Raw genomic sequence first — 225,954 nt, forward strand, 5'->3', positions numbered from 1 at the left:
GGGAGAGCAGGACCCACCTGGGCAGTGAAGAGATGGAGTTCAGTGAGAGTGACTTTGCCGAGGAGCCGATCCATGGGCGCTAACGTGCTGATCATGGCGGGCGGCACCGGTGGCCACGTGTTCCCGGCGCTGGCTTGTGCCCGCGAGTTCCAGGCCCGTGGCTACAGCGTGCACTGGCTGGGTACTCCCCGCGGGATCGAGAACGAATTGGTACCGGCGGCTGGCCTGCCGCTGCATTTGATCAACGTCACCGGGCTGCGGGGCAAGGGCAAGCTGTCCCTGCTCAAGGCGCCGTTCGTCCTGATCAAGGCGGTGCTCCAGGCCCGGCGGATCATTCGGCAACTCAAGCCGGTGTGTGTGCTCGGTTTTGGTGGTTATGTGACCGGCCCTGGTGGTGTTGCCGCCAAGTTGTCGGGGGTGCCGGTGATCGTTCACGAGCAGAATGCTGTGGCCGGTACCGCCAATCGGCTGCTGGTGCCGTTGGCCGCCCGAGTCTGCGAAGCTTTCCCGGACACCTTCGGAGCCTCCGACAGCCGCCGCACCACGGGCAATCCGGTGCGCACCGAACTGTTCCTCGACACACCGCGCGAGGCCCTGGCCGGACGCAAGGCGCGTTTACTGATCCTGGGCGGAAGCCTGGGGGCAGAGCCGTTGAACAAGTTATTGCCGGAAGCCCTGGCACAGGTCGCCCCCGAGCTGCGTCCGGAGGTGTTCCATCAGGCTGGTAAAAACCACGATGAAGTCACTGCAGAGCGCTATCGCGCCGCCGGCGTCGAGGCGCAGGTGCAGCCCTTTATCAAAGACATGGCTCAAGCCTATGGCTGGGCCGACCTGGTGGTCTGTCGCGCAGGCGCGTTGACCGTCAGCGAACTGGCTGCTGCCGGTCTGCCTTCGATGCTGGTGCCTTTGCCCCATGCGATCGACGATCACCAGACCCGCAATGCCGAATATTTGGCTCGTGAAGGTGCTGCCTTCCTGATGCCGCAAAGAACGACTGGTGCAGCGGACCTTGCCGCTCGCCTGACAGAGGTTTTGATGCAACCAGAACGACTCGACAACATGGCCCAGGCTGCGCGCCGCCTGGCCAAACCCGATGCCACCCGCGATGTGGTGAATATCTGCCTGGAGGTGGCCCATGGTTGAGAATCAAAAAGCCATGCCGCAACCGGAAATGCGCCGTATCCGTCGTATCCATTTCGTTGGTATTGGCGGCGTGGGCATGTGCGGGATTGCCGAGGTGCTGCTGAACCTGGGTTACCAGGTCTCCGGTTCCGATCTCAAGGCGTCGCCGGTCACCGAGCGCCTGGAGTCGTTCGGTGCACAGATTTTTATCGGCCACCGCGCCGAGAACGCTGCGAACGCCGATGTACTGGTGGTTTCCAGCGCCGTGAACACCTCCAACCCGGAAGTCGCCACTGCACTGGAACGGCGCATTCCGGTGGTGCCGCGGGCGGAAATGCTCGCCGAGCTGATGCGCTACCGTCACGGCGTTGCCGTGGCTGGTACGCACGGCAAGACCACCACTACCAGCCTGCTGGCTTCGGTGTTCGCCGCGGGCGGTCTGGACCCGACCTTTGTCATCGGTGGTCGGCTCAATGCAGCGGGCACCAATGCCCAGCTGGGCACCAGCCGTTACCTGATTGCTGAAGCCGACGAAAGCGACGCCAGCTTCCTGCATCTGCAGCCGCTGGTGGCCGTGGTCACCAACATCGACGCCGACCATATGGCGACCTACGACGGTGACTTCAACAAACTGAAGAAAACCTTCGTCGACTTCCTGCATAACCTGCCGTTCTACGGGCTGGCGGTGATGTGCCTGGACGATCCGGTGGTGCGCGATATCCTGCCGCAGGTCAAGCGTCCGACCGTGACCTACGGCTTCAGCGAAGAAGCCGACGTGCGTGCCATCAATGTACGCCAGCAAGGCATGCAGACCTTCTTCACCGTACTGCGTCGTGACCGCGAGCCGCTGGACGTGTCGGTGAACATGCCGGGCAACCACAACGTGCTGAACTCCCTGGCGACCATCTGCATCGCCACCGACGAAGGCATCAGCGACGAAGCCATTGTCCAGGGGCTGTCGGGCTTCCAGGGTGTGGGCCGGCGCTTCCAGGTCTACGGCGAACTGCCGGTGGAAGGCGGCAACGTCATGCTGGTGGACGACTACGGGCACCACCCGACCGAGGTCGCGGCAGTGATCAAGGCCGTGCGTGGCGGTTGGCCGGAGCGCCGCCTGGTGATGGTCTACCAGCCGCACCGTTTCAGCCGTACCCGCGATCTGTACGACGACTTCGTGCAGGTGCTGGCCGATGCCAACGTGCTGCTGTTGATGGAGGTCTACCCGGCCGGTGAAGAGCCGATTCCGGGCGCTGACAGCCGCCAGTTGTGCCACAGCATTCGGCAGCGGGGCCAGTTGGACCCGATCTACATCGAGCGAGGCGTCGACCTGGCACCGCTGGTCAAGCCACTGCTGCGTGCCGGTGACATCCTGTTGTGCCAAGGCGCCGGTGATATCGGTGGCCTGGCGCCAAAACTGCTCAACAGCCCGCTGTTCGCCGGTGCTGTGGCCGCTGGCAAGGGGGCGAAATGACGGCTGCCTACGCCAACCTGTTCTCCACCGTAAAGCCGAGCGATTTCGGTCGCGTTGCCGTGCTCTACGGCGGCAAGAGCGCCGAGCGCGAAGTGTCGCTGAAGTCCGGCAAGGCCGTGCTTGAAGCCTTGCAGAGTGGCGGTGTGAACGCCTTCGGCATTGATGTCGGTGACGACCTGCTGCAGCGCCTCTTGAGCGAGAAGATCGATCGCGCCTTCATCATTCTCCACGGCCGTGGCGGTGAAGACGGCAGCATGCAAGGCCTGCTGGAATGCCTGGGGATTCCCTACACCGGTAGCGGCATCCTCGCTTCGGCCTTGGCCATGGACAAGCTGCGCACCAAGCAGGTCTGGCACAGCCTGGGTATTCCGACGCCGCGTCACGCGGTCCTGAGTTCGGAAGCCGACTGTATTTCCGCGGTGGCGGAACTGGGCCTGCCTTTGATCGTCAAACCGGCTCATGAAGGCTCCAGTATCGGTATGGCCAAGGTGACTTCCGCGCCCGAATTGATCGAGGCATGGAAGGCGGCCAGTACCTACGATTCGCAAGTGTTGGTCGAGCAATGGATCCAGGGTCCGGAGTTCACCATCGCAACCCTGCGTGGTCAGGTGCTGCCACCGATCGCGTTGGGCACTCCCCACACGTTTTACGACTACGACGCCAAGTACCTGGCTTCCGATACCCAGTACCGGATTCCATGCGGCCTCGATAGCGCCAAGGAACAGGAACTCATGGATCTCACGGCGAAAGCCTGTGAGGCGCTCGGTATCGCCGGTTGGGCGCGTGCCGATGTGATGCAGGATGCCCAGGGGCAGTTCTGGTTCCTGGAAGTGAACACCGCTCCCGGGATGACCGACCACAGCCTGGTGCCGATGGCCGCTCGTGCGGCCGGTCTGGATTTCCAGCAGTTGGTCCTGGCCATCCTGGCAGCCAGTCTTGAGGCGAGAGGTTAAGTCCATGCAAGGCGCGTCGCTTCGTCATCAGCAACCTGCACCCGGCCGCAAGCCGGTGCCGCGGGGTGCCAGCCGTATGGTGGCCAAAGAGCCGATGTCGGTGCGCCTGCCGAAAGCCAACTTTGGTTTTCTGAAAAGCCTGTTCTGGCCGGTGCTGCTGGTGGCGTTGGGCTTTGGCACCTATGAAGGTGCCCAGCGCTTGCTGCCATACGCCGACCGTCCGATCACCAAGATCGCGGTGCAGGGGGACTTGAGCTACATCAGCCAGCAGGCGGTGCAGCAGCGGATCGCGCCATATGTCGCGGCGAGCTTCTTCACCATCGACCTGGCGAGCATGCGCACCGAGCTGGAAAAGATGCCCTGGATCGCCCACGCCGAAGTTCGTCGGGTGTGGCCGGACCAAGTGGTGATTCGCCTGGAAGAACAACTGCCAGTGGCCCGCTGGGGCGACGAGGCACTGTTGAACAACCAGGGCCAGGCCTTCACTCCGCGTGAACTGGCGAACTATGAACACTTGCCGCAGTTGTTCGGGCCGCAGCGGGCCCAGCAGCAAGTGATGCAGCAGTATCAGGTGTTGAGCCAGATGCTGCGGCCGCTGGGCTTTTCGATAGCCCGTCTGGAGCTGCGTGAGCGCGGCAGCTGGTTCCTGACCACCGGTGCCGGCAGTGCCGGTCCCGGTATCGAGTTGCTCCTGGGTCGCGATCATCTGGTGGAGAAGATGCGCCGCTTCATTGCCATTTATGAAAAAACGCTGAAAGAACAGATCACGAATATCGCGCGCATCGATCTGCGCTACGCCAACGGCCTGGCCGTGGGCTGGCGCGATCCGGCGGCACCCACGACGGCGCAACCTGCCGTCGCGAAGAATTAAGAAGAGGCAGGACCATGGCAAATGTGCAAAGCGGCAAAATGATCGTCGGCCTGGATATCGGCACCTCCAAGGTGGTGGCGCTGGTGGGCGAAGTCGCGGCCGATGGCTCGCTGGAAATCGTCGGCATCGGCACCCATCCTTCCCGCGGCCTGAAGAAGGGCGTGGTGGTGAACATCGAGTCCACCGTGCAGTCGATCCAGCGCGCGGTGGAAGAGGCGCAACTGATGGCGGGTTGCCGTATTCACTCGGCCTTCGTCGGTGTGGCGGGCAATCACATCCGCAGCCTGAACTCCCACGGCATCGTGGCGATCCGCGACCGTGAAGTCAGCTCGGCGGACCTGGAGCGGGTATTGGATGCGGCCCAGGCAGTGGCAATCCCGGCTGACCAGCGGGTCCTGCACACCCTGCCACAGGATTACGTGATCGATAACCAGGAAGGCGTGCGTGAGCCTTTGGGCATGTCGGGCGTGCGTCTGGAAGCCAAGGTGCACGTAGTGACCTGTGCGGTGAATGCCGCTCAGAACATCGAGAAGTGCGTGCGTCGCTGCGGCCTGGAAATCGACGACATCATCCTCGAGCAACTGGCCTCGGCCTATTCGGTACTCACCGACGACGAGAAAGAGCTGGGCGTGTGCCTGGTGGACATCGGCGGCGGCACCACCGACATGGCGATCTTCACCGAAGGCGCGATCCGTCACACCGCGGTGATCCCGATTGCCGGCGATCAGGTGACCAACGACATCGCCATGGCCCTGCGCACGCCGACCCAGTACGCCGAAGAGATCAAGATCCGTTACGCCTGCGCCCTGGCCAAGCTGGCCGGTGCCGGCGAGACCATCAAGGTGCCGAGCGTCGGCGATCGTCCGCCGCGCGAGCTGTCGCGTCAGGCCCTGGCCGAAGTGGTCGAACCGCGTTACGACGAACTGTTCACCCTGATCCAGGCCGAGCTGCGTCGCAGCGGCTACGAAGACTTGATCCCGGCCGGCATCGTGCTCACCGGTGGTACTTCGAAGATGGAAGGCGCGGTGGAACTGGCCGAGGAGATTTTCCACATGCCGGTTCGCCTGGGCGTGCCCCACAGTGTCAAGGGCCTGTCCGACGTGGTGCGCAACCCGATCTATTCCACCGGCGTCGGCCTGCTGCTGTACGGACTGCAGAAACAGTCCGATGGCATCTCGTTCTCCGGCATCGGCAGCCGCGACAGCTACAGCAGCGACGAGCCCAAGGCCGCGTTGCTGGACCGCATCAAGAGCTGGGTCCAGGGCAACTTCTAAAGATTTACCGCAACACCGTTTCAAAGCAGTAGGCAGTAGGCGAAAAACTAGAGAAATGAAAGGAGAGGGAAAATGTTCGAACTCGTAGACAACATCCCGCAGAGTCCGGTAATCAAGGTTATCGGTGTTGGCGGTGGCGGCGGCAACGCGGTCAATCACATGGTCAAGAGCAACATCGAAGGCGTCGAGTTCATCTGCGCCAACACTGATGCTCAAGCGCTGAAAAACATCGGCGCGCGGACCATCCTGCAACTGGGTACCGGCGTGACCAAGGGCCTGGGTGCTGGCGCCAATCCGGAAGTCGGCCGTCAAGCCGCTCTGGAAGACCGCGAGCGTATCGCCGAAGTACTGGCGGGCACCAACATGGTGTTCATCACCACCGGCATGGGCGGCGGTACCGGTACCGGTGCGGCGCCGATCATCGCTGAAGTGGCCAAGGAAATGGGCATCCTCACCGTTGCGGTGGTGACCCGTCCGTTCCCGTTCGAAGGCCGCAAGCGCATGCAGATCGCCGATGAGGGCATCCGCGCGCTGAGCGAAAGCGTCGACTCGTTGATCACCATCCCCAACGAGAAGCTGCTGACCATCCTCGGCAAGGACGCCAGCCTGCTGTCGGCTTTCGCCAAGGCTGACGACGTGCTGGCCGGTGCCGTTCGCGGTATCTCCGACATCATCAAGCGTCCGGGCATGATTAACGTCGACTTTGCCGACGTACGTACCGTGATGAGCGAAATGGGCATGGCGATGATGGGCACTGGCTGCGCCAGCGGTCCGAACCGTGCGCGTGAGGCCACTGAAGCGGCGATCCGCAACCCGCTGCTGGAAGACGTGAACCTGGAGGGTGCACGCGGCATCCTGGTGAACATCACCGCAGGTCCCGACCTGTCCCTGGGTGAGTACTCCGACGTGGGTAGCATCATCGAAGCCTTTGCTTCCGAACACGCCATGGTCAAGGTCGGTACTGTTATCGATCCGGACATGCGTGACGAGCTGCATGTAACCGTAGTGGCCACCGGTCTGGGCGCGAAAATCGAGAAACCTGTAAAGGTCATCGACAACACCGTTCAGACTTCCATGTCCGCGCAGTCGCAAGCGCCAGCCCCTGCTCGTCAGGAACTGCCGTCGGTGAACTACCGTGACCTGGACCGTCCGACCGTCATGCGCAATCAGGCGCAGTCGAACGCGGCGACCGCGGCGAAGCTGAATCCGCAAGATGATCTGGATTACCTGGACATCCCGGCATTCCTGCGTCGTCAGGCCGATTGATGGAATGTATCAGGGGTATTAGGGTGATTGGTGTTCAGCAAAGGCATGGTCTGCTATTATCGCCAGCCTTTGTTGATACCAGTTCGCAATTTGCGCTGAAGCGGCCCAAGCCATGATTAAACAACGCACCCTGAAGAATATTATCCGTGCCACAGGTGTAGGCCTGCATTCCGGGGAGAAGGTTTACCTGACCCTCAAGCCTGCGCCTGTCGACACCGGCATTGTGTTTTGTCGTGCCGACCTGGACCCTGTGGTGCAGATTCCTGCTCGCGCGGAAAATGTTGGCGAAACCACGATGTCGACCACGTTGGTCAACGGTGACGTCAAAGTGGACACGGTGGAGCACTTGCTCTCGGCCATGGCTGGCCTGGGCATCGATAACGCCTACGTCGAGCTCTCCGCGTCCGAAGTCCCGATCATGGATGGTAGCGCCGGACCCTTCGTATTCCTGATTCAATCTGCTGGCCTCGAAGAACAGGACGCAGCTAAAAAGTTCATCCGCATCCTTCGTGAAGTGACCGTGGAAGACGGCGACAAGCGCGCCACTTTCGTGCCTTTCGATGGTTTTAAAGTGAGCTTCGAGATCGATTTCGATCACCCGGTTTTCCGTGACCGCACCCAGAGTGCAAGCGTGGACTTCTCCAGCACTTCGTTTGTAAAAGAAGTCAGCCGCGCCCGTACCTTTGGTTTCATGAGTGATATCGAGTACCTGCGCAAGCACAACCTCGCACTCGGCGGCAGCGTGGAAAACGCCATTGTGGTCGATTCGGATGGCGTACTGAACGAAGACGGTCTTCGCTACGAAGACGAATTCGTCAAGCACAAGATCCTGGATGCAATTGGTGACCTCTACCTGCTAGGCAATAGCCTGATAGGCGAGTTCAAGGGCTTCAAATCGGGCCACGCACTGAACAACCAGCTACTGCGCAAGTTGATTGAGCAGAAAGATGCCTGGGAAGTCGTGACCTTCGAAGATGCCAGCACTGCACCGATCTCTTACATGCGTCCGGTCGCGGCCGTGTAATTACTCTCTCTTTCCTTTTGTTTTTGAAGGCCATCCCCCCGGATGGCCTTTTTTTATGCCCGAAGGTTCAGCTGCTGCGCCGTGACATGTTGGAAACCACTCGGTTGCGGCCGCTGTACTTGGCTTGATACAGGGCCTTGTCGGCGTCACTCGCCCATTGCTCGAGGCTGATATCGGGATTGCCCGACCAGGTGTTGATGCCGATGCTCACCGTCAAGGGGGTGGCCTGCTCGCTGACAGGCGGCAAGGCGGCGATGCTGGCGCGGATTCGCTCGGCGAGTACGGCGGCGCCGGCGCTGTCGGTCTCCGGCAGTACTACCGCGAACTCTTCGCCTCCGTAGCGCGCCGCCAGATCTGCCGGGCGTCCCGCGCAAGTGCCAATGTTCTGCGCCACTGCACGCAATGCCTGGTCCCCCAGTGGATGGCCAAAGCGGTCGTTGAACGACTTGAAGTGGTCGACATCGATCATCAGCAGCGACAGGGGCTGGTTGGCGCGCCGGGCCCGGGCCCACTCATTGTTCATCACCTGATCCAGGGTACGACGGTTGGCCAGGCCGGTGAGGGCATCGACAGCTGCCAGGCGCGCCAGCTCCTGCTCGGCCTCCTGCCGGCGCCGCAGTTCACGACACAGTTGCCAGGTCAACCAGAACAGGGCGATGCACAGCGCCCCGGTGGCACCGCTGATCAGCAGTGCCGTGCGTTGCCAGGCAGCGAAGACTTCGTCGATGGACAGCGCCACAACCACGATCAGCGGCAGGTCGCCTACCTGGGAAAAGGTGTACAGCCGGTGCATCCGATCCACGCTGGACACGCTGCTGAAGCTGCCATTGCCTTCGCCCAGGATGCGCACGAAGTTGGGGCGGTTACTGAAACTCTTGCCAATCAGGTCGTCCGCCAGGGGCGGTTGTTGGGCCAGCAGAACCCCGTCGCGGCTGATCAGGTTGATCGAGCCGTTGCGCCCGATATCCAGATTCTTGAACAGCTCATTGAAGTAGCTCAGGCGCATGGCCGCTTCGGCGACACCGATGAACTCGCCATTCTCGTTGCTGAGCCGACGACTGAAGCTGATCCGCCAGTCATGCTCGGCGGTGCGGGCACGGAACGGGGGGCTGATCATCATCCCTGGATCTGGATTGTCGATATGGGCGAGGAAGTACTCGCGGTCGGCGTAGTTGCCCGTGCGCGGCACGACCGAAGCCGAGTCGGCAAGTACCTCGCCGTGCTTGTCCAGCAACAGAATATCGCCCTTGTAGGGCGCTGCGGTGGCCCGATCGAACAGCGCCAGGTGGCGGATGGGCGCCGATACGTCCTTCAGGTCGTCGCGTTGCGCCGCACTGATCAGCCCCTTGAGGGACAGGTCGTAGAGTTCGACGTTGCGCAACACATCCGCTTCGATCAACTGCACGATGTTGTTCGCGGCACGGGTGGCAGCCTGTTCGGCAGCAGCGTGTTCACGGATCAACAGGTAGGTGACGATACTGAGAATGGCCACGACGATCAGCGAGCTGGCCAGGACCAACAGACGTTCCGGATTTGACGCGATTTTCCCTGTGCGGGGTGTCGCACGACTCACGCTCATGATTTTGATTTCTGCTACGTCGACATAGTTAAGTCTAGTGTGGACGTGGGCTACAGAAATCGGTCACGCCTTCGCGCCTGTATAAATCCCGAATAAAAAAAAGGCCAGCAAAACATGCTGGCCTTTTGCTCATATCGGCTTAGAACACGTTGATCGGATAGTCGACGATCACCCGGTACTCATCGGTGTCGTTGTCCAGTGCGCCGTAGCCGTTGCCACCACGGTTGGTGGCCCATTGCAAGCGCACGGCCAGGTCCTTGGCGGTGCCGCCTTGCACCACGTACTTGAGGTCGAGGTCGCGCTCCCAGTGCTTGGCGTGCTTGCCGTCGGCGCTGTACCAGTTGGCATAGCCGCGGCTGGCCGGATCGACCTGGGTCAGGTCCAGCTCGCCCCGGGAGTAAGACAGTGCCGAGGTCAGGCCCGGCAGGCCGACGCCGGCGAAATCGTAGGCGTACTTGAGCTTCCAGGAGCGCTCGTTGGGACCGTTGAAGTCCGAGTACTGCTGGGAGTTGTCCAGGTAGATGCTGTCACCCTGGGCGATGTAGTCGAACGGCGTGTTGCCGTTGACTCGCTGGTAGGCCGCAGTGACGCTGTGGCTGCCTACGCCCACGGTGAAGTGCAGGCTGTAGGTGTTGTTGTCGATGTTGCCCAGCAGCGCCTGGCCGGTGTCCTGGGTGTGATAGAAGTGCAGGCCCGGATTGAGGCTGACCAGATCGTTGAGCGCGTAGGTGTAGTCCAGGTCGTAGTAGTACTGGTTCCAGATGTCCTTGAGTTCAGAGGCGTAGAGGCTGCTGGTCAGCCCCGGAATGCCACTCCAGGCGACCCCGGCCCAATCCAGGTGCAGGCTTTCGTCACCTTTTTGCAAGGTGCCGTAGGAGGTGCCGATGCGCTTGTGGCCACTCTGGTTGTAAGGCTTGGTGAAACTGGCTTGGCCGCCTTCGATCAGCCAGCCGTCGAAACTGTGGTTGGTCAGGCTGACGCCGCGAAAGGTCTGCGGCAGCATGCGGCTCATGCCCCCGGCGATCACCGGGTTGTTGAGAAACAGATCGCCGGCCTTGAGCTCGGTGTCGAAGGCTCGCATCTTCAAGGTGGCGCCAGCGGTGGAGAACGCTGTGGGCGCTTTTCCGTTGCCATCGCTGATGGGCAGGATGCTCGAACTGTCGGTGCCGCCACCGCCATCGAGCTTGAGGCCGAGCATGGCATTGGCATCCAGGCCGAAACCCACGGTGCCCTGGGTGTAGCCGGACTCGAAGACCCCCAGGAACCCCTGGCCCCATTCGATGTTGTCATCGGCTTGCTGATGCCGGTTGCGATTCATGTAGTAGTTGCGGGCGTTGAGCTTGAGGCTCGAGCCGGCGACGAAGCCCTGTTTGTCGCGCTCTTCGGCAGCTTGGCCCAAGGCGGGAATAGTTGCAGCGATTGCAATGAATAGTGGGCTTATTCTCAGCGTGGTCCTGAACAACGTGTAGCTCCTTTGGTGAATGAACATGATTTTTTATTGTGAATTCGGTTGTTTCTTGTTCTGTGCATGACGAATGTGCAGAGGGTTTCTCTACAGCAAAAAAAAGCCGCTGAAGTCAGCGGCTTTAAGACAACTTACTCCAGGGTTGAAAGCAGAGAAGTTGTCGAGGGAAACGAGTGGCTATCGCCGATCAACTGTCTTTGTGAGCGTCGGTCTTGCTGTGCTCAGCGGTGATCTTCTGGGCTTGCTGACTGTGTTGCTGCTGGGCGGCCTGCGCAATCTGTGCTTGTTCGAATGCGGCGGCGCGTGCGGCATTTCTCGCCACGAATCCCTGGGATTCTTCGGCCATGGCCATTGGCACCACGAACAGGGAAGACAAAACAAAGACGCTGGCCAAACCCATACTGTTGGACATTTCTGAAGACCTTCTTGCAGAGCAAGTTCAATTCGGTGCGACAAAAATATAACCATGGGGCTGCTGGAAAAAGAGCCGAACAGGATAAGGACTGTTACCAAAAACACAACAGTAGAGACTGGCCAGCAGGCGCCGGGTTGCCAGCGAAAGTGCCCCATAGTCCGCGCCGGATATGTTGAGGCGTGCGTCGGCCAGTCGGCGTCTGCAGAATCCGAGAATCCCGAGTCACAGAGGCAGATAAAGGCCGAAGGTGTTGATTCCCCGATCGCTGCGCACAAAGACGTCGCCGCCATGCATCAGGGCGATGGCCTTGACGATGGCCAGCCCCAGGCCGTGGTTGGCGCCGCTGTTGCTGCGCGAGGCATCGACCCGGTAGAAACGCTCGAACAAACGCGGCAAGTGTTCGCTGGCGATGTTTTGCCCCGGGTTGCTGACGGCGATCGCCACCTGCTGCGCCTGCACATCAATCCGCACCCGGATCACTTCCCCGGCCGCCGTGTGCTGCACGGCATTGCTCAGCAGGTTGATCAGGGCCCGGCGCAGGTGGGCAATCTCGATCCGTACCTGGGCATCGCCCTGGACCTCGACCCTGACCTGGGCGTCTTCGAGGATGAAGTCCAGGTAGTCCAGGGTGGCGGCCACTTCCGTCGCCAGGGAGGTGCTGGTGAGCTTGGTGGCCTTGTTGCCCTGGTCGGCACTGGCCAGGAACAGCATGTCGTTGACGATGGAGCGCAGCCGTTCCAGTTCTTCAAGATTGGATTGCAGTACTTCGAAGTAATGCTCCGCCGAGCGGCCCCGGGTCAGGGCCACCTGGGTCTGGCCGATCAGGTTGGTCAGGGGCGAGCGTAGTTCATGGGCGACGTCGGCGTTGAACGACTCCAGGCGCGAATAGGCCTGTTCGACCCGTTCCAGCGTGGAGTTGAAGGAGCTGACGAACTGGCTCAGCTCCGGCGGCAGGGGTGAGAGCTGCAGGCGCCCGGAGAGCCGCGGTGGTGCCAGGCGCTGGGCCTCCTGGGACAGCTTGATCAGCGGCTTGAGGCCGATCCGCGCCACCCAGTAACCCAGGGCCGAGGCCAGCAGTACACCGACGATGGCCAGGCCGATCAGGGCTATCAGCAACTGCTGCTGGGTCTGGTGAAAAGTATCGGTGTCGATGGCAATCAGGAAGCGCAGGGCCGGGCGCTGTTCCTTGGCCGGTAGTTGGCTGACCAGTACCTTCAGTGGATAGGGATGAGCGCTCAGGATCAGGTCGCGCATGCCCAGCGGACCTTGGGCGAATGCGCGGATCTGTGGGTCCGGGTTGCCGTACTCATAAGCGGGATCGCCGCTCACTGCCCAGAAACGGATGCGCTTGTCCTCCTCGCTGAGCAGCTTGAGCTTGGCGTTGATCTTGGCCCAGTGTTCAGGCGTGCCGTAACGGTTCAAGGCCGACTCCAGCACGCTGTAACGCGCGTCCAGCTCGGCTTCCGGCAGCAGGCCCAGGCCTTTGTCCACCTGTTGATAAAGGGCGCCACCAATCAGCAGGAAGATCAGCAGGGCCACCAGGGTGAACAGCCCGCTCAGGCGCAGGGCAATGGAGTTACTCGGCACTGCGGCTCTCCAGCACATAACCCATGCCACGGATGGTGTGCAGCAGCTTGTGTTCGAAAGGGCCGTCGAGTTTGGCCCGCAGGCGCTTGATTGCCACTTCGACGACATTGGCGTCGCTGTCGAAGTTAATGTCCCAGACCATCTCGGCAATCGAGGTCTTGGACAGGATTTCGCCCTGGCGCCGGGCCAGCACGCTGAGCAGGGAAAACTCCTTGGCGGTCAGGTCCAGGCGCGTGCCGGCGCGGCTGGCCTTGCGGCTGATGAGATCGATCCACAGGTCGGCGATGCTGATCTGCACCGGTTCGTGACCACCGCTGCGGCGGGTCAGGGCCTGCAGGCGGGCCACCAGTTCAAGGAAGGAAAAGGGCTTGCCCAGGTAGTCGTCGGCGCCATCGCGCAGGCCGCGAATCCGGTCCTCCACGCGCTCCCGGGCGGTGAGCATGATCACCGGGGTCTGCTTGCGTGCCCGCAGGGCCCGCAGCACGCCAAAGCCGTCCAGGCCGGGGAGCATCACATCCAGCACGATCACGGCGTAGTCGCTTTCCAGAGCCAGGTGCAGACCCTCGACGCCATCCCGGGCCAGGTCGACGGTATAGCCCTGTTCGGTCAGTCCGCGATGCAGGTAGTCCGCAGTTTTTTCTTCGTCTTCGATAATCAGAACGCGCATGACCCGCCTCAGGTGTTGGTGGCCGGCGAAAGGGCCGGCTGGGGCCGGTGGAACAGCCGCTCGAGCCACAAGTATATGACCGGCGTGGTGAACAGCGTCAGGGCCTGGCTCACCAGCAAACCGCCGACCACGGCGATGCCCAGAGGCTGGCGCAGTTCGGCACCGGGGCCATAGCCGAGCATCAGCGGCAGGGCGCCGAGCAAGGCGGCGAGGGTGGTCATGATGATCGGCCGGAAGCGGGTGATACAGGCCTGGTAGATCGCTTCTTCAGGAGCCAGGCCACGGTTGCGCTGGGCCTCCAGGGCGAAGTCGATCATCAGGATGCCGTTTTTCTTGACGATGCCGATCAGCAGCACCAGGCCGATCAACGCCATGATGGAAAAGTCCTGGCCGCAGAGCCAGAGCATCAACAAGGCGCCGAGGCCCGCTGAAGGCAGGGTGGAAATGATGGTCAGCGGATGCACGAAGCTTTCGTACAGCACCCCGAGAATGATGTACACGGCCACCAGCGCGGCGAGGATCAGGTACGGCTGGCTGGCCAAGGAGCTTTGGAAGGCCTGGGCCGCGCCCTGGAAGTTGCCGCTGATGGCCGCCGGCATGCCGATCTCGCTCTTGGCCTGGTCAAGCAGGATCACCGCATCCCCCAGGGCCACGCCGGGGGCCAGGTTGAACGACAGATTGGCCGCCGGAAACATGCCGTCGTGGGCGATCGACAGCGGCCCGATGCTGGGCGCGTCGAAGCGGGCCAGGGCCGACAGCGGGACCATCTCTCCGGTCAGCGGCGAGCGCAGGTAGAAGTAGTTCAGGCTTTCGGCCTTGCCCCGTTGCTGAGTGTCGAGTTCGAGGATCACGTTGTACTGGTTGATCTCGGTCTGGAACTCGTTGATCTGACGCTGGCCGAAGGCGTCGTACAGCGCTTCGTCGACATCGCTGGCGGTGAGGCCGAAGCGCGCGGCGGCGGTGCGATCGATGTTGATGTGGGTGATGCTGCCGCCCAGTTGCAGGTCGTTGGAAACATCGCGGAACGCCGGGTTGCCGCGCAGTTTTTCAGTCAGGCGTTGGGTCCAGGTACTCAGGGTCGGGCCGTCGTTGCTTTTGAGCACATATTGATACTGGGCGCGGCTGGGGCCGGAACTGAGGTTGATGTCCTGGCCGGCCCGCAGGTAGAGAACGATGCCGGGCACCTGCATCAGTTGTGGGCGGATGCGGTCGATAAAGGCGCTGGCGGAGACATCCCGGTCGCCACGTTTTTTCAGCGAGATCCAGAAGCGGCCATTGGCGATGGTCTGGTTGCTGCCGGAGACGCCCACCGAATGGGAGAAGGCTTGCACCGCCGGGTCGGCAGCGACGATTTCTGCCAGGGCCTGATGTTTTTTCACCATGTCCGGGTAGGAGATGTCCGCCGCCGCCTCGGTAGTACCCAGCACGAAGCCGGTGTCCTGCACCGGGAAGAAGCCCTTGGGAATCAGAATGTAACCGGCGATGGCCATGCTCAAGGTCAGGCCGAAAATCCCCAGCATCAGTTGCTGATGGGCCAGGGCCTTGCGCAGGCCGCGTTCGTAGAAGGCCAGCAGGCGCTCGCCGAAACCCGGCTGGGCATGGGCCGGGTGCACCGGGGCACGCATGAACAGGGCGGCCAGGGTCGGGGCCAGGGTCAGCGAGACCACCACCGAAATCATGATGGTGGAGGTGGCGGTCAGGGCGAACTCCTTGAACAGCCGGCCCACCACGCCGCCCATGAACAGCAGGGGAATGAACGCCGCCACCAGGGAAAAGCTGATGGAGACCACGGTAAAGCCGATCTCTGCAGCGCCCTTGATCGCCGCCTCGCGCATGCCGTCGCCGGCCTCCAGGTGACGGTGGATGTTCTCCACCACCACGATGGCATCGTCCACCACAAAGCCCACGGCGATGACGATGGCCACCAGGGTCAGGTTGTTCAGGCTGAAGCCCATCACATACATGAGGGCGAAACTGGCGGTCAGCGATACCCCCAGCACTGCGGAGACGATCAGGGTCGCCGACCACTGGCGCAGGAACAGCGCCATCACCGCCACCACCAGCAGCACGGCGATCAGCAGCGTGATCTCCACTTCATGCAGCGAGGCGCGGATGGTCTGGGTGCGATCCACCAGCACCTTGACCTGCACCGACGCCGGCAGCATGGCCTCAAGGCCCGGCAGCGCAGCCTGGATGCGGTCCACGGTGTCGACGATATTGGCCCCCGGTTGGCGCGAGATCACCAGGTTGACCCCCGGCTGGTCGCCGGACCAGGCCTGGACGTAGGCGTTCTCCGAGCCGTTGACCACTCGCGCCACGTCCTGCAGGTGCACCGGTGCGCCGTCCTTGTAGGAAACGATCAACTGGCCGTATTCCTCGGGATGGAACAGCTGGTCGTTGGTGGACAGGGTGGAGATGCTCGATTCGCCATACAGCGCGCCCTTGGCCAGGTTGAGGCTGGTTTGCTGGATCGCCAGGCGAATGTCGGCCAGGGTCAGGCCGATGGCCGCCAGCTTGTCTGCTGAAGCCTGGACCCGGATCGCCGGGCGCTGCTGGCCGGTGATGTTGATCTGGCCAACACCGTCGATCTGGCTGATCTGCCGGGCCAGCAGGGTTTCCGCGTAGTCGCTGAGCTCGGTGCCGGGCATCTGCGTCGAGCTGATGCTGAGGATCAGCACCGGGCTGTCGGCGGGGTTGACCTTCCTCCAGGTGGGCAGGGTGGGCATGTCCTTGGGCAGTTTGCCGGCGGCGGTGTTGATGGCCGCCTGTACTTCCTGAGCGGCGGTGTCGATGCTCTTGTTCAAGGTGAATTGCAGGGTCAGCAGGGAGGAGCCCAGGGCGCTGCTGGAGGTCATCTGGGTCACGCCGGGGATGGCGCTGAACTGCACCTCAAGCGGCGTGGCTACCGAGGAGGCCATGGTGTCCGGGCTGGCCCCGGGCAGGGCGGCGGAAACCTGGATGGTGGGAAACTCGGCCTCCGGCAGCGGCGCCACCGGCAGGCGCGCAAAGGCGATCAGCCCCAGCAGCACCAGCGCGAACGTCAGCAACACGGTGGCGACCGGATGGTCGATGCACCAGGCGGATACCGAGCCACGGCCCTTCATGGCTTGGGCTCCGAGGCCTGCACCAGGGGCGGCGGGTCGCTCAGTACCTGGACCCTGGAGCCGGGTTTGAGCCGCGACTGGCCGTCACTGACCAGCACGTCCCCGGCCTGGACGCCGGAGATGATGTTCAGGCCACTGTCCTGATACAGCACCTGCACCGTCACGCTTTCCACGTGCTGGTCTTTGACCCTGAACACGAAGTGCTGATCCAGGCCGCGTTGGACCACGTTAGGCGGCACGGTGAGCGCGGCCTGGTCCAGCGCCGTCTGGATTTTCACCGTCACCAATTGTCCGGGCCAGAGCTTTTGCTGAGCGTTGTCGAACTCGGCCTTGACGCGAATGGTGCCGGTACCGGCATTGATCTGGTTGTCGATCAGCGTCAGGTGCCCGGTGCCCAGCAGGGCATCGGGGCTGTTGCTGTCGGCGCCCAGGTAGGCCTGGACCGCCGCCGGCTTCGGGGCGCGGATCAACTGCTGCAAGGTCGGCAGCATTTGCTGGGGCAGGGAAAACTCCACGGCGATGGGGTCGATCTGGGTCACCGAAAACAGTCCCTGGGTGTCGGTCACGCGTAGGAAGTTACCTTCATCCACGGTACGAATACCCACCCGGCCAGTGACGGGAGAGCGGATCTGGGTGTAGGAGAGTTGTACCTGGGTGGCGTCGATGGCGGCCTGGTTGCCCTGGGCCGTGGCATTGAGCTGATTGACCAGGGCCACTTGCTGGTCGTACGTCTGCTTCGAGACGCCGTCATCCACCGACAGCAGCTTGTAGCGCTTGAGATTGATCTGCGCCACCTGCAGCTGGGCCTGATTCTGTGCCAGCTGGGCCCGGGCCTGATCCAGGTTGGCGCGGATCGAGCGGTCATCGAGAGTGGCCAGCAGGTCGCCAGCTTTCACCCATTGCCCTTCCTTGACCCGCAATCGGGTGAGGATGCCGTCCACCTGGGGACGGATGGTCACACTGTGCAGCGACTGCACTGAGCCTATGCCGCTGGTGTAGCGCGCTACGTCCTGCTGGACCACCTGCACCACCCGCACCGGTATCGCCGAGGGCGCGCTCAGCCTGGGGCTTGTGGGTTGGTTGAGAAACCAGATCGCAGCGGCGGCGATGGCCAGGAGAAGCGTTGCGGTCACGACGGTTTTCTTGGCAATGGGCATGGGGGGAGGGCGCCGGGCAGTGATGTCGGAAGGATGGCCATGATCTGTGCACAGTTATAGTCCGCTAACCCGGTCAGCAGGGTGACGGCCAGCTGTCAGCCCTGTCAGAAAAGTACCTGCCAGCCCTTGCGACGCAGGTCAAAGATCGCAGGCACACAGGTATACTGCCGATCCCTGTGGTCCGTCCCTCGGCCCGGCTTTTCTTTCTCTCCTGGAGCTTCCATGACTTCCCCTGCACAACCCGCTGCGGATGACGCCCTGAGCGTTGATCCTGCGGCCGAGCCGGCCACCCCTGAAACCGAGGGCAAGGCTGAGATACCGGCGTTCAAGTTTCCCTTCAAACCGTCCGAATTCGCCGCGGCCAAAAACGTTCAGCAGCCCTGGTACAAGAACGGCGCCAGCAATGGCCACACCAAGACCCCCGGCGCAGCGCCTCCCGGTACCCGGCGCTCCATGGGCAAACGTTGATATCGCCGACAATCGAAGACATTGCCTCTATTTGCGCTTTTTAATCGCAATGATGGCTAATTGCTTTAAACCTGAGCTGGATCAGTATTTGTGGCATCAGTGCGCTTAGAGTCAGCAGCCCTGCCGACTCCTCCTAACAATTACGAGCGCGCTTCCCATGAAGATCAACCTTCCGGTTACTGGGCGAAACGTGGACTTTGCCCCTGATGCGAACATCCTCTCGACCACCGATCTGACCAGCGCGATCACCTATGCCAATCCTGACTTCATCGAGATCAGCGGCTACAGCCGCGAGGAGTTGCTGGGCTCGCCGCATAACCTGCTGCGTCACCCGGACATGCCCTCCGCGGCCTTCGGCCATATGTGGCGCACTCTCAAGAGCGGCCGCTCGTGGATGGGCATGGTCAAGAACCGCTGCAAGAACGGCGACCACTACTGGGTCAGCGCCTACGTCACGCCGGTGACCCGCGACGGTCAGGCGGTGGAGTACCAATCGGTGCGCACCAAGCCCAGCGCGCAACAGATTGACGCCGCGGAGCGGGCTTATGCCCGGCTCAGGGAGGGCGGGCGTTCAGGCTGGAGCCTGCTGCCGGTGGTGAGCTTGCGCTTGCGCCTGTGGGCCGCCATCAGCGCCGGTTTTATCGGCAGTTTCGGGGTTTCAGCCTGGCTGCTGCCCGAGTCCTGGATGCTCCAGGGCACGGTGATGGCCATGGGCTGGTGCCTGAGTCTGGTGGCGGTCGGTATGCAAATGCGCCCGCTGGATCGCCTCGCCGAGCGTGCCCGGCAGATCGGCGACAACCCACTGAGCCAGGGCATCTACACCGGTCGTGCCGACGAGTTCGGGCGTATCGAGTTCGCCTTGCAGATGCTCGAGGCCCAAGTGGGTGCGGTGGTGGGGCGGATCGGCGATGCGTCCCAGCGCCTGGCCGGGCATGCCGCAGAGCTGGTGGAACACCTGCACAGCAGCCACAACAGCACCCTGGAGCAGCAGGCGGAAACCGATCAGGTGGCGGCCGCCATTCACCAGATGGCCGCCAGCGTGGCCGAGGTCGCCACCCATGCCCAGCAAGCATCGGTGGCGGCGGATCAGGCGGAAAGCGAAACCCGTGAAGGTCATCAACTGGTGGGCGAAAGCCGCAGCGCGGTGCTGCGCCTGGCCAGCGAGCTGGAGCGGGCCACCGAAGTCATTCATCAGCTGGAAGGCCACAGCACGGATATTTCCGGGGTGCTGGAGGTGATCCGCAGCATCGCCGAGCAAACCAACCTGCTGGCCCTGAACGCCGCCATCGAGGCGGCGCGGGCCGGGGAGCAGGGGCGTGGCTTTGCCGTGGTGGCCGATGAGGTCCGTGGGCTGGCCCAGCGGACCCAGGATTCCACCAACGAAATCCAGCGCATGATCAGCACCCTGCAAAATGCGGCGCGCCATGCCGTGGAGGCCATGCAGCACAGCAGTGCGCATGTGGAAAGCAGCGTCGACCAGGCCCAGCGCGCCGCGGTGGCCCTGGACGGCATCAGCCAGCGGGTCAATCAGATCACCGAAATGAGCCTGCAGATTGCCGCGGCGGTGGAGGAGCAGAGCGCGGTGAGCGAGGACATCAACCGCAACATCATGGGTATTCGCAATGCCTGTGAAGTGACGGTCAGTGCCGGCCAGCTCAGTCATGTCAATTCAGGCGACGTGGCCGGGCTGGCGGGGGATTTGCGGCAACTGGCCCAGGAGTTCTGGCATAAGCGCGGATAGGCCGGTTCGCCGGCCAGCCTGATCCTGCGGGGTCAGGCGGCGCGCAGCGAGATGAAGGCATAGTCCAGGGCCGCTTCGCTGACCACCTGGGCGCCGGCAGCCTGGACCTGGCCGGCGATGTCGTTTCCGGACAGGTGAAAGCGCCAGGGCTGGCTGGATGCCACGGGGGGCGCTGCCTGAACTTGATCGATGGCCTTGGCCAGGGCATTCATGTCGGGCAAGTAGGCGGTGAAGCCGTCGCCCTTGAGGGCCGTGGTGCGAATGCCGAGCAGGGCGCAAATGGCTTCCTTGGTGTGGATATCGTCGCGGTCGGCCTGGCGTGAGCGGCTGATCAGCTCGGCCAGTTCCCTATCCACCAGTGCTCCCCCCAGAATCAGTTGCGGCCCCTGTTCCCAGGATTCCGGCGGGCACTCCTTGGCCTGCGGGTTGAGGGGGATATGGGGATTGATCTCCATGGGGTAGATACGGCACACCAGGGGGCGACGCTCATAGATGCGGCAGAGCTGGTCTTCGTCAAGATTCCGGCAGGGGCCGACGTTGTAGGCGGCAAAGGTGATCGCCACGTAGGCCTCGGTACTGCCACTTTTGACCCGGCAGGAACGGCGCTCGGCGTGCTCGCGCTGTTGCGCCGGCAGCCCCAGGCCATTGCCGAGGAAAGCCTCCACCAGGACGATCACCTGACCGCCGTCGGCGGCCCAGGCCCGGGCTTCGGTGAGGGTCAGGGGCACATGGTGATCGTTGCAGCACTTGCCGCAACCAACGCAGGAAAACTGAGTATTCATGGAGCGAGTAAACCGTTCTGGGTCGACAGGGATAGCGCCATAAATGCTGTTATTGACGCGGCCAGGAGCCGTGTCGAAGCAAGTTGCACGCCAGCTGTCGGGTCTTGATGGCTGTCGCCTAGGGCAGGACTTCGCGACGCACGATATGCATGCCGGTGCTTTCATACAAGCGCCGCGCCCGCAGGTTGTCCTCCAGCACCCTGAGATCGACAAAGCCTTCCCGGCGTTCGGCGAACATCATGAAGGCTTGTAGCAGCAGGGCGCGGCCCAGTCCTTGACCACGGGCCCGAGGGTGCACCACCAGATCCTTGATATAGGCGCTGGTCCAGCACTGGGCCACCGCCACCACGCCCTGCGCATCCCGCACCACCAGGCACAGTTGAGGGTCGTACTCGGCATCGGTTTCGAAGGCCCGGCGCCAGTTTTCCAGGGGCGGCACCTGGCCACCGCCGTCCTGGTAGCCCTGGTGCAGCAGTTGATGCACGGCTTCGGCCAGTTCCGGGCTGTAGTGCTGCAGGGTGATGCCCGCCGGCCACTGTGGCGTGGCCTGGGGGACACTGAGGTCACGACGCAGCAGCAGGCAGTGGACCTCGCTCATGGCTCAGGCTGCCTGGCTGGCGATGGTCTTGGCAGCGTCGATCAGGCAGCGGGTCAGTTCCGGCGAGGAGAATTTGGTGAGTACCGCATTGGCTCCGGCCTGGCGTGCTTTTTCGCTGTTCATGGCACTGTCCAGCGAGGTGTGCAGCAACACATACAGATGGGCGAAGTCCGGGGTTTCCCGCAGGGTCCGGGTCAGGGCGTAGCCATCCATTTCCGACATCTCGATGTCCGAAACGATCAGGTTGATCTCGTTGGCCGTGCCTTGCAGTTCCAGCAGGCAGTCGATGGCCTCTTTGGCGCTGCGGGCGGTGTGACATTGCAGGCCGAGGTTGCGCAGGGTGTGCACCGATTGCTGCAGCGCTACCTGGCTGTCGTCCACCACCAGGATGCGCGCATTGCCCAGGGCATCGGCGTCTTCCATGCTCAGTTCGGTGGGCGCCATCTCGATCTGCGCCGGGGCGATGCCGTGGATCACTTTCTCGATATCCAGCACTTGCACCAGCGTGCCGTCCACCTGGGTCACGCCGGTGATGTAGGACTTGATACCGCCGGAACCAAAGGGCGGTGGGCGGATATCGGTGGTCAGGCAGTGGACGATCTTGCTCACCGCCTGCACGTGCAGGCCCTGTTTGGAGCGGCTGACGTCGGTGACGATCAGGCAACCGCTGTCCGGGTCGGCCAGGGGGCGCTCGCCGATGGCCCGGCTGAGGTCGATCACCGACAGCGAGTTGCCGCGCAAGGTGGCGATGCCTTTCACATGGGGGTGGGATTCCGGCAGCTTGGTCAGCGGCGGGCAGGGAATGATTTCACTGACTTTAAGCAGGTTGATTGCCATCAGCTTGCCGCTGCGCAAGGTAAACAGCAGAAGCGAAAGCGAGTCTGCGCGGGCTTTGTTGGAGGACATAAAAACCTTCTCTGGAAAAAATTGGCTTGTGGCTCGACCCACGGACAACCCTTGATAACGGGTTATCGACGTATTCAGGACGGGCTTTAGCGGCGAGGCTGCTTTCCGTCGGCCGCTGCGCGGGTCCCTGGATTTACGCCGTGCCCTTTGCTGGCACGCCCGCTCCAGCGAGCAGGCCCTTGGCCTCTACCGCAGGCCCAGGCGCTTGGCCAGGCGGCTGAGGTTGGCCCTGTCCAAGCCTAGCTCACGGGCGGCACTGGCCCAGTTGTGCTGGTGCCGTTCAAGGCAGGCGTTGATCAGTTGGCGTTGATAGTGCTCGGTGGCCTGGCGCAGATCGCCGTTGGTGAGGGCCAGAGGCGCGCTTTCAAGGGCTTGCTCGGGCACGGCAGGCGCCTTTTCGCTGACCCGCGGCAGGTCCAGGTCCGTTGCATCCAGGCTGAGGATCTTCGGCCGTTCACGGCAGTTGCCCAAGGCCTTGAGGGCGCTGCGGCCGATCAAGTGCTCCAGTTCGCGGACGTTGCCCGGCCAGTTGTAGGCCAGCAGCGCCTGTTGCGCATCGGCGCTCAGGCGCAGGCTGCCCAGGCCCATGCGCGAGCGGTTCTGTTCCAGGAAGTAGCCGCTGAGCAGCAGCACGTCCCGGCCCCGGTCCCGCAGGGCCGGCACCCGCAGTGGATAAACGCTGAGGCGGTGGTAGAAGTCGGCGCGATAGCGACCGTTGCGCACCTCTTCTGCAAGGTCACGGTTGGTGGCGGCGATCAGGCGTACGTCCACCTGATGTTCCTTGTCCGAGCCCAGGCGTTGCAATTGGCCACTTTGCAGCACCCGCAGCAGCTTGGCTTGTACCGTCAGCGACAGTTCACCGACTTCATCGAGAAACAGGGTGCCGCCATTGGCCAGCTCGAATTTCCCCCGACGATCCTGGGTGGCCCCGGTAAAGGCGCCGCGCACATGGCCGAACAGCTCGCTTTCCACCAGGGTTTCGGGCAGGGCCGCGCAGTTGAGGCTGATGATCGGTTGCTCCGCCCGGGGCGAAGCCGCGTGAATGGCTTGGGCCACCAGTTCCTTGCCAACGCCGGTTTCCCCGGTGATCAGCACGGTCAGGTCGCTGCCGCCAACCAGATTGATCTCTTCCAGCAAGCGCTTATGGGCCTTGCTCTGGCCGATCATCTCGCGGTTCTGCCCGCTGGCCTGGCGGAAGACTTCGGCCCGTTGGTGCTCGTTTTCGGCGCGCAGTGCCAGGCGCTCGATGCGTTCGGCAGCGCTGACCGTGGCGGCAGCGAGGCTGGCGAAGGCTTGCAGGGCGTCCAGCTCGATAGGCTCGAAGCGTTGCGGATCAAGGGCATCGAGGGTCAGCAGGCCCCAGGGGCGTTCATCGACGAACAGCGGACAGCCCATGCAGTCATGGACTTCCAGGTGATCGTCGAGACCTTCCACCAGGCCGTCATAGGGATCGGGCAGTTCACTGTCGCTGGCAAAACGGGTCGGTCCCGGGCTGCTGAGCAGGGCGGCAAAGCGCGGGTGCTCGCTGACCTTGAAGCGCCGGCCCAGGGTATCGGTACTCAGGCCGTTGACCGCCAGCGGCACCAGCCATTCGCCATCCAGGCGCAGCAACGCGGCGGCATCGCAGGGCAGCAGGGCTCGCAGGGCCTCCAGCAGGCGGCGATATCGTTCGCCCTCAGGCAGTTCCCGAGACAGGTCGGTCACCAGTGGCAGTAGGGTCGTGAGTAGGGATTTTGCAGTCATAAGGACTCCGCGTTGTCTTAATGACTATAAAGGTCGGCGTGTCTTTATGACTATTTATATTTTAAGTTATTGATTTATAACGATTTAAATTCTGGCATGGAAACTGATTAGTTAAGGGCAACCTGCAAGCAGTCAAAAAGTCCAGGAGTTGTCCCTATGCTAAGCGTTCAAGATCGCGCCATCATCAAATCCACTGTGCCCCTGTTGGAAAGCGGTGGCGAAGCCCTGATTACCCATTTCTACCGGATGATGCTGTCCGAGTACCCCCAGGTGCGTCCGCTGTTCAACCAGGCCCACCAGGCCAGCGGTGATCAGCCCCGGGCCCTGGCCAATGGCGTACTGATGTATGCCCGGCATATCGACCAGTTGGACCAACTGGGGGACCTGGTGGCCAAGATCATTAACAAGCATGTGGCCCTGCAGATCCTGCCGGAGCATTACCCCATAGTTGGCGCCTGCCTGTTGCGGGCCATTTCCGAGGTGCTGGGCAGCGAGATCGCCACTCCTGAAGTGATCAATGCCTGGGGCGCGGCCTACAACCAGTTGGCGGATATCCTGATCGGCGCCGAGGCGGCCATCTACGACGAGAAGGCCCAGGCACCCGGCGGCTGGCGGGGCGCGCGGGAATTCACATTGGTGGATAAGGTCCAGGAGAGCGCGGAAATCACCTCCTTCTATTTCGAGCCATTGGACCGGGGGCCGATCCTCGCCGCCGAGCCTGGGCAGTACATTGGCTTGCAGCTCTTCATCGAAGGCCAGGAAGTGCGGCGCAATTATTCCCTGTCGGCGCTTACCAGCCAGGGCCAGTACCGCATCAGCGTCAAGCGCGAGGCCGGAGGTGTGGCGTCCAACTACCTGCATGACCAGTGCCCGGTGGGCGCGCGCATCATGCTGTTTCCGCCGGCGGGTGAGTTCACCCTGGAGGCCAGCGACAAGCCCCTGGTGCTGATCAGTGGCGGGGTTGGTATCACCCCGACCCTGCCGATGCTGGAGGCCGCGTTGGCGACCGAGCGCCCGGTGCATTTCATCCACTGTGCACGCAATGGCCAGGTGCATGCGTTTCGCCACTGGGTCGACGAGTTGGCGCAACGTTATCCACAGCTCAAGCGTTTCTACTGCTACGCCGAAGACGACGGCATCAGCCCAGCAGCAGACAAACTGGGGTTGCTGACCCGGGAGCAGTTGGCCGACTGGTTGCCGGAGCAGCGTGATCTGGATGCCTATTTCCTCGGGCCCAAGGGCTTCATGGCGGCCATCAAGCGCCATCTCAAGGCCCTGGGCATTCCCGAGCAACAAAGTCGCTACGAGTTCTTCGGCCCGGCGGCGGCCCTGGAATAACCCTCGCGACTCCTGCACAAGCCAGCCCTGCAATGGGGCTGGCTTGTTAATCCTTGCTTAACCTGCCTGTCGTTAATTCCCCACCATGCTGGGATGGCGCTGCCATGCCGGCCCTTTCATTGTGCGTCCCCCAGGCCCGTAAACCTTGGGTATTGCCTTCGATGCAATGCATTCAAAGGTCATGATCAGCGTGTAGACTTCCGGGCACCCGATGGCAATCAGATCAACTTCGCAATTCAACCGTGGGCTGCCGTGAGCAGCACAGGTGGCCCGGTTGGACAGACAACAGAAAAAAGGAAAAGGGATGAGTGACGACAGACTGCGTTTGGGACGTGAACGGCGCTTCCTGGTGCTGCTGGGGGTTATCTGCCTGGCGTTGATCGGCGGTGCCCTGTACATGCAGGTGGTATTGGGCGAGGCGCCTTGCCCTCTGTGCATCCTGCAGCGCTACGCCTTGCTGCTGATTGCACTGTTCGCCTTCATGGGCGCGGCCCTGAGTTCGCGGCGTGGTATCACCATCATGGAGACGTTGGTGGTGATCAGTGCCATCGCCGGCGCGGGAGTGGCCGGGCACCATGTGTACACCCAGTTCTATCCAGCAGTGAGCTGTGGCATTGACGTGCTGCAGCCGATTGTCGACAGCCTGCCCTTGGCGACGATCTTTCCCCTGGGCTTTCAGGTAGACGGCTTCTGCTCCACGCCGTATCCGCCGATCCTTGGGCTGTCCCTGGCCCAGTGGGCACTGTTGGCGTTCGTGCTGACGGTGATTCTGGTGCCCCTGGGCGTGGTGCGCAATCGCAAGAAAACCTACTGATTCACCCGGAAAAGCCCCGGTCCCTCAACAGGGGCCGGGGCTTTTTCATGTCGTTCATCCAGCCGTTGAAAAGTCCGTGATTTGCGGCAAGTGAGGGTGCGGCAAAAGTGCGACATGTTGTCACACTGTTGCGGCCGCAGGCGGGCGGCCGGGGGCTGCCAACAGACTGCATTCCGGGCAACTGGTTCCATACAAGTCTGTCAGTTTATGTAAGCCGCGTTGTTGGGGAAAACCCATAGCCTGCTATCTATACAATTCTTCACAGACCCCGTTTTACAAGGGGTGAAGCCATATGAAAGGCGGCTTTCAGGGGTGGGTAGAGGTCCGGTGGCGGGGCTTTTTAAAGTCCTTTTTGGGGGTTTTTGTTGATAATGAAAATCGTTATGATTGCGATCCTTTGCAACAATCGTGAGCGATTGTTGCGACCAGCGATAAAAATTATTTCGGGATAAGACATGGTTTATAAAACGCGACATATCTACAATCGCCCGCACTGAATTTCCGACGCTGCTCATCCCTGAGCACACGAGGACGGTCGAGGGGCGGATTGAGCGCTCCATGCGACTGCGGGTGTCGGCGCCTTCCAAACTTCCGCACCAAATGGAATTGGTCTGTAACAAGGCCTTTGACCACGAGATCGAATAAGAACCACTGCTAGCCCGGGATGTGTCGTTGAGCGTTTAACGCAACGGGCAGGCCCTTATTCCATTGAAGAAAAATGCCAACCCTTGGCAGGGTGAAGTGTTGGCGATCAAAACCCAACTGCATTGCGCAAGCTGCTTTAGAGGTCGTGAGATGAGTAAAAACAGGTACCCCAGATTACTAGGCTTATTGCCGCTGCTCGGCATGTTGATGCTGGGAGGCTGCAAATGGACCTTGCTCGATCCTAAGGGTCAGGTCGGTCTGGATGAACGAAACCTGATCATCACGGCAACCATCCTGATGCTGCTGGTGGTTGTGCCGGTCATCATCATGACCTTCGCCTTCGCCTGGAAATACCGCGCCTCGAACACGGACGCGACCTACGCGCCGAAGTGGTCCCACTCCACCAAGATCGAAATCGCCGTATGGCTGGTTCCGGTGCTGATCATCATTGCCCTGGGTTATGTCACCTACAAGTCGACCCACGCCCTGGACCCGTACCGTCCGCTAGAGTCCGACGTCAAGCCGGTGACCATCGAAGTGGTGGCAATGGACTGGAAGTGGCTGTTCATCTACCCCGAGCAAGGCATCGCCACCGTCAACAAGATCGTGTTCCCGGCCCATACCCCGGTGAACTTCCGCGTGACCTCCGACACCGTGATGAACTCGTTCTTCATCCCGGGCCTGGGCGGCCAGATCTACGCGATGGCGGGCATGACCACCAAGCTGCACCTGATTGCCAACCAGAACACCGAGCTTGAAGGTATCTCCGCCAACTACAGCGGCGCGGGCTTTACCGGCATGAAATTCAAAGCGATCGCAACCAGTCAGGAAGATTTCGACGCCTGGGTAAACGAAGTCAAGAAGGCACCTAAACAGCTGGACACCGCTGAATACGAAGCCCTTTCCAAGGCGAGCCAGAACAATCCTGTAGAACTCTACTCCGCGTACGCGCCGAACCTGTTCCAGACCATCATCGACAAGTATGAAGGCATGAAACCGGGCCAGCCGCTCAAGCACGAGAAGAAAGAAAAGGAAGTGGCCGCAACCGAAGGGATGGACGTGAGTTCGCATTCAGCTGCCGGGGCAGAGGAGTAAACGATGTTTGGTAAATTAAGTCTGGAAGCGATTCCGTTCCACGAGCCGATTGTCATGGTGACCATTGCCATGATCGCGCTCGGCGGTGTGGCGCTGTTCGCGGCAATCACCTACTTCAAGAAGTGGACCTACCTGTGGACCGAGTGGCTGACGTCCGTCGACCACAAGAAAATCGGTGTGATGTACATCATCGTCGCCATGGTCATGCTCCTGCGTGGCTTCGCCGACGCCATCATGATGCGTACCCAGCTGGCCATGGCCACCGAGGGTTCGCCTGGCTACCTGCCACCTGAACACTATGACCAGATCTTCACCGCCCACGGTGTGATCATGATCATCTTCATGGCGATGCCTTTCTTCACCGGCCTGATGAACCTGGTCGTGCCGCTGCAGATCGGCGCGCGTGACGTGGCTTATCCGTTCCTCAACTCCCTGAGCTTCTGGCTGCTGGTATCGGGCGTGGTGCTGATCAACCTGTCCCTGGGCGTTGGCGAATTCGCCAAGACCGGCTGGGTTGCCTATCCGCCACTGTCGGGCCTGCAATACAGTCCGGGCGTGGGTGTCGACTACTACATCTGGGCGCTACAGCTATCAGGGCTGGGGACAACGCTGACGGGGGTCAACTTCCTGGCCACCGTGCTGAAAATGCGTACCCCGGGCATGAAGATGATGGACATGCCGATCTTCACCTGGACCTGCACCTGGGCCAACGTGCTGATCGTGGCTTCGTTCCCGATCCTCACCGCTACCCTGGCACTGCTGACGCTTGACCGTTACATGGATTTCCACATTTTCACCAATGAACTTGGTGGCAATCCAATGATGTACGTGAACCTGTTCTGGGCCTGGGGTCACCCCGAGGTGTACATCCTGATCCTGCCGGCGTTCGGTATCTTCTCCGAAGTCATCTCGACCTTCTCGGGCAAGCGCCTGTTCGGCCACCACTCGATGATCTACGCGTCCGGCGCGATCTCGATCCTGGGCTTCATGGTCTGGCTGCACCACTTCTTCACCATGGGTTCGGGGGCCAGCGTCAACGCCTTCTTCGGCCTGGCAACCATGCTGATCTCGATCCCGACGGGGGTGAAGCTGTTCAACTGGCTGTTCACCATCTACCACGGCCGTCTGCGCATCACCAGCCAGGTTCTGTGGACCCTGGGCTTCATGGTGACCTTCGCCATCGGCGGCATGACCGGCGTACTGCTGGCCATTCCGGGTGCGGACTTCGTCCTGCACAACAGCCTGTTCGTGATCGCTCACTTCCACAACGTGATCATCGGCGGCGCGGTATTCGGCTACATCGCCGGCTTCAGCTTCTACTTCCCGAAAGCCTTCGGCTTCAAGCTGCATGAAGGTTGGGGCAAGGCTGCCTTCTGGTTCTGGATCTCGGGCTTCTTCGTCGCGTTCATGCCGCTCTATGCACTGGGCTTCATGGGCATGACCCGTCGTCTGAACGCCACCACCAACCCTGAGTGGGTGCCATACCTGTACGTGGCCATGGTGGGTGCACTGATGATCGCTGTGGGTATCGCCTGCCAGCTGATCCAGCTGTACGTCAGCGTGCGTGACCGCAAGCAGAACATGTGTGTGTCCGGCGACCCATGGAACGCCCACACCCTGGAATGGTCGACCTCGTCGCCACCACCGTTCTACAACTTCGCGGTACTGCCCAAAGCCGACGGCATCGATCCGTTCACCGAAGCCAAGGAAGACGGTACCGCCTACGCGAAGCCAAGCCGCTACCAGCCGATCCACATGCCCAACAACACCGCTACCGGTGTGGTCATGGGGGCCCTGCTGACCGTGTTCGGTTTCGCCATGATCTGGCACATCTGGTGGCTGGCCATCGCAAGCCTGGCCGGCACCGTGATCTATTTCGCGATCCACGCTGCCCGTGATGATCAAGGCTACATGGTGCCGGTCGAGACGATCGAACGCATCGAAGCCGAGCAGCACAAGCGTCTGGTATCGGAGAACAAGATCCCGGCTACCCGTGTTGAAACCTCGTTGGAACAGGCTTAATCCATGTCGAACTTAGTGACCAATGCTGGACACGCCCATGTCGATGACCATGGGCACGATGACCATCACCACGACTCGGGCGAGATGACCGTATTCGGTTTCTGGCTCTACCTGATGACCGACTGCATTCTGTTTGCGTCGATCTTCGCGGTATACGCGGTACTGGTTAACAACGTAGCGGGTGGCCCGTCGGGCCACGACATCTTCGAACTGCCTTACGTACTGGGCGAAACCGCTCTGCTGCTGTTCAGTTCGATCACCTACGGCTTCGCCATGCTGGCGTTCTTCCGGGGCAACAAGAAGCAGGTACTGGGCTGGCTGGGCATGACCTTCCTGTTCGGCCTGGGCTTCATCGGCATGGAGATCAACGAGTTCCACCTGCTGATCTCCGAAGGCTACGGCCCTAGCCGTTCCGGCTTCCTGTCCGGGTTCTTCACCCTGGTCGGCACCCACGGTCTGCACGTGACCAGTGGTCTGATCTGGATGGCGATCATGATGTATCAGGTGCAGAAAAACGGCCTGACGGCGACCAACAAGACCCGTCTGAGCTGCCTGAGCCTGTTCTGGCACTTCCTGGACGTGGTGTGGATCTGCGTATTCACCGTTGTTTACCTGATGGGGACTATGTAAATGGCCAACACACACTCCCACGACGAAGCCGGTCACGGCAGCGTCAAGTCCTACGCCATCGGCTTCATCCTGTCGGTCATCCTGACACTGATCCCGTTCGGCCTGGTGATGTACCCGTCGCTGCCCAAAGACGTGACCCTGTGGATCGTCCTGGCGTTCGCGGTCATCCAGGTGATCGTTCACCTGGTGTACTTCCTGCACCTGGACCGTTCCGCGGCACAGCGCAACAACGTGGTGGCGTTCATCTTCGCCGCGCTGGTCATTGTTCTGCTGGTTGGTCTGTCGTTGTGGATCATGTTCAGCATCCACACCGTCATGATGGCCAAGTGAGGTAAACCCGATGTCGCTCAAGCACTTTATCCAAATCACCAAACCGGGGATCATTTTCGGTAACGTGCTTTCTGTGGCAGGCGGGTTTTTCCTGGCCTCGAAAGGGCATGTCGATCTGGCCATTTTCCTGGCCGCCATGATCGGCACCTCGCTGGTGGTAGCGTCCGGTTGCGTGTTCAACAACTGCATCGACCGTGACATCGACCTGAAGATGGAGCGCACCAAGAACCGGGTGCTGGTCCAGGGCCTGATCTCCCTGGAAGCGGCCCTGGTCTATGCCTCCCTCCTCGGGATCGCCGGCGTCGCCCTGCTGTACTACGTGGCCAACCCGTTGGCCGCGTTGTTCGCGGTCATCGGCTTTGTCATCTACGTCGGCCTCTATAGCCTGTACCTCAAGCGCAAGTCGGTTCACGGCACGCTGGTGGGCAGTCTGTCCGGGGCCATGCCGCCGGTGATCGGTTATGTGGCCGTGAGCAATAGCTTCGACATGGCCGCGCTGACCCTGCTGGTGATGTTCAGCCTGTGGCAGATGCCGCATTCCTACGCCATCGCGATCTTCCGCTTCAACGATTACCTGGCCGCATCGATTCCGGTGCTGCCGGTGAAGCGCGGTATTCGCGTGGCCAAGAAGCACATCCTGCTCTACATCCTGGCGTTCCTGGTGGCGACCCTGATGCTGACCTTCAGCGGTTACGCCGGCATGAGCTACCTGGCGGTAGCGGCGGCGATGGGCATGTACTGGCTGTACATGGCCTGGACCGGCTACAAGGCGGTGGATGACACCGTGTGGGCGCGCAAGCTGTTCGTGTTCTCGATCTTCACCATCACCGCGCTGAGCGTGATGATGTCGGTGGATTTCAAGGCCCCGACCGAGCTCTTGCTGACCTACGCGCACTAAGCTGTCCAGGCCACAGAAAAGCCCCGCCTTCGTAAGAAGCGCGGGGTTTTTTTTGCCGCGTCGTTACATCATTTAAAGTTTTTCGGCCCAGTACGATCCCCGGGCTGGGTAAAATTGCCGGTTCGTTGATTAAGCCTGAGTGGATGTCATGCAAAGCCGTATTGAAATGAACGACTCCAAGGCGCGCTACGGCACGGTCAGTCGTGGGTTGCACTGGGCCATGGCGCTGGCTTTTGCCTGGATCTATTGCACGACTGCTGCCCATTACCTGCTGGAGGAGTCGGCACTGGACAAGTTCCTCTGGCCGACCCACAAGCAAGTGGGGCTGCTATTGATGGGGTTGTTGCTGGTGCGGCTGCTCTGGAGCCTGCTGAACCGCCATCGTCGGCCGCCGAGCCTGAACCTGGCCGCGCGCCTGGGGCATGGGTTGCTGTATGCCGGCATGTTCGCCATCCCGTTTCTCGGCCTGCTGCGCCAGTACGGTTCCGGGCGAGCGTTTTCCGCCTTCGGGCTGCCGGTGATGAGCGGCTTCGAAGGGCCGAAGATCCAGTGGATGACCGACCTGGGCAACAGCTTCCACAGCCTGCTGGGCTGGACCTTGCTGGTACTGATCGTGGGCCATGTGGCGGCGGTGATCCTGCATTGTGTCAAAGGCCAGGGGCATGTACTGCGGCGCATGGCGGGTAGAAGCGCTTCGGCTTGATTTGTTGTCCCAGACAAAAAGCCCCGCACTTCCTGAGGAGTGCGGGGCTTTTTATTCAAGGGTCGTTAATGGGTCTTCAGGAGAAGGCCCTTACGCCATATTATTTTTCTTGCCCGCAGGTCATGTATTTCTTGAATAGTGACCTTGCACCGTAGGCTGGCAAGATATTGAAGAGCGCAAAGAATACTTTGATCGCGATCTGAAAGTAGATCATGTTGAGGATGTCGCTGTTCTTCATTAGTCCATAAAAGGCGATGTAGCAAAATAGAAAGCTATCGATGATCACCGCAAAAAAGGTACTCAAGAAGATTCGCAGGAACAGAAATCTGGAATTTGTCAGTTCTTTTATCTTGCACAGCAAGTAGGAATTTATATTTTCAGAAATAAGAAATGAGATGGATGAAGCCACGAGTACTGATGAAACCTGAGTGACCACATCATTGTAAGGTGTATCGAGTCTCCAGCCGGGCAGTCCGGGGAGGAAGGTCGAACCATAGAGTAGGATGAAGACCGTGGAGGTGCTTGCGAATGCAAAAAAGATGGCTTTTCTTGCTAGTCGAAGTCCGAAGTTTTCGTTTAATAAATCAACAATTAAAAAGGTTAGGGAGTAAAGAAAGGTCCCGGGAGTGATAATGATATCTAGCGATTCCAAGTAGATAGGTTTTGTCGCAGCAATACTGGTGAAAATATAAAATGTAACGAGCAGCAGATTCAGGATGATATAAATCATCCATGAATTCTCATGGCGATCATTCAGGTCGTATGCTGTTAGCGTGTCTCCCTGTGAGTAGAGCTTTCGATACAGATTTTTGATTTCCGCTTTGTTCAGGTTGTCCATTATTTCACTATTAAGTACCTCTCTTAACTTGATTTTGATGACCTTGCCTGTGGCGATAATCATGATGACAGCAAGTTTTTTGTTGTTGTCAAAGCCCAGAAGCTTGTATTTGCTATTTTCGATTTCAGCTTCATGGATCGACATTGAACCGCTCCTCAATGATATCGCCCACTAGAATCATGCGATCTGAGTCGGAACAAACATCATTCAAGATAAGCAGCTTTCCTGTCAGTTTGTCGTAAGCCAGTTTCTCTTTGTCGTCACTCGATGAGCCCTTTTGTACGATCAGTAGATCGCCGGGTTCATTCATGCCGTTGATCTCGCTCTCCAGCAGCACTGCTATCAAGTTGTGGGAAGTGCCGAAGTAGTAAGTCAATGGATAGAGTATCGCCAACTCTCCAATTCGTTTGTCCATGTTGGCTATCAGCAGACTCTCCTTGATGATCGGAACGGCCGCTGGGTTCATGTTCCCTTGAGGGGAGATGCTGCTCTCGATGATCTCCTTTTCTTCAAAGTCGACAGTCTCTATTTCTTCGTAGGAGACGCCGAAAAAGTCGGAGATTTTTCGAATGGTGGACTGCTGTACGTTGGTGACCTTGCCTTCCAGAATGTTGTAGATGGTCGTTCTGGTAAGGCCACTGGCATTGCACAAAGACAGTTGTGTCTCACCACGGCTTTTGATCAGGTACTTGATGTTGCTTTTTAAATGCTCGGTTCTTTCTCTCTTGTGCATCTGATACTCACCACTTCCTTTTGGCCGTAACCCATTGAATCTTCAACAGTGACAGAGCCGCATCAGGCATCCAGTCACCCGACGCCGAGGCGAGAACGGCTAGATTGCCGCCTCCATCCCGGCACATTTCGCTGTCGATTTACTGAGTGATCAAGCTCTCCGACAGGTGCTGGATCAGCGTCACTGAAGAAAAATTGTCGCATGCGCCGGCCATGACAATACAGTCCCGTAGGCTTGGCGTCATGGCGCTCGACAGTGAAGGTTCTCGGTAACGTATGGCCGAGGCTGCCCTTCCTCGATAAGAAAGGCAGCATTTAATTTGGAAAATGTTTAATTCTTTGATTAATTTTGTTGCGCCTTATAGAGTCTGACGCCGAGGCTTGGATAAGCCCGATGCAGGCAAACGAACGTGATATCCAGGAAGCGTGCTGTCGTTCGTGGCGCGCAACATACAAGGAAGGGACACAGAACAATGGCAGCTGACACTGAACCACTCAGGACCCAGGCCGACCTGCTGCGACGTGGCTTGGCCGATCTGCGCGCTGAAGACACGGAGCTGGCAAGCATCCTGGACGCGGAAGTCACGCGCCAACACCGCACACTGTCTTTGGTTTCATCTTCCTGCGCGGCCGGCCCCCGGAGCTTGGCGGCATCAGCCTCGGCGCTGGTCAACGTCACGGTCGAGGGCGCTCCCGGCCGGCGTCATTATAGTGGGTGTGAAAACGTTGATCGGGTTGAGGCTCTGGCGATCCGACGCGCTCGGGAGCTGTTCTCTGCCCAATACGCCTGCGTGCAATCACACTCGGCCTCGAATGCCATTTACCAGGTGCTGACGGCGCTGGCCGAGCCGGGGGATACGATCCTGGGCATGGCCCTCGAACAGGGTGGGCACCTTGCACATGGTCGAGTGGAAGCCTTCGCGGAGGCCAACTACAAGGCTGTTCGCTACGGCATCACATCCCAGGGGGAGATCGATTACGCAGAAGTGCGCCAACTGGCGATGGCCCATCGTCCGCGGATCATCATTTGCGGGGCGACGGCCCATTCTCGGGTCGTGGACTTCCAGCGCTTTCGTGCCATTGCCGATGAGGCCGGGGCCATCGTGCTTGCCGATATTTCCCATATCGCCGGGCTGGTGGCCACAGGGCGCCATCCGAGCCCGATCGATGCCGCGCACGTCACAATCACCTGCACCCACAAGCAGCTCGCCGGCCCGCGTGGAGGTCTGATTCTTTCCGGTCGTGATGCAGACACCAAAGTGCCTGGACTGAGGTCGAGTTTTCGCCGGGTTCTCGAACAAGCGGTTTCCCCCGGTATGCAAGGCGCGCCTGCCGTCAACGTGATTGCCGCCAAGGCTGCCGCGTTGGGCTATGCGATGTCCCCGCTGTTTGATGCCTACATGGGGCGGATTCGCGCCACGGCAGATGAAATGGCTTGCGCGTTCATGGAGCGGGACTACGAGGTTGTGGGGGGCGGAACGGAAAATCACACGATCCTGCTGCGCTTGCGTGGCGGCATCAGCGGCTCCATCGCCGAATCGGCGCTGGAGAAGTGTGGAATCATCGTCAGCAAAAAACGCGGTCCGAGGGAAAACCGATCATCATTTGCCGCCAATGGCTTGTGTATCGGCACCGGCTCCATCGCCCAGCGCCACGTGGACGCCCAAGGGTGTCGCCAGATTGTCGACCTGGTGTGCCGGATACTCGATCAGGTGCAGCCCCACGGCGAGCAGAAATACACCCTGGAGCCCGGATTGCAGGAGCAGTTCCGACAACAGACCGAAGCGTTGTGCGCGATGTACCCGATCCGTGAGTACGGGGATCGCTGAAAACAAAAAGCCCCGACTTCACACGCTAGTACGGGGCTTTTTCTCGGCGCTCAGGTCGGGCTGATGCCTTCGCGAGCAAGCTCGCTCCTAAAGGGCCGGGTTACAGCTGTTGTTGCGCGCTGTAGCCTTCGAATGCGGTCTGTTGCTGGATCGCGGTGATGATGTTCTTGCGGGTCGCTTGCTGCTCGTTGCCGTTCTTGTCGAGGAACATTTCGCTTTCCAGTTCCGCCTCATCGCCTTCGCCGATAAAGCTGAAGCCGAGGAATTCGAAGGCTTCACGGTCGACGTTGGCCTTGGAGCGCGGGCGCATCGGCAGGGTGACGCTGATGCCGTCCTTGCTGATGGCGAACACTTCCATTTCCTTCTTCGGCCGCGCCTTGCTCTTGCCGCCGCTGGGGTTGCTGATGGCCTGGTGCGTCTGGTTCAGCACTTTCAGGGCCAGGCCGTAGACCAGCTCCTGGAAGTCCGGGTCGTCCTTGTAGCTGGAGAGAATCCGGCTGATGGGGAATTTCTTGCTCAGGTCTTCCAGGGCGGCCAGGTCGGCGGCCTCGGCGTCTTTGAGTTGCTTGAGCTGGCCCATGAGTTCATAGGCGGTGTCGTCGTCAAAGCGGTCGTGGGCCTGGCGAATCGCAGCACGCAGTTCGCGAATCTGGTCACTTTCTTTCGAGCTGTGGAAGGCGTCGAGCACCATCTCGCTGATGGTCTTGGCCTGGGACACGTGCTGGGAAAGATGAATGGCGTTTTCGTACTCGGCCTTGTTGGACAGGGCGATTACGGATTCTTCGGTGTTGGAATCAGGCATTGAACATCCACTACTTGGTTTAACAGGTTTGAGGCGCGAAAGGCCCAGGGGGATTTTCGGGGGCGCCTAATCTATTGGACCCGGACCCTAATGTCACGGACCAAGCGACCCGCGCAACAGGACCGTCCCTACAGACCGGTTTGCACGGCGAAGATTCCCCAGTGCTCCAAGGGCATGGCCGCACCGCTTTCAGGCGTTGAGCCGCAGTTGCCGGAAGTTGCGGAACAGCTTGAGTGCTCGCCCGCAGAACAGACCAACGGTAAAGCCTGCAGCGGCGCCACTGATAGCGAGCATCTGCACGCTGGCGGCCTGTTCGGGGTGCACGGCGGTTTGATAGCCGATCCAATACTTCACCGCGAAGAACAACAGCGAGATGGCGAGGATCTTCACGGTGCCAGGCACCAGGATCGCCTCGCCGCCGGACTCCAGTAGCACGCCGGCGCTGGAGAACAACAGCATCGCCAGCAGGCTGCCGAGTGCGGCACCACCGGCCCAGGCGCCCAGCGCCAGCAATGGGTGATCGCCAAGGTTCACCGAGCACAGCGACCAGACCAGCAGGATCACCGGTGTCAGCAGCAGCGAACGACGGCTTTCGCGAGTGATGGCGAGGGCGCGCAGGCCGTAGTAGCCGATCAGGGCGAAGACCGCGTACACCCACAGGGGCGTGCCTTGGAGGATATCGAGCATCTGTAGCGTCCTTGCTTCAGCGGAAAATGAGCGATCCATGGTGCGCTTTGTACCCGCCGACGTGAAGCCTTCGCCCTCGGCACAGCTCACCGCAGCCGCTAGCGGCTGAAAACGTGCCGCTTGAAGCTCAGTGCACTTGGGTATCGCTGACCCCAGCCTCCAGTTCCTGACGCAGATCGCTGCCCCGGCGGGCGATGAACACCAGTTGCGCGGCATGCTCGGTGGGCTGCCCTGTGGCCAGGGTGAACTGGCTGCGGTTGCCCACATGCTGCAACCAATAGGGTTGTTCATTGCCTTCCAGGCGCACCAGGCCCTTGAGGCGCAGCAGGTCGGCGGGTAGGCGCGCCAGCCAGTCGCGCAGGGCCTTGGGCTGCAGCGGCCGCGAGCTTTTCCACACCCAGCTTTCGAACAGTTCGTCGTGGGCCTGGGGCAGGGCCTTGAACAGCACTTCGGTGGAACGCACCGGCGGCGCCAGCAGCAGCTCGGGTGGCAGTTCGGCCTGCACCGTTTCGAATACCGGGGCGCGGCCGCCGAGGCTGGCGCGGATGCTCTGCAACTGCTCGGGGCTCACCAGGTCGGCCTTGTTCAGCAGCACCCAGTCGGCGCAGGCCACCTGGGCCCGGGACAGCCGGGCCATTTCACCTTCCAGGTCCTGGTAGCCGCTGGCGTCCACCAGGGTGATCACCGCGTCCAGGTGCAGGCGGTTGCGCAGTTGCGGGTAGCCGATGGTCTGCACGATGCGCTGCGGGTCGGAGACGCCGCTGCACTCGATGACGATCCGTTCCAGGGCCGGGCGCAGCTTGGACAGGCTCACCAGTTGCGCCAGCAGGTCCTCCTGCACGGTGCAGCAGATGCAGCCGTTCTGCAGGCTGTACACCGCGTCGGTGACCTCGGCGATGATCGCCGCATCGATGTTCAGCTCGCCGAAATCATTGACGATCACCGCCAATCGGCCGCTGTCGGCGCGCTGCACCATGCGGTTGAGCAGGGTGGTCTTGCCGGCGCCGAGAAAGCCTGCAACCACGGTCACCGGAATGCTCGGGGTGCTGTTCATTGTTCCTTGCCCTCGATCACCGGCGGCAGGCCTTCCCACACTGCCTGCAACGGCGTGTCGCTGAAGGTGCCCTGGCGGTCGTAGACCAGTTGCCCTTCGACGAAGGTCAGTTGCACCTGGGTGTGGTGGATGTAGTTGCGCGCGCCCTGGGCGAACAGGTCGCGGTCGAGGACGATCAGGTCCGCCGACTTGCCCACCTGCAGGCTGCCGGTCAGGTGTTCCAGGCCCATGGCGTGGGCGCCGTTGAGGGTCGCCACTTGCAACGCCTGCTCCAGGCTGATGGGGTCGCCGAAGGTGTCGGGTTCCTGGTTCCACGGGTTCTGCCGGGTGACCATGGTTTCCAGGGCCAGCCACGGGTCGATGGACGCCACCGGCCAGTCGGTGCCGAACACCGCGATGCCACCGGCGGCCAGCACGCCCTTGAAGTCATAGATGCGCTTGAGGCGCTCCTGGCCGTAACCGGAGCGGGCACCGCTGGCGAACGGCGTCGGGTACCAGGCCGCCGGGGAGAACTCGGCGATCACGTCCAGGCTCTGGAAGCGCTTGAGGTTGCCCGGGTGCAGCAAGGTGCTGTGGGCGCATTGGTGGCGGATGCCGCTGTTGCCGTTGCGCCGCCGGGCTTCGGCCACGGCGTCGAGGAACACGTCGGAGGCGCCGTCGCCGGTGCAGTGGGCGATCACCCGCAGGCCGCGCTTGTCCATGTCCACCACCATGTCGGTGATGTGTTCCGGGGTCAGGTTGAGCTTGCCGCGCCAGCTCGACTCTTCCGGCCAGGGGGTCAGCAGGTAGGACGACTTGGGCTCCACGGTGCCGTCGAAGTGGAACTTCACCGCGTTGGCATTCAGGCGGGCGCTGCGATAGAAATGCCGCTCGCCGCTGAGCAGCTCCCAGCGCCGGCGCACCGGGAAGATATCGTCCTGCCAACTGATGGCCGCCTCCACCCGCAGGGTCAACTCGCCGGCGTCGTCCAGTTCCTTGAGGGCCTGCAGACGGTTCTCGCAGACGTGCACGTACTTGGTGGCGGTGACGCCGCGCGAGGTCTGGAAGTGCACGCCATCGCGGTAGGCGCGGCGTAGTACCGGGACGGGCGTCGGCGGCATGGCGGCGTGGATCAGGGCGTAGGCGCCGTCGATCAGCAGGCCGTTGGGTTCGCCGGTCAGTTCATCGCGCTCCAGGTAGCCGTTGCGCGGGTCGCTGGTGTGGCGGTCGATGCCGGCCAGTTCCAGGGCCTTGGAGTTGACCATCATGGTGCCCCACATGCGGTCCAGCAGGGCCACCGGGCGATCCGGCATGACGCTGTCGAGCCACTCGCGGCCTGGGGTCAGGCCGGCTTCGCGGAAGGTGTAGCGGACCCAGTACTGGCCGTAGATCCAGCCGTCGCCGGGGTGGCTGTCGGCGTAGGCGTGGATCGCCGCCGCCAGTTGCTCGGGAGTCGGGTCTTCGATGCCCACGTCCAGGTCGTCGGCGTAGCGCGGGGCCAGGGCCAGGTCCGGGTGGGTGTGCATGTCGTGCAGGCCGGGCATGCAGAAGGCCCCGTCCAGGTCGTGCTGTCGGGTGTTGGGCCCGATCAGCGAAGCCAGGGAGGCGAGGCTGCCCACCGCGATCAGCTTGCCCTGGCGGATGGCCACGGCATCGGCCCAGGGTTGGGCCGGGTCGAGGGTGTACATCCGGCCGTTGTGCAGCACCAGTTCGGCGTATTGATCGACGGCGCTATGGGTGGAGTTGAATTGGTCGGAAGCGGTCACGGGGTCAACCTCTCAAGCAGGGGGCCCTTCAAAGGTGGGCGGAAAAATGGGCGACAAGCTCAAATGCATTCTTGTTGTGCGGGCTACTGTGGCGAGGGCTGTTGTTTAGCGTTGTGCGCCCAGGGTTTCGACAAAGCCGGCGATGCGCTGGCAGGCGTCCTTGAGCACCTCGTCGGCGACGGTGAAGGAGATCCGCACGAAGCCCTCGGCGCTGGCCCCAAAGGCCTGGGCGTCGAGCACCGAGACCCCGGTGGCGCGGAACAGCTGCCAGGCGAAATCCATGCTCGACAGCCCGGTGCGGCGCACGTCCACCAGCATGAACATCCCGGCCTCGGGCTCGCGGCAATCGAGCAGGTGCACCGACTTGAGCCCGGCCACCACCAGGTCGCGGCGCCGGCGATAGACCTCGCGGGCGCTGCCGATCACTTCTTCATCCAGCTCCAGGGCCTTGAGCGCGGCTTCCTGGATAAACCCGGGCAGGCCGTAGAGCATGCACAGCAGCAGGTTGTCCAGGTGCCCGACCAGGGCCGGCGGGGCGATCACCCAGCCCACGCGCCAGCCGGTCATGGCGTGGGTTTTCGACAGGCTGTTGAGGATCACCGTGCGCTCGGCCATGCCTGGCATTGAGGCGATGCTCAGGTGTTCGCGGTCATAGGTCAGTTGCCCGTAGACCTCGTCGGAGATCACCCACAGGTCATGCTTGCGCGCCACTTCGGCCACGGCTTCCAGCTCTTCGCGGCTGTAGACGTTGCCGGTGGGGTTGCACGGGGTGGCCAGGGCGATGCCCCGGGTCTTGTCGGTCAGCGCCGCTTCCAGGGCCGCAGCGGTCAGGCGGAAGCCGTTGGCCGCCGGCTGCTGGACGCAGGCGATCTGCGCCCCGGAGGCATGCACGCACGCCTCGTAGGTCAGGTACATGGGCTCGGGCACCAGCACTTCGTCGCCACTGCCGAACAGGCACAGGCAGGTGGCGAACAGACCGTTCTGTGCACCCGCCACCAGGGCCACGTTATCGGCACTGACATCGATGCCCAGCAGGCGCCGCTGCTTGGCGGCAATCGCTTCGCGCAGGGCCGGGCGACCCAGGACATGGGTGTAATGGGTGTCGCCTTGCTCCAGGGCAGCGCTGGCGGCGGCGCTGATGCGCGCATCGGTGGCGAAGTCCGGATCACCGACGCTGAGGACGATGACGTCCTCGCCGCGCCCCCGAGCCTCGATGGCTGCGTAGTGAATATCCCAGGCGCTGACGGATTCGCCGCTGATGCGCTGAACGAAAGGTGAGTAACGCATGTTGTTCTCCTCACGGGCTTGGTTGCCCGTGCAATCAATGGGTTCAGGCCTGACGCTGGGGGGCCCGGTTTCGTTCGGGGTTGCCCAGGCGTGCGCACAGATGCTCAATGGCGAAGGCCAGGATGATGTAGATCAGCGCCACCGCCAGCAGTGGCTCGTAGACCTTCAGGGTTTGGGCGCGCACCAGGTTGGCGGCGCCGAGCAAATCAGTGACCGCCACGGTGGACGCCAGCGCCGTGGCCTTGAGCAGCAGCACGCATTCGCCCACCAGGGTCGGGCGCACCAGCTCCAGGGCCCGGGGCAGCCACACCCGGCGCAGGGTCAGCCAGTAACCCATGCCGTAGGCGCGGGCGGCTTCCAGTTCGCCCCGAGGCACGGCCCGCAGGCCACCGCGCAGCACTTCACCGACATAGGCGCCGACACTCAGGGTCAGGGCCAGGGCCACGTACCAGAAACCTTCACGCAGGTAGGGCCAGAGAAAGCTGCCGCGAATCGGCGGGTAGGCGGCGAACAGGCTGCCGACCCCGTAATAGAGGATGTAGATCTGCACCAGCAGCGGCGTACCGCGGAATACGCTGATATAGAACTGCATCGGTGCGCGAATCAGAGGGTTGCGCGACGCCCGGCCCAGGCCCACCACCACCGCCAGGGCAAAGCCGCAGATTCCGCTCAGCAGCAGGAGCTTGAGGGTGATGCCCAGGCCGCGCAGCAGCTCTGTGGAAAAACCGTTGATCCAGGAAAAGTCCATTCGAGTCTCCTAGTGCTGGGGCAGCCAGCGGTTGGTGCGACGCTCGAGCACACGGAACAGGCTGCCGGACACCAGGGTGATGACGAAGTAGAAAGCCGCGACCGCCAGGTAGAACACCAGGTAGTGCTTGGTGGAACCGGCCGCCTGTTTGCCGACTGAAAGCAGTTCGCTGTAACCGACGATGCTGATCAGCGCGCTGTCCTTGACCAGTACCAGCCACAGGTTCGACAGCCCGGCCATGGCGTAGGGCAGCATGCTCGGCAGCAGGATGCGCCGCACCAGCAGCCAGCGCTCGATGCCGTAGGCCCGCGCCGCTTCGATCTGGCCGTGGGGAATGGCCTGGATCGCGCCGCGGATGATCTCCGCCGAATAGGCGCCCTGGACAATCCCCAGCACCAGTACCGCCGCGATAAAGCCGTTGACCGTGACACTCGGACGGTCCATGGCGGCCATGGCCATGTTCAACAGGTCAGTGCCGGCGTAGTACAGCAGCAGAATCAGCAGCAGCTCGGGCATGGCCCGGTACAGGGTGGTGTAGACGTTGGCCAGTTTCACCAGCCAGCGCGGGCCCTTGAGCTTGATCATCGCCACCAGCAGGCCGATGCCCAGGCCGAGGACGAAGGCCCCGGCGGAAATCTGCAGGGACACCAGCGCGCCCTGGGCCAGGGCACCCAGCCAGCCGTCGGCGACGAACAGTTGGGAAAGGTCGGACAGAGAAATCATGACGTATCCAGTCAACGCCGGCGGCCCGCGCGAGCGGGCGCGCCGGACGGCTTAGTTGGCAGAGATGTCGACGCTGAAGTAGCGGCTGCGGATCTTGTCGTAGGTGCCGTCGGCCTTGAGCGAGGCCAGGGCGGTGTTGATCCGCTGTTGCAGGGCGCTGTCGCCCTTGCGCAGGCCGACGCCGATGCCCGAGCCGAACAGCGGGTCTTTCGGCGCCAGGCCCTTGTCCGCGAGGCCAGCACCGGCCGCGGTCTTGAGGATCGGCTCGATGGTCAGGGCGTCGGCCAGCATCACGTCGATGCGCCCGCTCTGCAGGTCGGCGATCATGTCGTCCTGGGTGGTGTAGTAGCGCAGGGTCGAGGTCTTGCCGTAGTAGGTCTTGGCGAAGGTGGCGTTGGAGGTCGAACCCTGCACGCCGATCAGCTTGCCCTTGAGGCCTTCGGGAGTGGTCGCAAGCTCCAGGCTCTGGTCGGCGACCCACATGGCCGGAGTCTGGTAGTAAGGCGCGGAGAAATCGATGACCTTCTCGCGCTCCTCGGTGATGCTCAGGGAATTGAGAATGGCGTCGATCTGGCTCGATTGCAGGGCCGGAATCAGCCCGTCCCAGGCCACTTCCTTGAGCGGGCACTGGGCCTGCATGCGTTCGCACAGGGCCTTGATCAGCTCCGGCTCGAAGCCGCTCCAGTTGCCGTTGCCGCTTTTCATCGAGAACGGCGGGTAGGGTTCCAGGGCGATGCCGAAGACGATCTTGTCGGCGGCCACGGCGTGGCTGGCCAATGCGCTGAACAGGCAACCGGTGGCGAGCACCTTGAGCAGGTTTTTCATGGCTTTACCCTTTATCGAAGTTGTTGTTTTCAAGGATTGAAGCGGGACGTCAGACGCGGTTTTCCTGGGCCATGACGAATTGCCGGCAGCGTTCGCTGACCGGGTTGAGGAACACTTGCTGCGGCGGGCCTTCCTCTTCCACCAGCCCCTGGTGAAGGAACATCACCTTGCTCGACACATCCCGGGCGAAGGCCATTTCGTGGGTCACCAGGATCATGGTGCGGCCTTCCTCGGCGATGCCCTGGATGACCTTGAGCACTTCGCCCACCAGTTCCGGGTCCAGGGCCGAGGTCGGTTCGTCCATCAGCAGTACCTGGGGGCGCATGGCCAGGGCTCGGGCGATGGCCACACGCTGCTGCTGGCCACCGGAGAGAAAGGACGGGAAGGTGTCACGTTTGTTGGCCAGGCCGACTTTTTCCAGCAGGTGCTCGGCGTGGGCGATGGCATCCTTGCGATCTTCACCGAGGACATACACCGGCGCCTCGATGACGTTTTCCAGCACGGTGCGATGGGGCCACAGGTTGAAGCTCTGGAACACCATGCTCAGTTGGGTGCGCAGGCGTGCCACCTGGGCCGGGTCGGCGACCTGAGGGTTGCCGGCGCGATCGGTCTTGATGCGCACCTCTTCGCCATTGATGCGCAAGCTGCCGCTGCAGGGAATTTCCAGCAGGTTGATGCAGCGCAGCAGGGTGCTTTTGCCCGAGCCGCTGGAGCCGATCAGCGACACCACTTCACCTTCATTGGCGCGCAGGGCAATGCCCTTGAGCACGTGGTGATCGGCGTAGCTCTTGTGCAGATCATCGATCGCCACCACGGGATTGACGGAGTTGGGCTGCGATTGCAAGGGTCGACCCTCTTGTTATTGTGCGATGGCCGGGCAGTACCCGGCACAGGGTAGGGCTGGAGAATTAGCCATCGATGGCCTGGGGTCAATCGAGCATTTTTAGCCCGATGCGGTAATTTTTTTCAGCAGTCGGGGATTTTTTCGGCGACGGGCAAGGCTATTGCCGGATCGCGATTGCGGCTATGGTGCTGGCACTCGTTTTTTGCAGTCGAGGCCTGATCGGTATGCGTTATCCCTCCATGACCGCTCTGCGCGCGCTGGACGCGGTGGCCCGCCTGGGCAGTGTCGCCGAAGCCGCCAATGAGCTGAACCTGACCCCCAGCGCCATCAGCCACCAGATCAAGAGCCTGGAGCAGACCCTGGGGTTTGCCCTGACCGAGCGCCAGGGCCGCAGCATTCGCATCACCTACCAGGGCGAGCGCTATGCCCGGGACATTCACCTGCTGCTGGCCAATATCCTCGAGGCCGGCCAGCGCTCCGACGGCCAGCAGGTCAGCGGGCGGCTGTGCATCAGCAGCCCGCCGGGGTTCGCCACCTATTGGTTGTGCACCCATATCGCCGAGTTCCAGGCGCTGTATCCCCAGGTCGAATTGCAGCTGGTATCACCGCGCACCCCGGGCGACACCAGCGACAGCAGCGTCGATCTGTTCGTCGCCTACGGCATGGGCGACTGGCCCAACCAGCATGTGCAGAAGATCGTCTCCCTGCGCTATTTCCCGGTGTGCAGCCCGAGCCTGGTGAATGCCATGGGCGGTTTGAAAACCCTCGACAGCCTGGACCACGCCCTGCTGCTGCACATGATCGACTACTCCGATTGGCGGGTCTGGCTGGCGGCGGCCGGGGCGCCGAATGTCGATGTGCGCCGGGGCATCGTGTTTGCCGACGCGCACTTCGTGCAGTCGGCCTGCATCGCCGGCCAGGGCATCGCCATGGGCGACAACCTGATCAGCGGCGAGGCCCTGGCTCGGGGGCAACTGGTGCAGCCCTTCGGCACCGAAATCGAATCCAACCGCGGTTACTACCTGGTGGCCGACCTGCTCAAGGCCGAGCGCCCGGTGGTGCTGGCCTTCAGCGAATGGGTCAAATCCCAGTTGCAGGGCATCACCCGCTTGCACCCGGAACCCCGGCGCAATGGCAAAGCGTGAATTTTATTGAGCAATCGCGGCGATTTTTTTCGATTGTTGCCCCTCGGGTGCAGCGACTAATGTCCCTCGACATCAGCCGGGCGCAGGGTGTCGTCCGGACGCATAAGAACAAGAGGAGTAGTCGATGACCACCTGTGCCCAGTCCCTGGTTCGTTTGCTGGAAGGTTATGGCGTGGACACGGTGTTCGGGATTCCCGGCGTGCACACCGTCGAGCTGTATCGCGGCCTGCATGGCAGCCGCCTGCGCCATGTCAGCCCGCGGCATGAACAGGGCGCCGGGTTCATGGCCGACGGTTATGCCCGGGCCAGCGGCAAGCCGGGAGTGTGCTTCATCATCACCGGTCCGGGGATGACCAACATCCTCACCGCCATGGGCCAGGCCTACGCCGATTCGGTGCCGATGCTGGTGATTTCCACGGTCAACCGTCGCGAGCACCTGCGCCTGGGCCATGGCCACCTGCATGAACTGCCGGACCAGCGGGCGATGGTGGCCGGGGTCTGCGCCTTCAGTCATACCCTGCAATCGCCCGCGGAACTGCCGGAGCTCCTGGCCCGGGCCTTTGCCGTGTTCAAGTGCGCGCGACCACGGCCGGTGCACATCGAGATTCCCCTGGATGTGCTGGACATGCCCGCCACCGACCTCAACCTCATGCCCCGCAGCCTGCCCGGTGCTCCGGCCCCGGCCGGAGCCTCGATCGAAGCGGCCGCGACCTTGCTCAACAGTGCCCACCGGCCGCTGATCCTGGCCGGCGGCGGCGCCCGCGGTTGCGCCGAAGTCCTGCGGCAATTGGCCGAACGCCTGCAAGCGCCGGTGGCCCTGACCACCAACGCCCGGGGCCTATTGCCCTGCGCGCACCCGCTGTTGCTCGACGGCGTGCAGTCATCGGCCCATGGCCGGGCGCTGATCGACGAAGCCGACGTGGTGCTGGCCGTGGGCACCGAACTGGGGGAAACCGACTACGACTTCTTTGGCCTGGGCCCGCTGCGTTTCAAAGGCTCGTTGATCCGCCTGGACATCGACCCGATGCAGGTCATGGGCGTGCAACGGGCCCATGTCGGCCTGGTGGGCGATGCCCTGGAAGGCTTGCAAGCCTTGCTCAGTAAAGTGGCGCCACCCAGCGCTCGCGGTCGTTGGGCGCTGGACAGCGTGCAACGCGTGAACCAGGCCGAACGCACCGGCTGGACGCCCAAGCAACAAGGCTTGCAGGGCTTGCTCGACCTGCTGCGCGACACCCTGGGCAGCCCGATCCTGGTGGGCGACTCGACCCAACCGGTGTACCAGGGCGCCTGCGGCTACCAGGCACCGGCCCCGGCCAGCTGGTTCAACGCCGGCAGCGGTTACGGCACCCTGGGCTACGGCCTGCCGGCGGCCATGGGCGCCAAGCTGGCACAGCCCGAGCGTCCGGTGGTGGCGTTGGTGGGGGACGGCGGCCTGCAGTTCGCCAGCAGCGAACTGATCGCCGCCAAGGAAGCGCAGATCGGCGTGATCCTGCTGGTGTGGAACAACCAGTGCTACGGCGAGATCCGCGACTACATGCAGGCCCGGGACATCGCGCCGCTGGGGGTGGACATCCTCACCCCGGACTTCCGGGCCATGGCCCAGAGCTTCCATGTGGCGCACCATCGCGCCGACACCCCGGCGCAGTTGCAGGAACTGCTGCAGAGCCTCAGGGATATTCGCCAGCCGGTGATGATCGAGGTCGACGCCGGCGCCTATCTGGCTCTGGACTGATCTGCGGGCCTGTTCTGCGGACGGGCTCTCCAGGAATGAGTCTTCAAGGGACAGGCCTTCAAGGGATAAGGTGGGTTACATTGACGTAGCCCGCCAGGACGCACCTTGTCACTTGAGGATTCATGGATGAACTGCATTTTCTGTCAGATCGTCGCCGGCATCCTGCCAGCGGCCGTGGTTTACCGCGATGAACACTGCATGGCCTTCATGGACGTGCATCCCCTGGGAGCGGGTCATGTCCTGCTGATTCCCCAGCTTCATGTAGAAAAGCTCGATCAATTGCCCGGTTTCGTCCGTCAGCATCTGTATCAGGTATTCGATGGATTGCTGGCCGCGCAGCGGCGTGCCGGCTACGGCGTCGAAGGCACCCACCTGCTGGTCAATGATGGTCGGGCCACCAACCAGCACATCCCCCATGCCCATCTGCACCTGATCCCGCGCAAGCGTGGCGATGCCCTGGGCTTTGCCGGGCGCCTGCTGCTGCACTTCAGCGGGTTGTTTGGGCGTCGCGCCAAATTCGAGGCCCTGCAGCAGCAGGCTGCCAGCATCGCCGAACAAGTGCGCGTGCCCTGGGTCAGTGAAACCCCGATGGGCGGTCGCTGATATGGAACGCCGCCGCGCCCTGGCGCTTGAATACGCAGAGCACCAATACCTGCGGGCCCGGGTCCAGGGCGTGGCGAGTTTGCCGGGAAACCCTTATCAGGCGCAGCTCTATGGTGATCAGGATGGCGGAGCCTTTGTCGTGGGCGGCAATCCCAGTCCGATGATGAACCGGGTGCACGGCGACAGTGCGCAACAAGCCCGCAATCTTGCCGATCTGCTACAGACCTGCGTGGCTTACGCCCCGGCGATCGCCTTGATCGCCGAGTCAGCCAAGGTGGCACCCACTCTGGAGCTGGAGGGGCAGCAGCTGCAGCGCCTCAGGGGCTGGACCCACGGACAGCTGTTCGCCTCGGTGGACGAACTGGTGGCGCCGCCTTCGGCGCTGGATATCGAGCCGGTGCTCGCCTCGACCCTGGAAAGCTTCTGTGCTCTGCACCGCGAAGGCTTCAATACCCCTGCGGCCGCCCGGCCAGTCAACCAGGCAGCCTTCGGCGGCTTGCTCAACGATGGCCGTGGGCATCTGTACCTGCTCCGGGACCAGGGCGTAGCGGTGGCCGGTGCGGCGCTATTCGTCGCCGACAATGGCGTGGCCTACCTGGGCACCGCCTTTACCACCAAGGCCGCCCGGGGTCAGGGCTATCACCGGGCCCTGATCGCCCATCGCTTGCAGCAGGCCGCCGCCCTCGGCGCCCAGAGTGTGGCGGCCACCGCCCTGGTGAACTCGCAAAGCCGGCGCAACCTGGAGCACTACGGCTTGCGCCTGTCCCACCTGCAAACCCTGTATCGGGCCGTGCCTTAGTGCGGGTTCTGTTGCGCCGCTGGCAGCGGGTCGAAGCGGATCGAGTGCAGGATCGCGTTCAGGGTCGCGAAGTCCTGGAAGAACCCCACGCTGTCAGCCACCACCTGACGCCGACCACTGTCGAGCAACGCCATCAGGCAGGTGCCACCATAGGCGTGAAAGCCGGTGTCCCCATCGCTGATGCCGCAGGTTTGATAGGCCCGCAAGCCTTTCCAGCCGGGGCCTGAGATGTCCTGCACCGGGCTGGGCGCATCCCTTCCGGCGCTGCGCATCCAGACGCCGTTTTCCTGATAGAAAAACAGCTCTTCGGCGGCCTGTTCCAGGCTGCCCTGCCGCAGGCACAGGTGCAGGGTGTACTCCTCGTTTGGGCGTTTTTTCGGATGGTCCAGAGTGAGGCATTTCTGCGTCTGGCTAAGCTTCCAGCCTTTGGGGTACTGCAGGCTGAATTCCGGTCCGTTGAAGCGTGGCGAATCCTCGGGCAATACCGGTATCCCGTCTTCCTCCCGCAAGGGTTCGTACAGCCTGGGATCGTTGCGACAGGCGGACAGCGGGCGGGCCTGGGCCTTGTGCAACTGGTCGAGGCGATGAGTCCGTGGATCAGCGCTGGCGCTGACACAGGCACAACCGTAGCCGTAATGATTGTTGGTGCGTACCCATTGCTGGTCGTTGAAGGTGGGCCAGACGCCTTCGGCCTGATAACCGCCCTGGCTGGCAATTTCCCAGACGCCGTCGCGGTCGGTCAGGGTGGCGTTGGCCGGGGTCGGATTCTCGAACCAGCCGCATCGGCGTTCGACCTTGGCCGGAGCGGCGCTGGCGGGTAAGGCAATCAGTGTCAGGAGTGTGCAGATCAGGGCACGCTGAAACATGGAGCATCCTTGTTCGGGGTTAAGAACCGCAGATTGTGCGCCGGCATTGGCGTTAGTAGAGATCGAGGTCCTTGTTCTTCAGTAGCGCCACTTGCGCACCAAGTCATCGCCGTAACGCTGGCTGATCAGCGCTTCGGCGCCGTCGTCGTCCTCGTACACTTCGGCCAGGCACAGCAGCATCAGCGCATCCAGGTACTCCTCGGGGGAGTCGAAGAAGCGTGTCAGCGCTACGCCGGTGTCGTGATCGAAGTAGTAGACCGCGCCGCTGTCCCGGTGGAAACAGAACAGGTTGCCGTTGCCCAGGTAGTCGCCAAAGGCAACCAGCTGGTGCGCCAGTGTCAGGTCCAGATCGCTCTCGGGGATATCGACAATGCCAGGGTAGGCCTCCAGCAGAGGCTGGATCGGGGTATGGCCGGGGCCTACGCTGCAAAGGATCTCCGCCAGGGACAGGACCCCCAACTGCCGATGATAGTCGCGCAGAGAGGGCGGCAAGGTACAGCCCAGTCGCTGCTCAAGGGCCACCAGCGCTTCTTCGCTGACAGGGGTTAATTCAGGCTCGTTGACGTGCCCTTCCCACAGCGCGCCGTAGGCACCGATGACCGCCAGGTACCAGCTCAGCCGCGCGGCTTGATCAGGCAGATCCGGCCAGGCCAGGGGCGGGCAGCCGGCGGGTGGCCATTGTTCGGGGGTGGTTTGATCGGTCATGGAGCGTCCTTGCGAGGGGGCGAAAAGGGGAAAGCTTTATCCATGGCTTGAACACATGGGTCAAGCCTGATGAGCGCTGCGGACATTGTTGGCGGCAAGGTCCGGATCTAGCCTGTGGTTTCGATCATGAATACATCTGGGAGGACCACCCAATGACCTTGAAATTCTCAGCCATCGATGCCTGGGCACAACCGGCCAACGGCCGTGCCCGGGCGCTGTTGCCGGAAGTGGCGCGGTTGTTCGAGAAGTCCGGGTCCGCGCATTTGCTGGACCTGGCCCTGAGCATTGAACAGACCGTGGAACTGATGGATCAGGCTGGGGTGGAGAAACTCATGCTCTCGGCCTGGTGCCGGCCCGAGGGCTGGGTGTTCAGCAACGATGAGATTGCGGCTTATACCCGGGCCTTTCCCGAACGTTTCGTCGGTGTGGCCACGGTGGACCTGAGCCGGCCCGTGGCGGCGGTGGCCGAGTTGGAGCGAGCCGTCAAGGAGCTGGGCTGCAAGGCTCTGCGCATCGTGCCCTGGTTATGGAAGCTGCCGCCCAATCACCGCTGGTATTACCCGCTGTATGTGAAGTGCATCGAATTGGGCATTCCCTTTTGTACCCAAGTCGGTCATACGGGGCCGCTTATGCCCTCGGAAACCGGACGGCCCGTGCCGTACCTGGACGAGGTGGCTCTGGATTTTCCCGAACTGGTGATTGTTGGGGGACACATCGGGCATCCCTGGACCGACGAGATGATCGGCCTGGCCTGGAAACACGACAACATCCACATCGATACCTCCGCCTACCTGCCGGCCTATTACCCCCCGCAGTTGCTGCACTTCATGCGCACTTATGGCCAGGACAAGGTGTTGTTCGGCAGCAACTTCCCCCAGCTGTCGCTGAAAAAATGCCTGGAACAGGTGCGAGCCCTGGAACTTCCGCCGGCCATTGCGGACAAATTCCTCCAGGGCAATGCCCGTCGGGTATTCGGTTTGTAAGCGCTGGCAGCGGCGCTCAAGCGGATCTCCTGGGCGCCTGAACGCCGCTGCGGCGGTTTTTCTGGGGGTAGGTTTCTTGCTATCGTGGCCTCCCTCTTTCACGGACGAATATCGAGACAGCCCATGGCTAACTCCACCCCGTCACGCCTCGGCAAGATCCTCCAGGGTCTGCTGTTTGTTCTGATCGGCATTGGCCTGTTGGCCATTGCTGTCAATCTCACCCTCGATCGTCGCGAATTCATTGCCAGCGCCCAGACCGCCAACGGTGTCGTCAGCGACCTGAACGCCGGTGGTTCGCACCCCGAGATCGCCTTTACCACCGGCAGCGGTGAGAAAATTTCCTACCCCCAGGGCGGCTTTATCTTCGGCTACCAGAAGGATCAGCCCGTGCGGGTGTACTACCAGCCTGAGCGGCCGGCCAACAGCGCGGTCATCGATGACCCCGCGGCACTCTGGGGCACTCCCGGTGTGCTGGGCCTGATCGGTTTGGTATTCACCCTGGCCGGCCTAGTGGGTGTCATCAGCCAGCGCGGAAGAGCCGCACAAAAAGCAAAAGGACTTTGACCCCATGAACCTCAGCATTCCGATTCCGGTCAACGAAAGTAAATGGCTGTACCAGACCGCCAGCGGTGGCGGCCTGACCATCGCCCTCGTGGCCGGCGGTGGTGGATCGATCACCCTGCGTTCGCCCCAGGGCAAGGACGTCAGCTATCGCTACGGCGGTCTGGGGGTAGGCGCCGGCTTTGGTGGACGCCTGCCGCGTTTCGGCAAGGTCAATATCCAGGTCAAGGGCAAGAGCGTCAGTGGTGCCGGTGCGGCGGAGGCTTTTCCCAGCACCGGCAAGGTCTTTGTCAGCGATGCCCTTCGCAGCCGGGACCTGACCGAGGACGACATCACCGGGCCGTGTTTCTATACCGAAGTCGGTGGCGGACTGGTGGTGGGCGGTTCGGCCACGGCCCTGCTGTTCGGCCTGGACCCCAAGCTACTGGCCCTGGCGGTCGTTTTGGGAAGCAACCCGGCGACCATGATGGCTTCGATCAAGGTCAACGAGCAGTTGCTGCGTTCGGCGAAGGGCGCCGTGGTCATGGCGGGCATGAACGTCGGACCACAGGCCGGTGGCGGCATTGCCACCTACATGGGCTACCTGTTCTAGCCTCGTCCTGAGGCGCGCCGGGAATCACAGGCGCGCCAGGCACTCCTGGAGAATATCCAGGCCCTCCTCGAAGATTTCAGGCTCGGTGGTCAAGGGCGCCAGCAGGCGAATGATGTGCCGCGACTTGCCGCTGGGCATCAGCAGCAGCCCGGCCTCCCGGGCGTTGCCGAGCAGGGCGCTCAACTGTTCCGGCGCCGGCTCGCCCTGGGCATTGACCAACTCGATGCCGCGCATCGCGCCGACGCCGGTCAAGCGTCCCAGATACGGGCTCAGGCGATCGGCTTTCCAGCCCTCATAACGTTGCACGATGGCCTGTTCCTGGCGTTCGCCCCAGGCTTGCAGATGTGCATCGGTCATTTCCTCCAGGGTGGCAAGAGCGGCCGCGCAAGCAATCGGGTTGCCGGAATAGGTACCGCCCAGGCCGCCCTTGGGCAGCACGTCCAGCAACTCCCTGCGACCTACCACCGCGCCCAGCGGAAGCCCACCGCCAATGCTCTTGCCCAGCAGGATCAGGTCGGGCTCGATGCCCAGCCGTGAGAAGGCGAAACGCTGCCCGGTGCGGCCGAAGCCGGACTGGATTTCATCGGCGATCAGCAGTATTCCGTGTTCGTCACAGAAGCTGCGTAACGCCTGGGCGAAGGTGGCGTCCAGGGCCAGGAAGCCGCCTTCGCCCTGCACCGGTTCGAGGATGAAACAGGCCACTTCCTCGACGTCGATTTCCACACTGAACAGACGCTGCATGGCCTTCAGGGTTTCGTCGCAGCTGACGCCGTTGTCGGCGCTGGGGTAGGGCAGGTGATACACCGGCCCCGGCAGCAGGCCGACCTTCTGCTTGTAGGGCGCTACCTTGCCGTTGAGGTTGAGGGTAGCCAGGGTGCGCCCGTGAAAGCCGCCGTCGAAGGCGATGACCGCACTGCGCCCGGTGGCTGCGCGCACGATCTTCAGGGCATTTTCCGCGGCCTCGGCGCCGCTGTTGGTAAGCATGCCGCTGACCGGGTAACTCACCGGGATGAAGTCCGCCAGGCGCTGCATGAGCTCGATGTAGGGCTCGTGGTGTGCGGCGTTGAAGGCGTAGTGGGTGAGTCGGGTGGCCTGCTGCTGGATGGCCGCGACGATCCGCGGATGGCAATGCCCAAGGTTGAGCACGCCGATACCGCCGACAAAGTCGATGTAGCGCTTGCCGTCGCTGTCCCAGACTTCGGCGTTGCGGCCGTGGCTGAGGCGGATCGGGTGGACGGTGGAAAGCGAACGGCTGATGTTCTCGTGGCTCATGGATGCGGGCTCTGGGTGCCGGAAACGAGCCGTTATCTAAGCCGGGGCCGGGGGGCTGGGACAAACGAAATAAAGTCGTCGGGTCAGTATGAAAATTCCCGATGTGTTGCGGCCTCTATCTCACTCCTGTTGCACCTTGCACTGGTTGAGCAGATGCCGCACCAGCGCCGCCAGGGCCATCAGTGCTAGCACCCCGAGGAAGATCGGCAGGCGATAGGGTTTCAGGTCGCCGAGGATCAGCACGGTTTCGCCTTCCAGCAGGCAGCCGATAAAGATCACTCATTAGCCGGAGGCGGCGATCAGGGCATTGAGGTCGAGGTGTTCGAGCATGGTGATCGCTGTTCTGTCTATGAAGTCCGCCATGACTTCGAGTGCTCATCCTGGCTTGAGTGCCCTTTTTTCTCGCACAACTGAGGGGCAGCAAAGTCTTGTGAGGGATATGCCTTTGACATATCCCTTTGTCTCACTAGACTCATTGCACCTTTGGCCTATTCAACAGGTGACTCCATGGAAACCGGCTCTGTGTTCAAAAGTAATCGCAGCCAGGCCATTCGCATGCCTAAAGCTGTGGCGTTGCCGGATGATGTCACACGGGTAGACATCGTCGCGATTGGTCGCACCCGTATCATTACCCCGGCGGGGGAGTCCTGGGACAGTTGGTTCGACGAGGATGACCGTGTAAGCGCTGACTTCATGAATGAACGGGACCAGCCAGCCGAGCAAGTGCGTGAGGAGTTCTGATGCTCAAGTACATGCTGGATACCAATATCTGCATCTTTACCATCAAGAACAAACCTGAACAGGTTCGCGACGCGTTCAGGCGTCATCAGGGGCGTTTGTGCATCAGCACCATCACCTTGATGGAGCTGATTTACGGTGCGGAAAAATCTGCCATCCCCGAAAGGAATCTCAGCCGCGTCGAGAGTTTTGTGGCGCGGTTGCAGGTGCTTGATTATGACGATGTCGCCGCCATCCACAGCGGCCAGTTGCATGCTGAGCTGGCCCGACAGGGCAAGCAGATAGGTCCTTACGATCAATTGATAGCTGGCCACGCTCGATCTTTGGGGTTGACGCTGATTACCAACAACCTTCGGGAATTTGAACGTGTTCCTGGCTTGCGGGTTGAGGATTGGGTCTAGTCAACATTGACTGAATGGCCGGTCACGCAGCCTGCCCCAGTAACTTCACCCAGAACATCCCCGCGTCATACAACCCGAACACCGAATGCGCAATCAGGCTGCGCAGCCGGGCCACATTCGGTTTGGGCATCTTGTTCGCTGCGGCCCCTATTGCGTGCTGTCACAGAAACGCGCCAAGGGCTTCAAGGTGCGACGCCTTGATGAGGGATTCACCGATTGGCAAGCGGCGGGACTGGGGGTGGAAACCAGCGAGTAAAAGCGCCACCTGGGCCGGCATACAGGACATTGCCTAGGGCGCCATGATCCATATCAACAGGGCTTTCAGAAAAATCCGATACAAGGGCATCAGGCTCGGACTCACGAGGTATCGAGCCCCTGGCCTGCACCGTGAAGGTCGGGATAACCAATAAAAACCTTTGTGGATATCGGCCGAGGGGACCACCCCAGGCGGATTTTAAAGGAATAACCTGATGGCTTTTTCTCTGTCGCGCCTGTGCCTGCTAGGCGCTGCGTTGCTCTGCGTACCCCCTCTGCAAGCCAGTGAGCCGATCCCGGCAACGGCGGTTACCCCACCCGACTCCGAGCTAATCCAGCGTGGCCTGTACGTGGCCCAGCTGGGTGACTGCATTGCCTGTCACACCGCCAAGGGCGGTGCCACCATGGCCGGTGGCCTGGAACTGAAGACGCCCATGGGCACCATCTACTCCAGCAACATCACCCCGGATAAAAACACCGGTATCGGCCGCTACAGTTTTGAAGAGTTCGATCGCGCCATGCGCGAAGGCGTAACCCCCGACGGCAGCCATCTTTACCCGGCCATGCCCTATCCGTCCTACGCCAAGATGACCGAAGAGGACATGCGCGCTCTCTACGCCTACCTGATGCACGGCGTGGAACCGGTGGCCCAGGGCAATCTGGAAGCCGACATGGGCTTCCCCTTCAACCAGCGCTGGGGCCTGTGGTTCTGGAACCTGGCCTTCGTCGACAAGCAGCCGTTCAAGCCCGATCCGACCAAGGACGAGCAGCTCAATCGCGGCGCCTACCTGGTCCAGGGGTTGGGTCACTGCGGTTCCTGCCATACGCCACGGGGCATTGCCTTCCAGGAGAAGGCCATGAGCGACACCGAGTCCGGCGGCCAGCACTACCTGGCCGGCGAGACGGTGGAAGAGTGGCGCGCCCTGAGCCTGCGCAACCTGTGGACCGTGGAAGACACGGTGCAACTGCTCAAGACCGGGCAGAACCGCTTCGCCACGGTGTCCGGCAACATGGCCGACGTGATCCACCACAGCACTCAGCACTTCACCGACGCCGACCTGACCGCCATCGCCGCGTACCTCAAGTCCCTGCCGGCCGGTAAAGACGATCTGCCCATGCCTTCGGTGGCCCTGACCCCGGCGGCCCCGCCGAACAATCTGTTCACCTCCCGTGGCGGCCTGGGCTACGCGCAATTCTGTTCCGACTGCCACCGCCAGGACGGCGCCGGCGTGCCGCAGATGTTCCCGTCCCTGGCGGGCAACCCCAGTGTCGCCTCGGCCAATCCGACCTCCCTGCTGCACATCACCCTGACCGGCTGGCAGACCGCGCAGACCGCGGCTCATCCGCGGGTCTACACCATGCCCGGGTTCGCCCAGCTGGCGGACGGCGAGATTGCCGAAATCCTCAGTTTTATCCGCAGCAGTTGGGGCAACAACGGCTCGGCCATCAGCGCCGAACAAGTGAAAAAGATGCGTGCGCAACTGAGCCCGCAAGTGGAAAGCACTCTGTTCGAAACCCCGCGCCTGGCCAATCTGCTGGCGGCGCCGAATGCCGAGCAAGTGGTGCACGGCATGCGCCTGCACCTGGAAACCAAGGCTCTGCTGCCGGACAACGTCGGCAACTCGCTGAACTGCACCAGTTGCCACCTCAACGCCGGCACCGTGGCTGACGGTTCTCCCTTTGTCGGTGTCTCGGCGTTCTTCCCCGGCTACGCGCCGCGGGCGGGCAAGACCATCACCCTGGAAGAGCGCATCAACGGCTGCTTCCGCCGTTCCATGCACGGCAAGCCGCTGCCGGTGAACGGCGCCGACATGCAAGCCATGGTGGCCTACTTCGAGTGGATGAAGATGAACACTCGTCCCGAAGACAAGGTGGCCGGGCGCGGCGTGGGCAAGATCGACCCGGCCCTCAAGCCTGACGCCGACAATGGCAAGCAGGTCTATGCCAAGCAATGCGCGGTGTGCCACGGCGCCGACGGCGAAGGTCTGAAACGGGCCGACGGCAGCCTGATCTTCCCGCCGTTGTGGGGCGATCAATCCTTCAACATCGGCGCCGGCATGGCCCGCACCTACACCGCGGCGGCCTTCGTCAAACGCAACATGCCGATTGGCTTCCACGAGAAATTCCCCCTGGGCCAGGGTGGCCTCTCGGATCAGGAAGCCCTGGACGTGGCCGAGTACTTCTCCCACCAACCGCGTCCGGACTTCCCGGACAAGGTCAAGGACTGGCCCAACGGTGGCCGTCCGGTGGACGCTCGTTACTGAGGGCTTGACCCTGTAGCCGCCGCCTTGAGCCGCGGCTACAGGCCCCGCAGAAAAATCTGCCGACGCTCCCTGGCGTCGAGGTAAGATCGCCATCCTTTGCCTCAGCCTTCGCTGGCGGTCCCATCAAGGATGAATCATGCGGCTGTATTCGATCCTGTTGCTGAGCCTGTCACTGGGGCTCGGCGGCTGTACCTTTGTCTCCACCCTCAAAGCCACCACCGTGAGCTACCGGGTGCCGGCCGATGCCGGTGACACCGCGCTGATCCGCATCGTTGCTCAGGGGCTGGTGCGTGGCGTGCCCTACAGCGATTGCATCGACTGGCGTAAACCGAGCTCCGGGCTGATGGTTCGCCCCCATCGTGGTATTGCCAATCCCAACTTCCGCAACCTGGGCATTCCCATGACGGCCGCCACCGACCGCATGCGCCGTCAGGAAGGCTTTGGCGCCAACGAGCTGAAGATCCCGGCCAATCGTCCGTTCGCCTTCATGTTCTACAACACCGAGCCCGGGATGGATAAGGACTACCGCTTTGTCTGCGAACAAAGCGTGACCTTTGTGCCTGAGGCCGGTGCGACCTATCAGATGGTCTTTCTCCAGGACCAGATGTGCACAGCGATGCTGCGCAAGATCGACGCACAGGGCGAAATGCTGCCGGAACGGGTGGCGCTGCGGCCTACCGATTACTGCAGCGCTGATGCGCGTTAGGGCTCGAACCTAGGGCGCATAGTGCTTGCAGATTTCCTCCCAGATATAGGCCCCGCGAAAGCGGATCCAACGGATGAACAAGCGCACGCGAAACGCCTGCCAGCGGTTGCTGCGCCGAAGCGCCAGGCTTGCCTCGATCTCCTCCAGCAAGGGCTCGCGAGCAAAGCCCATCCAGATTTCCGGGATCACTGCCATCAGGTTGATGTAGCACACCGGCGCCACCTCTTCGTAGAGGATGCGCTCCACCTCAGCCCGGTCATAAGCCTGGGTTTCGCGGGCGATGTAGGCGTAGTCCACCTCGTTGTCCACAAAGGCGTCGGATAACACGTAGCGAATATCGTCCCGCTGTTGCGGGGTGATCTCTGATGACACGCGGTGCTCCTTCCTTGGGCTTTCGGTGATCTGGCTGGCGCGGTGGCGGATTCTATCTTGGGGCGATCATCCGGGTTGGCGCCGCGCCATTGGCATTGTGCTGGAGGATGGTCACCGGCTGGCCCTGCTGATTGAAAAACACCTGGCCGATCCCCGACGAATTCCACAGCCGCTCCCCGGCTTCGGCATGCTCGGGCACGTGGGGTATCACCTTCATTCGCCGGCGCTTGGTGAACCAGTTCAACGGCGAGCGCGGCGAGTAGAGCCAGCGGTTGAGGCGGTCGAACCATTCCAGCAGGGTGTCGGGGAATTCGTTCTTGATGCCGCTGCTGGTGATCTGCCAGATGCGCGGGCCGCCCTGGCGGTGACGGATCAGCACTTCGTAGACGAAGGAATAGTGCACATCGCCGGAGAGAATCACGTAGCTGCCCGGGGTTCGCGAGTGGCGGAAGATGTTCAGGATCACCTGGGCCGAACCGCGATGGGCCATCCAGTTTTCCGCGTCCACCAGCAGCGGGTAACCGCACCAACTGAAGACTTTCTGCACCGTCTCGATCAGCTTGACCCCGAAGATCGGTGCCGGTGAAACGATGATCGCCGAGGGGTGATCCAGCAGTTCGTGTTGCAGTTCGCACAGGGCCTCCCAGTCCAGCAGGCCCGAGGGCTGGCCCAGGTTTGACTCGCTGCGCCAGCGCCGGGTGCGGGTGTCCAGCACCACCAGGGCCGGGGTGCTGGGCAAGACGTACTGCCACTGCGCAAAGCGCAGCAACTGGTCGATCAAATCGTCCTGGGCCTGACGTTGCAGCAGGTGTTTCGGGCCTTGTGGCGTGGCACTCAAGGCGCGGGTGTGGTCCAGCAGTTGGGTGAAGGCGTCCGGGTTGTTGCCCCAACCCTGGCACAGCATGTAAGCCAGCAGCGCGTTGCCGATGATGCGTTTGGAGAAGGGATGACCGTAGGCGGTTTCTTCCCACTGGGCGCTGAGGTTCCAGTCGTCGGTGATGTCGTGGTCGTCGAAGATCATCAGGCACGACAGGTGGGCGAAGACCCGCGCGGCACCCTCCAGGCCCTGGACAAAATCATCGATGCGCTGCTGTTCCCGGGTGTAGCGCGTTTGCTGTTCCGGCGTCAGTTGCGGTGGCTTGGGCGCGATCAGGGTCCAGGGCACGGGTGACCACACCAGCAGGTACATGGCCAGCACCTCGGCGAAGGTCACCAGGTGGTTGTCGGCATTGCTGCTGGTGAAGATCGGCTTTTTCACCCCGCCGAAAAACCGCTCGCGCAGGGTTTCATTGCTTTTGAGGGCCGGGAGCAATTCGGCTCGTCGGTAGTAGCTGGCGCCATGGCGGTACAGCGCCTGGCTGTCGGCCACCACCGCGCCCTCCAACTCTTCATCGAACAGCCCGAGGCGCTCGATCAGGGCGTGAACCGCCCGCAACATGGGGCCGGCCACATCGTCGGCGTACACCTGATCGCCGCTCATCATCAACAAGGCGGGGCGCTGTGCGGGCTCGGGCTGTTGCGCCAGCAGGCGGTCGACGCAGAGCAGGCCATCAGTGGACGGGTGATGGGGCTTGCGGCAGGAGCCGTGGAGCAGGTTGTCGATGCGGCTGTGGAGCACGAACTCCGGAGTCCTGGCATCGCCATACAGCAGGTGCGGCGCCCAGTCGGCAATGGATCGGGCGCCGTCCTCGGCGTCGTTGATCAAGAGGTCATAGGCAATCGTCACGTCCTGGGGCAGGGCGTCGTCCAGCGGCACATCGATCAGATGGATAAAGGCCTGGCGCCCGACGGGGATGACCTGGCATTGCTGCTGATCGAGGGCCAGTTCCAGGGCCGGGCCGCCCGTGGGGTGCAGGCGCAGGGTCAGCGGCAACGCCCTTGAACCCACCAGCCACAGCACCAGCCGCGTTGGCTCCAGGCGGCGCAGCAGCGGGCCGGCAAGAACGGGGGGCAGGGCAGGGGCGGGCGTAGTCAGTGGCATCTGCAGCGGGGTCTCTGGCGGTTGCAAAGGGGGCGCAATGGTAGCGCAGCCGATGTCGAAGAAACGTCGGCTGTGGGGGCGGCGGCAAGGCTTTTGTATCCGATTATTTATGGGCGCTGGCCAGCATCACACCGAATCCGAGAAAGGTCATCCCCGATAGTTTGCCGACGATCCTGGCCCCCCGGCTACTGGACAGCCAGCCCCTGGCGCCATTGGCCATCAGCGCGTAACCGCTGTGCAGCGCAATCACCAACAGGCTGTAGGACGCCACCAGCACAAAGAACTGGCTGTAGTAATCGCCTTGCGGCTGGATGAACTGCGGGAACACCGCGAGAAAGAAAAACCCGGCCTTGGGGTTGAGCAACTGGATCGACAGGGCCTCGACAAAGCGCCGTGCGGGGCGGCTTTTAGTGTCCTGGAGTGGCGGAATGAAACTCTGCGTGCGCCACATCTTCACCCCCAGATACAGCAAGTACAGGGCGCCGATGTACTTGAGCAGGGTAAAGGCGGTGGTTGAGGCCGCCAGGACCAGGCCCAGGCTGCTGGCGGAAATCCCCGCCACCACAAAGGCGCCCAGGGCGATACCGAGAATGCCCGGCAGTGCCCCGCTCCAGCCGTGGCGCAGGGCGTTGGACAGGGTCAGCACCACCCCGGGGCCGGGGCTGAGGATGGTCAGGGTGGCCAGCAGTAAAAACAGTCCATAACTTGCCATGCAACACTCCAGAAATGAGCCATTGAAGGGGCGCAGCCTGCTCCACGGTTGGCGGCCTGACAAACGCTTTAATTGCACGGCTGATGTGCCTAAATCAGATCCATGTACAGGCTCTACAAAGCGTCTCAGGCGCCGCTGGCCCGAGTGGGCACCTGGATCCGATTAGTCATCGCGTCCTGCTGAATCTGCGCCAGCATCCACTCGATAAACACCTGGGCTTCGGGGGCGGCATCGGCGACGAGCGCGTAGTAATAGCGGGTCAGCGGCTGGTGCAGTTCCGGCAACGGGCAGACCAGCCGGCCGCTGCTCAGATCCTTGGCCAGCAACGAGGCCGGGCACAGCGCCAGCCCCAGGCCGTCGACACAGGCCTGGAGCACGAAGTGCAGATGGTCGAAATGCAAGGTCGGTGGCTGGCGCAGTGGCTTCAGACCGCAGTGTTCCAGCCATTTTTGCCAGTCGTTGGCGCGGCTACGACTGACCAACAGGGTATGGCGTCCCAGATCCTTGGGGCTGTTCAGTGCTGTGCTCTGCAACAGCGATGGCGCGGCCACCACCAGGATTTCATCCTCCAGCAAGCGCTGAGGCTGCAGCGATGGCGCCCAGCCCGAACGCCCGCGACGAATCACCAGATCGAAGGTTTCCTTGGCCGGGTCGGGGAGCAGGGTGCTGGTCACCACTTCCGGCTGGATCTGCGGGTACAGCGCCATGAACTGCGGCAAGCGCGGAATCAGCCAGCGCACCGCGAAGGACGGCCGCACATTGACCGTCACCTTGCGCAGGGCCGCGCCGCGGCGCAGTGAAACCGCGGCCGCGGCGATCTGGGTCAGGGCCACGCTGACCTGTTCATAGAAGGCTTGCCCGGCGGGGGTCAGCACCGACTGGCGAATGCGCCGTTCGAACAGCAACACACCCAGGTGCTCTTCCAGCAGTTTGATATGGCGGCTCACTGCGCTGTGGCTCACGTGCAGTTCTTCAGCAGCGCGGCTGAAACTCTCGTGGCGAGCGGCAGCGGCAAAGGCGCGGACGGCGTTCAAGGGGGGAAGGTCAGTGATCATGTGTCTAATTTAGTCACCTATGCGGCGCAATAAAAGCGGTTGTCAGTGCCACATCGTTGACGTCCATCGCGAGCAAGCTCGCTGCTACCGGCCTCAGGCCGAGGCCTTGTGGTTTTCACCGCGTTCAATGCTCTGCGGCTGGCCCTGTTCGATCACCCAGCGCAGCAGCTCGGTCACCGACACCCGGTGCTTGCGTTCGACCCATTCCATGCCTTCAGGGCTGTAGTGCTCGCTGTAGCGGGTCAGCACCAGGTAGTGCTGGTCTTCGGACAGGCCCAGGCTGACTTCGCGGCAATGCAGGCTGGCGTCATCGAGTCTGGTCACCCGTTGCAGCAGCATCAGGGCGTGTTGATCGGAGGTGGGCATGGACAGCTCCTTCGCGACGAGAGGGGCCGGGGCGGGGTTGATCAGGCGCATGGTCAGGGTTCTCCAGCAAGGGGAGGCCGATGCTGGCAGCTGAACCTTGCGCAAAGATGTCTGCTTTATTGCGTCGCTGAAGGTTTGTTGCGGCGTTGAAATAAATGACGCCGGGCGGCGAATGGTTTTAGATAACGGCTCATTCCGACTTGAAGTGATCTCCGCCGGTGAGCCGTCTCTTGATCGTGGACGACGACATTGAAGTCCTCGCGCTGCTGAAGAAATTCTTTGTCCAACAGGGTTATCAGGTGGCGGTGGCCACCGATGGCGCGTCGCTGTGGGCGGCGCTGGAGCGGGAGGTGCCGGACCTGATCATCCTCGACCTGATGCTCCCCGGCGACAACGGCCTGACCCTGTGCCAGCGCCTGCGCCAGTTGCACGCCACGCCGGTGATCATGCTCACCGCCATGGGCGAGTTGAGCGACCGGGTGGTGGGCCTGGAGATGGGCGCCGACGATTACCTGAGCAAGCCCTTCGATGCCCGTGAGCTGCTGGCCCGGGTGCGGGCGGTGCTGCGCCGGGCCGGGGAGAGCCGGCCGGTGAGCGGCGAGGTGCCGCGACCCTTGATCAAGTTCGCCGACTGGCAACTGGACCTGACCCGCCGTGAGCTGCGCTCGCCGGATCAGGTGATGATTCCGTTGTCGGCGGGGGAGTTCGACCTGCTGCTGGTGTTTGTCGAGCATCCGCAACGCATCCTCACCCGCGAGCAGTTGCTGGACCTGGCTCGGGGGCAGGCCCATGACGCTTTTGATCGCAGCATCGATGTCCAGGTCAGCCGCCTGCGGCGCAAGCTGGAGTTCGACACCAAGCGCCCGGCGATGATTCGCACCGTGCGCAATGGCGGTTATCTGTTCACCCCCAGCGTGACCCGTCAGTGAAGCTGATCAAGCCGTTGTGGCGCTATCGGCTGCGGGACACCGTGGCGCGCTGGATCGCCCTGACCATCATCATGGCCATGCTCACCGCCCTGGCCTTCAATGCGCTGTTCGTGCAGTTGGCCGGGGTCTGGGCCTATCCGCCGCTGGCGGAAACCGGGTTGCTGGAAAAGTCCGCGGCCATCGTGCGCATGATCGAAGCCTCGGAGCCGGGCCAGCGCCCGCAACTGGCGGCGGCGGTCAGCAGTGATCACCTGAGTATCCGCTGGCAGCCGACGCGCCAGGGCTTTGCCCTGCCTGAGCTGGACGACCCGGAGTACCGGGTCGGCTCGGAAGGCATCCGCGCCATGCTGCAACCGCCCCAGCGACATATCGAGGCCTACCAGCCCAGTGACTGGCCGGGCCCGGATGGGCGCTACGCGCTGCTGGTGCAACTGACTGATCAGAGTTGGGTGATGTTTTCCTCGGCGTCGCGCAGTTGGGGCCTGGAGGAGGGCACGCGCAATCTGATCGTGATCGCCCTGGTGCTGATCTCCACTGGCCTTGTGGCCTTGATCGCCACGCGCCGGCTGGCCAAGCCGCTGCAGCAGTTCGCCCAGGGGGCGCGGCGCTTTGCCGTGGACTTTCGCGCGCCGCCCATCGAGCCGGTGGGCCCCCACGAGATCCGTCAGGCGATTCTCGCCTTCAACGCCATGCAGGCGCAGTTGCAGCACTTCATCAAGGACCGCACGCAGATGCTCGCGGCCATCTCCCATGACCTGCGCACACCGCTGACCCGCATGCGCCTGCGCGGCGAGTTCATCGAAGATGCCGACCAGCAGCAGCGCCTGTTTCGTGATGTGGACGAGATGCAGGCGATGATCAATTCGGCCCTGGAGTTCTTTCGCGACGATGCGCGGCTGGAACAGGCCACCCATTTCGATCTGGCCGAGCTGCTGCAGACCCTGGTGGACGACTATCGCGACCAGTCCATGGAGATCCTGTTCAGCGGCCCGCCGCGCCTGGTGTATTGCGGCCGGCCCCTGGGGCTCAAGCGGGTGATGACCAACCTGCTGGATAACGCGATCAAGTACGGGGGCGAGCCGGCCATCGTGCTGGAGCAGGGCGCCGACCAATTGCGGGTGCGGGTGCTGGACCGTGGCCCGGGAATTGCGCCCGATGCCCTGGAACAGGTGTTCCAGCCGTTTTTCCGCCTGGAGAGTTCGCGCAACAAGAGCACCGGCGGCGTGGGCCTGGGGCTGTCGGCAGCGCGGGCCATCGTGCGTGAGCATGGCGGCGAGTTGCGTCTGTTCAACCGTGACGGCGGTGGCTTGGAAGCGCGGGTGGAGTTGCCGCTGTAGCCGCTGCCGCAGGCTGCGACAAGGCCCGAAGGGCCTTGCTAGGTCCTTCGAGCGCCCAGGCCGGCCGATCCCGGCCTGGGCTCACTGAATCCGTTGCGGCTCAGGACCAGTCGAAGCAGAACAGCACCAGGCCTTCCACCGGTTCATAGAACATTACGATCAGGTCGGCGCCGCTGATTCCGTAGTGGCTGGCCGGAACGCTGAGTGCGTGCTGGAAGCGCCGGCCCGCGGGGCTCAAAGGCCAGACGTCGATGTCGCCGCTGTCATCGGTGGCCTCGACGATATCCATGGGGAACTCCACGGTTTCCACCCAGTTGCCATAGCCTTCGGCTACCCCACCGATTTCGTCGATGAAGGTCCAGCGCTGTTCGCGATCGTTCGGCCAGGTCAGGTAGCCCAGTTCCTGAAAACGCTGACGCGAGGCCTGGTAGTCGGCGTGCTCCTTGGCATAGTGGCGTTGCAGGCTGGCTCGCACGTTGCGCCGTGGTTCCGGCAGTTCGGCATTTTCCGGGTGCAGGAAGAAGTAGCGTGGATCACCGCACAGGCGGTAGCGACCGTTCTCGATCTTTAAGCCGATCCAGTTGGTCTTCAGCAGCTCGCTGCCAAAACCCTCATCCTGAGTGAGTTCGCCCACCAGCCCCTCGTCGGGCTCGATAGGGCTCAGCAGGTGCAGGCGCCCGGACCATTCGGGGTTGATCAGGCTGGCGTCTATGGAGAGCAGCGGCAGCAGGTGCTCGGCCAGCTCCTGCTGGTCGGCGACAAACACGTCCTTGGCGTCGGGAAAGGCCATGGCGCCGGGAGGCAGTTGGGTGTAGTGCGCGGTGGCAACGGTGGGCATTGATCGAGTCCTTGATGATTGGGCATCTATGGCGCGCAAGCGCGGTCGCGATTTTGCGGGGTTGCTGACGAATGAACAATCCGTGGCGGCGCGCAAGGATGGCATTTGTCTGCACGGCTCGGTCATGGAGGCCGTGGTGTGTAGGCGGTTTCAGTGGCGGCGGGTGATCAAACCGTTGGAAAGAGGGCAGGTGGCGAGACGTTGCGGTGGCGAACGGGGCGTAAACCTCAAGGTCGGCGCCCCGTAGCGTGTTGCAGTGATGCTCAGGCCGATAGGGCCAGTTTTGTAGCGCCGGCGTCCGCCGTCGCCTGGGCCTGGGTGCGCTCATCTTCTTCCAGCCCCCGCGAGGCGCGACCCACCAGCAACGGATCAGGGGCGTGGGCGACTTTCAGGTCCTTGCCCGGGTAGTCCAGCTCATGCAGGAAATGGCGGATGCAGTTGATCCGCGCGCGTTTCTTGTCGTCGGACTTGATCACCGTCCACGGTGCATCGGCGGTGTCGGTGTGGAAGAACATCGCCTGCTTGGCGGCGGTGTATTCGTCCCACTTGTCCAGGGACTTGATGTCGATGGGTGAGAGCTTCCAGTGCTTGAGCGGGTCGTCCCGGCGTGAGATGAAGCGTCGCAACTGTTCTTCGCGGTTCACCGAGAACCAGAACTTGAACATCAGGATGCCGCTGTTGCACAGCATGCGTTCCAGCTCCGGGGTCTGGCGCATGAACTCCAGGTATTGCAGGGGCGAGCAGAACTCCATCACCCGCTCGACCCCGGCGCGGTTGTACCAGGAGCGGTCGAAGAAGACCATTTCCCCGGCGGTGGGCAAATGCTGGATGTAGCGCTGGAAGTACCACTGGCCCTTTTCCTGTTCCGAGGGCTTTTCCAGGGCCACGATCCGCGCGCCACGGGGGTTGAGGTGTTCCATGAAGCGCTTGATGGTGCCGCCTTTACCGGCCGCATCACGGCCTTCGAACAGCACCACGATGCGCTGCCCGGTTTCCTTGACCCAGCTCTGCACCTTGAGCAGCTCGATCTGCAGCTCGCTCTTGGCCTTTTCGTACTCGGCGCGGCGCATGCGGTTGCGATACGGATAGTTGCCCGGCAGCGCAGCGGACACGCTGTCTTCATTGGAACCGCGCGGCGCGCTGGCCACTTGCAGGGCCATGGGCTTCTGGCTGATGGCGCTGATTTCGGCTTCGGCGGCTTTCACCGGGGCGGCCTTGGTTGTGCGTGGGCGGCGAGGGCGCGGCGTAGCCGCTTTGCGTGGAGCAGCCTTGGTGCTGGCAGGGCTGGTGGTGGCCGGAGCGTTTTGCGCTGGGGCGGGAGGCACGGGCAGGGCGGTGGATTCTTCACTCATGGGAGGGGGGCCTGTAATTGCGTTCAATGTCCTCCGGTCATTTTTAGGGCTGGGCAGTTGGCGGCCGTTGATCTCGATCAAGTTTGTAATAAGGAAAAGTCGGTAATCAGTTGAGATTTTTTCGGCGGCTCATTCGGGAGCTATCTGACCTGGGGCGCTGGCCATACGGCTGACGATGGCGCCACAGGATCTTGATGCGCGCAGCGCTGAAAGGACGGCGGATATCAATCCGCCTCCTGTCGTTTTCAGTGAGCCAGAGCCGGTCGCCGGTCCGCCGGATCGCGCTGGCCGGGCTTGGAGGTTGCCGAGGTGGCGGCACTGTGTCGGGTTTGCAGGGCGCCGAACGAGGTGATGTAACCGGCAATGGCGCTGGCGACCACGGTCGGCGGGCTGGCCAGCCAGACCTGACCTGGACCGGAGCGCCCCGGAAAATTCCGGTTGATGGCGCTGACGGTGACCTGCTCTTGGTGGGTCGATGAACCAGGGCCGCAGTTCGCACAGGCGCCGCAGGCCGGCTGCAGCAGTTGCGCGCCAAAGGTTTCGAAGGCCGGCAGGTAACCCTGCTCCTCGCAGTAGTCGCGAACATCCACGGTGCCGAACTGCAAATAGAGTTTGACCTCGGGATGCAGCCGCAGGTCGTTCTCCAGCGCCCAGTTGATCACCTCGAAATAATGATCGAAGTCATCGCGCTTGCCGGCGGTGCAGGAGCCGCCATAGGCGATATCGACCCTGACCCGCTCGGTCAGGTCGGTGAGGCGCTGTCCGTTGCCGGGGTCGCCCGGAGCGGCAATCATCGGCAGGATCTGATCGCAGTCCAGGACAATCGTGTCGGCGTAGTTCGCCTCGGGGTCGCTGGTCATCCAGGGTTCGAGCACGAAGTCGAGCTGGCGTCGCTCCTTGAGAAAACGAACGGTCTCCTGATCGGGCACGACGATCCCGCTGAAACCACCCAGCTCCGCTGTCATGTTGGTGAGGGTGGTGCGTTCGTCGGTGGACAGGAACGCCAGGGCCGGACCACCGAATTCGAAGATCTTGCCGACGCCGTGGCCGGCTTTGATCCGGCTATCGGCCAGCAGGGCCAGCACCAGATCCTTGGCGGTCACGCCGGCGGACAAGCGGCCGACCAGGGAAATGCGCAGCACCTGTGGATACACGGTCCTGACCGAGCCGGTCATGAAGGCGTTGGCCATGTCGGTGGTGCCCACGCCAAACGCCAGGCAGCCGAGTGCGCCGCTGTGGGGGGTATGGGAGTCGGTGCCGACCACGACTTGTCCGGGCAGGGCATAGTGCTCGGCCATCATCGCGTGGGAGATGCCCTCGCTGCCTTCGGCCGGCAGATAGCCGTGGGCGCTGAGTCGATGCTTGGCGACGAAGTCCCGATGGGCTTGAGACAAGCCATCGAGTTCGCCCACCAGGCTCTGTTGCAGGTGCGCCGGGCTGCGGTGCTTGTAGGACAAGTGGTCCTCAAACGCCAGAATCGATTCCGGCTGGTACACAGAGAAGTTTTCGCCGAAGGCATCGTCGAGCAAATGGGCGCAAAGCCCGGTGTAGTACTCGTGGATAAAGCGCCAGTCGGCCTTCAGCAAAATGCCGGCGCCCTGCTCGATGCGTTCGGCGCCGGGGGCCTTGAGCAAATGCCGATGAATGATCTTCTCGGCAAAAGTCAGGGGCCCGGTGGGCTGCTGCGGCGATGCTTCTGCGGGCTGGTCCGGCTGCTGACGCAAATGTTCGCGCCCGTAGTTGAGCAGCCCGCCGCTGCGCAGAATGGCCGTGGACAGCGCATCCCTGTTGCCGATCAGCTCCTCCAGCGACAGCTCCTCGCCAGCCTGCAAGCGTGGCACCAAGGACAAGTCGGTGGAGGTCAGCAGCCCGATGTTGTCGGCGTTCTGTCGGTAGATGCGCTCGAAGCCTTCGGCGATGACCAGGCGGATGCCGGCTTTTTTCTCCGCCAGCGGGCTGTGCTCGCGGGAAGAACCTTTGCCGTAGCGGGTGCCCGCCACACTCACTGTAAAGCCTGCGGAGGCGACATCGTCCTTGCCGATAGGCAGCACCGGGCCCGTCTTGAGGCCCACATAAGGGTATGAACCCAGCCGCTGGTCAAAGAAAGCCAGCACCGGAATCGGCGTTATTTCATCCGTTGAAATGTCATCGCGCAGGGGCTGTGCCTCCTCGAGGGTCAGTGTTTGCCCCCCCAACTGCCGTGACACTTTCAAAGGATCGCTGCTTAGAAAAAGCAGCTTTGCGTCAAGCTTGAAACCCATGATTTACCCCAAAAGAAATGGCCGACGGTTTCAGATCAAGTGCCGACCGTCATAGACGCTGTTGTCGTAGGCAGCATGCTTGGCGGCCTCGGCGGCTGGCGCTGGTTTCGCGGTCACGGCGCCTCCCCAGGTGGCATAGATCAACGCGCCCTTGGAGGACTTCCAGGCGTGGGTGCTGCCTGGCGGGTAAATCACCAGATCGCCCTTGAGGTAAATCCCGTTTTCATCCTCAAAGTCACCGTCGAGGATCAGAAAGGTTTCATGGCCGTGGTGGTGGTGAGATTGGGCGCTGGCGCCTGCTTCGCAACGGATCAGGGCAATGCGCTGGGCGCTCTCCTGGCACTCGAACAGCGTGTGAATGCTGGCGCCGCTGCGACCCAGTTGTTGATGAGTCGACCATTGGATCGAATCCGGCTCGCTGGATACATTCAGCAGATTGAAAACTGTCGGGTTCATGGATATGCGCCTGTTATAGAGAAGAGGTGATGAAGCTGAAGGTCGAGCTGATGTTCGCCGTGCGGGAGATTCTTTCTATCGCCGCCAGGTGACGCTCCTGGGTCACCGCCGCGCAGGCATCTTCGAGTACGGTGATCTTGAAGTCCCTGTCATGCCCGTCGAGGGTGGTGGCGAGGATGACGTGTTCGGTCGACACCCCTGTCAGAACCAACTCTTCAATACCTTGGGTACGGAGTATCAATTCCAGGTTGGTTTGATAGAACGGGCTGACCCGGCTCTTGGCGATCACGATTTCGTCCTCGCGGGGGCGCAGGTCGTCGTGCACCTGGGTCGACCAGGTCTGCAACTTCAAGACGCCATGCTCCTTGGCGGGAGCGAAGACTCGGGAGTGCGGGGGGAAGCCTTCATAGTGGGCGTTGAAACCAACGACGATAAAGATGATCGGCAGGTGATTGCTGCGGGCGTAGTTCAGGGCCGATGCGGCCTTTTCCAGCACCCGACGTTCCTGGGTCTGTTGGTAATAGCCTTCATGGGCATAAACCCCTTCGGGATGGACAATTTCATTGATGAAGTCCATGACCAGCAGTGCTTTGTTTGCAGACATCATTCATTCCTTTAAATGAGGGGCTGATCAGGCCACTTCAGTGATTGCCACAGGCGCTTGTGCGTAGGCCAACTGCAGTGCATCGGACGCCACGTAGTGGGCATCCTGGGCAAAGTCGGTCCAGAACCCCGGGCGGCTACTGCCGGCCTGCATGAACCAGCGGGTGTGCTCGGAAGGCAGGCCCAGGACGTAGAGCCCCTTGATGGGCTGGCCCGCGCGGTCGATCGGGTGATAAGGGCCGGGGGTGACGGCAACGCCGCCGGTGACGAAGGCCTCGTCGATCCCCTGGTTGATGTAGTTGGTCCAGTACCCGCGCCGCACCAGGTTTCTGGTCAGCGGTGACGGGTCGCGGAGCAAGTCCGGCGAAGGGATTCGGCCGTCGATGACCACATCGATCAATTGCCTGGAGTGACGGACCCGAGGGGATTCGATGCTGAACTTGCGGTGCTGGGTATCGATGCCATAGACCGTTTCAGGTCCCACCAGCGTCAGTACCCCCGCAGCGATCAGGGCGCGGATTTGCTCGGTGCGGTAAAGGGGCGGCCCCGCGGTGAGAAACAGGCTGGTAGGGGCGTAGTACTGCAGGAAGTCTTCTTGATGCGAGCGGGGAGTCAGCCGGCCGAAATCCACCACGCTCCGGATCAGGGCGCGGGTATCGCGAATGGTATCCAGGGCGGCTTTCATCGGGTTGTCGACGTTACCCTCGCGGGCGCTGCACAAGTCGTCTTCCAGCACCCGATCAAGGGCTCGGGCAAAGTCTGCCGGGCTGTGGAACTCTTGGGCGCGGAACGGCCTGGCCAGTCGGTCCAGTTCCAGGACCAGAAGGTCGCTCACTCCGAAATCGGCAGCCGCGGCGACCAGGGCTGGCAACGAGAACAGTTGCTGTTGCACCACGCGATGCTTGAACTGCTGTTCGGCTGCCTGCCCCGCCTGGGCCCGTATGGCGGTGGCGAAGTAGACGATGTTGATTTCCACCAGCAGCAGTGGGAGCACTTCGGTAGCAAACTCGATGTGACCGCGTTTTTGCAGCGCGTCGATCTTGTCGCGGGTGATGCACAGCGGTTGGTATTGAAAGTTCGGGCCTTTCTGGTTGCGGCCCCTGGCGGGGATCAGCATGCCGCTGCGGGAGCCGGCGAACAGCTTGGGTTCACGGTGCGACGGGATGTAGGTGGTGACACCGTCGACAACGCTGAAGCGGCCTCCACGACCGACCGTCAGGGCGGCGACGATGTCGTGGAACGCCAGGCCCAGGCCGACGATTCCCACCTGCTGCTCAGACTGGATTCGCGACAGCGGCATGTCGGCTGCGGAGTCGCCGCGAAAGAACTCCAGCCCGGCCGTCTGCTGGGCGAACTGTTGCAGCTCCCTTTCCCAGCCGATCAACTCGGGGGTTGGGTGCCCGGTGGCGATGACCACCTTGTCGACCTGGAGAAAAGCCCCGTTATCCAGTTCCAGGGTTTGCACGTTTTCCTCGTTGAGCAGATCGACGACCACCGCCGGTACGCGCTGCAGCGAAATGTTCGGCGTGAAGCTGGCCTCGATGGTCGACAGGACGAATTGCATGTACTCGCCATGTACCGCGCGCGGCGCATAGGCGTTGGGGCCCGGGTAGGCCGGGTCCACGGAGCTCCACCACTGTGCCAGCGACGGCCCGGCGCCCGGCCTGATCGGACCGTCGTCCAAGGGCCCGGAGAAGGACGAAACCTCCTCGGCGACGGTATTCATCACGTAGTGGCGTGGTTGATCGGTGCGCCAAACCCGGCCGGAGCCCATTTGCGCGCTGTCGATCAGATAGACCATGACTTGTTTGAGCGGGGCGTCCATGAGCATGAGCGCGGCCAGGCGCTCCAGCACAGACAGACCACGGGGGCCGCTGCCGATGATAGCGATACGGTGTGCAGGCGACGAAGGCGTGATGTGTCGCAGAGACATACTGACTCCTGTTTGTATGTGATGACGGTTCAAAGGGGCGGGCAATTATCTGAAGGCTTGATGAAAGCGCCTGATGGCTTCGTCTATGGCTTCATCGCTACCGGCGAAGGACAGTCGGATATAGCCTTCGCCCCCCTCACCAAAGGCCGTGCCTGGCGTGACCGCGACTTTCGCGGTGCTGAGCAACCAGCGGGTAAACGCCAGGGAGTTTTCAAAGCCCAGGTCGGCGATGGAGGCAAACAGATACAGTGCGCCCTCGGGGGCGACGCACTGGATGCCGGCAATGCTCTGAAGGCCTTCAATCAGCCGGTCGCGGCGCTTTTGATAGGAGGTCACCATGTCGGCTATCCGGTGTTGGCAACCTTTGAGGGCCGCAACGCCGCCGCGTTGAATAAAGGAGCCCGCACAGCCGACGGTGTGCTGATGGACTTTGAGCAGCTCATTGGAAATGCGCTCGCAACTGACGACGTACCCCAGGCGCCATCCGGTCATCGCGTAGGCTTTGGAAAAGCCGCTGATGGTAACGGTGATGTCCTGGGCGCCTTCGATGCTGGCAATGCTGATATGGCGGGCCTGGCCGTAGATGACCTTTTCGTAGATCTCATCGGAAATGATGTACAGCCCGTGTTTCAACGCCACCTGCACCACCCCGGTGACCTCTTCGCGGGTCAGCACGCGGCCGGTGGGGTTGTTGGGGTTGTTGATCAGAATGGCTTTGGTGCGTGGCGTGATCGCCTGTTCCAGGGCGTCGGCTTCGAGCATGAAGCCGTTTTTGCCGTCCAGCGGCACGGCCTTGACGGTGGCACCGGCCATGGCCGCCATGGCCTTGTAGCTCACCCAGCTGGGGGTTGGGATGATGATTTCATCGCCCTGGTCCAGCAAGGTCATCAATGTGATGAACAGCGCGTGCTTTGCCGATGGCGTGACAATGATGTTCTTGTCGGCGGCCAGATCGAGCCCATGTTCGGTCTTGTATTTATGGGCCACGGCGTCCAGCAGTGCCTTGGTGCCACGGCTGGGTGTGTAATGAGTGTCACCGTCCGACAGTGCTTCAACGGCAGCATCTACGACATGATTGGGCGTCCTGAAGTCAGGTTCACCACCGCCGAGATCGACGATATCTTCCCCCTGCTCACGCAGGCTGCGCACCATATCCAAAATGGCGTAAGTTTCCGAAAGCTCAAGGTTTTCAACCCGTTTGGAGAATGCGTGTAGGCGCATTTAAATCACCCTGACTGGTCATGCTGATAATGAAGTTATTGTTTTAGCGGTGAACTTAGTCGATGACGCAGCCGGCCCGGTTATTGGCCCAGTACGCTTCGTAACTTTTTGCAGTGCGGGAGTCTTTGAAGGCATAGGTCTTCAACAGCCAGCGCGCAGCGGCACTCTCAGGATTGAGGATGTCGATCTTTTCCCGGTTATGCAGGCCATCCTGATTGGCGAACGTCAGCAGGTCGCCGGTGAGAATGCGGTGGCGCTTGCATTGAGAGCGGGTCATCGCACTTTTGAAAGCAATGAAGGCATCCCGCGCTTCGAGCGGTGCTTCTTCAGCCACGCAGGTCATGGTGTCAAGGAAGCGAATGGAGTGAACGTTACTCAGGATCGGGTGTTTCTCGGAGGTGCTCAGTTGTTTGTTCATGTCCCGTGAGAAGACATCGAAAACCGTATAGAAGTGTGGTTCACGCAAGTAGGCGATGTGCTTGGGTTCAAGATTGTTCACGATGTCCGCGCCGTCGATGTAGCCGGTGTAGATCAGGTCATCATCGGGGCAGCGCATGCCCAGCAGGGTGATGTAGTCGGCCCGGACTTTATGGGCGGTGCGGTCATTGTGAAACACCAGTTCGCTGTCGCTGAAGCCGGTGAGTTGTCCGCTGTATTTCTTGATTGCGATGACATCGGTAAAGAAGTCACCCTGGTTTCTGGTTTCGTAGGACAGCAGCGGAGTGCCTGTCAGTTGGGCGAACAGTTCGAGAAAGGCTTCGCTGATGAACTTGTTCTTTTTCAGGTGTTTGTCACTGACTGGGTCCTCGGGGTCCAACTCGGGGATGACTGGGTCCATGGGGCAGTTGCGGATCACGTGGATCTTCTGCTGATGGCGAGCGCGTTCATCGCTGATGATTTGGCAGGCCTTTACAAAACGCTGTGGAACCTGGGAGTGCAACTCTCTTATTTCTTCTGAGAAGTCGCCGTAGTTCTTGTAGGGCGATAGCTGGATTTGTTCAAGAAGACTCAGTAGTTGTGACTTTTCACCGGCTTCAAAAATAAATAGCGGGATCATTGGTTTCCTCCATGGAATAAGATCGGACTAGTTAATCGAATGGTTAGGCAGTTGGCGTATATAAGTCAGTGTGCGACGCGTGCCGTTCTTAAAGTTGTATGGCACGCGTTATAGTTGTGAAACTTCTATGAACAGCAACTTCAGGCCGAGCCAAGTTCCAGCGCGTAGTTTTTTTCAACACGAGGAAACAGCGGTACGGTCAACAGGGCGCAAAAGGCGGCTGCCAACCACACCAGGCTCCAGGAAAAATGAGTCATCAGGGCGGAGGCCGCGATGGGGGTCGCGAACAGCACCACAAACACGCAGGTATTGCCCATGGCCAGGGCGGTACCGGCGCGACTGGCGCCGGCCAGTGTGGCCAGTTCGGTGTAGGCAACACCGTGCCAGGCGGACACGCTGATCCCGGCGACGACCATCACACCGATGATCACGGCGCTGGCCAGCGGGGTTTGGCTGATGCCATAGAAGCTGGCGGCCGACACCGTCCCGCTCAAGGCCAGGAAGGTCAGGGTGCTCAACCAGGCGCAGGCCTTGAGGTAGCTGCGGCGGTTCTTGTTTTTGTCGGTCCAGCGTCCGCTCCAGATCCTGCTGACGATCGCGCCAATCTGGATCACCGCCAGAGTCGCGGAAACCAGGGTGATGTTGATGTTGCCGAAGTCATGAAAGAACACCGCCGCATAAGTGAGAATGGCAAATTGCGGGGCGCAGAGCAGGCCGATGGCCAGGACGATTCGCCAGATCCTCGGATCTTTCAATGGGCTGTTGCTGCTCTCCAGGCTCAGTTTTTTTGCTGCGCTGCTGGAGAAGTCCGGCTCATACAGCCATAACCAGGCAAACAGGGCGGCCACCAGGCAGAACAGCGCCGATGCCGTGAATACTTCGATAAAACCGTAGGTATGAGCCAGGTAGGGCAACACCACCGCGCCCAAGGCATAACCCCCGGGTACAGCGGTTTGCCGGATGCTCATGGCCAGCCCGCGCTCGCCTTCCTTGAACCAGGCCATGATGGCCCGGCCGCTGGCGCCGTTGACGCTGCTGCCCAGCAGGCCCACGGTGAACAGCCCCGCCGCCAGCAGGACCACCGTGGGGGCATAAAAGGCCAGCATGGCCAGGATCAGCAAGGCGATGCCGGAGGTCAAAAGCCCGGTCAGCAGAACCGGACGATCCCCCCAGCGATCGGTGAGCAGCCCCCAGGGAATTTCGCTGATGGCGATGCCCAGTCCGAGCACCCCCAGGACCAGCCCCAGCTCAGCGTTGTCCAGCTGATAGGTCGCGCGCATATAGACCGCTGTAGCGGGCAGTCCACCCACCACACTGGAAAAGCTGGCGTTGGCCGCAACGCCGACGCCGAGCACTTTCCAACGGTGACCGTTATCTACAGGCATAAGAATCCCACTAGTTAAATAGTTGTGGGTTAAAAGACTCTCATGGGAGTATCGTCTCGAATATCAAATAATTTTGCGTGTTAGTCCCAAAAAACAGGATTGTCATGAGACCAGTAAATTTCGATTTGGATGTCATGCGCAGTTTCGTCACAGGGGTCGAATTGGGCAGTTTTGCCAAGGCGGCGCAAAAGCTCGCTCGTTCGACATCGGCCATCAGCGCCCAGTTGAAGAAACTCGAAGCCCAGGCGGGTTCGCCCTTGTTCAAGAAGGCCGGTCGCAGGCTGGCCCTGACGGACACCGGGGAAGTGCTACTGAATTACTCCCGGCGGCTTTTAAGCCTCAACGACGAAACCATCACCGCGGTATCCGAGCTCAAGCTCAAAGGCTGGGTGCGCCTGGGGCTTCAGGAAGACCTGGGCAGCTTCCTGCCCACGGTGCTGGGCCGCTTCGCCAGGGCCCATCCCGATGTTCGGGTCGAAGCCCGCATCGCGCGCAATGGCGATCTGCTCAGCCGCATCGAAAACGGCTCCCTGGATCTTGCCGTGGCCTGGGGGGCAGAGCGGACCACCGGGTATCAGGAAGTGGTGGCGGACCTGCCCATGCAATGGATCGGCTCATCGCACCAGTACCTCGACTGGCGCGCCGAGTCGGGAACACCGTTGCCGATCATCGCGTTCGACGCGCCTTGTCCTTTTCATTCGATGGCCACCGAAGCGCTCAACCGCGAAGGGATTCCCTGGTTGCTGTCGTTCACCAGCTCCAGCCTCAATGGCCTATCCGCGGCGACCGAGGCCGGCCTGGGCTACACCATTCGCACGGCCCTGGGCCTGCAGCCAGGTACCGAGCTTCTGCAGGCCGGCGACCGCGGCTTGCCAGCCTTGCCCTCAATCGCCTTGACGTTGCATCGCCGAGAGGCAACCCCGGACCCGCTGACCGAACGGCTGTCGAACATCGTGATACAGGCCATCCGCAGTGAGATTGTTTACTGACGAGAGACGGCTTGAGCACAAGCCTTGCCAGCCCGATTTCGCCCAGCACGTGTTTGCAGTCGGGCTATTGTTGAGCACAGAGATTTGATCAGAAGAGAGCGCACAATGAACAAGTTCGTTTGGCCGGCACTGGTGGCTTTGCTGTTTGTCCAGTCCCCGGCCCATGCCATCAATGAAAAGTATCGTCAGCAGCTTGAGCAATCGGGCTGTACCCAAATGACCGAGCTTCAGGGATGCGACATCCACAAGAGCAAGGCGGAAAACGCCAAGGCCGGATTTGCCGCCCCTTACACACCCGCCGCTGCTGCTGACAGCGCCAAGGAACAGACCCCCTACGCCGGACAATGGACGGCCAAAAGCGATACTGGCGCGACAGTCGCCACCATTCGTATCGATGCCAAAGAGCATGTGTGGGTGAACGGCAAAGAGGTCAAAGCCAAGCGCACGGATGGCGCCCTGCAATTTCGTCAGGGCACGCTGCTGTTCACCATTCAAGGTGATCGACGCCTGAAGAATGAAGATGTGTGGATGGATACCGATGCCGGAACCAAGGGGCCGATTCAGAGCGAATAGGTATTCGGACAGGCACAAAAAAACCGGCTCAGGTGGCCGGTTTTTTTGGGTTCAAGATGCATTGAGCGGCATCTTGAGATATGTACTTGGTGCCCGAGGGAGACTGTCGGGTTCCATAATTTTCAAGGCGTGTAGCACGATATTTTACCTAGGGATACAAGTAGGGATACAAGCTAAAGGCTGCTGAACCATCACCAATTCAAATATCTTCTTTTATCCATTTTAACGCGGCAAATCTCGGAAAGCTCCGAGGTTCAGGGGACATAGCCTGCACTCGTGCTTCCGGAAGTGGCTCCTCGAACGCCACCAAGCGAAATCCATTATCCGCAAAGGTCGATAGATATTGACTGAGAGGGCGGTGTATATGGGTGGTCCTTACGGTAGTTTGGTCGCGAGAAACTTTAAATGGGGGGGGGGGGAATCCCCCCTGAAATCAGTACTCGTCAGAAGTAGAATTTTCTCCTAATCGGATCAAGGAAATTTTGCGTGAAGACATCGCGTTTTTCGGACAGCCAGATCATCGCTATCCTCAAGCAGGCCGAAGCCGGCAGCCCAGTCCCTGAGCTTTGCTGCGAGCATGGCATCAGCTCGGCAACCAATCTATAAATGGCGCGCCAAGTTCGGCGGCATGGACGCTTCATTGATGGCCTGGTTGCGCTAGCTGGAGGATGAGAACCGCCGCCTCAAGAAGATGTATGCCGAGGAGCGCCCGAAGGCCGAGATCATCCAGGAAGCGATGGCAAAAAAATGGTGAAGCCATCTCGGCGGCGAGAGATGGCCCAGCACGCGGTTCGCTCAGGCCGAGTCAGCGTCAAACAGGCGTGCTTGGCTTTCGGGGTCAGCATTACCTGCTATCGCTATCAGCCTCGGTTCTCTTCAAAAAATACCGAGATCACCGACCACCTGATCCGGCTGACATACAACCAACGCAACTGGGGTTTTGGCCTGTGCTTCCTTTACCTACGCAACGTGAAAGGCTATCGCTGGAATCACAAGCGGGTGTACCGAATCTATCGAGAACTGGAGCTGAACTTACGAATCAAGCCGCGCAAACGAATCGCACGGGAAAAGCCCGAATCACTGACTGTGCCGGAGGCGATCAACCACTGCTGGTCGATGGACTTCATGCACGATCAGTTAGCTGATGGTCGTAGCTTCCGCCTGTTCAACCTGATCGACGACTTCAATCGTGAAGCCCTGACCATGGGATATCGACTTGTCTCTGCCGGTGGAACGGGTGGTGCGCGCACTGGATCAGGTCATCGAGTGGCGTGGCAAGCATCGGGCCATTCGCAGCGACAACGGGCCGGAATACATCAGCAGCAAGCTTGTGCTGTGGGCAGAAAAGCATGGCATCCGTCTGGAACATATCCAGCCCGGTAATCCCCAGCAGAATGCCTACGTCGAGCGCTACAACCGCACGGTGCTGGGGCATTACCTGTTCGAGTCCATCACTGAGGTGCAAGAACACACCACGCGATGGATCTGGACATACAATCACGAACGACCAAATATGGCCCTGGGAGGCATCACCCCCAAACAGAAGTTAGCCTTAGGAGCCTGACATCTACTTCTGTTGATTACTAAAAATGGGGGATTACCGACTCACATCCCGTTTCGCTGGGTCCACAGCCTTCACAATGGCAACGACCTCTCTCGACGAACGGTGGGGGATTCCCTGCAATCGCGCAATGCTTCACGGAAACAACTGCTTGACGGATTGAAATGTGTTAATGTCAACCAATTTTTTAATTGAATGAGAGAATAAATGCAGGCCGTTGATATATTTTCGGGTGCTGGTGGTATGTCAGTTGGTGCAGCGCTAGCCGGCATAGAAGTTAAATATGCTATTGAAAATGATCCTCATGCGGCCGCAACGTACAGAGCTAACCATCCTGAAACTTCAGTTTTGAACAAGGATATTCGTAAGGTTAGTTACTCTGATATGCCTAGTTTAAGTACTGCGCCATTTATTCTTTTTGGTGGGCCGCCTTGCCAAGGGTTTTCAACATCTAATCAAAAAACCCGTTCTTCAGATAATGCAAACAACTGGTTGTTCTTGGAGTACATGCGCTTTGTAAAGCTTTTGGAGCCGGAATGGGTTGTTTTTGAGAATGTTAAAGGATTAAAGGAAACTGAAGGCGGGGTTTTTTTAAAGAGTATTCAGGAATCATTCAAAAAGCTAAAGTATAAAACATCTACTTTTGTTTTGAATGCAAGCGAATATGGTGTGCCTCAGAGGAGGGAGCGACTTTTTGTCATTGGTTCGAGGAAAGGCAAGGTTCTGAGTGAGCCTTTGAAGAGCAATGAAGGTATAGTTACTGTCGACGAAGCAATTGGCGATCTTCCTTTCTTGGATAATGGCGCTAATATAAATGTTCTACCCTATCGAACATCCCCGCACTCCCAATTCGCCTCTTTGATGAGAGGTGAGTTGGAGCGTTGTGCAAATCATTTAATCACCAGGAATGCGCAGCATATCCTCTCAAGATACCCGCATGTACCTCAGGGGGGGAACTGGGAAAATATTCCTGATGAACTTATGAAGAACTATGCAGATAAAACGAGATGCCATACGGGCATCTATCATCGTTTGTATGCGGATAAACCTTCAATTGTTGTAGGGAATTTCCGTAAAAATATGTTGATTCATCCTTGGCAAGATCGAGGGCTGTCTATAAGAGAAGCTGCTCGGCTCCAATCTTTTCCTGATCACTATGAGTTCCAAGGATCGATAGGCTTCCAACAGCAACAAGTAGGAAACGCGGTGCCGCCTTTGCTTGCCGAAGCCGTTTTTAAACATATCACAATGTCAATTTAACCCTGGACAATTTAAGCAATGTGGGAATCATCCAAGATAGAAGATGAGCTCAAACTAAGGTTAGAAAACCAAGGAAGTAGCGGCGAAGCCTTGTGGGGGAGATATGTTTCCGCCCGGACGCTATTAGTACAGCAAATTCTGCCTTGGATCGGAAATAATGAGCCTAGTCTTACTGATCATGGGCCTGAGCATATTCGCAATGTGTTGGATAATGCCTATCAGTTACTGGGGACAGGAGAGCGGCTCAGTACTGAAGAACTGTACATTTTATGTCAAGCAATATTGTTTCATGATGTTGGCAATATATTTGGAAGGAAAAAGCATAATCAAAGAATCAATGACGTATATGGAGCGGTTTTTAACAAGCTCTGGTTGAACAGGCAGGAAATGGCTCTTGTTGTAAATATTGGACGTAGCCATAGCGGAAAAAGTGCAGATGGTACACCCGACACTTTAAAGGATCTTAATGATGACTTTATCTTTGGGAGCAAAGTTCGCGTACAGAGCTTAGCTGCAATTTTACGCTTTGCTGATGAGCTTGCTGAGGGCCCTCAGCGAACTTCAACTTATATGATTGAAATGGCTGCTTTTGCAGCGGACTCGATGATTCATCATCACTACGCTCAGATTACTTCCATAAGTATCGATTTGGGTGGCGGTAGAGTAGCGTTAACTTATCATATAGATATCGAGGAAATAGACTTTAATGATTCGAAAAGCCTTGAAAGTTTTTCTGAGTTGATAAGGTTTATATATTCAAGGATTCATAAGCTAGATAGTGAGCGTAGATACTGTAAGCACTATAGTTTGTTTCTTGAGGCTTATAAGAAGACGTCTATATATCTGAATTTCTGGAAGGGGGTTGAGCAATTAGGGTTAATTGGTCCCCCTATAGAGTTGGATGATTTGTTTATTCCCGGGGTTGATACGAAGGATGTGGAGAAAATCCATCCGGAATATGGGATTGATATTCTCATACCTAAGTTGCAGAAGCTTAGCGAGGAAATAAGAGATGAGCAATAATCCTTTTGATTTTGATGGCGCAAAAAACCTTCCTGACCGCCTACTGATCGACTGGTTTATTGATGATCATAACTACTCTCGATTTTTAAAATCATCGCGAAACGTCCTCCTCTTAGGACATCGAGGGTGTGGTAAGAGCATGACATTGCTCTATTACTCGCTTCCACTGGAGCTGAAAAAGTCAGATATTCCCCTAGCTCAAAAGGATCTATCGCATATAGGAGTTTACGTATCTTGTAGCACCCCTCTGGCTCGCAGGGTAGATCATGATTTTTTTGAGGATGAGAAATTCTCAAAAGCGATATCCGAGCATTATTTTGTTCTATCTATTGCTGTGGCGATTGCCGAGCATTGTGAACAACTCGTAGAGCTATTTGATGTCGCTGAACTAGAAGATCTGAGGGATGAGCTATTTTACGTATTCGATGATGAACTGCCAGCAGATTCGAGTCTGTTTAAATGTATCAAGCGAGCGCTGAAAAAAGAGCTAAGAAAGACGCAGGAGCAATTTTTGTCTTTTGAAAGTCGCACCGATTTTACATTTGCACGCACATTTTACACTTTAATAGTTCCTTTCTTGGGCGCACTTAGAAGCACACCAGTACTGAACAGTACGCATTTCTCTTTAATGATTGACGATGCGCAAGATCTCAATGACGACCAAAGATTAATGCTTAATTCTTGGCTTAGCTATCGTGATCATTCAGTATTTAGCTTTAAGGTTGCGCTAGCTACCGTTGTAGATTTTGATCGGAGGACCTCGACTGGCGGTAGTATCATTGAAGGGCATGATTATATTGCTATAAATTTGGAACAGCCTTTCCAGAATGAAAGTTCTCAATTTGGAATGCTTGCAAGGAGCATTATCGAAAAGCGATTGAAGAATATTGGCATAGAATCTTCGCCGGATCAGTTCTTTGAGGAAAGTCCAGAGTTTAAGGCGGAATTAGACACTTGCTGGAACGAGGTTGTAGCGAAATATACTGCTGAACATCCAAAGGCAGATAGAAAACAAATTAACGACTATGCATACAAGCAGGCTCGTGCATTATATTTTCGCAAGAGATCTCCAAAAGCGAATCGGCCAATTTATGCTGGTTTGGATACTTTGATCCACCTTTCAAGTGGTGTGGTGCGTAACCTACTGTTGCCGTGTTATTGGATGTATGATGACGCTTTGTCTAAGTCTCCGGGGAGACTAATCCAAAGCATTTCACCTTCGATTCAATCAGAAGTTATTATGAAGGAAAGTGAAAAGCTTTGGAGCCGTGTTAGAGATGGCTTGGACCGAGAATTGGATGATTGCTCCAAGGAACAGGCTCAGCAGATATTTAATTTGGTTAGTGCTCTGGGTGATTATTTTCGTGACAGGCTTTTCAATCACGCCTCCGAACCGCGGATAATCACATTTACAATTTCCGAACGGACGCCCGAATGTGACAGGCAGCTTATGCCTATTCTAGGGCTTATGCGGAAAGCTCAGGTTATGTATAGGCGTTCTGGTCCATCCAAGGATGGCGGGCGCCAAGAAGATTACTACACGTTGAATAGGCTATTTTGGCCTGCGAGAGGCTTAGATCCGCATGGTCAACACGGGCGTGCATCAATCAGATCCTCCGCTTTACTCGCATCTATGCTGACTGGTAAGTTTCCTTCCCTAGCAGAGTCAGATACGCAAAGAGGGTTATTCGATGAGTAACAAAATTCTTATTACCTCGATGGGGTGGGAACCACGTTTTTTAAGTGGAGTTGACGATATTCTATCAACATATAGGCCTGATAAGGTCTTGGTATTCAACCCGTCTACTTTTTTTACTGAGATTACCGTCGAAAATAAAATAGTTCTTTCTCAGAGTTTGGATGTGCTGAACGTCCAGTATGAATATTTTGAGTTTTGCAGTGATAATCATGTGGAAGTTTGGAATGTTGCACTGAATGTTCTAGGTAACTTGACTGGCGATAGTGAAATAGTTCTGGATATTACTACCATGCCGCGCTATCTGATCTGGGCTTGCTTGCATAGTCTAGAGTCGGTGAAAGTTAAGTTTAGATGTGTGTATTATCCGCCAGAATCATACGGAGAGTGGTTATCCGCGGAAACTGGAAAACCTCAGATGGTATTTCGTCATAGCGGGATCGCATATCCCGATCTGCCAACAGCCCTTATACTGTTCTCTGGATTTGATGTAAGTCGCGCTCAGAATTTCGTAGATTTTTTCGAGCCTAAGAAAGTGTTGCTTGTAACGCAGCAAGGTACTCAGTTAGATAATAGTGAAAGGTGTATCAGTCAGCTGAGTGGTGGCGCAGAAATAGATCTGATTAAGCTCGATGCATACTCGGATCCTGTAAAGCTAAAAAATGAAATTAGGGAGGCTGTTTCTAAAGATATAGATTCCTATAATTTTATTGCAACGTCTGTAGGTCCTAGGCCCTCTATAATTGCTTTGTATCTCCTGAATAGAGAGGAGTCATCTGTAGGTTTAGTTCATGCTAACGCTCATCAGTATAATCAGAACTATTCTTATGGGGTAAATGTTGCTGCTAAGTATGAGTCGTTTATTGATTTTAGTGTTTCTTAGATGTGCGCTTGTCAATCCATAAAAAGGCCTCTTGGCCTTTTTTATTCATAATGAAGCTGGTGCGAGCTGTTTTATTTGATCTTCAATAAGCTTTTTAATCTTCTAGGCTGTTCGGTCTCACTCATGAGAGTACAGTTACAGGCATTGCGTTCCAAGCATGATCAACATTAGAAAAGACGGACATGCTTACAAGAACTTCAGCTAGAGGAAATCTGCGAGTACGGTGACCCGTATAAGGGGGCCCCCTTTAGGAGGACCCACAATTTTCCTGGGAGGAGAGGCATACTCCGACAAATCAGGGCATGATCTTGCCTGTGTCGGAGCGATCTACCGCGCTTTCTTTCGCTGATGGTTTACCCCTCAAAAGGGGCTCGGGGAGCGCTAACCTACTGATAGGGAAATATAGGTGTTCCATGTGTTCCATGTGTTCCAGAACAGCTAGAGGCCAAGCAATACAAGGCTTTCAGAGGTGGAACACAAGAAAAGAAGAACCGGAACACCGCCTGCACGGAACACGTTTGGTGTTCCGCGAGTGTTGTTCCGGTTTGATGTAGATCACCACCTATGGCGATGACAGGTGCATGAATTACGCTGCTAGGATTTGCTCTACAGCGATCCCTGATGCTTTGTCACTTACTGTACGTTCGCTGATGAACTTAGGGCCTATGGGAGCCTGTAGAGGCACATATAGATCATGCAGTGAGCTATTCCACCCCAGCGCTTTCCGAGTGGCGTGTAGCTGTGCTGCGACATTTACAAGTTCCTGTGCGGTTTTGTCCAGGCGGTCGGCCAGCAGGAAGCGAGCTGCTCTTAGTTGATCCTTGTGGAGATTGGTTAAAAGCTGCGTGGTTTCGGCTACTGCTTCATCAAGCTTTTCGATTTCAACTGTCAGCGCGTTCACAACGGTCGCGGCTCCGCGTTTGCCTTTTGTTGTCAGCGCCACTTCCTCAGACGCGATTTTGAGCGCCTTCTCAGCGCGTTTTTCTGCTGCATCGTCTCCATTGCTCAATGCGTTCGCATACTCCGCTGCGGCCTGCTGCTCCGCAAATTGCGCTTTTTCAATTTGGTCTTTTCTGTCTTTTTCCAGCCTCTCCAGCTTGCTTAAAACCTTTGCGCGTTTGTCCTGTAGTTTTCGAAGCTCGGCTTGAGCTTGCCGGCTATCCTTTTGTGCTGTTTTGATATTTTCAGTTGCGAATTGAACACCGTCTTCCCACTCAATCAGCACCTGTAAACGCTTGATTTCGGCGACGTGCCCTTCGATCTTCGATTTCACGTTGTTGTGAGCACTAGTCGGCTCATATGGATATTGGGCCCGATTGAGGCGAGTCATTTCAAACCGCTCTATGGACTCCTTGGCCGCGGTGGCGAGAGCCGGGAGCTGCTTTTTGAGTTGTTCCACTTCGGTTTGGTGCTGCTTGAGTTGCTTCTTGTATTCGCTCATTGATCGTTTTCCATTGGAGAATTGGAGGGGTCATTCGAGTTGGTGTGGGCAGGCCAGGCCCAAATCTGCCGGCTGTTCCTCTCTATGTTCCTAAGCATCAAGCTGCTTCGGTTTCAGAGGAGAGGAGTGCATTGGCATGCACCACATAGGCTCTCGTTTTTGATAGGCCGGGAAGGCGTACAGACTGCGCTGCGCGTCCCTCTGCGCTTGCCTCCAATATTCCGCGTGCAATCAGTTCACGATTCACTAGGGTGAGGCTCATCCCTTTAAAGACCTCAGCCCTCCAGGCTGTGGGTAAGAAGTAGTAGGTGACTAGTGTGTAAATGCCGTCTCCCATGCCGTGTTCGACGGTGCGTCGGAAGCCTAGGCGGTCAGCAGTTCGAGGTGCGTGATCGTCCGTCTTGGCTGCGATGCCGTCCCAGCGTGTAAAGCGACTTTCACCGAATCGCTCTATCACCTGGCGCAGGCGATTGACGATGGCATCACCTTCCATGTTCCCGGCGCCGCCGCGCTCCTCCAGCCACGCGTTAAGGCACACTTGTGCCGCTGTCGTAGCTGTACCTTCTGGCCAGCCTGTAATGCCAAGCGCAGTGGCCAGCTCTCCAGCTGCCGCTGCTAACCCAAAACGAGCAGCCGCTCGGTGCGCTTGGCCACTGGCCGTAGCAGGTAATGACTTGCTGATGAAACCCTCAAGGGTCCTGCGCAAAATTGCAGTCCACCCAAGTATCTCCCCGGGCTTGCACAGAGCTTTCAGAAACGCGGTGAGCGGTGTTCCGTAATACTTGGCCACGCGAGCTTTGAGTGCGTCTGAAAGGGTGGCGGCATCTTCGAACCCACTCAATATGTCGAACATACCAAAGCCCTTGCTTGCGTCCGCAGGCACGGCCAGCATGCGTATTTCCATGCCAGCCTTTAGCTCCTTGTTTGCATCAGCCATGTGTTGTGCAAGTGTTTTCTCTCCAGTTGAGAGGAACAACAAACGCCACTCTTGTACTTGTCGGCCTGCTTGGCCTCGATCGTTGGCCCGAGCCTTGCCCGTACCGTTGCCGAGCATGTAAACCGTCTCGCCAACTATGCGCGGGTCGCACATGCCAATTTCATCAAGCACCAGAACACCGTCTGAGTGAGCTGCGGCAATGGACTCCAGGGCGTTGTCCGTCGAGCGCCAAGAGCGTACCAATCGCGGGCCTCCGTAGACCGAGGCCGCTACCTGAAGGTGGGTGGTCTTACCGCCTGAACTGTCACCGTACAAGTGAAAGCCGCCCGACTCATGCCCTAGTAGATGGAGCAACGGACCAGCAAATGCCACGCTAACCACGAACGCTAGTCGGTGATTACCTACGCATAATGCTCCGATCTGCTGCTGCCATTGCGTCAGTGTCCCGCACTCGCTAATGGGAGGTAGTTGCGCTCCTGCATCACAGAAAAATAGGTGCTCATGGCTATTGCCAATTTGTTGATCGGGTAGCAAATAGGCTGGTCCATGCCATCCTAGCCGGGTAACGAGTCGAGCCCTTTCCGTGCTGTCGAAGCCTTGGAGGTAGCTTTGAAGGTCGTTGCGGGTATTGCGTCCTGAGCGAGTGCCAGCTAAGCGCAGCCCCATATCCACCAAGGGGCCCAAAACATCCTTGCCGAAGTCTCCAGTCATGTTTCGGGCAGGAATGTTCCAGCGTTTCTTCGCGCCATCAGGATCATCGAACTCGACCAGCAAGCCCCAGTTATGTCCTTTGTCGTCACGAGTGCGAGCCAGGATATCTAAGGGGGAACAGACAGGTCGGGACTCGCCGTCGTCTCCGGTGTAAAACACGCCCTCTGGAGTTACACGGAAGCCACTGGGTAATAGGTCGTTTTTTGATTTCGTCGTGGGTTTGACCGCTGGTATTTCTTTTGCTAGTTGATTGGTTTTTCCATTCGGAGATGTATTGAAAAACTCACCGCTGCGCACCAGCTCGGCAACGTGGTCAGCGGTCCAGCCCTTGGTCAGTGCGTCGGCAGCGTCGTCGCCCTCTGCCCACTTGCCGCCTTTTGCAAGCGAGAGCTTTCCATCCTTGGTCGTGGGCTTGCGCTTGAATACCTCAAGCTCCACTCGCTGTACTGACTCTGCACCCAGCTCAAGCAGCCTCGCTTCGATGGCTTCCATGCACGCTTTACCGCTGGCATCGTTGTCTGGCCAGAGCAGCACCGACCGCCCTTTGAGCGGCAGCAGGTCGGCCTTGTGCCAGGAGTTCGAACCGTTCGGCCAGCAGGTGGCCACGTACTCAGGCATCAACTCAGCCGCGGCGTCTGCGGCCTTCTCGCCTTCACACAGCACCACCGGGGCGTCGATACGCTGGGCCAACTCATCCAGGCGCAGCAAGGGGCGTGGTTCAGGCAGTCCCTGCCAGCGCCATTGAGTTGTTTGGCCATCGGAGCGTTTGCACCAAGTCAGCGGGGCAAAGACCTTTCTTGGCTTGCCGTCTTCATCCGGACCCAGGTCGAAGCGATACAGCGCCATGACCGGCTGACCTTGAGCATCGCGGTAGATCCAAACCTTGGACGGTGCGCCGTGTTGTCGGTGTTTGGCCGGGCATTTACTCATAGCCTCCGCTGGGATTGGCTGGATGGCGATCCACTCGGGCGACTTGCTTTTGGTCGGTGTGGGTTTGGCCTGAGCTGTAGCTGTTCCAGCAGAAACGCTCAGCAGATCCGCGAGCTTGTTGCAGGCTTCCACATCTGTGCCGCCGTCGAGGTAGCGCACCAGGTCAATCAGGTCACCGCCCTTGTCGCCAGTGGCGAAGTCTGACCAGGTGCCTTTGCTCAAGCTGACCTTGAGCGAGCCTGCGCGTTTGTCGGTGCGGGTGGGATTGGGTGCTGTGTATTCCTTGCCTCCGTCCACGCGCTTGCCGTGGGGCAGCCAATGAGCCAGAACGCGTTCGATGTTCTTTAGGGCAGCGCTTTTCACATCTGCAAAGCTGGGCCGTTTTGAGGTACTGCCAGTGCGTTGAGTCATGGCGTGGCTCTCTTCGCAAATAGCGAATCGTTCACGTCATCGAGCAGCGCTTTAGCCATTTCACCGAGGTAAAGCGCGCACCAGCTGTAGCGCTCACTTTTTTCAGTCATGGCAGCGTCTAGGGTCAGTTGGTTGGCGTAGAACTGGAGGAGCGAAACCGTTTCGAGTGCATCCTCGATCGACACCCCGGCGTTGACTCGAAAGAGGGATTGGCCGTTGGTGCTGTCAAAAAATGAAGCCCGGCCCAACGTGGTCTGAGTGGTCATAGAGCACCGCCTTTCTGATCCAGCGGAACGGACGTAACGTCAGCGTGTAAGGCGAGTGTCTTGATCAGGCCGAGGGTGCCGCGAACGTCCCAAAGAATGGCGGCGATGACGTGGTTAGCGAGACGCGAAGATTCGTTTTCGAAATGATCCTCGAGCAGAGTCAGCACGGAATCGGCGCGTGTAATAGCGCAGGTGATGGCGTCAATGGGAACACCGGCTTCGGCGTTCAAGCTGACGCAAAGAAGATCTTCGGGCAGGGCGCAACTCAGGGTGTTGTTCATTGGACACCCCCTGTGGTTTCCAGAGCGCGAGCCTTGGTCATGTGGGCGTTGTAACGGGAGAGGCGTGTAGCGAGGCTGGAATTGGCGTGTAAAGCGGCGAGAGCCATAGCCCTGTGGGCAGCGGCGCGAATTTTGGACGGATTGAGGGCGTGCATGGGTGTAGCTCCTGTATGTGAGGAGCTGCCACGATTCGTCGCCAAACGAATAAGGGTGGCAGCTGTGCGCGGGTTGGCGAACCGGGCATACAGGACCCCGGCAGACCCGAAGGTCTCCCACGCACAGCCGCCATAACATGGATATGCGGGCACAAAAAAAGCGCCTGCAATCGTAATGGGGGCGCCTGTGCGCCTGTATGGATTCGGGTCGCCAAACCCGTTCGCTGATTCTGCAGCGACAGCCAGAGAGTAGCGTCCGTTTTTTGAAAGTGCAACTGCAGTGATGGCTTGCAGATTTTTCAGGTGCGGCATAAATTGTTCGTGCATGTAGATTTACCTCAACGCCTCCGGATCGCCCCCGGGGGCGTTTTCATTTCAGGCATGAACTTCCCGGCGCAGGGAAAGCAGAGGAAGGAAGTCGCCCTCGATGCAGGAGCGTGCGTCTTCGTAGGCGTCGATCTGCTGGCCCTCGTCGACGATGACGGCGTGAGGCGGCATGCAGGGCAACGCGAGCGCGCACCAGGTGCCATCAGCCCAACTCATCACGGCCACTACGTGGTCTCGTCTGGCCTGTTCGGTTCGGTAGCGCTCCAGGCGTTGCATGCATCGCGATGAAAAGCCGATTTTTCGAAGAACGGAGAAGGGCTGCAGGACGGTTAGGTGAGCTATATGCTTTTTCATGCGGCCACCTGATCGCGTGCTGCGATGCGGGCTCGTGCCCAGGCTTGTACCTCGGAGAGAACCCAGGCAACTGGCGCTCCGCGAGCATTACTGTTAGTTAGCTTTACGGCCTTCGGGAAACCACTTTCTGGCTGGTTCATGAGCTTGTATATGGTGGGGCGTGCAAGGCCGACAATGTCCATCACTTCAGCTATTCGGATGAGTGTTACAGCTGGGTCACTTGGCTTGGAGTCGCCTGCGGCAGAATGGGTGCGAGACGTCTTCACTTTTCGCTCCTCATGCTTACGGAGTGAGCATGCGTCTGACTTTCGAGCCATGCAGACACGTCCTGAGAGCGATAGCGCACACGACTGCCCACTTTGAGGTAGGGAAGCGGATTGCGGCGAGAGCTCCGCCATGCAGCCAGTGTGCGATGCGACAGGCCGAGGGTGGTTGCTACTTGAGCGGGTGTGAGCAGGTCCTCGGAACAACGCAAAAATAAGGGGGGGAGGTGTGACGTTATCGTAGTCATATAGCGCTTCCTGTAGTCGTGGAACGATTCAGGGCTAACGCTACGAGGAGGGAGAGAAACGAACGGCAGTTCATTTCCCTTTTAGATGAGCACTCCGCCTGTGACCAAAATGTTGCGAAGTTGTTTTTTTGAAAGTTTGACGCTTCCACCGGGCTGTTTCAGCGCAGCGTCAGTGCCAGCGATGATGCCAACGAGCTCTCTTCGAGAGCGTCCATCATTGAGTAGGCGCTTCCCGTGGGAGCATATACTTCGATCTCGGTCAGCAGTGTTCTCTTTGCGTATCTTCGCGGAGCTCCTACCAGCCTTACTCGTAGCAGCGCTGATTCTAATTTTTTCGCTACTGCTCAGCAGGGGAGATGCATATACGCTTGCGAGGGTCATGTAGTAACGGGCAACACCCATCAAGTCAGCGACGTTTTCTCGTACTTCGATTTCCTGTTGAGCTTGCTCGTGGCGAACCTCATTTAGAAACATGTTGAAGCTCTTCGGGTTATTTTTAGCCAAGGTCGCCAGCGCGTCACGTCCTACGGTGTAAAGCTCGGTATCGAAGTCAGCTATCCAGCGCGCTAGCAGTTCAATGGCGCGGCATGCCCGATCTATTGCAAATGCCGCGACGCATTGGCAGTCAGTTACAGCTGACTCGGATAACTCTCCAATCGTCCAGCGAATACAGCGAGGCAAATCATCTTGCGAGCGGTTGAAGCTTTGCCGAATGTTGTACGAGAGGCGCCGGACCTCAGTCATGACTCGCTTAGATTCAGCTGACCAAGCACCGTCCTCTTGATGACTCGCCCAGTAATGCTGTCCCTCGCGTATGAGTTCCAAAGCATCATCGATGCGCTCGGCAAACTCCTCGTAAAGCTCGAGGTTCTCCAGGGGCTCAACGATCTCCCAACCGTCGATGTCGAGAGGTGCATTAAGGTACAGATGATTATTCATCTTTCCTCCCCGCGCCCCGTATGTGTGACCGAGAAAACGCGGGCGGCAGCGCTTGGCGAGGCGAAAATGCCACCAGTGTGGAGGGTGAGGTTTTGTCTGGAGGCGCGTGTGAATCTGGAACACTGTTGGTGTTCCCGTAGCAAAGTGTTCCACCCAAATACGTATGGTGTTCCCGTGCTGGAGATCCCGTATTTATTGAGCTTGAGCGGATCTGGAACACATGGAACACGCGGAACACACGTTTTTTGAATAGTTAGCGAGTGCATGCTCAGAGGGCCTTTCCGAATTGACCCTGAACAACGTTCCCCCGCTCCAGGGCGTCCAGGCGATCGGCGTACCACTGCATCATCGTTATGCGTTGTTCGAGATATTGAGCCTTGTTGTAAACCCCTGAAATTCCTTCCTCCTTGTGGGCGAGTTGGGCTTCAACGTGTTCCTTAGGCCAGCCATGCTCTCGAAGCAATGTACTTGCAGTATGTCGGGTGCCGTGGCCCACAAGGCGCCCCTTATAACCGATGGTGGCAAAGACTTTGTTGATCGTATTTTCACTGATGGTTGGGTTCTTGGCGCCCACTCCGGGAAACAGCCAGCGACTGCGGCCAGTCAGGCACTGAAGTTCTTTTAATGCGGCAATAGCTTGATGGGGGAGAGGGCACACGAAGTCCCGGCGCATTTTCATCTTTGCGGCTGGTGTCGTCCAAGTGGCCTTATCGAGGTCGAACTCTTTCCATTCGGCCAAGCGAACCATGCCCGGTCGTGAAGCAGTCCAGATGCAAAGCCATGCAGCAGTTCGGGCCGTCAGTCTGCTGGGTGTATGTTTAAGCGCGGTGAGGAACTCACCTAGCTCTGGTTCGAGTAGGTGTGGGTGCTGTTGAGTCTTGGGCGCTTGAGCAGCTATATCCCGAAGGCGACTTCCCGGGTCATTCTCTGTGAGCCCTAGGCCGATAGCCCGCCCAAATATCTGGTTGATCCAGGTGCGGCACTTTTCCGCCACGTTGTGTGCATCTCGGGCTTCGATGGATGCTTGGAGTTCGGCGCAATCGGTGCGGGTAATTTCGTCGAGAGGTTTGTCTCCCAGTGCCGGGAGAATGTCCTTGTCGAGGTAGGTGCGGATTTTGTTGAGTGTAGAGAGGGCCAGTCCCTTTTCTTCTTTTGCCTTTAGCCAGGCGTCAGCAGCTGCTCTAAATGTTCGTGTCTTGGCTGCATCTATGGCGGCCTTGGCAGATCGCTTTTGCTCAAGGGGGTCAGCTCCGCTGCTTATGGTCTTGCGCAGGTCGGTAGCTTTTTCCCGGGCCAGTGCACCACTCACCTCGGGGTAACCCCCTAGACCCATCCAGGCCCAATTGCCCGTAGGGCGCTTGTAGCGTAGCTGCCACGATTTCCCCCCATTAGGCTTAACCCTGAAGTACAGGCCGTTTCCGTCCAGCTCACGGTACTCTTTTGCTTCAGGTTCCAGCCCTGCAAGCGTGGTGTCTGCCAGAGGGCGGCGCTTGATGTCTGCGCGCTTCATCCTTGTATCCCAAAGTTCGGTATTTTTCTCAGGATACAAGCAGGGATACAGGGATACAACGGATAAGGGGAGACAGGGGTAGATAGGCAGGCACAAAAAAACCGGCCAAGTGGCCGGTTTCTCTGGGTCTGAGAGGCTGGTAGAGACTCTCAGATACTGCTATGTGGTGCCCCGAGGGAGACTCGAACTCCCACTTCTTGCGAAAACGGATTTTGAATCCGCCGCGTCTACCAATTCCGCCATCAGGGCTCAATGGCGGCGAAGTATAGAGAGGCAGTTACCGTTGGTCAATCGGCTTTCGTGGTCAATTTTTAGTTATTCCGCTAAACTTTCCGGCCCTGCTAGACGAACCCCATCATGCGCGTTGCTGACTTTACCTTCGAGCTTCCTGATTCGCTGATCGCCCGCCATCCTTTGGCCGAGCGTCGCGGCAGCCGTCTGTTGACCCTGGATGGGCCAACCGGCGCCTTGGCCCACCGTCAATTCACCGATCTGCTGGAGCATTTGCGTCCGGGCGATCTGATGGTGTTCAACAATACCCGGGTGATTCCGGCCCGTCTGTTTGGCCAGAAGGCCTCCGGCGGCAAGCTGGAGATCCTCATCGAGCGGGTGCTGGACAGCCATCGTGTGCTGGCCCATGTGCGCTCCAGCAAGTCGCCCAAGCCGGGGTCGAAGATCCTGATCGACGGCGGTGGCGAGGCCGAGATGCTGGCGCGCCACGACACGCTGTTCGAGCTGGGTTTTGCCGAGGAGGTGCTGCCGCTGCTGGATCGGGTCGGGCACATGCCGTTGCCTCCTTATATAGACCGCCCGGATGAAGGCGCGGACCGTGAGCGTTATCAGACCGTGTACGCCCAGCGTCTGGGGGCTGTTGCGGCGCCTACGGCGGGGCTGCATTTCGACCAGCCGCTGCTGGAGGCCATTGCCGCCAAGGGCGTGGAGACTGCGTTCGTGACCCTGCATGTCGGCGCCGGCACTTTCCAGCCGGTGCGGGTCGAGCGTATTGAAGATCACCATATGCACCACGAGTGGCTGGAAGTCGGCCAGGACGTGGTGGATGCGGTTGCCGCATGCCGTGCTCGCGGTGGTCGGGTGGTGGCGGTGGGCACCACCAGTGTGCGTTCCCTGGAAAGTGCCGCGCGCGATGGTGTGCTCAAGCCGTTCAGCGGCGATACCGATATCTTTATCTACCCGGGCCGGCCGTTCCATGTGGTCGATGCCCTGGTGACCAACTTCCATCTGCCGGAATCCACGCTGTTGATGCTGGTTTCGGCGTTCGCCGGTTATCCCGAGACCATGGCCGCCTATCGCGCCGCGGTGGAAAATGGATACCGCTTTTTCAGCTACGGTGATGCGATGTTCATCACCCGTAATCCTGCGCCGACCGCTCCCAAGGATCTGGCCCCCGAGGAAACTGTATGAGTCGCACTTGTCGTATGTCCTTCGAGCTTCTGGCCACTGATGGCAAGGCTCGTCGCGGTCGCCTGACCTTCCCCCGCGGTACGGTGGAAACCCCGGCCTTCATGCCGGTGGGCACCTATGGCACGGTCAAGGGCATGCTGCCACGGGATATCGTCGCCACCGGCGCCGAGATCATCCTCGGCAACACCTTCCACCTGTGGCTGCGCCCGGGTACGGAAGTGATCAAGGCCCACGGTGACCTGCATGATTTCATGCAGTGGAATGGCCCGATCCTCACCGACTCCGGTGGTTTCCAGGTGTTTAGCCTGGGGGCGATGCGCAAGATCAAGGAAGAGGGCGTGACCTTCGCCTCGCCGGTGGACGGCGCCAAGGTGTTCATGGGCCCGGAAGAGTCGATGCAAGTGCAGCGCGACCTGGGTTCGGACATCGTGATGATCTTCGACGAGTGCACCCCGTACCCGGCCGATGAAGATGTGGCGCGGATTTCCATGGAGCTGTCCCTGCGCTGGGCCCAGCGTTCCAAGAATGCTCACGGTGACAACACGGCGGCGCTGTTTGGCATCGTCCAGGGTGGCATGCACCAGGACCTGCGCATGCGTTCCCTGGAAGGCCTGGACAAGATCGGTTTCGACGGCCTGGCTATCGGCGGCCTGTCGGTGGGCGAGCCCAAGCATGAAATGATCAAGGTCCTGGACTACCTGCCGGGCCAGATGCCTGCCGACAAACCTCGTTACCTTATGGGAGTTGGCAAGCCGGAAGATCTGGTTGAGGGTGTGCGCCGCGGTGTGGACATGTTCGATTGCGTGATGCCAACCCGCAATGCCCGCAATGGGCATCTGTTCATCGATACAGGCGTGCTGAAAATCCGTAACGCGTTCCATCGCCATGATGATTCGCCGCTGGACCCAACTTGTGATTGCTACACCTGCCAGAACTTCTCCCGTGCCTATCTGCATCACTTGGACAAGTGTGGGGAAATGCTCGGGAGTATGCTCAATACCATCCATAATTTGCGCCATTACCAGCGTCTTATGGCTGGTTTGCGCGAGGCTATTCAACAAGGTACATTGGCCGCCTTTGTCGATTCCTTCTATGCCAAACGCGGGTTACCCGTGCCGCCTTTAGAATAAGTTCTAAAGACGTTAAGCCACTAATTTTGCAATTATCGGAGTGTTAAATGAGCTTTTTGATCCCTGCCGCGTATGCGGACGCCGCTGCACCTGCCGCTGCCGGTCCTGCTGGCACTGGTTTCGAGTGGATTTTCCTGGTTGGCTTCCTGGTCATCTTCTATCTGATGATCTGGCGCCCGCAGGCCAAGCGCGCCAAAGAGCAGAAGAACCTGCTCGGCAGCCTGCAGAAAGGCGACGAAGTTGTGACCACTGGCGGTATCGCCGGCAAGATCAACAAGGTGACCGACGACTTCGTGGTTCTGGAAGTGTCGGACTCCGTTGAGCTGAAGTTCCAGAAGGGCGCGATCGCTGCCACGCTGCCAAAAGGCACGCTGAAAGCCATCTAAGTTTCATCTTTTACCAATCGACGGGGCGCGCAAGGCGCCCCGCGTCATAAACGGGCGGCGTGATGCTGAACAAATACCCTCTGTGGAAGTACCTACTGATCCTGGCGGTGCTGGCGATCGGTTTTATTTATTCCGCTCCCAATCTATACCCTGATGATCCGGCCATTCAGGTCAGCGGTGCGAGCACTGCGTTGCAGGTCACTCAGGCGGATCTGGATCGTGCGAGCAAAGCGCTCACCGACGCCGGTATCAAGGTCAAGGCTGCTTCCATTGCTGCCAACGGCAAGGGCGGCCTGCTGCGCTTGACCAACAAGGAAGACCAGCTTCCGGCCAAGGATGTAGTGCGCAAGGCGCTGGGCGATGACTATGTGGTGGCGTTGAACCTGGCGCAAACCACTCCGCAATGGTTGCGCAACCTGGGTGCGCACCCGATGAAACTGGGTCTGGACTTGTCCGGTGGTGTGCACTTCCTGCTGGAAGTGGACATGGACAAAGCCCTCGACGCGCGCCTGAAAGTCTATGAAGGCGACGTCAAGAGCCTGCTGCGCAAAGAGCGCCTGCGCTATCGCAGCCTGCCGCAGCTCAATGGCGCCATCCAGCTGGGCTTCAGCGATGAAGACAGTCGTGAACAGGCCCGTTCGCTGATCCGCAAGAACTTCAATGATTTCGATATCGTACCGGCCGACCTCAATGGCCAACCGGTGCTGCGTCTGGCGATGACCCCGGCCAAGCTGGCGGAAATCCGTGAATACTCCATCAAGCAGAACTTGACCACCGTGCGTAACCGGGTCAACGAGCTGGGTGTGGCCGAGCCTCTGGTTCAGCGTCAGGGTGCCAACCGTATCGTGGTTGAGCTGCCGGGCGTGCAGGACACCGCTGAAGCCAAGCGGATCCTGGGCAAGACCGCCAACCTGGAATTCCGTCTGGCCGCCGAGCCGGGTGCTTCCAAGGCGACTTCCGAGTCCTTCGAATTCCGTGAGGGCAACCGTCCTCCTGCTCTGATCGAGCGTGGCCTGATCATCACCGGTGACCAGGTGACCGATGCCCAGGCCGGTTACGACGAACACGGCCGTCCACAGGTGAACATCAAGCTTGATGGTCACGGTGGCGAGCTGATGAACCGTTCGACTCGCAGCAATGTCGGTCGCAGCATGGCGGTGATCTTCATCGAGCAGAAGCCGACCACCACCTACACCAAGCAAGTGGTGAACGGTGTCGAGAAAGACGTGGCGGTGCAGACCTTCAAGGAAGAGAAGAAGATCATCAGCCTGGCGACCATCCAGTCGCCACTGGGCAGCCAGTTCCGCATCACCGGCCTGAACGGTCAGGGCGAGTCTTCCGAGCTGGCGCTGTTGCTGCGTGCCGGTGGTCTGGCGGCGCCGATGTACTTCGCCGAAGAGCGCACAATCGGTCCAAGCCTGGGTGCTGACAACATCACCAAGGGTATCGATGCGTCCCTGTGGGGCATGCTGTTCGTGTCGCTGTTCATTATCGCCATCTACCGTTTCTTCGGTGTCATCGCTACTGTGGCGCTGGCATTGAACATGGTGCTGCTGCTGGCCCTGATGTCCCTGCTGGGGGCGACGCTGACCCTGCCGGGTATCGCCGGTATCGTCTTGACCATGGGTATGGCGGTGGACGCCAACGTACTGATCTTCTCGCGGATACGTGAAGAGCTCGCCGCCGGCATGAGTGTGCAGCGGGCAATTAACGAAGGCTTCGGCCGGGCATTCACCGCGATCCTGGACTCCAACCTGACCACCTTGCTGGTGGGCGGCATTCTGTTCGCCATGGGTACCGGTCCGGTGAAAGGCTTTGCGGTGACCATGTCCCTCGGGATCTTTACCTCGATGTTCACGGCCATCTGGCTGACCCGTGCGATGGTCAACCTGATCTTCGGCGGTCGTGACTTCAAGAAGTTGTGGATTTAAGGGGCTGCCATGTTACGTACTATTAACTTCATGGGCGTGCGCAACGTTGCGTTCGGCGTCACTGTGCTGCTCACCATCCTGGCGTTGTTCAGCTGGTTCCACAAAGGCTTGAACTACGGTCTGGACTTCACCGGCGGTACGCTCATCGAGCTGACCTACGAGCGTCCCGCGGATGTGATGAAGGTGCGTTCGCAACTGAACGATGCCGGTTATCACGAAGCCATCGTGCAGAGCTTCGGTGCGACCACTGATCTGCTGGTGCGGATGCCGGGTGAAGACCCGCAACTGGGCCACCAGGTGGCCGAGGCGCTGCAGAAGGTTGGCGGTGACAACCCGGCGCAGGTCAAGCGCGTCGAGTTTGTCGGTCCGCAAGTGGGTGAAGAGCTGCGGGACCAGGGCGGCCTCGGCATGCTCATGGCCCTGGGCGGTATCCTGATCTACCTGGCCTTCCGCTTTCAGTGGAAGTTCGCGGTGGGCGCGATCGTTTCGCTGATCCACGACGTGATCGTGACGGTGGGTATCCTCTCGTTCTTCCAGATCACCTTTGACCTGACGGTGCTGGCGGCTGTGCTGGCGATCATCGGTTACTCCCTCAACGACACCATCGTGGTGTTCGACCGGGTGCGTGAGAACTTCCGTGTGCTGCGCAAGGCCAGCCTGATCGAGAACATCAACATCTCGACCACTCAGACCCTGCTACGGACCATGGCGACTTCGATCTCCACCTTGCTGGCGATCATCGCGCTGCTGTTCTTTGGTGGCGATAACCTGTGGGGCTTCTCCATCGCCCTGTTTGTCGGTGTTCTGGCGGGTACCTACTCGTCGATCTACATCGCCAACGTGGTGCTGATCTGGCTGAACCTGAACAGCGAGGACCTGATTCCTCCGGCCAATACCGAGAAGGAAGTGGACGACCGTCCATGAGGATCTAGCCCTTTTCCGGCTGTCAGTTAAAAAGGCGCGAGTGTTGAACTCGCGCCTTTTTTATTGCTCCAACGCTGGGAGAAGCGCGGGCCAAGTCCCGTTTGTATGGTCAGGAGGTTCACGTGAACAAGTCGTTGCTGGTTGGTGCGGTATTGGGTGCTGTCGGTGTCACCGCCGGGGGTGCTGTTGCCACCTACAGCCTGGTTAAAAGCGGCCCTGAGTATGCGCAAGTGCTGGCCGTACAGCCGGTCAAACAACAGATCAAGACCCCTCGTGAAGTCTGCAAGGACGTCGCCGTGACTCGCCAGCGCCCGGTCAAGGATGAGCATCAGATCCTGGGTACCGTGGCGGGAGCGGTGGGCGGTGGTCTGCTGGGTAGCATGATTGGTGGTGGTAATGGCAAGAAGATCGCCACTGTGGCGGGTGCGGTTGGCGGTGGCTATGCCGGCAACAAGGTGCAGGAAGGCATGCAGGAACGTGACACCTACACCACCACCCAGACTCGCTGTAATACAGTCAATGACATCAGTGAGAAGGTCGTGGGTTATGACGTGAAGTACGACCTGGGCGGCAAGCAAGGTCAGGTGCGCATGGATCGTGATCCGGGCAACCAGATTCCGGTGGATAAAGAGGGGCGTCTGATTCTGGGTCAAAACCAGAATCAACCCGGCCAATAACCCCGGCCTGTAGGCGTCTGCTTGCCGGCGAAGGTGATCTCAAGATCCGATTCGCCGGCAAGCCGGCTCCTGCGGGAATTGCAGGCATAAAAAAAGCACCCCTCGGGGTGCTTTTTTTGTCGCTGGCGCTTAGCGCTTCAGCGAGGCCGGCAGGTGCGGCTGGATGGCGGTCAGGACCGCTTTGAAGCATTTGGTGTTGCCAGCTACCACGTGGCCTTTTTCCAGGAAGTCGTGACCGCCGGTGAAGTCGCTCACCAGGCCGCCGGCTTCTTGAATCAGCAGGGCGCCTGCGGCCATGTCCCATTCGGACAGGCCCGACTCCCAGAAGGCGTCGAAACGACCGGCGGCCACGTAGGCCAGGTCCAGGCTTGCAGCACCAGCGCGGCGGATGCCGGCGGTCTGGCCAACCAGGGCGCGGAACATGCCCAGGTAGTTGTCCAGGTTGTCCATCTGGTCGTCACGGAATGGGAAGCCGGTGCCCAGCAGGGCGCCGTCGAGGCTGGTGCGGCCGCTGACACGCAGGCGGCGACCGTTCAGCTGGGCACCACGGCCACGGCTGGCGGTGAATTCTTCCTGGCGAACCGGGTCCAGGACCACGGCGTGTTCCAGGCGGCCACGGTATTTGCAGGCGATGCTCACGGCAAAGTGCGGGATGCCGCGCAGGAAGTTGGTGGTGCCGTCCAGTGGGTCGATGATCCACAGGTAGTCTTCGCCTTCGCCGCTGCCAGCGTGCAGGCCGGTCTCTTCGCCGAGGATGGCGTGGGTCGGGTAGGCCTTGCGCAGCGCGTCGATGATCTTCTGCTCGGCAGCGCGATCAACTTCGGATACGTAGTCTTTGGCGTCTTTTTCGTCGACCTTGATGGTATCCAGGCGCTCGATGGAGCGGAAAATCAATTCACTGGCGCTGCGGGCGGCGCGCAGCGCGATATTCAGCATTGGCTGCATGGATAGGTCACCTAAGGTTGTTAAAGAAAGCCGAGCATTCTAGCAGAAAACTTTTGCAGATGAAGGCTGGTGTTCGCTTTGATTGCATTGATCCGCTGTGTGGCGTTCTCCGGTGGCGAGTGTTTGTGCCGGTTGCTGGGCGCCTTTCTGGAGCGCTGGAATCTGTCGGGTGGTTATTTTTGAGGCGGGAGTCTTGCCTGTTCGGTAAGATTTGCTCCCCCTTATCGTGTCCGAGAGCGCCTCCCTTGCTGCAGAACATTCGTGTCGTCCTGGTCAATACCAGTCATCCCGGCAATATCGGCGGGGCTGCGCGTGCCATGAAGAACATGGGCTTGTCGCGGCTGGTGCTGGTGGAGCCCCGGGTATTTCCGTCTCACGAGGCGGATGCGCGTGCCTCCGGTGCCACCGATATCCTGGCCAATGCCCAGGTAGTCGCCACCCTTGAGGAGGCATTGGCGGGTTGCACGCTGGTGTTTGGTACCAGTGCTCGTGACCGGCGCATTCCCTGGCCCTTGCTTGATCCGCGTGAGTCCGGTCTCAAGGTGGTCGAGGAAGCCGGGCAGGGTGCGCAGATCGCCCTGGTGTTCGGTCGTGAAGATTCCGGCCTGACCAATGATGAGCTGCAGCGATGTCATTTCCACGTGCATATCCCGTCGGACCCGGAGTTCAGCTCGCTGAACCTGGCCACGGCGGTGCAGGTGCTGACCTATGAAGTGCGCATGTCCTGGCTGGCGGCCCAAGGCCGGCCAACCAAGGTAGAGAAGGATGAAGTGGCTTCGCCGCGCAGTGAAGAGCTGGCGACCATGGATGAGTTGGAGCGGTTCTACGAGCATCTGCAGCAGACGCTGGTGGCCATCGACTTCCTCGATCCGGAAAAACCGCGGCACTTGATGGCACGCCTGCGTCGGTTATACGGTCGCAGCTCGGTCAGCCGGGCGGAAATGAATATATTGCGTGGCATTCTCACGGAAACCCAGAAAGCGGCCCGTGGAGAGCTACAAAAGCGGAAGGATCAGTGATGTTCGAGCGTCTGCGTGAAGATATCCAAAGCGTGTTTCATCGTGACCCGGCGGCGCGCAATGCCTTTGAGGTGTTGACCTGCTACCCAGGCATGCACGCGATCTGGATTCATCGTTTGTCCGGCGCCTTGTGGGGCATGGGTTGGAAATGGCTGGCGCGGCTGGTGTCGAACTTCGGTCGTTGGTTGACCGGGATCGAAATTCACCCGGGAGCCAAAGTCGGCCGCCGCTTCTTTATCGACCATGGCATGGGCATTGTCATTGGCGAGACCGCCGAGATCGGTGATGACGTGACCCTCTATCAAGGGGTGACCCTGGGTGGCACCAGTTGGAACAAGGGCAAGCGCCATCCGACCCTGGAAGACGGTGTGGTGGTGGGGGCGGGCGCCAAGGTGCTGGGTCCCTTCATTGTGGGGGCGGGGGCCAAGGTCGGTTCCAACGCGGTGGTGACCAAGGCGGTGCCGGCCGGAGCGACGGTGGTGGGCATTCCTGGGCGGATCATCATGAAGTCCAGCGACGAGCAGGTGGCCAAGCGCAAGGCCATGGCGGAAAAACTCGGTTTCGATGCCTACGGTGTCGGCGAGGACATGCCGGATCCGGTGGCTCGGGCTATCGGGCAGTTGCTGGATCACCTGCAGGCAGTCGACGGTCGTCTGGAGGATATGTGTGGCGCGCTGAAGGATCTGGGCAGTGATTACTGTGCCAAGGATCTGCCTCAATTGCGTGAAGAAGACTTCGCTGAAGTCAAAGGCAAGGACGGCAGTCAGGTCGGCTGATGGCGCAAAACCGGCCCCCTCTGTGGGCCGGCTTGCTAGCGAAAGGACCTAATACCCTTTGAGTGGCCCGCAGGTCAGGTGTTGCCATCCTGCTGTGCCATTACGTCGCGGACTTTGCTATGATTCGCGCGCTCTTTTGCGGGTAAACCCGACTAAAGTAGTTGGTCTTATAGTTGACTCGATTACTCGGGTATTGCATACTCGCGTCCATTCCGAAACTCCGTGGTACTTGTCCATGCGACTGACTACTAAAGGCCGATACGCCGTGACCGCCATGCTTGATCTGGCGTTGCACGCGCAACATGGCCCGGTCTCCCTGGCCGATATCTCTGAGCGCCAAGGCATCTCCTTGTCCTACCTCGAACAGCTTTTCGCCAAACTGCGCCGCAGTAACCTGGTGTCCAGCGTCCGGGGGCCTGGTGGCGGCTACCAGCTGTCCCGTGACATGCAGGGGATTCAGGTGGCTCAGGTGATCGATGCGGTGAATGAATCGGTCGATGCAACCAAATGCCAGGGGCTGGGTGATTGCCATGCCGGCGACACCTGCCTGACCCATCACCTGTGGTGCGACTTGAGCCTGCAGATTCACGAATTTCTGAGCGGTATCAGCTTGGCTGATCTTGTTACTCGCCGTGAGGTACAAGAAGTAGCCCAGCGTCAGGACCAGCGCCGTTGTAATGGCAAGGCGCCGCGCCTGGACAAGATTGAAGCGTCCGCCGTCGAATGACAGCCAAAGAGCTAGCGGCACGCCAGCCAGCCTGATTTAGGAGAGAGTCCATGAAATTGCCGATTTACCTTGATTACTCAGCGACCACGCCGGTCGATCCGCGTGTTGCGCAAAAAATGAGTGAATGCCTGCTGGTCGACGGAAACTTCGGTAACCCGGCGTCCCGCTCTCACGTGTTCGGCTGGAAGGCCGAAGAGTCGGTGGAGAATGCCCGTCGCCAAGTGGCCGACCTGGTTAACGCTGATCCGCGTGAAATCGTCTGGACCTCCGGTGCAACCGAGTCCGACAACCTGGCCATCAAGGGGGTCGCGCATTTCTATCACACCAAGGGCAAGCACCTGATTACCTCGAAAATCGAGCACAAGGCTGTCCTGGACACCATGCGCCAACTCGAGCGTGAAGGCTTTGAAGTGACTTACATCGAGCCAGGCGAAGATGGCTTGATCACTCCGGCCATGGTTGAAGCGGCCCTGCGTGACGACACCATCCTGGTTTCGATCATGCATGTGAACAACGAAATCGGCACCATCAACGACATTGCCGCCATCGGCGAGTTGACCCGCTCCAAAGGTATTCTGTTCCACGTCGACGGCGCTCAGTCCACCGGCAAGGTCGAAATCGACCTGCAGGCCCTGAAAGTCGACCTGATGTCCTTCTCTGCCCACAAGACCTACGGCCCTAAAGGCATTGGCGCGCTGTACGTCAGCCGCAAGCCTCGCGTGCGCCTGGAGGCCACCATGCACGGCGGCGGTCACGAACGCGGCATGCGTTCCGGCACCCTGGCCACTCACCAGATCGTCGGCATGGGCGAAGCCTTCCGCGTCGCCAAGGAAGACATGGTCGCCGAAAATGCGCGCATCAAGGCCCTGAGCGATCGCTTCTACAAGCAGGTTGAACACCTGGAAGAGCTGTACATCAATGGCAGCATGACGGCTCGTGTACCGCACAACCTGAACCTGAGCTTCAACTACGTTGAAGGCGAGTCGCTGATCATGGCCCTCAAGGATCTGGCAGTGTCTTCCGGTTCGGCCTGTACTTCGGCTTCGCTCGAGCCTTCGTACGTGCTGCGTGCCCTGGGCCGTAACGACGAGTTGGCTCACAGCTCGATCCGCTTCACCTTCGGCCGCTTCACCACCGAGGAAGAAATCGATTACGCGGCGCAGAAAGTCTGCGAAGCCGTTACCAAGCTGCGCGCTCTGTCGCCGCTGTGGGACATGTACAAAGATGGCGTCGATATCTCGAAGATCGAGTGGGCGGCGCACTGAATATAAGTCGCCGCACAGGGTTCTGTAGAGCGTCCCGATAACGGCGATTTGCAGAACCCAAGAGCGACTCTCTGATGAGTGAGGATTAAGAATCATGGCTTACAGCGAAAAGGTCATCGACCACTACGAGAACCCGCGCAACGTCGGCAAGATGAACGCGGAAGATCCGGATGTCGGCACCGGCATGGTCGGCGCTCCAGCCTGCGGCGACGTGATGCGCCTGCAGATCAAGGTCAACGAGCAGGGCATCATTGAAGACGCCAAGTTCAAGACTTATGGCTGCGGTTCCGCCATTGCTTCCAGCTCCCTGGCCACTGAGTGGATGAAGGGCAAGACGCTGGATGAAGCCGAAACCATCAAGAACACTCAGCTGGCTGAAGAGCTGGCCCTGCCTCCAGTGAAGATCCACTGCTCGGTTCTCGCCGAAGACGCCATCAAGGCCGCCGTTCGCGACTACAAGCAGAAGAAAGGCCTGATCTGATCGATCGGCTTTCACAGATTTGGCGACAAGTAAGGAGTCACGATGGCTATCAGCATGACAGAAGCGGCTGCTCAACACGTGCGACGCTCCCTCAATGGGCGCGGCAAGGGTGATGGGATTCGTCTGGGTGTTCGCACCACAGGCTGTTCCGGCCTTGCCTATGTGCTGGAGTTCGTCGACGAGATCGGCGAGGACGATCAGGTGTTCGAAAGTCACGGCGAGAAAGTGATCATCGACCCAAAGAGCCTGACCTATCTGGACGGCACCGAGCTTGATTTCGTCAAGGAAGGGTTGAACGAAGGCTTCAAGTTCAACAACCCCAACGTGCGCGGTGAATGTGGCTGCGGCGAAAGCTTCAACATCTGAGGCTTCTTGTGGGTACTCCTTGTCATTTCGCTTTATTTGAACTGCAACCGAGCTTCCGTCTGGATCTCGAGCAGTTGGCTGCGCGCTACCGTGAGTTGGCGCGTGGGGTTCATCCAGACCGTTTTGCCGATGCTTCCGAGCGCGAGCAACGTCTGGCCCTGGAGCAGTCGGCAAGCCTCAACGAGGCTTACCAGACCCTCAAGAGTCCGCCAAAGCGTGCTCGTTATCTTCTGGCCTTGAATGGCGGTGAGTTGCCGCTGGAAGTCACGGTGCATGATCCGGAGTTTCTTCTGCAGCAGATGCAATGGCGCGAAGAACTCGAAGACTTGCAGGACAGCGCCGACCTGGCTGGAGTGGCAGCATTCAAGCGTCGACTCAAGACTGCACAGGATGAACTGAACGAAAGCTTCGCAGCCTGTTGGGATGATGCGGCGCAACGCGAGCAGGCCGAACGCCTGATGCGGCGCATGCAGTTCCTCGACAAGCTCACCTACGAAGTGCGCCAGTTAGAAGAGCGCCTCGACGATTAACCCAGTGCCGCTCCGGTCGCACGCCTGATATACAGATAAGTCCAGATAAGCATGGCCCTACTGCAGATCGCCGAACCCGGCCAAAGTCCTCAACCGCACCAGCGTCGCCTGGCTGTGGGGATCGACTTGGGCACTACCAATTCGCTGGTCGCTGCCTTGCGCAGTGGTCTTTCCGAGCCTCTGGCTGACGCGCAGGGTCAGGTGATTCTGCCGTCGGCCGTGCGTTATCACGCCGACCGCGTCGAAGTGGGTGAATCCGCCCGCCTGGCTGCGTCCAGCGATCCCCTGAACACTGTGCTCTCGGTCAAACGCCTGATGGGGCGCGGCCTGTCCGACGTCAAGCAATTGGGTGAGCAACTGCCTTATCGCTTCGTTGATGGTGAGTCGCATATGCCGTTCATCGAGACCATCCAGGGGCCGAAAAGCCCGGTGGAGGTATCGGCTGAAGTGCTCAAGGTCTTGCGTCAGCGTGCTGAGGCGGCCCTGGGGGGCGAGCTGGTAGGTGCGGTGATTACCGTTCCGGCCTATTTCGATGATGCCCAGCGTCAAGCCACCAAGGATGCGGCCAAACTGGCTGGCCTGAATGTGCTGCGCCTGCTCAACGAGCCGACCGCAGCTGCCGTGGCTTACGGTCTGGATCAGCACGCCGAGGGTGTGGTGGCGATCTATGACCTGGGCGGCGGTACCTTCGATATTTCCATCCTGCGCCTGACCGGCGGTGTCTTCGAGGTGCTGGCTACTGGTGGCGATACGGCCCTGGGTGGTGACGACTTCGATCACGCCATTGCCGGCTGGATCATCGAGGGCGCGGGCCTGTCCGCCGACCTTGACCCAGGCACCCAGCGCAATCTGTTGCAAACCGCCTGTGCGGCCAAGGAAGCCCTGACCAGTGCTGCATCCGTGGAAGTGGTGCATGGCGATTGGCGCGCCGCCCTGACTCGCGAGGCCTTCGACGCCCTGATCGAGCCTATGGTTGCCCGCAGCCTCAAGGCCTGCCGTCGTGCCGTTCGCGACTCCAATGTCGAGCTGGACGAAGTGCAGGCAGTGGTCATGGTGGGCGGTTCGACCCGCGTGCCGCGTGTGCGTGAAGCGGTGGCTGAAATGTTTGGTCGCCAGCCGTTGACCGAGATCGATCCGGATCAAGTGGTGGCCATTGGTGCCGCGATCCAGGCCGATACCCTCGCTGGCAACAAGCGCGAAGGGGGTGAATTGCTGCTGCTGGACGTGATTCCGCTGTCGTTGGGGTTGGAAACCATGGGCGGGCTGATGGAGAAGGTGATTCCGCGTAACACCACCATCCCGGTTGCCCGTGCCCAGGACTTCACCACCTACAAGGATGGCCAGACGGCCATGATGATTCATGTGCTGCAGGGCGAGCGCGAGCTGATCAGTGACTGCCGCTCCCTGGCGCGCTTCGAGCTGCGTGGCATCCCGCCGATGGTGGCCGGTGCCGCGAAGATTCGCGTGACCTTCCAAGTCGACGCCGATGGCCTGCTCAGTGTCTCTGCCCGAGAGCTGGGGTCGGGTGTTGAAGCCAGCATTCAGGTCAAGCCGTCCTACGGCCTGACCGACGGCGAAATCGCCAAGATGCTCAAGGACTCCTTCCAGTACGCCGGTGACGACAAGGTGGCCCGCGTGCTGCGTGAGCAGCAGGTTGATGCCCAGCGCCTGATCGAGGCTGTGCAGGGCGCCCTGGATGCTGACGGTGACCGCCTGCTGGACGCTGAAGAGCGCATGGTCATCGAGCTGCAGATGCAGGAGCTGAGTGAATTGATGCGTGGTACCGATGGTTACGCCATCGAGCAGCAGACCAAGCGTCTGTCGCAAGTGACCGATGCCTTTGCTGCCCGCCGCCTGGATTCGACGGTGAAAGCCGCGTTGGCGGGGCGCAACCTGAATGAAATCGAGGAATAACTGATGCCGCAGATCATTTTTCTGCCACACGCCGTGTTCTGCCCGGACGGTCTGGTTGTCGAGGTCGAGCCTGGTGTTTCGGTACTCGACGTGGCCCACGACAACCACATCGAGATCGAGAGCGCCTGCGGCGGCGTCTGCGCCTGCACTACCTGCCACTGCATCATTCGTGAAGGGTTTGACTCGCTGAACGAAGCCGACGAGCTGGAAGAAGACTTGCTGGACAAGGCCTGGGGCCTGGAAGCACAGTCGCGCCTGTCGTGCCAGGCCATCGTTGGCGATGAAGACCTGACCGTTGAAATTCCCAAGTACTCACTCAACCATGCCGCCGAAGCGCCGCACTGATTCAAGGAGTCGTCATGAGTCTGAAGTGGGTTGATGTACTGGAAATCGCGATCCAGCTGGCTGATTCCAAGCCGGATGTGGATCCGCGTTATGTGAACTTTGTCGACTTGCACCAATGGGTTCTGGCACTGCCAGAGTTCAGCGACGATCCGGCTCGCGGAGGCGAGAAGGTTCTTGAAGCAATTCAGGCCGCCTGGATCGACGAAGCGGACTGAATCCGCGGGCTACGCAGTTAGGCAATCCCTATAAACCCGCGTATAATTCGCGGGTTTAATTTTTCGCTTTAATCACCGTTTCTGGAGTTACACCATGGCTGTTCAACGTACTTTCTCCATCATCAAGCCTGACGCTGTTGCAAAAAACGTTATCGGCAAGATCGTTTCCCGTTTTGAAGAAGCCGGCCTGCGCGTTGTAGCTTCGAAAATGAAGCAACTGTCCAAGGCTGAAGCTGAAGGCTTCTACGCTGAGCACAGCGAGCGTGGCTTCTTCGGCGAACTGGTTGCCTTCATGACTTCCGGTCCAGTTGTTGTTCAGGTTCTGGAAGGCGAAAACGCCATTGCTCGCAACCGTGAGCTGATGGGCGCTACCAACCCTAAAGAAGCTGCTGCCGGCACCATCCGTGCTGACTTCGCCGAATCCATCGACGCCAACGCCGTTCACGGTTCGGACTCCGAAGCTGCCGCTGCTCGCGAAATCGCTTACTTCTTCGCAGCTACTGAAGTAACCGCTCGCTGAGTAAGGCTGGCGAGTGAGGGGTGAGACCATGACTACATCGATCGGCAAAACTAACCTGTTGGGGTTGACTCAACCGGAAATGGAGAAATTCTTCGACTCAATCGGGGAGAAGCGTTTCCGTGCCGGTCAGGTAATGAAATGGATTCACCACTTTGGCGTCGATGATTTCGACGCCATGACGAATGTCGGCAAGGCCTTGCGCGAGAAGCTCAAGGCCGTTGCCGAGATTCGCGGTCCGGAAGTGGTCAGCGAGGACATCTCCAGCGACGGCACCCGCAAATGGGTGGTGCGCGTGGCGTCCGGCAGCTGCGTCGAGACCGTGTACATTCCCCAGGGCAAGCGCGGCACTCTGTGCGTTTCGTCCCAGGCAGGCTGTGCCCTGGATTGCAGTTTCTGCTCCACCGGCAAGCAAGGCTTCAATAGCAACCTCACCGCCGCCGAAGTCATCGGCCAGGTGTGGATTGCCAACAAATCCTTTGGCAGCGTCCCGGCAACCGTCGACCGTGCCATCACCAACGTGGTGATGATGGGCATGGGTGAGCCGCTGCTGAACTTCGACAACGTCATCGCCGCCATGCACCTGATGATGGACGACCTGGGCTACGGCATTTCCAAGCGCCGTGTGACCCTGTCCACCTCCGGCGTGGTGCCGATGATCGATGAACTGGCCAAGCACATCGACGTGTCCCTGGCGTTGTCCCTGCACGCACCCAACGATGCGTTGCGCAACCAGTTGGTGCCGATCAACAAGAAGTACCCGCTGAAGATGCTCCTGGAGTCCTGCCAGCGCTACATGTCCTCCCTGGGCGAGAAGCGCGTGCTGACCATCGAGTACACCCTGCTCAAGGACGTCAACGACAAGCTGGAACACGCGGTTGAGATGATCGAGTTGCTCAAGGACATTCCTTGCAAGATCAACCTGATCCCGTTCAACCCGTTCCCTCATTCCGGTTACGAGCGTCCGAGCAACAACGCCATTCGTCGTTTCCAGGACCAACTGCATCATGCCGGTTTCAATGTCACCGTGCGTACGACTCGCGGTGAAGACATCGATGCCGCCTGCGGTCAGTTGGTCGGGCAGGTGCTGGACCGCACCCGCCGTAGCGAACGCTATATCGCCGTGCGTGAGCTGAGCGCCGACGCCGATATGCCGCAAAGCGCCGCGACCCGTACCTGAGAGAGGATCTCCATGACCCTGCGCTTCGCGCTGCTCCTGCTTGTTGCCAGTCTCTGTGCTGGCTGTGTTCTGTCGGGTGATTCCAGTCCGATGAACACCAGCAAGGGCCGTGATGAGGCGCGCGAGGCCTACGTACAGCTGGGCCTGGGGTATCTGCAGCAGGGGATGAGCGAAAGGGCCAAGGTGCCGTTGAAAAAGGCCCTGGAGCTGGCGCCTGCCGATGCTGATGCCAACGCCGCCCTGGCGCTGGTGTTCCAGGCCGAGATGGAGCCTGCGCTGGCCGATGAGCACTTTCGCCAAGCCCTGGCGGCCCGTCCGGACAGTGCGCGTATCCTCAACAACTACGGCAGCTTCCTGTTCGAAGAAAAACGTTACAAAGAGGCTTATCAGCGCTTCGAGCAGGCCGCTGCTGATACTCTGTACCCCGAGCGTTCCCGGGTGTTCGAAAACCTCGGTATGACCGCTTCCAAGCTGGGCCAGCGTGAGCTGGCCCAACTGCAACTGGAAAAAGCCCTGCGCCTGAATCACCAACAGCCCCGCGCATTGCTGGAAATGGCTGAGTTGTCTTACGAAGACAGGCATTATGTGCCCGCGCGCGACTATTACGATCGTTTTAGCCTGCTCGGCGAGCAAAATGCACGTAGTCTATTGCTCGGCGTTCGGCTGGCAACGGTGTTCGAAGATCGCGACAAGGCCGCCAGTTACGGCCTGCAACTAAAACGACTTTATCCCGGTACGCCGGAATATCAGCAATACCTGTCGGAGCAATGATGAAAGCGGCGCATCCCGAAGTTCAAGCAGTGACTCGCGTAAACCCCGGTGAGACCCTGCGTCAGGCCCGCGAAAGCAATGGTTGGTCGCTGGCTGAAGTGGCCCACAAGCTCAACCTCACCGTGAGCTCCCTGAGCAATCTGGAAGCCGGCGCGTTCGACAAACTGCCAGGGCATACCTTTGCTCGCGGCTATATCCGTGCCTACGCCAAATTGCTGGGCATGGACCAGGCCATCCTGGTACAGGAATTCGATCAATACACCGGTACCGACTCCCAAGGCAGCAGCGTTCATGCCCTGGGTCGTATCGAAGAGCCGGTACGGGTTTCCCACACCATCCTGCGCATCGTCAGCTTGCTGCTGTTGGTGGCCGTGGTGGGTGGCGGTTTCATCTGGTGGCAGGATCAGTCCTCCTTGCGCGGCAAGGAGCCGATCTCCTTGAGTCCCGAGCACGTTGAGGTTGAGGGGGCCGACGGCACCACGCAGATCCATCCAATCGACGAACCGGAAGACCAGGCCGTCGCCGAAGGTCAGAGCGAAGCCCAGGACAACGCCGCGCAAACTCAGAGCCTGGCTGCCGCTGAGGCGCCTGCCAACCCAGTGGCGCCTGCAACGTCGGCTCCGATTGCGACCCCTGCGACTCCGACCGCTCCTGCGCATGCTGCCCCGGCTGTTGCGCCGGTTGTCAGCGCACCTGCAGTTCAGGCGCCGGTTCCGCCTGTCGTACCCGCTACGCCAGCGAATCCTGCCACTGCAGCGGCGCCTACCTCTCCGGTTGCCGGGGCGGGCCAGGTGCAGATCCAGTTCAGTGCCGATTGCTGGGCCCAGGTCATCGATGGCAATGGCAAGATTCTGCTCAGTGCCCTGAAGCGCAAGGGTGAAACGGTCGATGTTAGCGGCAAGCCGCCTTTTGCCGTACGTCTGGGGTATGCCCGTGGCGCACAAATTTCTTACAACGGTCAGGCGGTGGATATCGCCCCGTTCACCAGTGGCGAGACCGCTCGCCTGAAGTTAGGTCAATAAGTCATGCACGGCGAATCTCCAATCAAACGTCGCGAGTCCCGCAAGATCTGGGTCGGCTCGGTACCGGTCGGTGGCGATGCCCCGATTGCGGTGCAGAGCATGACCAACAGCGACACCAACGACGTGGCCGCAACCGTCGCCCAGATCAACCGCCTTGAAGCTGCCGGTGTCGACATCGTGCGGGTCTCGGTGCCGGACATGGACGCCGCCGAAGCGTTCGGCCGCATCAAGCAGCAGGTCAAGGTGCCGCTGGTGGCCGACATTCACTTCGACTACAAGATCGCCCTGCGCGTAGCCGAGCTGGGTGTGGATTGCCTGCGGATCAACCCCGGCAACATCGGTCGCGAAGACCGGGTGCGTGCGGTGGTGGATGCCGCCCGTGACCGCGGAATTCCGATCCGTATCGGGGTCAACGCCGGCTCCCTGGAAAAAGATCTGCAGAAAAAGTACGGCGAACCGACTCCAGCAGCGCTGGTTGAGTCGGCACTGCGCCACGTCGAGCACCTTGAGCGCCTGAATTTCCAGGACTTCAAGGTCAGCGTGAAGGCGTCCGACGTGTTTATGGCCGTCGAAGCCTATCGCTTGCTGGCCAAGGAAATCATCCAGCCTCTGCACCTGGGGATCACCGAAGCCGGCGGATTGCGTTCAGGCACGGTGAAATCCGCCGTCGGCCTCGGTATGCTGCTGGCCGAAGGCATTGGCGATACCATTCGCATCTCGTTGGCGGCCGACCCGGTCGAGGAAGTGAAGGTCGGCTACGACATTCTCAAGTCCCTGCACCTGCGTTCCCGTGGCATCAACTTCATCGCTTGCCCGAGCTGCTCGCGGCAGAATTTCGATGTGGTGAAAACCATGAACGAACTGGAAGGGCGCCTGGAAGACTTGCTGGTGCCGTTGGATGTCGCAGTGATCGGTTGTGTGGTCAACGGCCCGGGTGAAGCCAAAGAGGCGCATATCGGCCTGACCGGTGGTACGCCGAATCTGATCTACATCGACGGCAAGCCTGCGCAGAAACTGACCAATGACAATCTGGTGGACGAGCTTGAAAAGCTGATCCGGCAGAAGGCGGCCGAAAAGGTCGAAGCCGACGCAGCGCTTATCGCTCGCGGCTAACCGAACGTATTTAAGGATTTTTTGTGAGCAAGTCTCTGCAAGCCATTCGTGGCATGAATGACATCCTGCCCGAGCAGACCCCCCTGTGGCGTTATTTCGAGGGCACTGTGGCGCGTCTGCTGGATAACTACGGTTACAAGCAGATCCGCATGCCGATCGTCGAGTTCACCGAGCTGTTCAAGCGCTCCATTGGCGAAGTGACCGACATCGTCGAAAAAGAGATGTACACCTTCGAAGACCGCAACGGTGATTCCCTGACCCTGCGTCCGGAAGGCACTGCGGCGTGCGTCCGCGCTGTACTCGAGCACGGCATCACTGGCGGTGGCCAGGTGCAGAAGCTCTGGTACATCGGCCCGATGTTCCGTCACGAGCGCCCTCAGAAAGGCCGTTATCGCCAGTTCCACCAGATTGGTTGCGAGGTTTTCAACCTCGACGGTCCGGACATTGATGCTGAACTGATCGTGCTGACCTGGCGCCTGTGGGGCGAGCTGGGCATCCGTGATGCGGTCAAGCTCGAACTCAACAGCCTGGGCACTGCTGAGGCCCGCGCACGTTATCGCGACGCGCTGGTGGCGTTCCTGTCGGCGCGCATGGACAAGCTGGACGAAGACAGTCAGCGTCGCCTGAAGACCAATCCTCTGCGCGTGCTCGATACCAAGAATCCGGACACTCAAGCCGTACTGGTGGACGCGCCCAAGCTGGCCGACTACCTGGATGAAGAGTCCCGTGTGCACTTCGAGGGGCTCAAGGCCCGTCTGGACGCCGCGGGTATCCCTTATGTGATCAACCCGAAGCTGGTGCGCGGGCTGGATTACTACAGCAAGACCGTTTTCGAATGGGTCACCGACAAACTCGGCGCCCAGGGTACTGTGTGTGCCGGCGGCCGTTACGACGGTCTGGTCGAGCAAATGGGTGGCAAACCTACACCGGGTGTTGGCTTCGCCATGGGGATCGAACGCCTGGTGCTGCTGCTGGAAACCCTGGAGCAGATCCCGCAAGAAATCTCGCGCCAGGTCGACGTTTACCTCTGCGCCTTCGGGGAGGCTGCCGAACTGGCCGCACTGGCGCTGAGTGAGCGCGTTCGAGACCAATTGCCGAACCTGCGTCTGCAGATCAATGCCGGTGCCGGCAGCTTCAAGAGCCAATTCAAGAAGGCCGACAAGAGCGGTGCGCTGTACGCGCTGATCCTTGGTGACGACGAACTGGCCCAGCAAGTGGTAGGTTTCAAACCCCTGCGTGGCCAGGGTGAACAACAAAGCATTGCCTGGGATGCGCTCGCCGCGCACCTGGCCACCTGCATCGTGCAGGGTTGAAGCTGTCAAACAGCCGATTTAGCGAATAAGGAGTATTGGGGTGTCGAGTACCGAAGATGAACAGCTGGCGGAATTGAAAGACTGGTGGCAGCGCAACGGCAAACCCCTGGTGACTGGCGGCCTGCTGGCCTTGGTTATCGTGTTCGGCTGGCAGGCCTGGCACAAGTATCAGAACAATCAGTCGCAAGGTGCTTCGGTGCTCTATCAGCAACTGCTGGAAACCACCCTGACGCCAGATGGCAAGCCTGACGCCGCCCGGGTTGCAGACCTGGCCGGCAAGCTCAACAGCGAGTTCGGCGGTACTGCCTACGCGCAATACGGCAACCTGTTCGTGGCCAAGGTAGCCGTGGACACCGGCAAGCTGGACGACGCAGCGGCGCAGCTCAAAGCAGTGCTTGACAAGCCGGCGAGCCCGGCTCTGGGTGAAGTGGCGCGCCAGCGTCTGGCCCAGGTGCTGGCGGCGCAGAACAAGGCTGACGAGGCCTTGAAGCTGCTCGAGGGTGATGCCGACAAGGCGTTCCTGGCGACTCGCGAAGAACTCAAGGGTGATCTGCTGGTCCAGTTGGGCCGTGTGGATGAGGCCCATGCGGCATACCAAAAAGCCAAGGCAGCGCTCTCGGATGAAGCGGCGGTCGGTGGCTTACAAATCAAGCTGGACGACCTGGCCAAAGGGGATGCATGACGTGATCCGTTGGAAACATGCAGCATTGCTGGCTCTGGCCTTGTTGGCCGCGGGTTGCAGCAGCAACAGCAAGAAAGAACTGCCGCCGGCTGAGCTGGTCGACTTCAAAGAAGAAGTGGTCCTGCAGAAGCAGTGGAGCCGTTCGATCGGTGACGGTCAGGGCGAAACCTACAACATGCTGGTGCCGGCGATCGATGGTGACACCATCTATGCCGCCGACGTCACTGGCGTTGTGGTTTCCATGGATCGCATGAATGGCGACGTCAAATGGAAGAAGGATCTCGAACTGCCTGTTTCCGGCGCCGTCGGAGTGGGTTACGGCCTGGTCATGATCGGCACTCTGAAAGGCGAAGTGGTTGCCCTGGATGCTTCCAGCGGTGAAGAGAAGTGGCGCTCCCGGGTCACCAGTGAAGTGCTGGCTCCGCCGGCGACCAACGGTGACGTGGTCGTGGTCCAGACTCAGGATGACCGGGTGATTGGCCTCGATGCCAGCACCGGCAACCAGCTCTGGCTCTACGACAGCACTCCAGCGGTACTGACCCTGCGGGGCACGAGTGCGCCGTTGGCCACCAACCGTCTGGCCCTGGCCGGTCTCTCCACTGGCAAGGTGGTGGCGCTGGATATCCGCAACGGCGTGCCGGTGTGGGAGCAGCGTGTCGCTATTCCACAAGGCCGTTCCGAGCTGGATCGGGTAGTGGACATCGACGGCGGCTTGCTGCTGTCCGGCGGTACCCTGTACGTCGCCAGCTATCAGGGACGTGTGGTTGCCCTGGACCTGGAGAGCGGTCGTCCGCTGTGGCAGCGTGACGCTTCCAGCTATGCCGGTGTGGCGCAAGGTTTTGGCAGCGTCTATGTCAGCCTGTCGTCGGGCACCGTGGAAGGCGTGGACGAGCGTTCGACTACGGCCCTGTGGAGCAACGACTCCCTGGCCCGTCGTCAACTGTCGGCCCCGGAAGTCTTCTCCAGCTACGTAGCGGTGGGCGACCTGGAAGGTTACCTGCACCTGCTGAGTCAGGTGGACGGTCGTTTCGTCGGCCGTACCCGCATCGATAGCGATGGCCTGCGCGCTCGTCCGCTGGTGGTGGGCGACATGATTTATGTGTATGGCAACAGCGGCAAACTGGAAGCCCTGACCATCAAGTAATGGTTTGACTATGCTTGGGGTTGATTCCCCAAGCGGCCTTGTCTCGACAAGGTTCGCAGCACTTCAAGGTGCTGCCCCGAGCACCAGCCGCTGCCTCGCAGCGGCTTTTGTATTTTCGCAATTAACGCAGTGGAGAGCCGCATGGTTCCCGTAATCGCCCTGGTGGGCCGACCTAACGTCGGCAAGTCCACCTTGTTCAACCGCCTGACTCGGACTCGCGACGCCATTGTTGGCGACCTGTCCGGTCTGACCCGTGATCGCCAATACGGTGAGGCCAAGTGGCAAGGGCGTACCTATATTCTGATCGACACCGGTGGTATTTCCGGTGACGAACATGGCATGGATGAAAAGATGGCCGAGCAGTCGCTGCTGGCCATCGAAGAAGCTGATGTGGTGTTGTTCCTGGTGGACGCCAAGGCCGGGTTTACCGCGGCCGACCAGATGATTGGCGAACACCTGCGCAAACGTAACAAGACCTCCTATGTGATCGCCAACAAGGTCGACAACATCGACCCGGACATGGCCCGCGCCGAGTTCGCGCCACTGGGTATGGGCGACGCGATTCCAATCGCTGGTGCTCATGGCCGCGGCATCACCCAGATGCTGGAAATCGCCCTGAGCGAGTTCCCCAAGGATGACGCCGACGAGCCGGAAGAAGGCGAGGAAGAGATCGTCGCGGAAGGCGAGGAAGCCAAGCGCATTCCTGGTCCGAGCGAGAAAGACGGGATCAAGATCGCCATCATCGGCCGCCCCAACGTGGGTAAATCCACGTTGGTCAACCGCATGCTCGGTGAAGACCGGGTCATCGTCTACGACCAGCCCGGCACCACCCGCGACAGTATCTACATCCCGTTCGAGCGTAACGACGAGAAGTACACGCTGATCGACACCGCCGGTGTGCGCAAGCGCGGCAAGATCCACGAGGAAGTTGAAAAGTTCTCGGTGGTCAAAACCCTGCAAGCGATCAAAGACGCCAACGTGGTGATCTTTGTCATGGACGCCCGGGAAGGGGTGGTGGACCACGACTTGAACCTGCTGGGCTTCGCCCTGGAAGCCGGTCGGGCCCTGGTGATCGCCCTGAACAAGTGGGACGGCATGCAGCCAAGCGAGCGCGACTATGTGAAGACCGAGCTGCAGCGTCGATTGTTCTTCGTCGACTTCGCCGATATCCACTTCATCTCGGCACTGCACGGCACGGGCGTGGGCAACCTCTACCAGTCGGTGCAGAACTCGTTCAAGTCGGCGGTGACCCGCTGGCCGACCAGCCGCCTGACCCAGATTCTCGAAGACGCCGTTGGCGAGCATGCGCCGCCCATGGTCAACAACCGTCGGATCAAGTTGCGCTACGCCCACTTGGGCGGTGCCAACCCGCCGCTGATCGTGATTCACGGCAACCAGGTGGAGAAGGTACCCAAGTCCTACGTGCGTTACCTGGAAAACACCTACCGTCGGGTGCTGAAGCTGGTGGGCACGCCGATCCGTATCGAGTTCAAAGGTGGCGAGAACCCATACGAAGGCAACAAGAACACGCTGACCGACCGCCAGGTCAACAAGAAGCGTCGCTTGATGTCGCACCACAAGAAGGCCGACAAGAAGCGCCGCGACAAGCGCTGAGCGACCGGGATTTGTGTGGGTAAGAGGGCGCTTTATGCGCCCTTTTTCATGCCCGGTGTTTGGGCTATTCTCGGGACCTCCCGCGCCGTCGTAGAGCCGGGTGTTCAGCAGGGAATCCTCATGATCACCAGTAAGCTGCCGAATGTCGGCACCACCATCTTCACGCAGATGTCCCAGCTCGCGGTTGAAACCGGAGCGCTCAATCTGTCTCAGGGCTTCCCTGATTTCGAGGGTCCCCAAGCCTTGCGTGACGCTGTTGGACGGCATATCGCCAATGGCCACAACCAATACGCCCCCATGACCGGATTGCCGGCCTTGCGCCAACAGGTGGCGGCTAAAATCGCTCGCAGCTATGGCGTCGAGGTCAATGCCGACAGCGAAGTGACCATCACCCCGGGCGCCACCCAGGCCATTTTCTGTGCCATCCAGGCGGTGATTCAGCGCGGTGACGAGGTCATCGTTTTCGATCCCTGTTACGACAGTTATGAGCCGGCAGTGGAACTGGCCGGCGGCCGTTGTGTGCATGTGCAACTGGGCCTTGATGACTTTGCCATCGACTGGCAGAAACTTGGCGAAGCCCTGAGTCCGCGTACACGGATGATCATTCTCAACACGCCGCACAACCCCAGTGGAGCCTTGATCAGCCGTGCCGAACTGGATCAACTGGCAGCGCTGATCCGTGATCGCGACATCTACCTGGTCAGCGATGAGGTTTATGAGCATCTGGTGTTTGACGGTGTCCCCCATGTCAGCGTTTTGGCCCACGAGGAGCTGTATCCGCGGGCTTTCGTCGTCAGCTCCTTCGGCAAGACCTATCACGTGACCGGCTGGAAGACCGGTTATGTCGTAGCGCCACCGGCCTTGAGCGCCGAGCTGCGCAAGGTGCATCAATATGTCAGCTTCTGCGGCGTGACCCCTTTGCAGTACGCTCTGGCGGACTTCATGGCCGAATGCCCGGAACATGTCGAGCAGCTACCGGCCTTCTACCAGGCCAAGCGTGATCTGTTCTGCGACTTGCTGAGCCCTTCGCGCTTCAGCTTTAACCGGGTGGCCGGCTCCTACTTTCAACTGGTGGACTATTCGCAGATTCGTCCAGACTTGAATGACGTCGACATGGCAACCTGGATGACCCGCGAACACGGCGTGGCAGCCATTCCGGTGTCGGTGTTCTATCAGCAACCGCCCCAGGGGCAGCGTCTGGTACGTCTGTGTTTTGCCAAGCGCGAGGAGACGCTGCGTCAGGCAGCGGAGAAACTATGCGTGATCTGAGTGCGTTACCCGATCTGAATCTGGCATTGATCCAGACCACCCTGGCCTGGCATGACCGCCAGGCCAACTTCGAGCATTTCGAGCAGTTGCTGGAGCAGGCCCGCGGTGCGGATCTGATCATCCTCCCGGAAATGTTCACCACCGGATTCTCCATGGAATCCAGCACCTTGGCGGAGGCGGAGAACGGTCCCACCAGCAAGTGGCTGCGCTGTCAGGCGAAGAGGCTCGATGCGGTGATCACGGGGAGCGTCATCATCCAGGCGGCGGACGGCAGCCATCGCAACCGCCTGTTGTGGGCGCGTCCCGACGGTGAAGTCTGGCATTACGACAAGCGCCACCTGTTCCGCATGGCCGGCGAGCACAATCACTTCACCCCAGGTGAGCGCCAGGTACAGTTCGAACTCAAGGGGTGGCGGATTCGTCCGCTGATCTGCTACGACCTGCGTTTTCCGGTGTGGAGCCGCGATGCCCAGGACACTGATCTGCTGCTGTACACCGCCAACTGGCCCGGGGCTCGGCGGCTGCACTGGAACCGCTTGTTGCCGGCCCGAGCCATTGAAAACCTGTGTTATGTCGCTGCGGTGAACCGGGTAGGCACCGACGGCAAGGGCTTTGCGTATACCGGTGACAGCCAGGTGTTGGACTACCAGGGCGAGACCCTGCTCAGTGCCGGTGAGGCGGATGGGGTGTTCCAGGTACGTTTGAACGCCGGCGAGTTGGCGGCCTATCGAGCACGCTTTCCCGCGAATCTCGACGCCGATACCTTCATGTTCACCTAGAAGGATTGGGCGCGGCAGCACACTTTTTTACAGGTTGCCGATATCAAGCTTCAGGGATGAAAGCCGATAGGACGGACATTCAGGAGGAATCACTCATGACCACCATCAATGCCAATGTCGTCAATCCTTACCCGCTGTCCGCGCCGAAAGCCAAGATGGGGGAAGCCGAAGACACCAGCACCAGCCCGCTGGCGCCAGTGGCTGAAAACAAGGACGCCGAAGACCAGGAGCTGCGAGTCAACTCTGCGGATGCCAGTATCGATGCGGTGAAAGGCGGAGGCGATCCGGTCAAGCAGTTGCAGAAGCAGATCGAACAGACCCAGAAGATACTGGCACAGCAACAGGCGCAATTGGCCAGTGTCGAGAAGGGGCAGGCCAGCGATGAGCAGAAAGTCCAGCAAGTGATGGAGATCCAGACCCAGATCGCCGTAACCAACAGCACCTTGCAAGTGTTGCAGGCAGCCTTGTTGCAGGCCATGTTCAGCGTCGATGTGCATGCCTGAGTTAGCTCAAGGCCAGATACAAAAAGGCCCCGAGGAGCAGAACTCCCCGGGGCCTTTTTTATCAGGGCTGCTTAAGCGGCCTTGGCTTCCTGCTCGCTCAGGGAGCGGTTCAGGGCACTGAACAGCGCCTTGAAGCTGGCAGTGGTGATGTTTTCGTCGATACCAACACCGTGGACCGCACGTTCACCGTTGACCCGCAGTTCGATGTAGGCCGCCGCCTTGGCGTTGGTGCCCGCACCAATGGCGTGTTCGTTGTAGTCCATGATCTCTACAGGAATCGGCAGACCGGCCACCAGGGCTTCCAGGGCGCCATTGCCCTTGCCGCGCCAGCTCAGGTTGGTTTCGCCCTGGCCCTTGCTCGACACTTCCACTTCCACGGCGCTGTGGCCGTTTTCTTCCTGCAGGCGATGGCTGACCAGCGCGTACGGAGTGTTGGCCTGCAAGTACTCGCTGTGCAACAGCGCGTGGATTTGCTGGGCGGTCATCTCCAGACCCAGGCGGTCGGTTTCACGTTGCACCACCTGGCTGAACTCGATCTGCATGCGGCGCGGCAAGCTGATGCCGTATTCCTGTTCCAGCAGGTAGGCGATACCGCCTTTGCCCGACTGACTGTTGACGCGGATGACCGCCTCGTAGCTGCGACCGATGTCGGCCGGGTCGATCGGCAAGTACGGCACTTCCCACAAGCCGTCGGCTTTCTGCTGGGCGAAGCCCTTGCGGATCGCGTCCTGGTGGGAGCCGGAGAAGGCGGTGTGGACCAGGTCACCGACATATGGGTGACGTGGGTGCACGGCAATCTGGTTGCACTCTTCCACCACTTTGCGCACGCCGTCGATATCGGAAAAGTCCAGCTCCGGATCGACGCCCTGGGTATAGAGGTTCAAGGCCACGGTGACCAGGTCGACGTTGCCGGTACGTTCGCCGTTGCCGAACAGGCAGCCTTCGACACGGTCGGCGCCCGCCATCAGGCCCAACTCGGTGGCGGCTACGCCAGTGCCACGGTCGTTGTGGGTGTGCAGGCTGATGAGCACGCTGTCACGACGGTTGATGTGGCGGCAGAACCACTCGATCTGGTCGGCATAGATATTGGGTGTCGCCACTTCAACGGTGGCCGGCAGGTTGAGGATCACCTTGTTGGTCGGCGTCGCGTTCCAGACTTCCACCACGGCGTCGCAGACTTCCTTGGCGAACTCCAGTTCGGTGGCGCTGAAGGTTTCTGGGGAGTATTCGAACTGCCATTGGGTTTCCGGCTGCTGGGCGGCGTATTTGACGAACAGCTTGGCCGCGTTCACCGCGATTTCTTTCACGCCGGCCTTGTCCTGGTTGAAGACAATGCGGCGGAACGAAGGGCTGGTGGCGTTGTACAGGTGGACGATGGCTTTCTTGGCACCACGCAAGGATTCGAAGGTGCGGGCGATCAGGTCTTCACGGGCCTGGGTCAGCACCTGGATGGTGGTGTCGTCCGGGATGTGGCCGCCTTCGATCAGGGTGCGCACGAAGTCGAAGTCGGTTTGCGAGGCGGCAGGGAACGAAGCCTCGATCTCTTTTACGCCAACGGCCACCAGGGTCTTCCAGAAACGCAGCTTCTTGACCGCATCCATCGGCTCGATCAGCGACTGGTTGCCATCACGCAAGTCCGAGCTGCACCAGATCGGCGCGCGGGTGATGGTTTTCGACGGCCAGGTGCGGTCCGGCAAGTTGATGGTCGGGAACGCGCGGTACTTGTAGGAGGGGTCTTTGAGCATGGTCATGGAGAAATCCTTATGGTCCGGGCCGAAAAGAGGCGGCCTACCGGTGAGTCAAGAGTGCAGTGTTGACGCAGGGGGATGAGGCACCGCGATTCAGCCTGGCAGTCGTGCGCTGACGAGGCAGAGGCTCCGGTGTTGACGACGCTGAATGAGGGTGTGAGAGGTTTTCATGTGCTCAACCCTAACCACTGAGGTGAGAGATGGCAAGCAGTCGAAAAAAATTGAGAGGAATACTCGAAATCGAATCTATATCGAGATTTTATGCTGCCTATTCTTTGAAAGAATACTAACGATTGCGCAGTCGTGATGGGCTGCGCAATTCTCAGGGGAGGCCGGCTTGCCGGCGACGAGGGCTCGGGATCAGGGCTGAAACGCCCCGATGAAGATTGCCGGATCGACCCGGGCATCGTTCAGGCTGATATTCCAGTGCATGTGTGGGCCGGTAGCGCGTCCGGTCGCCCCCACCTTGCCGACGACTGCCCCGCGAGCCAGGGACTGACCCACCTTCACGTCAATCTTCGACATGTGGCAGAACATGCTGATAAAGCCCTGGCCGTGGTCGACGAACACCGTGTTGCCATTGAAAAAGTAGTTGCCGGTCAGGATCACCTTGCCGGCAGCCGGAGTCTTGATCGGTGTGCCTGCCGGCACTGCGAAGTCCAGGCCGGCGTGGGGATTGCGCTCCTCGCCGTTGAAGAACCGGCGCACTCCGAACTTGCTCGACAGCGGCCCGTTCACTGGCTTGTCCAGCAGCAGGTTGCTCGGGGTGTTGGGGCTGAAACTGCGATAGGCACGGAGTTGCTCTGCCAGTTCTCCATCGATGCGTTTCAGGTCTGCCGGGTTTGGATTGACCTGGCGCTGGTTCTTCAGGGTGATGTGCTGCTCGGGGTATTTTTTACTGCCCACCACGAAGTTCAGGCTGCGGTTGCCGGCGCTGATCTGCTGGGTGCCTGGCTTGACCGTCAACGGGATACCGACAATGGCCAGCCAGTTGTTCTGCTCCTTCACCACCAGCACGGGTTTACCCTGGTAGCTGACCTTGGGCGCCTGGGCTGCGCTGCCCAGGTCCACCACCGCCACGCCACCAGGCACGGGTTTGTTCAACAGGCGAGTGATGTAGCTGTCGGCGTTGGCGTTGAAGGCCAGGCACAGCAACAGCAGGGAAGTGAGAAAGCGCGGCATGGATCAGTCCAGTAGAGAAAGAGTGACAGGCGTCAGGTGGTTGTCTTCGACTCGCACCTGCAGTTCACCTTCGCCCAGGCGGGCGGTGAGGCGCTGGCCATTGCGAGTCTGTGCGGCAGTGCGGATGGCGTGGCCGCGGTCGTCCAGAAGAATGCTATAGCCGCGTCCCAGGGTGGCCAGGGGGCTGACCACATGCAGGGTTTGCATCTGACTGTGCAACTGCAGGCGTCGTGCTTTCAGGCCTTCGCGCATGGCTCGGGGCAGGCGTTCGGCGAGGCTGTCCAGGCGCTGGCGCAATAGGACCAGTTGTCGTCCCGGATGCTGGGCGCTGAGGCGGGTTTCCAGGCGGATCAGGCGCTCGCGACGGGTATTGAGGTTGCGCTCGAAGGCCCTGCGCATGCGCATATCCAGGTCATCCAGGCGTTGTGCCTGCTGGCGCAGGCGTTCGCCGGGATGGCGCAGGCGGCGGGCCAGACCGTCGAGGCGCAAGCGGTCGCGCATCAGCCGGTCGCGGATGCGCATCACCAGGCGGCGATGCAGGCTGTCGACCCGGTGTTGCAGGTCACTGGCGTCGGGTGCCAGCAGTTCAGCGGCGGCGGAAGGGGTAGGGGCCCGTACGTCAGCGACGAAATCGCTGATGGACACGTCGGTTTCATGGCCGACGGCGCTGACGATCGGCGTCACGCAGGCATCCACCGCCCGGGCTACCGCCTCTTCGTTGAAGCACCAGAGGTCTTCCAGAGAGCCGCCGCCCCGAGCCAGGATCAAGGCATCGAAGCCTCGGGCATCGGCCAGTTGCAGGGCCCGGACGATCTGCGCCGTGGCCTCGCGACCTTGCACGGCAGTGGGGATCAGCGTCAGTGCCACCTGGGGCGCACGGCGGCGGAACACGCTGATGATGTCGCGGATCACCGCGCCAGTGGGGGAGCTGATAATGCCGATGCGTTGCGGATGGGCCGGTAACGGCACTTTGCGTTCGGCACTGAACAGCCCCTCGGCGCTGAGCTTTTCCTTGAGTGCATCGAAAGCCAGGCGCAGGGCACCATCACCGGCGGGCTCCACGGTGTCGAGAATCAGTTGGTAGTCGCCGCGCCCCTCGAACAGCGAAACCTTGCCCCGGACCTTGACCGCCAGGCCGTCCTTCAGCGCCTGGCGGACCCGTGCGGCGTTCTGCCGGAACAGCGCGCAACGCACCTGGGCGCCGCTGTCCTTGAGGGTGAAGTAGACATGGCCGGAAGCCGGGCGAGCGAGGTTGGAGATCTCGCCTTCGACCCAGATGTTGCTGAACACGTCCTCGAGCAGCACCCGGGCGCGGCCGTTGAGCTGGGTGACAGTGAGGACCTCGCGGTCCAGGCCGAGTCGTGCAAAGGGATCTTTAATCATGGGGCGCAGTTTAAGGGGCTGTCAGTCCATGGAACAATGCAATTCGATTGCCAATGATTGCGCAGCTGTTCGACAAACTGCGCCACCAGCGGTGTGGTGTCTTGCCGATAGGCGAGGGCGACGGTGCTCTGGCAATCGCTATCGGCCAGAGGCAGGAAACGCACGTTGGCCGGGGCGATGTCCTGCATCGATTCGGGCAGCAGGGCAACGCCGAAACCGGCCTGGATCAACTGCAGTTGAGTGGTCTTGCGTGACATCACTCGCGCCGCTTTGGGAAAGAATCCCTGGCGCATGCACAGCTGCGCCGACAGATAGCTCAAACCCCCACGCTGGGGATGGGGGATGGAGATAAAGGCTTCGTTACGCAGTTGTGCAAGCTCCACGCCGTGGGCCGGTGGATCAAGGGCCAGGGGATGCTGCGGTGGCAATGCCAGCAGCAGGGGTTCGCTGAACAAGGGCACGATTTGCACTCCCTCGCATTGGCGCAGTACCGGCAGGCGCAGCAGGCCAGCATCCAGCCGGCCTTCGGCGAGTTCTTGCAACTGCGCCTCGGACGACAGCTTGACGATGTCCATCGAAGCGCCGGGGCACGCCTGTAGATACTCGCTGATGCCCCCAAGCAGACGGCCGCTCATGGGCACGGTGCTTGAGTGACTGAGGCGCAGAGTGCCCAGTTGCCCCTGGCCGACCTGGGTGGCCAGCTCGGCGGCCTTGTGCAGTTCGCTCAGCAGGTTGCGTGCCTTGGGCAGGAAGGCTTCACCGGCGGCGGTCAGCCGAGGCTGGCGGGCAGTGCGTTGGAACAGTGGGGTTTGCAGCTGGCTTTCCAGTTCCTTGATCTGCCGGCTAAGGGCTGATTGGGCGACAAACAGGCGTTCTGCCGCAGCGCTGAAGCTGCCGCATTCGGCGATTTCCACGAAATAGCGCAGTTGACGGGTTGAAATCACAAGGCATGCCTTTTTGCGATGGGTTGAAGGCTTTGATGATATTAGTCGCAAGGCTCGCCGCTGGCTAAAGTCATTGCTGATCCGCTTGGGGGAAGTCGCAGTGATGAGCGTGGTAATCGAAGGTTTGAACCAGTGGTCTTTCGGCCCGGGTGGTTGGTTGGCGATCGGCCTGGGCATCGCGCTGGCGTACATCGTGTTTGGCATCGCCGGTTTCGGCACGGCGCTGGTGGCGGGACCGGTCCTGATCCTGTTCATGCCGTTGTCGAAAATCGTGCCGCTGTTGGTGCTGCTCGACTTTGTCGCAGCCTTCGGCAACCTGCTGCCATCGCGCAAGGACGTGGCCAAGCCGGAGCTGTTGCGCCTGCTGCCCTGCATGGCGCTGGGCTGCACCTTGGGGGTGATCTTTCTGCTCAACCTCAAGTCCGATCTGCTGCTTCTATTAATGGGGCTGTTTATCAGTGCTTATGCCATCTACAGCTTGTGGGTGAGGGTACGCCCGGCTCAGTTGGCGGCCGGCTGGTCGGTGCCGATGGGAATAGTGGGAGGAATGTTTGGCGCCTTGTTCGGTAGTGGCGGCTTTTTATATGCCATTTACCTGAACAGTCGTTTGCCCAAGGACCTGGCACGGGCCACTCAAAGTGCGTTGATCAGTTGCAGTACCGTGGTGCGTCTGAGTCTGTTTGCCTTGGCCGGGGTCTATGCCGAGTTGCCGCTGCTGCTGTTGGCGGTGTGCTTGTTGCCGGCTATGGCGTTGGGTCTATGGGTGGGACGGCGCTTGACCATGAGGTTGTCCCGGGAGGCCTTTGTGCGCCTGGTGACCTGGCTGGTGCTGGCCAGTGGTGTTGCCTTGATCGGGCGCTTTCTGAGCACTTGACCTGCGGGGTTCAGGGATTAAGCTGCGGGCCTTTAAATTCGTTCGCCGGCAAGCTGGCTCCTACAATTGATGGTGGGGGCCGGCTTGCCGGCGAAAGCGTTCGTACTGTCCCGCATGTTTCAGGCTTATCCATGAACTCGCAAAGCATCCTCGTCCCGAAAATTTCCACCCTGCCGGTGCCCGAGCCCCGGGCTCGGGCCATCGTGCGCTGGCTGGTGCGCAAGAACATCGTCGAGGAAACCCTGAGCACGTGCGGGCGCACCGGCAATCGCATGGGCCATGCGATTGCGCCGGGGGCACGGGAGGTGGTGCTGCGGCCGCAGGCGCTGCCCTTCGGCGAGCCGATCAATGGTCTGGAGATCATCACCAAACGCTGCATCTATACCCCGGCCAAGGGCTTTCTCGAAGAAGCCGGCTGTGCCGAATGCCGCCAGGAAGTGGGTGAAGCGCTGTTCGAGAGCCTGGAAGACTGGATGCCGGGGCGCACCGATAACTTCACCTGTCCCGAGTGCGGTCATGAAGATGACATCAACGGCTTTCTGTTTCTTCAGGAATGCGGCTTTTCCAACTTGGGCTTTATCTTCAACAACTGGGCCGAAGCGGGTTTCAAACAGAGTTTTATCGACGAGTTTGCCGACTGGCTGGATCAACCGATAAGTTGGGTCAAGGTCGAGTTGTAGCGCGCTGATATCTCCATCTATCACTCCAGTGATATTAGACAGAGTTTTACATTGAGCCCGGGTAGGTGTCTGAGTATAATGGCGCGCTTCCATTTTCCCGCCCGGGAGCCCCCGCGATGCTGCGTATCAGCCAAGAAGCCCTCACCTTCGACGACATCCTCTTAGTGCCCGGTTATTCCGAAGTACTGCCTAATGAAGTCAGTCTAAAGACCCGTTTGACCCGTGGCATCGAGCTGAATATTCCACTGGTTTCCGCCGCCATGGACACCGTCACTGAAGCCCGTCTGGCAATCGCCATGGCTCAGGAAGGCGGCATCGGCATCATCCACAAGAACATGACCATCGAGCAGCAAGCTGCCGAAGTGCGCAAGGTCAAGCGTTTCGAAGCCGGTGTGGTCAAAGACCCCATCACCATCGAAGCCGACGCCACCGTGCGTGACCTGCTCGAACTGACCAACATGCACAACATCTCCGGTGTGCCCGTGCTGCACAACGGCGATCTGGTGGGCATCGTGACTTCCCGCGACGTGCGTTTCGAAAGCCGTCTGGAAGCCAGTGTCCGCGAAGTGATGACGCCTAAAGAGCGCCTGGTCACTGTCAAGGAAGGCGCCGACAAGACCGCCGTCCGTGAGCTGCTGCACAAGCACCGTATCGAACGCGTGCTGATCGTCGATGACGCCTTTGCCCTCAAGGGCATGATGACCGTCAACGACATCGAAAAAGCCAAGGCCTACCCGCTGGCCAGCAAGGACGATCAAGGTCGTCTGCGTGTCGGCGCTGCGGTCGGTACCGGCAAAGACACGGGCGATCGCGTTGCTGCGCTGGTCAATGCCGGTGTCGACGTGGTGGTGGTCGACACCGCCCACGGTCACTCCAAGGGCGTGATCGACCGCGTTCGCTGGGTCAAAGAGAACTTCCCGCAAGTGCAGGTGATCGGCGGCAACATCGCCACTGGCGCTGCAGCCAAGGCCCTGGCCGAAGCCGGCGCCGACGCGGTCAAGGTCGGTATCGGCCCTGGCTCGATCTGCACCACCCGCATCGTTGCCGGTGTCGGCGTGCCGCAAATCAGCGCGATCGCCAATGTTGCAGCGGCACTGGTCGGCACGGGCGTTCCGCTGATCGCCGACGGCGGTATCCGTTTCTCCGGTGACCTGTCCAAGGCCATCGTGGCCGGTGCCTCCTGCGTGATGATGGGCTCGATGTTCGCCGGTACCGAAGAGGCGCCGGGCGAGATCGAACTGTTCCAGGGTCGTTCCTACAAGGCTTACCGTGGCATGGGTTCCCTGGGCGCCATGTCCCAGGCCCAGGGCTCTTCCGACCGCTACTTCCAGGACTCCTCCGCGGGTGCCGAGAAGCTGGTGCCGGAAGGGATCGAAGGTCGCGTGCCGTACAAGGGCTCCCTGACTGCGATCATCCATCAGCTGATGGGCGGCCTGCGTTCTTCCATGGGCTACACCGGTAGCGCCAACATCGAAGAAATGCGCACCAAGCCGGAGTTTGTCCGCATCACCGGCGCCGGCATGGCTGAATCCCACGTCCACGACGTGCAGATCACCAAGGAAGCGCCAAACTATCGCGTAGGTTGATAGTGATCGCCTCCAGGCCCAGGCCCGGAGGCGATTGACGAATTTAGTAACCGGGGCTGTGTTTTTCAGCCCCGTGTCGTTTCTGAAATTAGACGAGACTGACCATGGCCCTCGACATTCACGCCCACCGCATTCTGATCCTCGACTTCGGTTCCCAGTACACCCAATTGATCGCCCGCCGCGTGCGCGAGATCGGGGTCTACTGCGAACTGCATCCGTTCGACATGGACGACGAAGCGATCCGCGAATTCGCTCCCAAAGGCGTCATCCTCGCCGGCGGTCCCGAGTCCGTGCACGAAGCCAACAGCCCTCGCTGCCCACAAGCGGTGTTCGACCTGGGCGTTCCGGTCTTCGGCATCTGCTACGGCATGCAGACCATGGCCGAGCAAATGGGCGGCAAGGTCGAAGGTTCCGAGCTGCGCGAATTCGGTTATGCCCGGGTTGATGTGGTGGGCAAGAGCCGCCTGCTGGACGGCATCGAAGACCACGTCGACGCCGACGGCCTGTTCGGTCTCGACGTGTGGATGAGCCACGGTGACAAGGTCACCAAGATGCCAAAGGATTTCCACATCCTGGCCAGCACCCCGAGCTGCCCGATTGCCGGCATGTTCAACGATGACCTGCGCTACTACGGCGTGCAGTTCCACCCGGAAGTGACCCACACCAAGCAGGGCGGCCGCATCCTGTCGCGCTTCATCCTCGACATCTGCGGCTGTGAAGCGCTGTGGACCCCGTCGAAGATCGCCGAAGACGCCATTGCCCAGATCCGTGCCCAGGTTGGCACCGACAACGTCCTGCTGGGCCTGTCCGGCGGTGTCGACTCCTCGGTGGTCGCGGCCCTGCTGCACAAAGCCATCGGCGACCAGCTGACCTGCGTTTTCGTCGACAACGGCCTGCTGCGCCTGCACGAAGGCGAGCAAGTGATGGCCATGTTCGCCGAGAACATGGGCGTCAAGGTGATCCGCGCCAACGCCGAGGAGCAGTTCCTCAACAACCTGGCCGGCGAGTCGGACCCTGAGAAGAAGCGCAAGATCATCGGCCGTACCTTCATCGACGTGTTCGATGCCGAATCCTGCAAGCTGGAAAACATCAAGTACCTGGCCCAGGGCACCATCTACCCGGACGTGATCGAGTCGGCTGGCGCGAAAAGCGGCAAGGCCCACGTGATCAAGTCGCACCACAACGTGGGCGGCCTGCCGGAAGAAATGAACCTCAAGCTGGTTGAACCGCTGCGCGAGCTGTTCAAGGACGAAGTCCGCCGTCTGGGCCTGGAGCTGGGCCTGCCGTACGACATGGTCTACCGTCACCCGTTCCCGGGCCCGGGCCTGGGTGTGCGCATCCTCGGTGAAGTGAAGAAGGAATACGCCGACCTGCTGCGTCGCGCCGACCACATCTTCATCGAAGAACTGCGCAAGGCCGACTGGTACCACAAGGTCAGCCAGGCATTCGTCGTGTTCCAGCCAGTGAAATCCGTCGGTGTGGTCGGCGATGGCCGCCGTTACGCCTGGGTCGTGGCCCTGCGCGCGGTGGAAACCATCGACTTCATGACCGCCCGTTGGGCACACCTGCCTTACGAGCTGCTGGAAACAGTCAGCGGCCGGATCATCAACGAAATCGAAGGCATCTCCCGCGTCACTTACGACGTGTCGAGCAAGCCGCCGGCAACGATCGAGTGGGAATGATCGGGGCCGAGTGATCGGCGCTTGATCCACTGGCTTTAACCAATGGCGATCGGGACCTTCGGGGATCGATCGCCATTGTCGTTTCTGCGGAGATTGAATCCGTTACACATCGGCATTTGTGTTGCAGAACCTTTAGAAACGCTGCTTTTTCACCTTCCGGCAATATCACGTAAGACATGTTCGGCGCTCTGCCCCGGGCTTCTCTCTACCCTTGGGTCTCCCCCCGCTGTTTTTGCTGCGGCTTGTTCGTGGCGCGGGTTTGATCGGATTGCACAAGGTTGTCAGTTGACAACCCTGCATGACTGGCGATACTGGAGGCTATGGATGGCTCGTGCAACTCATCCCAAGAAGGACATTGAAATGGCTCTGCGCTACGCCGAATGGCAGGGCTGGCGAATCGAGGTCGGTGCTGGCCATGCGTGGGGGCGGATCTACTGCCCGTATAACAACGAAGTGTGCCGCTGCGGCGAGTTCTGCATCACCAGTGTCTGGCGTACGCCGAAGAACCCGACCCAGCACGCCCGGGCGCTATGCCGGGTGATCGACAACTGCACTGTGAATCAGCTGCGTGGGGCCAAGGCGCCGGCAGCCCGTCAGGAGTAAGCACCATGGAATACCTGTTCACCCTCAACTATCTGCTGCCGCTGGAGGGCTGCGATCCGCTGCAACTGGTGGAGCGCCTCGGTGCGGCGGGCTGCACCGACGCCCTGGTGGGCACCGGTCTGGCCGGGCGCCTGGCCCTGGAGTTCAGTCGCGAGGCCGAGAGCGCCGAAGCGGCGCTGCTCAGTGCCCTGGGGGATATCAAGCGCATCATCCCCGAGGCGCGGCTGGTGGAGGCCAGCCCGGACTTTGTCGGCCTCAGCGAGATCGCCGAGATCGTCGGCGTGTCCCGGCAGAACATGCGCAAGCTGATGCTCGGCCACGCCGACAGTTTTCCCCTGGCGATCCATGAGGGCAGCACCTCGCTGTGGCATCTGGCGGAGGTTCTGAGCTGGCTGGACAGCAAGGGCGGTTACCCTCTCAAGCACCCGGTGATCGAGGTGGCGCGGGTGGCACAGCAGGTGAACACCGCCAAGGAGTCGAAGCGCATCGGCCCCCTCAGCGGTGAACTGGTGGCTCTGTTGGGCTGACGGGGTAGGGCTTAGCGCCGGGCCACGTCGGAGAAGTAGAACTTGTCCAAGGTGTGCCGTGATTCGGTGTACTCGAACTGCCGCCCGTCCTGGAGAAAGGTCTGGTTGCTGACCACGATCACATGGCTCTGGCCGTCCAGGTCGAGCAGTTGCTGATCGTCCTTGCTCCGCGGGCTGGCCTCGATGGTGCGCTGGGCATAGCTGATGTTCAGTTGCAGGGTCTGTTCGATGTAGGCGTAGATCGAATGCTCGGCGATCTGCCGGTCCAGCCCCGGAATCAGCTCGGCGACAAAATGGTTGATGTCGAGAATCACCCGCTTGCCGTCGATTCGCCGCACGCGCTTGATCCGTGTGATCAGGCTGCCCTCTTGCGCCTGCAGATGGTTGCGCAGGGCGCCTTGCAGGGGGAACTGGCTGAACTCCACCACCTCGGTGCTGACGTCATCCCCCAGGCGCGGATAGGTTTCCTGGAAGCTGACGATGCCGCCCAGCTGGAACTCGATGGGATTGGGCGAGAGCACGAAGGTGCCCTTGCCGTGAATCTTCTGCGCGAAACCGCGCTCCTGCAGCAGTTCGATGGCCTTGCGCACGGTGCCGCGACTGGCCTGGTAGCTGTCCATCAGTTCGCTTTCCGAAGGCAGGCGGGCGCCCCGCTCAAGACGTTCGGTGGTGATGCTGGCAAGCAGATCGCTGTAGATCTGGTTGTATTTGCTCATGGGATGGCTCTGTGCCGGACTGTGCTCAAGGCAGGCACCTTAAGGGCTGGACGGGGCATTTGTCCATGCGCCCTGGTGATGCTTTAGCGGGTGGAAAAAGCATGGGACAGGGCCACGCCGGAAGAAAATTTCAAACTCGTCTGTACGAGTTATTGATTTAACTCGTATAGACGAGTAATTTGCCCCTCGGCGTGCTGCCAATAACAAAAATCTCAGGTGGAAGAACAAGCATGAGCCACGACTATTCAACGATCGCCAGCGAGTTGCTGCACAGCCTCGGTGGCGCCGACAACCTCGAACAGGCAGCCCACTGCGTGACCCGCCTGCGCCTGGCCCTCAAGGACCCGAGCCTGGTCGACAGCGCCACCCTCAACCAGATCGATCTGGTCAAGGGCTCGTTCTTCACCGGTGGCCTGTTCCAGGTGGTGATCGGCCCTGGCGAGGTAGAGAAGGTCTACGCGGCCCTGCGTGAGCAGACGGGGCTCGCGGTTTCCACCATTGCCGACGTGAAGCAGAAGGGCGCGGAAAAGACCAACGCCATGCAGCGTCTGGTGCGGGTGTTCTCCGATGTGTTCATGCCCATCCTGCCGGCGCTGATCATCGCCGGCCTGCTGATGGGGGTGAACAACCTGCTGGGGGCCAAGGGCATGTTCATCGAGGGCAAGACCCTGCTTGAGGCGTACCCGGGGCTGGATGGGCTCTGGAGCCTGATCAACCTGATGGCCAACACTTCCTTCGTATTCCTGCCGGCCCTGGTGGGCTGGTCGGCGGCCAAGCGCTTTGGCGGCAGCGAGATCCTCGGCATCGTCCTGGGGCTGATGCTGGTCCACCCCGATCTGCTCAACGCCTGGAACTATGGCAAGGCCGTGGCCGGGTTGGACGGCCAGAGCCTGCCGTACTTCGACATCTTCGGTCTGTTCCAGATCGAGAAGGTGGGCTACCAGGGGCAGATCCTGCCGATCCTTTTGGCGGCCTATGTGATGAGCGTGATCGAAAAATGGCTGCGCGCCCGGGTGCCCAACGCCATCACCCTGCTGGTGGTACCCATCACCACCATCGTGGTCACCGGCGTGCTGGCTCTGGCGATCATCGGGCCGGTGACCCGGCACCTGGGAATCCTCATCACCGAAGGCGTGGTCACCCTGTTCGAGCTGGCGCCCATGCTCGGCGGCGCCATCTTCGGTCTGCTCTACGCACCGCTGGTGATCACTGGCATGCACCACATGTTCCTGGCCGTCGACCTGCAACTGATCGCCACCCAGGGCGGCACTTTTATCTGGCCGATGATCGTCATGTCCAACCTGGCCCAAGGCAGCGCGGCCCTGGCGGTGTTCACCATGAGCCGCAACGCTCGTGATCGCAGCATGGCCTCGACCTCGGCGATTTCCGCCTACTTCGGCATCACCGAGCCGGCGATGTTCGGCGTCAACCTGCGCTACAAGTTTCCCTTCTACGCCGCGCTGATCGGCTCGGCCCTGGGCAGCATCTTTCTCTCGCTGAACAAGGTCCAGGCCTCGGCCATCGGTGTCGGTGGGCTGCCGGGGTTCATCTCGATCATTCCCCAGTACATCCCGACGTTCGTGATTGGCATGGTCATCGCCCTGGTGGTGCCTTTTGTCCTGACCTGCGGCCTGAGCCTGAAGATCATCCGGCCCGGCTATCGCGTGGCCTGACCCGCCCTGTAGGCGCCGGCTCGCCGGCGAATGTCCTCGCACTTTCCAAAGGATTCCCCCATGCAAGACTGGCAGCGTTCGGTGATCTACCAGATCTACCCGAAAAGTTTTCACAGCCACCAAGGCCAGGCCACCGGTGACCTGCTGGGGGTGGTGGACAAGCTCGACTACCTGCACTGGCTGGGGGTCGATTGCCTGTGGCTGACCCCGTTCCTGCGCTCGCCGCAGCGGGACAACGGCTATGACATCAGCGACTACTACGCCATCGATCCCAGCTACGGCAGCATGGCCGACTGCGAGTTGCTGATCGCCGAAGCCGGCAAGCGCGGGATCAAGCTGATGCTGGATATCGTGGTCAACCACACCTCCATCGAGCACGCCTGGTTCCAGCAGGCCCGCAGCAGCCTGGACAACCCCTACCGGGATTTCTACATCTGGCGCGATGAGCCCAATAACTGGGAATCCAAGTTCGGCGGCTCCGCCTGGGAATACGAGGCCCAGACCGGGCAGTACTACCTGCACCTGTTCGATCACACCCAGGCCGACCTCAACTGGGATAACCCCCAGGTGCGTGCCGAAGTGTTCAAGATGATGCGCTTCTGGCGCGACAAGGGCGTCGGCGGCTTCCGCCTCGACGTGATCAACCTGATCTCCAAGCCGGCGGATTTCCCCGAGGATCAGAGCGACGGCCGCCGCTTCTATACCGACGGTCCCAACGTGCACCAGTACCTGCAGGAAATGCATCGGGAAGTGTTCGCCGGGCACGATCTGGTGAATGTCGGCGAGATGTCCTCCACCTGCCTGGAACACTGCATTCGCTATTCCCATCCGGAGTCGAAGGAGCTGTCGATGACCTTCAACTTCCATCACCTGAAGGTGGACTACCCCAACCAGCAGAAGTGGCTGCGGGCCGATTTCGACTTCCTCGAACTCAAGCGCATCCTCTCCGACTGGCAAACCGGCATGCAGGCCGGTGGCGGCTGGAATGCGCTGTTCTGGTGTAACCACGACCAGCCGCGGGTGGTCTCGCGCTTTGGCGACGACGGTGAGCACCGGGTGGTGTCGGCGAAGATGCTGGCCACCGCGCTGCACCTGCTCCAGGGCACGCCTTTCGTCTACCAGGGCGAAGAGCTGGGCATGACCAATCCGCACTTCGAGCGGATCGAGCAGTACCGCGATGTCGAGACCCTGAACATCCACCGCCTCAAGCGCGAGGCCGGTGAAGAGCCGCAGGCCATCATGGCGGCGATCCAGCAGAAGTCCCGGGACAACGGGCGCACGCCGATGCAGTGGAATGCCGGGATCAATGCTGGTTTCAGCAGCGCCGAGCCCTGGATCGGGATACCGGCCAACGCCAGCCAGATCAATGTCGAGGCGCAACTCGACGACGAAGATTCGGTGCTGCATCACTACCGTCGGCTGATCGCCTTGCGCCGCCAGGAAGCGCTGATCCAGCACGGCCTCTATCGCCAGCTGCTGCCGGAGCATCGGCAAGTCTGGGCCTATGTGCGCGAGGGCGACGGCGAGCGCCTGCTGGTGGTGAACAACTTCTATGGCTCGCCGTGTGAGGTCGAGTTGCCGGAAGCGGTGATCAGCACCGGCATGCAACAGCGCCTGCTGATCAGCAACTACCCGGACCACGAGCCCCGCAACCGGCACTTGCACCTGCGGCCTTACGAGTCCTTCGTCCTGCACCTGACCTTGTAGGCGCCGGCTGTCGGCGAACCGGGCCAGGCGATCTTTCTGGCCCAGCGCATGCGCCGCCAAGCCGGTTCCGATGAATCCATACAACACAATAAAAATAATGCGGTGGCTTATGAAAACAACAATAAATCGCGCTCTGGCGGCGTCCTGCCTGTGTCTGACCTTGCCCTTGCCGGCCCAGGCCCTGGAGTTTGCCGGGTACCTGCGCAGCGGCCTGGGGACCTCGGTGAACAGCGGCTCGCAGTCCTGCTTCCAGTTGCCCGGCGCGCAGTCCAAGTACCGCCTGGGCAACGAGTGTGAGCAGTACGCGGAGCTTGAGCTGCGCCAGGACCTGTACACCCTGGAAGATGGCTCGGTGCTCAGCGTCGACGGCATGGCTTCGCTCTACAACCGCTACGACCGCAACCTGAGCTTCCAGGGCGAAAACGGCTCGGCGCGCATGCCGCAGATGTACGCCCAGTGGTCGAACCTGCCCAGCCTCAATGGCGGCTCGCTGTGGGCCGGTCGCCGTTACTACAAGCGTAACGACATCCATATTTCCGACTTCTACTACTGGAACCAGAGCGCCACCGGCGGCGGGGTCGAGGACGTGCGCATCGGCGATCTGAAGTACAGCTACGCCTTTTCCCGCAAGGACAATCTCTATCAGAAGCAGGCGGTGAGCCGTCATGACTTCAACGTCGCCGGCTTCCAGACCAACCCCGGCGGCGAGCTGGAACTGGGCCTGAGCTACCTGGAAAAGCCCGATCGCCGTGGAGCCCACAATGGCTGGGCGATCACCACCCAGCATGTGCAGCAGGACTTTTTCGGCGGCAAGAACAAACTGGCCCTGCAATACGGCGAAGGCCCCGGTACCGGCCTGGGCTACACCGGCAACACCTACCTGGATGACAGCAACAAGAGCTATCGCCTGGTGGAGTTCTTCGACTGGCAACTGACCCCGCGCTTCGGCGGCCAGGTGGAGGCGGTCTATCAGAAGGACATTCGCCCCGACGGCCAGGACCAGAACTGGATCTCCCTGGGCGTGCGTCCGGCCTATGCCATCACCGAGCAGTTCAAGCTGGTGACCGAGTTCGGCCACGATCAGGTTGAGGCGCCCGGGGGCACCCGCAAGCTCAGTAAATTTACCTTCGCGCCCACCTGGTCACCCAAGGGACCGGACTTCTGGGCCCGGCCGGAGGTGCGCCTGTACTACACCTATGCCAGCTGGAACGAGGCCGCCAAGCGCGCGGCCAATGAGCTGGCGGCCGGTTCCGCGCTGTCCGACAGCGGTGTGTTCGGCAGCGCCCGGCACGGTGCGAACGTCGGTTTGCAGGTCGAGTACTGGTGGAAATAAGCGATGCTGTCGGGGCTCGCGCTCCATCGGCACTTCAAGGAATCATTAGCAGGTGACGTCATGGCCATAACCCAACCCTTGCAATTGCTCGCGCCCCTGTCCGGGGTGCTGCTGCCCCTGGAGCAGGTCCCGGACCCGGTGTTTTCCAGCCGGGTGATCGGTGACGGGCTGTGCATCGACCCGACTTCCCAGATCCTCTGCGCGCCACTGTCCGGGGTGGTCAGCAACCTGCAGCGCAGCGGCCATGCGCTGAGCATTACCGGCGAGCAGGGCCAGCAGGTGCTGATGCACATCGGGCTGGACACGGTGAACCTGGCGGGCAAGGGCTTCACCTGCCTGATCGAGGAAGGTCAGCAAGTCACGGCTGGCCAGCCGCTGATCGAGTTCGACGCCGACTACCTGGCCCTGCATGCCCGTAGTCTGTTGACCCTGATGCTGGTGGTCAGTGGCGAAGCGGTGATCGGGCTGGTCGGCGACCGCCGGCTGGTGGAGCTGGGACAGCCGGTGTTGCAGATCGAGCCCACCTCCGCAGAGGAAGGTGCCAAGGCCGAGGACGCTGAAGCTGAGGCGCTGTTTTCCAAACCGCTGATCCTCGGCAACCCCCAGGGCCTGCATGCGCGCCCGGCGGCTTTGCTGGCCCAGGCCGCCAAGGGCTTTGCCGCGAATATCTGCCTGCATCGGCGCCAGGACTCGGCCAATGCCAAGTCCCTGGTGTCGATCATGGCCTTGCAGACGGTGCAGGGCGATGTCTTGCAGGTCAGTGCCGCAGGTGCGGATGCCGAGCGGGCGCTCCAGGTTCTGGTGGAGCTGTTGGCCTCGGGTTGTGGCGAGAAAGTCAGTGCTGCGGCGCCGAGTCTTGCGCCGCTGGCGGCGCGGGATGAGTCGTTGGAGACGGTTCTGCGGGGAGTCTGTGCGTCACCGGGTTCGGCGGTCGGCCAGGTGCTGCAGGTGGCTGAACAGCGCCTGCAGATAAAGGAGTGGGCGGTGAACCCGCAGCAAGAGCGCGAAGTGCTTGAGCGGGCCTTGCGGGAGGCGGTCCGGGACCTGCAACAGCTGCGGGACAATGCCCGGGGTGGCGCGCAGCAGGAAATCTTTCGGGCCCACCAGGAGCTCCTCGACGATCCGAGTCTGTTGCAGCAGGCCGAGGCCCTGATCGTCACCGGCAAGAGCGCTGCCTTTGCCTGGAACCGTGCCATCGAGGCCACCGCCGAGCTGTTCAAGGGCCTGGGCAGTACGCTGTTGGCTGAGCGCGCGGTGGATCTGGCGGACGTCGGCCAACGGGTGCTCAAGCGGATGCTCGGGGTGCAAGAGCATGCCCTGAGCTTGCCGGATCAGGCCATTCTGATTGCCGAGCAACTGACCCCCTCGCAGACCGCGAGCCTGGACACGGCCAAGGTGCTGGGGTTTGCCACCGTTGGCGGCGGCGCCACCAGCCACGTGGCGATCCTCGCCCGGGCCCTGGGCCTGCCGGCGATCTGTGGCCTGTCGTCCCGGGTCCTGTCCCTGGCCAACGGCACCCGGGTTCTGCTGGATGCCGATCGCGGCGAACTGCATACGGACCCGGACCCTCAGCGTCTGCAGCAACTGGAGTCCCTGCGTCAGCAGCAACGCCTGCGCCAGCGTCAGGACCTGGCCCAGGCCGCGCAACCGGCGGTGACCCGCGATGGTCATCATCTGGAGGTCACGGCCAACATTGCCTCTCTGGCGGAGGCCGAGCAGGCCATGAGCCTGGGCGGTGAAGGCGTGGGCCTGTTGCGTTCGGAGTTCCTCTACCAGGACCGCAGCCACGCCCCGAGCCCCGAGGAGCAGGCCGAAACCTATCTGGCCATTGCCCAGGCCCTGGGGCCGACGCGCAATCTGGTGGTGCGGACCCTGGACGTGGGCGGCGACAAGCCCCTGGCCTATGTGCCCATGGACAGCGAAGCCAACCCTTTTCTCGGCCTGCGGGGTATCCGCCTGTGCCTGGAGCGTCCCGAACTGCTGCGCGAGCAGTTCCGGGCGATGCTCGCCAGCGCCGGGCAGGCCCGCCTGCACATCATGTTGCCGATGGTCAGCCAGCTGGCGGAGCTGCGTCAGGCGCGCCAATTGCTCGATGACGAGGTCCGGGCCCTGGGCCTGGCGGAGCGGCCCAAGCTGGGGATCATGATCGAGGTGCCTTCGGCGGCCTTGATGGCGGATCGTTTTGCCCCGGAGGTGGATTTCTTCTCCATCGGCACCAACGACCTGACCCAGTACACCCTGGCCATGGACCGTGATCATCCGCGCCTGGCCAGTCAGGCCGACAGCTTCCATCCGTCAGTGCTGCGCCTGATCGCGCGCACGGTGCAGGCCGCCCATGCCCACGGCAAGTGGGTCGGCGTCTGCGGTGCACTGGCTTCCGAGACCCTGGCGGTGCCGCTGTTGCTGGGCCTGGGAGTAGACGAGCTGTCGGTGAGCGTGCCGTTGATTCCCGCCATCAAGGCCCGGGTACGGGAGTTGGATCTGAGCGAGTGCCAGGCCTTGGCAGCGCGGATCATCGATCTGGAAGACGCGGTTCAGGTACGTGAATGCCTGCAACGGCAGCAAGTCGCCGCCGACTCACTGATTCTGGAGAACTGAAGATGTTCGAGAAATTGCAACGGGCGTTCTGGAAGGCCCTGACTCCAGACCTGATCCCTGATCAGCCGAAGGCCCCCCAGGCCAAGGGCCGTGTTCTGAGTGACGCGATGCTGGCGGCACTGGGTGGTAGCGCCAACATCAAGAGCCAACAACCATTGGCCCTGACCCGCCTGCGCCTGGAACTGCATGATCCGCAGTTGCTGGACAGCAGCGCCCTGCGAGTGGCGGGGGTGCCGGCAGTGATGCCCCTGGCCGGTGGTGTGGTGCATCTGCTGTTGGGATTGCAGGGCTGAGGGTCTTGTTCGCCGGCAAGCCGGCTCCTGCAAGAGCAACGGGCTTGCCAGGGAGCAGGCTCCCGAAAACACCCATCGTTTCCCCGTCCCGCCTGCGTCCGGTCGCCGCGCCGGCCTTACTGTTTCTCAACTGCGGGTGTATCGTATTCGCCTTTTGCGGGCTTGGTCCCGCCGCGGATACGTGAGGTAGTTGAGTCCATGTCCTTTACCCGTCGACAAATACTCGGTGGTCTGGCCGGTCTGGTAGTGGTGGGCGTGGGAGCGGGTGGCGCCTCGCGCTACTGGCTGGGGAAAATGGCCGACGCTGAAGCGGGCCACGACTACGAACTGATCGCTGCGCCGCTGGATGTGGAACTGGTGCCAGGGCACAAGACCCAAGCCTGGGCTTTCGGGCCATCGGCACCGGGTACCGAACTGCGAGTGCGCCAGGGCGAGTGGCTGCGGGTGCGCTTTATCAACCACCTGCCCGTGGCCACCACCATCCACTGGCACGGCATCCGCCTGCCCCTGGAAATGGACGGCGTGCCTTACGTCTCGCAACTGCCGGTGCTACCCGGCGAATACTTCGACTACAAGTTCCGCGTACCGGATGCCGGTAGCTACTGGTATCACCCCCATGTGAACAGCAGCGAAGAACTGGGCCGCGGCCTGGTGGGCCCGCTGATCGTCGAAGAGCGCGAACCCACCGGATTCCAGTACGAGCGCACCCTGAGCCTGAAAAGCTGGCACGTGGACGAAGAGGGCGCGTTCGTCTCCTTCAGCATCCCCCGGGAAGCGGCGCGGGGCGGCACGGCCGGGCGCCTGTCCACCATCAACGGCGTGTCCCAGGCGGTGATCGACCTGCCGGCCGGGCAGATTACTCGGGTGCGCCTGCTCAACCTGGACAACACCCTGACCTACCGCATCAACATCCCCGATGTCGAAGCGCAGATCTATGCACTGGACGGCAACCCCATCGAGCCGCGTCCTTTGGGCAAGGAGTACTGGCTGGGGCCGGGCATGCGTATCTGCCTGGCGATCAAGGCGCCGGCGGCGGGGCAGGAACTGTCCCTGCGCAACGGTCCGGTGCGCCTGGGCACCTTGCGTTCGGTGGCCAACAACGATGCGCCGACCCAGTGGCCGCCAGCCCTGCCGGCCAACCCGGTGGCCGAGCCGGATCTCGACAACGCCGAGAAGCTCAACTTCAATTTCGAGTGGGTTGGCTCGGTCTCGGTGAACGTGGACAATGGCCAGCCGCCGAGCCTGTGGCAGATCAACGGCCAGGCCTGGGACATCACCGACAAGACCTGCGCCGACCGCCCGATTGCCACGCTGAAAAAGGGCAAGAGCTACATTTTCGAATTGAAGAACATGACTCAGTACCAACACCCGATCCACTTGCACGGCATGAGCTTCAAGGTCATCGCCTCGAACCGCAAGAAGATCACTCCCTACTTCACCGACACCTACCTGCTGGGCAAGAACGAGCGTGCCCGCGTGGCGCTGGTGGCGGATAACCCTGGGGTCTGGATGTTCCACTGCCACGTGATCGACCACATGGAAACCGGTCTGATGGCCGCCATCGAGGTGGCGTGATGCGTCAGATACGCCCGGCGCCGATCATCGACCGCAGCCGCGACCAGGACTTCATGCGCGAAGCCCTGGCCCTGGCCGCCCAGGGTGCCGCCCTGGGGGAAGTGCCGGTGGGCGCGGTGCTGGTGCTGGATGGCCAGATCATCGGCCGCGGTTACAACTGCCCCATCAGCGGCAGCGACCCCAGCGCCCACGCCGAAATGGTGGCGATCCGCGAGGCGGCCCAGGCGGTGAGCAACTATCGCCTGCCCGGCAGCACCCTGTACGTGACCCTGGAACCTTGCAGCATGTGCGCCGGGCTGATCGTCCATTCGCGCATTGCCCGGGTGGTGTACGGCGCCCTGGAACCCAAGGCCGGCATCGTGCAGAGCCAGGGCCAGTTCTTCACCCAGGGCTTTCTCAATCATCGGGTGCTGTACGAGGGCGGGGTGCTGGCCGAAGAGTGCGGCACGGTGTTGAGCGAATTCTTCAAGGCGCGCCGGGCGCGCTGAGCGCAAACCGGTTCGCGGCCTACACCAAACCGTAGGAGCCGGCTTGCCGGCGAAGAGGCCCTTGAGCCTTGCACCGCTTTGGCGGGCGCCTTCGCTGGCAAGCGGAACGCCGCCCGGCCAGCTCCTACAGAGGGAAGGCGGGGTTATTTTCTGGCGACAATCACCGCGCGCATCGGCGCCGGCAGGCCTTCGATGGTCTTGCTGTGATCGTTGGGGTCGAGGAAGTCGCTCAGGGACTGGTACTTCATCCACTCGGTGCCGCGCTGCTCCTCGACGCTGGTCACGCTGACATCCACGCAGCGCACATCGCTGAACCCGGCGCGCCGCAGCCACAGCTCCAGGGCCGGCACCGAGGGCAGGAACCACACGTTGCGCATCTGCGCATAACGGTCTTCCGGCACCAGCACCTGATGTTGATCGCCTTCCACCACCAGGGTTTCCAGCACCAGTTCGCCACCCTTGACCAGGCAGTCCTTGAGCGCCAACAGATGCTCGATGGGCGAACGCCGGTGGTAGAACACCCCCATGGAAAATACGGTGTCGAAACCTTCCAGGTTGGCCGGCAGGTCTTCGAAGGGGAATGGCAGGTGCCACACCGCAGGCTGCGACAGGTAGCGCTGCACCGCCTGGAATTGGCAGAAGAACAACCAGTTGGGGTCCACGCCAATCACGCTGTGGGCGCCGGCGCCGAGCATGCGCCACATGTAGTAGCCATTGCCGCAGCCGACATCGAGGATGCGTTTGCCTTCAAGGTTCAGGTGCGGCGCGACCCGCGACCACTTCCAGTCCGAACGCCATTCGGTATCCACGTGCACGCCGAACAGGTTGAACGGGCCCTTGCGCCACGGTGACAGGCCCATCAGTGCGGTACGCATCTGCGCCCGGGTGGCGTCGTCGCAGTCGGTGTCCAGGCGCAGGCCGTTGATCAGGTCGACTTCGCTGGGCTGGATCTTCGGCAATGCGTCGAGGGCGCTCTGCCAGCGCTCCAGGTCGCCATGGCCCTTTTCCATCTTGGCATCGAGCTGGGCTTGCAGGCCGTTGGCCCATTCGGCCAGGGGCGTGCCCGCCAGACGGCGAGCGAGGGGAGACAGATCAATCATGGCAGGGCAATCAACGAGGCAAAATTAAGACACTGGAACCACGGCACGACTTTCGAGAACCCGGCGGCCAGCAGGCGTTCGCGGTGTTCTTCGAGGCTGTCGGGCTTCATGACGTTTTCGATGGCGCTGCGCTTCTGGGCAATTTCCAGTTCGCTGTAGCCGTTGGCGCGTTTGAAGGCGATGTGCAGGTCGGTGAGCAGGGCGTGTTCCTCGGTGTCGTTGAAGCGCAGCTTCTCCGAGAGGATCAGCGCGCCGCCGGGCAGCAACGACTGGCGGATGCGCCCGAGCAGGGCCAGGCGTTGCTCCGGGGCGATGAACTGCAGGGTGAAGTTCAAAGCCACCACCGAGGCCGGCTGGAACTCCAGGGCCAGGATATCGCCTTCGATCACCTGCACCGGCAGCAACTCCTGGAACATCGAATCCTGGCCGTTGAGGTATTCCCGGCAACGCTCGACCATGGCCGCCGAATTGTCCACGGCGATTACCCGGCAACCGTCGCTGCGCACATGGCGGCGCAGGGCCTGGGTCACCGCGCCCAGGGATGAGCCCAGGTCGTAGAGCACGCTGTTGGGCTGAGCGAACTGCGCGGCCAGCACCCCGAGGTTCTCGACAATGGTCGGGTAACCCGGCACCGAGCGCTTGATCATGTCCGGGAACACCCGCACCACATCCTCGTTAAAGGCGAAGTCGGGCACCTGGGCCAGGGGCTGGGCGAATAGGCGGTCGGGTTCTTTGCTCACGGCATTTCCAGCGATGGAGATAAAAAGAGGGCGGCATTGTAGCCGCTGGCGCAGGCTGCGATAAGGCCCGCAGGGCCTTCAGCAGAGCAAGGGCGACGCAAGGTGTGGCCCTTTTCGCCGGCAAGCCGGCCACTACCGAGAGTAGGGACCGGCTTGCCGGCGCCGGCTGATCAGCGCGGCTTCTGGCTGAACGCCGAAGCAGCGATACCCCACTGGCCCAGCCAGTAGAAAATGATGATCAAGTAGGGCGCGGCATCGAAGGCCACCACGAAGCGGCTGATGCCAATCAGGCTGTCGGAGAAGGCGAAGCTCAGGGCCCCCGCGGCCGCTAGCGCCGCCGAGCGTTTGGGCACCGCTGAGCCCAGGCGTGCCAGGGCGCGCCAGAGCATGGCGCTGATGGTCAGGGCGTAGACGATCACCGGGATCAGCAGCGGGCCCAGGCCGTGGGAAATCAGGATGCTCAACAGCCCCGCGCCAATGGCCAGTGCCACCACCAGCGGCAACAGCGCCAGGCGCCGACAGTCGCAGAGATAGGCCTTGAGGTAGGCCAGGTGCGCCACCAGAAACGCCCCGAGGCCGAACACGAACAGGTCCGAAGGCCAGGCCAGCAGCACGTCCCCCAGCACTGAGAACAACAGGCCAATGGCGATCCAGCGGCGATAGTCCCCCGGCGGCGCATCATGCAGCCAGCCCAGCAGGGCCAGCACCGGCAGCGGCTTGACCAGCAGGCAGAGCAGCGTGGCATGCACGCTGACCCCGTAGATGAAGGTGGCGGCGCCCATTAGCGCAAGAATCAGCCAGCCCATGTCAGTTGACCGTGATTGAGCAGTCGAAGGCTTTTACCGGTGCTTCTTCCGGTGCCCAGGGTTGCTGATAGGTCAGCAGCAGTCGGCCCTGGCCGCTGGCGAACGCCTGGAAACGCCAGGTGGATTGACCACCGCTGCCCACCAGACCGGTGTTCTCGGGATTGCTGTAGACCTCGGGGCTGACCTTGCGCAGGATGCCGCCGGCCGAATCCTGGATTGCCCAGCGATAGCCCGTGGTGGGATTGCTGGGTAGGGTCAGGGTCAGGGTTTGCCCGTTGTGCAATTGCAGGGGGCATTGGCTCTGGTTTTCCACGGTGACGTTTTGCTTGGGCTGGCTGGCGCAGGCGGCCAGCAGGGCGAGGCTGAGCAGGGCAAGCAGGCGAGGTGCGGACATGGGTCAGGAAGCTCCGATCATTCGTGACGAACGGCGAGCATAACTGAAGATGATGGGCGGTGTGGGCCGGGGGACGGAGGTTGGCGCTTATGGCCTGTTCGCCGGCAAGCCGGCTCCTACAAGGGACAACCTGTAGGAGCCGGCTTGCCGGCGAAGGGATTTAGAACAGTACCTTGGCCACGTCGGCAAAACGCTTGGCGAAATGCACGGTGATGCCTTCCTTGAGGTAGTCCGGCAGTTCCTCGAAATGCCCGCGGTTGGGCTCCGGCAGGATCAGCTCAAAGATCTTCTGCCGCCGCGCCGCGATGACTTTCTCCCGCACCCCGCCAATGGGCAGCACGTGGCCGGTGAGGGTCAGCTCGCCGGTCATGGCCACGCCTTTTTTCGGCGGCTGGTTGCGCGCCAGGGACAGCAGGGCGCTGGCCATGGTCACCCCGGCGCTCGGGCCATCCTTGGGCGTGGCACCTTCAGGAACGTGCAGGTGGACGAAGGCTTCGTCGAAGAACTTGCTGTCGCCGCCGAACTGCTTGAGGTGCGAACTGACGTAGCTGTAGGCGATCTCCGCCGACTCCTTCATCACATCCCCCAACTGGCCGGTGAGCTTGAAACCACGGTTGTGGGTATGAATCCGCGTCGCCTCGATGGGCAGGGTCGCGCCGCCCATGCTGGTCCAGGCCAGGCCGGTGATGACTCCGGTGCCGCTCAGGACCTGCTCGTTGCGGAACACCGGCATGCCCAGGGAGGCCTCCAGGTCCTTGGGCCCGATCTTGATGTTTGCATCCGGCTCGTCCAGCAGCTTGACTACCGCTTTGCGCACCAGTTTGCCCAGTTGTTTCTCCAGTTGGCGCACCCCGGCTTCCCGGGCGTAACTGTCGATCACGGCGCGCAGGGCACTGTCGCTGATGCTCAGGCTGCTCTTGGCTACACCGGCTTTCGTCAACTGCTTGGGCCACAGGTGGCGCTTGGCGATGGCGAGTTTTTCCTCGGTGATGTAACCCGACAGGCGAATCACTTCCATGCGGTCGAGCAGCGGCCCGGGGATCGAGTCCAGGGTGTTGGCGGTGCACACGAACAACACCTTGGACAGGTCCATGCGCAGGTCCAGGTAATGGTCGAGGAAGTCGACGTTCTGCTCCGGATCGAGGGTCTCCAGCAGGGCTGAGGCTGGGTCGCCCTGGTAGCTCTGGCCCATCTTGTCGATCTCGTCGAGCATGATCACCGGGTTCATCACCTCCACTTCCTTGAGGGCCTGCACCAGCTTGCCCGGCTGGGCACCGATGTAGGTGCGGCGGTGGCCCTTGATCTCGGCTTCGTCGCGCATGCCGCCGACACTGAAGCGATAGAACGGCCGCCCCAGGGATTCGGCAATGGACTTGCCGACACTGGTCTTGCCCACGCCCGGCGGGCCCACCAGCAGCACGATGGAGCCGCTGATCTCGCCCTTGTAGGCGCCCACCGCGAGGAATTCGAGGATGCGGGTCTTGATGTCATCGAGCCCGGCGTGGTGCTGGTCGAGCACTTTGCGCGCGTGCTTGAGGTCGAGCTTGTCCTCGCCGTAGACGCCCCAGGGCACAGCAGTGGCCCATTCCAGGTAGTTGCGGGTCACGGCGTATTCCGGCGAGCCGGTTTCGAGGATCGACAGCTTGTTCATTTCCTCGGCGATGCGTTTCTGCGCCTGGGCCGGCAGCACCTTGCCGCTCAGCCGCTGCTCGAACTGCTCCAGGTCGGCGCTGCGGTCATCCTTGGTCAGCCCCAGTTCCTGCTGGATCACCTTGAGCTGTTCCTTGAGGAAGAATTCGCGCTGGTGCTCGCCGATCTTGCGGTTGACCTCGGCGGAGATCTCTTTCTGCAGGCGCGCGACCTCGACTTCCTTGCGCAGCATCGGCAGGACTTTTTCCATGCGCTTGAGCATCGGCACGCAGTCCAGCACCTCCTGCAACTCGTTGCCGGTGGCGGAAGTCAGGGCGGCGGCGAAGTCGGTCAGGGGCGAAGGGTCGTTGGGGCTGAAGCGGTTGAGGTAGTTCTTCAGTTCTTCGCTGTACAGCGGATTGAGGGGCAGCAGCTCCTTGATCGCGTTGATCAGCGCCATGCCGTAGGCCTTGACCTCATCGGTGGGTTCGCTGGGCTGGTGCGGGTATTCGACTTCCACCAGGTAGGGCGGCCGGTGGTGTTTGAGCCAGGTGCGGATGCGTACCCGGGTCAGGCCCTGGGCGACGAATTGCAGCTTGCCGTTCTCGCGGCTGGCGTGGTGGACCTTGACCAGGGTGCCGTACTCCGGCAACGCGGATGTATCGAAGTGGCGCGGGTCTTCCTGGGGGGTATCCATGAAAAACAGGGCCAGGGAGTGGTGGTCGGATTGGCTTACCAGCTCCAGGGTTTCGGCCCAGGGTTCTTCGTTGACAATCACCGGCAGTACCTGCGCCGGGAAGAAGGGACGATTGTGAATCGGCATGATGTAGACCTTGTCCGGCAGATTCTGCCCGGGCAGGGCCAGGCCGGTGCCATGGGCACTGGGCTGTTCGGTATTTTCCGGATCGAGGTACTCACGTGGATCTTCGGGAAATGCTTGCTGGTCGCTCATGAAGGCTCCTGCGCGATGGGCTATGCAGGTTAGATGGGGCAGGTCGAGACGGGTTTCAATGGGAAACTGGTTTCAGCTTTTTTCCGTGTGGCCCTCAACTGTCCCTCGAGGCTCTGTCCAGACGTGTGATGTGGACGCTGTGGACGGCGTTGACGGATATCAAATGTCAATAAAATGACTTGGATATCACCTGTTTTATTGCGTGATCTTCTACAGTTTGAGGATTAATCTGAGTGTCCGGAATGCTGGAGTGAAATCGGCATTTATTTGACGCACGCATTCAGCTTCTTAGAGGGATGGGTATGAAGAACGGATTTTTCAGCTCTCGGCGGCTGTCACCCGCGCTGGTGCTTTTCCGGCCCGGCGGGCGATCGGAGTGGATGAGAGCATCTCTATGAAGTGGCGCCGAACCTTTCAGGCAAGGATTGTCGGGGTGCTGGCGCTGTTGCTGTTGGTGCTAATTGGCGCGGTGTACTTTGCGGTGAAGACCGCTACTACTCACGCAGTGGAGAAGCAGGCGCAGTTGCAATTGAAGATCGGCACTCGCGTGTTCGAACGCCTGCTGGACCTGCGGGGCCGCAACCTGCAATACGGTATCGACTGGCTGGTGGTGGATTCGGAGTTTCACCGCGCTGTGGTCAGCGGCAAGCCGGTGGACATCCTCGCGTCCCTGGCGCAGTACCGTGGGGGCATCCGTTCCAGCGAGATGTTCGTGCTCAGTCCCGAGGGACGGGTAATCGCCAGTACGTTGGCGGACATTGCCAGGGGGCAGCCGTTTCCCTATGACCGGGCGTTGCGCCGAGCGCAGCGGCACGACACTCACATGCTGTTCGTTGCGATCAACGGCCGCCCCTATCTGTTGGTGCAAGGTGAAGTGCTGGATTCGCTGCCCGTTGCCCGGGTGGTGATGGGCTTTCCCATGGATGAGTTGTTCGCCCGGGAACTGCGTTCCATGAGCAACCTGGAAGTCTCATTCCTGACCGTCGACGGCGAGCACCCCGGAGAGTTGTTCAGCACCCAGCCTGAGTTCTTCTGGTCGCCGATCATCAATGCCCTGCGTGACTCGTTGTGGCAGTCCCTGCCACAGATGAGCCAAACCCATGGCCAACGCTTTCTCAACCAGGCACTGCAACTGGCCAATACCGGGGATGCCCAGGATCCGCGGGTCATGGTCTTGTTGCAGAGCCCCCTGGAACAGGCACTGCAAGCCTTTGCGCCACTGGACCGGGAGTTCCTGTGGATCGCCATGGTGGCGCTGGTGATTTCCCTGGTCTTCGCCCTGCTGATGGCTCGGCGGGTTTCGCGGCCCCTGGAAGACCTGGCCCAGGCTGCCCGACGTATCGGTGCCGGCAACTATCAGGCCACGGTGGCCATCAAGCGCAGCGACGAGTTCGGTGTGCTGGCGGATGCCTTCAACGCCATGCAGAGCGCCATCGCCACCCGTGAGCGGCAACTGGCCCACAACGCCCTGCATGATCCCCTGACCGGGCTGCCCAATCGGGCCCTGGCCATCGAGCGCCTGAGCCAGGCCATCGCTGCCCGGCGCAACGTGGTGTTGCTGTACCTGGGGATCGACAACTATCGGGCGATCAACGAAGGCTTTGGCAATGAAGGGCTGGAGCAGATGATGGGGGAACTGAGCCGGCGGCTGCGTGATGTGCTGTCCCAGGGCGATACCGCGGCGCGGATCACCGCCAGCGAGTTCCTCCTGCTGCTGGAAAACACCGAGCTCGATGGCGCCATTGCCATGGCCGACCGCCTCCATGACCTGTTGAGCCGACCCCAGCTGATTCAGGGGGATGAGGTACGGCGCCAGATCTGCATGGGCATGGCGGTGTATCCCGCCGACGGCAAGTCCGCCGAAGAACTGATCAGCCGTGCCGCGATCGCCCGCCACGATGCAGCGCTCAACCCCGGTTACCTGCAGGTCTACCAGCAAGACCGCGACCTGGCTCATCAGCGCCAGATCAGCCTGATCCGTGACCTGCGTCGCGCCGCCGCCGATGGCGAGCTGTTCCTGCTGTATCAGCCCAAGCTGGATCTGCGCCGGGATTACCTGCATCAGGCCGAAGCCTTGCTGCGCTGGCGGCATCCGGTATTTGGCGTGGTGTCGCCGGCGGAGTTCATTCCCCTGGCCGAGCGCACCGGCAGCATGCACAGCCTGACCTCCTGGGTTATCGAGGCTTGTATTCGCCAGTTGGCGGAGTGGAACCGCCGGGCTTTGCCGGTGCGCCTGTCGCTGAACATCTCTGCCAGCGACCTGGAGGACGACGGCCTGGAAGTCCGGGTCAGCCAGTGCCTGGAGCGCTATCAGGTGGCCGCTGAGCAACTGGTGTTCGAGATCACCGAGAGCGCCATCATGCGCCATCCGGAGCAGGCCCTGGCGGTGCTGCAGCGCTTGCGTGGCTGCGGCATCAGTCTGTCGGTGGATGATTTTGGCACCGGCTATTCATCCCTGGCCCAGTTGCAGCGTCTACCGGTGCAGGAGCTGAAGATCGACCAGTCCTTTATCCGCAATCTGGATGAAACCAGCGGTGACGCGGTGATCGTGCGCTCAACCATCGAAATGAGTCACAAGCTGGGGCTCAAGGTGGTGGCCGAAGGGGTGGAGTTCGAGCATTGCCTGAAACTGCTGGAAAGCTGGGGCTGCGATACGGTCCAGGGTTACCTGATCAGCCGGCCGTTGCCCGCCGAGGCCTTCGAGCATTGGATGTTGAAGTCTCGGGTCTCCAGCTGAAGGCTGGATGGCCGGCGGGGAGCCGGCATCCAGGGTTGGGGCTTTCAGAGGGTGGCCGACTCGGCCTTGGTCAGCAGGCTGTGCAGCTCCGGCTCGATACCTTCTTCACTGAGGTTGTCCATGATTTCCAGGATACAGGGCGCATAGCGCTGCTCGATGGCGGCTTGCGCCCAGTCCAGCTCATAGACCGCCATGACCCGCACATCCAGGTAAGGCGAGTCTGCCAGCAGGCGTTTCAACAAGGCGATGGCCGGTGCCGTTCGCAACTCGCCCAGAGAGACAGCGCAGCGGTGCTGCCAGTACTCGGGCTGGGACAGCAGTGTCTCGCCGAGCCGTTGCCATTGCGCCGGGGTAAAGGCGTGAAGCACGCCCTTGGCCACCTGTTCGGTGGTGTATTCGTTCCAGTTGGTGGCTTCCGAGTCACCGAACCAGTGGTGCAACCGATCAAATAGTTCATCACGTTCATCCGTATTCATGATGTTTTTCTCCTGCGTGGGGCGGCTGCGCGAGCACGCTGTTCCTGGCGTGCCGCCCAATGCCATGGCGTTTATACAGGCGTGCCAGGACCGATGCTGCCTCATTTGCGCCAAGCTTCCCAGTGTTAAAGGTGCAACCGGGGCAAACAGCCGGTGCAGCGCCGGAGACGACTCTCTGGCATTGGTGCGCGAGCCTGTCCCGGGTTACCAGGCCCCGGCGAACTTCACCGCAGCGGCTGCCCGTGAGGGCACTTTCAGGGTGTGCAGCAGGGATGAGACGTGGATGCGTACGGTGAACGGCGAGATATCCAGCTCCCGGGCGATTTCCTTGTTGGTCTTGCCCTGGGCGATCAGGCGCAGCACTTCTTGCTGGCGGGTGGTTAGCTGGCTGATCTCGGCACCGGCATCCAGGGGCAGCAGCAAGCCGGAAGGTGCGTACTTGACCACCACTTCGCCCTGGCGAATGGCCTGGATTGCCTGACCGATCTCCTCCGGACTGATGCTCTTGCCGATAAAACCGTCGGCACCAGCGGCCATGACTTCGCCGATCAGGTCCTGATTGTCCACCATCGATACCACGATGAGCGAGGTTCGGGGCAGTTGTCGGCGCAGGTCGGCAAGCAGGCTGACCGAGGTCAATCCGGGGAAACGCAGGTCCAGAATCAGCGAGTCCGGCTCCTCGCCGGTCAGGGCCAGGGCCAGTACCGCCGCCAGGTCGCCAGCCTCTTCGAGCAGGGCGTCGGGCAGCAGGCGCTGGAGGGTGCGCAGCATGCCCTCGCGGAATAGCGGGTGGTCGTCGGCGACGATAATCCGGCATGTCATGTCGTGAAACTCCTTGAAACATCCAGTCCTGCGCGCATGCTAACTTGACGCGCGGCGTTGTAACTGGCCGCTGGTCGTGTTCGATACGCGGTATTGCCGAGCGGCAAAAGACCACGGCCACACAGATTGCACAAGGAGGTGATTGCATGAACGTTGAGAAGGACAGCGAACTCGACCAGGCCACCCTTCGGATTATCGTGGCCGGTTGCGCCCTGGTCTGGTTTACCGTGATCGGTTTTCTCCCGGGGCAGCAGGTCGACCCTTATGTGCCGGTGATGATCTACATTGCCCTGTTCATGCTGGGTTCGATCCTGCTGCGCATGGCCATTGCCCGCTGGCCCGGGCATTACCCGGCGCGGCGCATCCTGGGCATGGTCTACGACTACACCGGCACCTGTTACGGCCTGGTGGTAGGCGGCGAGGGGGCGCTGCCGATTTATGCGGTGATGGTCTGGGTGAACCTGGGTAATGGCATGCGTTTCGGCTCGCGCTACCTGGCCATTGCCACCGTGCTGGCGCTGTTTGCGCTGTTCATGGTCTATCTGCTGACCCCGTATTGGCAGGCCCAGCCCTACATGGTGCTGATGCTGATGATCACCAGCACGGTGATTCCGGTGTACGCCCACATCCTGCTCAAGCGCACCCGCCTGGCGTCCGAAGAGGCGATTGCCGCCAACCTGGAAAAATCCCGCTTCCTGGCCCAGGCCAGCCACGACCTGCGCCAGCCGATCCACTCCATCGGCCTGTTCACTGCTTGCCTGCGCGAGGCCAATCTGGGGGGCGAAGAGCGGCGGCTGGTGGACAACATCGACCGTTCGCTGCTCAACGTGTCGCAGTTGTTCCGTTCGATCCTCGACCTTTACACCCTGGACAACGGACGCGTGCAGCCCAAGTACGAAACCGTGCACCTGGGGGAGTTGCTGCGGGATCTGGTGCGCCAGAACGCCGAAGCGGCGCGCTGGGCGAGGGTCGAACTGCGCTTGCGCCCCTGCAGTTACTGGGTGCGGGTTGATCCGGGGCTGTTGGCGACCATGGTGCAGAACGTGCTGTCCAACTGCTTCAAGTACGCCGCAGAACGGCCGGTGCTGATCGGTGTGCGCCGGCGAGGTGCGGGCCTGGCCATTGTCATTTATGACCAGGGCCGGGGGATTGCCGAGGAGCACCTGCCGAAGATCTTCGAGGAGTTCTACCGGGTTCGCCAAGTACGGGACAAGGACGTCGAGGGCGTCGGCCTGGGCCTGTCCATCGTCAAGCGCCTGGGGCAGTTGACCGACCTGCAGGTGACAATCCGTTCGCGGGTCGATCACGGTACGACCGTCAGCCTGCATGGCTTGGTATTGGCCGCGCCGCAGCGTTTGCACAGCCGTGACGAGGCGCTGCAGAGCGGCTTGCTGACCGGGTTGCGGGTCTGTCTGGTGGAAGATGACCGCAACGTCCTGCTGGCCACCTCGGCGCTGCTGGAACGCTGGGGCTGCGTGGTCCAGGCCGAGTCGAGCGGGGAAGACCTGCAGACCGACTGCGACATCATCGTCGCCGACTACGACCTGGGCACCCGCGCCTCGGGCATCGAGTGCATCGACAGCATCCGCCAGCAGCGGGGCTGGGAAGTGCCGGCGCTGATCATCACCGGGCACGACATCGAGAAAATCCACGCGGCCCTGCACGACCGCAACATCGCCATCCTCTCCAAGCCGGTGCGCCCGGTGGAACTGCGGGGCACCTTGCGCGCCCTGCGCGAAACGCCGCTGGCGTCGGCCCGCAGCGCTTCGGCGACAGAGGTGGTTACCAGGTCCGGCACGGGATAAGCAGGGGGTAGTTGGTCATGGTCAGCTTCTTGTTCTCGCCGCTGGCCACTTCGACGAAGTCATCCAGCATCCCTGAGTACGAAGAGATCGAACTGCGCTCGGTGTAGTAGTGGGTGGTCACCGGCCCGTAGTTGGTGTTGCTCTGGCCGGTGCCCACGTACTCATTCCAGCGGCTGGTGCCGTACACCATGTCCTGGCCCTGGACGAAGTAGCGGCCCGGTTGCAGCCCGGTGAACTGGAAGATGCCGTTGCCGTCGGTACGGGTCACCCGGTGCACGGCCAGGGCCTCGGGGACCATGCTCACCGGGGCGCCTTCGGGCTGGGACGCGCGCAACTTATGCCAGGCCTGCAAGTGCGGGGTGGCCGGGTAGAGATAGATCTTGACGTCGCGACTGTCCTCGATGCCATCGTTGCCGACGATGCAGAACTTGCCGGTGAGCGTGGCGCTGCCGGGCTGCAGGGCGGCGCGCGCGGCCTGGGTGTCGAAGGGCACGTCGGGGTACTGCACGCTGGGAATCTTCACCGGCGGGTATTCGGCCAGGGTTCGCCCTTGGCGCGGCGCACAGGCCATCAGGGTACAGGCGAGCAGGGCCAGGCCTGTCACCATGAAGAGACGGGGTTTCATCAACTCGGGACCTTTTCAGGAGGGAGCGGTGCTCGCCCGACGCTGTCCCGCTGCTACACCGGGGCAGCCCGTCGTGGCGAACCAGGTTGGCCTTGGGGGCTAGCGCTTTATTGCTTGCTGCACTCGGCCGGCAGCGCTACCGCTCCGCCCATGGTGGCGAAGGCGACCATGCCGCCGCTGGGCAATACGCAGTTGTATTCGCCGGCGCTGGTACTGGCGGTGAAGTAGGTCTGGGACGCGTCGCTGCGCACATTCGAGACTGTGGAAACCGGCTTGCCGAGGGTGATCTGGGCGCGGTTCTTCAGATCGTCGTTGCTTGGTTTGGCGATGGCGCAACCGCCCAGGGCAAGGGCCAGGGCGCTGAGCAGGGCGAGGGGACGAAGGCAGGACTGGAGTTTCATGATGGCTCTTCCTTGGTGTTGTTGTGTTTTCAACGGCGCAGCCGCTCCCGACACCGCAGAACGGCGGTGTTGGGGGAGAGCGGGTGGTTGCCCGGCACTATATCCCCGGGCTGGGGGAGGGTCGATTAGCACAAATGGGCTAATGTCGCTTTGCAATTACGGGGCGCTGGGGGAGGCGCACAGGGCCGCCGGATGGGACCGGCGAAGTGTTGCCGGTCCCGGATCATGCTCAGGTGAGCAGTTGTTCCTGCAGGCGTCGGCCCAGTACATCGAGCAGGTCGCAGCCGTCGCGCAGGGGTATGACGCAGAGTTGGGCGAAGTCCTGGAGCAGGGCCGGGTTGCTCTGCAGGTTGTCGTGACTGGCGATGTTTTCCAGCAACTGGGTGGCCGCGCGGATGCGGTGGGCGGCGGCCTCGTGGAGCGCGTCCAGCGGGGCCTGGGTGTCCACCAGCAGGGCGGGGATGTTGTAGTCGTTGCTGGTCAATGGCATGTGACGAGAGTTGGGCTCCGTCGCAGTGGTGTCAGATTTGTTGGGTTTGACCTTTTTCATTTGATCGAGCTCCGGGTAGGCATGAGAGCTGCCAACGGCCTTCCTACGGGCTTGGGTGGCAGCCGCGCGCGGGGTAGGAATACCGAATACCCTTGGACTCGGCCACGCCGAAGCGTGCCCGCGCACGGCCGCCGCGGCTGATCTTACGGATGCGACAGATGCTCCGCAATCAGACGGGCGCTTATGCGCCAAGGGTTATCGAAGGGTTCCTACGCCCTGTCACTGAATTTGCAGTGACCCCCAGACCTTAAGGGCTGAACCTTTGAGGGACAAGGTGATGCAATTGGACGCGAGTTGTAGGAATTTTCGGTGGGCGCGATTTGTGGCGAGGGAGCTTGCTCCCGCTGGGGCGCGCAGCGCCCCCAAAAATGGGACTGCTACGCCCTGGAGCGCCGGCCGGTCCTACGGGAGCAAGCTCCCTCGCCACAGTAGAGGCCTTAAGCCTGGGTTGCGGTTTTTTGGGGGGTACATATCCGTTGCTGCGGCTGTGGCCACTGGCGGTTTCGCTCTTACAGCGACTCACTTTTGAAAAGCGCAAAAGTAAGCAAAACGCTCCTGCCCCCGCATCCGGCGCCTCGCCTAGGCTCGGCGTTCCCTCGTTCCGGCATTGCTCCGGGGGCACGCCGCCACAGGCCATCCATGGCCTGGGGCGGCTAGCTCGGCATCCATGCCGAGCTGCCCCCTACGCAATGCCTACACTCGGCCTCCTGAAGGGGCAGGAAAATCAAGAGCCAAAGCCAAAGCCAAAACAAAAACACAAAAAGCCTGATGATTGGAGCTTGAGGCTTGAGGCTTGAGGCTTGAGGCTTGAGGCTTGAGGCTTGAGGCTTGAGGCTTGAGGCTTGAGGCTTGCCGATAAAAAAAGGGGCGGCTACCCCCAGGTAGCCGCCCCTTTCTAACACTGGCAGTGGTGCTTATTCCGCCAGTTTGTAGGCAATGATGTAGTCGCCCATCTTGGTGCCCAGGGAGCCGTGGCCGCCCACGACCACCAGGACGTACTGCTGGCCGTCCTTGCCGGTGTAGCTCATCGGCGTGGCCTGGCCGCCCGCTGGCAGGCGGGATTTCCACAGTTCCTTGCCGTTTTTCACGTCATAGGCGCGGATGTACTGGTCCAGGGTGCCGCTGAGGAAGCCCACGCCACCGCCGGTGACCATGGAGCCGCCCATGCTCGGCACGCCGATTGGCAGGCCGATCGGGATCGGCGAGCTGTCGCGGCTGGTACCGTTCTTGTGCTTCCACACCACTTTGTTGGTGGTCAGGTCGATACCGGCCACGTAGCCCCAGGCCGGCGCTTGGCAAGGTACGCCGAGCGGCGACATGAACGGGTGCATGATCACCGCGTAAGGCGCGCCGGTGTTGGGTTGCACGCCCGAGGTTTCGCTTTCGCGCTTGCTGTCGGCGGCGACTTCGGCACGCGGCACCAGCTTGGAAACGAAGGCCATGTAGTTCGGGCTGGTGAACAGCAACTGGCGCACCGGGTCCAGCGAGACGCTGCCCCAGTTGAACACGCCGACGTTGCCCGGGTAGATCAGGCTGCCCTGCACCGACGGCGGGGTGTACTGACCTTCATAGCGCAGTTCCTTGAACTGGATGCGGCACAACATCTGGTCGAACGGCGTGGCGCCCCACATGGCTTTTTCGTCCAGTGGCGGCGGCAGCAGGTTCAGGTCCGAACGGGCCTGGGTCGGGGCGGTGTGGTCGCCTTCGACTGCGCCGGTCGGGGCCGGTACTTCACGGATCGGTACGATCGGGGTGCCGTCGCGACGGTCCAGTACGTACAGGCTGCCTTGCTTGGTCGGCTGGATCAGCGCCGGCTTGACGCCGTCCGCGGTCTTCATGTCGAGCAGGGTTGGCTGGCTGCCCACGTCCATGTCCCACAGGTCGTGGTGGGTGAACTGGTAGTTCCAGCGCAGCTTGCCGGTGTCGATGTCCAGGGCCACGGTGCCGGCGCTGAATTTCTCGGCGCCTGCGGTGCGGTTGCCGCCCCACTGGTCAGGCATCTGGTTGCCCAGTGGCAGGTAGACCATGCCCAGTTTCTCGTCGACGCTGGCCAGGGACCACATGTTCGGCGAGTTGCGGGTGTAGGTCTTGCCTTCCGGCAGGGGAGCGGTTTCGTCGGGGTTACCCGAATCCCAGTTCCACACCAGGTGACCGTCGTGCGCGTCGAAGGCGCGAATCACGCCGGACGGTTCATTGGTCGATTCGTTGTCGGTGACGTGGCCGCCGATGATCACCAGGTTGCGGGTGATGGCCGCCGGCGAGGTGGAGTAGTAGCCGCCCGGGGTGAACGGGCCGATGCCGGCCTTGAGGTCCACGGCGCCTTTGTTGCCGAAGTCTTCACAGACTTTGCCGGTGTCGGCGTTGATGGCGATCAGGCGCGCATCGGCGGTGGGCAGGAACAGGCGGCGCGGGCAGCTGGCGGCGATGGCCTGGCCCGCAGGGGACAGGGTGGCCGGCTGGCTGATGGCGTCGGCGTTCTTGAAGTTGGCTTCGTCGTAGTACGACACGCCACGGCAGGTCATGTGCGCCCAGCCACGGAAGTCGTCGCCGTTGGGGCCCTGGATCTGCGGGTCGAAGCGCCAGATTTCCTTGCCGGTATCCGGGTCCAGGGCCAGCACCTGGCTGTGGGCGGTGCAGGCATAGAGCTTGCCGTTGACCTTCAGCGGGGTGTTCTGGTTGGTGATTTCCACCGGGTCCTTGGCGGTCGGCATGTCGCCGGTGCGGATGCGCCAGGCTTCCTGCAGCTTGCCGATGTTGGCCGGGGTGATCTGCTTCAGCGGCGAGTAGCGGTCGCCGAACTCGGTGCGGCCGTAGGCCTGCCAGTCGCCTTCAGGCATGGCCGGCGCGGTGCTGGTCATGTCGGTGCTGTCGCGGCCCAGGTCACCGGAGATTTCCCCAGGCTGGGTGAACTGGCTGCCGATGGCGGCGCCACCGGCCAGGACCACGGCCACGCTCAGGGCCGCGGTGCCCATCGGTGCCGGGCCATCGCGCAGCAGCGGACGGCGGAACCAGGGCAGCAGCAGGACCACGCCGAGGGCGAACCACAGGGACAGGCGTGGCACCAGTTGCCACCAGTCCAGGCCGATTTCCCACAGCGACCAGAGGGTACTGGCGAACAGTACCAGGGCATAAAGGCCCAGCGCGGCGCGTTTACCGGCCAGCAGCAAGAGGCCGGTCAGCGTCAGGCCGATACCGGCCAGGACGTAGTACAGCGAGCCGCCGAGCATGCTCAGCTTGATCCCCCCGGCCAGCAAGGCCAGGCCCATTAGCAGCAGCAAGACTCCGAGCAGGCTTGGCAGCCGGCGGCTCGGACTTGAAGCACCCTCAGTGCTCATAGTGTGGTTCTCCGTGACGTTAAGAGTGTTCCCGCGCTTGTTCACTGTAGATGACGATCAGGCGCGGGCTTGGTTCAGCTGAAAACTGTGAATGGCGTCGTTTCTGCCTCGCGGCTTTAGAACGAACTCTGGATCTTGATCCCGCCGATCAGCGCGTCGTCCACCTGGCTGACGCCACCGGGATGACGGATGTATTGCAGGTTGGGGCGCACGGTCAGCCAGTTGGCCAGGTGCACGCCGTAGTACAGCTCGGCGCTGTATTCGGTGTCCTGCGGCGGCAGGTAGCCGGGGTTGTCGTAGGCGTAGATCGCGCGGGCCTGGTTGCGGGCCTGGGCGTTCTTGCGGTACGCCGGGTTGACGTGGACTCGGGCCAGGGCAAAGCCGATGTCGTCCTTGGCGCGGGCATCGAACAGGCCCTTGTAGACCAGGCCGGCTTGGACGTAGTTGTCGATGGCGTTGGTCTTCTTGTCATGGGCGGTGACGTTGGCGAACAGGCTCAGGCCGCGGGAGTGGTCGCTGGCCACGCTGGTGACTTGCTGTTGCGCGCCGAGCCACAGGCCGTGCTTGCTTGAGCTGCTGCGGTAGGCTTCGCCGCTCAGGGCCGCGCTCTGGCCGTTGCTGTCCTTGTACAGGTCGCTGGCCTTGGCGCTGCTGTAGTAGTAGCCGGCGCGGTACTCACCAGCCAGACCGTTGAGCTTGGGCGTCCACACCAGTTCCACCGGCAACAGGGTGCCCTGGGTGCCGCTGCCGCTGAGCTTGAAGCCGTTGTCGCGGTCCAGGTTCGATGGGTTCTGCTCATAGGCGCCGATCTGCGCGTAGACCTCGGGCGAGAGGTGGTATTTGACCCGCAGCGCCCACTGGCTGACCGGCCAGTTGTACCAGACGCTGCCGGCCCAGTTGCCCACCTGGGAGCCGCAGAACGCCAGGTTCTGGAAGTCGCAGGGGAAGCTGTTGAAGTCTTCGCCCTGGCCGAAGCGGCCGGCCTTGATGTCGAGCTTCTGGTCGAAGAATTTCTGCTGGTACCACATCTGCGTCAGGCGCCAGGTCTGGCCACGGCCCCAGACTTCCTGGGCCGAGGTGAAGCCGCCGACCCGTGGATCGTTGATCCGGTCGTTGCTGATGTTGTCGCCGTCGCGCTTGGTCACGGTCAGTTGGAACTCGGCGTCATCCCAGCCAAGGATCTTCTGCAGGTCCAGGTGGCTGCCGAAGGCGAACTGGTCGCTGTAGCGCGCGGTGCGGTCATGGTCGTAGCCGCCATGCAGGTTGGCGCCCATTTCGCCGACGTAGTCGACCTTGAAGTCGTAGCCCTTGTTCGCCAGTTCCGTGCGGGTGCCGTTCCAGTCGCCGAGCATCCAGGGCGAGTCACTGTCGAAGGCCGGGGCGGCCTGGGCGCAGGCGGCAAACCCCAGGGCGCCGAGCAGGCTCAGGGTCTTGGGCAGGGCAACGGGAGTCAGGACAGCGCTGTCTTTTAGGCGCTGAAAAGTAGGCATAGGCATTCGAGTCAGGTCTTTTTCTAGGAATAGGCAGAAGCAAGGGCGCGGCACGTGGCATCGATACGGGTTGATCGAGGACGGCAGGCCACTGATTTCAAAGGGAAAGATGAAACGGTTCAGCTTTATTAGGGGGCTAAGGATAAAGCGCCGTCTCATCAAGAGAAAGCGCTTTTATTGACATGAACCGTTTCGGATTCGGTAACAGTTACCGGGCCCGGGCAGGTTCAGCGCGGGGCGGTGGCCCCGGCGAGGGATTGTTTCTGCCGGGTGTAGCTCAGGGCGAAGTGCGCCACCAGGCCGAAGATCAACCCCCAGAACGCGGCGGCCAGGCCGAGAAAACTCATGCCCGAGGCGGTGACCAGGAAGGTGATCAGCGCGGCTTCACGCTGTTTCTCATCGGCCATGGCGCCGCTGAGCCCGGCGCTGATGGCGCCGAACAGGGCGAGGCCGGCCAGGGCCGCGATCAGCTCCTTGGGCAGGGCGGCGAACACCGAGGCCAGGGTCGCGCCGAAAATCCCCATGAGGATGTAGAACAGGCCGCAGGCGATCCCGGCGATGTAGCGTTTGTCCTTGTCTTCGTGGGCTTCGCGACCGGTGCAGATGGCGGCGGTGATGGCGGCAAGGTTGATGCCGTGGGAGCCGAAGGGCGCCAGCAGCGCCGAGGTGATGGCGGTCCAGGACACGATCGAGCGCGCCGGGGTGGTGTAGCCGGCGCTGCGCATCACCGCCATGCCCGGCACGTATTGCCCGGTGAGGGTCACCAGGGCCAGGGGCAGGCCGATGTTGATGATGGCGTGCCAGTTCCACTCGGGGGCGGTGAAGATCGGTTTGGCCAGCGCCAGGGTGATGGAGCCGCCATTGAAATTGCCGAGGCCGGCGGCCACGGCGCAGCCCACCAGCAGCACTGCCAGGATCGCGTAGCGTGGCGAGAAACGTTTGCCCAGCAGATAGGCCGCGATCATCGCCAGCACCAGGGCCGGTTGCACGGTGACCGAAGTGAACAGCTCGGCGCCGAAGCGGAACAGGATGCCCGCCAGCATGGCCGCGGCAATGGCTTTGGGCAGGCGGCTCATGAGTTTGTCGAAGGCCCCGGACAGCCCGACCACGGCAATGATCAGCGAGGCGACTATATAGGCACCGATGGCCTGGGGCAGCGACACCGTGGGCAGCATCGATACCAGCAGCGCCGCGCCGGGGGTTGACCAGGCGGTGATCACCGGCACCTTCAGGCGCCAGCTCAGCAGCAGGCCGGTGAGGCCGCTGCCGATGGAGATGGCCCAGATCCAGGACGACACCTGGTCACTGGGCAAGTGGGCTTCGCGGGCGGCCTGGAACACGATGATCAAGGGGCCGGCGTAGGAAATGATCACGGCGATCAGGCCGGCGATCACGGCGGAGAGGGACAGGTCCTTGCTGAGACTGTGCATGGCATCTCGACTGGGCATGGAGTGGAAGAAGGATTGAGTCGATTGGGTTGGTGCTAGCTGAGTGTATTTCAATGAATTGAATCGATTCAATTGTTTCTCTAGAAAGATTTCTTTGGGAAGTCCTTTGTTTTTATATAAGTGACTGATTTAAAACTATTTATATTGATCATGAATAAGGCTTTCGAGTCGCCTGCAATTTTTTCATTTGTCTTTTCATCGAATCAATAGCTCGATTGAGTCGATGTTAAAGGCGAGTGCAGGCCTGTGATATGCTCCGGCCCACTTCAATGCAGCCGATGGTGATCAGCCTCCATGTGGGTTCCCCAGTTAAGCGAGTTCAATCAGCCGGTCTACCTGTCCATTGCCGACGCCTTGGCGCGGGACATCAGCAGCGGCCTGTTGAACGACGGTGACCGCTTGCCGACCTTGCGCGAGCTGGCGGTGACCCTCAATGTCACCCCCGGCACCATCAGCCGCGCCTACAGCGAAGCTCAGCGGCGCGGGCTGGTGCAGGGCGAAGTCGGGCGCGGCACTTATGTGCTGGCGCAGCCGCCGCTGGTGTTGCCGGAAGGTTCCAGTGCACCGTCGCTGTCCCTGGGGCAGTCCGAAGCCCTGGATCTGTCGATCATCAAGCCTTACAGCGAAACCCTGGAGTACTGGTTGCGCGGCGCGTTGGTGGGCATGGCCCGCAGCAGCGATTTCGGTCGTGCCCTGGACTACGCCCCCGACGGTGGTCATCCGGCCCATCGTGAAGCCGGTGCCCAGTGGCTGCGCCATTCCCTGCCCGAAGCCCATTGGCAACAGGTGGTGATGACTGCCGGTGCCCAGCACGGCTTGATGGTGGCCATCAGCGCCTTGAGCAATGCCGGCGATCTGCTGCTCTGCGAATCCTTGACCTACCCGGGCATCATCTCCGTTGCCCACGGCCTGGAGCGGCGCCTGCGGGGCGTGGCAATGGACGAGCAGGGGATGATTCCCGAGGCCTTGCGCGAGCAGTGCCTGCGGGAAAAACCGGCGCTGCTGGTGTGCGTCGCCAGTTGCCAGAACCCCACCACGGCGATCATGTCACCCCAGCGCCGGGCGCAGATTGCAGCGATTGCCGAAGAGTTCGACTTTTTGATCATCGACGACGATATCTACGGCTTTCTCGCCACCGATCCGTCGATCAAACCGCTTTCCAGCTATGCGCCGCAGCGTTCGGTGTACCTCACCAGCCTGTCCAAGGCGATCATGCCGGCGTTGCGCGTGGGCTATCTCTACAGCCCGCCCAAGTTGCTGTCGCGCCTGAGCTCGATGGTCCGCAGCAGCGTGTGGATGCCCTCGCCCCTGACCGCGCAATTGGCCAGCAACGTGATTGTCGAGGGATTGGACCGCAAGCTGGTGCAGACTCAGCGCAACGAAGCGGCGGCGCGTCAGGCGATTGCCCGGGAAGTGTTTGCCGGCCTGGAGATCGAGACTCAGCCCCACAGCTATCACCTGTGGCTGACCTTGCCGGAGCCCTGGACTGGCGATGAGTTCGCCACCCTGGCCCGAGCCAATGGCGTGCTGGTGATGAGCGGCAGCCAGTTCCAGGTGGAACGCGGTGCCAGCTCCCGTTGTGTGCGGGTGGTGCTGATGTCGCCGACGACCCAGGACGAGTTGCGTTTTGCCCTGACTCAGTTGGCCAGCTTGATCGAGGCTGATCCGCGACGTTACCGCTGAGGCCGCTTCGCCGGCACCTGCCTCTTGTAGGTGCCGGCTTGCTGGCGAACGGGGCCTTAGAAGGTGGTACGCAACCCCACTTCCACACTGCGCCCGGCGGCCGGGGCGATATCCCGCAGAATCGAGCTGGCGTAGCGCACGGTCTGGTTGGTCAGGTTCTCGCCCTTGACGAAGGCCAGCCACTGGCTACGGCCAATATCGAAGCGATAACCGGCACTGGCGCCAAAGGTGGTGTAGCCATCGGTGCTGCTTTCGTGGTCCGGCACTCGGCCCTGGCCGGCGGCATGCTGCACATCCAGGCGCGCCTGCCAGCGATCCAGTTCCCAGAGCAGGCCGCTGTTCAGGCGCAGCGGGGCAATGCGCGGCAGGTACTGGCCATTGTCGAGGTTCTTGGCCCGGGTGTAGTCGCCGGACAGATCCAGAGCGAACTTGCCGTAGGCGCTTTCTCCCAGGGTCCAGCGATCCTGGGCTTCGATCCCGGTGAAGCGTGCTCGTACTCCGCTGTAGGCGTATTCCGGAATTGCGCCTGCCTCTTCTTCGCCTTCATCGTTCAGGGTGCGCCCCGTGCCCAGCAGGCCGATGTAGTTGGAGAAGTGGCTGTAGAACACCCCGACGCTGCCTTTGTGGGTGCCGTTGTCAAAGCGCAGGGCCAGGTCGCTGGACACGGCCTTTTCCTTGGACAGCTTGGCGTTGCCCAGCTCATAGGTGCCGGTGGCGACGTGGGCGCCGTTGGCATACAGCTCATAGAAGGTCGGGGCGCGTTCGGTGTAGCCCAGGGTCGCGGCCAGGGACCACACCGGTGTCAGGGTATAGACCGCGCCGGAGGACAGGCTGCCGACAGTGAAGCTGCTGGACTTGTCGGCCTGGGCAAAACGCTCGTTGCCTTTGCCGTCCGGGTCCACGGTGGTGTGTTCCAGGCGCCCGCCGAGGCTGAGTTTCAGGCGCTCGGTGGCTTGCAGTTCTTCAAGAATGAACAGGGCGCCGCTGTTGGTATCGGTCTTCGGCACGAAGGCTTCTTCACCCAGGGCGGAAAACTCGTTGCGATTGACCTGGGCGCCGACCACGCCTTCCAGCGGGCCGATGGGCAGGTGCCGAGCCTCGACCCGCGCCTCGTAACCCTTGTTCTTGAAGGTGGTGCCGGTTTCACCGCCTTCGATCTCCCGGTGCTCATAGTCGGTGTAGCCGGCGTTGAACTTGAGCGAGCTGAACGGGCCTTGCAGGTTGCGCAGCTCCGAGGCAAAGGCGTAATGATCCTGCTTCATGCGGATACGCACGTCGTCTTCGGCGGGTGAGCCGTAGTTGGCGTCGTAGTTGCTGTAGGACAGGCCGGCATAACCTTCGTCCCAGGTGTAGGAACCGCCGATGGCGCCGCCGTCCTGGCGTCCGTCGCTGTTGCCCAGGCGGCCTTTCTTGCCGTCGCCATCTTCGCTCGCTGGCGCGTGGCGGCTGCGGGCGTAGCCGGGAATCTTCAGGTCATTGAACTGCCGGGAGTTGGCGTCCAGGTGCAGAGCGAAGGTGCCGTCGCCGGCTTCCAGTTTTCCGGCGCTGCTGCGGGTGGTGTCGGCGCCGCCGTAGCGCAGTTCACCGGCCCCGTGAATACCCTCGATGGCTTCGGTGGGAATGCGGTTGTCGAAGCTGTTGATGACCCCGCCAATGGCGTTGCCGCCGTATAGCAAGGCGGCCGGGCCACGAACGATTTCGATGCGTTCAACGTTGACCGGGTCCAGAGGCACGGCGTGGTCGTAGGACAGCGACGAGGCATCCAGGGCGCCGACGCCATTTTGCAGGATGCGGATGCGGTCACCGTCCAGGCCACGAATCACCGGGCGGCTGGCACCGGGACCGAAGTAGGACGAAGACACACCCGGCTGCTTGTTCAGGGTTTCACCGAGGCTGCCTTTCTGTTGCAGGGTCAGTTGATCGCCTTCCAGCACGGTGGTGGGGGCGGCCAGCTCAGTGCTGCCCAGAGGATTGGCGGTGATGACTTGCTGGGGCAAATCCAGGGCCTGGGCCTGGGAGGCAATCAGCAAGGCGGCGGACAGCGGCGCCAGGCGCCACAGTAAAGAGCGGGAAGGGCGAGGGACTGAAAGGGACATCGGTCATTCCTTGGCAAGCGTTGCGCAGCGCGCTTTGAGTCAGAAAACAGGCAGGACACGGGGGTGCCCAGGATGCGGGTGAGTTGTTATTGATTGATACAATATAACATCTCTTTTATCGCGAAAAGCCAGGAACTTTTTGCTTCTCATGCTCAATCGCCGTGGTTGTCTACGGCGGCTACAGTTAAAACAGCGCTCTGGCGCGGGCGCATGGCCTCGGCTAAGGTGCGCGGCTTTCCCTATTTTCTTCCCGCAAAGGCCTGGCATGACCGACACCCACACCGACCCGCTGCATGGCGTAACCCTGGAACAGATCCTCAAGGCGCTGGTGGAACACTACGAATGGTCGGGGTTGGCCGAGCGCATCGATATCCGTTGCTTCAAAAGTGACCCGAGCATCAAGTCGAGCCTGACCTTCCTGCGCAAGACACCCTGGGCACGGGAAAAGGTCGAGAAGCTCTACGTGAAGTTGCAGCGCACCAAGCGTCCGCTCTGAGGAATTCCATGGCCGGTGTATCGCTGCTGGGGCTGCTCAGCCGACGCGGGCTGATCGCCATTGCCGCAGTGCTGGGTTGGCTGGGGCTGACGGTTCAGCTGTACCTGATTCTGTTGTTGCGCTGGGAGGCCGGGGCCAGCCTGCTGGGTGGGCTGGTGAACTTCTTCAGCTTCTTCACCGTACTCAGCAATACCTTGGTGGCCAGTGTGCTGACCTGTGCCCTGAATCTGCGGATTTCCCGGGGGCAGGCGTTCATGCTGCGTCCGGCGGTCAGTGGCGCGGTAGCGGCGAGCATTGTCCTGGTGGGGTTGGCGTACAGCCTGCTGTTGCGTCATCTGTGGCATCCCCAGGGCTGGCAATGGCTGGCGGATGAGTTGCTGCACGACGTGATGCCGGTGCTGTTCCTGATCTACTGGTGGTGCTGTGTGCCCAAGGGGGTGCTGCGGCTGAGGCACGTCGGCTTATGGATGCTTTATCCGATACTGTATTTCGCCTATCTGCTCTTGCGCGGGAATGTGCTGGGGCTGTACCCCTATCCTTTTATCGCTGTGGACAAGCTCGGCTATCCCCAAGTGCTGCTCAATGCCCTGGGCATATTGGCGGGATTCGTCCTGGTGTCGTTGTTGTTGCTGGGCCTGGATCGCTGGCTGGGCAAGCGCCCGGCGCAACCCCGGTAGGCCCCGGCTTGCCAGCGAAGGGGGCCTTGAGACCGCTTTCGCTGGCAAGCCAGTTCCTAGCGTGAGGCGGGGGTTATTCTGCTTCGCTGCCGTCCAGGCGCCAGTAACCGGCAGCCTTGACGAATTCGTCGTTGAGCCGGTGCTCATCCAGCAGCACTCGACGAACCTGGCGCGAGACCTTGCTCTCGGTGGCCACCCAGGCATACAGCTTGCCTTGCGGGACCTGCAACTGACGCACAGTGCTGATCAGGTCCTGCGCGCCGCCATCACGCTCCACCCAGATCACCTCGACCTCGGCGGCGCTATGCAGTGCCTGGCGCTCCGCTCGATCCTGAACCTCGATCACCGCCAATACCCGGCGTCCGGCCGGCAGTTCTTCCAGGCGTCGGGCTATGGCGGGCAGGGCCGTTTCATCGCCGATCAACAAGTAGCTGTCGAAGATGTCCGGCACGATCATCGAACCTCGCGGACCGCCGATGTGCAGGTACTGCCCCGGCTTGGCCTGCTCGGCCCAGGTCGAAGCGGGGCCGTCGCCATGGAGCACGAAGTCGATGTCCAGTTCGCCCTGTTCCAGGTCGTAGCGGCGCGGGGTGTAGTCGCGCATGGCGGGCATCGGTCCGCTGTCCTTGCCTGGGCCCAGCACCAGGGTTTCCAGGGCGGCTTGCTGTTCGGCGTTCTGCGGGAACAGCAGCTTTACATGATCGTCGCTGCCCAGGCTGATGAAACCGGCCAGCTCCGGCCCGCCGAGGGTGATGCGGCGCATGCGCGGGGTCAGGTCGACGACGCGCAAGACTTCCAGGCGCCGGCGCTTGATCTCGTGCATGACCCGGTGAATGGATGGCTCTGGGGTTGCAGTCATTCGGATTTCTCCTGGGCAGTGTGGCTGACAGGACCATCGACAATGGCCTTGGCGGTGTTGTTCAGCAGGTCACGCACCCGGAGGATTTCTTCCGGGCTCCAGCGCCCATGGTGCATTTGCAGGGCGTGGCGCAGGTTGTGCACCGCCTCATGGATTTCTGCAGGGCGGTCGTGGCCGCGCAGGGAGCGCTTGCTGACCTCGATGCGCATGTGCACACCGTCCAGGGCAATGGCCTGCTCCTGAAGGGAAAGACGACCGGCGTCGGTGACGCTGTAGCGCTTTTTTCCGCCTTCGGCGTCGCCCTGGATCATTTCGCTTTCTTCCAGAAAGGTCAGGGTCGGGTAGATCACACCGGGGCTCGGGCTGTAGGCGCCGTCGAACATGCCTTCGATCTGGCGGATCAGGTCGTAGCCGTGGCAGGGCTGCTCGGCGATCAACGCCAGCAGCAGCAACTTCAAGTCGCCGGGGGCAAACACCCGGGGGCCGCGGCCGCCGCGTTCACGAGCGGGACGGCGCTCGAAACTGTCGTGGCCGTCACCCTGTTCGCGGTGGTGAGGGGGCTCTCTCATTTTCTCTTTCTCCTGTTCGGTTCAGATATAACTTAAGATATATCTTAACGATTGCGCAAGCACTTCTACGCCATCCAAAGCTGCCGTTGGTCTGAGATGGAAAATCACAATGGGCGGGCGCTCCACGCCATGGAGTGGCGTGGAGCGGCTAGTAACCGGAGGGATTCAGCGTTGCAGCGAGGCTGCCCAGGCACTGGGTGCTGCTGCCAGGCTGCAGGTAGGGCATGAGAATCGGCGCCATGCCCTTGAGCACCTGCACCGGCAAGGCCGAGGTGAACTTGAAGCCCTGGGCCGAAGCCCCTGGCACGTAGGCTGTGAGGGTGCCGAAGTGGTGATCGCCGATGTAGAACACGAAGGTTGCGGTGCGGTTGATGGACTTGGAGCTCAGCACCCGGCCGCCGGCACCAGTGGCCTCGATGCGGTTGTCGCCAGTACCGGTCTTGCCGCCCATGGCCAGTGGCGTGCCGTCCGCCAGTTTGAAACTGCCGGATACCCGTTTCGCGGTACCGGCATCCACCACCTGTGACAGGGCCCCGCGCAGCGCCGTGGCGACCTCCGAAGGCATCACGCGCTTGCCCTTGCCAGGGTCGTTGCTCAGGCGGGTTTCGTAAGGCGTGCCGGCGGCAAAGTGCAGGCTGTCGATACGCAGGGACGGCAGGCGCACGCCGTCGTTGAGGATGGTGCCCACCAGTTCGGCGAGCGCCGCCGGACGATCGCCGGAGCTGCCGATGGCGGTGGCCAGGGAGGGCACCAGGTGGTCGAACGGGTAACCGACGCTCTGCCAGCGCTGGTGAATATCCAGGAACGCTTCGACTTCCAGCATGGTGCGGATGCGACTGTCCCGGGCGCTGCGATGGCGACTCTTGAACAGCCAGCTGTAGACCTCCTGGCGTTCGAATTCACTGGCCTTGACGATCTGGCTGAAGGTCGCGTCGGGGTTGTTCATCAGGTAGCCCAGCAGCCACAGGTCCAGGGGATGGACCTTGGCGATGTAGCCCTGGTCCGGCAGGTCATAGGCTCCCGGGCCATAGCCGGCATAGAGCTTGTCCAGGCGCTCGTCGGTGAGTTTCTCGGCGGTCTTGGCGTTTTTCATATGGGCCCGGACAAAGCGATTGAAGCTGTCCTGGCTGGCGTCCGGCAGCAGGTAGCGGTGCACGGCAGCCAGGCGGATCGCCGTGGGGTGCATACCGTCGAGAAAGGTGTCCAGGCGTGCCTGGGTGTCCTTGTTGCGGTACTTCTTCCAGAACCGCAGCAGGAACGAGGTGCCTTCGTGGTCGGCGAAGCGTGCCAGGTATTCCTGGCGCCGCGGGTTGGCGTCGTCCTTGAGCAACTCGGCACTGCTGCTGTCGCCGCCGTAGGTGCTGTAGCGCACCAGGTCACGCATCAGGCGGATGAACGGCAGGTTGATGGATTCGCGCAGGGCATCGCGCAGGGTCGGGCTGCGGCCGTTGTCCTCTTTGCGGAAGTTGTTGAAGTGATGCAACCCGCCGCCGGTGAAGAAGGCTTCGCCGGGGCTGGCGGAGTAGGTGCGGTCCAGGGCCGCGTCGAGCATCTTCGGCAAGCTGCGGTCGCTGTTCTGCATCAGGTAGTCGAGGGCCCAGCGGCTCAGTCGGTCCTGGTCGTTGACCACAAATTTCTTCAGCTCGGCCGGGGTTTTCCCAGCGTGCTTGTCGTGCAACTCGGCGATGATCTGCAGGTAGGTGGTCAGCACCCGCAGCTTGGCGGTGGAGCCCAATTCCAGCTTGCTGCCTTCGTTGATGTCGAAAGGCTGGTCGGTGCTGTCGGTCTGCACCCGTACCCGCGAGCCGTCGGGGGTGAGTTCGAACAGGGTGAAGCTGTAGCGCACTTGCGTGGTGCTGGTGGGGGTCAGCAGGCGCTCGCCGAGCACACCGATCTGCGCGGCGAAAGCCGGGTCGGCGAGGTGCTTGAGGTACTCGGTGGCCTGGCGCTGCAGGTCGCTCTGCAAGGTGCTGGTGGCCGACAGGTCAAGGCGGTCCAGGTCGTACAAGGGGCGGTTGAGCAGCGCTGCCAAACGGCGGCGGGCCACGCTGATGCCCTTGTTGGTTTCGATCGGCTGGATTGTCGGCTGCTGCTGCCAGTCGCGGTAGCTGACCTTGCTGGCCAGGGCCGCGGCGGTCAGGGCGGGATCGATGACATTGTTCTGCGCCAGCAGGCGGATATGGCTGTCGGTGAGGTCCGCCAGCTCGGCGTGCCTCTTGACCAGATAATAGGAAGGGCGGCGTTGCGCGATCATCAGCGACAGCACCTGGCGCAGGGCCAGGCCGCGCTGGGCCAGGCTCCTGGCATCGGTGGCGTTGCTGGACAGGGCCTGGTTGACCTGATCGAAATCGGCGCCGTACCAGACCCGCAGGCCCTCGGCCATGCCATGTACCTCGCCGTGCCCCGGAACTGCCGACAGCGGCACGCTGTTGAGGTAATCGCGGACGATCCGGCGCCGGGCCTCCAGGGTTTGCGGGCCATCCTGATAGGCGCGCACGCTGGCGGAAATCATCTGGCGGATCTTTTCGCCGCCGGACACCGTCAAGCCATCGGGGGAGTGGCGGTATTTTTCCAGCTGGGTGGCCAGGGTGCTGCCGCCGGCGGTCTGCCCGGGCAGGTGCAGAAGCTTGGCCACCTGGGACCAGGCGGCCTTGGCGAAGCGCGGCCAGTCCACCGCCGGGTTGGCCTGGGCCAGCTTGGGGTCCAGCAGATCGCGGTTCTCGATGAACAGCAGGCTGTGCACCATCAAGGGCGGAATATGGTTGAAGCTGGCATACAGCTGTTGTGGGTAATTGAATTGATACAGGGGCGCGGCGCGGCAATCGGTGATGGACAGGCCGGCCTGGATTTTCTCGGTATAGGGCACGAAAAAACCGTTTTTGCTGTAGTCCATCAATGCCGGGGAAAACCGTGTCTGAGCGTCGATCAGGTAGCCGCGCTTGAGCAGACGCGGCAGGAACTCGCCCAGGGCGCTATAGCCCAGACGCCGGTCGAAGGGGCCGGCGCCGGGATAGAGTATGGCGTCGCTGGGGCCTGGTTGCAGGGAATAGCTCAAGTCTTGAGCCAGCTTGCTGAACTCCCGCGCCTGGAGCTTGGAGGTACGCATTTCCCGGCTGGCGGCGACACCCAGGGCGATCAGCGTGATCAGCAGTAGCAGCCAGAACAGGCGCCAGGCATAACGGCGGGACCTGGGTTTTTTGGGTAAAGGCGCTTCGTCCTCGCTGTGGTTTGGCACTGCGTTTTTACGCGAATCGGTCTGCCACAGAGCGCCCATAGTCGATTGATCCATTCACGCAGATTGATCGGACTTGTCTGAAGCTTAGTCGGTGGTAGCCGCGGCAGAAGAAATTGTGAAAGCAATGGGTCCTGGAACCGGGCCGCGGCCCCGGGGCTGATCAGGAACCGGTGGGAAAGGGCTGTGATAGAGCCTTCTTCCAGGTAAATACGCCCTAGGTAGGGGCATGACGATGCACCAGGGCTGTGCAATACTCCGGGCCCTTTCCGAGTGAGGTTTAAGGGCAAAAAGCAGGTAATGCTTCTCCGTGAAAGCGGTATTTGCCGAGATTTCTCTCTGAATTTAGCTACTTATAGAGTGAAAAGCCCTGTCGGGAGCTTTTTATACTGCGCACCCCGCTGATCTGGCAGGTCTTGTCCTACAGACGCGCCGCCCCACAAGGCCGGTACGGTTGAGCAAGCTGCGGCTATCCGCCACGGCTTCGCAGACTCGGTGGTTCATATCCAATAACAAAATGAGGTTGTATCTCTATGTCAGTTGGCAACCAACTGCCCCACGGCGAGACCGCTCAGGGCGGCCCGCTGAAACGCGAACTGGGCGAACGGCATATTCGCTTGATGGCCCTGGGCGCCTGTATCGGCGTCGGCCTGTTCCTGGGCTCGGCCAAGGCCATCGAAATGGCCGGTCCGGCCATCATGCTGTCCTACATCATCGGCGGCCTGGCGATCCTGGTGATCATGCGCGCCCTCGGCGAGATGGCGGTGCATAACCCGGTCGCCGGTTCCTTCAGCCGTTACGCACAAGACTACCTGGGTCCGTTGGCGGGTTTTCTGACCGGCTGGAACTACTGGTTCCTCTGGCTGGTGACCTGTGTCGCGGAGATCACGGCGGTGGCGGTGTACATGGGCATCTGGTTCCCCGATGTGCCGCGCTGGATCTGGGCCCTGGCGGCCCTGGTGAGCATGGGTTCGATCAACCTGATCGCGGTCAAGGCCTTCGGTGAGTTCGAGTTCTGGTTCGCCCTGATCAAGATCGTCACCATCATCGCCATGGTGATCGGCGGCGTTGGCATCATTGCCTTCGGCTTCGGCAACGACGGCGTGGCGCTGGGCATCTCCAACCTGTGGACCCATGGCGGCTTCATGCCCAATGGCGTGACCGGCGTGCTGATGTCGCTGCAGATGGTGATGTTCGCCTACCTGGGCGTAGAGATGATCGGCCTCACCGCCGGTGAAGCGCGCAACCCGCAGAAGACCATTCCCAACGCCATCGGCTCGGTGTTCTGGCGCATCCTGCTGTTCTACGTGGGCGCGCTGTTCGTGATCCTGTCGATCTACCCGTGGAATGAGATCGGCACCCAGGGCAGTCCGTTCGTGATGACCTTCGAGCGTCTGGGCATCAAGACCGCCGCCGGCATCATCAACTTCGTGGTGATCACTGCTGCACTGTCCTCCTGCAACGGCGGCATCTTCAGCACCGGGCGCATGCTCTACAGCCTGGCGCAGAACGGCCAGGCCCCGGCCGGCTTCGCCAAGACCTCGAACAACGGTGTGCCGCGTCGCGCGCTGCTGCTGTCGATCTTCGCCCTGCTGCTGGGCGTACTGATGAACTATCTGGTGCCGGAGAAAGTGTTCGTCTGGGTGACTTCGATTGCCACCTTCGGGGCGATCTGGACCTGGGTGATGATCCTGCTGGCCCAGCTCAAGTTCCGCAAGGGCCTGAGCCCGAGCGAACGGGCTGCGCTGAAATACCGCATGTGGCTGTACCCGGTCAGTTCCTACTTCGCCCTGGCGTTCCTGGTACTGGTGGTGGGGCTGATGGCCTACTTCCCGGACACTCGCGTGGCGTTGTATGTCGGCCCGGCGTTCCTGGTGCTGCTGACGGTGCTGTTCTACCTGTTCAAGCTGCAACCGACCAATGTCCAGCAAGGGGCGGTGCGTTCGGCGTCGTGATCCCTCGCTCGGCAAGCTCTTGCCTTGAGCATCCCGGGCCAACGGCCTGAACAGAAGAATCCGGCGTCCCGCCAGGGCCGCCGGATTTTTTTGTCGCGGTTCAGCCTCCCAGGGTGCCGCTGGTATCGGCATCGAAAACCGCCTTGGCTTGTTGGGCCAAGGGGCTCAGCAGGCTCAACAGCGTCGCTGCGTCATAGAGCTGGTGGGCTGCCAGGTTCGCCGGGGTGGGGTCGATGGGAATCAGCACTTCGGCATCGGCTGCGTGCAGCCAGATCGCCGTCACCTGCAACGCCGGGATGAACAGCAACCTCAACTCGCAGGATTTCCCCTGTAGCAGGGGTGCCTGTTCCGCCAGGTTCAGGGCACTGATGGTGGACGCCGCCAGAACGCCGTGATTGAGCGCCGCGAACTCGACCTTGCCGGCCACTTCCGTCAGTTGCGCGTCGGCGATGGATACACCGCCGGCGAACACCAGGTAATGCCAGTCCCCCGTCGTGGCCTGGTCCAGGCCCTTGCCGTTGGCCAGGTCCTCCAGGCCGAGGGCGTAGCCGCGAAATGCCTGGGACAGGCTCAGGGTGCCGGCATTGGCAAAGGCGCGGTTGACGCCGAAACCCTGGGTGCGCAGGGCTGCCTGCAGTGCCGGGTGCAAGGTCTGGACGCCGTGGGTGGGCGCCTTGGGGTAAGTCAGTTGCATGACGCCTCCTAGTTTTTCCGGGTGAAGTAGGTGTGGGTCCAATTGCCGCCGCCGTTGTAGGAACCGGGGAAGCTGTTAAGGGCACGGGTCGAGTAACCGAAGATGGAGTCGGCGACCAGGATGTAGCTGCCATCGGTGCCGTAGATCGTCAGGAAATGCGCGCCGCCGCCATACCAGGCGCAACGCAGGCCGACGGGACGGCCCATGCCGAGCTGGTTTTCGATGGCCGGCATCTGCATCCGGTTTTCCCGCATCCCGCCATAACTGCGGGTGGTTCTGAGGGCCGAGTCCAGGTAGCCGTAGACGTTGCACGGTCCGGGCTGGCTGCAGCAGGAGTTGCGGCCCAATTCGGCATTGGCCACCCCGCACTGGGTCCAGGAGCCGGTGCCGTAGTAGTTGCCGACCGATGCCGACAGTGCCGCCCAGCACCAGTTGCTCTGGGTTTGCGGCTGCACGCTGAAATTGAGTCGGGCGCCGGCCTGGGGGGCCGCCTCGGCGCGTGGGTCGATTTCAGCCAGTTGCGGATCGATCAGCGTACCGGCCAGGCATTGGGGCAGGGCCTGCGGGTTGCCGGTGGGGGTCAAGGTCGTGCTTAACATGTTCATCCTCCATGAGTGAAAACCAGCCTCCGGCTGGTGTCGCCTACAGCAAGTTGCCGGACCCGGCGCTGGGCGCTGCGCGGCGCCAGCCTCGATGGCGTGCGCTGGCCGGGTCTGCAAGCAACCTTAGATGAGATATGCGTAAATGCAATTTAATTATGCGTTTATGCATTGTGGCGGACGTGAATGTCCCTGATAAGGGGGGCGTCCACAGTCGGGCCCGGTCCGGGTTGTGACCCCTTGTCGAGTGCCGAGTGAGGCTAGACGTCGATGATCACCAGGGTGCCGTGGCTGCCGGGCAGTACGCTATGGGCCTGGCCGGCTTGCACCAGGTACATCTGGCCGGCCAGCACTTCGACAGTGGCCTGGCCAATGCCCAAGCGCAGGCAGCCCTGGGTCACCAGCAGGCCTTCGTTGTAGTCGTGGATTTCTTCCGGGTAGGGCGCCTGGTCCATGCGCAGGACCTTGATACGGGCCGCGCCGACCTGGCCCACCAGCGAGGATTGCCAGGGACCGGGCAGTTGCTGGGACAGTTGCTCGAAGGACAGCAAGGGCATGGTGGAACTCCGAAAGGTCAGTGGTGGTTCGCTCTGCTTTCGGTGGTCCGGTCAAGCATCGGGAGGATGTCGGCTTCTAGAATTCGTCCATCAGCAGTACGCGGCATTCGCGGGCTTGAAAGGCGTTGATCTGTGGTACCAGGCGGGTGAAGTGTTCGGTGTTGCAATGAGCGTCGAGGGCGGCGCGGTCCGGCCACTGTTCGACGAAGATGAAGTGCCCGGGGTCTTTCTGATCGACGAACAGATCGTAGGCGATGCACAGCGGCTCCTGGCGGGTTTTTTCCACCAGTTCGGCGTACCACGGGCGCACGGTTTCCAGGTGTTCGGGCTTGATGAAGTCTTCAGCGATAACCTTGAGCATTCCAATCTTCCTTGTGAGTCGCCAGGCTCCCCAGGTAGCCGGGGAGGCCTGGACAGGCGTGCTTAAGCGGCGGCTTGGGTATTGGGTTCGAAGCTGTCGGCCCGGGCCAGTTGCCACATGCGCGAGTAGAACTCGCCGTTGACTTCGCCGGTGAGCAATTCGCCGGGCTTGAGGAACACATGCAGTTGGGAGAACAGCTTGATCTCGGTGGCCGACATGCGTCGCACCAGGTGCTTGGCTTCCAGTTGCGACGGGTGCTGCAGGCCGGCGGCGGCCAGCATCTCGGCCAGGGCCTTGAGGGTGTTGCGGTGGAAGCTGTACACCCGCTGGGCCTTGTCCGGCACCACCAGGGCACGCTGGCGCAGGTTGTCCTGGGTGGCGACACCGGTGGGACATTTGTTGGTGTGGCAGCTTTGTGACTGGATGCAGCCGATGGCGAACATGAAGCCCCGGGCCGAGTTGGCCCAGTCGGCGCCGATGGCCAGGACGCTGGCGATGTCGAAGGCACTGACGATCTTGCCGCTGGCACCGAGCTTGATCTTGTCCCGCAGGTTCAGGCCCACCAGGGTGTTGTGGACGAACAGCAGGCCTTCGCGCATGGGCGCGCCGATGTGGTCGGTGAACTCCACGGGGGCTGCGCCGGTGCCGCCTTCCTTGCCGTCGACCACGATGAAATCCGGGAGGATGCCGGTTTCCAGCATGGCCTTGGCAATGCCCATGAATTCCCACGGGTGGCCCAGGCAGAACTTGAAGCCCACCGGCTTGCCGCCGGACAGCTCACGCAGTTGCTGGATGAAATGCATCATTTCGATCGGGGTGGAAAATGCACTGTGGCTCGACGGCGAAATGCAGTCCTCGCCCATGCGGATGCCGCGGGTGTCGGCAATTTCCTGGGTCACCTTGTGCTTGGGCAGGATGCCGCCATGGCCCGGCTTGGCGCCCTGGCTCATCTTGATCTCGATCATCCGCACTTGCGGGTTCTGCGCCTGGGTGGCGAAGCGCTCGGGGTCGAAGCGGCCGTCGGCGGTGCGGCAGCCAAAGTAGCCACTGCCCAGCTCCCAGGTCAGGTCGCCGCCGTGTTCACGGTGATAGGGGCTGATGCTGCCTTCACCAGTGTCGTGGGCAAAGTTGCCGAGCTTGGCACCCTGGTTCAGGGCACGGATGGCGTTGGCACTCAGGGAGCCGAAGCTCATCGCCGAGATGTTGAATACCGAGGCCGAATAGGGCTGGGTGCATTGCGGGCCGCCGACGGTGACCCGAAAGCTGCTGGGGTCGCTCAAGGGCGCCGGGCGCATGGAGTGGCCGATGAACTCGAAGCCCGACTGGTAGACATCGATCAGGGTGCCGAAGGGTTTGTCGGCGCTTTCATTCTTGGCCCGCGAGTACACCAGGGAGCGCTGGGCGCGGGAAAAGGGCAGGGCGTCGCTGTCGGATTCCAGCAGGTATTGGCGGATCTCCGGACGTATGCCTTCCACCAGGTAGCGGATGTTGCCCAGGATCGGGTAGTTGCGGCGTACCGCGTGGGGACTTTGCAGCAGATCGAAGATCCCCAGCAGGCTCAGCAGGCCGGTGACCAGGGTGAATGGCCAGAGCCAGTCGTGTTCGAGAAAGGGCAGGCTGGCGAGGGTGAATATCACGCAGGCAGCAAAGAAGGCGTAGCGGCTCAGAAGTGACAGGCTCATACGGTTTCCTTGGTTCGGACTCATCAGGTCAATCAGGCACCGGGTGCCTTGATAACGGGTAATCGACAGCGACACCGAACGGCTGAGACGGTGGGCTGCACAGGCATTTCTTATAGGAATTCACGGCTGTGTCAGAGCGTTGCAGCCCAGCATACTGGCCCGCTGGGGCCTTACGGGCAAGCCTGAATCGGGGGATCGAGGCAGGACTTAGACCATTGTTGCAGAATCTTATTGCGATAAGTTCTCGTTTAAAGAAGGTTTTATTGTTACTGTATAACACTATTTTTCACCCCAGCCGCTGGAGACTCCGATGAAACCCAACATTCACCCTGACTACCGCCCCGTGCTGTTTCACGATACTGCCGCCGACGTGTTTTTCCTCATTGGCTCTACCGTCGATACTGACCGCACCTACCAGCACAGTGATGGCCAGACCTATCCGTACGTGACCCTGGATGTGTCCAGCGCTTCGCACCCGGTGTACACCGGCCAGCAACGCAAGACCCAGTCCGAAGGCCGTATCGCTGGCTTCAACAAACGTTTTGCCTCCTTCGGTTCCAGCGGTAAAGCCGCTGCCAAGTGAGGTCATTGGCCTCCATTCTCGCCGCCGTCCGTTGGAGCTCTTCCAGCGGACGGATGGTATTAAAAAGCCATCATTCCCCTCGGAAATGCTTCTACGCTTGAATCAGGCAACAAGGATCAGTGTTGCCAGTGAAAAGAATGAAGGACATGTGCATCGATGTTGACCCGAGGTGTCTCATGGGTGAGCTGAACGTTGCCACAGTCACACGCCAGTCCGAGGTTCTGTTGGTAGACAGCCAGGACGCGATCCTGCAACGCCTGCACCAACTGCTCAGTGCCCATTCCTACGTGCTGCACCTTGCCCACGACGCCAGCGAAGCCCTGAAGGTCATGGCCACCCGGGAGGTGGACCTGGTCATCAGCGCCGCCCATCTGCCGCAGATGGATGGCCCGTCCCTGCTGGCGCGCATTCATCAGCACTATCCGGACACTACGCGCATCCTGCTGACCGGTGACCCGGACCTGAAACTGATCGCCAAGGCGATCAATGAAGGGGAAATCTACCGTTACCTGAGCAAGCCCTGGGATGACCAGGAACTGCTGCTGGCCCTGCGCCAGGCCCTGGAGCACCAGCATTCCGAACGTGAGCGCCAGCGCCTGGAAGCTCTGACCCAAGAGCAGAACGCTGAGCTCAAGGCCCTCAATGCCCTGCTGGAAAAACGCGTCGCATCGCGCACCGCGGAGCTGCAACAAACCGCCGACATGCTGGACCTGGCCTATGAGGAGCTCAAGCACAGCTATGCCACGGGCGCCGAGCTGTTCTCGCTGCTGGTGAACCAGCGTCTGCCGAGCGACAAGCAGACCAACCGCCGGATCATCGATTTGGTGCGTGCCTACTGCAAGATCCACGGCATCGACGCCGTGGCGCAGCGCGACCTGGCCATGGCCGCGGCCCTGCACAACATCGGCAAGCTGAGCTGGAGCGACAGCATGATGGTCACTCCGGCCGATTGGTTGCACCACCATGAGCGTGAACGCTATCGGGCCTATCCGGCGCAAAGCGAATCGCTGCTGATGACCCTGGAACCGGTGCAGGATGCGGCGCGCCTGATCCGCCATCACCAGGAACACTGGGATGGCAGCGGCTTTCCCGATCACCTCAAGGGCGAGGCGATTCCCCTGGGCTCGCGGCTGCTCAAGCTGGCGGTGGATTTTATCGAACTGCAGTGCGGGCTGATTCTCGAACGGCACATGAACAGCGACGAGGCCCTGGTGTTCATCCGTAAATACGCCGGCCGGCTGTACGACCCCGAGTTGGTGGAGGGGTTTATCCAAGTGTGTTCTGTGTACCTCAGCGATGTGACCCTGGGCGACCCTTCGGTCAAGGTCCTGGGCACCCGGGAGCTGGCGGCGGGCATGCTGCTGGCGCGCAACCTGAATGCCGACAACGGCATGCTTCTGCTCAACGCCGGCAAGGTGCTGAGCCAGCCTCTGGTGGACAAACTGATCGCCTTTGAAACCATGGAAGGCGCCCGTTACAGCGTGTTCGTCAAGCTGGCGCGAGAGCCGCAGTCGGGCACCTGAGAAACGCCCTGGAACGACGGGAAATATACCGCTGGCGGATGACGACCCGCTGCCGGGCATGTGATCCTTGCGCCTTCGTTCTCAAGGTGTCCAGGTCCCCATGTCGCTGCCCTCCGCCGTTGCACCCTCCGTCATTCGTATCGCCGCCGCCCTGTTGCTGGGGGCCGATGGCCAGACCCTGCTGGTGCGCAAACGCGGCACCCAGGCCTTCATGCAGCCTGGCGGCAAGATCGAAGCCGGCGAGCCGCCGGTGCTGGCCCTGGTCCGAGAGTTGGAAGAGGAACTCGGCCTGCGCATCGATCCGAGCCAGGCCTGCTATCTGCAACAGTTTTGCGCACCGGCCGCCAACGAGCCCGGCCATGTGGTGCAGGCGGAGGTCTTTCTTGTTCGCATCGACATTGCGGTGACTCCGGCGGCGGAGATCGAGGAGGTGCGCTGGATCGATCCGGCCAGCGATGGTGGTTTGTTTCTGGCGCCGTTGACACGGGATCTGATCTTGCCGTTTTATCGTCAGGCCCAGGCGAGCCTCGCCTGACCTCCCGTTGCCAAGGACTGCCATGATCCCACTTCACGACTACCTGATTTTCGCCGCGGCCTCGTTGCTGATGGTGCTGACCCCAGGCCCGAACATGATCTACCTGATTTCCCGTTCGATCTGCCAGGGGCGCAAGGCCGGGGTGACGTCGTTATTGGGCGTCGTGATGGGCTTTTTCGTCCACCTGTTTGCCGCTGCACTGGGCCTGACCGCGATCTTCATGGCGGTGCCCATGGCCTATGAAGTGCTCAAGTGGGCCGGTGCCCTGTATTTGCTGTGGCTGGCCTGGCAGGCGCTAAAGCCTGGCGCGCGATCGCCGTTCGAAGCCCAGCAGTTGCCGCTGGACTCGCCCCGCAAGCTGGTGATCATGGGGTTTCTGACCAGCGCCCTGAACCCCAAGATCGCGGTGTTCTACCTGTCGATCTTTCCGCAGTTCATTCATCCCGAGCACGGATCGGTGTTTTCCCAGAGCCTCATTCTCGGCCTGACCCAGATCAGCGTGAGTTTTTCGGTGAACCTGCTGATTGCCCTGTTCGCCGCAGGCATTGCCTCCTGGTTCGCCAGCAACCCCACCTGGCTTTCGGTCCAGCGTTACTTCATGGGGTTCGTGCTGGCGGGGCTGGCGGTGCGCTTGATGTTCGAACAACGCCGTACCAACTGAACATGACGGACTGACGATCCCGCATGAACCTGCAGATCCGACACCTGACTCCTGACGATGCCGCGCAATACCGGGCCTTGATGCTCGAAGCCTATGAGCGCCATCCCCAGGCGTTCACTTCCAGTGTCCGGGAGCGCGAGAAGCTGCCCCTGGCCTGGTGGGGTGCCCGTCTGGATGGGGAGCTGGACCTGATGCTGGGAGCCTTTGACCGAGGGCGGCTGGCGGGGATCGTCGGCCTGGCCTTCGAGCTGCGGGAAAAGGCCCGGCACAAGGCGACCCTGTTCGGCCTTTACGTCACGGCCGAGCAACGCGGCAGCGGCCTGGGTCGACAGCTGGTGCAGCATCTACTGGCCGAGGCGGCGGGGTACGAAGGCCTGCGCCTGGTGCAACTGACGGTGACGGCGGGCAATGACGCAGCGCTGTCCGTGTACCAGCGCTGCGGCTTTGTCCAGTTCGGGCTCGAACCCCAGGCGGTGTGCGTGGGGGAGGACTATCTCGACAAGATCCACATGTGGCGCGAAGTGCCACGCTGATCCTGCTCGCTGGCCTGCCGGCGCCGCATGAGGGTGGCGCTCAGCGTACAGCGCTGACGCCGTCCAGGGTCGAGAACGAGGTGTCCTTGGCGGTCAGCAGGAAGTCACGCATGTAGGGCGCGTCCAGCATGTCGGCGCGAATCGCTGCGTACAGGGTGGCGAACAGTCCCTTTTCACCCAGTCGCTTGGCCTTCACATAACCCCGTGAGCTGTATTCATGCAGGGCCCAATGAGGCATGCCGCACACCCCGCGGCCGCTGGCCACCAGCTGCATCATCATCACCGTCAGTTCCGAGGTGCGGACCTGCGCCGGTTCGATGTCCGCCGGTTCCAGGAAGCGGGTGAAGATGTCCAGACGATCCCGCTCCACCGGATAGGTGATCAGGGTTTCGTTCAGCAGATCTTCCGGGACTATGTAGGGCTTGCTTGCCAGGGGGTGCTGGTTGGCCACCGCAAGCATGGCTTCGTAGGTGAACAGCGGCACATAGGTGATGCCGGCCAGTTCCAGGGGATCGGAAGTCACCACCAGGTCCAGGTCACCCCGGGCCAGCGCTGGCAGCGGTGCAAAGGAGAAGCCCGAGGCCAGGTCCAGTTCCACTTCCGGCCAGGCGTCGCGGAACTGGTCGATGGTGGGCATCAGCCACTGGAAGCAGCTATGGCACTCGATGGCCATGTGCAAGCGGCCGGCGGTGCCGCCGGCCAGGCGGGCAATGTCCCGTTCGGCGCCGCGCAGCAGCGGCAGGGTGGCATCGGCCAGTTGCAGCAGGCGCAGGCCAGCGCTGGTGAAGCGCACCGGCTTGGTCTTGCGCACGAACAGCGGCATGCCCAGGCGCTCTTCAAGTTCCTTGAACTGGTGGGACAGGGCGGACTGGGTCAGGTGCAGGCGTTCGGCGGCTTCAACCAGGCTGTCGGCTTCGCGCAGGGCGTGCAGGGTCTTCAGGTGACGGATTTCGAGCACCAGGATCTCCATGAGTAAATTTTGTGATCAACACGAAAAGGTTGAGTTTGTCTCATGTTGCCCGAGCTGTCGACAATAGCGCCATCTTTGACAAGGAGGCGCTTTCCCATGGCTCTGGCCCACACCCTCGGTTTTCCCCGCATCGGCGCTGACCGCGAACTGAAAAAAGCCCTCGAAGCCTACTGGAAGGGCGACCTCGATCAGGCTGCATTGCAAGAGGTCGGTCGCGAGCTGCGGGCTCGGCACTGGCAAGTGCAAAAAGACGCCGGCATCGACCTGCTGCCAGTGGGCGACTTTGCCTGGTACGACCAGGTGCTCGGTCACTCCCTGACCTTCGGGGTGATTCCCGAGCGTTTCGACGGTCTTCGCGATGCCCAGGGCCGCCCGACCCTGGACACTCTGTTCGCCATGGCCCGTGGCGCCAATGCCGGCTGCTGCGGGGAGCAGGGCCAGGCGCAATACGCCCAGGAACTGACCAAGTGGTTCGACACCAACTACCACTACCTGGTCCCCGAGTTCAGCGTCGACCAGCCGTTCCAGCTGAGCTGGGAGCAACTGTTCGACGAAGTCGAGCAAGCCCATGCCCTGGGTCATCAGGTCAAGCCGGTGATCATCGGCCCCTTGACCTACCTGTGGCTGGGCAAGGCCAAGGGCAATGCATTCAACAAGCTCGACCTGCTGGAGCGCCTGTTGCCGCTGTACGGCGAGATCCTCAACCGGCTCAAGGCCCAGGGCGTGGAGTGGGTGCAGATCGACGAGCCGATCCTGACCCTCGACCTGCCCCAGGAGTGGAAGAGCGCCTTCGAGCGGGCCTACCACATCCTCCAGTACTCGCCGCTGAAAAAACTGGTGGCCACTTACTTCAGCGGTTTGGAAGACAACCTCGGCCTGGCGGTGGGCCTGCCGGTGGACGGCTTGCACATCGATGCGGTGCGGGCGCCGGAACAACTGGGCCAGGTCCTGGACCGGCTGCCGACCTACAAGATTCTTTCCGTGGGCCTGGTCAATGGGCGTAATGTCTGGCGCTGCGAACTGGAACAGGCCCTGCAACAGTTGCAGGTGGCCCAGGAGCGTTTCGGCGACAACCTTTGGGTCAGCAGCTCCTGCTCCCTGCTGCACAGCCCGGTGGACCTGTCCCGGGAAGACCAGCTGGATGCCGAACTGAAAAGCTGGCTGGCCTTTGCCGTGCAGAAGTGCGGCGAGATTTCGGTCCTGCGTGATGCCCTGAACGATCCCCAGGCCCCGGCGGTGCAAGCGGCCCTGGCGCAAAGCCGGAAGGTCCAGGCCAGTCGTGCCCAGTCCCCGCGGATTCACAAGGCCCAGGTCCAGGCCCGGATCAAGGCCATCAGCGCCGCCGACAGTCAGCGTCAGTCGCCCTTTGCCCAACGTATCGAACAGCAGCGAGCGCGCCTGCAATTGCCGGTCTTTCCCACCACCACCATCGGCTCTTTCCCGCAGACTGCATCGATCCGCCTGGCGCGCCAGGCCTACCGGCAGGGCAAGCTGTCGCTCAACGACTACACCGATGCCATGCACAGCGAGATCCGCCACGCAGTGCAGATCCAGGAGAGCCTTGGCCTGGACGTGCTGGTCCACGGTGAAGCCGAGCGCAACGACATGGTGGAGTACTTTGCCGAGCAACTCGACGGCTACCTGTTCACCCGCTTCGGCTGGGTCCAGAGCTACGGCTCGCGCTGCGTCAAGCCGGCCATCATCTACGGCGACCTGAGCCGGCCCCGGGCCATGACCGTGGACTGGATCCAGTACGCCCAGAGCCTCACCGACAAGGTCATGAAAGGCATGCTCACTGGCCCTGTGACCATGCTCATGTGGTCTTTCCCCCGGGAAGACGTATCGCGCAAGGTCCAGGCCCAGCAACTGGCGCTGGCCCTGCGCGATGAAGTGCAGGACCTGGAACAGGCCGGGATCAAGATCGTGCAGATCGACGAGGCGGCGTTCCGCGAAGGCCTGCCCCTGCGCCGCGCGCAATGGCAGGAATACCTGGACTGGGCGGTGCAGGCCTTCCGCCTGAGCGCTTCGGGTGTGCGGGACGAAACCCAGATCCATACCCACATGTGCTACAGCGAGTTCAACGATGTGATCCAGTCGATTGCCGCCATGGATGCCGACGTGATCACCATCGAGACTTCCCGTTCGGACATGGAGTTGCTGCAAGCCTTCGAAGCCTTCGACTACCCCAACGACATCGGCCCGGGGGTGTATGACATCCACTCGCCACGGGTGCCGGACACTGCCGAGATGGTCAAGCTGATGAGCAAGGCGGTCAAACGCATTCCCGCCGAGCGACTGTGGGTCAACCCCGATTGCGGCCTGAAGACCCGCGCCTGGCCGGAAACCGAAGCGGCCCTGGTGAACATGGTGGCCGCGGCCCGCCAGCTGCGCAGCCAGCTGGCCTGAAAGCCGGTAGAAACCTGCTTGCCGACGAAGGCGATCATCAGCTCCACCTCGTCGGCAAGCGAGGCGTCGCCCGAGCGCCCCTAAGCGATGACCGCTGGGCGGGCTTCATCAAACTGTCACGCAACTGTGGCAGCGCGAAACATCGAAGTTCATCAGACTCGCGCTCTACTGGGGTTCTGCGTTTCGGTGTTTTCCATGCGGGCAAGATTGTTTTCCACTGTCATCCTGCTGGCCGGGCTTTTGCTCGGCCAGCTGTCTTTTGCGGCCGCGCGCTGCGATGTCAACGTACCCACGCAACGGGTCGACCTGGCGCAGGTGAGCCTGGCCTACCAAAGCATCGGTCGAAGCTCCGATCCGGCATTGCTGCTGGTCATGGGCCTGGGTGGGCAATTGATCCACTGGCCGGACGAAGTAGTGGAGGCCTTGTGTCAGCAAGGGTTTCGGGTGATTCGATATGACAATCGCGATGTCGGCCTGTCCACCTGGCGCCAGGCTCCGGCCAGCGCCAACCTGACCTTCGAAGTGCTGCGCTACAAGCTCGGCCTGCCCGTGGCTGCGCCTTATACCCTGAGCGACATGGCCGATGATGCCCTGGGGCTGATGGATGCCCTGCACATCGAGCAGTTCCATGTGCTGGGGGCGAGCATGGGCGGCATGATTGCCCAGCATCTGGCGGCCATGGCGCCACAACGAGTCGAGAGCCTGACGCTGATCATGACCAGCTCCGGGGCCCAAGGCCTGCCGGCGCCGAACGAGGCGCTGGTGCAATTGCTGTCCCGGCGCAATGCACCGAACCGCGAAGCGGCCCTGGAGCAGCAGGCGGACCTGCTGGCGGCCCTGGGCAGCCCGAAGGTCGCGGATGACCGTCAGGTTCTGCTGCATCAGGCTGCGTTGTCCTATGACCGGGCGTTCAACCCGGAGGGCGTCAAGCGTCAGATCATGGCGATCCTCGCCGAGCCGAGTCGGGTGGCCTTGCTCAAGCAACTGCGGGTGCCGGCCCTGGTGGTGCACGGCACCGCCGATCCGCTATTGCCGGTGATGCATGGGGTGCACCTGGCGGCGCAGATCCAGGGCAGCCAGCTGAAGCTGATTCCGGGGTTGGCCCATCGTTTCCAGGACGCCTTCAAGGCGCCTTTGCTGGCGGCGGTGCTGCCATACCTGCAAAACCATCGCGAAGACACTTCCCACTGGGCCCAGATCGAACCGCTGGAAGTGGGGCACATGCTCTGAGCCAAGTCTCAGCGGATAGATTTTCGCTTGCAGCTTGTCGCTGTTCGCGTCAGCGAACAATCTTGTCTACCTGAATGCCGAGCTTTTTCAGGCGGTACCAGAAGCTGCGTTCGGAAATGCCGATCATCTGTGCCGCGGCCGCCTGGACGCCGTTGCTCTGGTGCAGGGCCGCGAGGATGTAGGCCCGCTCCACTTCGGCCAGGGCCGCGTCCAGGTCGCTGGGCACTTGTGGGCCAACGCTGAGGGCCACGCTGCCCTCGGTGCCTGCTGGCGGGGTGTCGAACAGATAGCCTGGCAGGTCACTTTCTTCGATGACCGGGGCGCGGGCGACGATGGTGGCTCGCTCCACGCAGTTCTGCAGTTCGCGGATGTTTCCTGGCCAGCTGTAGCAAGCCATGGCCTGCAGGGCTTGTGGGCTGAAGCCCGTGATGCGCTTGCCGGCGGTGGCCCCCAGGCTGTGGGCGAAGTGGCGGGCCAGTGGAGCGATGTCCTCGACCCGCTCGCGCAGCGCTGGCAAGGGAATGGGGAAGACATTGAGGCGGTAGTACAGGTCCTCGCGGAACTCCTTGTTGGCCACGGCTTCCAGCAGGTTCTTGTTGGTCGCGGCGATCACCCGCACGTCGACCTTGCGCTCCCGGGGATCGCCCACCGGCTCGATCACGCGTTCCTGCAGGGCGCGGAGGATCTTGGCCTGCAAGGCCAGGGGCATGTCGCCCACTTCATCGAGAAACAGGGTGCCCTTGTCGGCCTGCTGGAAGCGTCCGACCCGGTCCGCCACGGCGCCGGTGAAGGCGCCCTTGCGGTGGCCGAACATCTCGCTTTCCAGCAAGCCTTCGGGAATGGCCGCGCAATTGACGGCGACAAAGGGTTTGTCCGCGCGATTGCCGTGCTTGTGGATGGCCCGGGCGACCATCTCCTTGCCGGTGCCGCTTTCTCCGGTCAGGAGAATGGTGGCGCTGCTCTCGCGTACCGAGTCCACCGCCTGCAGTACCTGGCGAAAGGCCGGGCTGTCGCCTACCAGGCTGTCGAACTGCTGGTGCTCGTCGAGCTCGGCGCGCATGCGCTGGTTGTCTTTGAGGATGTCGCGAAACTGCAGGGCCTTGCTGACGGTGATGTCCAGCTCATCGATATCGAAGGGCTTGGCAATGTAGTCGTAGGCGCCGTTGCGCATGGACTGCACAGCGTTCTTCACCGTGCTGTAGGCGGTCATCACGATCACCGGCAGGTTCGGGTAGCGCTGCTTGATTTCCGCCAGCAGCTGGGGCCCGTCCATGCCCGGCATGCGCCAGTCGCTGATCACCAGGTCGATGTCTTCCTGCTCCAGCACCTTGAGGGCGTGCAGGCCATTGCTTGCCGTGAACACCTGGATGCCGTTCTGGCTCAAGGCCGAAGACAGCAGGTCACAGAGTTTGGGTTCGTCATCGACCACCAGCAGGTTATGCGTCATCAGTGTCCTCGTCGTCCTCTTCACCGTTGGCCGGAATGTACAGGCTGAAGGAGGCGCCGGCATCTTTTTCGCTGACGCACTCGATGTGGCCGTCATGGCTTTCCATGATCGAAAAGACTTTCGCCAGGCCCAGGCCGGTGCCCGAGGCCTTGGTGGTGACGAAGGGGGTGAAGATGCGTTCCAGCATGTCCGGCTCGATGCCCTGGCCGGTATCGCTGACGCTGATGATGGTTTCGTCTTCCTGCTGGGCGATGCCCAGGGTCAGGCGGCCGCCCTCGGGCATAGCGTCGATGGCGTTGAGGATCAGGTTCAGGCAGGCCTGCTTGAGCTGCCGGGCATCGGCATGGATGGTCGCACCCGGTGCCTGGTCGTCGATCCGCGCTTCGATATTGTGGGTCGCCAGTTCCGGGGTGCAGAAGCCCAGCAGTTCCTCGACCAGCGGGCGTGCCGCCTGGGTGGCACGAATGGGCGCGCTGGGTTTGGCGAAGTCGAGGAAGTCGGTGATCAGGTCGTTGATCCGGCTGACTTCACTGATCACGTATTCCAGGTGGCGCTTGTCGTTTTCCGGCAGGTTGGCCCGGCGGTGCAGCAGTTGGGTGGCGGTCTTGATGATGCCCAGCGGATTGCGGATTTCATGGGCCAGGCCCATGGCCACCTCGCCCAGGGCGTGCAGGCGATCGCGACGGCGCAACTGGCCCTCCAGGTGCTGCAGTTCTCCCAGGCGCTCGCTCATGTGGTTGAAGGTGCTGCTCAGCTCCGCCAGTTCGTCGCCACCGATCACCGGCACCCGCTGCCGGTAGTCGCCGGCGATCACCGCCTGGACGCCCTTGGACAGGCCCCGCAGCGGCCGCGTCAGGCGTTGCGACACCAGCCAGCCGACACACAGCGAGGCGGCCGAGCTGAGGAGGAAGATCAGGATGAACAGGTTGCTCTGGTTAACCAGGCCCACCAGGCTGCTGTGGCGCAGCAGGCCACTGAAAATCACCCCCACCAGGTCGCCGCTGTCGTTGAAGATCGGCCGGTACAGGCCGCTGTAGCGGCTGGTGAACTGCTCGGTGGGCTGGCGGGTGGCGCGCAGGATGTCTTCGATCTTGTGCGGCACTCGGGGGGGATGGTCTTCGAAGCGCTGGGTGGCGAAGATCTCCGAGAAATCATCGGCCTTGGCCAGGTACAGGCGCAGGTCCAGGGAGTGCACATCGGCCACGCTGGTGAGGAAGCTGGCGTCCAGGTAGGTGGCGATCAACAGCTGGTAGTCGACCCCGTCGAGCTGGGTCTGGAAGGTCGAGACCACCGCCCCGGTGGCCACGCCACCCACCTGGATGGTCTGCAGGACGGCGTTGGAAGCGGTGCTGATCTGCCCTACCACGTCGTCCGCGGCGGTGGTGAACATCACCTTGTGGTCGCTCTTGCGGATCAGCGCGACCACGTCGATACCCATGGAGTCGGCAATGTCGGCGGTGAGCTTGTCATGCTTGGCTGCATTGCGGTCCGAGGGCGGGCGCGTATAGCGCAGGAACAGCTGGGCGATCCGCGCGTTGTCATGGAGGATCTCGGTGATCTCGTCCTCGACGATCTTGGTGGATTCCTGCAGCCAGATGCGCACGTTGCTGTCGAAAATCTCCGACAACGTGGTGGCCGCCAGCTCCGCGGCAATCATGGTGGGAATCACACTGACCAGCCAGAACGCCAACACCAGCTTGCGCTGCAGGCTCCAGCGGGAGATGGCAAAAGGGCGGGGCGGGCGACGATCTTTTCTGGTCATGTACTTTCGCTTATTGCAGCAGCCATGGCGGGGTCGGAGCGATCCGGACGGACAAAGCGTTTTATCACCTTGAGCAGGGCATTGAGCAAGGGATTGCGATGCCTGAAAAACAACATGTTACCGGTGAACTGGCAACCCAGGCGCAACTTGCTGGCGTAACCGGCCTGACCACACTCGTACAGGGGAATGTGCTGCTGGATACAGTAGTCGACGTTGGCCAGCCAACTGCGGAAGTACAGATTGTGCTCACGGGTGACGTTCAAGTCGTGGGCGAAGAATTTGTCGATCAGCCGATGCTGGTCGATGAGTACCAGGTTGAAGGCCACCAGTTGGTCCTGGACCCAGTACAGGACGCAGGCGGCGCGCTGGTCCAGTTGTTCGAGAATGCCGGTGAAATAGGCAGCCGGCAGGCGCTCGAACTGCAGGTCGCTGCGTTCCAGGGTGGCTTCGTAGAGGCGCATGATGTCGGGCAGCACGTCGTCGATCTGCCGCCGCCACTCGATGCGCGGCGCCGGTGCGCGCAGCTTGCGCCGCAGGTCCTTGCGAGTGGACTTGCCCAGGGTGCCAAGATAGGCGTCGATCGAGGCGAAGGGCACCGGCAGCAGCGCGCTGGGCAGGCTCGGCATCGCCTGCAGGCCGGCGGCCCGGCAACTGGCGGCCCATTGCGGGTCGCTGCTGGGGGCATCCTTGACCGCCATCAGGCCGATGCCGAAGTTGTCGGCGTCGCGCCGGGCCAGTTGCAACAACTGCTCCAGCAACGCCTGACGACGTTCCAGGGGAACATGGCTGGCGGTGCCGGCACTGCACTGTTCGGCCACGGGCGAGCCGATGGCGTACAGGCGCAGCTCCAGGGCACCTGGCCACTGGCGTGCCAGGCGTTCGGTGAAGCGTTTGGCCAGGCCGGAGACCGTGGTGTCGAGCCGATACTGAGTCGTGAAGGCCGGCGCCACCGCCACCAGGGTCGAGCCCTCGTAGATCGCCAGGTAGCGCCAACGGAAATCGGCGATGGCGGCTTTTTCCACGGCCAGGTAGTAGTCCCAATCCTCCAGGGCGTCTGGAAAACAGTCATTCCAGGCGCTGCGTTCAATGGCCTGGATGGTGGAATAGGCTTGGGCGGTAATCACGTCTCTTCCTTAAGTCATGCCAGCTGGCGGTAGTCTTCGCGCACCGCAGGTGCAACCACTCGCTGCTCGATGAAGTCCACGCTCAACTCGATCACCCGCTGGTATTGCAGGTCCACGGTGATCATGTGATAGCAGTTGTCCAGGAGGATCTTGGTCACCGGGCCGCCGAGTTTGCGCTCCACGTAGTCGGCATTCCACGGACTGGTGATGTCGTCCTCGCTGGAGTGCAGTACCAGGGCCGGGGTCATGATCGAAGGCATGCGTTTCTTGACCACGGCGTTCATCCGGTGCAACTCGCGCACCGTCACGCCCTCCATGGTCAAGAGGCCCGCATCGCTGCTCTGGCCGGCTTTCATCTGTTTCTCGACAATGGCCCGCAGGCGTTCGTTCTTGATGCCGTACGGCGGCTTTTCCTCGAAGCGGCAGATGTGCACGCCGAAGGGAATCTTCATCAGCAACGGGGTGAGGAACGCCAGCTTGTTGATGCTCCAACCGTCGTACTTGAGGGTGGTGGAATACATCAGCAGGCCGCTGATCTGCCCCGGATGCTCGGACGCCAGGTACATGGACATCACGGCGCCCATGGACAGACCGCCGACGAACACTTGCTCGTGACGCTGTTGCACGCCGACAAAGGTCTTGCGCACGCCCTCGTACCAGTCCTGCCAGCCGGTGGCCTGCAGGTCGCTGTTGTCCCCGCAGTGCCCGGGCAGGGTCGGAACGTACACTGTGCACGTTCCGTCCTTGGCCAGGCCCTGGGCCACCCGACGGAGTTCCGTCGGGGTGCCGGTCAGGCCGTGGATCAACAAGACCCCGACCGGACCCGTGCCGAGAACGAAGCCGGCGTCGCCTTCGCCCAGATCGATCTCAGCGGCGCTCATCGCTTCATGGCCCGATCCAGCAGGCGGTCCAGCAGTGCGATGCCCAGGTCGATTTCCGCGTAGCTGATTTCCAGCGACGGGGCCAGGGTGATGACGTTCTTGTAGTAGCCGCCCACGTCGAGGATCAGGCCCAGGCGCTGGCCGTCGATCTCGATGTCGCCCTTCATGCCTTCCTCGACCATGAAGTCCAGGGTCGCCTTGTCCGGGGTGAAACCGTCGGTGGTGCAGATTTCGCAGCGCAGCGCCAGGCCCAGGCCGTCGACATCGCCGATGATCGGGTAGCGCTTCTGCAGGTCTTGCAGGCCGGCCAGGAAGTACTTGCCCTTTTCCATGACCATCGCGCCGTAGTCGATCTCGCTGGTCATCTTGAACATTTCCAGGCCCACGGCGGTGCCCAGCGGGTTGGAGGCGAAGGTGGAGTGAGTCGAGCCTGGCGGGAATACGCCCGGGTTGATCAGCTCTTCACGGGCCCAGATGCCGCCCAGCGGGTTGAGGCCGTTGGTCAGCGCCTTGCCGAACACGATCACGTCGGGTTGGACGTCGAAGTGTTCGATGGACCACAGCTTGCCGGTGCGATAGAAGCCCATCTGGATTTCGTCCACCACCATCAGGATGCCGTGCTGGTCCAGCACCTGCTTGAGCTCGCTGTAGAAGTTCATCGGCGGGATCACGTAGCCGCCGGTGCCCTGGATCGGCTCGACGTAGAAGGCGGCGTATTCGCTCTGGCCGACTTTCGGGTCCCACACGCCGTTGTATTCGGTCTCGAACAGGCGGGCGAACTGCTGCACGCAGTGGCTGCCGTACTCTTCCTTGGTCATGCCTTTAGGGCCGCGGAAGTGGTACGGGAACGGGATGAACTGCGCGCGCTCGCCGAAGTGGCCGTAGCGGCGACGGTAGCGGTAGCTGGAGGTGATCGACGAGGCGCCCAGGGTACGACCGTGGTAGCCGCCTTCGAAGGCGAACATCAGGCTCTTGCCGTTGGTGGCGTTACGCACCACTTTCAGCGAGTCCTCGACCGACTGCGAACCGCCGACGTTGAAGTGCACGCGACCGTCGAGGCCGAACTTCTTCTTGGCGTCCACGGCAATCATTTCCGACAGCTCGATCTTGCCTTTGTGCAGGTACTGGCTGGCAATCTGCGGCAGGGTGTCGATCTGTTGCTTGAGGGCATTGTTCAGGCGCGGGTTGGCGTAGCCGAAGTTCACCGCCGAGTACCACATCTGCAGGTCGAGGTAGGCCTGGTCGCTGGTGTCCCAGACGTAGGAACCTTCGCAGCGGCTGAAGATGCGCGGGGGTTCGATGTAGTGAACGGTATCGCCGTAGGAGCAGTACTTGGCTTCTTTTTCCAGAAGGATCTGGTCTTCGGCGGTCGCGATGCGGATATCAGACATGGTGGAAGAGTTCCTGGGTTTCAAGGGAGAAATGGGTCGCGTTGGCCGCGTTGTTCGGCAGTTTTGCCAACAGCGCCGGCAGTTCGGCGAAGGAGTCGAACCGAGCGTGAGGAATCTTGTTGCGTTCGCAGTAGTCGGCCAGGCGATCCTTGGCGAAGACGAAGTCGGCGGTGGTTGCCACGCACATGTCCGACTGGCCATCACCGATCACCAGCACGCGTTTGCCCCGTGGCGTGGATTTGCACTTGCAGTTGCCGGAGGCGGCGCGACAGGCGTCGCTGGCGTAGGGAAAGTCGATGCGCCAGCTGTTGTGGTCGACCTGGCGCAGGCGGTTGGCGAGGATCGGCAGCAGGGTCACGTAGTTGCGTGCCAGGATGCGGGCGATGCCTTGCTCGATGCCGTCACTGACCACTTCAATGGAGGCGCCCAGGCCGATCACGTGATCGACGAAGTCGGGGAAGTCCGGGTCGATTTCGACACTGTCGAAGTAGCCCAGCAGTTCGGCGGGCGAAGCCTTGACCAGGGCCAGTTGGCGACTGAGGCATTCTCGGGAGCCGATGTGACCGTCCAGCCATTCCTGTTCTATGCCTTCCCAGCTCGGGTCGGCGAAGCGTTGGAGAACGTTATCGATCACGTCGGCGCGGGAGATGGTCCCGTCGAAGTCACATACGATATGCCAGTGCATCATCTGCTGTTACCTGTTGAATAAGAGCGCTGTTTGCGCTTGCGACAGGGGTAGAGCAGGGACTGTGCCAAGTTGCGAAAACCCAGCAGGGCTGGGCCTCTGGCGAGGGCGGCGGGAGATTTGTAGCGTTCTTGCTACAAATTTTGTAGGTCGCTACAAACAACATCAGTGCTTGCGTTCCAGGGGCGCTCTGATGATTGATGCGCGCATGTTCAGACAAGGAAACTCATTCATGCCTCGGCTTTCTTCCCCAGCTTTGCTCGCCGGTCTGCTGTCGCTGACCGTTGCCTGTAGTGCCTTTGCCGATTCCGACATCACGGGCGAACTCGGTCTGGGTGTCGGCTACCAACCCCATGACCCCACGGGCAGCCGCTATGAGACTGTGCCGCTGCCGTACCTGGATCTGGACTGGGGCGATGTCAGCCTCAGTACCGACGACGGCCTGACCTGGGATGCATTCAAGGGCAATGGTTTCAGCGCCGGCCCCTATCTCAACTACCTGCAGGGACGTAACGCCGATGGTGAGCTGCGCGGCTTGCGGGATGTGCGCGACATGGCCGATGTCGGGGCTTTCGTGCAATACGCCCCGGACGACTTCTGGCGGGTGTTCGCCGCCGTGGGCCAGGCCGTCGGCGGTGCCGGTGGCCAGGGCGGCATGCTGGGCAAGGTCGGAGGGGAGATCGGCTATCCCTTGGGCATGGGCATCATCGGCAGCAATAACCTGACCCTGCACTTTGCCGACGCCCGCCAGAGCCAGACCTTCTTTGGCGTCAACGCCAAGGAAGCCCTGGCTTCGGGCATTGATCGCTACAGTGCCGGCGGTGGCCTGCAGAACTTCAGCCTGAGCCAGAACATCCAGGTGCCGCTGGGCAACAACTGGTCGCTGGTGGCCAGCGCCAGCTGGATCCGTCTGGTCAACTCCGCAGCGGACAGCTCCATTGTTCGTCAGCGGGGCGAAGTCAACCAGGGCCAGGTGCAGACCGCCGTCAGCTACAAGTTCTGAGGCGCGTTGCCGCAGGTCGCCCCTGGCCTGCGCAGCCCTCACCTCCCTGGGGCATTCGGCAGAGGGCCCTCAGGCCTCCTCGCCCTCGGCCAAGAGGGCAATCCCGCCGATGATCACCAAGACCCCGACCCAGTGCAGCAGGCTGATCTGTTCGCCCAGGCCCAGCCAGGAGCCCAGCAGCACCACGACAAAGACCAGGGAGCTCAAGGGGAAGGCCAGGGACAGGCTGCTGCGACGCAAGATCAGCATCCACACGAAAAACGCGCCGATATAGCAGGCAATTGCCAGCAACACGCCCGGATTGACGGCTACCGCCGCCAGCCATTGCAGGTTGAAATCCATCTGCCCCAATTGGTCGCCGCCAACTTTGGTAGCGATCTGGCCGGCGCTCTCGAAGCCGATCAGCAGGGCCCAGAGCACGATGGTGCCCAGACGCTCGTGCAGCCAGCCGTGGGAGGTGTTCGAACTCATGAAAGGTTTCCTTCTATTCGTTGAATAAGGCTCAGGTACTGGCCACGCACACCAGCATCACCCCGGCGGTGATCACCAGCGTGCCCATCCAGCGCCGACGGCTGACGGTCTCGCCCAGCACCACCTTGCCCGCCAGCACCACGCCGCAATAGGCCAGGGCCGCAGCCGGAAACAGCAGGCTCAGAGGGGCCCGGGACAGGGCTTCGAGCCAGACGAAAAACTCGATCACATAGGCCCCGATACCGCACCAGAGCAGGGGCGCGTTGAACACCTGGCCCCAGAAGGCATTCAGGCGAAAGCCGCCTTCCAGCTCCGGCAGGCGGTCCAGGCCGAGCTTGAAACAGAGCTGGCCGATGACGTCCAGCACAATGGAAAAAGCGACTAGCAGAACAACGGTCAAGGTCACGGGAACAGCTCCTCGAACAGCGAGATCAGGGCTTCATTGGTCACTGAGTTGCGCAGCAGGTCGTCCTGGCTCCAGCGCTCGGCCGGAGGTTGGTCCGACTTGGCTTCCCAGCGTTTGAAGGCATTGCTGAAGGCGGGTTTGGCGAACTCGCCGCAGACATCGATGCCCAGCACCCGCTTGCGCGCCGCCAGCTCGCGTATCGCTTGCAGCAAGTGAGTCAGGCGCATGCCGCCCTGGTCCCAGTTGGTGGCGGCGTCTTCGCTGGCCAGCACGTCCTTGTCGATGGTGATCCACACCGCTGCGGTGGGCAGGCTGTCGATCATTTGCGCGAGGAAGGCGGCCCAGTCCTGGTCCGCCAGATTGCGCCAGTGCAGGTGGTTTTCCTGTTGCTGGTGCCCGGCGCCATCGCCGACCCGGCCCCAGACCTTGGACGGCGCGTGCTGCCAGGGAAACAGCTGCAGTTTGCCGTGCTTCAGGGCGCCGAGGTTGCCGCCTCGCAGTTGCGGGTTGTGCAGGTCTTCACTGCAGGGGCCCAGGGTGACAATGCGCTGGATATTGGGCAGCTGCAGCGCCCGGTTGACCCAGGAGCCGCAGTGCCGGCGGGGGGCGAAGCGCACCCAATCCGGGTGATTGTCGAAGTGGATCAGGCTGATCGGTTCGGGCAGATCGTAGAGAAAGGCCGGGGTCAGGTGGTGATAGTCGCCGGAGCCGACAAAGAAGATTTCCGGTTGCGGGCCGCTGTGCCGGGGGCGTTGGCCCAGGCGTTCGCGGAAATGACGGTAGGTGCGTTCGGTGGACCAGAGTCGCAGCTTGGGGCCCAGGTCCAGCAGGTCCAGGCGTCGCGCCTGGCCGCTTTTCAGGCGCCGGACTATGGGCTCCTGGGCGGTCAGGCTGTGGTCGAGATCTAAGATGTTCAAGGTGTTCTTTACCCATGGCAGCGCCCTCCAGAAAACTGCGTGATCAAGCGAAAACGCAGGCTGGGCGGGCTTTACAGGGTAAATGCAAGGGTCGGGCCAGGGTCGTGGCCAGGTTGCCGGCGAGAGACCGCGGCGCAGGCTTCGCGAGCCAGCTCGTTCCTACGGGAATGCTAGGGCTCAGGCGTGGAGGCGGACCCAGACGCTGACCAGCAGGGTGGCAGCAATCAACCAGGCCACGGCGGCCACCGCCAGGGAGGCTTCCAGGCGCAGGCGATCGACCATTACATAGAGCGTCGCCAGGTAGACGAAGTAGGGAATGATCGACCACATGCCGAACAGGATGGTGGTCTTCAGGTCATCCAGAGAACGGCCCTTGCCGACGATGTAGTGGGCAATCAGGGCAAAGGTCGGGAACAGCGGCACCAGGCCGGCGATGTAGTAGTTCCGGGTTTTGGCCAGGGCCGCCAGAATCACCACCACCGCCGCGCCCAGGGCGGCCTTCAACAATAGATCCATGAGTCCTCGCGCTTGGGTCAGTGGTTCAGGCCGTACTTCTTGACCTTGTCGAACAGGGTGGTCTTGGCCATGCCCAGTTCCTGGCTGGCCTGGGTCAGGTTGCCACCGCTGCGCTGCAAGGCATCGTTCAGCAGGTTGCGTTCAAAGGCTTCCACCGCTTCGGCGAAACCCAGGCCCTGGGCGTTGCTGCTGCCGGACTTCTTGAACGCCGGCAGACCGAGGGCAAAGCGCTCGGCGACGTTGCGCAACTCGCGCACGTTGCCCGGCCAGTCGTGGCTCATGAGGGTCGACAGAGTCTGGTTGTCCAGCTCTGGCACGGTGCGGTCGAAACGCAGGGACGACTGCTGCAGGAAGTGTTCGAACAGTTGCAGGATGTCCTCGCGGCGTTCGCGCAGGGGCGGTAGTTCCAGGGTCACCACGTTGAGGCGGTAATACAGGTCGCTGCGAAATGCCTTGGCCCGGCTCAGTTCGTCCAGGTCCGACTTGGTGGCCGCGATCACCCGGCAATCCACGGCCACGCTCTGGTTCGAACCGAGGCGCTCCAGGGTCCGCTCCTGCAATACCCGCAGCAGCTTGATCTGCAGATTGATCGGCATGCTTTCCACTTCATCAAGGAACAGCGTGCCTTGGTGGGCGTGCTCGATCTTGCCGATACGGCGCTTGCCGGCGCCGGTGAAGGCGTTGGCCTCATGGCCGAAGATTTCACTTTCGAAGAGGTTTTCCGGCAGGCCGCCGCAGTTCAGGGCGACGAACTGTTGTTGGTGGCGGCGGCTGAAGTCGTGCAGGCAACGGGCGACCAGTTCCTTGCCGGTACCGGTTTCGCCCTCGATCAGCACGTTGGCCGAAGTGTCGGCGACGTTGGCGATCAGCTCCCGCAGGTTCTGCATGGCCGGCGAGCGGCCGATGATCCGTCCCTCCAGGGAACTGCGTTCGGCCAACTGGCGGCGCAGGGCGGTCACTTCCCGGGCCAGTCCCCGTTGTTCCAGGGCGCGGCGGGCCACGTCCACCAGACGCTCGGGAGAAAAGGGTTTCTCCATGAAGTCGTAGGCGCCTTTCTGCATTGCCCCCACGGCCATGGAAATATCCCCGTGACCGGTGATCAGCACCACCGGCAGGCTGCGATCCCGGGCCTTGAGTTGGGTCAGCAGTTCCAGGCCATCGATGCCCGGCAGGCGGATATCACTGACCACGATGCCGGGAAAGTTCTCCCCGACCTGGGCCAGGGCTTCTTCGGCGCTGCCCACGCCGATGCAGGGAATGTCTTCCAGGGCCAGGGCCTGTTGGCAACCCAGCAGGACATGGGGGTCGTCTTCGACGATCAGCACGGTCAGCTCGTTGTTCATATCGGCTCGGCTTGATTGGTGCTTGCCAGGGGCAAGCTGAGGACAAAGGCGGTGCCGCCGCTTGCCGGATGTTCCACACCCAGGCTGCCGCCGGTGGCGGCGGCGAGGCTGGCGGACAGGGTCAGGCCCAGCCCCAGGCCCTGTTCGCCGGGTTTGGTGGTGAAGAAGGGTTCGAACAGGTGCTTGCGCGCCTCAAGATCGATGCCATGGCCGTTGTCGCGGACCCGCAGGCGATACTTGCCGTCGCCGGGTTCGCCTTCCAGCCAAAGTTCCGGCGCCGGCTGCGCCTGCATGGCGTCCAGGGCATTGCCGATCAGGTTGACCAGGATCTGCTCCAGGCGGGTCTGGTCGATCTGCAGGGTCTGTTCGCTGAAGTCGCGGTGCAGTTGCAGGGGCAGGGGTTCGATGCGGGCGTTGAGAATCTGCAGGGCGGCGTCCACTGCCTTGTCCAGGCTGGCCTGGCCCTGATCGTCGCCGCGGCGGGCGAAGGAGCGCAGGCTGGCGGTGATGCGGCCCATGCGGTCGATCAGTTCATTGATGGTCTTGAGGTTGGCGCTGGCGGTGTCCAGGGCGCCGCGCTCAAGAAAACGCACGGTGTTGCCGGACAAGGTGCGCAACGCCGCCAGCGGCTGGTTCAGCTCGTGGGCGATGCTGGTGGACATCTGGCCGATGGCCGCCAGCTTGCCGGCCTGGACCAGTTCGTCCTGGGCCCGGCGCAGGGTCTCTTCGGCCTGGCGGCGTTCGCGGATCTGCCCCTTGAGGCGCTCGTTGCTGGCCCGCAGGTCGGCGGTGCGTTCGGTGATCCGCCGCTCCAGCTGGCTGTTGGCTTCCTGCAGGGCTTCTCGGGCGGCCAGGCGGGTGGCGATGACCTTGCGCCGTTCATTCCAGGCGATCAGCAGGAAGGCCACCAGGGCAAAGGCCACGGCCACCAGGATGCCCTGGTTGATGGCTTCCCGGCGCAGGTCCTGCAACGGGGTGAGCAGGGTGAAGTTCCACGGGGTGTCGCTCAGTGGCCGGGTCTGGGACAGGTAGCTGATGGCCTTGTCGTCGGATACCAGTTCGGTATTGGCGGGAAAGGTCAGCTTCTCCACGCCTTCGGCCAGGCGTTCCCGGGCCAGGGGTTCCAGTTCGTTGAGGGGGAACCAGTAGTACTGCAGGCTGCGGGCCAGGCGTTCCTTGGTGTCGTCGCTGAGCGGGCGGACCGACTTGAGCCGGCGCGCCGGGTCGCTGGAGAGAATGATGATGCCGTTCTCGTCACTGACGAAGGCTTCCAGGCGGGCCCTTTGCCACCGTTCCTCCAGGGCCTCCAGGCGCACTTTGACTACCGCCACGCCAATGATCTTGCCGTGTTCTTCCAGGCCGTGGGCCAGGTAGTAGCCGGGCTCGCCGCTGGTGCTGCCGATGCCGTAGAAACGTCCGGGCTGGCCACGTACGGCGTTCTGGTAGTAGGCGCGGAAGGACAGGTCTTCACCCAGGTAGCTGTCGACATCGCGCCAGTTGCTGGTGGCCAGCACCCGGCCGGTGGTGTCCATGACATAGATGGCCCGGCTGCGGCTGCGCCGATTCAGGCCTTCGAGGTATTGGTTGACGGTTTGCCGGTGCTCCGGCGAGGGATCGGCCAGCAGCCTGGAGACACTGGACTCCAGTTCCAGGAGGCTGGGCAGATAGGTGTATTTGCTGATCTCGCTTTCTACGGCGCGGGCGTGCAGTTCCAGCTGGCGTTCGCCATTTTCACTGAGGCTGCGAATGCCATTGTGTTCGCTGATCCAGAAGCCGACGTAGCCCAGGCCGATCATCAGCAGGATGACCAGGGGCGGCAGGAACAGGTGACGGATCAGGCGGGGTTTCACGGCGAGTGATGGCGGCGCGGCGCGATAGAGAGTGGGGTCGCATTTCATCACAGATGCCTTGGGTCAACCACTGTGCGGTGTCCATAGGAGCCGGCCGGCCGGCAAAACGGGCGAACCTGGCGATAGGGGAGCCCGGTGCGTCCCCTTCGCCGGCCAGCCGGCTCCTACAGAAGCACAGGTTTAGTGCTGCAGGATCTTCTCGAGGAAGTGCTGGGCACGTTCGGAGCGGGCGCTGATGTCACCGAAGAATTCCTCTTTCTGGCAGTCTTCGATGATCTGGCCCTTGTCCATGAAGATCACCCGGTTCGCCACTTTGCGGGCAAAGCCCATTTCGTGGGTCACGCACATCATGGTCATGCCTTCCTGAGCCAGTTGCACCATCACGTCCAGCACCTCGTTGACCATTTCCGGGTCCAGGGCCGACGTAGGTTCGTCAAACAGCATGACGATCGGGTCCATGGCCAGGGCGCGGGCGATGGCCACACGCTGTTGCTGGCCGCCGGACAACTGGCCCGGGTGCTTGTGGGCATGGGCGGAGAGGCCGACGCGATCCAGCAGTTGCAGGCCTTTCTTGGTGGCCTCTTCCTTGCTGCGGCCCAGGACCTTGATCTGCGCGATGGTCAGGTTCTCGGTGATGGTCAGGTGCGGGAACAGCTCGAAATGCTGAAACACCATGCCCACCCGAGAACGCAGTTTCGGCAGGTTGGTCTTCGGGTCGGCGATGGAGGTGCCATCGACCACGATGTCGCCCTTCTGGAAGGGTTCCAGGGCGTTGACGCATTTGATCAGGGTGGATTTGCCCGAGCCGGACGGCCCGCAGACCACCACCACTTCGCCTTTCTTGACCTCGGTGCTGCAATCAGTCAGCACCTGGAAGTCCCCATACCACTTGTTGATGTTCTTGATAGAGATCATACGGCGAACCTTTTTTGCAGACGCTTGACCAGCAGCGAGGCGGCAAAGCTGATTGTGAAATACACCAGACCGGCAACGATCAGGAATTCATTGGAGCGGCCGATGATGTCGCCGCTGGAACGCGAGGCGTTGAGGAAGTCCACCAGGCCCACGGTGTACACCAGGGAGGTGTCCTGGAACAGGATGATGCTCTGCTGCAGCAGCAGCGGAGTCATCTTGCGGAACGCCTGAGGCAGGATGATCAGGCGCATGGTCTGGCCGTAGCTCATGCCCAGTGCCTGGGCAGCGCCCATCTGGCCCTTGGGAATGGACTGCACGCCGGCACGGACGATTTCGCAGAAGTACGCCGCTTCGAACATCATGAAGGCCACGATGCAGGAGGTGAACGCACCGATCGGGGTGTCTTCGCCGGTGATCCAGCGCAGCACGAACGGCACCGCCAGGTAGAACCAGGTGATCACCAGCAGCAGCGGAATCGAGCGGAAGTAGTTGACGTAGGCACCGGCCAGGTTCGACAGCAGCTTGTTGTGGGACAAGCGCATCAGTGCCAGCAAGGTGCCGAGGATGATCCCGCCCACCACGCCCATGACCATCAGCTTGAGGGTCATCAGCATGCCGTTCCACAGGCCGGGAATGGCCGGGATTATGCCCGAGAAGTCGAATTCCATTATTTACCTCCCACGGAGATCAGGCCGGGGACCGATACTTTTTTCTCGACCAGGCGCATCAGCAGCATCAGGCTCATGTTCAAGGTGAAGTAGATCAGGGTAGCCAGGGTGAAGGCTTCGAACAGGTTGGCCGAGAACTCGGCGGTCTGCTTGGTCTGGGCCAGCAGTTCCATCAAGCCGATCAGCGACGCCACGGAGGAGTTCTTGAAGACGTTGAGGAATTCCGAGGTGAGCGGCGGAATGATGATCCGGTAGGCCTGGGGCAGCAGCACGTTCCAGTAGATCTGCGGCAGCGAGAAGCCCATGGCGCGAGCGGCGGATTCCTGGCCACGTGGCAGCGCCTGGATGCCGGTACGCACCTGCTCGCAAACCCGTGCGGCGGTGAACAGGCCCAGGCACACGACAACGCTCAGGTAGGCCGAGGTGGTCGGGTTGAGGTCCTGCTTGTACCACTCCTGGAGGTTGGCCGGCAGCAGATCCGGCACCAGGAAGTACCAGATGAACAGCTGCACCAGCAGCGGCACGTTACGGAAAATCTCCACGTAGACCGTGGCAATGCCCGACACCAGACGGTTCGGTATGGTGCGCATGACGCCCAGGATCGACCCCAGCAGCAGCGCGATGATCCAGGCCACCACGGCGATGGCGATGGTCCAGCCCAAACCGCTGATGAACCAGTCGAGATAGGTCTCGCTGCCCACACCGGTGGACTTGAAGAATACGCCCCAGTCCCAGTTGTAATTCATTAGGGTTACCCCTCAGATCGTTCGATGTACAAGCACCCGCCTGGGGACGTCCGTTCCCGCCTGATCATGACGACCAGGCACACACGAGCGGCTCGACAACCACCGGTTCGAGTGTTTCCAAAAAATGCCAGCAGGTAGTGACAGACTCCCGAAGGGGCGGCGCCCCTTCAGGAGATAAGGTTAGTCAGGAATCAGGACTTCTTGTCGTCAGCCGCTTTGTCGGTCGGGTTGGCGATCAGGGCCTTGAGCTCGTCGCTCATCGGGAACATCAGGTTCAGGCCTTTTGGCGGAATCGGCGATTGGAACCATTTGTCGTAGATCTTGTTGATTTCGCCCGACTTGTAGGTGGCGACGATGGCGTCATCCACGGCTTTCTTGAACGGGGCATCGCCCTTGCGCACCATGCAGCCGTAGATTTCGTAGGACTGAGGAGTACCGGTCACGGCCCAGTCGGCAGGCTTCTTGGCCTTGGCCATTTCACCGGCCAACAGCGCGTCGTCCATCATGAAGGCCACGGCGCGGCCCGATTCCAGCATCTGGAACGACTCACCGTGGTCCTTGGCGGAGATCACGTTCATGCCCATCTGCTTGTCGGCGTTCATCGCCTTGAGGATGCGCTCGGAAGTGGTGCCAGCGGTGGTCACCACGTTCTTGCCTTTGAGGTCAGCGAAATCTTTGTAGGTCGAGTCCTTTTTGGACAGCAGACGGGTACCGATTTCGAAGATGCCGACGGAGAAGTCGACCTGTTGCTGACGTTCCACGTTGTTGGTGGTGGAACCACACTCGACGTCGACGGTGCCGTTCTGCACCAGTGGGATACGGGTCTGGGAGGTCACCAGGTTGTACTTGACCTTGAGGTCAGGCATGTCGAGGTCTTTCTTGATCGCTTCGACGATTTTCAGCTGGATGTCGTGGGAGTAGCCCACTGGCACGCCGGAAGCGTCAGCGATGTAGGAAAACGGAATGGAAGCGTCGCGATGTCCGAGGGTGATGGTGCCGGATTCTTTGATTTTCTTCAGTGTGCCGGTGAGTTCGGCTGCGAAAACTGGAGTGCTAATCAGAGCGGCAGCGATAGCTGCGCCCAACAGATGGGGAACGATGCGCATCAATATTTCCTCGACATTTGTTTTTTTTATGAAGCCAGTTCGACGGCTCTTTTATACAGCGAATGCCTTGACGGCTCCTGTTGTGTTGGCACGACAGGCATTCGTCGCACAGTGTAGAGCATGAGTCGTGCCAGACCCATTGTTCATGGATAACGTCTTGATTTTAAAGGCTATTAAATATTTGTTGCGAAGGTTTTAGCTGCGGATTATCCGGTTATCCGAATCATTTTCGGTGCTGCGTTCGGAAAACCGAATGTGCATCCGGCACTCGTAGGAGTCGGCGTGCTGGCGAAACGTTCAATGCGTCGCCCACAAAAAAGCCCCTGAACCTTAGGCAGCAGGGGCTTTGTCTGTCTGGGCTGCTCAGGCGGCCTTGATCTTGCCGCGGTTGTGCTCGACCTTCTGCAAGTAGTCTTCCAGTTGCTGCTGTTGCGCCACGGTGGTGAACAGGCCGAGTTTGCTCCGGCGCCAGAGGATGTCCTGGGCTTTCAGCGCCCATTCTTCCGCGCACAGATAATCCACTTCACGCGTATAGAGGCCGCCACCCAGGTGCTCGCCCAGGTCGCTGAGGCTGTGTACGCCCTCCAGCAGGCGCCAGGTGCGGCTGCCATAGGTGCTGGCCCAGCGCTGGGCGATCTGGCTGGGCACCCAGTCGAATTTCTTGCGGATGGCTTCTGCCAGGGCCTGTGGCGTGCTCATGTTCTCGCCGCCGGGCAGGGTGGCTGTGGCAGTCCAGCTGGGCTTGGCCTGCTTGAAGTAAGGCGCCAGTTGCGCCATGGCCGATTCCGCCAGCTTGCGATAGGTGGTCAGCTTGCCGCCGAACACCGAGAGCAGCGGAGCTTCCTCGCCAGTGCCGGAAAGGGCCAGGGTGTAGTCGCGAGTCACCGCCGAAGGGTTGTCGGATTCGTCGTTGCACAGTGGGCGAACCCCGGAGTAGCTGTGCTGGATGTCGCTGCGGCTCAGTTGCTTCTTGAAGTGCGCATTGACCACTTGCAGCAGGTAATCGGTTTCCGCTTCGGTAATCGCTACCTTGGCCGGATCACCGGTGTATTCACGGTCGGTGGTGCCGATCAGGGTGAACTGATCGAGGTAGGGAATGGTGAAGACGATGCGCTGGTCTTCGTTCTGCAGAATGTGTGCGTGCTCGCCTTCGTACAGCTTGGGCACGATCAGGTGGCTGCCCTGGATCAGGCGGATGCCGTAAGGCGACTCCAGTTTCAGGTCATCCTTGATGAACTTGGCGACCCAGGGGCCGGCTGCGTTCACCAGGGCTTTGGCGCTGATGGAGAACAGGCTGCCGTCGGCACGCTCCAGTTCCAGCTGCCACAGGCCCTTGCTGCGCCGGGCGCTGACGCAACGGGTCTGGGTATGCACGTGGGCGCCGTGCTCCCGAGCGGCCATGGCATTGAGCACCACCAGGCGGGCATCGTCGACCCAGCAATCGGAGTATTCGAAGCCTTTGGTGATCTCGGCCTTCAGGGCGCTGTCGGCGCCGAACTTCAGGCTGCGCGAGCCGGCGAGTTTTTCGCGCTTGCCCAGGTGGTCATACAGGAACAGGCCGGCACGAATCATCCAGGCCGGGCGCAGGTGCGGCCGGTGCGGCAGGACAAAGCGCATGGGCTTGACGATGTGCGGGGCCTTGGCCAGCAGCACTTCACGTTCGGCCAGGGCTTCGCGCACCAGGCGGAACTCGTAATGTTCGAGGTAGCGCAGGCCGCCGTGGATCAGCTTGCTGCTGGCCGACGAGGTGTGGCTGGCCAGATCGTCTTTTTCGCAAAGGAACACGGACAAGCCGCGACCTGCCGCATCCGCGGCAATTCCAACACCATTGATCCCACCGCCGATGACGGCGATATCGTAAACCTCGGAGAGAGGGCGCGCGGGCAAGGTAGAAGTGGGCATCGACAGGCCTCGTGTTGCTTTGATATTTGAATTCGAACATTAATGTTCATTTTCGAAAATACTAGCGCATAAAGAAGGGCGTATCCAGCAAGTTTCGATTGAAAAAACTGATCGAAATGCCCTGAAAGGAAAGTTTACGAACATTAACGAGGGGTAACTGTAGTCGCTGCTGCGGGCTTTGACTGTGTGCGAGTGATCGGCCGTGTCGATTCCGAAAACGATGCAGCCCTTGCTGGGCGGCGCTCGGACACAGCCGGATCCGGGAGGGGGAGGAGGGGGTCAGACCACTTCGAGGCGGATCTTGTGCTGGTTGAGCAGTTGGGTCAGGGCCGGTACCGGTTGCTGGTCGGTGACCAGGCAGTCGATCAGGCTGATGGGCCCCAGGCGGATCATGGCATTGCGCCCGAACTTGCTGGAGTCGGCGGCGAGGATCACTTGTCGGGCGTTGGCGATGATCGCCTGGGATACCCGTACTTCCTGATAGTCGAAGTCCAGCAGGCTACCGTCTTCGTCGATACCGCTGATGCCCACCAGGGCGAAATCCACTTTGAACTGATTGATGAAGTCGACGCTGGCCTGGCCGACCACGCCGCCGTCACGGCGCACATTGCCGCCAGTGAGCAGCACATCGAAATCGTCCTTGGCGCTGAGCATCGAGGCCACGTGCAGGTTGTTGGTGATGATCTTCAGGTGGCTGTGGTTGAGCAGGGCGCGGGCGATGGACTCGGTGGTGGTGCCGATGTTGATGAACAACGAGGCGTGATCGGGGATCTGCGCGGCAACGGCTTCACCGATGCGTTGCTTTTCGTCGCGCATCTGGTCGGCGCGCATGGCGTAGGCGGTGTTTTCGACGCTGGAATCATAGGCTGCGCCGCCGTGATAGCGGCGCAGCAGATTGGCTTCCGCCAGCTGGTTGATGTCGCGGCGGATGGTTTGCGGGGTAACAACGAACAGCTGGGCCAATTCCTCGATGCTGACGTACCCGCGTTCGCGGACCAGATCGAGGATTTGTTGCTGACGGGGAGGCAGATTCATGGGGCTTCCTTTGGGCTGCCGTGCAAAATTTGCCCATGATGCCGCAGGAATCCCCTCCCGACCAGTTACAGGCGGTTACCAATCCACGGCTTGGCTTATTTGGCCTCGTCGTGGGGTTCCCAGTCGCGGGTGCGGCTCACCGCTTTCTTCCAGCCTGCATACAGGCCTTCTTTTTCCTCTTGCGCCAGCTGTGGTTCGAACTCGCGCTCGATCACTGCTTTGCCTCGCAGCTCTTCCAGGCTGCCCCAGAAACCGCAGGCCAGGCCCGCCAGGTAGGCCGCGCCCAAGGCTGTGGTTTCGCGCATTTGCGGGCGCTCCACCTGAGTGCCGAGAATGTCCGCCTGGAATTGCATGAGGAAGTTGTTGGCCACTGCGCCGCCGTCAACCCGCAGGGCTTTCAGGCGTTCGCCGGAATCCTGCTGCATGGCGTCGAGCACATCGCGGGTCTGATAGGCAATGGACTCCAGGGCGGCGCGGATGATGTGGTCCACGCGTACGCCACGGGTCAGGCCAAACAGCGCGCCGCGGGCGTAGGGGTCCCAGTAGGGAGCGCCCAGGCCGGTAAAGGCGGGTACCAGGTACACGCCGTTGCTGTCCTTGACCTTGCCGGCGAAGTATTCGGTGTCATGGGCGTCGTTGATGATTTTCAGTTCATCACGCAGCCACTGCACAGTGGAGCCGCCGTTGAACACTGCGCCTTCCAGGGCATAGGCCACTTCGCCGCGGGGGCCACAGGCGATGGTGGTGAGCATGCCGTGCTGGGACTTCACCGCCTTGTCGCCGGTGTTCATCAGCAAGAAGCAACCCGTACCGTAGGTGTTCTTGGCCTGGCCCGGTTCGACGCACATCTGGCCAAACAGCGCGGCTTGCTGGTCGCCGGCGATACCGCCGATGGCGATGCCACTCTTGGTACGGCCGTAGATTTCCGACGAGGACTTCACCTCCGGGAGCATCTCCCGCGGGATGTCCAGCACTTCCAGCATCTTCGCGTCCCACTCCAGAGTGTGGATGTTGAAGAGCATGGTGCGCGAGGCGTTGGTGTAGTCGGTGACGTGGGTCTTGCCGCCAGTGAATTTCCAGATCAGCCAGCTGTCGATGGTGCCGAACAGCAGTTCGCCGCTACGGGCGCGCTCACGGCTGCCTTCGACATTGTCGAGGATCCACTTGAGCTTGGTGCCGGAGAAGTAGGGGTCGGTGACCAGGCCGGTGGTGTCGCGGATGTAGTCTTCCAGGCCGTCGCGCTTGAGCTGCTGGCAGATCTCGGTACTGCGGCGGCACTGCCAGACGATGGCGTTGTAGATCGGGCGGCCGGTGGTCTTGTCCCAGACCACTGTGGTTTCACGCTGGTTGGTGATGCCAATGGCAGCTACCTGATCGTGATGCAGGCCGGCCTGTGCCAGGGCCTCCACCATCACCGCGCTCTGGGTGGCGAAGATTTCCATCGGGTCATGTTCGACCCAGCCGGCCTGAGGGTAATGCTGGGCGAATTCACGCTGGGCAGTGCAGACCACGTTGGCATCGCGGTCGAAAATGATCGCCCGGGAGCTGGTCGTACCCTGATCAAGGGCAATGATGTAGTTCTTATTCTGAATGTCGGTCATGTCGATTGCCTTGGACGAAATAAGGGAGTGAGAACAGGCGCGTGATCGATTTGGGCAGGATCACGCGCCGCGAGAATCAAGAAACTTTGACTTTGCCCTCTATGGCCGGTTCGGCCTCGGAGGCAGCAACAGCGCTGGGCAGATGCCGGGCAATCAGCCCGCGATAGGCCGCAGCACCGAGGCAGGCCCCCAGAATCGGGGCAAAGATCGGTACCAGGAAATACGGAATGTCACGGCCGCCGGTGAAGGAGATTTCACCCCAGCCAGTCATGAACGTCATCAGTTTAGGGCCGAAGTCCCGTGCCGGGTTCATGGCGAAGCCGGTCAGGGGACCCATTGCGCTGCCGATCACGGCAATCAGCAGGCCGATCAGCAGCGGCGCCATCGGGCCGCGAGGCAGGCCGTTGTTGTCATCGGTCAGGGACATGATCACGCCCATGAGAATCGCTGTGATCACCACTTCCACCAGGAACGCCTGGGCAGTGGACAGTGCCGGGTTGGGGAAGGTGGAGAACACCGAGGCCAGTTCCAGGCTGGCCTGGGAGCCACGGATCATTTGGTGGGATTGTTCGAAATCGAAGAATAGGTTGCTGTACAGCGTGTAAACCAACAGCGCCGCGCAGAAGGCGCCGGCGACCTGGGCCAGGATATAGAAGGGCAGTTTGCGTTTATCAAAGTCGGCGAACAGCCACAGAGCGATACTCACGGCCGGATTCAGGTGCGCGCCGGAAACCCCGGCAGTCAGGTAGATCGCCATGCTCACGCCGATCCCCCAGATGATGCTGATTTCCCACAGACCGAAGCTGGCGCCCGCGACCTTGAGGGCGGCGACACAGCCGGTGCCGAAGAAGATCAATAGCGCAGTACCCAGGAACTCGGCCATGCATTGGCCCGATAGCGACGGTTGTTGCAGAGCAGTTGTCATTGTGAACCTCGATTTTTGTTGTTGTCTGGCGCTGCTGCAAAAGGCATGGAGCGCGACTTCCAACGAAGACGGAATCCCCATTCCGGCCTCGTCTTGCTACTGGGTGCAACCTTGGATCTACCGCAGGATATTCAGAAACGAAAAAATATAGACAAGAAACACCGCTGTCAAAGGTCGAAAGTGAACGATTGGTCATTTTATAGATATCAATCAGATGAATGATCCTGGGTGGCAGTCTCGGGAGTGACAGAGAACCTTGTGCTGGCAGATCTCAGGGTGCGTTATCAAGGCTTGGAATAGAGCCTTTTGTTGATGAATGACCTAAAATTCAGCCGCTCGGTTTTGCCTTTTCGTCCCCCTTGGAGCTGCCATGACCCCTGCACTGGACCTGCTGAAAAAAGTTCGCGCCGAACATCGCATTCACAGTTACGAACATGACCCCAAGGCAGCGTCCTACGGCCTGGAGGCGGCGGAGAAGCTCAATCTCGATCCGGCGCAAGTGTTCAAGACCCTGCTGGCCAGCAGTGAAAAGGGCGAATTGCTGGTGGCGGTGGTGCCGGTCGTCGGAAGTCTTGACCTGAAGGCCCTGGCCCATGCTGCGGGGGTGAAGAAGGCTGAGATGGCTGATCCGGCTGCTGCCCAACGTGCCACCGGTTATCTGCTGGGGGGCATCAGTCCGCTGGGGCAGAAAAAACGACTGCGGACCTTTATCGACAACAGTGCCCAGCCGTTGGTCAGTATTTTCGTCAGTGCCGGTCGCCGTGGCCTGGAGGTGGAGTTGGCGGCGGACGTGCTGGCCGAGCACACCCAGGCGAAGTTCGCCGACATCGGTCGCTCTTGAGCCCAGGCGTCGGCAGCGGCCCGGGCTGCTGCTGTATGCCGGAAAATCTTCCCTTCTGTGTCTGTCGGGTTCCTTGTTCCGGGCCTCATGCTGGCGGCCGACTATCCAAGGAGCACAGTTATGCCGCTTGAGTTCCAACAGATCGATGCCTTCAGTGATCGCCCCTTCGCCGGCAATCCGGCCATGGTTTACCGGCTTGATGCGTGGCTTGACGAGGCGCTGATGCAGCAGATCGCCGCCGAGCACAACCTGGCGGAAACCGCTTTTGTGGTGCGCGAGGCGCAAGGCTGGCGAATCCGCTGGTTTACTCCGACCACTGAAGTACCTCTGTGCGGGCATGCCACCCTGGCCAGTGCTTATGTGTTGTTCGAGGTCTACGACGAGCCGACGCAACGCATCGATTTTCAGAGCCGTTCCGGGCCCTTGAGTGTCACCCGCGAAGACGGGCTGCTATGGCTTGATTTCCCTTTGCGCAGCCCCAGTAGCCAGGCTGGGCTGGAAGACGTGGCGCAGATACTGGGTGCCCGAGTCATCGAGCTGCTGGGCGCCAATGAGCTGTTGGCGGTGCTGGAGTCGGAGCAGGCGGTGCGCGATTGCCAGCCGGATATGGCTGCGTTGGCGAAGCTGCCCTGGCCTGGAGTGATTGTTACGGCGCGTGGAGACCGGCATGACTTTGTCTCGCGGTATTTTGCCCCGGCCATTGGCATCGACGAGGACCCGGTGACCGGTTCGACCCATTGCTGCCTGACGCCTTACTGGGCACGGCAATTGGATAAACAGCAGTTGAGCGCTTATCAGTGTTCGGCGCGAGGTGGAGCCTTGTTCTGTCGGTTGGAGGGAGAGCGGGTGAAGATCGGTGGCCATGCGCGGCTGATTGCCAGCGGACATTTGCACCTGGAATGACTGTGCCGGGTGTTTCGCCGTCAAGCCGGCTCCTACAGTTCGTTGCGATCTTGTAGGGGCCGGTTGGCCAGGGGAAGCGTTATCAGTGCGCGCTGCTGTAGCGGCGTACCCCTGATTCACTGTGTGGAATCTGCGCGGCGGTGCTGCCCGAGGCCTGGAACAGCACCAGGTGTTCTGCGGCGACCCGAATCCCCACATCCGCTCCAACCTGATGATCGGCATGGCTGGGGAAGATCGACTCCAGCAGGCTGCCGGTTGGCAGTTGCAGGCGATACAGGGTCGAGGCACCGAGAAAGGTCTTGCCGACGATCCGCGCTTTCAGAGCGCTGTCCGGCGCATAGACGATATCGTCGGGGCGCAGCAGTACGTCCACCGCTCCACCGGACGGCCAGGTGTAGGCGCGGTTGCCCTGCAGCACACCCAGTTCGGTCTGCACCGATTCCGGGCTGCTCAACTGGCCACGAATGAAGTAGCCCTGGCCAATGAAACTGGCGACAAAGGGCGTCTGCGGCTCGTGATAGAGGTTGTAGGGGGTATCCCACTGTTCCAGGCGGCCTTCCTTGAATACCCCGACCTGATCGCTCACGGCAAAGGCTTCTTCCTGGTCGTGGGTGACCAGGATGGCACTGGTACCCCGAGCCTTGAGGATGTCGCGCACCTCATGGCTGAGCTTGCGGCGCAATTCACCATCAAGATTGGAGAAGGGCTCGTCCAGCAACAGCAGTTGGGGTTCCGGTGCCAGGGCGCGGGCCAGAGCCACCCGTTGCTGTTGGCCGCCAGACAGTTCGTGGGGGAAGCGCTGACCGAGGTTCTTCAGGTTGACCAGTTCCAGCAATTCAGCGACCACACGGTCTTTCTGTGGGTGCTTGCGAATGCCGAAGGCAATGTTGTCCGCCACACACAGGTGTGGGAACAGGGCGTAGTCCTGGAACACCATGCCGATCCGGCGTTTCTCCGGCGCCAGGGTGAAGCCGGCGCTGGAGATGGTTTCGCCGGCCAACTGGATCTCGCCCTCGTGTACGGGCTCGAATCCGGCGATGGCCCGCAGGGTGGTGGTCTTGCCGCAGCCGGATGAACCCAGCAGGCAGCCGATATCACCGGCATTGAGGTGCAGATTGAGGTTCTGCACCACCCGTTGGTCCTGATAGCCGCATGCCAGATTGCGCAGGTTGAGCAGTAATGGCTGGCTCATGCGTGGTGGTACGCCGGCTCGACAAGAAACTCGAGCAGGGCCTTTTGCGCATGGAGACGGTTTTCCGCCTGGTCCCAAGCCACCGAACGTGGGTCGTCCAGCAGGTCGAGGCTGATTTCCTCGCCGCGGTGGGCGGGCAGGCAATGCATGAACAGTACGTCCGGCGCGGCCAGGTCGAGCAGGGCGCGGTTTACCTGGAATGGCGCGAACAGCTTGAGGCGCTTGGCGGTTTCCTCTTCCTGGCCCATGGAGGTCCAGACGTCGGTGCTCACCAGGTGGGCGCCGGTCACCGCTTCGCGAGGATCGCGGACGATGGTCACGCGATCGCCGGCCAGAGCGACAAACTCCGGGTTGGGCTCGTAGCCTTCAGGGCAAGCGACGCGCAGTTGGAAATCGAACTGCATGGCCGCTTCTATATAGCTGTTGCACATGTTGTTGCCATCGCCGATCCAGGCCACGGTCTTGCCTTGGATCGAGCCGCGATGTTCAAGGAAAGTCTGCATGTCCGCCAACAGTTGGCAGGGGTGCAGGTCATCGGACAGGCCGTTGATCACCGGTACCCGGGAGTTGGCCGCAAATTCGGTCAGGGTGCTATGGGCAAAGGTACGGATCATCACTGCGTCGAGCATGCGCGACATGACGATGGCGCAGTCGCCGATGGGCTCGCCGCGTCCCAGTTGGGTATCCCGTGGCGAAAGGAAGATGGCCTGGCCGCCCAGTTGGATCATGCCGGCTTCGAAAGACAGTCGGGTACGGGTCGACGACTTCTCGAAAATCATGCCGAGCACACGATTTTTCAAGGGCTCGAAGAGTACGCCGCGGTTACGCAGGTCCTTCAGCTCGATGCCTCGACGAATCACACTGACCAGCTCTTCGGGCGTGCAATCCATCAGGGAGAGAAAGTGCCTTGCGCTCATCATTAACTACCTTTTTGCAACGGACCGCAGATTCTCAAAGCCTTGTTTAATCGAACAACGGGCTGGACCTGCGGCGAAAGCCGCACGGGGCGACGAAATAGGGGAAGGCGCGATCTTATAATTAAATGTCGCGTCTTACCAATAGTGCTACGGCGATTACGGGCATGAGAGGTCAGGACGCGATTGCGCTGACGCTTTTGAGACCAGTTTCCAGACAGCAGCCGGGCATTTGTACACTGCCCTGGCGCGCCTTGGCAATCCAGCGGGGCGCCGGCTGTTCGCTTGCAGTCGTTTTCTGACCTGTGGGCCGAGGTCGCTGCCATGGGCATGCCGAGAGGGTGTCAGTCTGAAACATTTCCTAATGCAAAGTACTGCGGATACCCAGGCGAATCTGCGGCCGGGATAGATGCGCGATGGAATCCAAGGAGCAGCAACTGATGGCGCTTTTGGGGGAGGGCATGGCCCGGACGCTCACTGACATGACCGCCTCAGTGACAGCCCCTTTTTTGAATTGCTGCTCAATTGCTGCCGATGGCCTGCCGCGCTTGGCGCCGAACTGACAGCACTGATCATGGCTGGGGCTGATGGCCCTGAATTCATGAGGCGAACGTCGCTGGTGTCAACAGCGGTCAGCCGCCATAGTTTTTGCTTCCAGCGGCCCCCTATGGGTTGCCTTCAAACAATAGATACTGGCCATGACCAAGACTCTCCATCACCGTGCCTGCCACTTGTGCGAAGCGATCTGCGGCCTGACCCTGGAAGTCACCGAGGAAGAGGGTGGCGCTCCGCGCATTACCTCGATCAAGGGGGACGCTCAGGACAGCTTCAGTCGCGGCCACATCTGCCCCAAGGCTGTGGCCCTGCAGGATATTCAGAATGACCCCGATCGCCTGCGTCAGCCGGTGCGGCGCGTGGGCAATGAATGGCAGCCGATCGAGTGGGACGAGGCTTTCGCCCTGGTAGCCGAAAGGCTGGCGAGCATCCAGCAGCATCATGGCAATAATGCGGTGGCGGTCTATCAGGGCAACCCCAGCGTTCACAACTACGGGCTGATGACCCACAGCAACTACTTCCTTGGCCAGCTCAAGACCCGTAACCGTTTCTCGGCCACGTCGGTCGACCAGTTGCCCCAGCACCTGACCAGCTACCTGATGTACGGCCACGGTCTGCTGCTGCCGATTCCGGACATCGACCACACCGACTTCATGCTGATCCTCGGCGGCAATCCCTTGGCGTCCAACGGCAGCATCATGACGGTGCCGGACGTGGAAAAGCGTTTGAGGGCAATCCAGGCTCGTGGTGGCAAGGTGGTGGTGATCGATCCTCGGCGCAGTGAAACGGCGGCCATGGCCGATCAGCATCTGTTCGTCCGTCCTGGAGGCGATGTGGCCTTGCTGTTTGGCCTGTTGAACACGATTTTTGAGGAAGGGCCGATTCGCGACAGTCATCTGCAAGTCGATGGATTGGCAGAGGTGCGCCAGGCGATTTCCCGCTTCACCGCAGAGGCCATGAGCCCGCTGTGTGCGATTGCGGCGCCGCAGATTCGGCAGTTGGCCCGGGAGTTCGCCTCGGCGGAGCGAGCGGTCTGTTATGGACGCATGGGGGTTTCGACCCAAGCCTTCGGTACGTTGTGCCATTGGTTGCTGCAACTGCTCAATCTGATCACTGGCAACCTTGACCGGGTAGGTGGGGCCCTGTGTACTGAGCCGGCGGTGGATCTGGTAGCGGCGACTTCGGGGGGGCACTTCAACCTTTGGCAGAGTCGGGTTTCCGGGCTTCCGGAGTATGGCGGCGAGCTGCCTGTATCGGCCCTGGCCGAAGAGATGCTCACTGAGGGCGAGGGACAGGTTCGGGCATTGATCACCGTGGCAGGCAACCCGGTGTTGTCCACACCCAATGGCCGGCAGTTGGAGCAGGCACTGGACGGGTTGGAGTTCATGCTCAGCATCGACTTGTACATCAATGAAACGACCCGTTATGCCGACTTGATCCTGCCGTCCACCTCGGCTCTGGAGAACGATCACTACGACACCACGTTCAATCTTCTTGCAGTACGCAATGTCAGTCGCTTCAACCGGGCGATCCTGCCCAAGCCTGCGGGTGCGCTGCACGACTGGGAGATCTTTGTCGGCCTGGCCAAAGCGTTTGCCGCGAAAACCGAACAACCGCTGAAGCCGACCATCCCCCCTGCGCAGATGATTGACATGGGTTTGCGAGCCGGTGCCTACGGCGATGCATCGCCGCTCAAACTGTCCTTGGCAACACTGGACCAGTATCCCCACGGTATTGATCTGGGGGCGCTGCAGCCGAATCTGGCGGCCCGCTTGAAAACCGAGAATCGGCGGATTCAGGCGGCGCCAGCGCCGATCATGGCGGATCTGGCGCGATTTGCCGCCTTGAGCGTGCCGCCGTTGGATGAGTTGCTGCTGATTGGCCGTCGCCATGTACGCAGTAACAACTCGTGGATGCACAACTATCACCGCCTGGTGAAGGGCAAGCCCCGTCACCAGTTGCTGATGCACCCGGATGACCTGGCCAGTCGCGGGCTGAATGACGGTCAGCGGGTGCGAATCAGCTCTCGGGTCGGTGCGGTGGAGGTAGAGGTGCTGGCCAGCACTGAAATGATGCCGGGGGTGGTGAGCTTGCCCCATGGTTGGGGGCATGGGCGCCCAGGGGTGCAACTGAACATTGCCATGGAGCAGCCCGGTTGCAGCGCCAATGACCTGACCGATGAGCGTCAGCTTGATGCGTTGTCTGGGAATGCGGCGTTGAACGGGGTGCCAGTCAAGGTGGAAGCGGCCTGAGATGTCTGTCGGAGAGGCCGAGCAGGGCGCTCAGGTTTCCGTTACAATGCGCCACCGTGCCGACAACAGCGTCGGAAAGTTCAGCCGAGGTGTTCCATGGATATCATCGAAACTATTAAAGAGCAGATTGCCAACAACACCATTCTGCTTTACATGAAAGGCTCGCCGAATGCCCCGCAGTGTGGCTTCTCCGCGAAAGCCGCCCAGGCCGTAATGGGCTGTGGTGAGAAGTTCGCTTATGTGGACATCCTGCAGAACCCGGAAATTCGCGCCAACCTGCCCAAGTACGCCAACTGGCCGACCTTCCCACAGCTGTGGGTGGCAGGTGAGCTGGTCGGTGGTAGTGACATCATGGCTGAGATGTTTGCCAACGGTGAATTGCAGACTCTTATCAAGGACGCAGCCGAAAAAGCCGCGGCCAAGACTGAAGCCTGACGCGAATATATCCGCGTAATAAAAAGCCCCGCCTCTCTTTCGAGGGCGGGGCTTTTTATTGCTTGAGTATTACGAGTTAAGTTACTCGTCACCCATTTGCGATTGCAGATAGTTCTCGATGCCGACTTTATCGATCAGGCCCAATTGGGTTTCCAGCCAGTCGATGTGTTCTTCTTCGGATTCAAGAATATCTTCCAGCAGTTCACGGCTGCCGAAGTCGCTCACCGACTCACAATGGGCGATGGCTGCCTTGAGGTCTGCATGGCCGGTGCGTTCGATACGCAGGTCGCACTCGAGCATTTCCTTGGTGTGTTCGCCGATGTGCAGCTTGCCCAGGTCCTGAACGTTCGGCAGGCCTTCGAGGAAGAGAATGCGCTTGATTAGCTTGTCCGCATGCTTCATCTCGTCGATGGACTCGTGGTACTCGTGCTTGCCCAGCTTGTTCAGGCCCCAATCTTCATACATGCGTGCATGCAAGAAGTACTGATTGATCGCGACCAGTTCATTGGCAAGGATTTTATTGAGATGCTGGATGACTGTAATGTCGCCTTTCATGATGGGGTCCTGCCCTTTAATTAGTGGAATAAGGACAGAGTCTGAGCCGCGCAAACATTACTGTCAAACCTAAGTTATTGAATAATATATGAAAATTAATCGGAATAAGAATGTTTGTGTTCCGCGTTTTGACCCTAAGCGATTGAATTACAGGCATAAAAAAACCGGACGCTAGGTCCGGTTGTTTAAAACAGTGCTATTTATCCGAGAAATCAGGCGACATTAAATTCCACTGGATAGGGAATTGCTGCCTGGCTGCTCTGCAGTTCGGTCAGGGTCTCGCGGACCACTTGCTTGGCCAGGCATGCGCATTTACCACATTGGCTGGCGACGCCGGTTGCCTGACGCACATCGCGGTAGCTGCAGCAACCTTCATAGATGGCTTCGCGAATTTGTCCGTCGGTGACACCGGTGCAGAGGCAGACATACATAGGATGAGAACCGTCGCTGGTTAGGGCTCAATTGCGATGGATCTTAATGTTAACGAGAATGATTGTCAAAGTGGTTTCGGCGACCTTTGTTGCAGTTTCCTACCAGGGTGACGAACGGTTTTGTTCGCGATAGTGACAGATGATTCGCATTTTTCGCTTTGTGAGCCGGGCTGATGAAAAACCGTTGAGGACAGCTCAAAGACGCGGTGTATGATGGCCGGTCCTTGCGAAGCGGGGTCAGGTCAAGGAGCTGTCGCATCCGCGTGGCAGACTCAAGGCCAATCCCCTTCTTCATTACTACGTCCACACCAGGAGATATCCAATGAGCGTACTCGTAGGCAAACAAGCCCCTGACTTCACCGTACCGGCCGTTCTCGGCAATGGCGAAATCGTTGACAGCTTCACCCTGTCCTCGGCCATCAAAGGCAAATACGGCCTGGTGTTCTTCTATCCACTGGACTTCACCTTCGTTTGCCCGTCCGAGCTGATCGCCCTGGACCACCGCATGGCTGACTTCAAGGCACGCAACGTGGAAGTGATCGCTGTTTCGATCGACTCGCACTTCACCCACAACGCCTGGCGTAACACCCCGATCAATGCCGGCGGCATCGGTCAGGTTCAATACATCATGGCGGCTGACATGAAGCACGACATCGCCAAGGCCTACGACGTTGAGTCCGAAGGCGGCGTGGCTTTCCGTGGCGCGTTCCTGATCGACGACAAAGGCGTTGTTCGTTCGCAGATCGTCAACGACCTGCCACTGGGTCGTAACATGGAAGAGCTGATCCGTCTGGTTGACGCTCTGCAATTCCACGAAGAGCACGGCGAAGTTTGCCCTGCCAACTGGAAAAAAGGTGACAAAGGCATGACCGCTTCGCCAGAAGGCGTTGCTGCTTACCTGAGCGAGAACGCTGGCAAGCTGTAAGCCAGGCGTCACGCATAAAAAAACCGGCCTCAGGGCCGGTTTTTTTATGCAGGCAATTCAACCCGACGAAGAATTGATCAGTCGTCGAAATCCTGCCAGCCGCCCATTTGTTTCCAGCGGTTGACGATGCCGCAGAACAGCTCGGCAGTCTTCTCGGTGTCGTAACGGGCCGAGTGAGCCTCGCGACCGTCGAAGTCGATATCCGCACTCTGACAGGCCTTGGCCAAAACGGTCTGTCCATAAGCCAGGCCAGCCAGGGTGGCGGTGTCGAAGCTGGAGAACGGGTGGAACGGGTTGCGCTTCATATCCAGGCGCGCCACAGCGGCGTTGAGGAAGCCCAGGTCGAAACTGCTGTTGTGGCCCACCAGGATGGCGCGTTTGCAGCCATTGGCTTTCAGCGCCTTGCGCACCCCACGGAAAATATCGGTCAGTGCAGTTTCCTCGCTGACGGCCATGCGCAGCGGGTGGTCGAGCTTGATCCCGGTGAACTCCAGGGCCGCGGCTTCGATGTTCGCGCCTTCAAAAGGCTCGACCCGGAAGAAATAGGTGTGTTCCGGGAACACGAAGCCTTTTTCATCCATGCCGATAGTGGTGGCGGCAATCTCCAGCAGGGCGTCGGTGGCCGAGTTGAAGCCGCCGGTTTCAACGTCGACGACTACCGGCAGGTAACCGCGAAAACGAGCGGCCATCGGGTGTCGAGGGCCGCCGCCGTTACCTTCTTGTTCGTCGTCGAAATGGTCGTCACTCACGAGTGATCCTCCAGCAGGCGCCAGCGCAGTTTTTCACCGGCGCGCAGCGGAATGACAGTCAGCTCACCGAACGGCAGGCTGGCGGGGGCGGTCCATTCTTCACGAACCAGGGTGATGCGATCGGTGTTGGTCGGTAGACCGTAGAAGCGCGGGCCGTTGAGGCTGGCAAAGGCTTCCAGTTTGTCCAGGGCATTGCGCTGTTCGAACGCTTCAGCATACAGCTCGATCGCGGCATAGGCGCTGTAGCAGCCGGCGCAACCGCAAGCGGCTTCCTTGGCGTGCTGGGCATGAGGCGCTGAGTCGGTGCCGAGGAAGAACTTCTCGCTGCCACTGGTGGCCGCATCCAGCAGAGCTTCCTGGTGGGTGTTGCGCTTGAGAATCGGCAGGCAATAGAAGTGCGGGCGAATACCGCCCACCAGCATGTGGTTGCGGTTGTACAGCAGGTGGTGCGCGGTGATGGTGGCGCCGACGTTGGCCGAAGCCTCCTTGACGAACTGCACGGCTTCACCGGTGGTGATGTGTTCGAACACCACTTTCAGACTGGGGAAGCGCTCGACCACGCGACGCATATGCTCGTCGATGAAGATTTTCTCGCGGTCGAAGACGTCGACGTCGCCGCGGGTCACTTCACCGTGAATCAGCAGCGGCAGGCCAACTTCGGCCATCGCCTCGAGCACCGGGAAGATCTTGTCGATGCTGGTCACGCCCGAGTCCGAGTTGGTGGTCGCGCCGGCCGGGTACAGCTTGGCGGCGTGCACGAAACCGCTGGCCTTGGCTGCGTGGATCTCGTCCGGCTGGGTACGGTCGGTCAGGTAGAGCACCATCAGCGGCTCGAAGCGGCTGCCGGCCGGGCGCGCAGCTAGAATACGCTGGCGATAGGCGTCGGCTTCCACGGCGTTACGCACCGGAGGTACCAGGTTGGGCATGATGATGGCGCGGCCAAAGGTGCGCGCGACATCTGCGACTGTATTGGGCAACACGGCACCATCGCGAAGATGAATATGCCAGTCGTCGGGACGCAGCAGGGTCAGGCGGTCGGACATTGGAGGTTCCAGGCGGGTAAAACTCGGGGGGAATGCTACCGGAAAAGACTCTTCCAGGCACTCGCTATCAAGTTTTGCGACGAGCAACCGATATCCCGAAGGTATGGCGTATTAACGCCTGTCGATTTTTCTGTTGTACACGTCAGTGGAGCCTCCCGTGCGCCAGCGTTATCTAGCCTTGCTCAGTGTGTTTGCCAGCCTGCCCGCGATGGCTCTCACTTTCCAGACCCGTCTGGAGAGCATTGAGTGGACGGTCGAAGGTGACAAATTCGAGTGCCGCTTGATCCAGCCCGTCACCGATTTCGGTTCCGGTGAATTCGTTCGCCGCGCCGGTGAGCAGGCGATTTTTCGCCTCAAGAGTTTCAACCCGATGCAGGCAGGTGGCTCGGCGACGCTGCTTGCGGCTGCGGCGCCCTGGCAGCCGGGGCGTGGCGACATCAATCTCGGGGCGGTCAAGGCCGGCACGGATGGGGTGCTGTACAACAGCAATCAGATGCAGGCCGGTCGCCTGATCATCGGTTTGCTGGAAGGGCGTAGTCCGGTGGTCCGGCATTTTTCCCGCGAGGGTGGGGTTTCCGAGGTGCGCCTGCTTCCGGTGAAATTCAGCAAGGCCTACAGCGACTATCAAAGCTGCATGACCAAACTGCTGCCGATGAACTACGAACAGGTGAAACAGGGCGAGATCGGGTTCCCGGGCGGCGGTATCGAACTCGATGCTCGGGCCAAGGCGAAGTTGCAGGTGATGGTGGATTTCATCAAGGCCGATCCGACGGTCAATCACGTCGAACTGGATGGCCACTCTGACAATAGCGGCAATCGCTTGACCAACCGCGACCTGTCCCGCCGCCGGGCCTTGGCGGTGATGGAGTTCTTCAAGGCCAACGGTTTGGCGGAAAACCAGATTGTGGTGCGCTTCCATGGTGAGCGTTATCCCCTGGCTCCCAACACCAATCCTGCCAACCGAGCGAAGAATCGCCGGGTCAATGTGCATCTGGAACGGGTCGCCCCCACCGAAAAACCGGCTCCGGCGCCTCAGGCCACCTCCGGTTCCAGCGCTGCGGCGACTTCCTGATACGGCTGTCGTCGTCGCGCGCTCGACATAATCTGTCGCTTGGTCGTCATAAGCTGTCGCGCCTCTGTAAATTATCCTCGTGGATCGGTAGACTCGACGGCTTTCCGTACAACCCCGTGGAGTGATGGCATGGCGGACGTAAACAAGGTCGTTCTGGCGTATTCGGGCGGCCTGGACACTTCGGTGATCCTCAAGTGGCTGCAGGATACTTACAACTGTGAAGTAGTGACTTTCACTGCTGACCTGGGCCAAGGCGAAGAGGTCGAGCCGGCCCGCGCCAAGGCGCAAGCCATGGGCGTCAAAGAGATCTACATCGACGATCTGCGCGAAGAGTTCGTGCGTGATTTCGTTTTCCCGATGTTCCGCGCCAACACCGTCTACGAAGGCGAGTACCTGCTGGGTACTTCCATCGCTCGTCCGTTGATCGCCAAGCGTTTGATCGAAATCGCCAACGAGACTGGCGCGGATGCCATTTCCCATGGCGCCACCGGCAAGGGCAACGATCAGGTGCGTTTCGAGCTGGGCGCCTATGCCCTCAAGCCAGGGGTCAAAGTGATCGCTCCTTGGCGTGAGTGGGACCTGCTGTCCCGCGAGAAACTGATGGACTACGCCGAGAAGCACAGTATCCCGATCGAGCGTCACGGCAAGAAGAAGTCGCCGTACTCGATGGATGCCAACCTGCTGCACATTTCCTATGAAGGCGGCGTGCTGGAAGACACCTGGACCGAGCACGAAGAAGACATGTGGCGCTGGACCGTCTCCCCGGAGAAGGCTCCTGACACCCCGCAATACCTGGAGCTGACCTACCGCAACGGTGACATCGTCGCCATCGACGGCGTGGAAATGACTCCGGCTACCGTGCTGGCGACCCTGAACCGCATCGGTGGTGAACACGGTATCGGTCGTCTGGACATCGTCGAGAACCGTTACGTGGGCATGAAGTCCCGTGGCTGCTACGAGACCCCGGGTGGCACCATCATGCTGCGCGCCCACCGCGCCATCGAGTCCATTACCCTGGACCGCGAAGTGGCTCACCTCAAAGACGAGTTGATGCCCAAGTACGCCAGCCTGATCTACACCGGCTACTGGTGGAGCCCTGAGCGTCTGATGCTGCAACAGATGATCGACGCCTCCCAGGTCCACGTGAACGGTGTAGTGCGCCTGAAGCTGTACAAGGGCAACGTGATCGTTACCGGCCGCAAGTCCGATGAGTCGCTGTTCGACGCCAACATCGCCACCTTCGAAGAAGACGGTGGTGCTTACAACCAGGCGGACGCAGCAGGCTTTATCAAGCTCAACGCATTGCGCATGCGCATCGCTGCAAACAAGGGCCGGACCCTGGTCTGATACCTTGAGTTGCTAAAAGAACCCCGCGATAAGCGGGGTTTTTTTTGCTTCTGATTAATGGTGCCTACGGGCAGAGGCTGAGTAGGGCAGTTGATTGAACGAAGAAGTGCTATTGAGTGCAGTTTGTTAATCACCCTCTCGCTGCTGAAAGTGCTGCCTGATGATGTGTCTTTTAGTACGAAAAGTAGCTGCTCTAGCGATTAATCTTAAGCGCTTTTCCAGTTAAGCGACCTTTATCTAAATTTTTTTGTAAGGTAAATCGGTATTGTTTGTAAGGATCGTCCTCGTAGGGTCGTAGCCCCTGGTAGCACGGTGTCAGAGTCAATTCTCTGGGGTATTGTGCGGGCTCTAAAAAACTCTAAGGACTTGGATGGACCTATGAAAAGAGTATTGATCGTGGATGATCATCCTGTTATTCGCCTGGCTGTGCGCATGTTGATGGAACGCCATGGTTTTGAAGTAGTAGCAGAAGCAGATAACGGCACGGATGCTTTAAAGTTGGCTCTTGAATATGTTCCCGATATTTTGATTTTGGATATTGGTATCCCACAACTTGATGGGCTTGAAGTTATAACCCGCCTGATGTCCAGAGGCATGCCGATCAAGATTCTAGTGTTGACTCTGCAAGTTCCCGGACCCTTTTCCATGCGTTGCATGCAGGCCGGGGCCGCCGGCTACGTGTGCAAGCAGCAGGACATTACCGAACTGATCAGTGCGGTGCGGGCGGTGCTGGCAGGTTACAGCTACTTTCCCAACGAGGCGTTGCACACCTTTCGTTCCAGTCAGGGCATCAGCAGCGAGGAAGAAATGATCGAGCTTCTTTCAGGGCGTGAGTTGATCGTATTGAAGCAGCTCACCAATGGCATGAGTAACAAGGAAATCGCCGAGGGCTTGTGTTTGAGCAACAAGACCGTCAGCACTTACAAGCGGCGGTTGTTGGCCAAGCTCAATGCTCGTTCATTGGTTGACCTGATCGAATTTGCCCAGCGCCATCAGTTGGTATGAGTGTGGGTGACTGAAGCGACAGCCTTGAATGGAGCAATCTGCTAATTAGGAACGGACCGGTCATGCCGAGGGGCTGACCGGTCGAGTTTCAGGGCGAGAGAGGCACAAAAAAACCTCCGTCTGGAGGTTCTTTTGTGACTAGAGGTCAAAGTCGTAATCGGCCAGTTGTTTCTGCAGCCGTCGTTCTTCCAGAAGATTGTCGATGGTTCTGCGCTTGCTCAGATTGGTTTTCGCCACCTCGACCACCGGTTCAGCATCGTCTGTGTCTGCTGCGATGAAGTCTTCTTCCACGTCCAGTTGTTCTTTGCCAGTGCTCATAAGGTCAACTCCAGGCTAAGACTGCCATTGGCGCTCCTTATATCGATATTCTCCTGGCGGGTAAAAAAGATTTTTTCAATCGGCTCATCAACAAAATCAATGCTGCCTCAATCGTCAGAAGTCTTTTGCTTGTACTCGCACAGGTCTTCGATTCGACAGCTACCGCAACGTGGCTTACGGGCCAGGCAGACGTAGCGACCGTGAAGGATCAGCCAGTGATGGGAGTCCAGCAGAAACTCCTTGGGTACAAACTTCAGCAGTTTTTTTTCCACTTCCACTACATTCTTGCCCGGGGCCAGCCCGGTGCGGTTGCTGACCCGGAAGATGTGGGTGTCCACAGCCATGGTCAATTGCCGGAAAGCGGTGTTGAGGACCACGTTGGCGGTCTTGCGGCCGACGCCGGGCAAGGCTTCCAGCTCCTCCCGGGTCTGTGGCACTTCACTGTTGTGGCGTTCCACCAGCAGGCGGCAGGTCTCGATGACGTTCTTGGCCTTGCTGTTGTACAGGCCAATGGTCTTGATGTATTCGGACAGTCCCTCGACCCCCAGTGCATGGATAGCTGCCGGTGTATTGGCCACGGGGAAGAGTTTGGCGGTCGCCTTGTTGACCCCGACGTCGGTCGATTGCGCCGAAAGAATCACCGCGATCAGCAACTCGAACGGCGAGGAGTAGGCCAGTTCGGTTTTTGGTTCGGGGTTGTCTTCGTGAAGTCGGCGAAATATTTCCAGGCGTTTGGCGGCATTCATCGGTGGTTCATTTCCTCGAAGACGGTCGGTTGAAGGATGAAGAGGTGGTCCAGGCCCGCTTTGCCGCCAGCAGCAGGCCAAGCAGGATAAAACCCCCAGGGGCCAGAGTCAGCAGGCGCAATCCGCCTTGGGGCAGCAACACCCAACCGGCGCTATTACCGGGCAGGCCGGCGAGCCAGCCTAGATGGCTGCCCAGGGCGCCGGTGCCCAGCAATTCGCGCAGCGCGCCCACCAGCGCCAGCGCGCCACAGAAACCTGCAGTTAGGCGTAGCCGGTCGCGGTGCTGGAAGAAGCCCGCCTGTTCCAATATCACGCATTGCAGGGGCAGCAGGCCCAGGTACAGGCTCAACTGCTGGTGTAACTCATAACTCCAGGCTTGCACTGCCAGCCACAGCCAACTGCCGAGAGTGGCGGCGAGCAACAGGCTGGCCAGCCACTGCTGACGGCTTTGCAAATGTGGCCGCAGCAGGCCCATGCCGGCCCCGAAGGTCCCGATCAGTAGCGTGGACGCCAGAGCCAGGCCCAGGGCCTTGACCCAGGAATCCGTGGCCCCGATCAACGGCGTCAGCATCAGCAGGCCCGGCAATGACAGTGGCTTACTCATCGGCGGCTCCCGAAAGCAGTTGCTGACGATGCTCATCGAAGTAGCGCAGGGCATCGTGCAGGGCGCTGATCACCGCGCGGGAGGTGATGGTAGCGCCGGCGATCTGATCGAACTGGCCATTGTCCTTTTTCAGGGCCCAGGCAGCATCGTCCGGGGACATGCGGGATGTGCCGGAAAACCCCTGCAGCCAGGCGTTGGGCTGTTCGGCGATGCGGCCTCCCAGGCCTGGGGTTTCATCCTGCTTGAGCGTCTTGCTGCCCAGCAGGCGGCCATGGCTGTCGATGGCGATCAGCAGCTCGATGGGGCCCGCGTAACCGTTCACTCGAGTGCGTAGCAGCACGGCACTGGGCTGACCCGCGCGGGTGGCCAGGTAGCCATCCAGCAAGCGGCTGTTGTCCAGTTGCACATCCCTCAAGGGCAGTGGTTGCTCCAGTGGCTGGTTGTCGTAGCTTGCCGCAGGCAGCAGGTCGAGTAACTTGCGGGCCTGCAACGCCCGTTGCTCGGCGGCGATGCGCGGTGCGCCAGCGTATTGCAGCCACAGGGTGGCGCCCACGCCGAGAACGCCGAGCAGCACCAGCAGGAGCAGACCTCGCGCGCTCTTCATGCTCAAGCTTTCTCCTGTTCCGAGAGGCACAGGCGTTCCAGCCCCGGTACCGCCAGATTCATCAGCAGTACGGCGAAGGCAACGCCGTCGGGGTAGCCGCCCCAGGTGCGGATCAGGTAGGTCAGCAGGCCGACGCCGACGCCGAACAGCAGCCTGGCTTTCGCTGCCTTGGGGCCGGACACCGGTTCGGTGACGATAAAGAATGCGCCCAGCATGCTGGCGCCGCTGAGCAGGTGAAACAGCGGTGAGCCATGGGAGTCGGAGCCCGAGCCGTTCCAGCACAGCAGGCTGATGACAAAGAGGCTGCCCAGCATGCCCACGGGCGCCTGCCAACTGATGACCCGTTGCTGCAGCAGAAACAGCCCCCCGGCAAGAAACCCCAGGCTGATCCATTCGGCGCCACGGCCGCCGAAGTGACCGAAAGCGGGGTTGCCGGCAAAGAGTTCGTCGAGGGTCAGGCTCTTGTTGATCCGCAAGCTGTCCAGTGCCGTGGCTTGAGCCCAGGCGTCCGCATGCAGGCCGTCCGCGACACCGAATACCTGTTGCAGGCCGCCGAGCAAGTCCATGGCGTGGGGCGCAGGCCAATGGGTCATCGACTGGGGAAAACACAACAAGGCCAGGGCGTAGCCGAGCATGGCCGGATTGAACGGGTTCTGGCCCACACCGCCGTACAAGTGCTTGCCCAGGACAATGGCGGCGGCGGCCGCGCTCAGCGGCAGCCACCAGGGGCAGTAAGCTGGCAAGGCCAGGGCCAGTAGCGTGGCGCTGACCAAGGCACTGCCATCGCCTAGGTTGGGCGGCAGCGGGCGTCTTCTGAGGTACAGGACCAGGGCTTCCATGGCCAGGGCGCCGCTGACGGTCAGCAGCAGATTGAGCAGCACGCCCCATCCGTACAGCCACAGCATCACCAACAGGCCCGGCAGCGTGGCCAGCAGCACTCGCTGCATGGCCTGGCGCAGGCGCTGGTCGACGCCGTCAGCTATCAGCATGGGCCTTCACCTGGCGCTCGGCCTCGTGCAAGCGTGCCTGAGCCTGGGCCAGCTGTTCTGCTCGGGTGTCGGGCTGGCGCTGTAGTTTGTTCAGATCGGCGCGGGCGTAGGCCAGTTCGGTTTTCAATTGCCGCAGCTGTGGATCGATCGGGCGTTTTTCGATGCGAGTCAGTGTCGGCGCCGGTTTCGCACTGGCGTCCTCGGCCGCATGCAGGGCCTGTTCGGCCGCCGCCAGGGCTGCGCTCAGGGTTTCCAGTTCAGCACTGGACGCTTCAGCCGCCTGAGCTTTCTTCAGTTCGGCGCGGCGCGTCGCCAACTGGATCTTCGCGCGCTTGAGCTCAGCATCCTTGGCCTCTGGCGGCGGAGCAGGGGGCGCCTGGGACTCCAGCTGGGCCAAGGCCTGCTCGGCGGTTTCGAACTGACGCTGCAGGACGATCAATTGCATTTGCTGCTCGAAGGTCGGCGGATGGCCGAAAGCCTTGAGCGACTTGTGCAACTGGGCCCGGCTCATGGCCAGCTCGATCTTGGCTTTTTTCAGTGCTGCATCGGCGGCCGCGGCCTTCTGCGCACGGACCCGTTCGATGGCGGCCTGCACCGGGTTCTGGCTGTTGTCAGTGGTTTGCGCGGCTCGTTGTGCGCGGGCCAGGCGCTCGGCCAGGCGCCGGGCTTCTTCCCGTTGCAAGCGTTCGTTGCGTTGTTCGAAGCGTCGTCGCGCCTGCTCGCGCTTGCGGCTGCGGGCTTGCAGCTGCTCGGGGCTGGTGGCCTGGCCGCCGACGATCGGTACCACCTTGCTCTCGGGCAGCGGCAGCATATCGATACAGTCCACCGGACAGGGCGCCACGCACAGGTCGCAGCCGGTGCACTCGTCGACCAGCACGGTATGCATCAATTTGGCCGCGCCGACGATGGCGTCCACTGGACAGGCCTGGATGCATTTGGTGCAGCCGATGCATTCGGCCTCGCGAATATAAGCGATCTGGGCCGGAGCTTCGCCGCGGCT

At 61.2% G+C, this 225,954-nt stretch carries 211 protein-coding genes, 1 tRNA gene and 2 pseudogenes (2 of these 214 only partly in view); 103 read left to right on the top strand and 111 right to left on the bottom strand.

All coding sequences use genetic code 11. From position 1 onward, the window contains the following. The 8 genes from ftsW to lpxC form a co-directional block, all read left to right on the top strand. A protein-coding gene (gene ftsW / locus Q8O96_RS06320) for a putative lipid II flippase FtsW (protein WP_102860323.1) crosses the window boundary here: on the top strand, positions 1 to 83 show its 3' end. Its footprint begins 1,135 nt before the window's first position; only the last 83 of its 1,218 coding nucleotides appear in the window; its start codon lies beyond the left edge, outside the window; the stop codon is at positions 81 to 83. After that, positions 73 to 1,143: an undecaprenyldiphospho-muramoylpentapeptide beta-N-acetylglucosaminyltransferase gene (murG, locus tag Q8O96_RS06325; protein ID WP_250329613.1), complete on the top strand. Its 1,071-nt coding sequence runs from the start codon at positions 73 to 75 to the stop codon at positions 1,141 to 1,143. The genes ftsW and murG overlap by 11 nt, the downstream gene beginning before the upstream one ends. Beyond that, positions 1,136 to 2,590 (top strand): UDP-N-acetylmuramate--L-alanine ligase, encoded by a 1,455-nt coding sequence (gene murC / locus Q8O96_RS06330; RefSeq protein ID WP_102860325.1) that lies wholly within the window; start codon positions 1,136 to 1,138, stop codon positions 2,588 to 2,590. The genes murG and murC overlap by 8 nt, the downstream gene beginning before the upstream one ends. Continuing rightward, positions 2,587 to 3,543 (top strand): D-alanine--D-alanine ligase, encoded by a 957-nt coding sequence (locus tag Q8O96_RS06335; protein ID WP_102860326.1) that lies wholly within the window; start codon positions 2,587 to 2,589, stop codon positions 3,541 to 3,543. The genes murC and Q8O96_RS06335 overlap by 4 nt, the downstream gene beginning before the upstream one ends. A 4-nt stretch (positions 3,544 to 3,547) precedes the next feature. Continuing rightward, on the top strand, positions 3,548 to 4,414 hold the full coding sequence (locus Q8O96_RS06340; protein WP_102860327.1) for a cell division protein FtsQ/DivIB: 867 nt from the start codon (positions 3,548 to 3,550) through the stop codon (positions 4,412 to 4,414). Between the two features lie 14 nt (positions 4,415 to 4,428). Further along, positions 4,429 to 5,688 carry a cell division protein FtsA gene (ftsA, locus tag Q8O96_RS06345; RefSeq protein WP_011063306.1) on the top strand — a complete coding sequence of 420 codons (1,260 nt, stop codon included), beginning with the start codon at positions 4,429 to 4,431 and terminating at the stop codon, positions 5,686 to 5,688. 72 nt (positions 5,689 to 5,760) lie between these two features. Then, a complete protein-coding gene (gene ftsZ / locus Q8O96_RS06350) occupies positions 5,761 to 6,954 on the top strand; it encodes a cell division protein FtsZ (RefSeq protein ID WP_011063305.1) in 1,194 nt (397 codons plus the stop codon). Between the two features lie 112 nt (positions 6,955 to 7,066). Beyond that, positions 7,067 to 7,978, top strand: coding sequence for a UDP-3-O-acyl-N-acetylglucosamine deacetylase (gene lpxC / locus Q8O96_RS06355; protein WP_011063304.1), 912 nt, complete (start codon positions 7,067 to 7,069; stop codon positions 7,976 to 7,978). 67 nt (positions 7,979 to 8,045) lie between these two features. On the opposite strand, the gene Q8O96_RS06360 is transcribed toward lpxC, so the two are convergent. The 7 genes from Q8O96_RS06360 to Q8O96_RS06390 all read right to left on the bottom strand — a co-directional run bounded on the left by Q8O96_RS06360 (position 8,046) and on the right by Q8O96_RS06390 (position 17,952). Then, entirely contained in the window at positions 8,046 to 9,557 is a 1,512-nt protein-coding gene (locus Q8O96_RS06360; protein WP_207815964.1) for a diguanylate cyclase, read from the bottom strand. Between the two features lie 139 nt (positions 9,558 to 9,696). Beyond that, the gene (locus Q8O96_RS06365) at positions 9,697 to 11,046 is read right to left on the bottom strand and encodes an OprD family porin (RefSeq protein WP_115580880.1); all 1,350 of its coding nucleotides are present in this window, start codon (positions 11,044 to 11,046) and stop codon (positions 9,697 to 9,699) included. Positions 11,047 to 11,209: 163 nt separating this feature from the next. Then, on the bottom strand, positions 11,210 to 11,434 hold the full coding sequence (locus tag Q8O96_RS06370) for a hypothetical protein (RefSeq protein ID WP_102860330.1): 225 nt from the start codon (positions 11,432 to 11,434) through the stop codon (positions 11,210 to 11,212). A 225-nt stretch (positions 11,435 to 11,659) separates the two neighbouring features. Beyond that, a complete protein-coding gene (locus tag Q8O96_RS06375; protein ID WP_102860331.1) occupies positions 11,660 to 13,024 on the bottom strand; it encodes a heavy metal sensor histidine kinase in 1,365 nt (454 codons plus the stop codon). Continuing rightward, the gene (locus tag Q8O96_RS06380; protein WP_102860332.1) at positions 13,014 to 13,691 is read right to left on the bottom strand and encodes a heavy metal response regulator transcription factor; all 678 of its coding nucleotides are present in this window, start codon (positions 13,689 to 13,691) and stop codon (positions 13,014 to 13,016) included. The genes Q8O96_RS06375 and Q8O96_RS06380 overlap by 11 nt, the downstream gene beginning before the upstream one ends. Positions 13,692 to 13,699: 8 nt before the next feature. Then, complete coding sequence (locus Q8O96_RS06385; RefSeq protein ID WP_305948559.1) at positions 13,700 to 16,795, bottom strand: multidrug efflux RND transporter permease subunit; 3,096 nt, start codon at positions 16,793 to 16,795, stop codon at positions 13,700 to 13,702. Further along, positions 16,792 to 17,952, bottom strand: a complete 1,161-nt coding sequence (locus Q8O96_RS06390) for an efflux RND transporter periplasmic adaptor subunit (protein WP_207166519.1) — start codon at positions 17,950 to 17,952, stop codon at positions 16,792 to 16,794. Before Q8O96_RS06390 ends, Q8O96_RS06385 begins: the two co-directional genes overlap by 4 nt. Before the next feature lie 222 nt (positions 17,953 to 18,174). On the opposite strand from Q8O96_RS06390, the gene Q8O96_RS06395 reads away from it, so the two are divergent. The 3 genes and pseudogenes from Q8O96_RS06395 (at position 18,175) to Q8O96_RS06400 (ending at position 20,161) form a co-directional block, all read left to right on the top strand. Continuing rightward, a complete protein-coding gene (locus tag Q8O96_RS06395; protein WP_102860335.1) occupies positions 18,175 to 18,420 on the top strand; it encodes a hypothetical protein in 246 nt (81 codons plus the stop codon). Positions 18,421 to 18,577: 157 nt separating this feature from the next. Then, positions 18,578 to 18,859: pseudogene (locus Q8O96_RS31195) on the top strand (PAS domain-containing protein); the annotation flags it as partial. 246 nt (positions 18,860 to 19,105) lie between these two features. Continuing rightward, positions 19,106 to 20,161: a methyl-accepting chemotaxis protein gene (locus tag Q8O96_RS06400; RefSeq protein WP_371826168.1), complete on the top strand. Its 1,056-nt coding sequence runs from the start codon at positions 19,106 to 19,108 to the stop codon at positions 20,159 to 20,161. 32 nt (positions 20,162 to 20,193) lie between these two features. On the opposite strand, the gene Q8O96_RS06405 is transcribed toward Q8O96_RS06400, so the two are convergent. The 4 genes from Q8O96_RS06405 to norR form a co-directional block, all read right to left on the bottom strand. Further along, entirely contained in the window at positions 20,194 to 20,943 is a 750-nt protein-coding gene (locus Q8O96_RS06405) for a YkgJ family cysteine cluster protein (protein ID WP_115580874.1), read from the bottom strand. Between the two features lie 118 nt (positions 20,944 to 21,061). Continuing rightward, the gene (locus Q8O96_RS06410) at positions 21,062 to 21,541 is read right to left on the bottom strand and encodes an N-acetyltransferase (RefSeq protein WP_305948560.1); all 480 of its coding nucleotides are present in this window, start codon (positions 21,539 to 21,541) and stop codon (positions 21,062 to 21,064) included. A gap of 3 nt (positions 21,542 to 21,544) precedes the next feature. Continuing rightward, complete coding sequence (locus tag Q8O96_RS06415; protein WP_102860339.1) at positions 21,545 to 22,447, bottom strand: chemotaxis protein CheV; 903 nt, start codon at positions 22,445 to 22,447, stop codon at positions 21,545 to 21,547. Positions 22,448 to 22,633: 186 nt separating this feature from the next. Beyond that, positions 22,634 to 24,190 (bottom strand): nitric oxide reductase transcriptional regulator NorR, encoded by a 1,557-nt coding sequence (gene norR / locus Q8O96_RS06420; RefSeq protein ID WP_110596362.1) that lies wholly within the window; start codon positions 24,188 to 24,190, stop codon positions 22,634 to 22,636. Between the two features lie 156 nt (positions 24,191 to 24,346). Here norR and hmpA point away from each other — a divergent pair, with 156 nt between their 5' ends. From hmpA to Q8O96_RS06460, 8 genes are all read left to right on the top strand, one after another. Then, positions 24,347 to 25,528: an NO-inducible flavohemoprotein gene (gene hmpA, locus Q8O96_RS06425; protein WP_110596363.1), complete on the top strand. Its 1,182-nt coding sequence runs from the start codon at positions 24,347 to 24,349 to the stop codon at positions 25,526 to 25,528. A 304-nt stretch (positions 25,529 to 25,832) separates the two neighbouring features. Further along, positions 25,833 to 26,342: a disulfide bond formation protein B gene (locus Q8O96_RS06430; protein WP_115580870.1), complete on the top strand. Its 510-nt coding sequence runs from the start codon at positions 25,833 to 25,835 to the stop codon at positions 26,340 to 26,342. Positions 26,343 to 27,137: 795 nt separating this feature from the next. After that, a complete protein-coding gene (gene cyoA, locus Q8O96_RS06435) occupies positions 27,138 to 28,082 on the top strand; it encodes a ubiquinol oxidase subunit II (protein WP_102860343.1) in 945 nt (314 codons plus the stop codon). Between the two features lie 3 nt (positions 28,083 to 28,085). Next, positions 28,086 to 30,104: a cytochrome o ubiquinol oxidase subunit I gene (gene cyoB / locus Q8O96_RS06440; protein WP_102860344.1), complete on the top strand. Its 2,019-nt coding sequence runs from the start codon at positions 28,086 to 28,088 to the stop codon at positions 30,102 to 30,104. A 3-nt stretch (positions 30,105 to 30,107) separates the two neighbouring features. Beyond that, a complete protein-coding gene (locus Q8O96_RS06445; protein WP_025129487.1) occupies positions 30,108 to 30,734 on the top strand; it encodes a cytochrome o ubiquinol oxidase subunit III in 627 nt (208 codons plus the stop codon). Continuing rightward, entirely contained in the window at positions 30,735 to 31,064 is a 330-nt protein-coding gene (gene cyoD, locus Q8O96_RS06450) for a cytochrome o ubiquinol oxidase subunit IV (protein ID WP_102860345.1), read from the top strand. It abuts the gene before it with no gap. 10 nt (positions 31,065 to 31,074) lie between these two features. Then, positions 31,075 to 31,962 (top strand): heme o synthase, encoded by an 888-nt coding sequence (cyoE, locus tag Q8O96_RS06455; protein WP_102860346.1) that lies wholly within the window; start codon positions 31,075 to 31,077, stop codon positions 31,960 to 31,962. A 148-nt stretch (positions 31,963 to 32,110) separates the two neighbouring features. Beyond that, positions 32,111 to 32,665, top strand: a complete 555-nt coding sequence (locus Q8O96_RS06460) for a cytochrome b (protein ID WP_305948561.1) — start codon at positions 32,111 to 32,113, stop codon at positions 32,663 to 32,665. Between the two features lie 100 nt (positions 32,666 to 32,765). Here Q8O96_RS06460 and Q8O96_RS06465 read toward each other — a convergent pair whose 3' ends face one another. Together Q8O96_RS06465 and Q8O96_RS06470 are read right to left on the bottom strand one after the other, a co-directional pair. Next, positions 32,766 to 33,647 carry a queuosine precursor transporter gene (locus Q8O96_RS06465; RefSeq protein ID WP_123394009.1) on the bottom strand — a complete coding sequence of 294 codons (882 nt, stop codon included), beginning with the start codon at positions 33,645 to 33,647 and terminating at the stop codon, positions 32,766 to 32,768. Beyond that, on the bottom strand, positions 33,634 to 34,236 hold the full coding sequence (locus Q8O96_RS06470; protein WP_102880852.1) for a helix-turn-helix transcriptional regulator: 603 nt from the start codon (positions 34,234 to 34,236) through the stop codon (positions 33,634 to 33,636). Before Q8O96_RS06470 ends, Q8O96_RS06465 begins: the two co-directional genes overlap by 14 nt. A gap of 472 nt (positions 34,237 to 34,708) precedes the next feature. Here Q8O96_RS06470 and glyA point away from each other — a divergent pair, with 472 nt between their 5' ends. Next, on the top strand, positions 34,709 to 36,064 hold the full coding sequence (glyA, locus tag Q8O96_RS06475) for a serine hydroxymethyltransferase (RefSeq protein ID WP_102860350.1): 1,356 nt from the start codon (positions 34,709 to 34,711) through the stop codon (positions 36,062 to 36,064). Between the two features lie 100 nt (positions 36,065 to 36,164). Here the strand turns inward: glyA and Q8O96_RS06480 are convergent, their stop codons facing one another. From Q8O96_RS06480 to Q8O96_RS06520, 9 genes are all read right to left on the bottom strand, one after another. Further along, positions 36,165 to 36,866: a hypothetical protein gene (locus Q8O96_RS06480; protein WP_305948562.1), complete on the bottom strand. Its 702-nt coding sequence runs from the start codon at positions 36,864 to 36,866 to the stop codon at positions 36,165 to 36,167. Positions 36,867 to 37,055: 189 nt separating this feature from the next. After that, positions 37,056 to 37,553: a DUF6622 family protein gene (locus Q8O96_RS06485; RefSeq protein WP_221810934.1), complete on the bottom strand. Its 498-nt coding sequence runs from the start codon at positions 37,551 to 37,553 to the stop codon at positions 37,056 to 37,058. Between the two features lie 127 nt (positions 37,554 to 37,680). Beyond that, positions 37,681 to 38,607, bottom strand: a complete 927-nt coding sequence (locus tag Q8O96_RS06490; protein WP_060840933.1) for a GTP-binding protein — start codon at positions 38,605 to 38,607, stop codon at positions 37,681 to 37,683. Continuing rightward, positions 38,604 to 40,352 carry an amidohydrolase gene (locus Q8O96_RS06495; protein ID WP_305948563.1) on the bottom strand — a complete coding sequence of 583 codons (1,749 nt, stop codon included), beginning with the start codon at positions 40,350 to 40,352 and terminating at the stop codon, positions 38,604 to 38,606. The genes Q8O96_RS06490 and Q8O96_RS06495 overlap by 4 nt, the downstream gene beginning before the upstream one ends. A gap of 105 nt (positions 40,353 to 40,457) precedes the next feature. Further along, the gene (locus Q8O96_RS06500) at positions 40,458 to 41,639 is read right to left on the bottom strand and encodes a pyridoxal phosphate-dependent aminotransferase (protein WP_102860355.1); all 1,182 of its coding nucleotides are present in this window, start codon (positions 41,637 to 41,639) and stop codon (positions 40,458 to 40,460) included. Between the two features lie 43 nt (positions 41,640 to 41,682). Further along, positions 41,683 to 42,387: an ABC transporter permease gene (locus Q8O96_RS06505; protein ID WP_102860356.1), complete on the bottom strand. Its 705-nt coding sequence runs from the start codon at positions 42,385 to 42,387 to the stop codon at positions 41,683 to 41,685. A 9-nt stretch (positions 42,388 to 42,396) separates the two neighbouring features. Continuing rightward, positions 42,397 to 43,110 carry an ABC transporter permease gene (locus Q8O96_RS06510; protein ID WP_047305985.1) on the bottom strand — a complete coding sequence of 238 codons (714 nt, stop codon included), beginning with the start codon at positions 43,108 to 43,110 and terminating at the stop codon, positions 42,397 to 42,399. Positions 43,111 to 43,161: 51 nt separating this feature from the next. Continuing rightward, a complete protein-coding gene (locus tag Q8O96_RS06515) occupies positions 43,162 to 43,935 on the bottom strand; it encodes a transporter substrate-binding domain-containing protein (protein ID WP_102860357.1) in 774 nt (257 codons plus the stop codon). Between the two features lie 49 nt (positions 43,936 to 43,984). Then, a complete protein-coding gene (locus Q8O96_RS06520) occupies positions 43,985 to 44,779 on the bottom strand; it encodes an ABC transporter ATP-binding protein (protein ID WP_102860358.1) in 795 nt (264 codons plus the stop codon). A 224-nt stretch (positions 44,780 to 45,003) separates the two neighbouring features. Between Q8O96_RS06520 and Q8O96_RS06525 the strand changes: the two genes are divergently transcribed. The 4 genes from Q8O96_RS06525 to Q8O96_RS06540 all read left to right on the top strand — a co-directional run bounded on the left by Q8O96_RS06525 (position 45,004) and on the right by Q8O96_RS06540 (position 49,058). Beyond that, a complete protein-coding gene (locus Q8O96_RS06525) occupies positions 45,004 to 45,924 on the top strand; it encodes a LysR substrate-binding domain-containing protein (protein WP_060842013.1) in 921 nt (306 codons plus the stop codon). A 124-nt stretch (positions 45,925 to 46,048) separates the two neighbouring features. Beyond that, a complete protein-coding gene (locus tag Q8O96_RS06530) occupies positions 46,049 to 47,656 on the top strand; it encodes a 5-guanidino-2-oxopentanoate decarboxylase (RefSeq protein WP_250329606.1) in 1,608 nt (535 codons plus the stop codon). A gap of 126 nt (positions 47,657 to 47,782) precedes the next feature. Then, entirely contained in the window at positions 47,783 to 48,259 is a 477-nt protein-coding gene (locus Q8O96_RS06535; RefSeq protein WP_305948564.1) for an HIT family protein, read from the top strand. Between the two features lies 1 nt (position 48,260). Next, on the top strand, positions 48,261 to 49,058 hold the full coding sequence (locus tag Q8O96_RS06540; RefSeq protein WP_102860361.1) for a GNAT family N-acetyltransferase: 798 nt from the start codon (positions 48,261 to 48,263) through the stop codon (positions 49,056 to 49,058). On the opposite strand, the gene Q8O96_RS06545 is transcribed toward Q8O96_RS06540, so the two are convergent. Beyond that, positions 49,055 to 49,924 (bottom strand): DUF4087 domain-containing protein, encoded by an 870-nt coding sequence (locus Q8O96_RS06545; protein ID WP_305948565.1) that lies wholly within the window; start codon positions 49,922 to 49,924, stop codon positions 49,055 to 49,057. The two genes, Q8O96_RS06540 and Q8O96_RS06545, sit on opposite strands and share 4 nt — an antisense overlap. Before the next feature lie 78 nt (positions 49,925 to 50,002). Further along, positions 50,003 to 50,629: an SMI1/KNR4 family protein gene (locus Q8O96_RS06550; protein WP_102860363.1), complete on the bottom strand. Its 627-nt coding sequence runs from the start codon at positions 50,627 to 50,629 to the stop codon at positions 50,003 to 50,005. 152 nt (positions 50,630 to 50,781) lie between these two features. Between Q8O96_RS06550 and Q8O96_RS06555 the strand changes: the two genes are divergently transcribed. The 3 genes from Q8O96_RS06555 (at position 50,782) to Q8O96_RS06565 (ending at position 52,765) form a co-directional block, all read left to right on the top strand. Beyond that, positions 50,782 to 51,612, top strand: a complete 831-nt coding sequence (locus tag Q8O96_RS06555) for an amidohydrolase family protein (protein WP_305948566.1) — start codon at positions 50,782 to 50,784, stop codon at positions 51,610 to 51,612. 123 nt (positions 51,613 to 51,735) lie between these two features. Next, positions 51,736 to 52,176, top strand: a complete 441-nt coding sequence (locus Q8O96_RS06560; protein WP_205413488.1) for a DUF3592 domain-containing protein — start codon at positions 51,736 to 51,738, stop codon at positions 52,174 to 52,176. 4 nt (positions 52,177 to 52,180) lie between these two features. Continuing rightward, entirely contained in the window at positions 52,181 to 52,765 is a 585-nt protein-coding gene (locus Q8O96_RS06565) for a hypothetical protein (protein WP_102860366.1), read from the top strand. A 24-nt stretch (positions 52,766 to 52,789) separates the two neighbouring features. On the opposite strand, the gene Q8O96_RS06570 is transcribed toward Q8O96_RS06565, so the two are convergent. After that, positions 52,790 to 54,037, bottom strand: coding sequence for an aspartate aminotransferase family protein (locus Q8O96_RS06570; protein ID WP_102860367.1), 1,248 nt, complete (start codon positions 54,035 to 54,037; stop codon positions 52,790 to 52,792). Between the two features lie 120 nt (positions 54,038 to 54,157). Next, positions 54,158 to 54,316 (bottom strand): hypothetical protein, encoded by a 159-nt coding sequence (locus tag Q8O96_RS06575; RefSeq protein ID WP_305948567.1) that lies wholly within the window; start codon positions 54,314 to 54,316, stop codon positions 54,158 to 54,160. 228 nt (positions 54,317 to 54,544) lie between these two features. Between Q8O96_RS06575 and vapB the strand changes: the two genes are divergently transcribed. From vapB to Q8O96_RS06595, 4 genes are all read left to right on the top strand, one after another. Continuing rightward, positions 54,545 to 54,778 carry a type II toxin-antitoxin system VapB family antitoxin gene (gene vapB / locus Q8O96_RS06580; protein WP_102860368.1) on the top strand — a complete coding sequence of 78 codons (234 nt, stop codon included), beginning with the start codon at positions 54,545 to 54,547 and terminating at the stop codon, positions 54,776 to 54,778. Then, positions 54,778 to 55,176: a tRNA(fMet)-specific endonuclease VapC gene (gene vapC, locus Q8O96_RS06585; protein WP_102860369.1), complete on the top strand. Its 399-nt coding sequence runs from the start codon at positions 54,778 to 54,780 to the stop codon at positions 55,174 to 55,176. Before vapB ends, vapC begins: the two co-directional genes overlap by 1 nt. Before the next feature lie 470 nt (positions 55,177 to 55,646). Continuing rightward, the gene (locus Q8O96_RS06590) at positions 55,647 to 57,695 is read left to right on the top strand and encodes a c-type cytochrome (protein WP_305948568.1); all 2,049 of its coding nucleotides are present in this window, start codon (positions 55,647 to 55,649) and stop codon (positions 57,693 to 57,695) included. 136 nt (positions 57,696 to 57,831) lie between these two features. Continuing rightward, positions 57,832 to 58,401 carry a hypothetical protein gene (locus Q8O96_RS06595; protein ID WP_115580841.1) on the top strand — a complete coding sequence of 190 codons (570 nt, stop codon included), beginning with the start codon at positions 57,832 to 57,834 and terminating at the stop codon, positions 58,399 to 58,401. A 9-nt stretch (positions 58,402 to 58,410) separates the two neighbouring features. Here Q8O96_RS06595 and Q8O96_RS06600 read toward each other — a convergent pair whose 3' ends face one another. The 5 genes from Q8O96_RS06600 to Q8O96_RS06620 all read right to left on the bottom strand — a co-directional run bounded on the left by Q8O96_RS06600 (position 58,411) and on the right by Q8O96_RS06620 (position 62,887). Then, positions 58,411 to 58,773 carry a hypothetical protein gene (locus Q8O96_RS06600; protein WP_205413487.1) on the bottom strand — a complete coding sequence of 121 codons (363 nt, stop codon included), beginning with the start codon at positions 58,771 to 58,773 and terminating at the stop codon, positions 58,411 to 58,413. A gap of 52 nt (positions 58,774 to 58,825) precedes the next feature. Beyond that, on the bottom strand, positions 58,826 to 60,754 hold the full coding sequence (locus Q8O96_RS06605) for an alkaline phosphatase D family protein (RefSeq protein ID WP_305948569.1): 1,929 nt from the start codon (positions 60,752 to 60,754) through the stop codon (positions 58,826 to 58,828). A gap of 103 nt (positions 60,755 to 60,857) precedes the next feature. Then, positions 60,858 to 61,466, bottom strand: coding sequence for a LysE family translocator (locus Q8O96_RS06610; protein WP_250329601.1), 609 nt, complete (start codon positions 61,464 to 61,466; stop codon positions 60,858 to 60,860). 125 nt (positions 61,467 to 61,591) lie between these two features. Then, on the bottom strand, positions 61,592 to 62,521 hold the full coding sequence (gene gcvA, locus Q8O96_RS06615; protein WP_305948570.1) for a transcriptional regulator GcvA: 930 nt from the start codon (positions 62,519 to 62,521) through the stop codon (positions 61,592 to 61,594). 93 nt (positions 62,522 to 62,614) lie between these two features. Beyond that, entirely contained in the window at positions 62,615 to 62,887 is a 273-nt protein-coding gene (locus tag Q8O96_RS06620; RefSeq protein WP_242553884.1) for a hypothetical protein, read from the bottom strand. Between the two features lie 218 nt (positions 62,888 to 63,105). Here Q8O96_RS06620 and Q8O96_RS06625 point away from each other — a divergent pair, with 218 nt between their 5' ends. Together Q8O96_RS06625 and Q8O96_RS06630 are read left to right on the top strand one after the other, a co-directional pair. Then, positions 63,106 to 63,816, top strand: coding sequence for a response regulator (locus Q8O96_RS06625; protein ID WP_060840896.1), 711 nt, complete (start codon positions 63,106 to 63,108; stop codon positions 63,814 to 63,816). Next, positions 63,813 to 65,153: an ATP-binding protein gene (locus Q8O96_RS06630; RefSeq protein WP_305948571.1), complete on the top strand. Its 1,341-nt coding sequence runs from the start codon at positions 63,813 to 63,815 to the stop codon at positions 65,151 to 65,153. Before Q8O96_RS06625 ends, Q8O96_RS06630 begins: the two co-directional genes overlap by 4 nt. 100 nt (positions 65,154 to 65,253) lie before the next feature. Here the strand turns inward: Q8O96_RS06630 and Q8O96_RS06635 are convergent, their stop codons facing one another. The 9 genes from Q8O96_RS06635 to Q8O96_RS06675 all read right to left on the bottom strand — a co-directional run bounded on the left by Q8O96_RS06635 (position 65,254) and on the right by Q8O96_RS06675 (position 76,259). After that, positions 65,254 to 65,991, bottom strand: coding sequence for a hypothetical protein (locus tag Q8O96_RS06635; protein ID WP_102860378.1), 738 nt, complete (start codon positions 65,989 to 65,991; stop codon positions 65,254 to 65,256). A gap of 263 nt (positions 65,992 to 66,254) precedes the next feature. Further along, on the bottom strand, positions 66,255 to 67,151 hold the full coding sequence (gene ppk2 / locus Q8O96_RS06640) for a polyphosphate kinase 2 (protein ID WP_162884156.1): 897 nt from the start codon (positions 67,149 to 67,151) through the stop codon (positions 66,255 to 66,257). A gap of 437 nt (positions 67,152 to 67,588) precedes the next feature. Then, positions 67,589 to 69,550, bottom strand: coding sequence for an aconitase family protein (locus Q8O96_RS06645; RefSeq protein ID WP_305948748.1), 1,962 nt, complete (start codon positions 69,548 to 69,550; stop codon positions 67,589 to 67,591). 84 nt (positions 69,551 to 69,634) lie between these two features. After that, positions 69,635 to 70,060, bottom strand: a complete 426-nt coding sequence (locus Q8O96_RS06650; RefSeq protein WP_102860381.1) for a cupin domain-containing protein — start codon at positions 70,058 to 70,060, stop codon at positions 69,635 to 69,637. A 13-nt stretch (positions 70,061 to 70,073) separates the two neighbouring features. Beyond that, positions 70,074 to 70,664 (bottom strand): cysteine hydrolase family protein, encoded by a 591-nt coding sequence (locus tag Q8O96_RS06655; protein ID WP_305948572.1) that lies wholly within the window; start codon positions 70,662 to 70,664, stop codon positions 70,074 to 70,076. Between the two features lie 27 nt (positions 70,665 to 70,691). Further along, positions 70,692 to 72,596: an FAD/NAD(P)-binding protein gene (locus tag Q8O96_RS06660; RefSeq protein WP_305948573.1), complete on the bottom strand. Its 1,905-nt coding sequence runs from the start codon at positions 72,594 to 72,596 to the stop codon at positions 70,692 to 70,694. A 45-nt stretch (positions 72,597 to 72,641) separates the two neighbouring features. After that, positions 72,642 to 73,817, bottom strand: a complete 1,176-nt coding sequence (locus tag Q8O96_RS06665; RefSeq protein WP_305948574.1) for a pyridoxal phosphate-dependent aminotransferase — start codon at positions 73,815 to 73,817, stop codon at positions 72,642 to 72,644. Between the two features lie 55 nt (positions 73,818 to 73,872). Further along, entirely contained in the window at positions 73,873 to 74,874 is a 1,002-nt protein-coding gene (locus tag Q8O96_RS06670) for a taurine catabolism dioxygenase TauD (RefSeq protein ID WP_240322042.1), read from the bottom strand. Between the two features lie 140 nt (positions 74,875 to 75,014). Further along, positions 75,015 to 76,259 (bottom strand): MFS transporter, encoded by a 1,245-nt coding sequence (locus tag Q8O96_RS06675; protein ID WP_102860385.1) that lies wholly within the window; start codon positions 76,257 to 76,259, stop codon positions 75,015 to 75,017. Positions 76,260 to 76,363: 104 nt separating this feature from the next. On the opposite strand from Q8O96_RS06675, the gene Q8O96_RS06680 reads away from it, so the two are divergent. From Q8O96_RS06680 to Q8O96_RS06710, 7 genes and pseudogenes are all read left to right on the top strand, one after another. Next, the gene (locus Q8O96_RS06680; RefSeq protein WP_102860386.1) at positions 76,364 to 77,248 is read left to right on the top strand and encodes a LysR substrate-binding domain-containing protein; all 885 of its coding nucleotides are present in this window, start codon (positions 76,364 to 76,366) and stop codon (positions 77,246 to 77,248) included. Positions 77,249 to 77,353: 105 nt separating this feature from the next. Continuing rightward, positions 77,354 to 77,821 carry a hypothetical protein gene (locus Q8O96_RS06685; protein ID WP_207166490.1) on the top strand — a complete coding sequence of 156 codons (468 nt, stop codon included), beginning with the start codon at positions 77,354 to 77,356 and terminating at the stop codon, positions 77,819 to 77,821. Between the two features lie 486 nt (positions 77,822 to 78,307). Then, a pseudogene (locus Q8O96_RS06690) lies at positions 78,308 to 79,385 on the top strand (IS3 family transposase). A 204-nt stretch (positions 79,386 to 79,589) separates the two neighbouring features. After that, the gene (locus Q8O96_RS06695; RefSeq protein ID WP_110596407.1) at positions 79,590 to 80,642 is read left to right on the top strand and encodes a DNA cytosine methyltransferase; all 1,053 of its coding nucleotides are present in this window, start codon (positions 79,590 to 79,592) and stop codon (positions 80,640 to 80,642) included. An 18-nt stretch (positions 80,643 to 80,660) separates the two neighbouring features. Then, positions 80,661 to 81,665 (top strand): hypothetical protein, encoded by a 1,005-nt coding sequence (locus Q8O96_RS06700; protein ID WP_305948575.1) that lies wholly within the window; start codon positions 80,661 to 80,663, stop codon positions 81,663 to 81,665. Beyond that, entirely contained in the window at positions 81,655 to 83,364 is a 1,710-nt protein-coding gene (locus Q8O96_RS06705; protein WP_146232648.1) for a hypothetical protein, read from the top strand. Before Q8O96_RS06700 ends, Q8O96_RS06705 begins: the two co-directional genes overlap by 11 nt. Further along, entirely contained in the window at positions 83,357 to 84,244 is an 888-nt protein-coding gene (locus Q8O96_RS06710; RefSeq protein ID WP_305948576.1) for a hypothetical protein, read from the top strand. The genes Q8O96_RS06705 and Q8O96_RS06710 overlap by 8 nt, the downstream gene beginning before the upstream one ends. Before the next feature lie 586 nt (positions 84,245 to 84,830). Here Q8O96_RS06710 and Q8O96_RS06715 read toward each other — a convergent pair. The 10 genes from Q8O96_RS06715 to Q8O96_RS06760 form a co-directional block, all read right to left on the bottom strand. Further along, positions 84,831 to 85,685: a hypothetical protein gene (locus Q8O96_RS06715; protein WP_305948577.1), complete on the bottom strand. Its 855-nt coding sequence runs from the start codon at positions 85,683 to 85,685 to the stop codon at positions 84,831 to 84,833. A 97-nt stretch (positions 85,686 to 85,782) separates the two neighbouring features. Next, positions 85,783 to 88,674 carry a DUF927 domain-containing protein gene (locus Q8O96_RS06720; protein WP_305948578.1) on the bottom strand — a complete coding sequence of 964 codons (2,892 nt, stop codon included), beginning with the start codon at positions 88,672 to 88,674 and terminating at the stop codon, positions 85,783 to 85,785. After that, a complete protein-coding gene (locus tag Q8O96_RS06725) occupies positions 88,671 to 88,940 on the bottom strand; it encodes a DUF3077 domain-containing protein (protein WP_305948579.1) in 270 nt (89 codons plus the stop codon). Before Q8O96_RS06725 ends, Q8O96_RS06720 begins: the two co-directional genes overlap by 4 nt. Beyond that, positions 88,937 to 89,221, bottom strand: coding sequence for a hypothetical protein (locus tag Q8O96_RS06730; protein ID WP_065365247.1), 285 nt, complete (start codon positions 89,219 to 89,221; stop codon positions 88,937 to 88,939). Before Q8O96_RS06730 ends, Q8O96_RS06725 begins: the two co-directional genes overlap by 4 nt. 530 nt (positions 89,222 to 89,751) lie before the next feature. After that, positions 89,752 to 90,057: a hypothetical protein gene (locus tag Q8O96_RS06735; RefSeq protein WP_305948580.1), complete on the bottom strand. Its 306-nt coding sequence runs from the start codon at positions 90,055 to 90,057 to the stop codon at positions 89,752 to 89,754. Next, positions 90,054 to 90,374, bottom strand: coding sequence for a helix-turn-helix transcriptional regulator (locus Q8O96_RS06740; RefSeq protein WP_371826165.1), 321 nt, complete (start codon positions 90,372 to 90,374; stop codon positions 90,054 to 90,056). The genes Q8O96_RS06735 and Q8O96_RS06740 overlap by 4 nt, the downstream gene beginning before the upstream one ends. Continuing rightward, positions 90,320 to 90,568, bottom strand: a complete 249-nt coding sequence (locus Q8O96_RS06745) for a helix-turn-helix domain-containing protein (RefSeq protein ID WP_305948582.1) — start codon at positions 90,566 to 90,568, stop codon at positions 90,320 to 90,322. Before Q8O96_RS06745 ends, Q8O96_RS06740 begins: the two co-directional genes overlap by 55 nt. 81 nt (positions 90,569 to 90,649) lie before the next feature. Further along, a complete protein-coding gene (locus Q8O96_RS06750; RefSeq protein WP_305948583.1) occupies positions 90,650 to 91,507 on the bottom strand; it encodes a hypothetical protein in 858 nt (285 codons plus the stop codon). Positions 91,508 to 91,775: 268 nt separating this feature from the next. Then, positions 91,776 to 93,017 carry an integrase arm-type DNA-binding domain-containing protein gene (locus tag Q8O96_RS06755; RefSeq protein ID WP_305948584.1) on the bottom strand — a complete coding sequence of 414 codons (1,242 nt, stop codon included), beginning with the start codon at positions 93,015 to 93,017 and terminating at the stop codon, positions 91,776 to 91,778. A 164-nt stretch (positions 93,018 to 93,181) separates the two neighbouring features. Continuing rightward, positions 93,182 to 93,266: transfer RNA gene (locus Q8O96_RS06760), tRNA-Leu, on the bottom strand. A gap of 108 nt (positions 93,267 to 93,374) precedes the next feature. Between Q8O96_RS06760 and queA the strand changes: the two genes are divergently transcribed. The 6 genes from queA (at position 93,375) to Q8O96_RS06790 (ending at position 99,487) form a co-directional block, all read left to right on the top strand. Next, positions 93,375 to 94,439, top strand: coding sequence for a tRNA preQ1(34) S-adenosylmethionine ribosyltransferase-isomerase QueA (queA, locus tag Q8O96_RS06765; RefSeq protein WP_102860388.1), 1,065 nt, complete (start codon positions 93,375 to 93,377; stop codon positions 94,437 to 94,439). Between the two features lie 14 nt (positions 94,440 to 94,453). Continuing rightward, positions 94,454 to 95,569 (top strand): tRNA guanosine(34) transglycosylase Tgt, encoded by a 1,116-nt coding sequence (gene tgt, locus Q8O96_RS06770; RefSeq protein WP_161799191.1) that lies wholly within the window; start codon positions 94,454 to 94,456, stop codon positions 95,567 to 95,569. 47 nt (positions 95,570 to 95,616) lie between these two features. After that, a complete protein-coding gene (gene yajC / locus Q8O96_RS06775) occupies positions 95,617 to 95,955 on the top strand; it encodes a preprotein translocase subunit YajC (RefSeq protein ID WP_011063224.1) in 339 nt (112 codons plus the stop codon). A 62-nt stretch (positions 95,956 to 96,017) separates the two neighbouring features. Continuing rightward, positions 96,018 to 97,886 (top strand): protein translocase subunit SecD, encoded by a 1,869-nt coding sequence (gene secD / locus Q8O96_RS06780; RefSeq protein ID WP_102860389.1) that lies wholly within the window; start codon positions 96,018 to 96,020, stop codon positions 97,884 to 97,886. Positions 97,887 to 97,895: 9 nt separating this feature from the next. Then, positions 97,896 to 98,810, top strand: a complete 915-nt coding sequence (gene secF, locus Q8O96_RS06785) for a protein translocase subunit SecF (RefSeq protein WP_102860390.1) — start codon at positions 97,896 to 97,898, stop codon at positions 98,808 to 98,810. 122 nt (positions 98,811 to 98,932) lie between these two features. Then, positions 98,933 to 99,487, top strand: coding sequence for a glycine zipper 2TM domain-containing protein (locus Q8O96_RS06790; RefSeq protein WP_102880808.1), 555 nt, complete (start codon positions 98,933 to 98,935; stop codon positions 99,485 to 99,487). A 129-nt stretch (positions 99,488 to 99,616) separates the two neighbouring features. On the opposite strand, the gene suhB is transcribed toward Q8O96_RS06790, so the two are convergent. Then, complete coding sequence (gene suhB / locus Q8O96_RS06795) at positions 99,617 to 100,432, bottom strand: inositol-phosphate phosphatase (RefSeq protein WP_011063220.1); 816 nt, start codon at positions 100,430 to 100,432, stop codon at positions 99,617 to 99,619. 245 nt (positions 100,433 to 100,677) lie between these two features. Here suhB and trmJ point away from each other — a divergent pair, with 245 nt between their 5' ends. The 22 genes from trmJ to Q8O96_RS06905 all read left to right on the top strand — a co-directional run bounded on the left by trmJ (position 100,678) and on the right by Q8O96_RS06905 (position 119,977). Next, a complete protein-coding gene (gene trmJ / locus Q8O96_RS06800; RefSeq protein ID WP_102860392.1) occupies positions 100,678 to 101,451 on the top strand; it encodes a tRNA (cytosine(32)/uridine(32)-2'-O)-methyltransferase TrmJ in 774 nt (257 codons plus the stop codon). Continuing rightward, positions 101,451 to 102,227, top strand: a complete 777-nt coding sequence (gene cysE / locus Q8O96_RS06805; RefSeq protein ID WP_305948585.1) for a serine O-acetyltransferase — start codon at positions 101,451 to 101,453, stop codon at positions 102,225 to 102,227. The genes trmJ and cysE overlap by 1 nt, the downstream gene beginning before the upstream one ends. A 235-nt stretch (positions 102,228 to 102,462) precedes the next feature. Continuing rightward, a complete protein-coding gene (gene iscR / locus Q8O96_RS06810; protein ID WP_011063217.1) occupies positions 102,463 to 102,954 on the top strand; it encodes a Fe-S cluster assembly transcriptional regulator IscR in 492 nt (163 codons plus the stop codon). Positions 102,955 to 103,004: 50 nt separating this feature from the next. Continuing rightward, positions 103,005 to 104,219: an IscS subfamily cysteine desulfurase gene (locus Q8O96_RS06815; RefSeq protein WP_102860394.1), complete on the top strand. Its 1,215-nt coding sequence runs from the start codon at positions 103,005 to 103,007 to the stop codon at positions 104,217 to 104,219. Positions 104,220 to 104,313: 94 nt separating this feature from the next. Further along, complete coding sequence (iscU, locus tag Q8O96_RS06820; RefSeq protein WP_007929523.1) at positions 104,314 to 104,700, top strand: Fe-S cluster assembly scaffold IscU; 387 nt, start codon at positions 104,314 to 104,316, stop codon at positions 104,698 to 104,700. A gap of 42 nt (positions 104,701 to 104,742) precedes the next feature. Continuing rightward, positions 104,743 to 105,066 (top strand): iron-sulfur cluster assembly protein IscA, encoded by a 324-nt coding sequence (gene iscA, locus Q8O96_RS06825; RefSeq protein ID WP_007929524.1) that lies wholly within the window; start codon positions 104,743 to 104,745, stop codon positions 105,064 to 105,066. A gap of 8 nt (positions 105,067 to 105,074) precedes the next feature. Then, entirely contained in the window at positions 105,075 to 105,596 is a 522-nt protein-coding gene (gene hscB, locus Q8O96_RS06830) for a co-chaperone HscB (protein ID WP_011063215.1), read from the top strand. 51 nt (positions 105,597 to 105,647) lie between these two features. Continuing rightward, positions 105,648 to 107,510: a Fe-S protein assembly chaperone HscA gene (hscA, locus tag Q8O96_RS06835; RefSeq protein WP_102860396.1), complete on the top strand. Its 1,863-nt coding sequence runs from the start codon at positions 105,648 to 105,650 to the stop codon at positions 107,508 to 107,510. A 3-nt stretch (positions 107,511 to 107,513) separates the two neighbouring features. Further along, positions 107,514 to 107,855: an ISC system 2Fe-2S type ferredoxin gene (fdx, locus tag Q8O96_RS06840; RefSeq protein WP_025129554.1), complete on the top strand. Its 342-nt coding sequence runs from the start codon at positions 107,514 to 107,516 to the stop codon at positions 107,853 to 107,855. 14 nt (positions 107,856 to 107,869) lie between these two features. Further along, positions 107,870 to 108,070, top strand: coding sequence for a Fe-S cluster assembly protein IscX (iscX, locus tag Q8O96_RS06845; RefSeq protein WP_102860397.1), 201 nt, complete (start codon positions 107,870 to 107,872; stop codon positions 108,068 to 108,070). 94 nt (positions 108,071 to 108,164) lie between these two features. After that, positions 108,165 to 108,590, top strand: a complete 426-nt coding sequence (ndk, locus tag Q8O96_RS06850; RefSeq protein ID WP_025129556.1) for a nucleoside-diphosphate kinase — start codon at positions 108,165 to 108,167, stop codon at positions 108,588 to 108,590. 28 nt (positions 108,591 to 108,618) lie between these two features. Next, complete coding sequence (gene rlmN, locus Q8O96_RS06855; protein ID WP_102860398.1) at positions 108,619 to 109,767, top strand: 23S rRNA (adenine(2503)-C(2))-methyltransferase RlmN; 1,149 nt, start codon at positions 108,619 to 108,621, stop codon at positions 109,765 to 109,767. A gap of 12 nt (positions 109,768 to 109,779) precedes the next feature. Continuing rightward, positions 109,780 to 110,538: a type IV pilus biogenesis/stability protein PilW gene (gene pilW / locus Q8O96_RS06860; RefSeq protein WP_102860399.1), complete on the top strand. Its 759-nt coding sequence runs from the start codon at positions 109,780 to 109,782 to the stop codon at positions 110,536 to 110,538. Next, on the top strand, positions 110,538 to 111,560 hold the full coding sequence (locus Q8O96_RS06865) for a RodZ family helix-turn-helix domain-containing protein (protein WP_207166488.1): 1,023 nt from the start codon (positions 110,538 to 110,540) through the stop codon (positions 111,558 to 111,560). The genes pilW and Q8O96_RS06865 overlap by 1 nt, the downstream gene beginning before the upstream one ends. Before the next feature lie 3 nt (positions 111,561 to 111,563). Beyond that, positions 111,564 to 112,673: a flavodoxin-dependent (E)-4-hydroxy-3-methylbut-2-enyl-diphosphate synthase gene (gene ispG / locus Q8O96_RS06870; protein WP_016968333.1), complete on the top strand. Its 1,110-nt coding sequence runs from the start codon at positions 111,564 to 111,566 to the stop codon at positions 112,671 to 112,673. Between the two features lie 23 nt (positions 112,674 to 112,696). Continuing rightward, positions 112,697 to 113,986: a histidine--tRNA ligase gene (hisS, locus tag Q8O96_RS06875; protein ID WP_102860401.1), complete on the top strand. Its 1,290-nt coding sequence runs from the start codon at positions 112,697 to 112,699 to the stop codon at positions 113,984 to 113,986. 40 nt (positions 113,987 to 114,026) lie between these two features. Next, positions 114,027 to 114,668 (top strand): tetratricopeptide repeat protein, encoded by a 642-nt coding sequence (locus Q8O96_RS06880; RefSeq protein ID WP_102860402.1) that lies wholly within the window; start codon positions 114,027 to 114,029, stop codon positions 114,666 to 114,668. Then, entirely contained in the window at positions 114,661 to 115,812 is a 1,152-nt protein-coding gene (gene bamB / locus Q8O96_RS06885; RefSeq protein ID WP_102860403.1) for an outer membrane protein assembly factor BamB, read from the top strand. The genes Q8O96_RS06880 and bamB overlap by 8 nt, the downstream gene beginning before the upstream one ends. A 141-nt stretch (positions 115,813 to 115,953) precedes the next feature. Further along, the gene (der, locus tag Q8O96_RS06890; RefSeq protein ID WP_011063203.1) at positions 115,954 to 117,426 is read left to right on the top strand and encodes a ribosome biogenesis GTPase Der; all 1,473 of its coding nucleotides are present in this window, start codon (positions 115,954 to 115,956) and stop codon (positions 117,424 to 117,426) included. A 120-nt stretch (positions 117,427 to 117,546) separates the two neighbouring features. Further along, complete coding sequence (locus Q8O96_RS06895) at positions 117,547 to 118,695, top strand: pyridoxal phosphate-dependent aminotransferase (RefSeq protein ID WP_305948586.1); 1,149 nt, start codon at positions 117,547 to 117,549, stop codon at positions 118,693 to 118,695. Continuing rightward, on the top strand, positions 118,683 to 119,474 hold the full coding sequence (locus Q8O96_RS06900) for an amidohydrolase (protein WP_305948587.1): 792 nt from the start codon (positions 118,683 to 118,685) through the stop codon (positions 119,472 to 119,474). Before Q8O96_RS06895 ends, Q8O96_RS06900 begins: the two co-directional genes overlap by 13 nt. A 95-nt stretch (positions 119,475 to 119,569) precedes the next feature. After that, positions 119,570 to 119,977 carry a hypothetical protein gene (locus tag Q8O96_RS06905; RefSeq protein ID WP_102860406.1) on the top strand — a complete coding sequence of 136 codons (408 nt, stop codon included), beginning with the start codon at positions 119,570 to 119,572 and terminating at the stop codon, positions 119,975 to 119,977. A 71-nt stretch (positions 119,978 to 120,048) separates the two neighbouring features. On the opposite strand, the gene leuA is transcribed toward Q8O96_RS06905, so the two are convergent. The 4 genes from leuA to Q8O96_RS06925 form a co-directional block, all read right to left on the bottom strand. After that, on the bottom strand, positions 120,049 to 121,728 hold the full coding sequence (gene leuA / locus Q8O96_RS06910) for a 2-isopropylmalate synthase (protein ID WP_305948588.1): 1,680 nt from the start codon (positions 121,726 to 121,728) through the stop codon (positions 120,049 to 120,051). 357 nt (positions 121,729 to 122,085) lie between these two features. Continuing rightward, complete coding sequence (locus Q8O96_RS06915) at positions 122,086 to 122,907, bottom strand: M23 family metallopeptidase (RefSeq protein ID WP_102860408.1); 822 nt, start codon at positions 122,905 to 122,907, stop codon at positions 122,086 to 122,088. Between the two features lie 3 nt (positions 122,908 to 122,910). Further along, a complete protein-coding gene (xseA, locus tag Q8O96_RS06920) occupies positions 122,911 to 124,290 on the bottom strand; it encodes an exodeoxyribonuclease VII large subunit (RefSeq protein ID WP_305948589.1) in 1,380 nt (459 codons plus the stop codon). Further along, the gene (locus Q8O96_RS06925; RefSeq protein ID WP_305948590.1) at positions 124,287 to 125,234 is read right to left on the bottom strand and encodes a LysR family transcriptional regulator; all 948 of its coding nucleotides are present in this window, start codon (positions 125,232 to 125,234) and stop codon (positions 124,287 to 124,289) included. Before Q8O96_RS06925 ends, xseA begins: the two co-directional genes overlap by 4 nt. Positions 125,235 to 125,337: 103 nt before the next feature. On the opposite strand from Q8O96_RS06925, the gene Q8O96_RS06930 reads away from it, so the two are divergent. The 6 genes from Q8O96_RS06930 to Q8O96_RS06955 all read left to right on the top strand — a co-directional run bounded on the left by Q8O96_RS06930 (position 125,338) and on the right by Q8O96_RS06955 (position 131,186). Further along, positions 125,338 to 126,108 carry a sulfite exporter TauE/SafE family protein gene (locus Q8O96_RS06930; protein ID WP_305948591.1) on the top strand — a complete coding sequence of 257 codons (771 nt, stop codon included), beginning with the start codon at positions 125,338 to 125,340 and terminating at the stop codon, positions 126,106 to 126,108. A 131-nt stretch (positions 126,109 to 126,239) separates the two neighbouring features. Next, a complete protein-coding gene (locus tag Q8O96_RS06935) occupies positions 126,240 to 126,788 on the top strand; it encodes a sugar ABC transporter ATPase (protein ID WP_305948592.1) in 549 nt (182 codons plus the stop codon). 116 nt (positions 126,789 to 126,904) lie between these two features. After that, positions 126,905 to 128,374 (top strand): IMP dehydrogenase, encoded by a 1,470-nt coding sequence (gene guaB, locus Q8O96_RS06940; protein WP_102860413.1) that lies wholly within the window; start codon positions 126,905 to 126,907, stop codon positions 128,372 to 128,374. 104 nt (positions 128,375 to 128,478) lie between these two features. Further along, positions 128,479 to 130,056: a glutamine-hydrolyzing GMP synthase gene (guaA, locus tag Q8O96_RS06945; protein ID WP_102860414.1), complete on the top strand. Its 1,578-nt coding sequence runs from the start codon at positions 128,479 to 128,481 to the stop codon at positions 130,054 to 130,056. 324 nt (positions 130,057 to 130,380) lie between these two features. Beyond that, positions 130,381 to 130,659 (top strand): hypothetical protein, encoded by a 279-nt coding sequence (locus Q8O96_RS06950; protein WP_207166484.1) that lies wholly within the window; start codon positions 130,381 to 130,383, stop codon positions 130,657 to 130,659. Between the two features lie 5 nt (positions 130,660 to 130,664). Further along, positions 130,665 to 131,186, top strand: a complete 522-nt coding sequence (locus Q8O96_RS06955; RefSeq protein ID WP_102860416.1) for an AlpA family transcriptional regulator — start codon at positions 130,665 to 130,667, stop codon at positions 131,184 to 131,186. Positions 131,187 to 131,197: 11 nt separating this feature from the next. On the opposite strand, the gene treR is transcribed toward Q8O96_RS06955, so the two are convergent. Continuing rightward, a complete protein-coding gene (gene treR / locus Q8O96_RS06960; protein ID WP_102860417.1) occupies positions 131,198 to 131,902 on the bottom strand; it encodes a trehalose operon repressor in 705 nt (234 codons plus the stop codon). Between the two features lie 230 nt (positions 131,903 to 132,132). Between treR and treP the strand changes: the two genes are divergently transcribed. The 7 genes from treP to tadA all read left to right on the top strand — a co-directional run bounded on the left by treP (position 132,133) and on the right by tadA (position 141,569). Further along, positions 132,133 to 133,575, top strand: coding sequence for a PTS system trehalose-specific EIIBC component (gene treP, locus Q8O96_RS06965; protein ID WP_102860418.1), 1,443 nt, complete (start codon positions 132,133 to 132,135; stop codon positions 133,573 to 133,575). Positions 133,576 to 133,635: 60 nt separating this feature from the next. Then, a complete protein-coding gene (treC, locus tag Q8O96_RS06970) occupies positions 133,636 to 135,282 on the top strand; it encodes an alpha,alpha-phosphotrehalase (protein ID WP_305948593.1) in 1,647 nt (548 codons plus the stop codon). A gap of 109 nt (positions 135,283 to 135,391) precedes the next feature. Beyond that, positions 135,392 to 136,615, top strand: coding sequence for a carbohydrate porin (locus Q8O96_RS06975; RefSeq protein WP_305948594.1), 1,224 nt, complete (start codon positions 135,392 to 135,394; stop codon positions 136,613 to 136,615). Positions 136,616 to 136,675: 60 nt separating this feature from the next. Further along, positions 136,676 to 139,213: a phosphoenolpyruvate--protein phosphotransferase gene (ptsP, locus tag Q8O96_RS06980; RefSeq protein WP_305948595.1), complete on the top strand. Its 2,538-nt coding sequence runs from the start codon at positions 136,676 to 136,678 to the stop codon at positions 139,211 to 139,213. Positions 139,214 to 139,215: 2 nt separating this feature from the next. After that, on the top strand, positions 139,216 to 139,506 hold the full coding sequence (locus Q8O96_RS06985) for a PTS transporter subunit EIIB (protein ID WP_102860422.1): 291 nt from the start codon (positions 139,216 to 139,218) through the stop codon (positions 139,504 to 139,506). Positions 139,507 to 139,704: 198 nt separating this feature from the next. Continuing rightward, positions 139,705 to 141,081 (top strand): multicopper oxidase family protein, encoded by a 1,377-nt coding sequence (locus Q8O96_RS06990; protein WP_102860423.1) that lies wholly within the window; start codon positions 139,705 to 139,707, stop codon positions 141,079 to 141,081. After that, the gene (gene tadA / locus Q8O96_RS06995) at positions 141,081 to 141,569 is read left to right on the top strand and encodes a tRNA adenosine(34) deaminase TadA (RefSeq protein WP_041119721.1); all 489 of its coding nucleotides are present in this window, start codon (positions 141,081 to 141,083) and stop codon (positions 141,567 to 141,569) included. The genes Q8O96_RS06990 and tadA overlap by 1 nt, the downstream gene beginning before the upstream one ends. 143 nt (positions 141,570 to 141,712) lie before the next feature. Here tadA and cmoB read toward each other — a convergent pair whose 3' ends face one another. The 5 genes from cmoB to lon form a co-directional block, all read right to left on the bottom strand. Next, entirely contained in the window at positions 141,713 to 142,669 is a 957-nt protein-coding gene (cmoB, locus tag Q8O96_RS07000) for a tRNA 5-methoxyuridine(34)/uridine 5-oxyacetic acid(34) synthase CmoB (RefSeq protein WP_250329578.1), read from the bottom strand. Beyond that, entirely contained in the window at positions 142,666 to 143,409 is a 744-nt protein-coding gene (cmoA, locus tag Q8O96_RS07005) for a carboxy-S-adenosyl-L-methionine synthase CmoA (protein ID WP_102880789.1), read from the bottom strand. The genes cmoB and cmoA overlap by 4 nt, the downstream gene beginning before the upstream one ends. A gap of 170 nt (positions 143,410 to 143,579) precedes the next feature. Next, on the bottom strand, positions 143,580 to 144,215 hold the full coding sequence (locus Q8O96_RS07010; protein WP_305948596.1) for a lysoplasmalogenase: 636 nt from the start codon (positions 144,213 to 144,215) through the stop codon (positions 143,580 to 143,582). A gap of 1 nt (position 144,216) precedes the next feature. Beyond that, on the bottom strand, positions 144,217 to 144,609 hold the full coding sequence (locus tag Q8O96_RS07015; RefSeq protein WP_102860427.1) for a protease inhibitor I42 family protein: 393 nt from the start codon (positions 144,607 to 144,609) through the stop codon (positions 144,217 to 144,219). A gap of 160 nt (positions 144,610 to 144,769) precedes the next feature. Beyond that, entirely contained in the window at positions 144,770 to 147,190 is a 2,421-nt protein-coding gene (lon, locus tag Q8O96_RS07020) for an endopeptidase La (protein WP_102860428.1), read from the bottom strand. A gap of 394 nt (positions 147,191 to 147,584) precedes the next feature. Between lon and Q8O96_RS07025 the strand changes: the two genes are divergently transcribed. Then, on the top strand, positions 147,585 to 149,927 hold the full coding sequence (locus Q8O96_RS07025) for a bifunctional diguanylate cyclase/phosphodiesterase (RefSeq protein WP_102860429.1): 2,343 nt from the start codon (positions 147,585 to 147,587) through the stop codon (positions 149,925 to 149,927). 44 nt (positions 149,928 to 149,971) lie between these two features. Here the strand turns inward: Q8O96_RS07025 and Q8O96_RS07030 are convergent, their stop codons facing one another. Together Q8O96_RS07030 and Q8O96_RS07035 are read right to left on the bottom strand one after the other, a co-directional pair. Then, positions 149,972 to 150,403, bottom strand: a complete 432-nt coding sequence (locus Q8O96_RS07030) for a hypothetical protein (RefSeq protein ID WP_102860430.1) — start codon at positions 150,401 to 150,403, stop codon at positions 149,972 to 149,974. Between the two features lie 204 nt (positions 150,404 to 150,607). Further along, complete coding sequence (locus Q8O96_RS07035) at positions 150,608 to 151,225, bottom strand: response regulator transcription factor (RefSeq protein WP_115580813.1); 618 nt, start codon at positions 151,223 to 151,225, stop codon at positions 150,608 to 150,610. A 146-nt stretch (positions 151,226 to 151,371) separates the two neighbouring features. Here Q8O96_RS07035 and Q8O96_RS07040 point away from each other — a divergent pair, with 146 nt between their 5' ends. Continuing rightward, positions 151,372 to 153,030, top strand: coding sequence for a hybrid sensor histidine kinase/response regulator (locus Q8O96_RS07040; RefSeq protein WP_305948597.1), 1,659 nt, complete (start codon positions 151,372 to 151,374; stop codon positions 153,028 to 153,030). Here Q8O96_RS07040 and Q8O96_RS07045 read toward each other — a convergent pair. The 6 genes from Q8O96_RS07045 to Q8O96_RS07070 form a co-directional block, all read right to left on the bottom strand. Then, positions 153,008 to 153,655, bottom strand: a complete 648-nt coding sequence (locus Q8O96_RS07045; RefSeq protein ID WP_115580811.1) for a carboxypeptidase-like regulatory domain-containing protein — start codon at positions 153,653 to 153,655, stop codon at positions 153,008 to 153,010. The genes Q8O96_RS07040 and Q8O96_RS07045 overlap by 23 nt on opposite strands. 107 nt (positions 153,656 to 153,762) lie before the next feature. Beyond that, complete coding sequence (locus Q8O96_RS07050; RefSeq protein WP_305948598.1) at positions 153,763 to 154,056, bottom strand: hypothetical protein; 294 nt, start codon at positions 154,054 to 154,056, stop codon at positions 153,763 to 153,765. Between the two features lie 229 nt (positions 154,057 to 154,285). After that, a complete protein-coding gene (locus Q8O96_RS07055; RefSeq protein WP_108545288.1) occupies positions 154,286 to 154,606 on the bottom strand; it encodes a hypothetical protein in 321 nt (106 codons plus the stop codon). A gap of 914 nt (positions 154,607 to 155,520) precedes the next feature. Then, the gene (locus tag Q8O96_RS07060; protein WP_305948599.1) at positions 155,521 to 157,941 is read right to left on the bottom strand and encodes a glucose/quinate/shikimate family membrane-bound PQQ-dependent dehydrogenase; all 2,421 of its coding nucleotides are present in this window, start codon (positions 157,939 to 157,941) and stop codon (positions 155,521 to 155,523) included. A 116-nt stretch (positions 157,942 to 158,057) separates the two neighbouring features. After that, a complete protein-coding gene (locus Q8O96_RS07065) occupies positions 158,058 to 159,431 on the bottom strand; it encodes a carbohydrate porin (RefSeq protein ID WP_250329573.1) in 1,374 nt (457 codons plus the stop codon). A gap of 227 nt (positions 159,432 to 159,658) precedes the next feature. Then, positions 159,659 to 160,861, bottom strand: coding sequence for a benzoate/H(+) symporter BenE family transporter (locus Q8O96_RS07070; protein WP_102860439.1), 1,203 nt, complete (start codon positions 160,859 to 160,861; stop codon positions 159,659 to 159,661). 312 nt (positions 160,862 to 161,173) lie between these two features. On the opposite strand from Q8O96_RS07070, the gene Q8O96_RS07075 reads away from it, so the two are divergent. Further along, positions 161,174 to 162,562 carry a PLP-dependent aminotransferase family protein gene (locus Q8O96_RS07075; RefSeq protein ID WP_250329572.1) on the top strand — a complete coding sequence of 463 codons (1,389 nt, stop codon included), beginning with the start codon at positions 161,174 to 161,176 and terminating at the stop codon, positions 162,560 to 162,562. A gap of 56 nt (positions 162,563 to 162,618) precedes the next feature. On the opposite strand, the gene Q8O96_RS07080 is transcribed toward Q8O96_RS07075, so the two are convergent. Then, a complete protein-coding gene (locus Q8O96_RS07080; protein ID WP_305948600.1) occupies positions 162,619 to 164,658 on the bottom strand; it encodes a TonB-dependent receptor in 2,040 nt (679 codons plus the stop codon). Positions 164,659 to 164,923: 265 nt separating this feature from the next. Between Q8O96_RS07080 and Q8O96_RS07085 the strand changes: the two genes are divergently transcribed. Next, entirely contained in the window at positions 164,924 to 165,154 is a 231-nt protein-coding gene (locus Q8O96_RS07085; RefSeq protein ID WP_019093117.1) for a VF530 family DNA-binding protein, read from the top strand. Positions 165,155 to 165,162: 8 nt separating this feature from the next. After that, positions 165,163 to 165,831 (top strand): Pr6Pr family membrane protein, encoded by a 669-nt coding sequence (locus Q8O96_RS07090; RefSeq protein ID WP_305948601.1) that lies wholly within the window; start codon positions 165,163 to 165,165, stop codon positions 165,829 to 165,831. Between the two features lie 73 nt (positions 165,832 to 165,904). On the opposite strand, the gene Q8O96_RS07095 is transcribed toward Q8O96_RS07090, so the two are convergent. The 3 genes from Q8O96_RS07095 to Q8O96_RS07105 form a co-directional block, all read right to left on the bottom strand. Further along, positions 165,905 to 166,690 carry a siderophore-interacting protein gene (locus Q8O96_RS07095; protein WP_102880774.1) on the bottom strand — a complete coding sequence of 262 codons (786 nt, stop codon included), beginning with the start codon at positions 166,688 to 166,690 and terminating at the stop codon, positions 165,905 to 165,907. Continuing rightward, positions 166,687 to 167,259 carry a PadR family transcriptional regulator gene (locus Q8O96_RS07100; RefSeq protein WP_110594923.1) on the bottom strand — a complete coding sequence of 191 codons (573 nt, stop codon included), beginning with the start codon at positions 167,257 to 167,259 and terminating at the stop codon, positions 166,687 to 166,689. The genes Q8O96_RS07095 and Q8O96_RS07100 overlap by 4 nt, the downstream gene beginning before the upstream one ends. A gap of 148 nt (positions 167,260 to 167,407) precedes the next feature. Then, positions 167,408 to 170,533 carry a transglycosylase domain-containing protein gene (locus Q8O96_RS07105; RefSeq protein WP_305948602.1) on the bottom strand — a complete coding sequence of 1,042 codons (3,126 nt, stop codon included), beginning with the start codon at positions 170,531 to 170,533 and terminating at the stop codon, positions 167,408 to 167,410. Between the two features lie 491 nt (positions 170,534 to 171,024). Here Q8O96_RS07105 and Q8O96_RS07110 point away from each other — a divergent pair, with 491 nt between their 5' ends. After that, positions 171,025 to 172,446 carry an amino acid permease gene (locus tag Q8O96_RS07110; RefSeq protein WP_102860446.1) on the top strand — a complete coding sequence of 474 codons (1,422 nt, stop codon included), beginning with the start codon at positions 171,025 to 171,027 and terminating at the stop codon, positions 172,444 to 172,446. A gap of 100 nt (positions 172,447 to 172,546) precedes the next feature. Here Q8O96_RS07110 and Q8O96_RS07115 read toward each other — a convergent pair whose 3' ends face one another. The 5 genes from Q8O96_RS07115 to Q8O96_RS07135 all read right to left on the bottom strand — a co-directional run bounded on the left by Q8O96_RS07115 (position 172,547) and on the right by Q8O96_RS07135 (position 176,339). Further along, complete coding sequence (locus Q8O96_RS07115; protein ID WP_102860447.1) at positions 172,547 to 173,140, bottom strand: hypothetical protein; 594 nt, start codon at positions 173,138 to 173,140, stop codon at positions 172,547 to 172,549. A gap of 8 nt (positions 173,141 to 173,148) precedes the next feature. Further along, positions 173,149 to 173,739: a papain-like cysteine protease family protein gene (locus Q8O96_RS07120; protein ID WP_102860448.1), complete on the bottom strand. Its 591-nt coding sequence runs from the start codon at positions 173,737 to 173,739 to the stop codon at positions 173,149 to 173,151. A gap of 260 nt (positions 173,740 to 173,999) precedes the next feature. Then, complete coding sequence (locus Q8O96_RS07125) at positions 174,000 to 174,296, bottom strand: cupin domain-containing protein (protein ID WP_102860449.1); 297 nt, start codon at positions 174,294 to 174,296, stop codon at positions 174,000 to 174,002. 76 nt (positions 174,297 to 174,372) lie between these two features. After that, complete coding sequence (locus Q8O96_RS07130) at positions 174,373 to 174,657, bottom strand: putative quinol monooxygenase (RefSeq protein ID WP_102860450.1); 285 nt, start codon at positions 174,655 to 174,657, stop codon at positions 174,373 to 174,375. Between the two features lie 62 nt (positions 174,658 to 174,719). Next, positions 174,720 to 176,339, bottom strand: coding sequence for an FMN-binding glutamate synthase family protein (locus Q8O96_RS07135; RefSeq protein ID WP_102860451.1), 1,620 nt, complete (start codon positions 176,337 to 176,339; stop codon positions 174,720 to 174,722). 310 nt (positions 176,340 to 176,649) lie between these two features. Here Q8O96_RS07135 and Q8O96_RS07140 point away from each other — a divergent pair, with 310 nt between their 5' ends. The 5 genes from Q8O96_RS07140 (at position 176,650) to Q8O96_RS07160 (ending at position 180,174) form a co-directional block, all read left to right on the top strand. Next, positions 176,650 to 176,922 carry a type B 50S ribosomal protein L31 gene (locus Q8O96_RS07140; protein WP_102860452.1) on the top strand — a complete coding sequence of 91 codons (273 nt, stop codon included), beginning with the start codon at positions 176,650 to 176,652 and terminating at the stop codon, positions 176,920 to 176,922. 176 nt (positions 176,923 to 177,098) lie between these two features. Further along, positions 177,099 to 178,445 (top strand): HD domain-containing phosphohydrolase, encoded by a 1,347-nt coding sequence (locus Q8O96_RS07145; protein WP_115580797.1) that lies wholly within the window; start codon positions 177,099 to 177,101, stop codon positions 178,443 to 178,445. A 100-nt stretch (positions 178,446 to 178,545) separates the two neighbouring features. Beyond that, the gene (locus Q8O96_RS07150) at positions 178,546 to 178,980 is read left to right on the top strand and encodes an NUDIX domain-containing protein (protein WP_102860454.1); all 435 of its coding nucleotides are present in this window, start codon (positions 178,546 to 178,548) and stop codon (positions 178,978 to 178,980) included. 22 nt (positions 178,981 to 179,002) lie between these two features. Then, on the top strand, positions 179,003 to 179,641 hold the full coding sequence (locus Q8O96_RS07155; RefSeq protein ID WP_102860455.1) for a LysE family translocator: 639 nt from the start codon (positions 179,003 to 179,005) through the stop codon (positions 179,639 to 179,641). 29 nt (positions 179,642 to 179,670) lie between these two features. Beyond that, entirely contained in the window at positions 179,671 to 180,174 is a 504-nt protein-coding gene (locus Q8O96_RS07160; protein ID WP_102860992.1) for a GNAT family N-acetyltransferase, read from the top strand. Between the two features lie 40 nt (positions 180,175 to 180,214). On the opposite strand, the gene metR is transcribed toward Q8O96_RS07160, so the two are convergent. Continuing rightward, a complete protein-coding gene (gene metR / locus Q8O96_RS07165; protein ID WP_102860993.1) occupies positions 180,215 to 181,132 on the bottom strand; it encodes a transcriptional regulator MetR in 918 nt (305 codons plus the stop codon). A gap of 108 nt (positions 181,133 to 181,240) precedes the next feature. Between metR and metE the strand changes: the two genes are divergently transcribed. Both metE and Q8O96_RS07175 read left to right on the top strand, forming a co-directional pair. Next, the gene (gene metE, locus Q8O96_RS07170) at positions 181,241 to 183,550 is read left to right on the top strand and encodes a 5-methyltetrahydropteroyltriglutamate--homocysteine S-methyltransferase (protein ID WP_305948603.1); all 2,310 of its coding nucleotides are present in this window, start codon (positions 181,241 to 181,243) and stop codon (positions 183,548 to 183,550) included. 195 nt (positions 183,551 to 183,745) lie between these two features. Further along, a complete protein-coding gene (locus Q8O96_RS07175) occupies positions 183,746 to 184,780 on the top strand; it encodes an alpha/beta fold hydrolase (protein WP_305948604.1) in 1,035 nt (344 codons plus the stop codon). A 49-nt stretch (positions 184,781 to 184,829) separates the two neighbouring features. On the opposite strand, the gene Q8O96_RS07180 is transcribed toward Q8O96_RS07175, so the two are convergent. From Q8O96_RS07180 to Q8O96_RS07205, 6 genes are read right to left on the bottom strand one after another with little or no spacing between them, the layout of a single operon-like run. Then, entirely contained in the window at positions 184,830 to 186,227 is a 1,398-nt protein-coding gene (locus Q8O96_RS07180; RefSeq protein ID WP_102860458.1) for a sigma-54 dependent transcriptional regulator, read from the bottom strand. After that, complete coding sequence (locus Q8O96_RS07185) at positions 186,217 to 187,989, bottom strand: ATP-binding protein (protein WP_305948605.1); 1,773 nt, start codon at positions 187,987 to 187,989, stop codon at positions 186,217 to 186,219. Before Q8O96_RS07185 ends, Q8O96_RS07180 begins: the two co-directional genes overlap by 11 nt. Further along, a complete protein-coding gene (locus Q8O96_RS07190; RefSeq protein ID WP_102860460.1) occupies positions 187,986 to 189,113 on the bottom strand; it encodes a GNAT family N-acetyltransferase in 1,128 nt (375 codons plus the stop codon). Before Q8O96_RS07190 ends, Q8O96_RS07185 begins: the two co-directional genes overlap by 4 nt. Before the next feature lie 14 nt (positions 189,114 to 189,127). Beyond that, positions 189,128 to 189,994, bottom strand: coding sequence for a carboxylesterase (locus tag Q8O96_RS07195; protein WP_102860461.1), 867 nt, complete (start codon positions 189,992 to 189,994; stop codon positions 189,128 to 189,130). After that, the gene (locus Q8O96_RS07200; RefSeq protein WP_102860462.1) at positions 189,991 to 191,385 is read right to left on the bottom strand and encodes an aspartate aminotransferase family protein; all 1,395 of its coding nucleotides are present in this window, start codon (positions 191,383 to 191,385) and stop codon (positions 189,991 to 189,993) included. Before Q8O96_RS07200 ends, Q8O96_RS07195 begins: the two co-directional genes overlap by 4 nt. Next, positions 191,378 to 192,073 carry an HAD-IB family phosphatase gene (locus Q8O96_RS07205; protein ID WP_102860463.1) on the bottom strand — a complete coding sequence of 232 codons (696 nt, stop codon included), beginning with the start codon at positions 192,071 to 192,073 and terminating at the stop codon, positions 191,378 to 191,380. Before Q8O96_RS07205 ends, Q8O96_RS07200 begins: the two co-directional genes overlap by 8 nt. A 229-nt stretch (positions 192,074 to 192,302) precedes the next feature. Between Q8O96_RS07205 and Q8O96_RS07210 the strand changes: the two genes are divergently transcribed. Further along, the gene (locus Q8O96_RS07210) at positions 192,303 to 193,073 is read left to right on the top strand and encodes a MipA/OmpV family protein (RefSeq protein WP_240322041.1); all 771 of its coding nucleotides are present in this window, start codon (positions 192,303 to 192,305) and stop codon (positions 193,071 to 193,073) included. 69 nt (positions 193,074 to 193,142) lie between these two features. Here the strand turns inward: Q8O96_RS07210 and Q8O96_RS07215 are convergent, their stop codons facing one another. From Q8O96_RS07215 to Q8O96_RS07280, 14 genes are all read right to left on the bottom strand, one after another. Continuing rightward, positions 193,143 to 193,544: an EamA family transporter gene (locus Q8O96_RS07215; RefSeq protein ID WP_025129629.1), complete on the bottom strand. Its 402-nt coding sequence runs from the start codon at positions 193,542 to 193,544 to the stop codon at positions 193,143 to 193,145. 31 nt (positions 193,545 to 193,575) lie between these two features. After that, the gene (locus Q8O96_RS07220; protein ID WP_115580793.1) at positions 193,576 to 193,950 is read right to left on the bottom strand and encodes a transporter; all 375 of its coding nucleotides are present in this window, start codon (positions 193,948 to 193,950) and stop codon (positions 193,576 to 193,578) included. Further along, positions 193,947 to 194,867: an arginase gene (locus tag Q8O96_RS07225; RefSeq protein ID WP_102880757.1), complete on the bottom strand. Its 921-nt coding sequence runs from the start codon at positions 194,865 to 194,867 to the stop codon at positions 193,947 to 193,949. The genes Q8O96_RS07220 and Q8O96_RS07225 overlap by 4 nt, the downstream gene beginning before the upstream one ends. 177 nt (positions 194,868 to 195,044) lie before the next feature. Then, positions 195,045 to 195,374 (bottom strand): GlpM family protein, encoded by a 330-nt coding sequence (locus Q8O96_RS07230; RefSeq protein WP_180988516.1) that lies wholly within the window; start codon positions 195,372 to 195,374, stop codon positions 195,045 to 195,047. Positions 195,375 to 195,400: 26 nt separating this feature from the next. Continuing rightward, positions 195,401 to 196,726 carry a sigma-54 dependent transcriptional regulator gene (locus tag Q8O96_RS07235; protein WP_115580792.1) on the bottom strand — a complete coding sequence of 442 codons (1,326 nt, stop codon included), beginning with the start codon at positions 196,724 to 196,726 and terminating at the stop codon, positions 195,401 to 195,403. Next, positions 196,723 to 198,624: a sensor histidine kinase gene (locus Q8O96_RS07240; protein ID WP_305948606.1), complete on the bottom strand. Its 1,902-nt coding sequence runs from the start codon at positions 198,622 to 198,624 to the stop codon at positions 196,723 to 196,725. The genes Q8O96_RS07235 and Q8O96_RS07240 overlap by 4 nt, the downstream gene beginning before the upstream one ends. Before the next feature lie 132 nt (positions 198,625 to 198,756). Further along, a complete protein-coding gene (locus tag Q8O96_RS07245; protein ID WP_102860470.1) occupies positions 198,757 to 199,491 on the bottom strand; it encodes an amino acid ABC transporter ATP-binding protein in 735 nt (244 codons plus the stop codon). Next, positions 199,488 to 200,159 carry an amino acid ABC transporter permease gene (locus Q8O96_RS07250; RefSeq protein WP_025129635.1) on the bottom strand — a complete coding sequence of 224 codons (672 nt, stop codon included), beginning with the start codon at positions 200,157 to 200,159 and terminating at the stop codon, positions 199,488 to 199,490. Before Q8O96_RS07250 ends, Q8O96_RS07245 begins: the two co-directional genes overlap by 4 nt. Continuing rightward, positions 200,159 to 200,905 (bottom strand): amino acid ABC transporter permease, encoded by a 747-nt coding sequence (locus Q8O96_RS07255; protein ID WP_102860471.1) that lies wholly within the window; start codon positions 200,903 to 200,905, stop codon positions 200,159 to 200,161. Before Q8O96_RS07255 ends, Q8O96_RS07250 begins: the two co-directional genes overlap by 1 nt. A gap of 191 nt (positions 200,906 to 201,096) precedes the next feature. Continuing rightward, positions 201,097 to 202,011 (bottom strand): glutamate/aspartate ABC transporter substrate-binding protein, encoded by a 915-nt coding sequence (locus Q8O96_RS07260; protein ID WP_102860472.1) that lies wholly within the window; start codon positions 202,009 to 202,011, stop codon positions 201,097 to 201,099. A 363-nt stretch (positions 202,012 to 202,374) separates the two neighbouring features. After that, complete coding sequence (gene glpD, locus Q8O96_RS07265; protein ID WP_110594910.1) at positions 202,375 to 203,913, bottom strand: glycerol-3-phosphate dehydrogenase; 1,539 nt, start codon at positions 203,911 to 203,913, stop codon at positions 202,375 to 202,377. A gap of 279 nt (positions 203,914 to 204,192) precedes the next feature. After that, positions 204,193 to 204,948 carry a DeoR/GlpR family transcriptional regulator gene (locus tag Q8O96_RS07270; RefSeq protein WP_011063123.1) on the bottom strand — a complete coding sequence of 252 codons (756 nt, stop codon included), beginning with the start codon at positions 204,946 to 204,948 and terminating at the stop codon, positions 204,193 to 204,195. A 95-nt stretch (positions 204,949 to 205,043) separates the two neighbouring features. Further along, positions 205,044 to 206,549, bottom strand: coding sequence for a glycerol kinase GlpK (glpK, locus tag Q8O96_RS07275; protein WP_102860474.1), 1,506 nt, complete (start codon positions 206,547 to 206,549; stop codon positions 205,044 to 205,046). 76 nt (positions 206,550 to 206,625) lie between these two features. Then, positions 206,626 to 207,474, bottom strand: a complete 849-nt coding sequence (locus tag Q8O96_RS07280; RefSeq protein WP_102860475.1) for an MIP/aquaporin family protein — start codon at positions 207,472 to 207,474, stop codon at positions 206,626 to 206,628. Positions 207,475 to 207,844: 370 nt separating this feature from the next. Here Q8O96_RS07280 and ybaK point away from each other — a divergent pair, with 370 nt between their 5' ends. Together ybaK and Q8O96_RS07290 are read left to right on the top strand one after the other, a co-directional pair. Then, positions 207,845 to 208,315, top strand: coding sequence for a Cys-tRNA(Pro) deacylase (gene ybaK, locus Q8O96_RS07285; RefSeq protein ID WP_305948607.1), 471 nt, complete (start codon positions 207,845 to 207,847; stop codon positions 208,313 to 208,315). A gap of 120 nt (positions 208,316 to 208,435) precedes the next feature. Then, complete coding sequence (locus Q8O96_RS07290; RefSeq protein ID WP_102860477.1) at positions 208,436 to 209,218, top strand: PhzF family phenazine biosynthesis protein; 783 nt, start codon at positions 208,436 to 208,438, stop codon at positions 209,216 to 209,218. 82 nt (positions 209,219 to 209,300) lie between these two features. Here Q8O96_RS07290 and Q8O96_RS07295 read toward each other — a convergent pair whose 3' ends face one another. Both Q8O96_RS07295 and argF read right to left on the bottom strand, forming a co-directional pair. Next, the gene (locus Q8O96_RS07295) at positions 209,301 to 210,410 is read right to left on the bottom strand and encodes an ABC transporter ATP-binding protein (protein ID WP_102860478.1); all 1,110 of its coding nucleotides are present in this window, start codon (positions 210,408 to 210,410) and stop codon (positions 209,301 to 209,303) included. Beyond that, positions 210,407 to 211,327, bottom strand: coding sequence for an ornithine carbamoyltransferase (argF, locus tag Q8O96_RS07300; protein WP_102860479.1), 921 nt, complete (start codon positions 211,325 to 211,327; stop codon positions 210,407 to 210,409). The genes Q8O96_RS07295 and argF overlap by 4 nt, the downstream gene beginning before the upstream one ends. A 695-nt stretch (positions 211,328 to 212,022) precedes the next feature. On the opposite strand from argF, the gene Q8O96_RS07305 reads away from it, so the two are divergent. Continuing rightward, positions 212,023 to 214,131: a molybdopterin oxidoreductase family protein gene (locus Q8O96_RS07305; protein WP_207166461.1), complete on the top strand. Its 2,109-nt coding sequence runs from the start codon at positions 212,023 to 212,025 to the stop codon at positions 214,129 to 214,131. A 96-nt stretch (positions 214,132 to 214,227) separates the two neighbouring features. Beyond that, on the top strand, positions 214,228 to 214,566 hold the full coding sequence (grxD, locus tag Q8O96_RS07310) for a Grx4 family monothiol glutaredoxin (RefSeq protein WP_075121425.1): 339 nt from the start codon (positions 214,228 to 214,230) through the stop codon (positions 214,564 to 214,566). Positions 214,567 to 214,647: 81 nt separating this feature from the next. On the opposite strand, the gene bfr is transcribed toward grxD, so the two are convergent. Both bfr and Q8O96_RS07320 read right to left on the bottom strand, forming a co-directional pair. Further along, a complete protein-coding gene (gene bfr, locus Q8O96_RS07315) occupies positions 214,648 to 215,121 on the bottom strand; it encodes a bacterioferritin (RefSeq protein WP_025129649.1) in 474 nt (157 codons plus the stop codon). A 212-nt stretch (positions 215,122 to 215,333) separates the two neighbouring features. Further along, positions 215,334 to 215,552 (bottom strand): bacterioferritin-associated ferredoxin, encoded by a 219-nt coding sequence (locus Q8O96_RS07320; protein ID WP_102860481.1) that lies wholly within the window; start codon positions 215,550 to 215,552, stop codon positions 215,334 to 215,336. Between the two features lie 322 nt (positions 215,553 to 215,874). Between Q8O96_RS07320 and Q8O96_RS07325 the strand changes: the two genes are divergently transcribed. Continuing rightward, positions 215,875 to 216,477: a peroxiredoxin gene (locus Q8O96_RS07325; protein WP_007922432.1), complete on the top strand. Its 603-nt coding sequence runs from the start codon at positions 215,875 to 215,877 to the stop codon at positions 216,475 to 216,477. Between the two features lie 77 nt (positions 216,478 to 216,554). On the opposite strand, the gene rnt is transcribed toward Q8O96_RS07325, so the two are convergent. Together rnt and pyrC are read right to left on the bottom strand one after the other, a co-directional pair. After that, positions 216,555 to 217,226, bottom strand: a complete 672-nt coding sequence (gene rnt, locus Q8O96_RS07330; protein ID WP_102860482.1) for a ribonuclease T — start codon at positions 217,224 to 217,226, stop codon at positions 216,555 to 216,557. Beyond that, positions 217,223 to 218,269, bottom strand: coding sequence for a dihydroorotase (gene pyrC / locus Q8O96_RS07335; protein ID WP_102860483.1), 1,047 nt, complete (start codon positions 218,267 to 218,269; stop codon positions 217,223 to 217,225). The genes rnt and pyrC overlap by 4 nt, the downstream gene beginning before the upstream one ends. A gap of 157 nt (positions 218,270 to 218,426) precedes the next feature. Here pyrC and Q8O96_RS07340 point away from each other — a divergent pair, with 157 nt between their 5' ends. The 3 genes from Q8O96_RS07340 (at position 218,427) to Q8O96_RS07350 (ending at position 221,693) form a co-directional block, all read left to right on the top strand. Further along, positions 218,427 to 219,341 carry an OmpA family protein gene (locus Q8O96_RS07340; protein ID WP_102860484.1) on the top strand — a complete coding sequence of 305 codons (915 nt, stop codon included), beginning with the start codon at positions 218,427 to 218,429 and terminating at the stop codon, positions 219,339 to 219,341. Positions 219,342 to 219,470: 129 nt separating this feature from the next. Further along, positions 219,471 to 220,688, top strand: coding sequence for an argininosuccinate synthase (locus Q8O96_RS07345; protein WP_305948608.1), 1,218 nt, complete (start codon positions 219,471 to 219,473; stop codon positions 220,686 to 220,688). A 378-nt stretch (positions 220,689 to 221,066) separates the two neighbouring features. Continuing rightward, complete coding sequence (locus Q8O96_RS07350; protein WP_102860486.1) at positions 221,067 to 221,693, top strand: response regulator transcription factor; 627 nt, start codon at positions 221,067 to 221,069, stop codon at positions 221,691 to 221,693. A 138-nt stretch (positions 221,694 to 221,831) separates the two neighbouring features. On the opposite strand, the gene Q8O96_RS07355 is transcribed toward Q8O96_RS07350, so the two are convergent. From Q8O96_RS07355 to rsxB, 6 genes are all read right to left on the bottom strand, one after another. Further along, entirely contained in the window at positions 221,832 to 222,011 is a 180-nt protein-coding gene (locus Q8O96_RS07355) for a PA3496 family putative envelope integrity protein (RefSeq protein ID WP_102860487.1), read from the bottom strand. Between the two features lie 107 nt (positions 222,012 to 222,118). Further along, complete coding sequence (nth, locus tag Q8O96_RS07360) at positions 222,119 to 222,757, bottom strand: endonuclease III (protein ID WP_060840796.1); 639 nt, start codon at positions 222,755 to 222,757, stop codon at positions 222,119 to 222,121. Positions 222,758 to 222,764: 7 nt separating this feature from the next. Continuing rightward, on the bottom strand, positions 222,765 to 223,361 hold the full coding sequence (locus Q8O96_RS07365) for an Rnf-Nqr domain containing protein (RefSeq protein ID WP_102860488.1): 597 nt from the start codon (positions 223,359 to 223,361) through the stop codon (positions 222,765 to 222,767). Beyond that, a complete protein-coding gene (locus tag Q8O96_RS07370) occupies positions 223,354 to 223,965 on the bottom strand; it encodes an RnfABCDGE type electron transport complex subunit G (RefSeq protein WP_305948609.1) in 612 nt (203 codons plus the stop codon). Before Q8O96_RS07370 ends, Q8O96_RS07365 begins: the two co-directional genes overlap by 8 nt. Positions 223,966 to 223,967: 2 nt before the next feature. Then, positions 223,968 to 224,954, bottom strand: a complete 987-nt coding sequence (locus Q8O96_RS07375) for an RnfABCDGE type electron transport complex subunit D (protein ID WP_102880742.1) — start codon at positions 224,952 to 224,954, stop codon at positions 223,968 to 223,970. Next, positions 224,941 to 225,954, bottom strand: the 3' portion of a protein-coding gene (gene rsxB / locus Q8O96_RS07380; RefSeq protein ID WP_305948610.1) for an electron transport complex subunit RsxB. It continues 192 nt past the right edge of the window; the window shows 1,014 of its 1,206 coding nt (coding positions 193–1,206); its start codon lies off the right edge, out of view; its stop codon occupies positions 224,941 to 224,943. The genes Q8O96_RS07375 and rsxB overlap by 14 nt, the downstream gene beginning before the upstream one ends.

Origin of the sequence: Pseudomonas sp. LPH60 (assembly GCF_030718165.1) — a bacterium.
Classification (GTDB): Bacteria; Pseudomonadota; Gammaproteobacteria; order Pseudomonadales; family Pseudomonadaceae; genus Aquipseudomonas; species Aquipseudomonas danubii.

Excerpts from the sequence above, each read along its gene's own strand:
- Q8O96_RS07090 (WP_305948601.1), top strand. The coding sequence starts at position 165,163 with ATGGCCGGTGTATCGCTGCTGGGGCTGCTCAGCCGACGCGGGCTGATC.
- Q8O96_RS06410 (WP_305948560.1), bottom strand. The coding sequence starts at position 21,541 with ATGAGCGAGGTCCACTGCCTGCTGCTGCGTCGTGACCTCAGTGTCCCC.
- cyoE (WP_102860346.1), top strand. The coding sequence starts at position 31,075 with ATGTCGCTCAAGCACTTTATCCAAATCACCAAACCGGGGATCATTTTC.
- iscA (WP_007929524.1), top strand. The coding sequence starts at position 104,743 with ATGGCTATCAGCATGACAGAAGCGGCTGCTCAACACGTGCGACGCTCC.
- iscR (WP_011063217.1), top strand. The coding sequence starts at position 102,463 with ATGCGACTGACTACTAAAGGCCGATACGCCGTGACCGCCATGCTTGAT.
- Q8O96_RS06950 (WP_207166484.1), top strand. The coding sequence starts at position 130,381 with ATGGCTCGTGCAACTCATCCCAAGAAGGACATTGAAATGGCTCTGCGC.
- lon (WP_102860428.1), bottom strand. The coding sequence starts at position 147,190 with ATGAGCGACCAGCAAGCATTTCCCGAAGATCCACGTGAGTACCTCGAT.
- lpxC (WP_011063304.1), top strand. The coding sequence starts at position 7,067 with ATGATTAAACAACGCACCCTGAAGAATATTATCCGTGCCACAGGTGTA.
- murC (WP_102860325.1), top strand. The coding sequence starts at position 1,136 with ATGGTTGAGAATCAAAAAGCCATGCCGCAACCGGAAATGCGCCGTATC.
- Q8O96_RS06900 (WP_305948587.1), top strand. The coding sequence starts at position 118,683 with ATGCGTGATCTGAGTGCGTTACCCGATCTGAATCTGGCATTGATCCAG.
- Q8O96_RS07180 (WP_102860458.1), bottom strand. The coding sequence starts at position 186,227 with ATGACGCATAACCTGCTGGTGGTCGATGACGAACCCAAACTCTGTGAC.
- Q8O96_RS06930 (WP_305948591.1), top strand. The coding sequence starts at position 125,338 with ATGAGCGTGGTAATCGAAGGTTTGAACCAGTGGTCTTTCGGCCCGGGT.
- Q8O96_RS06745 (WP_305948582.1), bottom strand. The coding sequence starts at position 90,568 with ATGACTACGATAACGTCACACCTCCCCCCCTTATTTTTGCGTTGTTCC.
- Q8O96_RS06735 (WP_305948580.1), bottom strand. The coding sequence starts at position 90,057 with ATGAAAAAGCATATAGCTCACCTAACCGTCCTGCAGCCCTTCTCCGTT.
- hmpA (WP_110596363.1), top strand. The coding sequence starts at position 24,347 with ATGCTAAGCGTTCAAGATCGCGCCATCATCAAATCCACTGTGCCCCTG.
- secD (WP_102860389.1), top strand. The coding sequence starts at position 96,018 with ATGCTGAACAAATACCCTCTGTGGAAGTACCTACTGATCCTGGCGGTG.
- cmoB (WP_250329578.1), bottom strand. The coding sequence starts at position 142,669 with ATGATTGATCTGTCTCCCCTCGCTCGCCGTCTGGCGGGCACGCCCCTG.
- Q8O96_RS07035 (WP_115580813.1), bottom strand. The coding sequence starts at position 151,225 with ATGACATGCCGGATTATCGTCGCCGACGACCACCCGCTATTCCGCGAG.
- Q8O96_RS06895 (WP_305948586.1), top strand. The coding sequence starts at position 117,547 with ATGATCACCAGTAAGCTGCCGAATGTCGGCACCACCATCTTCACGCAG.
- Q8O96_RS07145 (WP_115580797.1), top strand. The coding sequence starts at position 177,099 with ATGGGTGAGCTGAACGTTGCCACAGTCACACGCCAGTCCGAGGTTCTG.
- Q8O96_RS07135 (WP_102860451.1), bottom strand. The coding sequence starts at position 176,339 with ATGAGCCTGTCACTTCTGAGCCGCTACGCCTTCTTTGCTGCCTGCGTG.
- queA (WP_102860388.1), top strand. The coding sequence starts at position 93,375 with ATGCGCGTTGCTGACTTTACCTTCGAGCTTCCTGATTCGCTGATCGCC.
- Q8O96_RS07125 (WP_102860449.1), bottom strand. The coding sequence starts at position 174,296 with ATGCCCTTGCTGTCCTTCGAGCAACTGTCCCAGCAACTGCCCGGTCCC.
- Q8O96_RS06570 (WP_102860367.1), bottom strand. The coding sequence starts at position 54,037 with ATGAGCCACGAGAACATCAGCCGTTCGCTTTCCACCGTCCACCCGATC.
- Q8O96_RS06595 (WP_115580841.1), top strand. The coding sequence starts at position 57,832 with ATGCGGCTGTATTCGATCCTGTTGCTGAGCCTGTCACTGGGGCTCGGC.
- Q8O96_RS07140 (WP_102860452.1), top strand. The coding sequence starts at position 176,650 with ATGAAACCCAACATTCACCCTGACTACCGCCCCGTGCTGTTTCACGAT.
- Q8O96_RS06550 (WP_102860363.1), bottom strand. The coding sequence starts at position 50,629 with ATGACCGATCAAACCACCCCCGAACAATGGCCACCCGCCGGCTGCCCG.
- Q8O96_RS06460 (WP_305948561.1), top strand. The coding sequence starts at position 32,111 with ATGCAAAGCCGTATTGAAATGAACGACTCCAAGGCGCGCTACGGCACG.
- Q8O96_RS07015 (WP_102860427.1), bottom strand. The coding sequence starts at position 144,609 with ATGTCCGCACCTCGCCTGCTTGCCCTGCTCAGCCTCGCCCTGCTGGCC.
- Q8O96_RS06555 (WP_305948566.1), top strand. The coding sequence starts at position 50,782 with ATGACCTTGAAATTCTCAGCCATCGATGCCTGGGCACAACCGGCCAAC.
- ndk (WP_025129556.1), top strand. The coding sequence starts at position 108,165 with ATGGCTGTTCAACGTACTTTCTCCATCATCAAGCCTGACGCTGTTGCA.
- Q8O96_RS06695 (WP_110596407.1), top strand. The coding sequence starts at position 79,590 with ATGCAGGCCGTTGATATATTTTCGGGTGCTGGTGGTATGTCAGTTGGT.
- Q8O96_RS06865 (WP_207166488.1), top strand. The coding sequence starts at position 110,538 with ATGAAAGCGGCGCATCCCGAAGTTCAAGCAGTGACTCGCGTAAACCCC.
- Q8O96_RS06335 (WP_102860326.1), top strand. The coding sequence starts at position 2,587 with ATGACGGCTGCCTACGCCAACCTGTTCTCCACCGTAAAGCCGAGCGAT.
- murG (WP_250329613.1), top strand. The coding sequence starts at position 73 with ATGGGCGCTAACGTGCTGATCATGGCGGGCGGCACCGGTGGCCACGTG.
- Q8O96_RS06465 (WP_123394009.1), bottom strand. The coding sequence starts at position 33,647 with ATGTCGATCCATGAAGCTGAAATCGAAAATAGCAAATACAAGCTTCTG.
- iscU (WP_007929523.1), top strand. The coding sequence starts at position 104,314 with ATGGCTTACAGCGAAAAGGTCATCGACCACTACGAGAACCCGCGCAAC.
- Q8O96_RS07065 (WP_250329573.1), bottom strand. The coding sequence starts at position 159,431 with ATGCCTACTTTTCAGCGCCTAAAAGACAGCGCTGTCCTGACTCCCGTT.
- Q8O96_RS06705 (WP_146232648.1), top strand. The coding sequence starts at position 81,655 with ATGAGCAATAATCCTTTTGATTTTGATGGCGCAAAAAACCTTCCTGAC.
- Q8O96_RS07060 (WP_305948599.1), bottom strand. The coding sequence starts at position 157,941 with ATGAGCACTGAGGGTGCTTCAAGTCCGAGCCGCCGGCTGCCAAGCCTG.
- Q8O96_RS07240 (WP_305948606.1), bottom strand. The coding sequence starts at position 198,624 with ATGAAATGCGACCCCACTCTCTATCGCGCCGCGCCGCCATCACTCGCC.
- Q8O96_RS06360 (WP_207815964.1), bottom strand. The coding sequence starts at position 9,557 with ATGAGCGTGAGTCGTGCGACACCCCGCACAGGGAAAATCGCGTCAAAT.
- Q8O96_RS07095 (WP_102880774.1), bottom strand. The coding sequence starts at position 166,690 with ATGACTGCAACCCCAGAGCCATCCATTCACCGGGTCATGCACGAGATC.
- Q8O96_RS06660 (WP_305948573.1), bottom strand. The coding sequence starts at position 72,596 with ATGTCTCTGCGACACATCACGCCTTCGTCGCCTGCACACCGTATCGCT.
- Q8O96_RS06510 (WP_047305985.1), bottom strand. The coding sequence starts at position 43,110 with ATGATTTCTCTGTCCGACCTTTCCCAACTGTTCGTCGCCGACGGCTGG.
- Q8O96_RS07320 (WP_102860481.1), bottom strand. The coding sequence starts at position 215,552 with ATGTATGTCTGCCTCTGCACCGGTGTCACCGACGGACAAATTCGCGAA.
- secF (WP_102860390.1), top strand. The coding sequence starts at position 97,896 with ATGTTACGTACTATTAACTTCATGGGCGTGCGCAACGTTGCGTTCGGC.
- treC (WP_305948593.1), top strand. The coding sequence starts at position 133,636 with ATGCAAGACTGGCAGCGTTCGGTGATCTACCAGATCTACCCGAAAAGT.
- Q8O96_RS07105 (WP_305948602.1), bottom strand. The coding sequence starts at position 170,533 with ATGGGCGCTCTGTGGCAGACCGATTCGCGTAAAAACGCAGTGCCAAAC.
- guaA (WP_102860414.1), top strand. The coding sequence starts at position 128,479 with ATGGCCCTCGACATTCACGCCCACCGCATTCTGATCCTCGACTTCGGT.
- fdx (WP_025129554.1), top strand. The coding sequence starts at position 107,514 with ATGCCGCAGATCATTTTTCTGCCACACGCCGTGTTCTGCCCGGACGGT.
- Q8O96_RS06620 (WP_242553884.1), bottom strand. The coding sequence starts at position 62,887 with ATGCCCACCTCCGATCAACACGCCCTGATGCTGCTGCAACGGGTGACC.
- Q8O96_RS07210 (WP_240322041.1), top strand. The coding sequence starts at position 192,303 with ATGCCTCGGCTTTCTTCCCCAGCTTTGCTCGCCGGTCTGCTGTCGCTG.
- Q8O96_RS06415 (WP_102860339.1), bottom strand. The coding sequence starts at position 22,447 with ATGTCCTCCAACAAAGCCCGCGCAGACTCGCTTTCGCTTCTGCTGTTT.
- Q8O96_RS06395 (WP_102860335.1), top strand. The coding sequence starts at position 18,175 with ATGACTTCCCCTGCACAACCCGCTGCGGATGACGCCCTGAGCGTTGAT.
- ftsA (WP_011063306.1), top strand. The coding sequence starts at position 4,429 with ATGGCAAATGTGCAAAGCGGCAAAATGATCGTCGGCCTGGATATCGGC.
- Q8O96_RS07370 (WP_305948609.1), bottom strand. The coding sequence starts at position 223,965 with ATGAAGAGCGCGCGAGGTCTGCTCCTGCTGGTGCTGCTCGGCGTTCTC.
- argF (WP_102860479.1), bottom strand. The coding sequence starts at position 211,327 with ATGAGCGCAAGGCACTTTCTCTCCCTGATGGATTGCACGCCCGAAGAG.
- Q8O96_RS07155 (WP_102860455.1), top strand. The coding sequence starts at position 179,003 with ATGATCCCACTTCACGACTACCTGATTTTCGCCGCGGCCTCGTTGCTG.
- Q8O96_RS06545 (WP_305948565.1), bottom strand. The coding sequence starts at position 49,924 with ATGTTTCAGCGTGCCCTGATCTGCACACTCCTGACACTGATTGCCTTA.
- Q8O96_RS06515 (WP_102860357.1), bottom strand. The coding sequence starts at position 43,935 with ATGAAAAACCTGCTCAAGGTGCTCGCCACCGGTTGCCTGTTCAGCGCA.
- Q8O96_RS06985 (WP_102860422.1), top strand. The coding sequence starts at position 139,216 with ATGTTCGAGAAATTGCAACGGGCGTTCTGGAAGGCCCTGACTCCAGAC.
- Q8O96_RS07110 (WP_102860446.1), top strand. The coding sequence starts at position 171,025 with ATGTCAGTTGGCAACCAACTGCCCCACGGCGAGACCGCTCAGGGCGGC.
- cyoB (WP_102860344.1), top strand. The coding sequence starts at position 28,086 with ATGTTTGGTAAATTAAGTCTGGAAGCGATTCCGTTCCACGAGCCGATT.
- Q8O96_RS06700 (WP_305948575.1), top strand. The coding sequence starts at position 80,661 with ATGTGGGAATCATCCAAGATAGAAGATGAGCTCAAACTAAGGTTAGAA.
- guaB (WP_102860413.1), top strand. The coding sequence starts at position 126,905 with ATGCTGCGTATCAGCCAAGAAGCCCTCACCTTCGACGACATCCTCTTA.
- Q8O96_RS06530 (WP_250329606.1), top strand. The coding sequence starts at position 46,049 with ATGACCACCTGTGCCCAGTCCCTGGTTCGTTTGCTGGAAGGTTATGGC.
- Q8O96_RS07280 (WP_102860475.1), bottom strand. The coding sequence starts at position 207,474 with ATGACAACTGCTCTGCAACAACCGTCGCTATCGGGCCAATGCATGGCC.
- yajC (WP_011063224.1), top strand. The coding sequence starts at position 95,617 with ATGAGCTTTTTGATCCCTGCCGCGTATGCGGACGCCGCTGCACCTGCC.
- Q8O96_RS07045 (WP_115580811.1), bottom strand. The coding sequence starts at position 153,655 with ATGAAACCCCGTCTCTTCATGGTGACAGGCCTGGCCCTGCTCGCCTGT.
- gcvA (WP_305948570.1), bottom strand. The coding sequence starts at position 62,521 with ATGATCACTGACCTTCCCCCCTTGAACGCCGTCCGCGCCTTTGCCGCT.
- suhB (WP_011063220.1), bottom strand. The coding sequence starts at position 100,432 with ATGCAGCCAATGCTGAATATCGCGCTGCGCGCCGCCCGCAGCGCCAGT.
- rlmN (WP_102860398.1), top strand. The coding sequence starts at position 108,619 with ATGACTACATCGATCGGCAAAACTAACCTGTTGGGGTTGACTCAACCG.
- Q8O96_RS06480 (WP_305948562.1), bottom strand. The coding sequence starts at position 36,866 with ATGCCTGATTCCAACACCGAAGAATCCGTAATCGCCCTGTCCAACAAG.
- glpK (WP_102860474.1), bottom strand. The coding sequence starts at position 206,549 with ATGACCGACATTCAGAATAAGAACTACATCATTGCCCTTGATCAGGGT.
- Q8O96_RS06990 (WP_102860423.1), top strand. The coding sequence starts at position 139,705 with ATGTCCTTTACCCGTCGACAAATACTCGGTGGTCTGGCCGGTCTGGTA.
- Q8O96_RS06340 (WP_102860327.1), top strand. The coding sequence starts at position 3,548 with ATGCAAGGCGCGTCGCTTCGTCATCAGCAACCTGCACCCGGCCGCAAG.
- Q8O96_RS06560 (WP_205413488.1), top strand. The coding sequence starts at position 51,736 with ATGGCTAACTCCACCCCGTCACGCCTCGGCAAGATCCTCCAGGGTCTG.
- Q8O96_RS06405 (WP_115580874.1), bottom strand. The coding sequence starts at position 20,943 with ATGAATACTCAGTTTTCCTGCGTTGGTTGCGGCAAGTGCTGCAACGAT.
- Q8O96_RS06365 (WP_115580880.1), bottom strand. The coding sequence starts at position 11,046 with ATGTTCATTCACCAAAGGAGCTACACGTTGTTCAGGACCACGCTGAGA.
- nth (WP_060840796.1), bottom strand. The coding sequence starts at position 222,757 with ATGAATGCCGCCAAACGCCTGGAAATATTTCGCCGACTTCACGAAGAC.
- treR (WP_102860417.1), bottom strand. The coding sequence starts at position 131,902 with ATGAGCAAATACAACCAGATCTACAGCGATCTGCTTGCCAGCATCACC.
- Q8O96_RS06975 (WP_305948594.1), top strand. The coding sequence starts at position 135,392 with ATGAAAACAACAATAAATCGCGCTCTGGCGGCGTCCTGCCTGTGTCTG.
- Q8O96_RS07085 (WP_019093117.1), top strand. The coding sequence starts at position 164,924 with ATGACCGACACCCACACCGACCCGCTGCATGGCGTAACCCTGGAACAG.
- Q8O96_RS07115 (WP_102860447.1), bottom strand. The coding sequence starts at position 173,140 with ATGCAACTGACTTACCCCAAGGCGCCCACCCACGGCGTCCAGACCTTG.
- Q8O96_RS07150 (WP_102860454.1), top strand. The coding sequence starts at position 178,546 with ATGTCGCTGCCCTCCGCCGTTGCACCCTCCGTCATTCGTATCGCCGCC.
- Q8O96_RS06565 (WP_102860366.1), top strand. The coding sequence starts at position 52,181 with ATGAACCTCAGCATTCCGATTCCGGTCAACGAAAGTAAATGGCTGTAC.
- Q8O96_RS06725 (WP_305948579.1), bottom strand. The coding sequence starts at position 88,940 with ATGACCACTCAGACCACGTTGGGCCGGGCTTCATTTTTTGACAGCACC.
- Q8O96_RS07350 (WP_102860486.1), top strand. The coding sequence starts at position 221,067 with ATGAAAAGAGTATTGATCGTGGATGATCATCCTGTTATTCGCCTGGCT.
- Q8O96_RS07040 (WP_305948597.1), top strand. The coding sequence starts at position 151,372 with ATGAACGTTGAGAAGGACAGCGAACTCGACCAGGCCACCCTTCGGATT.
- Q8O96_RS07250 (WP_025129635.1), bottom strand. The coding sequence starts at position 200,159 with ATGGAATTCGACTTCTCGGGCATAATCCCGGCCATTCCCGGCCTGTGG.
- Q8O96_RS06590 (WP_305948568.1), top strand. The coding sequence starts at position 55,647 with ATGGCTTTTTCTCTGTCGCGCCTGTGCCTGCTAGGCGCTGCGTTGCTC.
- vapB (WP_102860368.1), top strand. The coding sequence starts at position 54,545 with ATGGAAACCGGCTCTGTGTTCAAAAGTAATCGCAGCCAGGCCATTCGC.
- bfr (WP_025129649.1), bottom strand. The coding sequence starts at position 215,121 with ATGAAAGGCGACATTACAGTCATCCAGCATCTCAATAAAATCCTTGCC.
- Q8O96_RS07130 (WP_102860450.1), bottom strand. The coding sequence starts at position 174,657 with ATGCTCAAGGTTATCGCTGAAGACTTCATCAAGCCCGAACACCTGGAA.
- iscX (WP_102860397.1), top strand. The coding sequence starts at position 107,870 with ATGAGTCTGAAGTGGGTTGATGTACTGGAAATCGCGATCCAGCTGGCT.
- Q8O96_RS07205 (WP_102860463.1), bottom strand. The coding sequence starts at position 192,073 with ATGATGCACTGGCATATCGTATGTGACTTCGACGGGACCATCTCCCGC.
- Q8O96_RS07345 (WP_305948608.1), top strand. The coding sequence starts at position 219,471 with ATGGCGGACGTAAACAAGGTCGTTCTGGCGTATTCGGGCGGCCTGGAC.
- Q8O96_RS07365 (WP_102860488.1), bottom strand. The coding sequence starts at position 223,361 with ATGAGTAAGCCACTGTCATTGCCGGGCCTGCTGATGCTGACGCCGTTG.
- Q8O96_RS06635 (WP_102860378.1), bottom strand. The coding sequence starts at position 65,991 with ATGCCCACCGTTGCCACCGCGCACTACACCCAACTGCCTCCCGGCGCC.
- Q8O96_RS07235 (WP_115580792.1), bottom strand. The coding sequence starts at position 196,726 with ATGAACAACGAGCTGACCGTGCTGATCGTCGAAGACGACCCCCATGTC.
- Q8O96_RS06610 (WP_250329601.1), bottom strand. The coding sequence starts at position 61,466 with ATGGCAAGTTATGGACTGTTTTTACTGCTGGCCACCCTGACCATCCTC.
- Q8O96_RS06715 (WP_305948577.1), bottom strand. The coding sequence starts at position 85,685 with ATGAGCGAATACAAGAAGCAACTCAAGCAGCACCAAACCGAAGTGGAA.
- Q8O96_RS07075 (WP_250329572.1), top strand. The coding sequence starts at position 161,174 with ATGTGGGTTCCCCAGTTAAGCGAGTTCAATCAGCCGGTCTACCTGTCC.
- Q8O96_RS06500 (WP_102860355.1), bottom strand. The coding sequence starts at position 41,639 with ATGCGTTACTCACCTTTCGTTCAGCGCATCAGCGGCGAATCCGTCAGC.
- Q8O96_RS06490 (WP_060840933.1), bottom strand. The coding sequence starts at position 38,607 with ATGAACAGCACCCCGAGCATTCCGGTGACCGTGGTTGCAGGCTTTCTC.
- Q8O96_RS07200 (WP_102860462.1), bottom strand. The coding sequence starts at position 191,385 with ATGTCTGATATCCGCATCGCGACCGCCGAAGACCAGATCCTTCTGGAA.
- Q8O96_RS06380 (WP_102860332.1), bottom strand. The coding sequence starts at position 13,691 with ATGCGCGTTCTGATTATCGAAGACGAAGAAAAAACTGCGGACTACCTG.
- Q8O96_RS06430 (WP_115580870.1), top strand. The coding sequence starts at position 25,833 with ATGAGTGACGACAGACTGCGTTTGGGACGTGAACGGCGCTTCCTGGTG.
- Q8O96_RS06755 (WP_305948584.1), bottom strand. The coding sequence starts at position 93,017 with ATGAAGCGCGCAGACATCAAGCGCCGCCCTCTGGCAGACACCACGCTT.
- Q8O96_RS06605 (WP_305948569.1), bottom strand. The coding sequence starts at position 60,754 with ATGCCACTGACTACGCCCGCCCCTGCCCTGCCCCCCGTTCTTGCCGGC.
- Q8O96_RS06400 (WP_371826168.1), top strand. The coding sequence starts at position 19,106 with ATGCTCCAGGGCACGGTGATGGCCATGGGCTGGTGCCTGAGTCTGGTG.
- metE (WP_305948603.1), top strand. The coding sequence starts at position 181,241 with ATGGCTCTGGCCCACACCCTCGGTTTTCCCCGCATCGGCGCTGACCGC.
- Q8O96_RS06445 (WP_025129487.1), top strand. The coding sequence starts at position 30,108 with ATGTCGAACTTAGTGACCAATGCTGGACACGCCCATGTCGATGACCAT.
- Q8O96_RS07050 (WP_305948598.1), bottom strand. The coding sequence starts at position 154,056 with ATGAAACTCCAGTCCTGCCTTCGTCCCCTCGCCCTGCTCAGCGCCCTG.
- Q8O96_RS07255 (WP_102860471.1), bottom strand. The coding sequence starts at position 200,905 with ATGAATTACAACTGGGACTGGGGCGTATTCTTCAAGTCCACCGGTGTG.
- vapC (WP_102860369.1), top strand. The coding sequence starts at position 54,778 with ATGCTCAAGTACATGCTGGATACCAATATCTGCATCTTTACCATCAAG.
- Q8O96_RS07260 (WP_102860472.1), bottom strand. The coding sequence starts at position 202,011 with ATGCGCATCGTTCCCCATCTGTTGGGCGCAGCTATCGCTGCCGCTCTG.
- Q8O96_RS06680 (WP_102860386.1), top strand. The coding sequence starts at position 76,364 with ATGAGACCAGTAAATTTCGATTTGGATGTCATGCGCAGTTTCGTCACA.
- Q8O96_RS06905 (WP_102860406.1), top strand. The coding sequence starts at position 119,570 with ATGACCACCATCAATGCCAATGTCGTCAATCCTTACCCGCTGTCCGCG.
- Q8O96_RS06385 (WP_305948559.1), bottom strand. The coding sequence starts at position 16,795 with ATGAAGGGCCGTGGCTCGGTATCCGCCTGGTGCATCGACCATCCGGTC.
- Q8O96_RS06685 (WP_207166490.1), top strand. The coding sequence starts at position 77,354 with ATGAACAAGTTCGTTTGGCCGGCACTGGTGGCTTTGCTGTTTGTCCAG.
- Q8O96_RS06720 (WP_305948578.1), bottom strand. The coding sequence starts at position 88,674 with ATGACTCAACGCACTGGCAGTACCTCAAAACGGCCCAGCTTTGCAGAT.
- cyoD (WP_102860345.1), top strand. The coding sequence starts at position 30,735 with ATGGCCAACACACACTCCCACGACGAAGCCGGTCACGGCAGCGTCAAG.
- Q8O96_RS06675 (WP_102860385.1), bottom strand. The coding sequence starts at position 76,259 with ATGCCTGTAGATAACGGTCACCGTTGGAAAGTGCTCGGCGTCGGCGTT.
- Q8O96_RS06935 (WP_305948592.1), top strand. The coding sequence starts at position 126,240 with ATGAACTCGCAAAGCATCCTCGTCCCGAAAATTTCCACCCTGCCGGTG.
- Q8O96_RS06535 (WP_305948564.1), top strand. The coding sequence starts at position 47,783 with ATGAACTGCATTTTCTGTCAGATCGTCGCCGGCATCCTGCCAGCGGCC.
- Q8O96_RS06730 (WP_065365247.1), bottom strand. The coding sequence starts at position 89,221 with ATGAACAACACCCTGAGTTGCGCCCTGCCCGAAGATCTTCTTTGCGTC.
- Q8O96_RS07185 (WP_305948605.1), bottom strand. The coding sequence starts at position 187,989 with ATGACCAGAAAAGATCGTCGCCCGCCCCGCCCTTTTGCCATCTCCCGC.
- tgt (WP_161799191.1), top strand. The coding sequence starts at position 94,454 with ATGTCCTTCGAGCTTCTGGCCACTGATGGCAAGGCTCGTCGCGGTCGC.
- Q8O96_RS07070 (WP_102860439.1), bottom strand. The coding sequence starts at position 160,861 with ATGCACAGTCTCAGCAAGGACCTGTCCCTCTCCGCCGTGATCGCCGGC.
- Q8O96_RS07270 (WP_011063123.1), bottom strand. The coding sequence starts at position 204,948 with ATGAATCTGCCTCCCCGTCAGCAACAAATCCTCGATCTGGTCCGCGAA.
- Q8O96_RS07030 (WP_102860430.1), bottom strand. The coding sequence starts at position 150,403 with ATGAATACGGATGAACGTGATGAACTATTTGATCGGTTGCACCACTGG.
- ptsP (WP_305948595.1), top strand. The coding sequence starts at position 136,676 with ATGGCCATAACCCAACCCTTGCAATTGCTCGCGCCCCTGTCCGGGGTG.
- Q8O96_RS06750 (WP_305948583.1), bottom strand. The coding sequence starts at position 91,507 with ATGAATAATCATCTGTACCTTAATGCACCTCTCGACATCGACGGTTGG.
- Q8O96_RS07295 (WP_102860478.1), bottom strand. The coding sequence starts at position 210,410 with ATGAGCCAGCCATTACTGCTCAACCTGCGCAATCTGGCATGCGGCTAT.
- Q8O96_RS06485 (WP_221810934.1), bottom strand. The coding sequence starts at position 37,553 with ATGCTCGATATCCTCCAAGGCACGCCCCTGTGGGTGTACGCGGTCTTC.
- leuA (WP_305948588.1), bottom strand. The coding sequence starts at position 121,728 with ATGACCATGCTCAAAGACCCCTCCTACAAGTACCGCGCGTTCCCGACC.
- Q8O96_RS06740 (WP_371826165.1), bottom strand. The coding sequence starts at position 90,374 with ATGGCTCGAAAGTCAGACGCATGCTCACTCCGTAAGCATGAGGAGCGA.
- ppk2 (WP_162884156.1), bottom strand. The coding sequence starts at position 67,151 with ATGGCCCTGCAAGTGGCCAGCGCGCCGCGCGGTTCCAATGAAGACAGC.
- Q8O96_RS07175 (WP_305948604.1), top strand. The coding sequence starts at position 183,746 with ATGCGGGCAAGATTGTTTTCCACTGTCATCCTGCTGGCCGGGCTTTTG.
- hscA (WP_102860396.1), top strand. The coding sequence starts at position 105,648 with ATGGCCCTACTGCAGATCGCCGAACCCGGCCAAAGTCCTCAACCGCAC.
- Q8O96_RS06505 (WP_102860356.1), bottom strand. The coding sequence starts at position 42,387 with ATGGACTTTTCCTGGATCAACGGTTTTTCCACAGAGCTGCTGCGCGGC.
- der (WP_011063203.1), top strand. The coding sequence starts at position 115,954 with ATGGTTCCCGTAATCGCCCTGGTGGGCCGACCTAACGTCGGCAAGTCC.
- Q8O96_RS07025 (WP_102860429.1), top strand. The coding sequence starts at position 147,585 with ATGAAGTGGCGCCGAACCTTTCAGGCAAGGATTGTCGGGGTGCTGGCG.
- norR (WP_110596362.1), bottom strand. The coding sequence starts at position 24,190 with ATGACTGCAAAATCCCTACTCACGACCCTACTGCCACTGGTGACCGAC.
- Q8O96_RS07055 (WP_108545288.1), bottom strand. The coding sequence starts at position 154,606 with ATGAAAAAGGTCAAACCCAACAAATCTGACACCACTGCGACGGAGCCC.
- Q8O96_RS07325 (WP_007922432.1), top strand. The coding sequence starts at position 215,875 with ATGAGCGTACTCGTAGGCAAACAAGCCCCTGACTTCACCGTACCGGCC.
- Q8O96_RS06670 (WP_240322042.1), bottom strand. The coding sequence starts at position 74,874 with ATGATCCCGCTATTTATTTTTGAAGCCGGTGAAAAGTCACAACTACTG.
- Q8O96_RS06370 (WP_102860330.1), bottom strand. The coding sequence starts at position 11,434 with ATGTCCAACAGTATGGGTTTGGCCAGCGTCTTTGTTTTGTCTTCCCTG.
- Q8O96_RS07245 (WP_102860470.1), bottom strand. The coding sequence starts at position 199,491 with ATGATCTCTATCAAGAACATCAACAAGTGGTATGGGGACTTCCAGGTG.
- Q8O96_RS07080 (WP_305948600.1), bottom strand. The coding sequence starts at position 164,658 with ATGTCCCTTTCAGTCCCTCGCCCTTCCCGCTCTTTACTGTGGCGCCTG.
- Q8O96_RS07290 (WP_102860477.1), top strand. The coding sequence starts at position 208,436 with ATGCCGCTTGAGTTCCAACAGATCGATGCCTTCAGTGATCGCCCCTTC.
- grxD (WP_075121425.1), top strand. The coding sequence starts at position 214,228 with ATGGATATCATCGAAACTATTAAAGAGCAGATTGCCAACAACACCATT.
- Q8O96_RS06815 (WP_102860394.1), top strand. The coding sequence starts at position 103,005 with ATGAAATTGCCGATTTACCTTGATTACTCAGCGACCACGCCGGTCGAT.
- Q8O96_RS06650 (WP_102860381.1), bottom strand. The coding sequence starts at position 70,060 with ATGAACCCGACAGTTTTCAATCTGCTGAATGTATCCAGCGAGCCGGAT.
- glpD (WP_110594910.1), bottom strand. The coding sequence starts at position 203,913 with ATGCCCACTTCTACCTTGCCCGCGCGCCCTCTCTCCGAGGTTTACGAT.
- pilW (WP_102860399.1), top strand. The coding sequence starts at position 109,780 with ATGACCCTGCGCTTCGCGCTGCTCCTGCTTGTTGCCAGTCTCTGTGCT.
- Q8O96_RS06955 (WP_102860416.1), top strand. The coding sequence starts at position 130,665 with ATGGAATACCTGTTCACCCTCAACTATCTGCTGCCGCTGGAGGGCTGC.
- cyoA (WP_102860343.1), top strand. The coding sequence starts at position 27,138 with ATGAGTAAAAACAGGTACCCCAGATTACTAGGCTTATTGCCGCTGCTC.
- Q8O96_RS06525 (WP_060842013.1), top strand. The coding sequence starts at position 45,004 with ATGCGTTATCCCTCCATGACCGCTCTGCGCGCGCTGGACGCGGTGGCC.
- Q8O96_RS07010 (WP_305948596.1), bottom strand. The coding sequence starts at position 144,215 with ATGGGCTGGCTGATTCTTGCGCTAATGGGCGCCGCCACCTTCATCTAC.
- Q8O96_RS07355 (WP_102860487.1), bottom strand. The coding sequence starts at position 222,011 with ATGAGCACTGGCAAAGAACAACTGGACGTGGAAGAAGACTTCATCGCA.
- Q8O96_RS06655 (WP_305948572.1), bottom strand. The coding sequence starts at position 70,664 with ATGTCTGCAAACAAAGCACTGCTGGTCATGGACTTCATCAATGAAATT.
- cysE (WP_305948585.1), top strand. The coding sequence starts at position 101,451 with ATGTTCGAGCGTCTGCGTGAAGATATCCAAAGCGTGTTTCATCGTGAC.
- ftsZ (WP_011063305.1), top strand. The coding sequence starts at position 5,761 with ATGTTCGAACTCGTAGACAACATCCCGCAGAGTCCGGTAATCAAGGTT.
- xseA (WP_305948589.1), bottom strand. The coding sequence starts at position 124,290 with ATGATTAAAGATCCCTTTGCACGACTCGGCCTGGACCGCGAGGTCCTC.
- Q8O96_RS06665 (WP_305948574.1), bottom strand. The coding sequence starts at position 73,817 with ATGCGCCTACACGCATTCTCCAAACGGGTTGAAAACCTTGAGCTTTCG.
- Q8O96_RS07215 (WP_025129629.1), bottom strand. The coding sequence starts at position 193,544 with ATGAGTTCGAACACCTCCCACGGCTGGCTGCACGAGCGTCTGGGCACC.
- ispG (WP_016968333.1), top strand. The coding sequence starts at position 111,564 with ATGCACGGCGAATCTCCAATCAAACGTCGCGAGTCCCGCAAGATCTGG.
- Q8O96_RS07120 (WP_102860448.1), bottom strand. The coding sequence starts at position 173,739 with ATGTTAAGCACGACCTTGACCCCCACCGGCAACCCGCAGGCCCTGCCC.
- Q8O96_RS06390 (WP_207166519.1), bottom strand. The coding sequence starts at position 17,952 with ATGCCCATTGCCAAGAAAACCGTCGTGACCGCAACGCTTCTCCTGGCC.
- Q8O96_RS06915 (WP_102860408.1), bottom strand. The coding sequence starts at position 122,907 with ATGCCGCGCTTTCTCACTTCCCTGCTGTTGCTGTGCCTGGCCTTCAAC.
- Q8O96_RS06470 (WP_102880852.1), bottom strand. The coding sequence starts at position 34,236 with ATGCACAAGAGAGAAAGAACCGAGCATTTAAAAAGCAACATCAAGTAC.
- glyA (WP_102860350.1), top strand. The coding sequence starts at position 34,709 with ATGGCAGCTGACACTGAACCACTCAGGACCCAGGCCGACCTGCTGCGA.
- treP (WP_102860418.1), top strand. The coding sequence starts at position 132,133 with ATGAGCCACGACTATTCAACGATCGCCAGCGAGTTGCTGCACAGCCTC.
- Q8O96_RS07100 (WP_110594923.1), bottom strand. The coding sequence starts at position 167,259 with ATGAGAGAGCCCCCTCACCACCGCGAACAGGGTGACGGCCACGACAGT.
- ybaK (WP_305948607.1), top strand. The coding sequence starts at position 207,845 with ATGACCCCTGCACTGGACCTGCTGAAAAAAGTTCGCGCCGAACATCGC.
- tadA (WP_041119721.1), top strand. The coding sequence starts at position 141,081 with ATGCGTCAGATACGCCCGGCGCCGATCATCGACCGCAGCCGCGACCAG.
- Q8O96_RS07195 (WP_102860461.1), bottom strand. The coding sequence starts at position 189,994 with ATGAGCGCCGCTGAGATCGATCTGGGCGAAGGCGACGCCGGCTTCGTT.
- Q8O96_RS07305 (WP_207166461.1), top strand. The coding sequence starts at position 212,023 with ATGACCAAGACTCTCCATCACCGTGCCTGCCACTTGTGCGAAGCGATC.
- Q8O96_RS06540 (WP_102860361.1), top strand. The coding sequence starts at position 48,261 with ATGGAACGCCGCCGCGCCCTGGCGCTTGAATACGCAGAGCACCAATAC.
- Q8O96_RS07375 (WP_102880742.1), bottom strand. The coding sequence starts at position 224,954 with ATGCTGATAGCTGACGGCGTCGACCAGCGCCTGCGCCAGGCCATGCAG.
- bamB (WP_102860403.1), top strand. The coding sequence starts at position 114,661 with ATGCATGACGTGATCCGTTGGAAACATGCAGCATTGCTGGCTCTGGCC.
- pyrC (WP_102860483.1), bottom strand. The coding sequence starts at position 218,269 with ATGTCCGACCGCCTGACCCTGCTGCGTCCCGACGACTGGCATATTCAT.
- Q8O96_RS06710 (WP_305948576.1), top strand. The coding sequence starts at position 83,357 with ATGAGTAACAAAATTCTTATTACCTCGATGGGGTGGGAACCACGTTTT.